The sequence below is a fragment of the Agrobacterium sp. lyk4-40-TYG-31 genome (assembly GCF_030209855.1).
Lineage (GTDB): Bacteria > Pseudomonadota > Alphaproteobacteria > Rhizobiales > Rhizobiaceae > Agrobacterium > Agrobacterium vaccinii.
Window position 1 is genome coordinate 115,343 of record NZ_JARVRE010000010.1, and the last position, 230,686, is coordinate 346,028.

Genomic DNA, 230,686 nt, shown 5'->3' on the forward strand with positions numbered 1-230,686 from the left:
TCGTTGATACGTATGCCAGATCTTTTGCTGGCCGACGAACCCTTCGGGGCACTGGACGCACTCACACGGTTGAAAATGCAGAGGCTTCTGATGCGTCTCGTCCAACACCAGAAGCCAACCATTATTCTTGTCACACACGATGTGGATGAGGCTTTGCTTCTGTCTGACCGCATCCTTGTCTTGAAGGACGGCAGTATCGCCGAAGACCATTCCATCTCGCTTCCCCACCCCCGCCGCGAGCACCAGAGCGAACTCTCCTTGCTACGAACAAAGCTGCTTAGAAGCCTTGGCGTCGAAGCCGACACTATTTGAAGGACATAACATGTCGCGTCAGTTGCATCTCAATCTGTTTCTCATGTCCCGCGGCCACCATGAGGGAGCGTGGAGACATCCCAAATCAAACCACAAGGCGCTGACCGACCTGAACCTCTATGTCGAGGCTGCAACAATCGCCGAAAACGCAAAGTTCGATGCCGTATTTCTGGCCGACACACTGGCGGCGGGTAACAGCAGCGGATTGGCGTCGTCGGGATCGCTGGAACCCATCGTTCTTCTTTCACTGCTTGCAGCTCATACGAAGAACATCGGCCTCATCGGCACAGCATCGACGACCTACAGCTTGCCCTATACCCTCGCCCGCCAGTTCGCCACGCTGGATCACCTGTCAAACGGTCGCGCAGGCTGGAATATCGTTACCTCCTGGGCACCGGAGGCGGGCACCAATTATGGGCTCCAGCAAAATCTCGATCATGGGGATCGTTACAAGCTGGCAGAAGAATTTGTCGAGGCAGTAGACGCCCTCTGGAAGAGCTTTCCCGCAGATGCCGTGCTGGACGACCGGGAAAGTGGGCACTATCTCGACCGCGACCGGATCGTCCCAGCAAACTACGTCGGCCACCACTATCGAACAGCAGGGCCGCTCAACGTACCCGAGAGCCCGCAATCCCGTCCGGTCTATATTCAGGCTGGCCAGTCCGATGCGGGCCGCGGTTTTGCAGCAAGATGGGCCGAGGCGATCTTCACCGCCCATATGACAAAGGAATCGGCCAAAGCATTCTATGCCGACGTCAAAACCCGCGCGACTGGCTACGGACGCAGTGCAGATGACATCGTCGTTTTGCCGGGCATAAGCGCTGCGATTGGCTCCACCATGAAAGAGGCTGAGCGGGTCTGGGAAGAACTGGATGATCTTACCAGTACCGATGTGGGTCTGACACGCCTGTCGGCCCGGTTCGGAGGCCATGACTTCAGCCACATTCCATTGGATAGACCGCTTACGCGCAATGATTTCCCCGATCCCGAAACGGTAGAGGCTTCGAAGAGCCGCGTGATCGGTTACGTGGATTTGACGCTCAAGGAAAACCTGACACTTCGTCAGTTGTTGCGCAAGCTGGCCGGTGCGCGCGGACATTTCGTGGCGACCGGCACTCCAGAACAGGTTGCCGACATCATCGAGGACTGGTTTCGCAGCGGTGCCGCAGACGGCTTCAACGTCATGCCGCCGATCATCAACAGCCAGCTTTCGCTCTTTGCCGAAGAGGTGGTTCCGATCCTGCAAAAGCGAGGCGTGTTCCGTAATGAGTATGAGGGCAACACCCTCCGGTCGCATTTCGGCCTGGGCCGCGTGGGCGATGTAAGAAACTTCGCGCAGTCTGCCTGAACGGCCTGTCCTGCATATTTTGACAAACAGTCAGCGGCTCATCGCAGGTGCGTTGCCGTGAGCACACTTGTACCAGCGTGACAGGCGCCTCTTTGGTACAGCCGAGCAACGCCACATGTAATCAACGGACATGAAGCCATTGCTCACGCCTTGTAGCTTAACCATTCGCGTCGGTTACGATCCCTAAAGCGCCAAGCATATAATCTAGCGCCTCGTACAGAATGCCCAAAACTATAAAAACCAATTTCAGCCTTCAGTAATTCATGGATGCTAAAGTCCGGCTGTTATTGGACACATTAGAATTTTTGGGCGATCGACTTGGACCTCAATACTGTCTTGCTTCTGCATAAGTCGTCACTTCTCGTTGGGGCTGTCTGCTTCATGTATGTCAGGTGGCAATCCGGCAAGCGCTTGGGTCTGCGGCTTATGGCAATCGCGTTTATCTTGCTGGCCATTGGCTCGTCGATTGCAGGTGCTGGCGAACGGGGCGAGCTGCCATATTATGCTTGGACACTGGTAAGCCTTGCTTTAGGCCCGCTCGCTTACGGAATGCTCTGGATCGGCATCCGGCGCCTCGTCACCGAAAAGGTTTCTCACCGAGATTCGATCGTGCTTGCGATCACACCTTTGACAGTCATAATCGCAATCGCGACTGATTTCCATTTGACCAACGTTTATCGTGCGTCGGTTTTCCTGACGCTGATGGCAATCTTTATGACGTCCTGTGGTGTCGTTGTCTTGCGCAACACACGCAGCGAGAACATTCGCGCTCGTTTTCCCTTGGCTTTGTCGTTTGCCGCCAAAGCACTATTGGGGTTGATTACGATTGCAAGCATTGCAACGCCCGAAGCGATCTCAATCTCCGTCAGCGAAACGTTCTTCCTTCTCATCCTCTGTCAGTTTTTTATCGCCATGTTCGTTCTCGTTTTCGCCAAGGAAAGGGCTGAAACCCGTCTGCTTCATCTGCTGGCAACGGACCCGTTGACACAGATTCATAATCGCCATTGGTTTTTCTCCAAATTGCCGTCGCAGACGGCGCCCGGTGATACCCTAGCGATCATCGATATCGATCATTTCAAGCGGGTCAACGATACCTTCGGTCACGCTGCAGGTGACCATGTTCTTATTGCGACAGCCAAAGGTATGGCCGAAACTCTGCCAAGAGACAGCATATTCGCAAGACTTGGTGGCGAGGAGTTTGGCCTTTATGTAAAGGCCTCGTCTACGCACGCTCTCATGCAACAGGCCGAACACCTACGCCGTACTGTCGAGGCGCTTGACATATGGCATGATGGAAAACATATCCCACTCACCATTAGTTTGGGCATTGCTACGGTCGCAGATGGAATGGCAATAAAAACTCTTCTGAGCAACGCCGACCAGGCGCTCTATGTCGCAAAACGGAACGGTCGCAATCGCGTAGAAGTATTTGAGGCACAGGGCTGAAGCTTCACCGCCGATGGAGTGCTGAAATCGGCTATTGGACATCGTCCCAGCAGATCATTTATCGCATGATCTATGATAAGGGTATCGGCATGTTTCATGCCTTCGCCCGCTACACGGCCCCATTGTTTAAACGTCGTCCTGTAGATTTGTCGAATAGATGAACCGAGCCGGTCTCTCCCCTGACATGGATCATTTCTCCGACAGTGATATCGGCGTCGCGAGGTAATTCCACCGTCAGCATGCGGGTGTCGCCTATCTCAAGATAGGCATATGTCTGACTGCCAAGCCGTTCTGCCACCACGACCTCGCCTGAGAACCATGCCTCTTCCGGCGGACAGCTGCTGAGGTCCTCGGGGCGAATACCGAATACAATAGGAGCCGCGCTGCGCTCCCCGACATATTCCGCAACATCAATCTGGCGTCCCAGAACGGTAATCGCCTTGTCACCTTCGAACGCCGCGTCGATGGTGTTCATCGTCGGACTACCTATGAACCGTGCCACGAAAAGGCTTGCGGGCCGTCGGTAGAGATCGAGGGGTTTGCCAATCTGTTCCACCCTGCCCGCATTCATGACGGCAATCCTGTCAGCCAGAGTCATTGCCTCGACCTGATCGTGGGTCACATAGACCGTCGTCGCTTTCATGCGATTGTGGAGCTTGGCGATCTCCAGACGCATTTCGACCCGCAAGGACGCGTCCAAATTGGAAAGCGGCTCATCAAACAGAAACGCGGCTGGCTCGCGGACGATTGCCCGGCCCATGGCAACACGCTGACGCTGACCACCGGACAATTGCGCAGGGCGACGTTCAAGGAAACCCGTGATCTTGAGCACAGTGGCGGCATTATCCACACGCCTGTCGATTTCGTCCTGTGATGTGCCACGCATCTTCAAGCCAAACGACATATTGTCTTCAACCGTCATATGCGGATAGAGCGCGTAGTCCTGAAATACCATCGCGATGTTACGTTCTGCAGGTGACAGATCGTTGACCGTGCTGCCGCCGATTGCAAGCTCACCACCGGAAATACCCTCAAGCCCAGCAATCATGCGCAACAGCGTAGATTTTCCGCAGCCGGAAGGTCCGACAAGGACCAGAAACTCACCGCTGCCAATATCGATATCAATACCGTGGATGACCTGGAGCTCGCCGTAGGACTTGCTGATATTCTTCAGCGTTATGGCCGTCATCAAGTTTCCTCCGGTGTTTTCGACCTTGACGGCCATTATCGATATCATTATCAATAATGATAATATATTCAAGCCTCCGTTGCTAGGCAGAGCAGATGACATATTTTTCGCCCAAACCCGTCGTGAACAAGCCTCCGAAAGCGGCAACGGCTTTCAACGCGCTGAAGCGCGACATCATGCTTGGGAACCTAACTGCGGGCACCGGGCTGACGGAATTGGAGCTGGCCGCACATTTCCAATGCAGTCAGGGCACCGTGCGTGAAGCGCTATTACAGTTGCAAGAAGAAGGCCTTGTCCGCCGCCAGGGCCATCGTGGTACGCAAGTTTCGGAATGCACAGCGGATGAAGCCATCGAGATGTTCCGCCTTCGCACGCACATCGAATGCAGCGGACTGCCACGGACGATGCGGTCCGCCAACAAGGCGCTGATCCTGGACCTGAACGTCATGCTCGATGAGATGCTGACGGCAGCGGATGACGATGATGAACTTCAGCTAGCCGCGATCGATCGTGATTTTCATCGGCGAATATTAGAGAGTGCAAGTCTTCCTGCGCTGGACCCAATCCTGCATCGATGCCTCGTGCACAATCACCGCTTCAAGATTTCGCAAAGCCGGATGGAACGCGACCTGAAGGCCACGGCCTTGCGCCATCGCAGCATCATCGATGCCATCGAAAGTGGCGACGTCGCCAACGCCATCACCGCCATGCGCCACCACATCGCGACCATTGTCGACTTCGGGCCCGATGTTTTTCCGGATGCGAACCAATGAGCGCGCACCAGGCCGATCCCGGCATCATCTCACCGCAGATGCAGGCCCTCATGGAAAAGGTGATGGCGGAAACCGGCCCTTTGCCGGATGCCACTCTTCTTCCACCTGCGGAAGGACGTGCGCTGTCTGAGCGCCTGAATCAGCGCTGGAACGTAGACCTGCCGCCGATGGCGTCGGATACCGAGGTCTGGATCGCGGCTGACACAAAGCTCGGGTCAGCGTCATGCCGGATGCGCATCCTGACACCGGAAAACGCCAGCAACGGAACAGTTCTGTTCGTGCACGGCGGCGGCTTTGCCTTTTGCAGCCCTGAAACCCACGAACGATGCGCTCGGGTGCTCGCCAACGAAACGGGCATGGCTGTTGCAATGCCGGATTATCGACTCGCCCCGGAACATCCGTTTCCTGCTGGCCTGCTTGATGTCGTCGCCTGTTTGAGAGCGCTTATCGCAGGCGACGTCAACGGAGTGAATACCGGACCCCTCTTGATTTCGGGAGATTCCGCCGGTGCCAATCTGGCGCTTGCCGCCATGTTGCACCAACAGGCGAACGGACATGCGCTGCCGAATGGCGGCCTGCTTTTTTATGGAAACTTTGCTGCCGATCTCACGGGGGACTCTCACGTCCGATTTGAAAACGGCCCGGGCCTGACGACTGCGAAGATGCATCGCTATTGGGCGTGGTATGCTGGCGACGGCGCGATTGACAGTGACCCATTCGCCTGCCCGCTAGTGGCAACCGACAAAGCGCTTTCGCATCTGCCACCGCTTTACCTGATGGCAGCGGGGGTCGATCCGCTGTTTTCGGACACAGTGGCGCTGCATCTGCGGCTGACAAACCTCGGACGCACGGACGATCTTGAGATCGTACCCGGTGTTACCCATGGCTTCCTGCAAAACACCAACGAACTGGAGGCAGCGCGGGAGGCGCTGCGGTCTGCTGGGAGGGCGGCAAGAAGGATGATGACGACCTGACAACGTGAATTGCTGATAACGGAGGAGATAACAGCAATGAAACTTCTGAAAAAACTAGCAATCAGTGTGGCTATGGCAGCGACCGCGGCGTTCAGCCCGGCCAATGCCGCTGACACTGTTCGCTTCTGGTACCATTTCGACAATCCGGCAAATCCGATGTCGGATCTTGTCGCCAAGTTTGAAAAAGCCAATCCGGACATCAAGATCGAAGCGGAAAACGTTCCGTGGAACAGTTACTACGACAATCTCTACACGGCTCTCGTGGGCGGCAGCGCGCCGGACGCAGCGATGGTCAAACTCTTCGCTCAACCGCGACTGTCCGAGATGGGCGCTCTGGCGCCACTCGATGATCGGATCAATGCCTGGCCGGGGAAGGCAGACCTTCTCGACAATCTGCTTGAATTGAACAAGGGCGCAGATGGCAAACAATATTATTTGCCCATCCAGTATGTCGTTCTTTACCTCTATTACCGCACAGATCTGTTCGAAGCAGCGGGCTTGAAGCCACCGGCAACCTGTGAGGATTTCCGCGAGGCCGCAATCAAGCTGACAAAGGCGCCCAACACCTATGGCTTCGGCCTGCGTGGCGGCAAGGGCGGCTGGGACCAGTGGGGCGCTTTCGTGTTCTCACAGGGTGCGGAACTGAAACCCGGCGGACTGACGACACCACAGGCGGTCGCCGCCAACCAGTGGCTAATCGACCTCTTCCAGAAAGACAAAGTCATTCCACCGTCTGCGCCCAATGATGGTTTCCAGGAAATCATCGCAGCATTCAAAACCGGCAAGACGGCCATGACCATTCATCACATCGGCTCGTCCAAAGATCTCGTCGCTGCGCTCGGAGACAAGGTTTCAGCCGTTCCTGTACCGAAATGCAGTGGCAAACAGTGGACCTCCTATGGCGATGAGTCACTCGCTGTCTTCTCGTCGTCCTCGGTCAAGGATGCTGCGTGGAAGTGGATTTCCTTCCTCGCGGAAGGCGAAAACAACGTCGCGTTCAACACCGCAACCGGCCAGATGACCGTGACGAAAAGCGGTTCTGCCGACTGGAAACTCCATGAACGCCGCTTCGTGGACGCCACCGTGCAGTCCCTGCCCTTCGCGCATGTGCTTCCCCAGAGTTCCGGCACGTCGGAATTCGTGAATACGGCGTGGCAGACGGCAATGCAGCAGGCGCTTACCGGCCAGACAACCTCGCAGCAGATGATGGAACAGCTCAACACACTGTTTGCGCAATAAGGCAGGCGGGCTCCAGTGGATGTTCCACCGGAGCCCTCTCAAAGCATCGATCCGAAAATCAGGAAACCGCATGTCGCCGATCGTCTCCACGCACCAGCAGCAGAAGGTAAAGCCGTTCTGGCAAAGCCAGCAGTTCATGCCCTATTGGCTGCTGGCGCCGGCTGTTGTCGTCACAGCGGTGATCGTCTTTCTGCCGATGATCCAGGCCGTTTTCACAAGCTTTTATGATCTTGTCCTGTTCAAGCCAAATGCAAGCCGCTTTGTCGGGTTCGGCAATTACGTCAAACTGTTCAATGACCCGGTCTTCTGGAGTGCATTGTGGAACACGGTCATCTGGATCGGCCTGACCGTGCCGCTGCAAATGGGCCTTGGCCTGCTCACGGCAATTCTGCTGAACCGCGAGTTTCCATGGCGTGGACTTGCGCGCGCGCTTATTATCATACCCTGGGCACTGCCAAGCGTAGTCATCGCACTGATGTGGCGCTGGATTTACGATCCCAACACAGGCGTTCTCAACGACATCCTGCTCTATCTGCATGTGGTCCAGACCGCTGTCCCATGGCTTGCCGATCCCGGCGTCGCTCTTTACGCCATCATCGCCACCCTCACGTGGCAAGGCTTTCCCTTCTTCGCAGTCATGATCCTGGCGGGGCTTCAGGGTATTCCGAAGAGCCAGTACGAGGCGGCGTCAATCGACGGTGCATCCGCCTGGCGGCAATTCGTCCACATCACGCTCCCGGGGATCGGCCCCGTTTTAGCCACCGCTGGCCTCTTGCGGGTCATCTGGGTCGCAAATTCGATGGACGTGATCTTCGTCATGACCGGCGGCGGGCCAGGCTATGCCACCCATACGCTGCCGCTCTACGCCTTCATCAAGGCACGTCAAAATCTCGATTTCGGCTATGGCACCACCATCGCGGTCACCTTCACCATTTTTCTCGGAACCTTCGTCGCCTTTTATCTTGCCAGAACCATGCGTGAGGTCGAACGATGAAAAAGCCTAGTAGCCTGCGCCGCATTCTGACGACGGATTTGCCTGTTCTCCTGACCGTCCTCTTCGCCATGGCGCCTTTCGCCTGGATGATTTTGACATCCCTGACGCCAACAGCCGTACTCAGCGCCACCGGCGTTTCGATTTCGCCATCGGGCTGGAGCTTTGACAATTACGTGCGTCTGATCGAGCAGACGTCATTTCTCAAAAACATGCTGGACAGCTTGATCATCGCCGTGGGCACCGTCGTTGTCGGCCTTCTGGTTGCGGTCACCGCAGCCTATGCGCTCTCGCGGTTCCGGTTCACCGGACGCAAGATATTCATGTTGCAGTTTCTGTTGATCAACATGTTCCCAATTGTGCTTCTGATCCTGCCGCTCTTCGTGCTGTTTCGAAAGCTCAACATCCTCGACACCCACTTCGCGCTGATCCTTGCCAATGCAACGGCAGCCATACCCTTTGCTGTCTGGATGCTGACGAGCTATGTCGGCGCAATTCCCAAAAGTCTCGATGAAGCCGCCATGACGGATGGCTGCACACGGTTGACGGCGCTGCGTCGTGTCGTGTTACCGCTCATGATCCCCGGCATCATCTCCACCGGCATCTACATCTTCATCACCGCCTGGAACGAATATCTCTACGCACTGACGCTGGGCGGACGGAACGTCCGTCCTGTCACCGTGGCGATCCAGACGTTGATCGGTGAGTACCAGATCGAATGGGGTTTGCTGGCCGCAGGCGCCGTGGTGGGGGCTCTTCCCGCCACACTGCTCTTCCTTCTCGTGCAACGCCGTTTGATCGGCGGACTGACCCAGGGAGCTGTCAAAGGCTGATTGAAAAATGGCTGCGGCGATGATGCTGGATCAGCCTAGAAAGAGGACCGACACATGAACCCGATCGGGTTGATCTCCATGCAATATGCAAGACCGTTCATAGCAGAGCACTTCCCGCTCTTCACCCGCATGCGTGAACATGGCTATGATTTCGTCGAGCTTCTGGTACCGGAAGTCGGCGAGATCGATATGAAAGAGGCACGCAAGGCGCTTGAACATTCCGGGCTTGGCGTCGTGCTTGCTGCACGCGTCAATCTCCAGCGCAATCTGTCTTCGGCTGATGTCGATGCCCATCGCGCAGGCATAGATTACCTGAAGTACACGGTGGATTGTGCAAAGGCACTCGGTGCAAACATCGTTGGTGGACCACTGACCGGCAATCCTCTAGTTTTTGCAGGCCGTCCGCCCCAGCCCGTGACGGAAGAAGAACGCCTTGCCCGTAAAGCGCGATGCGTCGCAGGTCTGCGCGAGGCAGGCGATTACGCCAAGGCCGCTGGCATCGTGCTGGCTGTCGAACCCCTCAACCGTTTCGAAAGCGACGTATTATGCACGACGCAGCAAGCCATCGAGCTGCTCGACGCTGTCGATCACTCCGCGATCCAGTTGATGCTCGATACGTTCCACATGCACATGGAAGAAAGCTCGATTGCCGAGGCCATTCTTCTGGGTGGCAGCCGGATCGTGCATTTCCAGGCAAACGAGAACCATCGCGGCTTTCCCGGCACCGGCGCAACCGACTGGGTCTCGGTCTGCCGCGCCCTCCATGCGGTCGGTTACAAGGGGCCTATATCCCTCGAACCCTTTCGCCGAACGGACGATCGGTTCGGCGTTCCCTTCGCGCAGTGGCGTCCACCGCACGAGGATGAGAGCAATCGCCTCAGCGCCTCCAGCGCCTTCATCAAGTCCCATCTCACACTGACGGAATATCGCCGATGACATTGAAAATTGGTTGGATCGGGTGTGGAATTCACGCGACCCAGATGCTTCTTCCCCAGCTCGTTCGCCATGACGTCCAGATTGCGGCACTCTGCGATATCGACGGCAAAAGACTTGCTGATGCAGGCAGGCAGTTTGGCGTTCAGGTATTGACCAGCGATGTTGAGACCTTGCTTCGTACACCGGGTCTCGATGCCGTCGGCATGGCGGTTGGCCCCGATCAGCATTTGGCTTTCGGAAAGGCGGCCCTTGAACGCGGTCTGAGCGTGTTCATGGAGAAGCCCCCGTCAGGCTCGGCAGCGGGCGCGCGCGAATTATTGGCGGCATCCGAAAAAGCCAAAAAACCACTTCTGCTGGGTTTTATGAAGCGCTACTCGGTCGGCAACAAAATCGCGGCCAACATCGTGAAATCAGGTAAGTTCGGCGATGTTCTGGGCCTTACCGGCTACTACATGACGGCACCCGGCTACTTCGTCGGAAATGTCGATTACACCGGCTTCTTTCTGCATCATTGCGTACACTACATGGACCTTGTCTCCTTCTTGGTTTCCCCTGTACGGTCGATCTCGGCACGCAAGGTCGAAAAGACACCGGGCCGCGTCCTGTTTCATGTCGGGTTCGAATTCGAATGCGGCGCCATCGGCAACATCGCCATGGGGACGATCCAGTCGCGAGGGACGCCGGTCGAGCGTATCGAAATCATGGGCGACCATCAGCGCATCGAAGTTGACGATGTTATCGAGGTCCGCTGGCACCGCAACCCTCCCTTCAAGATCGACGATCCGACAGCGACACTTGCGGATGACGTCGACACGCTGACGTGGAAGCCGAATTTTACAGCTGCGGCGAACGAGGACCCGAAGGGATATTATTCGCTTCTCGCCGATGTCGTCCCGGCTCTTGGCGGCGCAGATACCCCGGCCCCAACCATTGCCGATGGTGTGATCGCCATGGAGCGGCTGGAAACAATGCGGAGAGAACTGAGTTTGTGAAAACAACGCGACCAGCGAATTAAGGGTCTGGAAACCGAGGTCTCAAAGCGCGAAGGTCTCCGCTATCTCAGTACCGAAGTTTCGATGGGCATGAACGAGCGTGATTGTGCAGCGGTCGACATGGCAATCGCAATAGACAGGGCAATGCGCCCGTCTTCTCCGGTCGCGAGCGGATCGATGCCAGTCGTTATCGCCAAGTGAAATTGGCGAATGACCTCGCCGTAAGGATCGATATGCTGAAGTTGGATAGGTCTCTCGCCCGCTGACGTGACCAGTTTAAGCGTACCGGCTGGTCGGCCCGATAGGCAGTCACTCGCATAAAGGCTGCCTTCGGTGCCGTTGATCACGACTTCCGTCGCACTACCGGGTACGTTGAAGGCATCGAAAGTCTGCGCAAAGAGGCCCGATGCGAAGCGCATCGTGCTCATCACAGCCTGGGCAATCGAAGACGACCCCATCAAGACATCGCTTGTCATTGCCGTCACCTCGCATGGGGTTTCAAGCAGATATCGCAACAGATCGACGTCATGCGTGGCCTTGTCGAAGATGATTCCGCTTCCAGCCTCATCCGTCAGTCGCCCGCGATGAAGATGACCCGGCAAGAGACCTGCATTGACGACACGCGCGAAAAGCGGCTGGCCAATAGCTCCACTGCGAACAAGAGCAGCCATTTCGCGATTGACCGTTGACCCACGCAGATGATGATTGACGCTCAGGATGACGCCTGCCCGACGGCAGGCATTGATCATCTCGGACGCTTCACCAAGGCTTGTCGCCAGAGGTTTTTCGCACAGGATATGCTTTCCCGCAGCGGCAGCGGCAATCACATGTGCATGGTGCAACCTGTTCACGCTCGAAACATAAACGGCGTCACAGCGGTCGAAAAGCTCGACCATATCCGTGGTGCGACCGGGTATGCCGAGATCATCCGCAAATGCATCTGCTCGTCCTTGGTCAGACGAACAGACTGCGGTGACGTCACAACCATTGGAGCGTATCGCATTGACGAGCCGCTCCAGGGCAATTGTCGATGCGCCGATCAGTCCCCAGCGAATGCTATGTTCTGACATGCGGATGCTCCTTTGAATGGCCCCTTAGAACGGGAGATCGCCCCTTTTTTCGGAGCTCAAAACCGACCGGCAGGAATTGGCGAAGTACCGGCCCTTGCCTCGCTGGGCCGATTAAAAACTATTGGTCACTGTTGGCATCGAACACTTGTAAAATTTGACAACGACATGTCAAGTTGATGGACGAAGATACGCGTATCTGTAACTCCTAGGGCATACCCAAATTTTCGTAAACATATGAAACTATAAGTTTTAAAAATAGATTCAGTCTTTTTTGGCTAGCAATTTTCACGCACTTATCGGCTTACTACGCGAATTTTTACATTTACATGTAAATTTAATTGACAACATATCGTCTTGTTTTATGATGCCTTCAAGGGGAGGTATTTGAAGCTTGCTGAGACGCGAGACACTTCCCTGCTGTCTTCAATCGGGAGGTCCGGGGTGGGTTTGAGCAAGCAGCGGATCGTGCATCTGGGAAACGCTTTTCTCGACACGATCGTCTATCTGCCGGCGCTGCCGACGCAGCCGAGCAAAATCAGAGCGCTTGACGTTCTCAAAACCGGCGGCGGCATCGCAGCAACCGCTGCCTGCACGACTGCTCTGTTAGGCGCTGAGACACTTTATTGGGGTCGCCTCGGCAATGACGAGACGGGCGACCAGATTTTGACGCGCCTCCGAGCAGTTGGTGTCGATACCAGTTCGGTTCGGCGCGTGGATGGCGGCGTCAGCCCGATCGGCACGATCCTGGTTTCCGCTGATGGTGACCGCATGGCCTTTGGCTTTATAGGTCGCAACTTGGGTAACGAGGCCGAATGGTTGCCATTGAGCCAGCTTGATGGCGTAACGGGCGTGCTTGCCGACTACAGCTGGTGGGAAGGTGCGTCCGCCATGTTCGAAGCTGCCCGCACACGCAACATCGTCAGCGTCCTGGACGCTGATGTCGGCGACATGGATGCAGTCCACAAACTTCTACATCTTCCCGATCACGTCGTGTTTTCCGCCGCTTGCCTGCGGCGTCTTTCGGATAGCGACGACATCGAAACCGGCCTACGCCACGCGCGAAACATGTGCCGGGGCGTGGTCGCGGTCACGGATGGAGAGCACGGGTTCTTCTGGCTGAACGAGTCGGGTGTTCGTAACATCCCGGCATTCTCGATCAAGGCGATCGACACCAATGGTGCTGGTGACATCTTCCATGGTGCCTACACACTGGGTGTTGCTGAAGGTCTAGGCGTCGAAGACGCAGCTCGATTTGCAAGCGCCACGGCAGCGCTCAAATGCTCGAAGGGCAGCGGCTGGGAAAGCATTCCAGATCGTAAAGCTGTCGAAGATTTTCTCAAGAGGAGTGCATGATGAACATTACCCCCGGCAAACTTTGGGGTCTACGCCGACTTGCAGATGATGCAGGTCGTTTCAAGATGCTTGCGATGGATCAGACCGGACCGATCGTCAACCCGATCAAGGCCGCCCTTAATGTTGACCGCGCACCTTATAACCATGTCGCCGCAGTGAAGCGACTGCTTGGCACCTATCTGGCGCCCAAGGCGTCCGCGGTGTTGATTGATCCGCCGCTCGGCTATTCGGCTACCGTCGATGGCATTTCGGCGCGAAAGGGACTGCTGGTCGCGACGGAATGGGCAACGTGGGAGGTGACAAACACGGGACGCAAGTCGGAGAACATCCCCGGATGGAACCCGGGCGTCATCCGCAAGCTTGGCGGAGACGGTGTCAAGGTGAACCTCTGGTTTCGAGCCGATGTGAGCGACGACGTCAAGGAACATCAACTTGCCTATCTCAACAGCGTCAAACAGGATTGCCGAGAGAACGATATTCCCTTCATCCTTGAGTTCCTCGTCTACCCCTTTCCAGACGAGACGCAGGAAGCTTTCAACGCGCGTCGGGTCGAACTGGTGGTCGGCTCACTTGCAGATAAGGACATCATGAATCCTGATGGTGTGGATATCTACAAGCTCGAACCGCCGACGGAAACGGTCAATGTGCCAGATCCCAACGTTCCCGGTTCAGCGATGATCCAGAAGCGCTTCGATGACATGGCGAAAGGCTTGGGTCGCCCATGGGTTCTCTTGAGCGCGGGCTCCACGCCCGAAGATTTTCTGCGGCTTCTGACCTACGCCTACCGGGCGGGCGCAAGTGGATATCTCGCCGGTCGCGCCATCTGGTCCAAGGCCTTCTCGAACTTCCCCGACATCGAAGCAATGGAAAAAGCCTTGGCGGATCAGGCACCCCGCATCATGGACGACCTGAATGCACTGACCGACAAAATGGCCACGCCGTGGCGTGAAAATCGCAACTGGGAAAATGATGTTGTTGCGGCGCCAGCGGGCGAAGATTTCGCGCCACTCTACGCCGACTTCGCAAAGACTGGCCGCCTAGCCTGAACGACGATCATCTGGAGACTTTCTCGTGGGATATCTCGATTTTACCGGAGTGCTACTACGCAGCGACCTTCTGCTGAAAGGCATGCTGCTGACCGCGCAGATTTCGGTCATATCGATGCTATTTGCACTCGTGATTGCCGTTCTTGTGGCGAGTGTTTCCCTGAGCAGCAGCCGGTTCATCCGGCTGCCTGCGGTGGCCTATGTGGAAGCGATCCGCAACACGCCGTTTATCGTGCAGGTCTTTCTGATCTACTTCGGCCTGCCAAGCTTCGGCATCAGGCTCGACCCGACAATTGCGGCCATTCTGGCAATGTCGATCTATGGCGGCGCCTATTGCAGCGAAGTCATTCGTGCTGGCATCCAGAGCATTAGCAAAGGACAGATCGAGGCGGGGCGCGCGCTGGGCATGTCGCCGCTAACGATCTTCAAGCATGTGATCTTCAAGCCAGCGCTTGCAGCGGTTTTCCCGTCACTCGCGGCGCAGTTCATTCTGCTTCTTCTGTCATCCAGCGTCGTCTCCGCGATCTCTGTTCCCGAGTTGACCGGCATCGGCAATGACATCCAGGGCATCACGCTGCGAAACATGGAAGTCTATCTCGTCATTGCGGTTGTCTATGTGGTCCTCGTTGCGTTGCTGAAAGGCGTGATGACCGTTCTGGAACACATCCTGTTTCCATTCAAGTTTCTGGGGCGATAAGATGTTTCAACAATTCAGCCTCACACACGTCCAGTTCATGCTGACCGGACTTGGCTGGACAATCGGCCTGGCATTCATCGCGCTGGTCGGCGGCTCGATTGCTGGCTCCGTGATTGCCTTGATGCGCATGTCCGCCAATCCCATCATCAGCCTGCTCGCAAAGTTTTACATTTTTGTCGTGCAGGGCACGCCGCTGCTGGTCACACTGTTCATCGCCTATTTCGGTGCGACCTATATCGGCATTTCCGTGCAGCCGATCGTGGCCATCGCGGTGGCCTTTTCCTTCTATGCCGCGGCTTTTCTTGGAGATATCTGGCGCGGTGCCATCCAGTCCGTTCCGAAGGGGCAGCGGGAAGGTGCCCATGCGCTCGGTCTCGGGCGCGCCCACTCGATGATCTATATCATCATTCCGCAGGCAGTCAGGATCGCCATTCCGCCAACGGTCGGCTTTTTTGTTCAGCTTATCAAGAACACATCGCTGGCTTCGGTCGTCGGCATCGTCGAGCTGACACGCACGGCACAGATCGTCAGCAATGCCACGTTCAAACCGCTCGAGGTCTACATGACTGCTGCCGCCTTCTATTTTCTTGTCTGCTTTCCGCTGACGCTGATCAGCCGCAGCCTCGAGAAACGCCTTCAATCATAACATCGTAACGGAGGAGAACACGATGCTCGCATTCATTAGGAAAGCTGTCCTCGGCGTGGTTGCCGCGGCTTGCCTTTCATCGGTCGCGCTCGCACAGCAGACGACAAATACATTCGATGAGATCATCAAACGCGGCAAGATCATCGTCGGCATTTCGCTGTCAACGCCGCCTTACGGAATGACCGACGCCAGCATGAAACCTTCAGGCTTCGACGTGGCAGTCGCAAACCTCATCGCACGCGATCTCGGCGTGACGCTCGAAATCGTCGATCAGGTTTCGCAGGCACGTATCCCCAACCTGACCACCGGCAAAGTCGATATCGTCGTCTCCTCGCTCGGCATCACCGCAGAGCGTGCCAAGACGATCATGTATACCAACGCGATCTACGTGGATGAGCAGATGGTGCTCGCGCCGACAGAGTCCAAACTCGACAACCTTGAAGCCTTGGTCGGCAAACGCGTCGGCGTGACGCGCGCCAGCACGAATGACACCATCATCACCCAGAAGGCCGTCCAGGGAACGAACATCCAACGCTTCGAGGACGATGCCTCGACCAACCAGGCGCTCTTTACGGGCCAGGTCGATGCGATCGTCTCGGGTGTTGCTGCCGCCAATGCGATCAATGCGCAGACGGATAAGTTCGCCCGCAAATTCGCAGTCCGCCAGTCACCCATGGGAATCGGTGTTCGTCGTGGCGACTATGACCTCCACCAATGGCTCAACACGGAGATCATGATGCTGTGGAGCGGCGGCGAGCTTCAGGCTGCCCAGAAGCAATGGCTCGGCGTCGTCAACGCTGACGTCCCACGCTTCTGACTTCCATCGGGGTCTGCAGACAGCTGCAGGCCCGTCCTCACAGGAAAGCAACCAATATGCCCAGAATTACGCTCAGACAATTGCTCGACCACGCCGCTGAACACCAATATGGCGTTCCAGCCTTCAGCGTCACCTGCATGGAACAGATGTTGGCAGTCATGAATGCCGCCCAGGCCGTTGAGGCACCCGTTATTCTCCAAGTCGGCACCAAGGCCCGCTCCTATGCGGGAGACATCATGATCGAGCACCTTTTTGCGGCCCTTGAAAAAATTTACCCGGATATTCCGATGGTTGTTCATCAGGACCACGGCAACAGTGAAGCGACCTGCGCCACGGCCCTTCAGCACAAGTTCACGTCGGTGATGATGGATGGTTCTTTGCTCGAAGACGCCAAAACGCCATCCGATTATGACTACAACGCCCGCGTAACCGCCCGCGTGTCCGAAGTCGCGCATTATATGGGCGCCTCCGTCGAAGGCGAGATCGGCGTTTTGGGCAAACTCCAGTCGCGCACCGACGAACGCATGTTGACCGATCCCGATGAGGCCGTAAAATTCGTCAAGGCGACCAAGGTCGATGCACTCGCAATCGCGATGGGCACATCGCATGGCGCCTACAAATTCAGCCGTAAGCCGGATGGCGAAGTTCTGGCAATGGATCGGCTGGAGGAAATTTACCGGCGTCTGCCCGAAACCCACCTCGTCATGCACGGCTCATCCTCCGTCCCGCAGGAATTGCAAGACATCATGAACACGTACGGGGCGGACATAAAGCAAACCTGGGGTGTTCCGATCGAGGAAATCCAACGCGGCATCAAGCATGGCGTCCGCAAGATCAACATCGATACCGATAACCGAATGGCGCTGGTCGGCCAAATCCGCCGTGTTCTGCACGAAGACCCCAAGGAATTCGACATTCGCAACATGATGAAGCCAGGCATGGACGCCATCACAAAGCTCTGCAAACAGCGCCTGGAGGATTTCGGCACAGCCGGTCATGCCGGGAAGATCAAGGTCATTCCGCTGGCGGACATGGCTCGCCGTTACGCCTCTGGCGAACTCGACCCTAAGATCGTCTGATGGCCAAGGGGAAAAGATTGTGAGCGCAAATCATTCAAATGAAAAAGCCGATGGCGCGGTCGTGAAGGCACAGCAGGTTTCGAAATTCTTCGGAGCCTTCCAGGCTCTCAAGACTATCGATCTGACGGTCAATCGCGGTGAAACGATCGTCATATGCGGTCCGTCCGGATCAGGAAAATCGACCCTGATACGCTGCCTCAATGCGCTGGAGCAATATCAGTCCGGTTCTCTACGGGTCTGTGGCATCGACGTAACGGCTGCGCGTCCCTCTGTGGATGCGGTGCGTCGGCGCACAGGCATGGTCTTCCAGAACTTCAATCTTTTCCCGCACCTGACCGTGCTCGAAAACTGCATGATCGCACCGATGAAGGTCAAAGGCATCTCGCGTGAAGAAGCGCGGACGATCGCTCAGCGCTTCCTTGAACGCGTTCGAATTCCAGAGCAGGCTGGCAAATATCCATCGCAGCTTTCGGGTGGTCAACAGCAGCGTGTCGCTATCGCACGGGCACTGTCAATGAGCCCCGAACTGATGCTGTTTGACGAACCAACCTCGGCACTCGATCCAGAAATGGTCCGCGAAGTGCTCGATACGATGGTCGAACTTGCGAAAGAAGGTGGAACGATGATCTGCGTGACGCACGAGATGCACTTCGCGCGCCAGGTCGCTGATCGTATCATTTTCATGGATGCCGGCACGATTGTCGAAACCGGCAAGCCGGACGAGTTCTTCGCCAATCCGAAAACTGCACGAGCCCGGGAATTTCTTGCTCAGATCTTACACTAGTGATGAGGTAGGCGGCTTCTCCTGCCGCTCTATCGCTGACCGCGGGTCGACCGTCTACTTGTCAGTCGTCCCGCTTCAAGATGTTGCGCATCAAGGATAGCGGCACGCGCCTGAAGCAGGTGATACTTCATATAACTCGCAGCAGAATCACTGTCCTCGACGCTAATCGCGTTAAGGATTCTGGTATGCTCCTCCACGACGCGTAGACGCCGCGCCGGTGCGCGCTCCCTTGCAAGTTCGAGCCCGATGTTCATGGTCTCCTGCACCGGTCGACGCAAATCCTTCAGCAATACGGGAAAATACTCGTTACCAGCGGCAATAGCGACCGCATCGTGAAACGCGATATCTTGCGCCTGCCCCAATTCTCCCCGCACAATCGCCTCGTTCAGATCATCAATCGCCTGCCGAATGGCTTCCAGATGCCCGCGCGAACGTCGCATCGCCGCAAGCCGTGCGGCCTCGACTTCAATGACGATTCTCGGCTCGAAAGAACGCACATAGCTTGAAAGGTCGGCAGCATCGGCCAGTTCGGTCAGCCGTGTAGACGGCTTCGTCGAAATGAACGTGCCAATACCCCGCCGCGATTGGATGAGACCATCCGTGGATAGCCGCAGCAAGGCCTCCCGAACCACGGGTCTGGATACGTCAAAAGCAAGGGAAAGCTCCGCTTCGGACGGAAGCTTGTCTCCCTCGGTAAATTTGCCCGACGTAATCTCGAACAGAATTTGCCCGTAGACGGTATCAGCAAGCTTCTCTTTTCGGGCGGGCGTGACGATGATCTGCGACATGCGAACATCTTAGCCGAAACTGCTTGCATGAGAAAAGCGCTAATCACGAACAGCGGTGGTTCTCAGGTTGTTACGACCGAGCAAAGGGACGCGACACGCTCGATGTCCCTGCCTTGACTTTCGGCTCATTGATTTTCTTACGTAGCAGTGGCGCGCCGAGGGCGGAGACGTCTTGCGGCAGCGTTTCGAGACGTCAAAACGCTAAGGTGATCTACCGCCCGACGCCGATCCCGCAGTGCTCGCCGCCTATATCCTCACGGTCGCGCATGGGATTGCGGTGCAGACCAAGGCTGGTTTCTCCCGAGAAAGCAGTTTGCCTGAAATTAACGTGCTGCGTCAGTCACCACGACGATCTCGCTGTTCCAGTTTTCCGGTAACGGATCGGGCCGCGCAATCTGGATATCTTCGGTCACCAGACCTGCAACACCCTTAGCAAAAATACCCGGAATGCCGTTGGGATAGTCGATCAGGCCGATGATCTTGCCATCCGGGCCGAAACGCCATGCGTTGACACGGCCCGCACTCTTGTCTCCGATGGGAAAACGGTCAAAGCGGTCTTCTATGGTGGGGCGCATATCGTAGCACAGGCCGGTCTTCAGCGGACCCGGCTGTTGATCCAGCGAAATCCGGCGCAACGTGATGTCAGAAACGCCGCCCTGGTGTTCAGCAACCATGTTGATTGCGCCCTCCATCGTGCCGCTGACATCCTCCACCAGAACATCACTGACGGCACCGGCTGGAAACTCCTCCGGGCGGCGGTCGAGAACGGTGATGGTGATCGCCTCGCCCGAGCCCCAGAAGCCCGCAGGCGTTTCATGGCAATCGACAGTGATGCGCACGAAGCGAATGCCTTCGACCACCCCGCCATCGCGCGAGAAAATGCCCAGTCCACGGTTCGATTTTTCGATGCGAACGTCCTCGAACGAGATATTACGGAACGGCGAAAAGCTTTCGGTACCGAGTTTCAGCGCACAGGAGCGGCTTTCCACGATGCAGTTGCGAACGGTGACGTTTTCGCAAGGGCCGGTCAGCGAACCGTCTTCGCGACGGGTGGTTTTGAGAACAATTCCATCATCGGCCGTGCGGAAGGTGCTGTCGAAAATCCGGACATTGCGGCAGCCATCAATGACGATACCGTCCGTATTGGGCATGCGCCGGTCATTGTCCACCTCGACGCCCTTGACCTCGATGTTCTCGCAGCCGGCAAAATGCATGGTCCACATAGGTGAATCGTCAATGCGCAGCCCTTCGATACGGATATCGCGGCAGTCGTCCAGAACCAGAATACGGGGGCGATAGCGAGACGCCACCAGAGTGCCCATGTCGCCATCATCACCATGGGTATATTTCGTTGAACCCGCGCAGAAAATGCGCCCGCCGCCGATGAGAGCGATGTTGCGGACACCCACCGCCGTCATCATTGCCCGGTCGCTCTCTTCCGCAATGATGGCCACGGTCGTTTGCGCGTAGGCATCGTAACTGGGGATGAAATGCAGTTCGGCGCCGTCGGATATTTCGATGGTCAGGTCGGAGCGCAGGCGCAGACCTCCGCAATGATGGATGCCGGGTTCAAGCACGACATGCAGCGCCCCCTCATGCGTATCGAACAGGGATTGCAGTTGACCGGTAATGTCATCGGCCTGGGGTGACATGCGAATAGCGTGGGAGACAGACATGGAAGACCTGCTGGTTTCTTTGAAGTTCATGACAGTGGCCCGTATCTTCGGGCCGTCCGGTTCAGCAACGGGTTTGTAGCAGTGCGGCGATGTAGCCGTAGCAAAAGGCAAAGGCGACCTGCTGCTGGTTTTCACCCGATAGCGTCGGGGCATGGTCCGGCATGACCATGTACTGGTATCCGATGTCGCGCAGGGCATCGATGACGGCCGGCATGTCGATGTCGCCATCCTCGAGGAAGCTTTCGCGGAAGGAGTACCGCTTACCGACGATATTGCGGAAATGGATGTTCATGATCTTGCCGCGCTCACCGAACCAGCGCGTTATGGCAGGCACTTCCGACACGTCCTCGACCATCTCGCCCAGGGTTCCGATGCAGAAGTTAAGCCCGTGCACAGGACTTTCATGCATCTGAACGAATCGCTTCATTCCCTCGACCGATCCCAAAACGCGCGTCACGCCCATGAAGCCCGGCGGAGTTGCCGGATCGTGCGGATGGCAGGCAAGGCGGATATTGACGGATTCGGCGACTGGCACGACGCGGGCAAGGAAATAATCCACCCTCTCCCAGATCGTATCTTCGTCGATAGAGCCGATACCTTTCGGCGTTGGTTCGTTCGGATCGGCCAGATCGAGCCTGAAGGCCTCGGCCATGTATCCGCCCCTGCCCGGCTCCATCGGCGTGCGCGGAATGCCGATATAGTTGAAATTGTAGCGAACGGATGGAATGCCCACAGCCGCGCAGTTCTCGATCAGACGGCAGATGCCGTCGATCTGGCTGTCTCGCTCCGGCCCGGCCAGCATGATATCCTTGCACGGAACGTCGTCACGATCGACACGGGTCGAGGGCATTGGCAGTTGCGTCATGTCGAGTGTGAGGCCGAACCCTTCGATCTTCTCGCGAAACGCTTCGAGGGTCGGGCGATCCCATGTGCGCCAGTCACCCGGCGGCGTAGCCGAAATGTTGTTCACACCCAGCTGTTTCATTACCCGGTAGTCATCGTCATTGCGTGCGGGAATCTGTGTTCCGAGATACATGGCAAGCTTCTCCAATTGCAATTGGTGATCGGGCTGTTTCAACCGGCTCGATAGTGCGGCTCGGCCAGCCCCTGATATGGCAGATCCACGACATAGACATCGCCACCAGGCCCAACGCCATCGGCCCGGAGTGTGGTAATGAATGCCGTTTTCAGATCGCTGCCGATAAAACAGATGTTGGTGGGGTTTGGCACATCGATACGGATTTCTGCGTCTATTTCACCGTTGGGTGTCATGCGCAGCAAGCGGCCACTGTCACTGGCGGCAATCCAGTAACAACCATCGACGTCGATCGCAGCACCATCCGGCCGTCCGCCGAGCGTGGCTTTGTCTGCAAACAGTCGACCGTTGGTGAAGTTTCCACTGACCGGATCGAAATCATAGACCTGCACATATGGATTGAGCGGGTTGGAGTCCGACACATAGATGGACGTGCTGTCTGGGCTCCATGCCAGACCGTTCTGTGATCTGAAGCGCCCGCCTCTTTGAACGACCTCATTGTGAGCGCCAATGCTGAAGAGCGTGCCAAATGCGCCTGGCGCCGAGGTGTCCGGCGCCATGGAGCCGGACCAGAACCGTCCCTGCCGGTCACATGCGCCGTCATTCATCCGCCACCCTGGCCCAAGATCCGGCCCTGCACCAAACTCGAATTCCACCTGGCCATCGACGATGGAAAGCCTGGCGAAGCCACGATCGGTGGAGGCGATGAAATCACCGTCCATCGTCGAGGCAATCGCTCCCACGCGCATCGGCAGGTCAAATCGCTCGAGAAGAGCATCCGGGTAGGTGATCCTGTACAAGGAAGACCCCGGTGAATCGATCCAGGTGATCCGCGAGTGCTCAGGCTCCCATACGGGCGTCTCCGCAATGGTACAACCTGGTCTGGCGATCCGTTCCGCCACAAAAACAGGCGAGCCTAGTGTCATACTGTCCCAATCCGCTTCATAAACACTTGTTTTCGTTAGGTTAACGGCACCAATCGACGCTCTGTGTGCCTGTCGAACAACAAAGCTTTGCCATTTGCCACGCTCAAAGCCACGTCTTCGCCCATATGCAAGGGGCTGCGGCTCTTGGATGAAACAAGCAGTTGGCCCACCGGGCTATTGCAGATCACCGTGGTATCCGAACCCGTCGTCTCGACCGCGTGGACGGTGGCCGGTAGCGCGTTGACGGTGTCGCGGGCCACGACCTCCAGATATTCCGGACGAATGCCAACCACCACGTCCCGTCCGCCGATATCGCCATAGTTGCCGGGCACCGGCAACCGGCTCTGGCTGCTGCCCAGAAGCAGGTCTGCGCCATCGCCGCTGATCTTGGCGTTCATCATGTTGATGGCTGGCGATCCGATGAAGCTTGCGACGAAGACACTGTCAGGCAGGTCATAAAGCTGTAGCGGCGTTCCGACCTGCTCGACCCGGCCATCACGCAGCACGACGATCTTCTCGCCCATGGTCATGGCCTCCACCTGGTCGTGCGTGACATAGACGGATGTGGTCTTCCATTTATGATGCAGATCGCGAATTTCCCCTCGTACCTGGCTGCGCAGCTTCGCATCCAGGTTGGAAAGCGGTTCGTCGAAGAGGAATACGGACGGATTGCGCACAATCGCGCGTCCCATGGCGACGCGCTGTCGCTGACCACCGGAAAGTTCCTTGGGCAACCGGTCCAGCAGTTTTCCAAGGTCGAGCATCTGGGCAACCTGATCGATCTTCTGCTTGATCTCGTCCTTCGGACGTTTTGCCAGACGCAGCGAAAAGCTCATATTTTCGCGCACTGTCATCTGCGGGTAAAGCGCATAGCTCTGGAACACCATGGCGATATCGCGTTGTTTGGGTTCCAGATCGGTGACATCGCGCCCGCCAATGTGGATCGTGCCGCCACTGGCTGTCTCCAGCCCGGCGATAATCCGCAACAGCGTCGATTTGCCTGAACCGCTCGGCCCGATAAGGACGCAAAACTCGCCCTCCGCTATATCGATCGATACATCCTTGATGACGTCCACGGCACCAAACGACTTGGAAACACCCCGTAGGGAAACTGCACCCATTTCATTCCTCTTAAGATTGTTTCTGCGCAAGTGGCGCGATTAGCCTTTGACCGCGCCCGCCATGATGCCGCGGTTGAATTGCCGCTGGAGAAGGAGGTAGACGACGACGCTCGGAGCCATGGCGATGAGCGTTGCCGCCACCAGAATGTTCGGCGTGATCGTGTCATCCACACGCAGGGAACCCAGTGCCACCGGCAACGTCATCAGGTCCTTGTCGTTGACGACGATGAGCGGCAACAGATACTGATCCCATATCATGATGAAGCCGAAGATGAGCACGGTGCCAAGCGCCGGGCGCACCAGAGGCAGAATGACCCGGAAAAAGATCTGCCACTCGCTGGCACCATCGATCCGGGCAGCTTCTTCCAGCTCGAGCGGAATGGCACGCATAAACTCGGTCAGCATGAAAATCGAAAACGCCCAACCGACCACCGGCAGGATCATCGCCAGATAGGTGTTGTAAATCGACACGTTGATGATCGGAATTTCCTTCTGCATCACCAGATAAAGCGGAATGGCAATGACCTCTTCCGGCAGCATCAGCGTGCAAAGGATGAGCAGACTGACGATGGCTGCACCGCGAAATTTCTTGCGGGCCAGCGCATAGGCCGCCAGCGCACTGGCCGTGACCTGTAATCCGGTGCCGACAATCACCACGATCACCGAATTCATCAGATAACGCCACACCTTCATGTCGAAAAGCGCGATCCTGAAATTCTCCAGAGTCGGGCTTTGCGGAATCAGCGTCAACTGGCCCGGCTTGAGGCTGACACCGCTGAAAGCGGTAACGAGCGCACCCCAGAAGGGACCGACAAAAATGACGACAAGGATGGCATAGAGGACATACCGGCCCAGATTGAGCAGAAGAGAAGTTTTCATCGAAAGCCCCTTACGCTGTGAGCTTGGATTTGACCTTCATGTGCAGCACAGTCAGTGCGACCGTGAACAGCAGCAAAAGGAAGGAGACAGCGGACGCATATCCGTAATTCAATTCCTCGAACCCGACTTTGTAGATGTGGGTCATGATCGTCGACGTGGAGCCAGCTGGGCCGCCGCCCGTGGTCGCATAAACTTCGGCGAACACCCGAAAACCACGGATGAAGGACAGCATCAGAACGACCGATATCGATGGTATGATGCCGGGCAAGGTCACATGCCACAGTTTACGCCAGACGCTGGCACCATCGACGCTTGCCGCATCGTATAGCTCGCGGTTGACGCCAACGAGACCGGCGACGAAGATCACCATGTCATACGGCGCGCTCTTCCACGCACTCATGAGGATGAGCACCCAAAGCGCCTGGTTGGGATCGCTGAGAAATCCCTGGGGGGCAACTCCGAAGAAACCCAATATGGAATTGATGAGACCGTAATCAGCGGAATTGAACAGAATACGCCAGATTTCGGCGATGATCGCGACACTGGTGATGGCGGGCAAAAACACGGCTGTGCGGATGATGCTGAGATGACGGGCTGGCCCTTCCAGCGTCAAGGCCATGAAGAAGGCGACAACGCAGGCCGAAAGCGTTCCCACGATCACGTAGATCGTCGTGTGAATGACGGCGCTGCGCAGGGCAAGATCACTGAAGGCGCGGTAAAAATTGTCCAGCCCTACCCATTTGCTATCAGAGTAAAACTGCACGTCATAAAAAGACATGGAGAAGCCCGAGATCATCGGGTAGAATTTGAACCACGTGAAAATGATCAATGCAGGCGCAAGAAACAGCCAAGGCGTCAGTACCGTGCGGAGCCGCCATTTGACGACGCGAGGCTGTGGTCGGGATGTGTTCGCGGCCTGTCCAGAAGTGGACGGTGGGGACGTGACGGACATGTTCACCTCAAGGACAATGCTTGTTTCCCTGCGTCACCGCCATTGCAGCGACGCAGGGAAAGCTGCTTACTTATAGGAAGCGGAAAGGGCGTTCTGGCCACTCAATTCCGTCGCAACCTGCTTGTTCAGTGCTTCCAACTCGGCTGGCACGTCCGCATCGCATTGCGCAAGAATGCGGTTGAAGCCGTCGCCCGTCAGGGTACGAACCGCGGTCCAGTTCGGAACAGCTGGCATGTAACGCCCATATTTATCAAAGGTTTCCTTGAATACCGTCCAGCGTGGATCGTTGCGAATGGCATTGACGTCAACCTTGGTATTCACAGGCAATCGGACGATCGGCGTGCGACCCGAACCCTGCGCCATGGCGATTTCCTGGCCCTTCGGCGAAATCAGGAACGCCAGAAACTTGTTGGCGGCCTCCTCGTCCTTGACGCTTTTCAGCAGGTAGGCACTCGTGCCTTCTGCCAGAGACGCGATGCCGCCAGGACCCGCGGGCATCATAACAACCTCGACGACGTCCTTGCCCGGCTCGGCATCAAGCTGCGGAATGTGGTAGGGGCCTGAGACGAAGATGCCAGTCTGTCCGGATCTGAAGGTCGGCAGGGTATCGCCTGTCGTCGCATTGATGGCACCGGGCTGGGCAAACTTGTCGCAAATCATGCCACGCACATAGGTCAGCGCTTCTGCCACCTGCGGCGTGTTCAGTGTCGGAACGAAACCGTCCGCCTCCTGCTTGACGTAGTCACCACCGGCCTCCCAGATGAAGCTGCTCATGTACCAGCTTGCATAACCGCGCGTCGTTGATCCGGGAATGGCCATGCCGAACGTATCAGCCTTGCCATTCCCATCTGGGTCTTTCGTGGTGAAAGCCTCGGCAAGGTTACGAACGTCTTCCCACGTCTTGGGCTGCGGCATGTTCAATTTTTCGCGCCAATCTTTGCGAATGAACATGGCGAAGGACTGAGCCGAAATCGGCACCGAATAGAACTGTCCATCACTGGCCTTGGCACCGTCCCAAGCTGCAGGCGACACATCCTGACTGCCTGCAATCTTGGACTGATCAATGGAGCGCAAAATCCCCATCTGGTTCATCTGCCCCATTGCTGTCGTATCATTCAAGACAATATCCGGCAGGGTACGCCCGGCAGCGGCACGCGCAAGGCGCTGCTCGAAATCGATACCAGTGTTGAACGTATCGACCTTGATACCAGTATCTGCCGTAAATGCGTCGGTGAGCGCCTTCAGCACACTGATCGATTCATCCGTCTGCCTGGACCAGACGCTGATGGTTTGCGCCTGGGCACCGCCAACGCCTGCACACAATACGGCGCAGCCAACCAAAAGTGCCTTTAGAGACTTTCTATGCATTCGCACCTCCCAAATTTCTTTCGGATCGAGGCGCAGAACGATAACGCCCCAAACTCAAATGATGAATTAGAGGAAGTCATCACACAATACAAGCACATTATACTTTGATATACGATAAATAAGACATTTATATATTAGTAATACTCATTTTATTACTTAAATAATTTCTAATATGGTAGAGCGCTCATTAAACCTTATTCGATGGGAACAAAGACGACATAGCGCTGCGATGGCGATGTCCGCTTATGTCCGGCATCAAGACGGTTTTTATTCATAACGGCGTAACATGTCGCTCATTTTGTGTTTCGGCGTGGGAATATTCCACGCCGAAACAAAAGACCGATGTCCCGAACATTCCTAAACGTTAGGGCGCCCCCATCAACCGGCTAATCTTCCCACAGCACGCTGCGGGAAGATCAAACAGGACTTTCATCTTGGCTTAATAGCGGCGCAGAGCTGCCGCTTACTTTTTGACGTCAACGGCCTCGTTGATCTTCGCCATATCATCTTCCAAAACTTTATAAGTCTGGTCGAGCGTCAATTCACCCACGATCAACTGGCTCATGCGTTGAACGATCTGCTGGTAAACTGCCGATCCACCCTTTTTCTTTTCGAACTCGCGTGCGCCCTGGGGCACGTTCTTCTTGTTGTCCAGAAAGACCTGCATGGACGCTTTGGCGCTCTCGCCCGTCAGCTTGTAGTTCGGATTGCTGATCTCAGCGCCCGTCAGGATCACGTAATTCTCGGCGATTTCCCTTTGTACTTTTTCAGAGCCGAGAAACTCGATGAAATGGGCAACATCTTCGGGGTATTTGGTGCGCTTGAAGCCAACAATAGCGGTCGCGCCAGGCATGGCGTAGCATCCGGCGTCACCACAAGGCGCATTGATGGCTGTCCATTCAAAAGCGTCACCGATCTTGGTCTGGAACGGATTTACCATCCAGTTGCCCGCAAGATAGGTCACGGCATTGCCGTTGACGAACTCGTCCCCCATGCTCTTGTATTGTGATCCGCCAGCGGCGCCCCACATTTCCTTGGGAAAGCTGCCGTTTTGCGTCCAGGAGTAAACATCGGCGATGTATTTCTTCGTAGCGTCGTCAGGAAAACTGAACTTGCCATCCCTCACGTATTTTGCACCATAGGCAAAAGCACCGCCGGAGAAACGGTGACCGGAACGGTCCATGGTAAACGGTATCTGTACGCCCGTTGCCTTTGCCACACGCGCCGAGGCTTCAACGATCTCGCTGAGTTTTGCGGTCGGGCTAGGCAAGGGCTCGCCAGCCTGCTCGAACAGCGTCTTGTTGACGAAAGGCAAGTTCAGGGTCTGCGATGCTACGTAGCCATTGATAGACTTGGGATCGTTGATATTTGGCAGACGAAGTTGATCCAGGCTCACGCCATGCAATTTGGCGTAGGCTTCAGGATCCTTCATGTAGGGGCGCATATCGAGGTAGTAGGGTGCAAGTTGCCAGTCTGTGATCTTGGCGACGTCAGGACCTTCACCAACGGCCAACTGCACCGGTAACTGCTTGGAAACAGCATCGTAGCCGGAAGAAATGAAGTTCACCTTCACGCCAAGATTTGCGGCCTCGAACTCCTTGCTGAGTTCGGACATCCGTTGGACATAGCCTTGGTCATCATCGGTAAAAAGGAACGTGATTGTTCTGGTTTCGGCATGTGCCGCCGCCAGTCCGGCCAATGACGCGATGACAATGGCACTCGCGCCTGAAAAATACTTCAGCATTTAATCCTCCCTATGAAATCATTTTCATAAATCGAACGATAGCTCCCACAATCGTTTCGATTTCCTCTGTTTTGCGACTTGACAAGCGCGTCGTCAAGCTGTTTGTTCGGCGCAAATGATAGAAATTGACGTGTTTATCGTAAATTTTATATCATGAAAAATATTTCATAACGATCGATGGGAGGCGCGATCTATTATGATGAATGTACATGTGGCGGATACGACTACGGAACCTGCTTACGTTGCCCGAAAGGGTGATACGGTTACCGCTTGGATGGTGTCTGACCTGCTGGAAACGTCCTATCCCGGCATTCCCGCACCGGCTGAAGATCGCGTCAACTATCGTTTCATCAATGGATTTGTGGACGTGGGTGATCTGCCCTGCCGCAAGGCCTTCCAAAGTCATATGATCGGTAGAGATATTGCGCCCGAAACCGACTGGGCCGTTTCGCATCTGAATTTGCCCGGCTCCAACCGTCGTGTCGAATTTACCGGATTCTGGCACGTGCCGATGCATGTGCGTCGATGGTTGAAGGGGACATTCCACAGCGAAGAGGCGCGTAATGCCAGATTTCGGCTTTTCACCTGCGGTGGCGTGCGCATTTGGGTCAACGGTGTGGAGCAAGTCCGGTTCGAGCCATTTATTCGTAATGTCGAAAGTCATGTGGATATCATGCTCGCGCTCAAGGCGGGCGATAACGACATTCTAATCCATTGCGAAGATCTGGCAGAGCGCGACATCATCTGGTTCTTTGAACTTGAAGTGACGGATGACACGCCATTGTCCGTCGCTCTGCCTGTGGCGCTTGACCAGCAGGGAACAAAACGTCTTGCGGATTTGGTTCGTGATATCAGACCAGCGCGCGATGTTTTTGTCGGGCAGCCTCTGGAATTGATATTCGATAGCGCGCCAGAAAACGATCTGCCGGTGCATGTGGCGGTTAAAAGCCATGGGCATGAACGAGCTCTGTTGGCAGATGTCGATATGGTGCTGACTGCTGGCCAGACATGTCTCGAAATACCGGAAACGCTTGGCATCGCCGATGGCTATCACGCCGTGAAATTGACCATCGGTTCGGGCAGGGCAAAGGTTGAGCGGGCTATCGATGCCGCCTTCATGACGGATATCGTGGCCACCGCTGGCGATACGGATATCGTCCGCCGGAAAAAAGAGGCTCTGGCGTTTAGTGCAGAGTTCGGAGCCTGGCGCATTGGCCGAGCGTTGGCGATGGTGGCAACTGGCGATGATGATATCGATACGATAACGGACATTGTCGATACGACACTCAAGGCTATAGACCGACGAGAGGACTGCTCGGATTTCGTTCTTATCCCGCTGCTATGGCTGGTACACGCCTACGGTGAGCAACTGCCCGCGACGCTGCGCGAGCGGATTGACGCATCGATCGTGAACTATCGTTATTGGGTGGATGAGCCTGGTAATGACGTCATGTGGTTCTGGAGCGAAAACCACGTTCTCTGCTTCCACACAAGCCAGCTGCTGGCCGGGCGATACTTGCCGGATGCCATTTTCTCGGCGTCAGGACGGACAGGCGCGCAACAGGCGGCAATTGCGCAGGAGCGTCTCTCTCGTTGGTTTGACAGTGTCGAAGCGCACGGTTTGGCCGAGTGGAATTCCGCTGCATACTATCCTGTCGATTTTATCGGTCTTCTTGCCATTGAGCATTGGGCCGAGCCAACTTTGGCTGCAAGAGCGCGTCATCAACTCGATCTGATCTTCGAGATGATCGCTTTGCACACGCTTGCCGGCGTACCGGCTGGCTCTCAAGGCAGAGCCTATGACAAAGAGCTGCGTGCGGGACCGCTTACGGAGCTTGCGCCATTTGCCAAGGTTGCTTTCGGGAAAGGGTGGCTCAACGGTGGCGTGGCGTCGCTGCCGCTCTTCTGCTGCGGAAACTATGTGCCGCCCGCCCGTCTGGATGCACTGACGCAGCTCGATGCGGGGCGCGTGGTGGAGGCGCGCTATGCCCAGGGCTTGGAAAGCGGAAAACTCGTACTTTTTAAAAACGAGGCCGCGCAACTTTCGACTGTTGTTGATCACAAGACAGGCATGAGGGGGCATCAGCAACATGTCCTCGACATCCGACTTGCGGGACACCCGATGGCGCGACTGTGGGTCAATCATCCGGGCGAGGATGATCCCTGGGGAAGTCAGAGGCCATCCTATTGGGCTGGAAACGGCGTTTTGCCACGAGTGGCCCAACATCGTGACCTTGCCTTGATGATTTTCGATACGGACACGCACCGCAACGACTGGACGCATGCTTATTTCGGGCGAGATGGTCTCGATGGCGTTTCTATTGAGGGCAATTGGCTGTTTGCGCGCTCGGATCGTGGCTTTGCCGGGCTTTATGCAACGAACGGCCTGGAGTTAGTCACCACTGGCGCGACCGCCAACCGCGAAATCCGCTCACAGGGGAAACGATGCGGCTGGATCGGGACGATTGGATGCGGAAGTACCAATGACTTCGTGACTTTCCGCAATAAATTGCTTGGCACGCGTGTCAGCTTTGACCCAGAGCAACGCATTCTTTCCGTCAACGCACCGGATCGGCCCAAGGTCGTTTTGACGTGGGATGGTCAGTTCCAAATTGATGGTCAGACGATGGCTTTCGACCATGTCCAACCTTACCCCGCAATCACATTTGACAGCGCAGCGATCGTGAAAAACGAGCCTGCTCCGCTCTTCTATTCATGACTGGAATTAGCGATATGAATCATGCCCCCGTGCACAAACATGATCTCCAAAAGACCATCGATAACGTCGCTGCTGCTTTCAGCCGGTTAAAGGGCATTCAGGAGGGGCTCTCCACTGGTGGTGCGGATGGAAAAATTCAATTCGACGAATGGGATTGGGAAGTCGGCGTCGGTCTCTACGGCTTCCTGCGAAGGGCACTGGCGGCGAATGATCAAAACGCCATCGGCAATCTGGTGGACTGGTATAGCTGGCAAATCGAACGCGGTTTGCCACCGCGCCAGATCAACAGTTCTGCCCCAATGCTGCCGCTAGTCATTTTGACCGAACACGTAGACCGCCCGGATTTCCGGGCGCTGGTGGAGGATTGGGCTCAGTGGCTTGTCCATGAGCTTCCCAAAACTGAAGATGGTGGATTCCAGCATGTGGTTAAGGAGCGCTTGAACGATGGAGAGCTTTGGGACGACACGCTTTTCATGGCCTGCCTGTTTCTTGCCCGTGCCGGAGTTGTCTGCAAGCGGCAGGACTGGATCGATGAAGCCATTTATCAGTTTATGGTCCATGCACGTTATCTGTCCGATCCAGTGACCGGGCTTTGGTATCACGGCTGGACTTTCAACGGGCGCCACAATTTTGCAAATGCCTTCTGGGCGCGCGGCAATTCCTGGATCACCGTTGCCATTCCAGAACTTTTCGAACTCGTGCCGTCCATGGACGAGAAGGACAAGCGCTTTCTTACCAATGTTCTTGCAAGCCAGGTGCGTTCCCTGCTTCGCTATCAGCGGCAGGACGGCATGTTTCATACGCTTGTGGATGACCCGACATCCCCCGTCGAGACATCGGCAACCGCAGGCATCGCTTATGGCATTCTGCGCGGCATCAAATCCGGAATTCTCGACCCCGAAGATCGGTCGAACGCCGAGCGGGCATTAGCGGCGGTGTTGGGCAATATCGATGCGCAGGGTGTTGTCCATGGCGTTTCAGATGGCACCCCTATGGGACATGATCTGGATTTCTATCGTCGTATTCCCAACCTGCCCACGCCCTATGGTCAGGCGCTGACGATGCTGCTGCTGACGGACGTTTTCCTCGAAGAGAACATGGCGGCATGAGCGCCCGTGTCGATATTGCCATCAAGGCAAAGAACGAGGATGCGACCGCTGACATCCAACGCGCAATTGACGACGCGTCACGGAACGGTGGTGGGCGCGTTACGCTGTCGGCTGGTCGGCACGTCAGCGGTGGCCTTCGCCTGAAAAGCGACGTTGAATTACATCTTGAAAAGGATGCGCTCCTCGAATTCCTTGCGGATTACGACGCATATATCGACATGACTGTCTCAGTTCTTGCCGAAAAGTCGGATAGGGCCATGATCGTCGCCGTCGGCGCGCAGAATATCAGCGTAACCGGCTCCGGTCGGATAGAAGCCGGCGGAGAGAGTTTCATCATTGGCAATGACGAGGCGATGGGAACCTACATTCCCGCACATTTCCGCCCTCGAGTCATGGTGTTTGAACATTGCCAAAACGTGCGACTAAAAGACTTCACGGTGGCCAACTCGCCCATGTGGACGTTGCATATGGTCAATTGCGAAAATTTGCTTGTCCGTCAGGTATGCATTCTCAACGACCGTCGCTTGCCCAACACCGACGGGATCGTGCTGGATGCATGCCGCGAGGTGGTGATTGAGGCGTGCGATATCTCAACGGCGGACGATGGCATTTGCCTCAAGACCAGTGCCGGTGCAAATGGGCGCGCAGTGGGTATATGCGAAAATGTCAGTGTCCGTCATTGCAAGGTGTCCAGCCTCAGCTGTGCCCTTAAACTTGGCACAGAATCTTTCGGCGACTTCCGGAATGTGACGTTCGAGGACTGCCAAGTGATTGATTCCAATCGTGGGCTTGGGCTGTTTTCACGAGACGGCGGCGAAATGCGAAACATTCGTTTTTCCAGGATAGAGGTCGATTGCCAGGAGACGAGGGACGGTTTTTGGGGATCAGGCGAAGCACTGACGGTAACGGTGGTGGACAGAAAGCCGGATCGTCCTGCAGGCAGGATCGAAAACCTTGTTGTAGAACACCTCACCGGTCGCATGGAGGGGGCGATCAACCTCATTTCCACCTCCGATGCAGGAATTCATAACGTTGCACTGAACCATATTTCATTGCGCCAAGCTGCTGGAAAACTTGGAACAGGTCGTCGATACGATCTTCGCCCAACCAATGCGGATATTGCCCCCAGCGTGGACGCTGCGGGACGGGCAAATGCGTGGACGTTGGGTACGGATGGCCGCGTTATCGGTCTTGAAGATTATCCCGGCGGCATGCCTGCAATTTATCTTGCTGGTGTTCACCGCCTGACGACGAGTGATGTTGATATGAACAGAACAAAACCTTTGCCAGCTGGCTGGAACGTAAATGAAATCGTCACGATGACGCGTGCGCTTGAAGGGAGCAAGTGATGGGAAATCTGAAGCTTGCAAAACTCAACAAGGCGTTCGGTGCTGTCCACGTGCTGCACGATATCGATCTTGAAGTGAAGGATGGGGAATTCGTCGTCTTCGTGGGACCGTCAGGATGCGGGAAATCAACGCTTCTGCGCATCATTGCTGGTCTGGAAGATGTGAGCTCCGGTACTATCACGATTGGAGACCGGGACGTCAGCGCCCTCTCGCCTGCTGAGCGTAAAATCGCCATGGTGTTCCAATCCTACGCGCTTTACCCGCATATGAGCGTTCGAAAGAACCTTGCTTTCGGATTGGAAAACCTCAGGTTCAAGCCTGCGGAAATCGAAAGCCGCATCAACGAAGCTGCGCGAATGCTCGCCATCGAGCCTTATCTCGACCGTAAACCCAAGCAATTGTCCGGCGGGCAGCGCCAGCGTGTTGCGATCGGTCGCGCCATTGTTCGCGAGCCTGACCTTTTCCTCTTCGACGAGCCCTTGTCCAATCTGGACGCAGCCTTGCGTGTGCAGACCCGTGCGGAAATAACCCGTCTTCACCGTGATATCAAAACGACCATGATCTACGTGACCCACGATCAGGTCGAAGCCATGACCATGGCCGATAAGATTGTGGTCCTGCGTGCAGGACGGGTGGAGCAGGTGGGCAGTCCGCTTGAACTTTTTGACCATCCCCGCAATCTCTTCGTCGCAGGCTTCCTCGGATCTCCGCGCATGAACATCCTCAAGGGGACTGTTCAAGGCACCGGAGACGATGGTGTGATGATTGACGCTGGCTACGGCGTGCAACTGTCCTGCCTGCTCGATCCCTCTTCGGTCGAAGAAGGGCAACCGGTTTTGATCGGAGTAAGGCCCTCTCACTTCACGCTGACGCAAGGTGATGGGCTGCCTTTCGAAGTCCAGTACCATGAGAGCCTTGGAACGGAGACCTATATTTACGGCAATATTCAGGGCCGAAAAGAACCGATCATCGTGCATCAGGCTGGCCATTTTGCTCCGACACAAGGGGCTATACTCAACATCATGCCGGTGCGCGAACGGATCCATATTTTTGATCCTTCAACCGAACTGGCTCTGCCACGTATCGGAACCGGAGAAAGGGGCTGATATGACTCGCCAGAGGATTGCCCAGCTCGCCGACCGCGCTCTTGAGGGCGGGATGGCACTCGTGGAACGACCGATCAATGTCGTGGAACGGCTGATCGGCAGAAAGCGCATGCCGTATATCTTCCTGATGCCGAACATGGTTCTCTTCGGCATTTTCACCTTTCTGCCAATTGCCATTGCCGTAGGTTATGCCTTTACCGGCGGCACGGAACTTCTGATAACCAACAGGCCCTATGTCGGCTTCGACAATTTCAGCAAACTGCTGGATTGCACAAGCTATATGGAACCGGGAAGCTGCCAGGAATCCCTGTTCTGGACCGCGGTCTGGAATACGCTCTGGTTCGTCGCCTTCAATGTCGTGGCAACATTGTTGGTGGCGCTGATTACCGCGCTCATTCTCAATCGGGCTATGGCCGCGCGCGGCTTTTTTCGAGCGATGTTTTTCTATCCAGTCCTGCTGTCTCCGGTCGTCATTGGACTCATCTGGAAATGGTTTCTTGATCGAAATGGCCTGCTTAATGCCTTCCTGCAAATGCTGGGCGTGCCTCCAGAAATTTTCCTGCTGGATGTTGGCTGGTCGCGGTTCTTTGTCGTCGTTGTATCCGTCTGGTTCCACATGGGATTTTACACGCTGATCCTGCTGGCAGGGCTCCAGGCTATTCCAAAGGATCTCTATGAGGCTGCGGCCATCGATGCAGCGTCACCCCGGCGCGTTCTACTACGCATCACCCTGCCCTTGCTTGCGCCCAATCTGCTCGTGGTTCTGATCCTGCTGATGATCCGTTCCGTGCAGATTTTCGATGAGGCCTGGGTTTTGACCAATGGTGGCGGTCCTGGCACGGCTAATACCTTTGTCGTGCAGTATATTTACCAGATGGCCTTCGGCAGCGATCTGCGACTGTTCGGCCTTGCTTCCGCCGCCTCTGTTCTCATGGGGCTGGTCCTGCTGGTGTTGACGCTCGTACAACTGCGCCTTGGCCGAAAGATGGAGTCGTGATCATGTCCGGCAATCGAAACGCGATCGGCTTTTTAACCAGAACCCGCCGTCCCGGCCGCATCGGGCTCACTGATATTCTCTCTTGGGTTTGGCTTGTTGGCGGAACGATAGCAGTGCTAGTGCCTGTCGTCTGGGCGGCCATGTCTTCGCTGAAACCGGAAGCGGAAATCACGCGCTTTCCGCCGAGCTTGTTGCCACGTGCAGCGGTTCAAGTCGAGGTTCAGGGTTACGATAGGCCCCTCAGCCTGTGGAATGCACCTGTCGATGGTGAGACAAAAGAAATGGCGATGGTGCGGCGCATCGGGTTGCGAGCGCAGATGGTCGACCCGGCAAACCCCGGTCCGCCAGTGAGTGTCGATACGCGGGAGATAACACCCGTCCAGCGCCTGACGGTCGCAACGCAGAACTTCACGGACCCGCTGACGCGGTTCAGCTTCCTTACATTCCTGAAAAACTCGGTTTTTGTGACTGTTGTTGCGACCATGTTGACGCTGATCGTCAACGCGATGGCGGCATTTGCCCTGTCAAAATACAAATTCCGGGGTGATAAGGCGATCTTTGTGCTGATTATCTCCACGCTCATGATACCGCTGACCGTTGTCATGGTACCGGCTTACCTCGTCATCGTTGGCGTCGGGCTTGTCGATAATCTCTGGGGCGTCATCATCCCCACGGTTGCTACACCAACCGGGGTGTTTCTTCTCAGGCAATATATGTTGACCATTCCAGATGAACTCATCGAGGCGGCTCGTGTGGATGCGGCCAGTGAGTTCCGGATTTTCTGGCGTATCATTCTGCCGCTGACGGCACCGGCCCTCGCCGTTCTGGCGATCTTTTCGGTGCTATGGCGTTGGAACGACTTTCTCTGGCCCCTCATCGTGTTGAGCAGCCGTGAAAACTTTACGCTTCAAGTTGGACTGAACGCATTCCAAGGCGAGTTTTCCGTGCAGTGGCACTATATTCTGGCGATGACGTTCCTCAGTCTTGCGCCTGTGACTGTGGTCTTCCTGTTTCTTCAGCGGTATATCACCACCGGCATTTCCGGCACGGGGATGAAGTAGGACACTACGGCCTATCTCGGGGGTGGCGCGATGCTATCTCTGAGAATGAGACGACATCCAAGTTCCAGACGATGCGCTGGACGTGAAGGATCGTTGGCAAGAAGACGTTGTTCCAGCAAAGACAATGCTGCCCCACCCAGCCTGTCGGCTGGTAGTTGAATGGTACTGAGCGGCGGAGAACTGAACGCCGAGGGCATGATGTCGTCAAAGCCCAGCACCGAGATGTCTTTGGGAACGCTTACGCCAGCGTCCGACAATGCCTTTAAACAACCAAGAGCGAGATTATCAGCGGCACAGAAAATTGCCGTCGCGCCGCGAAGCGGCAGCTCTTCTTCGAGAAGGTGACGGATGGCTGCTTGACCGTGGCTGGGCTCATAGCCATCAGCTTCGAAGACCATATTGATGGGAAGCGGAAGGCCTGCAGCCAGAAACGCATCATTATATCCATCATAGCGACGGCGGATCGTGGTGCGACCCTTCCATGTAATATGCAATATTGTCCGGTGGCCTACATTCAGTAACTGCTCTATGCCAAGGCGTGCGCCGAAACGGTTTTCGGCAGTCACCGTATCAACGACCATCGCAGGGTCTTCGCCATTGATCAAAACGACCGGTCTCTGCTGAGATGACAGCTTTTGCACGAGGTCTTGTCTGTCGTCGTTCAGAATGACGATGCCATCCACATTGCCGGTTTCCGCAGCTTCACGAACCTCGTCCGCGTCTATTTTGTTGCTGCGGCTGATGAGTGGAACAATGCGCACGCCACGCGTTTCGCATGCGCGACGAAACCCGTTCAGCATCGTCCAGCTCACCATATTGAGATCACTTTGTGGAGCTGCGTCATTGGTCATGGCCAGCAGGACGACGCGCAAAGTGGTGATGGTTGCTTTTTGTCTACGACTTTCCAGATAGCCAAGGGAGCGGGCAGCTTCCAACACCCGTTCACGGACATCAACTGTAAGCTTGGCAGTCCCATTTATGGCGTGTGAGGCCGTGCTAAGGGAGACATTTGCCGCACGGGCGACATCCTTCAAAGTCTGTTTTTTTTCGACCGTCATAGAGCCAGTCGGTGTCCAACACACCCCAGCGCATGGTCTTGATAATGTGGAGTTTCATTCACTGCGGCGAGTTTCCGTAATGCCTACTTCAACAGACGTGACTTAGTCTTTCGACGCTACAGCATCGCCAGGAAAAACGGAATCTATTTCTACAGTTTGTCAGGGTTACGGGGATGACGCGGAACTGATTTGCCGAGTAACCAATGAGGTCAGCCCGAAACTTACACCCCCCTGAAGGCTAAGCGTCTGGTGGGCAGACACGCGCTCCCATACGCCGACCTAGTTAAGCGGGTTAAACGCTTGTCGACGGCAATAGCTTTTAGAACCCAAAGCGCGTGATTGAGAACATTGGCTGTCTTTACCAGACCGGACAGGTTCGTCCCAGCGGTAACTTATAGATCCGCGCCAACCGTCAGCCCGTCACGTTCTCATTTGCAGCGTTCGCGCACTGCTCAGATTCTGTTTTCCGCGTTCTTCCATCTCCGCGACCAGCAATTGAAAGCTGCGGTTTATGTCATCGGTGACGGCTTGGGATACTGCGGCCTTGTCGCGCGCTGTCAGGCCTTCGATGATGCGCAAATGCAGTTCGGTGCCACGACCGTCGCGCGCATCGAAACTGTCGGCAGATTGCCGCATTGCCGGGCCGATCTGGAGCCAGAGGCTTTCGATGAAGGGCATCAGGGTGCTGGAGCCGGCGATGGCATAGAGCGTGAAGTGGAACTGCATGTTGAGCTGCACGCTGGTCGGGATATCGCGGGCGTCATCCGCCTTCTTTTCTGCGTCCAGCAAGGTTTGCAGTCTGTCGATATCTTTCGCGGTGACGCGCTCGGTTGCCATTTCGGCGGCCAGTGTTTCCATAGCGAGCCTGACCCTGCGCAGATCGTCGATCCGGTCCAGCGTCATGATCGGTACGCGGGCGCTGCGATTAGGGGCAGCTTCAAGGGCACGTTCCGTGACGAGCTGGCGAATGCTTTCGCGCACCGGCTGAGACGATGTGCCGAAAACCTCTGCCAATTCGATAATCTTCAGCGGATGGCCCGGCTGAAAACGACCCATCATCAGCAATTCGCGCAGTTGGGTGTGGATGCGTGTCTGGATGGTTTCCGCATTGATGATGCGCAGATCAGACAGAGGTTGGCCCATAGTTTCTTTTTCTTTCTTGAACATTCGACCGTCAGTTAACCCCGACAGATCAGCATCCGGCGCTGACATCGCATTGTATGTCCTTTTACTTAATTTAAACCAGGTCGTGTCGTCAAAGCTGATGGCGGGTTCTCGTTCCCCCCAACATATTTTCGCAGTAGCGCCGTTTGATAGCCTTCAGCGGGACGATCACAGAAGCTCTGACGATGCACCCGTCTCTGCAAAACTTTGCGTGACCGAGCGCAACCCGGCTATATGGCCGTCTTCCGTGGGGGCCGAGACAAGATCAAGGGGCATCCAGGTTCGGAAATCGCGCTGCATGGCGCTGCGCACCGTGCTTTCGCAGCAGATATTGGTGGCCGTCCCTGTAACGATCAGATCGCGCCGTCCGTCTGCGCGCAATTTTGCCTCGATATCGGTCTGGAGAAAGGCATCGAAGCGTGGCTTGTCTACGATCCAGTCCTGGTCATGCACCGGCATTTCGGGGTCGAGCCCATGCATGGGGTTGCCGGGGGAGAGTGCTGCGGCTGCACCGCCGCGTTTGTCGGGGCCGACGAAATTGTCGAGATAGGTTGACCAATAGTTTTCCGATCCCGATGGCCCCATCGTGGTTCTAAACCAGACGATGCGAGCGCCCCGCGCCCGGCAAAGCTTGGCGAAGTCACCGATCCCGGTGAAAAAATCCCGCGTCTGCCCCGGCAACAGGCCACGAAACGGCGCGTCCTGTGCGGTCCAGGCCAGTTGTAGGTTCATGATGAGAACGGCAGTGGCACCCATATCCGGCTTGCCATAGACGGGTGCGCCGCCACGGCGATAACCGGCTTGGGCGACGATGGAATCGATGAAGCTCATGCGGCGGCTCCGGGGTTGAGACAGGCCACGCGGACGGCATCGCGGGGCACAAGTGCCGGGTCCTGTGCTGCACAGGCATCACTGGATACGTTGCAGCGACGGCGGAAGGCGCAGCCTGCGGGCGGGTTTGCCGGGTCGGGATATTCAGGCGCAAGGCCGCCGAGGGCCGGTTTGCTTTTGGCCCGCGTCGTGCTCAGCAACAGACTGGTATAGGGATGCGACGGTTGCCGGAACAGCGCTTCGGTCGGCCCTGTCTCGATGATCCGCCCGAAATACATCACCGCGACACGATCCGCCATGGCGCGGATGACGTTGAGATCGTGGCTGATCAGCACATAGGTCAGATTGAGCTCCGCCCGCAGATCCTTAAGCAAATTGAGGATCTGGGCCTGAACCGACACATCGAGCGCCGAGGTCGGTTCATCGCAAATGACGATTTCCGGCTTGAGGATCAGTGCCGAGGCAATGGCGACGCGCTGGCGCTGGCCTCCCGAAAGCTGCGAGGGTTGGCTGGCCGCAACGCGTGCGGGCAGACCGCACAGATCCATGAGGCGCCGGGCCTCCTGCGCCCGCTCTGCAGCGGTGCCGATCTGGTGGATATCCAGCGGAAGACGGATGGTTTCCTCCACCGTGCGGCGGGGATTGAGCGAGGAATAGGGATCCTGGAAAACCGGCTGCACCGCGCGGGCGCGGTCACGGCGGCCGAGTTCGGCAATCGGCTGGCCCTTGATGCGCACCATGCCGCTGGCGGGAACTTCAAGCCCCAGCAGCGCCCGTGCGAGGGTGGATTTTCCTGACCCGCTTTCGCCGACGAGGCCGAGGATTTCGCCCTGTTTGACCTCCAAATCGATGCCACGCAGCGCCTGAACGGTCTTTTTTGCGCCGAACATGCTGCGGCGTACGCTGTAACGTTGCTCGACGCCGCTAACGAGAAGCGCTGTCGGTGCCTCTGCACGACCCGCGGGCGCGGTCACGGCTGGCGGGGGAACGGGATCGACATGGCGCTCAGACACCTGTTCTGCCGTTAGCACACACAGCATGCGATGGGAATCGCCCTGCCAGGGTATGGGGCCGCTACAGGCCTCATGCGCGAGCGGACATCGCGACCGGAATTGACAGCCGGAGGCGTCGCCGATCAGCGAGGGCACGACACCGGGCAAGAAGCCCAGCCGGGCATCGGGGCCGGTGGCGCCCTCTTTCGGCACACAGGCCAGCAGCGCGCAGGTATAGGGGTGCAAGGGATTGCCGAGCACCTCGGCTGCCGTTCCGACCTCCACGAACTCACCCGCATACATGACCGCGATGCGGTCGGCGATGCGGCTGACGACGTTGAAATCATGGGTGACCAGAATGATGGCGAGGCCGAGTTTTTTCTGAATGTCCTTCAGCAGATCAATGATCTGTGCCGAGATCGTCGCATCGAGCGCGGTCGTCGGTTCGTCGGCGATCAGCAAATCCGGCGAGGTCATCAGCGCCATGGCGATCATCACGCGCTGGCGCAAGCCGCCGGAAAGCTGGTGCGGATATTGCGACAGGCGTCCTTCGGGGTCGGGAACGCCACAAATCTCCAGCAATTCCACGGCACGCCTGCGGGCCTCTGCCCGGCCTGTCTCAGGCCGATGCCGCAATGTGCCCTCGACAAGCTGCTCGCCGATCGTCCAGGAGGGGTTGAGCGAGGTCATCGGGTCCTGAAAGACCATGGCGATGCGGTCGCCGCGTAGCGGCTCCATTCCGAGGTCATCCAGCTTTTCGATGTTGTTGCCGCCAAAATCGATGACGCTGGCTTTGCGCAGCGCCTTGGGCGGCAACAGGTTCATCAGCGACAGAGAGGTCAGCGACTTGCCGCTGCCGGACTCGCCGACGATGCACAGCGTTTCACCGCGCATGACATCGAAATCGATGCCGCGCACGGCATGGAGCGGTCCCTTGGCGGTTTTGATTGTGACGGACAGGTCGCGGACGCGCAGGACAGGCGTTTCAACGTTCATGTTCGTTCCTTGGGGGCGATCAGGTTGCGAAGACCGTCACCGACGAGATTGATCGCCAGCACGAGAAGCATCAGGGTGAAACCGGCAATGGTGATCAGCCACGGATTGACGCCGATAAAGCTGCGCCCCTCCGACATCATCAGCCCCCAGGACGGTTCAGGTGCCTGAATGCCAAGGCCGAGGAAGCTGAGGGCCGCTGCGGCGAGGATGCATTGCGCCATCTCGAAGGTGAAGATGATGACGATCTGGCTCGATACATTGGGCAGGATTTCGGTGCGGATGACGCGCCCTTCGGACGCGCCCATGGCGCGGGCACGCGTAACGAAATCCTGAGAGGCGACTTGGCGCACCGTGGTGCGCATCACCACCGCAAAGCGATCCCAATGGGTCAGCGCCAGAACGACGACAACAATGACGACACCGGAACCGGCGATATTGAGGATCGCCAGCGCCAGCAGAAGCGATGGCAAGGCAAGGCGCACGGAGATGATGAAATTGACGATACGGTTGGCGACGCCACCGAAGACGCCCGCAATCACGCCCATGGTCACGCCGATCAGCATGGCGATGGCCGCCGCCCCAAGTCCGACGATCAGGGAAATACGGGTGCCGTAGATAAGTCGGGACAGATAGTCGCGACCAAAGGCGTCGGTGCCGAACGGATATGTCCAGGTCCCCCCCGCCCAGACCGGTGGCTTCAAGCGGGCAAGAAGGCTCTGCTTATAGGGATCGAAGGGCGCAAATTGCGGCGCGAAAATCGCCAGAACGACGAAAGCGACCAGAAGCACGACGCCGAAGCGAAAGCCTGCCGTGCCCGGTATTTTCAGGAATGTGCGACGCGCTGTAACTGCGGTGTCCGTTGGAGTTGTTGCTTGCGTGCTCATGTGTCTGCACTCATCAGGCGGGGGTCCAGCGCTGCATTCAGCAGGTCCGAAACCATGTTGAGGATGACGAAGATCATGGCAACCACCAGAACGACGGCCTGCACGACGGGATAATCCGAGCGCTGGATGCCGTTCCACGCCAGAAGTCCGATGCCATTGAGCGAGAAGACGCTTTCCACGACGATGGAGCCTCCCAGCATGAAGCCGAATTGCACGGTGGCAATCGAAACGATGGGCAGGATGGCGTTGCGCAGCGCATGTTTGAACAGCACCGTGCGGCGCGGCAGGCCCTTGGCACGCGCTGTGCGGATATAATCCGACGACAGCACGTCGATCATTCCGGCGCGCGCAAGCCGCAAGAGCACCGGCATGACGAACCAGGCGAGCGTCATGGCCGGCATGACGAAGCTGGCCCAGCTTTGATTGCCTGAAATCGGCAAGACCTTGAGATTGACCCCGAAGAGCACGATGAGCAGCAGGCCCACCCAGTAAGGCGGCATCGCCTGACCCAGAACCGCCATCCAAAGACAGATACGATCCAGCAGCGAACCGGGCTTTGTGGCGCATAGAACGCCAAGCGGCACCGAGATCACCAGGCCGAGCAATAGCGAGGAACAGGCAAGGGTGACGGTGACGGGCAGACGGTCGAAGATCAGGGTCAAGACATCTTCCTGGCTGAAATAGGACGTACCGAGATTGCCACGCAGGGCCTGGCCAGCCCAGGACAGGTACTGCACGACCAGTCCCTGATCGAGACCATAGACCTCTCGCAGCCGCTCAAGCTCTTCCGCACTTGCATCGAGACCGCCCATGGCGATGGCGAGATCGCCGGTGGACTGCACCAGAACGAAGGCGATGATCGAGACCGCAAGACACACCGCCACGGTTTCGAATATCTTTTTAAGGACGTAAGCTCCCATCCGACTACTTCGCCCAGCCCATCAGATACATCAGCGGATAGCCATCTGACGGCGGCTGGAAATCGAGGCCATCGCGATATCCGTAGTTCACGATGCGGGTGACCAGCGGAATATTCAGCACTTGATCGGCCATTTTCGAGAAGCCCTTGGTGTAGAGTTCCAGGCGCTTGTCCTTGTCGATGGTGCTGGCCGCCTCGGCGAACCAGTCATTGATTTCCTTGTCGCGGACATAGTCGCCCTTTCCTTCCTGGAAGAAAAAGGGCGTGATCGCCGACACGTCATAGACACCGTTCGAAGGCCACGGCACAACGCCCATGGAAATCTTGCCCGCGAAGTAATCCTTCACCCAGGCCGATGTTTCCTGCTGATTGACGGTGGCGCGGATGCCGATATCGTGCAGATTGCCGACGACAGCCTCGGCAATTCTAGCATTTTCGACAAAGGCAGCAATCGAGGTCTCGAAGCCATCGGGAAAGCCGGATTTCGCCAGATACTCCTTGGCCTTATCGACATTGTACTCGTATTTGGTGACCTCCTGAATGCAGCCGAACTGCCGCGGGTGACATGGAGCATTCAGCGCCACAGAGTCACCACCCTGCAAAACCGCAGCGATACCCTCCCGGTCGATGGCATGGATCATCGCCTTGCGGACATTGATGTCCTGAGCGGGATTGGGGCCAACGCGACCGGTTGGATCGAGCGACAGGAATGTCACGACTGTCGAGCTGCCGGTGACGGTCTTGATACCCTCGGACAACTGAAGTTCCAGCACCTGATCGGGCGTGACGTTCCAGAGGAAGTCTACCCGACCCGATGTCAGTTCCGCGATGCGGGTTTGCGGATCGGTGATGCTCAGCACGGTCATGCCGTCAAAGCGGGGCTTGCCCCAGTCCGCATCGTAATAGGTTTCGTTGCGCACCAGCGTCACCTGCTGTCCGGCCTCGAAGCTCTTGACCTTGTATGGACCGGTGCCGACGGGTGCACGGCCGAATTCGGCGGCATCCATTTTGGGATGGGTCTGGTCGGGAAGGATAAACAGTGTCTGCGACAGGCGGTCGATGGCCGAAGGCGTCGGCTTGGTCAGATGCATGCGCAGGGAATATTCGCCGGTCTTTTCGATGTTGTCGATAAAGCCGTAATCCGCCTGGGCTGATATCTTCGACTCTGGGTTCTTGATGAAGTTCATCGTGTAGACGACGTCGTCGGCATTGAAGGCTTCACCATTGCTGAAGGTGACGCCCTTGCGCAGTTCGAAATCGATGGTTTTGTCATCCACCCACTTCCACGAGGTCGCCAGCGCCGGGCGTGCCTCGCCCGCACTGTTGCGATAGAGCAGATGCTCCAGAACATTGCGCATCACCAGCTGCGCAGAACCCTTGTTGGTTGCGTAGGGGTTCATCGTCTCAAGCTGGCTGTCAAAACCCCAGGTCACCGTGTTCTCGGCCTTGCCGGCCATTGCTGGCGTTGCCGCAATAGCAGCCAGCACGAGAGTGGAAATCATCACGCTCTTCATTGAAGTTCCCGTTTTTTGTAGCGCCGTTTTGGCTGCCGTTCCCTTATTTGATCAAATATCAAAAATTCACATTTATGCCGACCTGTCAATCGTCCTGTCGGAACATGGGGTCGCTGCTGGTATCTGACTTCAGGTTAAGAAGAGGGTGATTTGGACATGAATTCTGCTCTGAGAAACCAGACTGAAAGCAGACTGAAAGCAGATCAAATTTCGCATTCAGACCGAGTGCCGCCTATCTGTAGCAACGGCAATTCCCGAAATGACGATCGACACTCTACCTTGCCCAAAGCAGCGTCCTCAGTTCGCCTCAACGCATTGAAGAAATGAAATTTTTCGGGATTTTTGGATAAGCTACCGCCGCATCGTCGGCAAGAAAATGGAATGCGCTCGACACCGCGTGTCGGAGGGAATTCCCTACGGTCGCTTCAGGTCACCGGCCCAAGTGTCAGTTTTACGCCGGTGACTGCATGATGATACAAAATGGCCGTCCGAAAACTAGACCGGCCTGACCTGCCGAAGAAACTGTGTATTCAGATCATCGAGGCTGCTCACACCAAGTAAGGCCATGTTTCGGTCGATCTCTTCGCTCAACAATTGAACCGCGTGCGTCACACCGGCATGTCCAACCCCTTAGCAACCTTTGCCGGCTCGTGCTTCCATCGAGCTCAACGTGCCGTACTCTTTGAAAGGACATTATCCTCACTCAACTCCGGTAATGTCGTCACACCCACCAATGCCATGTCTGTCAGCAGCTCGTTTCTCAGCAATTTGTACGCATGTGCCACACCCGCTTCACCAGCTACGCTGGCGGCGTAGTTGAAGGGGCGGCCGAGCCAGACGAAGGCGGCGCCCAGCGCCAGTGCCTTGATGATGTCGGTGCCGCGCCGAAAGCCGCCATCGATCATCACCGGCACGTTCCCGGCAGCCTTTACGGCGGCGGGAAGAACACGCATGGCTGAGGGTGAGCCATCCAGCTGTCGCCCGCCGTGATTGGACAGAATGATCGCGTCGACACCGGCCTTGGCTGCCATACTCACATCATCAGGATGCAGAACGCCTTTGACGACGAGCTTTCCCTTCCAGCGCTCCCGCAGGTGGTTGAGATGGTCCCAGGACAGCCAGTCTCGACCGCCGGTCTCTCGCGATACGTTACGGGAGACGATCGGCACGCCCCTGACGGCCTCGTTGTTTTCGAAATGCGGAACACCATGGTTCAACAGCGTGCGCATGGCGGTGTTGATCGTCCAGCCCGGATGAGAAATGCCCTGCCACAGCAGAGCCAGATCCGGTTCGAGCGGCGTCTTGAACCCGGCACGAATGTTGTTTTCGCGATTGGGCAAAACACTGACATCGACGGTTATGACCAGTGTCGTAAACCCGGCAGCTTCGATCCGCCGGATGAGCGCTTCCGTGCGCTCCCGTGTCGGCGGTACATAGGCTTGAAACCAGGTTTCAGGCGCTTCGCGCGCGACGTCTTCCAGCCGGATCAGGGACGAGCCGGACATGATGGCCGGAATACCCAGCGCCTTTGCCGCGCGCGCCAGCACGATATCGCCGCGATAGGCCGACAGGGCACTGAGGCCCATGGGCGCAATACCAAAGGGAGCGGAAAATTCCTGACCGAACAGCGATGCCATCGGCGTGCGCCGACTGACATCCCGCAAAATTCGCGGCATCAAAGCGATGTCGCGAAAGGCAACACGGTTATCGTGAAGACTATAATTATCTTCACTGCCACCTGCCACATAGGCGAAGACGGGTTTGGGCAGATGACGCCGGGCGGCGCGCTCGAAATCATCCAGATTGAGGATCGACGCGAGAGCGCGCCGCGGAAAGAACGTCGTCATGAATGATGCTCCAAACAAGCACCCACTATAGTCTTATCGACCGAAAAAATCGCGCACTCGCCACGCTTCTGGTTGCTGAACGGAAACGTCGAGCGAGTGCGCATGGAATGATCAGACGTCGTCAACGACGCCATTGGTCAAGACGCCGATGCCGCTGATCTCGACTTCGGCAGTGTCGCCCGGCTTCATGAAGATCGGCGGCTTGCGGGTGAAGCCCACGCCGCCCATCGTGCCGCTTGCGATGATATCGCCTGGCTTGAGTGGCAGCCATTCGGAGATATAGCTGATCAACTTCGCCACCGGGAAGATCATGTCGGCGGTGCTGGCTTTCTGAAGCACGGTGCCGTTCAACCTCAACTCGATATCCAGCGCTTGCGGATCGGCAATCTCGTCTGCGGTGACCAGCCAGGGCCCGACCCCGCCGGTGCGGTAAAAGTTCTTGCCCGGCGTTAGATTGCGGGAATGAAACTGGTAATCGCGAATGCTTCCTTCGTTCATCGCGCTATAGCCGAAGACGTATTGAAGGGCATCCTTCTGCTCGACATAACGGGGAACCTCTTTGCCGATCACCACCAGCAGTTCGGCCTCGTAATCGAGATCACTGGAAACCTTTGGTCGGACGATATTGCCGCGATGGCCCAAAAGCGTATCGGCCATACGCGCAAACATCATGGGATATTTCGGCGTTTCACGCCCGCCGGGAAGGTGCGCATTGGCTTCGGCGACGTGGTCTCCATAGTTCAGGGCGACACAGAGGATTTTGTCAGGGTTTGGGATGACGGGTAGAAGACTGACGCTGTCGAAATCCGCATCGCCTTGGCCGGAGCCAAGCGCATCCTCGGCGAGTTTTCGCCAATCATCGCTGGCGATAAAGGATTTCAGGTCTGGATAGGCACCGTTCAGCCGGGCTTTCAGATCGATGATCTTGTTGTCTTGGACAAGCCCAAAGCTCGCCTGCCCCTGGCTTTCATAGCTTACAAATTTCATTTTATTGATCCTTCAAATGAGGTTTTTCGGCAGATGGGTCAGAACTTCGGGCCTTCGCCACGTTTGCCTTCTGCAAAAGTCAGACCGCCAAGGCGCGCGTGAATTCTGCCGCCGCTGGACATGGCCAGGGCAAAGAGAACCTCGTTAGGACGAGGCGCATCTGCCACGCTGATATCGACGCCGTCGAAATGGCTGCGAACCCACGGGCTATGAACGCTGACAAGCGGAATATGCAGCCGCTCGCCCGCATTGCCGATGATCTGGCCTGCGGACACGAAACCACGTACGCCCAGCAGTTTCTTCAGTGCAGCACCTCCCGGCGCATGCCATGCAGCACCGACCTCGATTTCGCCATTCACGCCGACGATCGTACCCTTGCCGAAGGATTCGATTGCGCTTCCTTCCAGTTCCAGCGCGTCCAGCAGACGCCGGGCAAGCGTTGCGCCGAGATCATCAAGCGCTTTCATCCAGTCTGTCAGGTCTTCGGCATATTGTCCGGCATAGGGGTTGGCGACGATTGCAGCAGCGGCACCCTTGCGAAGTGGCCGCTCAGCTGGCGTGCCGCCGTCATGCCAGATGTCCTCAACGAAAACTGCGATCTTCCTGCATTGAATTTCGACCATTGTGCTCTCCCTTCGCTCGCCCATCACAAAGCCAGACAAGCTCAACTCTATTTTCGTCATAACCTAATTATTTCGAAAATTAAAATTATGATAGACAAAAAAATTAATGACGGATATTTTTTCCTCATTCGAAAACATCGGCTGGTTCCGTAAGCGGAGCAATGTCGAGAATTTTCAATAGGCTGCGCTGGGAGGCAGGCGGGACTGGAGTCCCGAATTTTAAAATGCACGCCTTATCGAAAGGCGTTTTGATCGCCCGCGTTTTGGCGGCATGAACTTTGTGCAGAATGATTATGGGAATGTGTGGTCTGGCCTTTGTTCATCCAACGGCGCACCACTGATTGAGGAGGTTGAATTATCCAATGACAAAGCACGACATCGGCATTCACAGGGCGTTTCGGAAACTACGTCCGGCGGACCACCCGGACGCACGCTATCCCGGTCTGCGACCTCTTCAAAAAATATTCCCTGCCGGAAGTGTGGCCCGTGAAGGCGCTATTGCTTTGACATGCGACATCGTCATGGACCAGGACGTCGCGGTCGAACTGCGCGACGGCAAACATATTTACGTCGATATTTTCCGGCCTGCGGGTCACGAACACCCACTCCCTACCCTCGTCAACTGGGGCCCATACGGCAAGCAGGGTGGTGGCGCGATTACATTTGAAGACCTGCCATTTCGCGGCGGCGTGCCCGTCAGCGCGCTTTCCGGCCTGGAAATGTTCGAGGGTGTAGACCCGGCCTACTGGTGCGCGCATGGCTATGCCGTCGTCAATGTTGATGCGCGCGGGGCCATGAGCAGCGAAGGCGATATCCATTGCTGGGGCCGCCAGGAAGGGAGAGACGGTCACGATCTGGTCGAATGGATCGCACGGCAGTCATGGAGCAACGGCAAGGTGGGGCTGACGGGCACGTCCTGGCTCGCCATCGTGCAATGGTTCATCGCGGCGGAAAAGCCACCGCATCTGGCGGCGATCTCGCCCTGCGAAGGCTGGACCGATCTTTACCGGACAGATGTCGTGCGTGGCGGTGTTCCCGACGCCGGGTTCAATGATCACATGCTGTCCAAATTTTCAGGCAGCGGCAGCGTCGAAGACATTCCGGCGATGGTCAAGGCCAACCCGCTCATGAACGACTATTGGCGAGACAAAATTCCAGACCTCGGCAGCATCGACGTGCCAACCTACGTCATCTCCAGCTGGACGAACCTCATTCACGCCGTCGGCACATTCAACGGCTGGCGCGGTATCGCGTCCCAAAAGAAGTGGCTTCGTGTCCACAATAGCCATGAATGGGATGATTATTACACCCAGCACGAAGATTCGCGTCAGTTCTTCGACCGCTTCCTGAAAGATGCCGATAATGGCTGGGACGACATGCCCAAGGTCAGATTGGCGGTCCTCGATCCGGGCGGCAAGGACATCGTAAACCGGCCGGAAGCCGATTTCCCGCTTCCGAACACGACCTACACGCCGCTTTATCTGGATGCGGCCTCTGGCTCGATGGGCCTCACCAAGCCCGAGCAGTCTGATTTCGTTGATTACGATCCTGTCGCAAAGACCGGGCGCGCGGTGTTCACCCATAGGTTCGAACGGGATATCGAAGTCGTCGGCTATATCAAGCTTCGTGTCTGGGTCGAGGCTATCGATGCCGATGATCTCGATCTCTACGCCGAGGTCAGAAAACTCGACACGGATGGTCAGCATCTTGGCTGCTGGACGTTCTTGCCACCGGGCACATCACGGGACGAAGGTCCGAAGGACCCGGAAAACCAGTCCGGCATGGTGGTCTTTTCCGGTGCGAAGGGCATACAGCGCGTATCCATGCGCGCAATCGATCCTGACCTGTCCGGCCCGGCCATGCCGCACCACAGGTTCGATCGCGTCGAAAAGCTGGTGCCGGGTGAAATCGTCCCCGTCGATATTCAGATATGGCCGCTCGGAATGCGATGGTCCGCTGGCCAGCAAATCCAGCTCGTCATTGCCGGCCACAAGGTATCAGGTCTGGAGTTTCCCGGCCTTGCCGGCCCAGACACGATCAATCGTGGCCGCCACAGAATTCATACCGGCCCACACCGGGATTCCCATCTGCTTTTGCCTGTAACCGGCTAAGCAGCCCTAGAGAATAATAGTCTTGCTGGGAGGCAAGGCATGCATGATGGAGGACATCTTGAAAATTGCAGTCATCGGAGCAACGGGAACGATTGGTGCCCATGTCACAAGCCTGTTGCTTGAGCGTGGCCATGCCGTAACCGCTATTGCGCGCAATCCCGAGGGTATTGCGGATCATCCGTTGCTCACCCGAAAGAAAGCGGACCTGTTTAGTTTTCCCGAACTGCGCGAAGCGATTGCCGGTCACGATACGCTCGTGGTGGCCTTCGCGCCGAAGGATAACAGCTATCTCGGCTACACGCAGCTGGTCGAGGCGGCATGGCGGATCAAGCGGGCTTTCAAGGAAACTATCCCTGATGCCTATTTCCTCAATGTGGGAGGCGCATCCAGCCTCTGGACCCCACGTGGCTTCCAGATGTTCGAAGACCCGCAATGGCCCCATTGGTTTTTCAATGCGGCCCCGGCTGCCCACTGGCACCGCCTTCATAAATTGAGCGGCGGGTTACCGGCGTTCAAGGAAATGGGAGAACAGCGAGACAGGATTCTCGCTGATCCCACCAAGGACCGCTATGCCAACTTTACCGGCGAGATCATAGAGACCTGGTATAAGGAGATCGACAGGATTTTCGGCAAAGGTATGGGCGGTCGCGCGCAACTGGAGTTCTTCGAATGCGATCACAGTTTCCGCTGGAGCTTCGTGTCACCCCCATGGCTGCTCGGCCAGCCGGAGGTAACGGGTCGGTATCGCACCACGATCGACATGCTGCCTGTCGAAGATGGTCAGCCAGCCGGTATTTCCGTTGAAGATCTTGCGCTGGCCATTACGGATGCAACCGAAAAACATGACCGCATTCACCAGCACTGGAGTGCTGCCCGCGTTCTGCCCGAGGGCGTAACGGGCTGATCCGTTACACGTTACTTTGATGATAGGCCGCCCCGCAAGCCGCAGGGCGGCCTTTAAAATATTCATGCGGCCTTGATGTTGACGTCGGCGGGGAAGAGATGCGCTGCGGACGTCAGAACGTTATCCGTCGTTTCACGAATGTGCTGCTCGATCAGATCGAGGGCCTCCGGCGAACGATCCAGCACCGCATCACGAATGATTTTATGTTCGGCCTCTTTCGGGCGCCAGCTGGCGCGGAACTGCGCGGATATGCGGCGATAGCGGTGCGCCCGGTCGAACAGCTTCTGCCTGATGTCCAGCAGCAAGGGTGAACGGCATGCGCTGACGAGTGACGTATGAAACTTGCTGTGGAGCGCGGTCCATTCCGCATCGGCCTGATAATTATCGCCCAACCGCTCCTGCAATCGCTCCATGCGATGGAACACCGCCAGAATGCCAGCCTCCCAGCTATCATCGCCATATTGCATGGACAGTCGCATCATTTCACGGTCCAGAAGCACACGGGCATTCGTCAGGTCTTCCAGATCGGCAATCGATACAGGTGCAACGGCAAAGCCGCGCTGCCCTTCGGACAGGACCAGACCTTCCTCGGACAGCCGTGCCAGAGCCTCGCGCAGCGTCGAGAAGCTGACCTCATAACGATCCTTGAGGATTTCGAAACGCAACTTCTCACCGGGCGTGAGACGACAGCTCAAAATGTCGTCGCGGATGCGAAGCAGGACATCGCCTGCGCGGGTTTCTCCCTTGGTTTTCATGCTAGACCATTCCCTTCTCTGACCGTTATGGGCTCGGCGATTCCAAGCGAGACGTCTCCAAAGGAGTAAAATCTAGAATTTCGCAAAATTCAAGTTTTTTCGCATATAATCTTTCAAGAAAGCCGATACATACGCTCTATTCCCGAGCTTTGACCGAAAGGAACCTACCAAAATCACAAACGCACATGGCTATAATTTCGTAATATAGAATTTTTTCGAAATTCCTTGATTTTCTCATTTCACCGGATTATGCCTTTTCTCATCAGTTTTTTGTGCCAGTTCAGCGGAGGAGTTGCATGGCCCAGATCGTTCACGCCACGGGACATTTGAAGATAAACGCCAAGGACGCGGAGGCATTGGTTCGCGATTCCTCGGATATATTGGGGCTTCACGTCACCCGTGAGATCGGCAATCAGACATGGTTGTCGTCCAATGGCCGCACAGCGGAACTCGTTGTGATTGAAGCGGAGGAAAATTCTGCGCACACAATCGGTCTGGAGGCCCTGACCGCCGAGGATGTCAGAAGTGCTGCTTCGCGAGTCGAAGAGGCAGGCTGCATGATCGTCGCCGATGGTCCCAGCCTCGACTGCATGGATGATGGCGTGACGTTCACGACACCAGAGGGACTTCGGTTCGAAATCCACACGCCCATCCGTGATGCCATTTTCAAACCGCGTCACGACACCTATGGCGTTGGCCCGCGTCGTCTGGATCACATGAATATTCTGACGCCGAACCCCTTGGCGACCTTCGCGCAATTGAACCTGATCGGTGATCTGCGCCTTGCCGAGAAGATGGTGGATAATTCGCTGACCTGGCTGTACGGCGGCAATCGCCAGCATCACGTCATCGGCCTCGTCAAAGGCCAGGGACCCGGGCTGCACCACTATTCCTTCGAATTCGTGGAATTCAACATGTATTGCCGCCTAGGCGATCTTCTCGACCGGAAGGATCGTCAGGTTCTGTGGGGCCCCGGACGCCACCGTCCTGGTGACAACACCTATGCCTATTATATCGATGCGAGCGGCGCCATGGTGGAAGTTTCAGGCCCGATGGCATCGATTGCCGACGAGAAACATTTCACACCGCGTGTCATCACCAATCTCGAAAGACCCGGCAACGTTCGGGAGATGAATGTTTGGGGTTCTCCGGCACCCCTGGAATGGCGACAGCATTTCCACCCCTTTGCAGCGCTCTGACACTGACGAAGAGCATCGCCCGTTCGATTTCTATTTCGAAATTGCAGAAGATGAAATTCAAGAGATGGAGGAGCCCTCTCAGGAATTTTAAAAAAGGCGACAGTGCAAGCGCTTCGGCAACGCTCTCTCTTGGGACAGCGTTGCCGCCAGACTGAATAGGGAGACCGGGTATGCGACCACTTGCTGTGCAGTTCACTGCCAGGGTCGCATTCCCTACGAGGGATTGAGGAGAAATCACTATGATGCTTGCCCGGATCGACCGTACAGCTCTGGCTGTTACGGAGCGCATTGCTACATTTGGCGTTCTGGCCATTATCGCTGTTGCCGTGGTCACTGTCGCGGATGTTTTGCTGCGAGAAATCTTCCATAGCCCGATCCGTGGTCTGAACGAAATCACCCAGCCGCTGATGGCGCTGGGTGTTTCCGCCTGTATTCCGGCGGGCGTCATGGGCCGTGTGAACATCACCATCAATGCCGCAGAAGGGCTTGTCTCCAAAATCGTTTTTGCCTGGCTGCGGGTTCTCAGCGCTTCGGCGCTGTTCCTGTTTTTCGGGCTGGTCACAGCAAGGCTGTGGTCGCTGGCCGCCAAGGCAAGCGACCTCGGCAGTTCCACATCCATTCTCATGCTGCCCACCGGCACAATGCTCAAGGTCACGACCACCCTGTTGGCGCTGGCCGTGGCGGCGCAGATCGTGCCCGTCACACGCACCATTGCCGACGCATTTCAACTCAACCGCCGCGTTTCTCTCATCGTCTCTGCGGTAATCCTGTGCATAGGCTTTGGGTCCATCGCGTTCTGGCCATCGCTGAGCGCGTTCCTGCTCTGGCTGATCGAGATGCCTTCTGCCGATCTGGCACTCGCCTGTTTCGGTCTGGTCCTCGCTTCGGTGCTTTTGACGATCCCGATTGCAGCTGCCATGGGGCTGTCGGGCCTGCTGGGAAGCGTCATCCTGCTGGGCAATGGCCCCGGACTGACGATGTTCGGCATCAAGGTCCATGAAATGCTGTTTAACGACAGCCTTGCCGTCCTGCCGCTGTTTCTCCTGATGGGGTCCTTTGCAACGATTGCCGGCATGTCCAGCGAGATCTACCGCTGCGCTCACGCTCTGATAGGCCATCTTCGTGGTGGACTGGCCATCGCCACGGTTCTTGGATCAGCCGGATTCGGCGCCCTGACGGGTTCGTCTCTCGCGACATCTGTTACCATCGGCAAGGTCGCCCTGCCGGAAATGGAATCGCGCAAATATAGCCGTTCGCTTGCCGCAGGCACGGTCGCTGCCGGAGGTCCGCTCGGGCAGCTCGTGCCGCCTTCGACCCTCATCGTGGTCTACGCACTGCTGTCGGAAGAATCCATCGGAACGCTTTTCATCGCCAGCATCGGTCCGGCGATCCTGACGACGATCCTCTACATCATCGCCATCATGATCATCACCCACTTCCGTCCCGAACTCGGACCGCCCGGCCCGCGTTCGACCGGACGTGAAATTGCTTACTCGCTGGCAGCGTCGTGGAAAGCCATCCTGCTGATCGGCTCTGTGATAGGCGGTATCTACACGGGTATCTTCACCGAAGTCGAAGCCGCATCGGTCGGTGTCATCGGTGCTTTCGCGGTGGCCGTCTTCAAGGGAGCGGTCAGACGCGACACCATTTGGGACGTAATGCGCGAGACGACCGCGACAGTGGCGCTGATCTACCCGTTGATCTTCGGTGCAGCCAGCTTCTCCTTCCTGATGGGCATTTCCGGGCTTCCCGAACTCTTCGTGCACATCATGACCTCCATCACGAGTGAACCTCTGCTCATCGTTCTCATGATCGTGGTGATGTATCTCGTCCTCGGCACGGTCATGGACAGTGTCGCCATCATGATCATCACCGTGCCGGTGTTCCTACCGCTGATCCACCAATTGGGACTTGATCCCGTCTGGTGGGCGATCCTGACGATTTGCCTCGTTGAAACAGGCCTGATCACACCGCCTTTCGGTCTCAACCTGTTCATCATGAAATCGATCGATCCGAAGCTCACCTTGCCGGAAATCTATCGCGGTGTCGCGCCCTTCATCCTGGCGGATCTCTTCAAGATCGTGCTGCTGATCGCATTCCCGATCATCACGATGTGGTTGCCTGGGACGCGGTAGACCTCATCAGGAACACATATTTAGCAGTTGCCGCAGGCGCTGCACAAAGGGACGGAGATTTAAATGGAAAAGAAACAAACGCTTGGAGTGATGGCGGGAAGTCTGCGCAAGCAATCCTTCAGCCGCGCGCTTGGCCACTGCCTCGGCGCACTCGCTCCAGAACATGTCACCATCGAGGAACTGCCCTCTATCGGTGACCTTCCACTGTTCAATCAGGACATAATGGATGAAACGGGCGCGCCTACGGCTCTCACACAACTGGCCGAGCGCATCTCAGCCGTCGATGGTGTCATCATAATATCGCCTGAATATAACTGGTCCATTCCGGGCGCATTGAAAAATGCGCTAGACTGGCTCTCCCGCCTCAATCCAGCCCCGCTTGCGGAAAAGCCGGTCACGATCTTCACCTGCTCCCCCGGTCTGCTGGGTGGCGCGCGGGCACACCCGCCAATCCGCAACGTGTTGCATGCGCTGGATTGCCGTATTCTCGCCCGCCCGGAAGTCCAGATCACCCAGATCAAAGCAAAAATGGCTCCCGATCTCAGCGCTGTCACGGATTCTGCGACAGCCGAGTTCATCACGCAGCGGCTGGCGGCCTTCAGCGCCTTTGCGCAGCGTGGATGATGCCGCGCTTCACACGAGACGTATCGCCAAAATCATCATAGGAGGAACATGATGAAAAGACGCGCGCTATTGACATCCATGCTGCTTGTGGCGGCTTTCGGCTCCGCGCCAGCACGTGGTGCCGAGCCTATCGAACTGCGATTTGCGGTTTCTTCGTCGGCTCAGGTTTTTTATAATTCCCAGGCGCTGATCCCCTGGGCCAAAAAGGTCACCGAAGATTCCCAAGGCACGCTCAACGTCAAACTGTACTTTGCCGGAGCACTGGGACGCGCAGGGCAGTTTGTCGACATTGTCGAAAGCGGTGCCGCAGACATTGCGATGGATATCACCTCCTATTATCCAGGCCGGTTTCCACAGGCCGATGTGACCTATCTGCCCTCCTTGATCGGGAATGATGCTGCCAAGGCATCGGATGCACTCTGGTCCATGTATGAGGAAGGCCTGTTCAATCGCGATTTTGCAGGCTTGAAATTGCTGGGCATCGGCACGCCCACAGCCGCGATGCTGTTGACGACCGAAAAGCCGGTGAAACTGCCGTCCGATACCGTGGGTTTGAAAATCGGTGCTGGCGGCAGAATGAAGGCAGCCATTCTGGACGCGACCGGCGCGGCCATGATCAATCTCGAAGCCTTCAACATGTATCAGCCGATGGAACGCGGCGTGGTCGATGGCGTGATCACGCACATGACCGGTGTTCCCCCGTTCAGGCTCTACGAAATAGGCAAATTCTACACGATGGTGCCGCTGGGGGGATCGTTTACACCCGTCTTCATGTCGCAGGCACGCTTCGACTCCCTGCCGGAGCCCGCACGCCACGCCATTGAGATCAATTCCGGGGCTGTGCTGACGAAAAAGCTCGGCGCCGTCTGGCAGAAGGCCAGCGATGATGGTGTTGCGGTGGTGAAACGCTCCGGCGGAACCATCATCATTCCCGACGAGGCAGAGCACGAGGAATGGGAACGGAAAATGCAGCCCGTCGTCCAGGCCTGGATCAAGGCGGGCGACGATCGCCAACGGATTTTCGATACGCTCAAGGCGAAACTCGCGCAGTAAACTCACCCGTATCGGTGTATGCTTCTCATGAAGCGAGTTGGCTCATGGAACAACCATGAGCCAACCACACTCACAATGATGCCGACGCCCCAGCGATTACGATTCTGATCATTTCGCCGCTCCCTCCAGCGCGACATCGAAAGGCGCATCCGTTTTCGACTGGATTTCGTCCAGCGACACGCCATCAGCCAGTTCGATCAGCGTCAGCTTGGGCGGTCCCTGACGGGCAACGGTAAAAACGCCGAGGTCTGTAATAACCAGATCGGCCACCCGCTGGCCCGTCAGCGGAAGGTTACATTCCCTCAGCAATTTCGGCTCGCCTTTGGCTTCATGTTCCATAACCACGACGACGCGTTTTACACCAGCTACCAGATCCATGGCTCCACCCATGCCCTTGACCATTTTGCCGGGGATCATCCAGTTGGCGAGATCACCACTTTCCGAAACCTGCATCGCACCCAGGATCGAGAGGTCGATGTGGCCGCCGCGCACCATTGCGAAACTATCAGCGGACGAGAAGTAGCTGGTTTTGGCAAGTTCGGTAATCGTCTGCTTGCCAGCATTGATGAGATCGGCGTCTTCCTCTCCCTCGAACGGAAATGGCCCCATGCCCAGCATTCCGTTTTCACTTTGCAGCGTCACTTCCATTCCCTCGGGAATGTAATTTGCGACAAGTGTGGGAATTCCGATGCCGAGATTGACGTAGAAGCCGTCCTGCAATTCCTTGGCAGCCCGTGCCGCCATCTGTTCGCGTGTCCAGGCCATCTTATGCGGTCTCCTTCTGCGCCCTGGTGCGGGTCGTGCGCTGCTCGATCCGTTTTTCCGGGTTCGGTACATGAACCACGCGCTGGACGAAAATCCCGGGCGTATGCACGTGGTCCGGGTCGATGTCACCAGCGGGCACGAGATGCTCGACTTCGGCGACCGTGAGCTTCGCAGCTGTCGCCATCACCGGGTTGAAGTTGCGCGCCGTCTTGCGATAGACGAGATTGCCTTCGCTGTCGGACTTATAGGCGTGCAAGATGGCGAGGTCAGCAACCAGCCCCGTCTCCATCACATAATCACTGTCACCAAAACGGCGGACCTCCTTGCCTTCCGCGATCAGGGTTCCGACCCCGGTCTTTGTGTAGAAGGCCGGAATGCCCGCACCCCCGGCGCGAATACGTTCGGCCAGCGTTCCTTGCGGATTGAACTCCAGTTCCAGAGCGCCCGACAGGAACTGCTCAGCAAACAGCTTGTTCTCGCCGACATAGGACGAGATCATTTTCCGTATCTGTTTGGTTTCCAGCAAGACACCGAGGCCATATCCATCGACGCCAGCATTGTTGGAAATGACCGTCAGGTCTTTGACACCAGAAAGGCGGATGGCGTCGATAAGGCTTGACGGAATTCCGCAAAGCCCGAACCCGCCGGACATGATTGTCATGCCATCGGATAATGCATCCGCCAGAGCCTCCACCGCGGTTGCTTTTAACTTCTTCATATCTCCTCCTTCACCGCCGCCAAAAAGCGCGGCAGTCCTTCGAAAGTAGGCTTGATAATCGGCATCGGTTAGCCGTATTTATACGGCAGTGAGGGGAGAGCTTATGAATGAGGGAAGACAGTCAGCAAAGTCGCTTTTTATTGGGCGAAATACCCGTGCCCATGGTCTACGCAACCCATCGCATCATCAGGGACTGCAACGATGAATTTGCCCGGCTTTTTCGTTACGCGCGGCTGGACCTGATCGACCAAAGCTTTGCGCGCCTCTACCCCAAGCATTCGGACTTCGTCCGCACGGGGCGCATGTGGAAGGCCCATCTTCCCGGCGGCCAGGTCTATTATGACGAACGCATCATGACGGCTAGCGATGGCAGGCGTTTCTGGTGCCAGGTTCACGGGCGAACACGTCATGCGACGGATCCTTTCGCCCAAGCCCTTTATTGCTTCCAGCCCATTTCGCGCCCGGTTGCTCAGCAGCGCCTGACGCTGACCGATCGTCAGCGGCAGATCGTGACCCTTATTTCACAGGGCAAAACCAATGGCGCGATTGCCGGTGAACTCGGCTTGTCACAACGAACCATCGAGTCGCATCGCGCACGGCTTATGAAAGCGACCGGGCTGAAAAACACGGCCGAACTCGTCGCACATTTCGCAACCGAGACATGATCCCGAACAAACTAACCTGCGGTATATCCACCGTCGGCGTAGAGAGTGTGGCCCGTATAGAAGTCCGATGCTTTCGATGAGAGAAAGAGCAGCGGCCCAGCCAGATCGGACGGCTCACCCAGTCGGCCTTTGGGGACACGCGACAGAAAGCCTTTGCGGACCTCTTGCGCTTTTTCCGTATCTTCGAACATCCATGCCGTCAGCGGCGAGCGGAACACCGTGGGTGCGATGGCGTTGACCGTGATGCCCGTCTCACCCCATTCGCAGCCCAAAGCTCTGGTCATTCCATCGACGGCAGATTTCGAAGCGCAGTAGGCGGTGTAACCGGCAGGATGGCCGAGAAGCCCGCGGGCCGAGGACATCAAGACAACCTTGCCACCCTCTCCCTGTTCGATCATGCGCTTGCCTGCCGCGCGCGCCATTAGCCAGCTTTGCGTGACATTCGCATCCATGACATCGAGAAAACGATCCGGTGACATGTCCACGATCTTGGCAACGTCGTTCTTGCCAGAGGCAACGACCAGAACATCGACGCGGCCAAACGCAGCAACCGTATCGGCAATGATCGCCTCACAGGTCGCCTCATCGGTCGGGCGCCGATTGATCGACAGCGTCTCGGCACCCAAGGCGGCGCAGGCATCGGCTGTTTCCTTGAGCGCATCTTGATTGCCCGCCACAAGCGCAATACGAGCCCCGGCACCGGCAAGAATTTTTGCGGCCAGCGCACCAAAAGCACCGGACGCGCCCGTCACAACAGCGACTTTTCCGCGCACATCGAAAAGAGCATAGGGATTTGTGAGAAATTCATCAGTGTTCACGTTCAGGCTCCCGACGGATAAGGGATGACGACAAGCATCTTGCACACCTGATTGGTGCGATTTTCGAGCTCACGGATTTCACCGGCGGGAATGGTGCAACTGTCCAACGGACCCAGCATGACCTCCTCCCCGCCCGCAACCACCGTCATGTGGCCTTCGAAAACGATATAAACTTTCTCGAACGGCGTGGAGTCAGGCCCCGCCCCGCCACCGGGAAGAAATTGGGAAAGTCCCACCCACTGGTTCTTCGGCCCTTTGTCTTCAAACCCCTGAAGCCGAAGACCCACAACGCCCCTGTGGTTCGGCGCGTCATAGGGTCTGGCCTCGTCGAAGCGTTTTACGAACATGTCTCCTCCTCCTCGTCTACAGATGCGCAGCGGCGAATGAACACCGCTCCTCCCACCTCAATGTATCTTAATACGATACAACTGTATCGCATCATGTCAATTGGCAGGCGTGGCATAAAATATATTTTCGAGGAGATGACTTAGGTTTCTAAAGCGAGCGTAGCCGCATGGCTGACTTTCAGCCCTCGTCGTTAGCGGTTCCCAAAGCCCGCACCACAGCCAATCGCGCTTCCTTCAGCTTGGCGATGATGTTGTCCATGACCAGCGGGAAGCGTGAAGATGGGACAGGAACGGAAATGGCATAGACGTTTCCGGCTGCGTCGCGAAAACCCGTTCCAACCGCGCAAATCCCGGCGGTGTGCTCATCATGATTGTAGCTGATGCCAGTGCTGCGGGCCTGTTCGACATCGTTGGCGATGGCCTCGACGGATCGCGGCGCGTCTGCTCCCAGACCGGCAACCTCGTGCTCGATCAATGCAAGTGCTGTCTCAGGATCAAGCATAGACAGGCAGGCTTTGCCGTTGGCTGTGTTGGTCAGCGGGAATATTTCGCCAACGGCAGAAACGGTTCGAAGGCGATGCGTTCCGGTGATCTGGTCGATGAACAGCACCTGGTTTCCACGCAGCATGGAGAGGTCGACCGTCTCTCCGGTCGCTTGCGATAGCGCCACGACATGGTTGCGTGCGGCGGTCGCCACGTCGACGCGACCAGCCTGCGCCAGAGCCTGTAGACTTGGGCCCAGCCTGTAGCCGCCCTCCTGACCGGCTGGAACCACGAAATCCTCTTCGATCAACGCATTGACGATGCGCTGGACCGTAGAACGGGGCAGACCGACCTGTGCCGCGATCTGCGCAAGGCTTGGCGCCTTGCCATCGCTCTTGAGGCACCGCAAGACCGACGCGGCCCGCGCAATGACCTGAATTCCCGTCGCACGCCCTTCTTCCAGATCATCTTTCGTCGCAGGCATGAGAGGCTCCTTCGTTCTTTACGTCCCGAATCTGCCCCGACACACGGGGGCCACCCATGCATGTATCACAATGCAATACATGTAAACCAAAATATTCTACAAATTAATTGACCGCAATGCGGTTCATTTGTATCAATATGCGAGACAGCGCTGAGGCGCTTTGCGATTTCACCCGGGATGGAGGAGATTTTCATGGTGATGATTCGAGGTATCGAATTCGAGGGAAACCTGGACAATTCGATGGGACTGGAGTTCTACAATCTGAGCCACAGGTTCGGCTTCCAGAATCCAAACTGGCCATATTTTGAGGATACGAAGATCGAGCGTATCCACTACATGGCAAAGTCTGGCGTGCTCAGCCAGCGCATTACCACCACCATGCACGCCACGACCCATATCGATGCACCGGCCCATGTGGTGCAGGGCACGCCCTTCATCGACGAAGTGCCATTGCCGCATTTCTTCGGGACAGGCATAGTCGTTTCACTGCCGAAGAAAAAATGGGAGCCGATTACGGCAGACGATCTCGAAAAAGCCTGCGGACACGCCATTCGCAAGGGTGACGTGCTGATCATCAATACCGGCTGGCATAAACAGTATGAAGACGGCGACTATTTCGCCTACTGCCCCGGCTTCGTTGCCTCGGCTGGCGAATGGATGGTGGAGAAGGGCGTCAAGGTCGTGGGTCACGACACCCAGGCTAATGACCATCCGCTGGCGACGGCAATCGGTCCGCAGCGTAACGGTCCTCTCCTTCCCCATCTGAAGGAAGAATATGCGGAATGGTCAGGCGGTAGAGACTGGGCGGACGATTTCCCTGACTGGGAGCCCGTACACAACATCCTTTTCAAGAACGGCATTCTCGGTATCGAGAACGTGGGCGGCGACCTCGACGCCGTGACCGGCAAGCGCTGCACCTTCGCATTTTTCCCCTGGAACTGGGATCGTGGTGACGGCTGCATCATTCGCCTTGTCGCGATGCTCGATAAAGGCCAGCAATACCGGATCGAAGCGGGCGACAGTTTCTGAACTGTCAACCACGGTTTGATCTGACGGTCAAAAGCTGGACCACAAAACCGAGGCATGCGTAACCACAGGATCGGCGGATGGGCTTATTGCCCCATCCCCGCGCAGCGTCATGGCAGCACTGCCATGACGTTTGTTCCTGTATTCGCAGGCCTGACGAAAGAGCGCGTAGAGTGCCCACCATCAATCGAATTGCTGTCATCGGTGCTGGCCTCATGGGTCACGGCATTGCTCTGGCCTGTGCCCGTGCAGGCTTCGACGTGACCATTACCGACCCGATCCCAGATGCGCGCATCTCCGTTAAAACGCGCATCGCCGAAAGCCTGAGCCTGCTCGGCATTGGCAAAGCCGAGATCGAAGCAGCCCTTGAGAAAATCGATGTCTGCCCTGACGTGCGTGAGGCCGTCGAAAACGCTGGCTTGGTCTTTGAGGCGGCACCGGAAAAGCTCGCGCTGAAGCAATCCATTTTCGCCGAAATCGAAACCTACGCACCGCAGGATGCCATTCTCGCATCGAACACAAGCGTGATGCCCATCACGGCGATCATGAGCCAGTTGAAAGACAAAGGCCGTGCCCTTGGTACGCATTGGTGGAACCCGCCGCACATCATTCCGCTGGTCGAGGTGATCCGCACGGCTGAAACAACCGAAGATACGATGGCAACGACGATTGCCGTTCTCACGCAGGCGGGAAAAACGCCGGTTCGCGTGGAAAAGGATGTTCCGGGCTTTATCGGCAACAGGCTACAGCATGCGCTGTGGCGGGAGGCGATCAGCCTTGTCGAGCGCGGCATCTGCGATGCGCGCGCGGTCGATACCGTCGTCAAGGCCAGCTTCGGCAGACGCCTTGCCGTTCTTGGGCCCCTTGAAAATGCCGATCTCGTCGGTTGCGACCTGACGCTAGATATTCACAACACCGTGCTTGCGGATCTCGAACGCAGAGCGGGACCGTCACCCTTGCTTGAAGAGCTGGTCGCGACTGGACGATTGGGCATGAAGACGGGCGACGGGTTCCGCTCCTGGTCACCTGAAGAAGCAAAAGCGCTGCGGGAAAAGGTTGTTACTCATCTGCGCAGGCTCGAACAGATTCTGGACTGAGCAAACCCGATTATTTTGAAGAACATCTGCATATCACTCTGTTGAAAAGGCATATCGTCATGGCCAAGCGTCCGAGGACAATCATCACCTGCGCAATCACCGGTGCCATTCACACACCAACGATGTCCGATGCGCTACCCTACAGTGCAGACGATATTGCGCAGCAGGCCGTGGAAGCGGCGGAAGCCGGCGCATCGATCCTCCACCTTCACGCGCGTCGCCCCGAAGATGGCGGCGTGACGATCGATCCCGACGCATTCTCCACGTTCCTTCCACGGATCAAGCAGGCGACGAATGCCGTAATCAACATCTCCACCGGCGGCAGCCTGAAAAACTCGATCGAGGAACGCGTCGCACCGGCCAAACGCTTTTCACCGGAGATGTGCAGCCTCAATATGGGCTCGATGAATTTTTCCTTCCATCCACTCGCGAAGCGTTACGATTCTTGGAAATTCGACTGGGAAAAGGAATATGTCGCCAATTCCGACACATATATTTTCCGCAACACTTTCCGGGACATAGAGACTGTCGCGACGGAACTGGCGTCCCATGACATTAAATTCGAGCACGAGTGCTACGATGTCGGTCACCTCTACAACCTGCGTTTCTGCATGGATATCGGGCTGTTCAAAGCCCCGATCTTCATCCAGTTCATCTTTGGCATTCTCGGCGGCATCGGGCCCGAAGTGGACAATCTCATCTTCATGAAGAGAACTGCCGACCGTCTGTTTGGAGATGAGTATCGCTGGTCGGTTCTGGGCGCAGGCGGCGCGCAGATGGGCCTTGCCACCACGGCCAGCCAGATGGGCGGCAATGTTCGCGTGGGTCTGGAAGACAGCCTGTTCATAAGCCGGGGCGAACTGGCCCAATCCAATGCCCAGCAGGTCGCCAAGATACGACAGATCATCGAGAGCTTGGGATGCGAGGTCGCAACACCCGATGAGGCGAGAGAAATCCTCAACCTCAAAGGCGCGGATCGTGTCGGTTTTTAAGGGTTGGTCGCCTATCGCCCTGTTTCCGGTACAGGTGACGAAAAGAGAGCGTTTCCTTGTTAAAGGGAAACGCTCTTTTCATGAGTCTGGGGTCAAGACGGGCACCAAAGACCTCACAGAACAAAGTGCTGAATTGTCTTCGTTCTGTGAGAAATGGGAGCGTGAGTTAAGCCTACCTTACGCGTATCGCCGCACTGCGTCCCTGCGATGGTCGGTAACGGCTCTGGATTGAAGACCGACCGCGCCAAGTTGGAAATGCGAGAGAAGATCGCTCAACTTCTGGCTTTCCTGCGCCAGACCGGCCCCTGCCGCGTTCATTTCCTCCACCATCGCTGCATTTTGCTGCGTTGCCTGATCCATGTGGTTAACCGCCGTATTGACCTCGGCAAGACCGGAAGACTGTTCCTGAGCGGCAGTGGCGATTGCATCCATATGCGAATTGACCACCTGCACCAGTTGCTCGATGGAAGAAAGGCCCTCGCCGGTATCGCTGACGAGCTTCACGCCTTCCGAGACGGCAAGGGCCGAATTGTTGATCAGCGTCTTGATCTCCTTGGCGGCATTTGCAGAACGCTGCGCCAGTTCCCGCACCTCTTGTGCAACCACGGCGAAGCCTTTGCCAGCTTCCCCTGCTCTTGCCGCTTCCACACCGGCATTCAAGGCCAGAAGGTTTGTCTGGAAAGCAATTTCGTCGATGACCGAGATGATCTGGTTGATCTGCCGTGACGATTCCTCGATACGCTCCATGGCACTCACCGCATTGCGGACAACAGCGCCCGACTTGTCGGCGTGGTTTCTTGCATCGCGCACGATATCCCGCGCCTCCGCCGTACGTTTGGAGGTCGACACCACATTGGCCGTAATCTCTTCCAACGCCGCTGCGGTCTCTTCAAGCGAGGCTGCCTGCTGTTCCGTACGCTTGGCCAGATTGTCCGATGCGTCGGAGATTTCCTGCGAACCGCCGGTCACCGTGGCGACCGAGTTTTCGACGGAGACGAGCGCCTCGCGCAGATGGCGAACGGAAGTGTTGAAATCAGCCCGGAGTGCTTCGAACTGCGCTGTCATCGGCGTGTCGATTTCGCATTGCATGTCACCCTCGGCAAGTCGCCGCAGGTTGGCAGCAAAGGTTCTGGTCGTCTGATTGAGACGCTCTTCGGCTTCGGCTTCCGCACGGGCCTGCATTTCTGCGCGTTCTGCCTCTGCACGAATACGTGTCGTTGCCGCTTCGGCTTCGAGTTCCGCATTGCGAATGGCTGCCTGCCTGAACACTTCGACAGCATTGGCCATTTCGCCGATTTCGTCTTTACGACCGAGATTGGGGATGCCGCTCTCCCTGTCGCCATCCGCCAAAGTGCCCATGCGGTGAGCGATCCCATGAATGGCCGTGGACAGCGCTTTGAACACAAAGAAGGAAAGGACGAGCGTCAACGCAATCAGAACGGCCATGCCAGCCAGCACAATCATCAAATTGCGGCTGGCAACATCGATTTTTCTCATCGCCAGATCATCGAGATTATCGACCGTCGCATCCAGCATGGTGGCAAAAGCCAAACGGCGCGCATTCATTGCCGCATTCCATGCATCGATATCCCCTGCAGCGGGGCTGTACGTCACATTTTTGTTTATATTGTCGACCGTTTTCTCGATCAACTGGCCATCGGGAGACTGCCAGAAACGATTGTAATCCGCCATCAGCGATGTGGGAACGAATTCCTGCATCGTCTTCGCCGAATTGGTAATCAAGCCCTTACCGAAAAAGAAATGCTTCAAATCATCGACAGGCAGGCTTCCGGTCTGCGTGTATCGTCGGCCCAGGGTCAGGTATAGCAAATAGCCATTATTGGCTTGAAGAAACGCATAATAACCCCGAACGCCCCGCGATAGCTCCGCATCCTCGACAAGATTGCCTGCACGCCCGGCAATATCGAGACCGATGGATGATATCGGCTGCAAATACTTTATCGGAAGAAGCAGATCGGTATCGCCGGAATCAACTTTCTGGCGATATTCGGAAAGGTTGGCAAAGTTCTGTGTCAGCCTTGCTTTCATCCCGGCAAGAATCGGATCCTCGTTGCCAGCTGCAAACGATGCGTCATAGGTTTGCATGAGGTCGGCATAGTCTTGGTCCGTCTTCTGCCGGAGCGCGGGCCTCTCGGCTGGCTTTGCCCCCGCTTCCGCTGGCATCGATCTTTGAAGAGCCGCACCCGCCCGCGCCACACGAACCAGATCGACTGCCTTTTCCAAGGCAACGAATTGGCCGTAGGCACTATGACTGACCATCACCCCCAGAACACCCGTCGCAACCAACGGAACGATCGCAAGCATGACCAACTGCGTACGAAACGAAAATTTCTTCAAAAAACCAAACATTTAACTCCCCCAACTAGAAGTCGATTTAAGTGCCCAACTTAGAAAAGGTATAATTGTATAAAATCATTATAATTGTACTAAAAACGGTCCACAAACAGCGATAGAAAGTGCGTTCAGCGGCAAAAAACGAATGGCGATAGAAGATAGTCGGACGTCTAAATCGATCGACCAGTCGCCACCCTCAACGCCACATCGACGCTGGACGTGACGTTTGTTTCACCTCTATTTCAGCGCAACATAGGTCTGCGGATCAAGCATGCCGGACCGCACCGCGACATGCAGCCCGGTCGCATCCGCAATGATTTCGCGGATCAGTTTGCAGACTTCCGTTATCCGTTCCCGGCTGCGTTCAGGCCTTGGCAGAAGCAGGATTTCGGCGTTGACAGCCGGTTGATCCTCAAGCCCGCAGACGTCCACGATGACGATCTGACAGGCCGTTACATCCACATCGAGCTCGCGACACAGCATGCTGCGGAGTGGCTGAAGAATGCCGCGAATGTCTGCTACAGTCTGCGCCCCACGACCGGCATCGACGTAAATTTTCATATTTGGCATGGTTGATCCTCACACGGGTGTCAGGACGAAATCGAAGGGTGAACGCCACAGCGTCTCGCCATCTGCCACCTTTTCGAAAGGTGCGACCAGCGTTTCCTTCACGCCGAACACCGCATCTGAGGTCAGATACATATCGTCTCCGACGAAGGTATGCGTCACCACGGTTTCGTACCCGGGCGCCGTGATGATGTAATGCATATGGGCAGGCCGGTAGGGATGGCGACCGAGATGGCCGAGCATTTTACCGACGGGTCCGTCGTCAGGAATAGGATAGGGAACCGGTTTGATGCCGACGAAGGAATAGCGCCCGTCCTCGCCTGTGATGAAAATCCCGCGATTGTTCCATTTGGGCTGAATGCCCGGCTGCTGGACATCATAAAAACCATCGGCATTGTCTGACCAGACATCGATCTTGGCACTGGAGATAGGATTGCCCTGCATATCCACAACAGACCCTTCGAAGAAACACGGTTCACCCTTGCCATCGAGGCTGATATCGTCCCCCATCTGACGCACAGGAGCATCCGCGACATGGAATGGTCCCAGCACCGTATTTTCCGTCGCACCCGGCGGACGGCGGTTGTTGATGGCATCGACCAGCATGGACATTCCCAGCGTGTCGGACAGCAGGATGAATTCCTGCCGCTCGTCGGAACAAATCTGACCGACCTTCGTCAGGAATTCGATGCCATATTCCCACTCGGCTTGCGTCAACTGGATGTCCTTGGCAAAAGCGTGGAGATGGGTCACCAGGCAACTCAGAACCTCGGCGAGCCGTGGGTCGGTCGACAGGCCCATACGTCGGTTGACGGCGTCGACGGAGTTTTTTTCGGTGAAATAGTGCGTCATGGAGCACTCCTTATGGCTGATGGTTCAATGGGACGCAGGCGCTGGTGGCGCCAGATGTGGCAGGGATGGTCCTGGTGTTTTCGGCGGCCTCTGGCGCAGCGGGAAAATCTCGATGCCGAAGCGATCGGCCAACGTGCCCCAGAGGCCACGCCGGGCATACAGCATGATGACGATTCCGATCATACCGAGCAGGATCAGGTAGACGGTGCCGTAATCGGCAAAGACCCGTTGGAGGATGTAGAAAACGACGACCCCGACAATCGGGCCGGGAAGCGTGCCGATGCCACCGATGACCACGACAAAAACGACAAAAGCCGTCCAGTCGATGACCGAAAACGCGGCATCGGGGGTGATACGGGTAATTTGCAGGAACATGAGAGCCCCGCACAGTCCGGTTCCGAACGCGCAAAGCAGGAAAACCGCCGACTTTAATCTCAGCGGATCGACACCTACGGACCTGGCTGCAACTTCGTTGTCGCGGATGGCCTGAAGGCCAAGCCCCATGCGTGACCTCAGAAAAAACCAGGATGCGATGAGCATGACCACGGCAAGCGTGAGCGCCAGCCAGTACACCAGCGCATCGGTTGCGGCGGCGACGGAGACATCCAGAAGTGCCCTGATCTGTTCCACACCCACCATCGCTTTTGCGGTACCCTTCGGCAACGAGGTTCCGGTGCCGCCGCCAAGCGCTTTGATTTGCCCCGCCGCCAGCCGCACGATATCGGCGACGACCCAGGTACCGATGGCGAAGTAAGCACCGTTAAGCCTGAAAGCGAAAAACGCCATGGGAATGGAGAGCGCCATGGCGACCAGACCGCCGATGACGATGCCGACCAGCGGATCGAGACCCAGGATGATGACTGCGGCAAACATGGCATAGGCGCCGATACCGACAAAGGCCTGCTGACCGACGGACACAAGTCCTGCAAAACCGGCCAACATATTCCAGTTCATGGCAAGGACGAGCAACGTCAACAGGCCAAACAGATCCTGAACGATGGCGCGTGACGCAAAGAACGGGACTGCCGCCAGGGTCAGGAGAGCAGCAACGCCAACGGCCCCGATTGCAAGGCGGCCAGTTGTTTTGGGCATGAGCAACATGACGGACCTCAATCGATTGCCCGGGGAAACAGACCCCGTGGACGGAACAGAAGAATGACGACGAAAGCGATATGGCCGGATAAAATTTGCCATTCGGGATTGAGAGCCGCACCCAGCGCCTGGGCAAGACCGATGACGATACCGCCGATCAGCGTTCCCCATAGACTACCAAGCCCGCCGATGATGACGGCCTCGAACGCATAGAGCAGGCGAGCGGGCCCGATGGACGGATCGAAATTGGCGCGTATTCCGAGATAGAGCGCAGCAATGGTGGCAACCACCATCGCGATGCCGGTGGCAATCGAAAATATCCGCGCGGGTCGGATGCCCATCAACTGAACGGTAACGACATCATCGGAGGTGGCCCGAAATGCCCGTCCTAGCGCCGTTCGGTAGAAAATCTGGTTTAACACGAAGATCACCGCAATTGCCGACCCAAGCGTGATCAGCGGCATGACACCAAGCGATGAGGAACCGACAGAGACGGAGCTGGCTTCGATAGCCCCCGCGGTCAGCTTGCGGCTATCGGCCGAGAAGCCTTCAAGCAGAAGGTTCTGAATGACCACGGAAAGTCCGAAGGTGACAAGCAGAGGCGGCAGAACGTCAGGTCCCAACACGCGGTTGAAGAGGTAGGTTTGCAAGATCCAGCCGAGAAAAAACATGATCGGCAAGGCAATCAGCACCGCAATAAAGGGATTGAGGCCGAGAACCGTGGTGATCGTCAGGACGAGATAGGCCGCCAGCACGATGAGATCGCCATGGGCCAGATTGACAAGGCGCATTATGCCGAAGACGAGGCTCAGTCCCGCTGCAAAAAGGGCGTAAAGACCGCCGAGCAGAATCCCCTGCATGATCGTATCGACCCAGATCATGTCCTTACTCCGAAATAGGCGTTGTGGATCGCTTCGCGCGACAGCGTTTGCGGTGTTCCTTCGAGCGTGAACCGCCCTTCCATCATGCAATAGATGCGATCGGCGACCTTGAGCGCCTGCCCGATGTCCTGCTCTACGACAATGACAGACGCGCCGGAGGCCTTGATTGCGGGAAGAGCTGCGTAAATGTCGCGGATGACGACGGGCGCGAGGCCGAGCGAAAGTTCATCGCACAGAAGAACGCGCGGGTTGCTCATCAACGCCCGGCCAACCGCCACCATCTGCTGCTGGCCACCCGAAAGCGCCGTGCCCGGATGGTGTCTGCGGTCCTTCAGGATGGGGAAGAGTTTATAGATCGCATCGAGCGTCCACGGCCCTGTAACCTTGCGGGCATCGGCCCCGATCAGCAGATTTTCCTCTACCGACAGCGAGGGAAACAGGCGACGTCCCTCAGGGACCGTGGCAATTCCCATCTTGAGAATATCGGGCGCCATGCGCTCATGAACCGGTTGTCCATCGAGATGGATGGTGCCGCCGGTCGCCCTGACGATGCCCGTGATGGCACGCATCAAGGTGGTTTTTCCGGCGCCGTTTGCACCGATAATGGCGATCGTTTCACCTGCGTTCAGGACCATGTCGACGCCGAAAAGCGCCTGAAAATCCCCGTAACCGGCCTTGAGCTGTGAAAGTGAGAGAAGTGCGCCGGTCATGTCTCGATCCCCAGATAGATTTCCCGAACTTCTGGCGAGGCCATGACGGCATCCGGCTCCCCGATCATCAGCATTTTGCCGAAATTCAGCACCAGCAGGCGGCTGACCACATTGGTCAGGGCGTGAAGCACGTGCTCGATCCAGATGATCGAGGCACCCTCGGCGTGGATGTAATTGATCGTTGCGACAAGTTCCTCGCACTCGCCTTGCGTCAGACCGCCGGCGATCTCGTCGAGCAGGATGACCCTGGGTCTGGTTGCCATGGCGCGCGCAAGTTCCAGTCGCTTGCGGCGGAGCAGCGGCAGACTGCCCGCCAATGTTTCCGCCTGAGCGGCCAACCCGGTTCGGCCCAGTATATCCATGCAGAAATCCGGGGCATCCACAGCCTTTACATTGCCGCCGAACCTGGCAGCCACCAGCAGATTTTCATAAACGGACAGGCGGTCGAAAGGCTGCGGAATCTGGAAAGATCGACCGATTCCGCCCTTGCATCGCTCCATCGCCGACATACTGGTAATCGTGCGGCCTTCAAGCATGATGTCACCCTGATCGGCGGCGATGTTGCCGGTGATCAGATTGAACAGCGTGGATTTTCCGGCCCCGTTCGGGCCGATGATGCCGAGCGCTTCGCCACGGGCGAGGTCGAAGGAGACGTTGTCCGTCACCTTAAGCGCACCAAAGGACTTCGACACCGCATTGAGCGAGAGTATCGGCATGGACATAAATCCTGAACAGAGTTGTAAGGGGCCCGGCGTGTCGGGCGTCAGACCCCGTTTCGATCAGTTGAGAGCTTCCAGCTTGCCGCCAAGCGGAATGTTCGGCGCATTGGCATTCTCCACGATAACGAGATCGAACGTCCCGTCGCCCTGCCGTCGCCACTGGCCGCCGACGAGCGGCGTCTTGGCAACGTTCTTACGCGCAAACGGCGGCACATTATCCTTGCCCCACCCGATGTTGCCGACCACCGTATCGAGTTTGGTTGCGGCAATGGCCTCCACCAATGCCGCGCTGTCGGTGGGATCGGTTGCCCGCTTCAGGACATCGGCGGCAACCTCGAACAAGGCATGTGTGAAGCCGACGGGCTGCGTCCATTGACGTTTGGCGGAGGCGGTGAACCCGGCTGCAAGCTCTTCGCAGCTTTCACCCGTCAATGAAGACTTGAAGGGAAATTTCGGCGACCAATAGATTTCTGCCGAGAGGTTATGGCCAAGATCGCCAAGGGCATTGATGCTTTCTGGAAACAGCAGGGCTTTGGCGATCGAGGCCGCCTTCGGCTTGAAACCCTGCTGGGCAGCCTGCGTCCAGAACGTGGTGAAGTCCGGCGGGATCGGGATGCCGGTCATGATTTCGCAGTTTGCCTTTTTGAACGCATTGATCTGCGCGGAAAAATCATCCGTCAGGTTCTGGTAGCGACCGGGATCGGTCAGTTTGTAGCCGGATTTCGCCAGAACCGGCGGCAGCCCGACATCCGATGACCAGGCATTGCCATCACCATCATTCGGCCAGAGCGCCCCGACCTGCTTGTTGGTGTCGAGGCTGTTCCACATGTTGAGAAAGACCGAGACATTGTCCTCAAGCCCCCAGAAGAAATGATAGACGAAGTCGAAAGGCTTCCAGCTGGCAGGGTCGAGCGGATTGCCCTGTTGGCCGATAAACCAGGGCTGCCAGGGAGCAACCGAGGATATAACGGGAATTTCTTCGGCTTCCGCCACGCTACACACCGGATTGGTTGTTTCCGGTGTCGAGGCCACGAGCATCATGCTCACCTCGTCGCGACTGATCAGCTCCCTGGCAACTTCAGCGGCACGGTTTGGGTTGGACTGGCTGTCCTTGACGACAACCTCTACATCCAGACCGGAGGCTTTTGCGGCCTCGATGAACCGCGCAACCATATAGCTATCGGCTTGCGCAAAGGCGGAAAGCGGTCCCGATTGCGGTGTTACATAGCCGATTTTGATTTTTGAACCGGCAGCAATGGCTGGCATGGCAAAACTCGCCACCGCCGTCGCTGCTGTCGCCTGTAATAGAGTTCGTCTCGTCAGCATCGCAGTTCCTCCCACAGAATTGATGATGATAGTCAGTCCGGTCTGGTCCCTTCCCACGCCTTGCGGATCAATGTTCTGATCCCCTCAGCTTCGACAGGGCGCGGATTGTAATAGGGGTTGAGCGTCGCCAGCTCGCTGGCACGCTCGATATCGGCGGCCAGAAAGCCAAGGCTGGCAAGGCTGAGCGGCGCGCCAAGGCTGGCAGCAAAATCATAAAGACCGGTGCCCGCAGAGGATGCGCCAAACAGATCGGCGACCGGCCTCAGCAGATCGGTGGCACCCTGCTCGGTATAGGCTGTCGTGTGCGGCAAAAGCACCGCATGTGTCTCTGCATGCGGCATATCGAAACTGCCGCCAATCGTGTGGCACAGCTTGTGATGCAGGGCCATGGAGACCATGCCAAGCACACTGCCGCACAGCCATGAACCATAAAGCGCCTGTGAGCGTGCAGCGATATCATCGGGTGTAGCAACGATGGCCGGAAGCGCTTTGCGCAACGCGCCCAACCCCTCAAGCGCCATCATGCTGGTGATCGGGTTACGGTCTGTCGCGTAAAGCGCTTCCACCGCATGCGCCATGGCATTCAGGCCACTAGTGACACTCATTGCCACCGGCAGGCCACAGGTCAGTTCAGGGTCGTAAATCACCGTTTCCGCCAATATCTCCGGTCCACGGACTGTGGTTTTGATGCCACCATCCGTTTCGCCGAGAATGTTGGTGACTTCCGAACCGGCATAGGTCGTGGCGATGACGATCTGGTCGGTGCCATTGCGACGGGCGATGGCCTTGCCGAGCCCGATGGTCGAGCCGCCGCCCAGCGAAACGACACAATCGGCGCGCGCCGCATCAAATGCCGCCACAGCCTGCATCGTGATATCCACGGGCGTGTGCATGGTCGCCTGCGCAAATACGCCAGCGGCAAGTGTGCCAAGCGAAGCGGCAAGCTTCTCGGCATCCGCCTTCTGGAACGGTGTTGCCAGGATCAATGCGCGGCTGTGCCCCAACCGACGGATTTCCTCGCCAAGACTGGCACGGCTGCCGCATCCAAACAGGATGCGGGCTGGATTGCCAGTATATGTGAAAGACGACATCGACATTTCGCGACCTATCGTTTCTGGAGATCAGGCAACTGCGCGTTGTGGCTCCGCAATCAGATGAAGATGCGAGATCACCTCATCGAAACGGCGGCGCAGATCGGCTGGCGAACTAGCCGTCGCGGCAACGTAGAAGTCCGGGCGCAACAGCACGTAGGTCGCTCCGATTTCGTTCAGCCAGCGGGCATAGGTGCCTTCGACATCGACCACATCACTATCCGTGCCCATTGAGCCGATGCGGACGGTGCGCCCTCCGATAAGATCGAATGCTTCCCTCTGCTGGAGAGACAGGGCGTGGGCGGGATCGGCATCCAGACCGATCACCATCCAGCCGACACCGACCACCTGATCGAAGCGATCGCGCTTGCCCTGGAAATCGACCACGCCCTGGACGGACAGTTCGCCCGCATGGGCGGTATCGGCGCACCAAATTCCCGGTCCAAGCTGACAGATATCGGTTGGCACCGGCTTGCCGTTGCGCGCCAGCAGATCTTCCCGCATTTGCCGGTCACGCTCTGCCGCCTGCGCCGGATCGGCGATGCAAATGATGCTGCCGAGCTTCTGGCTGAAATCGATATAGTATTTGGCATGCTCGATGCGCTCGGACGTGTAGCTGTCGAGAACATCGGGCGCGATCTTGCCCTCAAGGATGGCATTCAGCCGCCAACCAAGCGCAATCGCATCTCGCAGGCCTGCACACATACCCTCTCCCGCAAAGGGCGGCATCAGATGTGCAGCATCGCCTGCAATTGCGCAGCGGCCCTTGTTCCAGACTTTCGCCCAGCGCGCCTGAAAGCGGTAGACGGCACTGCGTTCCAGCACGGCATTGTCAGGCGTCAAACCCCAAGGCTCAAGCAATTTCCAGGCATTCTCCGGGCTGGCAAGCTCCTCGGCATTTTCGCCCGGCAGCACCATATATTCCCAGCGGCGGCGGCGCGGACCACCCGGCACGGGGCCAGGACCACCAGGCACGACCGTCGTCGGGCGTTTCGGATCGCAAAGCTGCCACTGTGCCGGTTCGCCATTGCGCGAAGCGACGTAGTCGAATTCCGGCAGCATATCGAGAATGAGCCAGTCGAAGAAATAGCCCTTATCTTCGTTCTCAATCCCGAGCGCCTGCCGCACCATGCTGTTGGCACCATCTGCTCCCACCACATAGCGCGCACGGATCGTCCGGATTTCAGTGTCCTGCGCATCCTCAAGCGGATTGCGCTTGATTTTCAACGTGGCAGACGCGGCATCCTGTTGTAGATCGATGGCCTCGTAGCCCGCCAGACGGGTGATCGAGGGATGCTCACCTGCAATGCCAGTCAGGCGCGCTTCAAGCTCCGGCTGGTTGAACCAGTAGCGAACGCGCCAACCCGATGCGGACTGGCTTTGCCAATCGACAATCTGAATATCTTCACGGTCTGCACTTTTCCAGTAATACAGCTCGTCGTGATAATTGATCGCATCGTCGTTTTCGGAATCGATGCCGAAACTGGCCAGAATACGGGCGACCTCGTGATCGTAGGTTACGGCGCGGGGGCGGCCATAGGCGCCTGTCCAGCGCTCGATGAGCGTGACCTTCTTGCCGGTTTTACCCAGCAAAATCGCCAGCATCGTTCCAACCGGCCCACCGCCGACAATTGCAACGTCAGCATCGAACTGGTCCGCCGTCTCCGGCCGGTAATTTCCTTGAAACATTCTCATCTCCTCCCTCATTTGCGCGATGACATCTCACTGACGACCCAAAAAGCACGGTCGCAACGCGCCAATGACAGGTCGTTGGCGAAATGACGAACCGGCAATTTCATGGATTTAGAGCACCCACCACGACAGCCATTCGGCCATTACGGTCGTTTACCCTGTTGTCAGGCAGCATCGCCCATCACGCTGTGACATTGGCAAACACCCCATCATCTCCATCCTGAAAATACGATATCTCATAAATGAATGACTTTCAATAAAGAAAGTAAGTCATTTTTGGATTATATTCATTTGCGGTGCAACATGATTCTTCTGTTTATTTTTCAGCACTTTACAGTTTTATCAGATAAAGCCTTATGTGAATTCGGAGGAAATGAACTGATTTTTCGCATCGCATCATCAGCTAAATTCATTTCTGATAAGCTTTCATTATTGAACATTCATCATATTTGGATAGAATAAGCGATGACCGAGGGAGGGTTCATTGACCAGCAAGGAAACCGAAGGCCGCGTGGCGCGCCGACAGCGTCGCAATCGCGAAGCTCTGCTCAAGGCAGGGCATGAAGTCATTTCCGAAAAAGGGATCGATGCTGCGACCATGCTGGAGATTGCCGAGCGCGCCGATGTCGCGTCAGGCACGATCTATAATTATTTCAAGTCCAAGGACGAGCTGGCAATTGCCGTGCTGGAACTGGTGATGGAGCAACTGGCCGCCCGCATAGAGAATGTCACCAATACGTTCGAAGACCCGGCTCAGGTCTATGCCTATGGCGTCCGCACCGTACTGGAAACCGCCACCGGGGATATGCGGTGGAGGCAATTGCTCGATCGCTCCGAAGTCATCGCCAACGCCACGTTCCACCGAATGGGACCGTTTGCCATACGAGACATCAGAAACGCGACCGCTGCGGGCCGGTTTTCGACGCCAGATCCAGATCTGACATGGCGCATGACATGCTTCGCCATCGTTGGCGTCTCCCTGGCAATGATCAAGGACAGTTCTTCCGCCCCATCGCTCGACGAAGTCGTGGTGCGCCTTCTCTGTATGGCGGGCATGAGCGAAACAGATTCCCGCGAACTTGCGAAACGACCACGCCCCCTCCTGCCACCCGAATCCGCACATGACTGGAACCGGGTCCGACAATAGGCATGTGGTAAGTCAGAATCATCGCAAACTGCGTGTCCTGCGTTTTTCTTTCATGCAGCAAGCTTTCTGACGACTTTGGCAAAGAAGCCACCCTGTCGAAGGAGTTCTGTTTCACGGGGCGTATCGGCTCTGAGAATGGCGGCGAGTTCCCGAGTTGCGCCATCGCATGCGATACGGATGACGCATTGCGGACGAAAAAGTGCTTCCGTTTCAAGCCGGTCGATGGTGACCGTGATATCCGCCGACCCGGACAGCAGCGTCATGAGGTCTTTGTCATAATCAGCTGCATTCTGAAGCTGGATTGGCAGCACACCCATCATCACGAGATTGCTGCGGTGAATACGCTCGAAGCTTCTTGCGATCACGGCGCGGACACCCAGCAAGGCTGTGCCCTTGGCGGCCCAGTCGCGCGCGCTGCCGCTACCGTAGCGTTCACCCGCAAAAATGATCGTCGGCACGTTCTCATCGGCATAGCGACGCGCCGCCTCAAAGATCGACATGACCTCTCCACCCGGCAAATGGCGGGTAACTGGCCCTTCGATGTCTGATGTCAGAAAATTGCGGATGCGCGTATTGGCGAAGGTGCCCCGGACCATGATGTCGTGGTTGCCGCGACGTGCCGCGTATGTGTTGAAACGCTCAGGTGGCACACCCGCATCGATCAGGAAACGGGCGGCATCCGACGTTTTTGCGATGGGACCGACAGGGCTGATGTGATCTGTGGTAATGGCATCGCCCAGCACCAGCAAAGGCCGCGCATTCTTGATGGGCGGCAAACGGTTATCACCTGCATCGTCGAAAAACGGCGGCTTGATGAAATAGTTGGACGCCTCGTCCCATTCGAAACATTCGCCGGTTTGTGCGGGCAGAGCGCTCCACGCCTGCGTCTCGACAATCGTGGTCGGTGTCGGCTGGGAATGGTCGAGAATATCTGAAATCTCGGTTGCCGTAGGCCAGAGGTCCGATAACACCACGTCCCTCCCGTCGATCTGGGCGATCACATCCGAGGTGATGTCGATATCGATGCGCCCGGCCAGCGCGAAGGCCACCACCAGTGCAGGGCTCATCAGATAGGCAGATAGCAGGGCCGGATGAATACGGCCTTCGAAATTGCGGTTGCCGGAAAGCACAGCAACCGCAGCACCTCCCTCTGCCACGATCTTTTCTTCAACGCCCAGTGCCAGTTTCCCCGTATTGCCGACACAGACGCCACAGCCAAATGCGGCGATGTGAAAGCCCAGCGCGGCAAGGTCTTGCAGGAGGCCGGAGGCTTCGAGATAGCCGGCGATGCGGCGCGAACCGGGCGCAAGCACCGTCTTGATGGATGGGTGGACGGCAAGCCCCAGCGCCCGCGCCTTGCGCGCAACCAGACCCGCCGCCACCATGGATGCCGGATTGGCGGTATTGGTGCAGGACGTTATGGCGGCGAGCGCAATGCGGTGATCCCAGACCGCGCCATCCCGGCTGCGCAGCCCCGCGAGATCCGGCACGTCAACCAGTTGGTCAGGCCGCGATGGGCCTGCGACACGTAGCCTGATCGAGCCGAGATCGAAATGGAGGGTTCTGTTGTAAACAGCGCCCGGACGGGAGGACCAACCGAAAATCTTCTGGTCTTGCAGATGCTCGGCAATCACCTGGAGGTGGTCTTCGCTTCTGCCGGTATCTTTGAGATAATCGATAACGGCTTGGTCGCAGGGGAAGAAAGCCAGGGTTGCCCCGTATTCGGGTGCCATATTGGCAAGAGTGCAGCGGTCTGGAACGCTGATATTGTCCACGCCGTCACCGACAAATTCCAGATAGCTGCCGACGATGCCTGCCTTGCGCAAAAATGCTGTGAGCGTCAGGGCGATATCGGCGGCCATCACGCCCGGCCGGGGACATCCTGTCAGTTCGACCTTGACGAATTCGGGCCTCACGAGATCGAGCGGTTCATCCAGCAAAAGCTGTTCAGCCTCGATGCCGCCCACGCCCCAACCGACGATGCCGAGGCCATTGATCATGGTGGCGTGGCTGTCCGTGCCGACAACCGTATCGCATATCCGCCAGCCCTGCCGTTCGCTCACGACTGTAGCGATGTGCTCCATATGAATCTGATGGACGATGCCATTACCGGGCTGCACGACTGAAAGACTGCCGAAGCTCTGCTGCGCCCATTTGACGAAACGATAGCGCTCGTCATTCTCGGCGAATTCAGCCTTCAGGTTTGCCGCCAGCGACGAGGCCTGGCCATAGTTCTGGGTCTGCACGGAGTGATCGATAACCAAATCGACGGGAACGGACGGCCTGACATCCGACGCAGCCTTGCCCTGTGACACCGCAGCCTCCCGAAGTGCTGCGAGATCGACAAGCAGCGGCAGACCGGACGCATCCTGTAAAAGCACGCGCGAGACCGGAAACAGAATATCGGCGCGGCCATTCGTGTTCATCAGGAAATTGACGGCGCAATCTGGCGGAACCAGCCCCAGTTCGGCCCCCACCAGCATGGATTCAAGTATGATGACCGCCGAAAACGGCAAGGATGACGGCTCCTTGCCGAAGCTGCGGACGAATGTATCGACGCATGCCCAGCGCAGGCTTTTGCCCGACGCGTCGGTCGCGGTCTTTAGGTATGCAGGTGTGGTAGTATGGGTATTCACGACAGCCTCGCTCGTGAGATGCAGCACGCCATAATGCGTGCTGCATTCATTGATCGTCCTATTTCTTGACCAGGGTGCATTCGGATTCAGCCAGCGGACGCGCTGCCTTGTCTCCGCTAACTGTGCTGACGAGATTGTAGTAGTCCCACGGTTCTTTTGATTCCGCCGGGGTTTTCACCTGGAACAGATACATGTCGCGGATGACACGACCGTCTTCGCGGATCTTGCCGTTCTTGGTCATGAAGTCGTTGATGGGCGTGTCGCGCATGGTTTTCAACACCGTCTCAGACTTGTCCGTCTGACCGGCTTTGACAGCCTTCAGGTAATGTAAGACCGCGCTATAGACACCGGCCTGATAGAAGGTCGGCATGGCCTTGTGCTTGGCGAAAAAGCGCTTCGCAAAGGCTTTGGTGTCATCGTTCATCGCCCAGTAGAACGGCGCAGTGAGCATAACGCCCTTGGCGGTTTCAAGACCGAGTGCATTGACTTCGGTATCGGCCAGAAGGAGCGCCGCCATTTTCTGGCCGCCCTGCGTCAGCCCGAATTCGCCAGCCTGTTTCAGAGCGTTCTGGGTATCGGTGCCAGCCGTGGCAAGTGCGACGACATCGGCGCCTGACGACTGTGCCTGAAGCAGGAACGAAGAATAGTCAGGGGTATTCGCAGGCATCTTGACGCTGCCGACCACCTGGCCGCCATTGGCGGTGACGACGCTGGCCGTATCACGCTCCAGCGCGTGCCCGAAGGCGTAATCGGAGGTCAGGAAGAACCACTTTCTTGCCCCGCTTGCAGCGACCGCTTCGGCGGTCACATGGGCGAGAGCGTAGGTGTCATAGGTCCAGTGAATACCGTTGGGCGTGCAGGCCTTTCCCGTCAGATCGGACGAAGCCGGAGACGAAAACAGGGCGATCTTATCTTTGTCCTTGGTAATTTGCTGGACAGCAAGGGCCACCGCCGAATTCGGGATGTCTACGATCACATCCACCTTATCGACGTCATACCATTGCCGCGCCTTGGCAGCACCGATATCCGCCTTGTTCTGGTGGTCGGCAGAGATCACCTCGACCTTGGTGCCATCGATGACACCGAAATCCTCTGCCGCCATCTGCGCGGCGAGGATGGAGCCCTTGCCGGTGGAATCCGTCAACTGCCCCGAAAGGTCGGTCAGCACACCGATTTTCACCACACCGTCGCTGTAATCCGCAGCCGCGAGATTTGAGGTCATCACGATTGTCGCAACGCCTGCCATCAGCGTTGCCATCATAAAGTTTTTCATTGTCATTCCTCCTCCATTAATCTTTATTTTGCAGCCGAAGCCGTGTGCAGCCCGGCAATCCTCCCGAATACCGCGCCACGCAGAACCGACGTGGAGCCGGTGTAGACCTGATGATAGATGCCCATCGTTTCACCCGCCGCATAAAGGCCGGGAATGAGCTTGCCGTCCTGATCCACGACCTGCGCATCGCGGGTAACTTTCACGCCACCAAACGTGAAGCAGTTGGACGAAATGATCGGAAAGGCTCTGAACGGGCCTTTCTCGATGCGGCGCGACCAGTTGGACTTCGGCGGCACTAGATCGCGCGTCGCCCGACCATCGATGGCGAAAGGCGTGAACTCGCCCTCCTCCGAAGGGCAGGCAGCGTTAAACGCCTCCACCGTCGCCTTCGTCTCCGGCGGCAGGCCAATCTTTGCGAACAGCTCTTCGAGCGTGTTGGCTTCAAAGGGCGGGATATCCGACCGGATCGAGGTCTTCCAGCGCGGGATGTCCTCGACCTTTGCATCGAAGATGACATAGGACATGCCATCCGGCTGGTCGCCGATGGCGCGACCGATATTGTCGTAATGAGCATCGACCGTGCCCGGCGCCTCATCAAGGAAGCGCTGGCCGTGCTTATCGACCAGAATACCGTAGGGATAGATGAAGACCACGGCCTCGGCCTGATGCGAGCGCGGATCGACCGGCTCGGCGTGATAGGAACCGAATTCGCCCGCAGGTGCGGCTCCCGCTTCCAGCATCATCTTGATGCCTTCACCACGGTTATAATAACCGCCGCGTGCCACGGGGCGAATATTCTTCGCCTTCTGGCCGATGTAATGGGTCATCATTTCCTGATTGCCCTGGAAGCCGCCGGACGCAAAAATGACGTTGGGTGCAGACAGGTCATAACGTTCACGGTCAGGACCGATGACGGTGATACCGGCCACGCGACCGCTATCGGTCCAGCGCAAGGCGACAGCCGTGGTTTTGAACCGGATGTATGCTTTCAGCGATTTCGCTTCCGCCATCAAACGCTCGATCAGCGCCAGACCACCGCCCTGTGCGGCAATGCGGCTAGTATTCTGCGTCAGAAGATAGATCGGTTGCGGGCCGAATTTCAGGCCGAAACCCTTGAGCCAGGCAATGGTCGAAGGCACTTTCTCGGCAAAGGTGCCAATCACCTCCGGGTCTGGCAAGGTATGTGCCTTGAGCGCAGGCGGCCATGTGTCGTAGGAACCTGTCAGCTCGCTCAACAGCGCGGGGTCGATATTGAGGCCCGCATTGGCCGCGAAGTGATCCTCGAAATCGTCGGAGATCTCGCTGTCGTTCTTCATGCGCATATAGGCTTCGGTCCAGCGGGTATTGCCGCCGAACTCGTCTTCCGGGGCGCGCTCGAGCAGAATGACACGCTGACCGCCTTCCAGCGCCGAAACCGCAGCGCTCAGGCCCGCGATACCGCAGCCGATGACGATGACATCGGCGGAATTGTGAGATGACGACATAAAAACCTCCCGGTCGTAAAACTTGCATCTGTAATGTCAGGCAGTCTTCGGCGCTGTCGGCTCAATGACCGGCAACGGCACTCCCGCCCGTGATGTTCAGGATCTCGGCCTCCCCGTAACCAAGCTCCTGAAGGATTTCCGCTGAATGCTGCCCCGCCAGTGGCGGATCACGGCGAATGGCAAAGTCGATGCCCGACAGCGTGATCGGCAGCTTCGGCAGCTTCGTGGTCACCCCGTTCGGCAAGGTGGTCTGCATCAGCGCGCCGGTTGCTTCCAGATGCGGGTCGGTGAACAGATCTTCGGGCCTGGCAATCGGGGCAAAGGGAATACGCGCCTCCTCGCAACGCGCGATAGCCTCATCCATCACCAGGTCCGCAAAGATCTGCGTGATGATCGGGATCAGCCGCGCGCGGTTCTCGATACGCTTGTTATTGGTCTCGAGCGCGGTATCTGCGGCAAGATCGGGCCTGTTGAAGGCAATGCAGAAACGGTGCCAGTGGCTATCCGTGGTGATGCCGACGAAAAGTTGGCGGTCATCGGCAAGCCGGAACAGTTCATAGACCGCCCAGGCAGACACCCGCTCCGGCATCGGTGGCACGGGCTCCGACGACTGCGCTGAATAGCTCAGATGCTGGCCCATCAAAAACACCGTGGATTCGAACAGGGCGGATTCGACCAGTCGGCCCTTGCCGGTTGCGTCCCGGTCCCGCAGCGCAATGAGAATGGCAATCGCCGCAAACATGCCGCCGGTGATATCGACCACCGAGGTTCCTGCCCGCAGCGGCCGTCCCGAGGGGCCGGTCATATAGGCGAGACCGCCCATCATCTGCACCACTTCATCCAGCGCGAGACGGCTGGAATAGGGGCCGTCCAGAAAGCCCTTGAGGCTTGCATAGATGAGCTTGGGATAGCGCGGCAGGATTTCCGGGCCGATACCGAGACGGCTCATGGTTCCCGGCGCAAAATTCTCCACCAGCACATCGGCCTCCGCAATCATGCGATGGGCGACTTCCTGGCCCTGTTCCGACTTGAGATCGAGAATGATGGAGCGCTTGTTGCGGTTGAAATAACCGAAATAACCGGTGCCGAAACCCTTGAGGAACCGCGTCGGTTCGCCCTTCGGGCCCGGCTCTATCTTGACGACATCGGCACCCAGGTCCGCCAGGATCATGGTGCAGGACGGCCCCATGACCGTGTGTCCGAAATCGAGAACCCGAAGACCGGCGAGTGGCAAAGCGGAATTGCTCATATCTCGCCCCCGGTCTTCGAGACCGTGGCCGGGCCCGTATAGGTGAAAGGGATGGATGGCGGCATGGGCCCCTTGATGCGACCGCCCTGCTGCGTCTGTTCCCAGGCATGGGCCAGAATGCCCACGCTGCGCGACAGGATGAACAGTCCGCGCGCCAGCGGCGCGGCAAAACCGAGTTCCCCGAAGATAATCGCCGTCGCGCCATCGATATTCATCGGCACAGTGCGACCCTTGGCCCTGGAGATGAAGGCCTCGACTCCCACGCCGATTTCCGCAAAGCGCCCGGATACCACCCCGGCAGCTTTCGCCTCTTCGACAAGCTTCAAGAGCACCGGCGCGCGCGGATCGATGGGGTGAAACCGGTGCCCGAAGCCCGGAATATGTTCTTTTCGGCCAAGGCGGCCACCGACCTCCGTTGCAAGCGCGTCGTCGAGCGTTTCACCGCCATCCACACGCGCTGCAATGGCCTGATAGAGCGCCAGGCAATCCTGCCCCGCGCCACCATGCACATCGCCCAGCACGTTCACTGCCGAAGCAACCGCATTGTTGAGGCCGACGCCGCATGTGGCGGCCATACGTGCCACGGCAATCGATGGCGCCTGGGGGCCGTGGTCTACAGAGGCCACAAGTGCTGCCTCCAGCAGGGCCGCCTGCTGCGGGGTGGGCATTTCAGCGCGCAGCATCAGCCAGATCATCTGGCTGAAGGAGATGGACCCGATCAGTTCGGCGATGGGCCTTCCGCGAATGTCGATCTTGCCCGGTGCGATGTCGATAATGCCGGTTTTCCACCAGGCGACGGCTTCGTCGATGCGATTGTCCATGGCCATATCAACCCAGCACGAAGGGGTTGGCGCGGTTCGGATCCGTGGTGATCCAGACGCTCTTCGTCTGCAAATATTCCTTCATCGCCTCCACGCCGCCCTCGCGGCCGATACCGCTGCGCTTGTATCCGCCAAACGGCGTCGTGAAGCTGGTGGACCGGTAGTTGTTGACCCAGACAGTGCCGGCGCGGATGCGATCAACACAATAGAAAGCGCGGTGCAAATCCCTGGTCCAGACGCCTGCGGCCAGGCCGAAATCGATGTCATTGGCAATCTTCACCGCCTCTTCCGCATCGCGGAAGCGGATGACCGAGACGACAGGGCCGAAAACTTCCTGCTGGGCGATCTTCATGTCGTTGCGAACGCCGGTGAAAATCGTCGGCTCCACGAACTGTCCCTGACCAAATTGGGTGCCAGAGAGGGCCTTGCCGCCGCACACGAGATTTGCGCCTTCATCCTTGCCCATCTCGATCATGCGCAGGATTTTTTCGTACTGGGCGCGTGTGGCAATCGGGCCGATCTGGGTTTCGTAGAGCGAGGGATCGCCAATTTTGGCAGTTTCGACGATCTCCCTGAGCTTTTCCACGAATTCATCGTGAATACCATCCTGCAGAAGCAGGCGCGATCCCGCCATGCATGTCTGACCCGATGCACCGAAAATACCCGCAACCGCGCCCTTGAGCGCCTGCTCGATATCCGCGTCATCGAAAACGATGTTCGGCGACTTTCCGCCCAGTTCCAGCGTCACCTTCTTGAGGCCGGACGCCGCTGCTTCATTGACCTTCTGGCCGCCAATATCACCGCCCGTAAAGGCCACCTTGGCCGTCAGGGGATGGCGCACCAGGGGTTCGCCAACGTCCTGACCGAAACCGGTGACGACATTGACGACACCCTTCGGAAAGCCCGCCTCATCTGCGAGTTTCGCCAGCTCCAGAATGGAGGCCGACGTATATTCGGATGGCTTGATGACGATAGTGTTGCCTGCGGCAAGGGCTGGCGCCATTTTCCAGGTGGTCAGCGCAAGCGGCGAGTTCCACGGCGTGATGGCGACCACAACACCGAGAGGCTCGTATTTCGTGTAGTTGAAGACATCCGCCTTGTTGATTGGCACGACTTCCCCACCGATCTTGTCGGCAAGACCGGCATAGTAATAGAACCATTGCGCCACATTGCGCACCTGACCGGCCACTTCGGCGATGAGTTTGCCGTTATCGCGCTGCTCGATCATGCCCAGGCGTTCGACATTAGTTTCGATGAGGCCCGCGAGCTTGCGCATCAGCGCGCCACGTTGCGTGGCCGTCAGCGAACTCCATTCCTGAGACAGAAATGCCGCGTGGGCAAGCTCGACCGCACGGTTGCCATCGCGTTCATTGCCCCTGGCAATTTCGGCCCATGCCTGACCGGAAAAAGGTTCGGTCGTCTCAAACCATTCACCGGAAGAAGGCTCCACCCATTCGCCACCGATGAAATGATGATACCGCTGCATAGCCCACTCCCAAAAGTTCTACTTGACAGAACATAGTTCCTTCAAATAGAACAAACTACGTTGAGCGTTTTTTGTCAAGCTAGATTCCGTTACCGGAATGCTGGAGGTGGATGTGCAAAAGGAAGAAAAGCCAAGGAACGGTGGCGTCGATGCGGTGGACAGAGCCCTGTCTATCCTCAGTTGTTTCAACGCCAAAGACAGCAAGCTGACCCTAACCGAAATCGCCAATCGCACCGGCCTTTACAAAAGCACGACGCTGCGCTTGATCGAGTCGCTAGAGAACGCCGGCTTTTTGATCCGTTCCGACGGTCGCGGATACACGCTTGGCGCTGAACTGATGCGGCTTGGCGCCATTTATTCAGGACAGTTCCGACTTGAGGACAGGATAAGGCCCGCTCTGGCGCGGCTCGTGGAGGAAACAGGGGAAAGCGCGTCGTTCTTTCGCCAGGAGGGACGACACCGCGTTTGTCTTTACCGCGAAGACTCGCTACAGCCGATCAGAGACCATATTCGCGAAGGCGATTTGCTCGCTCTGGACAAGGGCGCTGCTGGCCACGTTCTCAGCGATTGCTTCGGCAAATCTGCTCACGAGATCGAGACACTTCTGGCCCAAATGCCCTACGCCTCCTATGGCGAGCGCGATGCAGACACGGCGGCCATCGCATCCCCCGTCTTCGGGATGAATGACGAACTTCTCGGCGCAATCAGTATCTCCGGTCCGCTCTCGAGGTTTTCACCTGAACGGGTCGAGACCCACAAGCGCGCGCTAAAGCAACGCGCTGCCGATTTATCCAGCCTACTCGGCAGCCATATTTATGATGGGCGCGGATGAAAGAAGGCCGTTGAGCTATCGATTTAACTGAAGCTTTAAGACCGGCGAAGCGCACACGCGTGCAAACCCCCCATGAACCGTCCAGGTGGCAGTAATTCGCAAACAGAGGAAGTGACGGTTGAACCCGTGCCTGCTGGAACTTCCTTCGCCTTTACCCTGAACGCATGGTTCCGAATGAAACCAACTCTGATCGTGGGTGAAGAACGGGATGAACGACCATAACCTATGCCCAGATCGAAATCCCAATCAACGAAATCGCCTGCTATATCGACGTATGGCTCCGTCTTCTCGAAAACTCTGCAATCAACGTCGACAGCGAGATTGCCTTGGAATTAGCACAGGAATTTGCCGCCAATTAAAAAGTGGCGTTCTCGAATGGTAACCGCGCCAAAAAGCCGAAGGGTATCAAAGAGCTCAATTCATACGGGTGTGTGGGTTGCTGGTGTGGTCCCCTACTCTATGAGTTCCCGAACCTGGGCCGCAAGGGTCTCGACTGCGAAGGGCTTTGTCAGTACGGCCATACCAGGATCTAGCTTTCCGTCGCGCACGGCGGCGTTTTCGGCATAGCCCGTCACGAACAGGACCTTCAATCCAGGACGGCTCTGACGAGCGGCATCTGCCATCTGGCGTCCATCCATGCCGCCGGGAAGGCCGACGTCGCTGACAAGCAGATCGATACCGACGTCAGACTGCAGAATCTTCAAGCCTGTCGCACTGTCTGCGGCCTCGATGACCGTATAGCCAAATTCCTGAAGCACATCTGAAATCAGCATTCGAACAGTCGGCTCATCATCGACCACAAGGACGGTCTCCTGCGCCCGCGCGCCACCAGGCGTGCGGGTCTCGATGCGTTCGTCTTCGATCTCCCCATCAAGGATATGATGAGGCAGGAAAATCGAAACAGTCGTTCCTGCATTCTGCTCGGATGATATCTCGACCTTGCCCCCGGACTGTTGGGCAAATCCATAGATCATCGAAAGACCGAGACCTGTCCCCTGCCCGAGCGGCTTGGTCGTGAAGAACGGCTCAAAAACCTTGTCCAGCACATCGGCTGGAATGCCTGTTCCAGTGTCGGTGATGCGAAGGCAAACATACTCGCCTTCCGGGAGGCCGCTCTCGTCTGCGCCCCGTGCGTCGAGCCGTGTATTTTCCGTTCTGATCGTAATACGCCCACCGTCCGGCATGGCATCACGCGCGTTGATGCAAAGGTTGAGAACCGCGTTTTCGAGCTGAGATGGGTCAACGAGGGTTTTCCACGTTCCAGAGGCTTCGACGACCTCAATATCCACGGCGGGTCCGACAGTGCGCTTGATCAAATCTTCAAGTCCAGCAATCAACCTGTCTATGTCGGTCGGCTTGGGATCAAGGGTCTGACGTCTGGAAAAGGCCAACAGTCTGTGGGTCAGCGCCGCCGCGCGTTTCACAGCACCTTGTGCCGCGGAAAGGTAGCGATCCAACTCGTTGCCGCGCCCTTGAGACAATCGGCGCTCCATGAGCTCGAGACTTCCAGAAATTCCGGCAAGCAGATTGTTGAAATCATGGGCCAGTCCCCCGGTCAACTGACCGACAGCCTCCATCTTTTGAGACTGGCGCAAAGCGTCCTGGGCTTTCAGCAACTCGGATGTTCGCTCTGACACGCGTTGTTCCAACCCGTCGTTGAGCGCGCGCAACATGGAAATGGCACGGTCACGTTCAGCCTCGACCGCCCGGCGCTCCTCAACGTCGATCAAGACACCCGGGAAACTGGATGGAGTCCCGTCTTCAGCGAAATCGACACGCCCGTTTGCCTCGATCCAGTAGTATTTCCCATCGCGTCGGCGAACGCGATACTGATGGGCGTAAGCACCGCCACGCGCAATGACTTCGTTGATGGCGCCGATCAGCCCGTCTCGGTCTTCGGGATGTACCGTCGCTATGATCTGTTCTAACGGCAGACCTGTTCTGCCGAGCGCCTGATCGAGACCGAAGCTGTCTGCAAAGGCGGCATCGATCGTAAAGCGGTCAGTCGGAAGGTCCCAGAACCAGGTGCCGATGATCGCACCGGCACCCAGCGCCAGTTGCACGCGTTCAGCATTAACCCGGTCGCGATTTTGTGCGACGACAAGAGCTGTCGTATCGTGGGCAACATTGAGGAAGCCAGAGACAACGTTACCGTCACGCAAGGGGCTGTAGGAAAACGTCCAATAGGTGTCTTCCTCATAGCCGTTGCGGGTCATGGTCAGATGCATGTTCTCCAACCGGATAGTTTCGCCTGCCATGGCGCGGTTTACCAGCGGCTTGATGTCGTCCCAGATTTCCGGCCAGACTTGCGCGATAGGTTGCCCTAAAGCCGCCGGATGACGATCGCCGAGAAACTCCGCATAGGGTTCATTGTAAAGAAATGTTCCTTCAGGTCCCCATGCAGCACACATGCCAAACCCGGAAGCGGTGATAAGATCGTAGGTGGTACGAAGAGCGACAGACCATTGTTCCTTGGGGCCGATCGGGGTAACCGACCAATCGAAATCATCGAAGACTTTCAAACGCAATTACTCCTGAAGGCACTCATACTATGCACTATGTATCCCAAGCCCGAACATGATCATGCGCAGAATGCAGTAACAAGCCCACACGCATCGTGTAGTTCCAGGTAAACGCATAATTGTCTGCGCCACCAGATCTGCTTTTGGCGCCCAGGTCGTTCTCGCATGCCAAACGATAACGACATGGTGCCTCGGTGCAGCAGATGTAGATCGAGATGCTATGCTCATGAAGGACTATCAGTATCAGCTTCGCCGACCGGAACGACAGGTGGATTGGCCTTTGAAGTTTGGGAGCATGGGACATTGTCACGTGGTCGCGAGAAACCTGTTCGGAAAACAGGTCGAACTGTTCTGCCATCGTCACGGTCATTATCCTATCGCAGGTTGGCACCTCCAAACATGGGAGGAGCGGCAAATCGACCATATTGCGCAAGACGTCACCAAATGAGCGTTGGGAAGTGCCTTATCGTGCAGGCCAATTCCATGCAGGTGCATCGATCCCTTCAGCCACCGTTTCACCAAGCTCCTTGGAGAGCCTTACCATCAAAGCCTTTTCCTCGGCGCCAAGGTGCGACACCAACTCTTCCGCATGGGACACGACGAGCAGTTGGGACCGGTCACAAGCCCGGATGATCAAACGAGACAAGGGTGCAAGGAGGCTGGGATGCAGACTGGTTTCAGGCTCGTTCAGCACCATCAGCGAGGGAGGGCGCGGCGTGTTGAGAGCTGCCACTAGCAGCAGATAACGCAACGTGCCATCGGAGAGTTCTGTAACCGAAAGCGGCCGTAGCAAACCCTTCTGGAGCATCAGAAGTTCGAAGCGCCCTCGCTCCGTCTTGATCTCGATCGTGCTGCCAGGAAAAGCATCTTCGATAGCAGCGTCGAAGCCCGCCGCATCGCCAATTTCCCGGATAGTCGCAATGGCGGCTGCCAGATCGGCGCCATCGGAGGAAAGAGCCGGTGTTCGGGTACCAATCTGCATCTGTCGCACAGGCGAAGATGGATCGGTTCGAAAGTGATCGTAAAAACGCCAGCCATTCATCAGGGCACGCAAATACAGAAGTTCAGGCAAGTTCTTCGGATCAGCGGACTGCGTCATCATGCTTTCGAATGATGCGAGATCGTGCAGCAACACCTCACGTTGGCCGCTTGCGGAAAGAGCGGTCACAACCGGCCCTGCACGTTCTGCAAACACATTTCGGCGGCTCAACGCTTCGCCTGCCCACACGGCCTCTGCCTTGATGACGGGATCAAGTGCAAAATAGCTCGGCGGGGGTGGAGCGACTGGCAGTCCAAGATCTATCGCGTAACCGTAATCATCCGATGCAAATCCAAGCTTGAGTGCGACCGGATGTTTCCGCACCGTCCCCTGCACGGGCGCTGTGCCGTCCTTCATGCTACGCGAAAAAGCCTCCGGTCCAGCCCAGATCGTCGATTGCAGGCCACCCTCTGCCGCCAATGATGCGATAGCCCGTCCCTGCGCGACATCTGCCAGAAGTCTCAGCGCGCGATAGAAACTCGACTTCCCCGCTCCGTTCCCACCTGTCACGACGGTAAGCTTTTCAAGCGGAAGGACGAGGTTACGAAGGGACCGATAACCCGAAATGGCGATAGTCAGGATCATGGACGCCAAGCTCTCACGGTTTGCAAGGAGATGGCAAGAGGAGACTAATCATACAAATAAGATCGGATTTAAAACCGAAAGGTCCAATAGAGATCGGAAACGGTCTGTCAATCGACATCCGATTTTGGCTCTGACGCAGTGTTGGTGAGCATCAGCCTAACCTGCGCCGATCAATCTGGCTTGGAGAAGGTCGATGCCGATCACTGTCGTGGGAACGAAACACGCATTCCCGCGAACCAAAATGCTGCTTTGGCTTCGATGCCACACGCCGTTATGCGTCGCATTGAGAGCTATCGATCACTGTTGTTCGGCGGGGCATGGGCGCTCCTTGAAAGGAGGCTTTGGTAGTTGCGCGCATCCGTTACTTCTGAGAACTCATCGCAACAGGCGAAGGTGAATGTCGTGCCCTTATCATGGACACAAGGCCAACACGTCTCAGTGCTCCGACAACAGGATCGACGCATCAAAAGTATTGGCCGTGAAACCGGCTGATGCTTTGATGGCGACGCCGGCCTGAGCATTGAGTGAACCCCTAAGGATTCACTCAATGTCAAAGCGAGACATCATCCAGGCGAAGGTGCTTGATCGGACCTTAATAATTGGCGCTGTAGACCAGCGGCACCCAGTCGTAGTTCGTCTCGTCCCGCCGGACATGGCCAATGCCAGGAAAGGCGTGATGCGCGCCTGCAACCAGATATTTCTGATCTGCTGCCTCGGCGAAAGCAACGGAGCGTGAGGCGGCAGCCATCGGCTGGTCCACGTCGAAATCGACCGTCACCTCCGGATGGTCATATTGCAGCACGTCGCCATGTGCGATGTCACCCCAGAAGATGATCTTCTCCCCTTGACTTTCAACGATGATGCCACTGTGTCCGGGGGTATGACCAGCCCGCAGCACCGAGCCAAAACCGGGTAAAGGGGCGGCATCGTCTTCAAAGGTTTCGAACTTTTTCGCATCGACGTAAGGGCCGACGCATTGCTTGGCCTGGGCAATCTGGGGACCCAAAACCTTATCAGCCTTAGCTTTGGCATCGGCCTTCAACCAGAATTCGGCTTCGCGATGGTTGACGTGCACGATCGCGTTTTTAAACGCGCGCTTGCCATTGGCAATGAGACCGCCGGAATGGTCAGCATGGATGTGCGTGAGGATAACGTCATCGATCTGGTCCGCCCTGTAACCCGCAGCCTCGATATTGGAGAGGAGTTTGCCAAGCGCCGGTCCCATCAGGTCACCCGTGCCAGCGTCGATCAAAACAAGCCTCTCGCCGGTGTTGACCAAAAAAGCGTTGACCGAAGTTTCCGAACCCGCCTGGAAATGACCTTCGAGGTAGGTTTCTGCGTCACTTTCGACGATGTGCTTGTATATTTTCGACATCGGAAGTTTCACCGTGCCGTCAGAGACCGCGGTGATCTCGTAGTCACCCAGTTTCATGCGGTAGAAGCTGGCGGCTTGCCTACCAACCATTGGCGCCTTGGCCAAGGCGACGGTAGGCAAGGTGGTCATGGCACCTGCAGCAAGGGCTGCGCCTGCTGTGCTGATGAGAAGGGAACGGCGGGTTTGCATGGGAACTCCTGGGCGCTGCGCGGCGTGTTGATGATGAGGTCTTGGAACTAACCTACAGAGGAAGTATGTATGGAGGCATCAGCAATCAAATCGATGCGGCTCATGACAACTATCGATCATTTCAATTTGCGCTCTTTCGATCTCAACCTCCTCGTTGCTTTCGACGCACTCATTGCGGAGGGGAATGTCACCAAAGCGGCTCGACGGCTGAAGATCCAGCAACCTGCGATGAGCCATTCCCTTTCAACGCTTCGGGTCCTCTTGCAGGACGAATTGTTCATTCGGGTGGGCCAGGTGATGCAGCCGACAGCGCGGGCGCGCAGTTTGGCTGCCCCTGTCCGCCATGCCCTTCGCCAGGCGCAGATGGCGCTGACCGGCAACCTAGCGTTTGATCCTGCGACAGAGGAACGAACGTTCCGCATCGCCATGTCCCCCGAAATCGAACTGCTGCTGATTCCTGAATTAACGATGCGCCTGCGACGCGACGCACCCGGCATCAAGGTTTTGGCCAGAGTGTTTCCATACGAGGCGATGGAGCCTTCGCTAGAAGATGGCAGTATCGACATTGCAGTCGGCTGTACCTATTCGAAGACAAGTCGCCGTTTCTTCGAAACACTGTACGAACCGGAAATGGCATGCTGCTACAATCCAGCGCTGCTGTCTCTGTCGAACCCTGTGGAGCTCTTCGACTATCTTTCCGCTGACCATGCGACCATCTCCCAGAACGAGACATTGCAGGGTTGCATCAAGGATGCCTTGGAAATGGCTGGTGTGGAACTGAACGTGATCACGGCAGCCCCTGGCTACATGTCGGTGCTATCGACGGCACAGGTCGCACCGGTGATAGCCACGGTACCGAGCCGGATTGCCGATCGTTACGCGGCGCTTCTCGACCTCGAAGTCAGCCCTGTTCCCGTCAGCCTTTCCTTTCCGTCGGTGAAAATGGTCTGGGCAAGCCACGCCGACAGCGATGTCGCAAATGGCTGGCTGAGGCAGCAAATCCGCGATAGCTTGGTCTGTACGGAGGTCGGCGGATGGAAGCCGGATGCTTTGGTTAACGGTGACAGCGTCGTTTCCAGCCATTTGTGAAACTTTCGGTGCAATCCCAAAGATACTGTCGCTTTGATACCGCGCACCAAGACGCAATGTGGTCGGAGCACCGATTTAGAAAAATCGCCGTGAAGGGATGTAGACCTACGACGAAGTAAACGAACTGGCCTTTAATCGAGGAAATCGGACCTGACAATTTCGTAGCCAACGCAATCAAACTTTTTTAAGTGTTAGATATAAGAGGTTTGCGTCAGTGACCTGAGCAACGCGCTCATTGGAGAATTGATGGTTGCCCACGCAGCACAGTGTGGCCTCGGCGGTATCGTCATCTTCGGTGCCATCCGCAATAGAACTCCTGTAAGGCTCCTCCCCGTTTCCGTTGCTGGGGTCACTCACCGCGGCCCCTACAAAAGTCTCCCGGCGAAGTAACGTACCCATCGCCGTCAATAACATGGTCATCGAACCCGGCGACCTTATCTGCTCGCCTCAGTTGAAACCGTCTTCGAAGCGGCATCGAATAAGTACGCAGCAGAAACGAAGCAGATGGAAAACATAAAGCTCGGAAAGAACGACCCCACCTAGGTCGATGCGTCTCTTGCGTGACTCGGCTGCCCTATCGCAGCTTAAAAAGCTTGAGGCGTGGAAACATCCGCACCTCAGTCACCCAAGCTATTCAATGCATTGAATGGAATCGAATTTCAACTCTGCCGGCGTAGACAAGCCTCTGAATTTATAACCCGACAGACCTCATTCTACCGCCACCTTTTCATCCGCCTTCCGGCTCTCCCATTCCTGCGGTGACAGCGTCCTGATATCGAACTGCTCGCGCGTGCGGGTATAGGTATGCCCGCCCATACGGCCAACGGCGTCCATCATTTGCTGGTCAATGTGCAGGTTAGACGCATTGATCGCATCGCTGCGGACGAAGACGCCGACGACTTCGCCGAGGATGATCTCGCGGGCTGGGCCGACCTGAAGCGTCGTGTGGCGGCGGCATTCCAGCGCGGCGGGGGCGGCGAGGATGCGGGGGCTTTTCACCATCTGGCCGGGAACGGTGGCGAGGCCCGCCTCCTCCATCTCGTCCACTTCGGGACCAAACTTGATGGCGCAGATTTCCATCTGGTCGACCAGCGCATTGTCGCAGATGTGGACGGTGAACTCGCCGGTCTCCCTAATATTGCGGGCGGTGTCCTTGAAGCGCATGTCGGAATAGTTCTCGACGCCGATGGCAACGATGGCTGGATCATGGGTGAGCACGTTGAAGAAACTGAAGGGACCGGCATTGGGTGTCCCGTCCTTGCTCACCGTTGTGACCAGCGCAATCGGGCGCGGGATGACTGTGCCGATCAAAATCTTATAGCGTTCTCGCTCGGTAAGCTTGGCGAAATCGAAATGGGTGTGTTCGGTCATATCAGGCCTCGGCAGCGATGCGGTGGGTTTCAAGCGGGGTGTGGCAGGAAAGGTTTTCGAACCCATCCTTGGTGACGACATACATGTCGCCAACATTACAGCCTGCCGACAGCGGCTCAAGCCATTGCGTGTGCAGCACGAACACCATGCCCTCTTCCATCCGGTCGTAATTGTGGGATGAGATATTGAAACTGTTCTGGCCGCCCGCCATGCCGACCGAGTGACCCAGATTGGGGTTATGCGGGCCATGGGTTGCCGGGTAAACATGCATGAGAGTGCGGCCCTGCGCTTCCCAGTCGATATTCTTCACATATTGGCGCGGGATCAGCCGCGCACTGCCATCATCCATCGGTGCCCAATTGTAAGGCATGGTGCGCGCTTCCGGTGAGGAAAGCATGCCGCGCTCGATCATCGGCTCGAAGGCCGCGTTGTTAACGTCACGCATCAGAGCACCGGGCCGGATCAGTTTTTCGGCACGTTTGACGCCCTCGGTGCAGGCCGCCAGCACCTCTTCCTGCCTCTTGGTGATATCGCCAACCGCGATCATGCGCGCCGTCTGGGCGGTATAGCCGCGATAGGTGATGTTGGAGACATAGAGATTGATGAGATCGCCCGGGCGCACGACATGGCCATAGGGCTTGCCGCAATGGGTGCCGAATTCGTTGATGCCGATCTGATAGCCATCACCGGTCTCGCCGCCAAAGGAGAGTTGGGCCTGCGTGAAGGCGGCATAGATTTCATGATCGGTGACACCGGGCTTGGCGACGTGATAGGCCGCCTGCGTGGCGATGCTGACGAGTTGGGCAGCAGCCCGGAACATTTCGATTTCGCGCGGCGAGCGCACTTTCTGCATCCGGTCGAGAATAGCATTGTCTGCGACGAACTTGGCCTTCGGCATGAGTTCATCGAGTGCCGCCCAGAAAGTGAGAGACGTGCGATCACCGATGCGGCCGATCTGCGCCTTCGACAAGCCCATTCCAGCCAGCAATTCGGCACATTTTTCAGCCGTCTTGATCACGCTGTCACCGGGACGGTCCGCATATTCGCGGCCGATAGGGCCGATCTGCCAGATGTCTTCCACCAGCACCGGCTCACCGCCCGGCGGCAGAAGCACGGACTGGGTGAAGAAGGACAGGAGCACCATTGGTTTGTCCGCATCCGTCGGGATGATCAGCACGCCCTCGCGCATCCAGTCGCAGATGTAGCGCAGATAATGGTTGGACGTGTGGAACCAGCCGACGCCGCCGGTGTGGACGATCAGCGCGTCATGCCCAGCCTCGACGGCCTGGCGGCGAATGCGGCGTAGGCGGTCCTCGAACTCTTCAACGGGCAAAGGCAGCGGCGCAACAAAGTCGAAATCGGGCTCGAAATCGGCAAGCAGCGACCCGACGCGATAGTTGCCTGCCTTATGGGCGTGTATGTTCATTAGGTATTCCTTCCAGAAGTATTTTTATTGGTCAGGTTGCCGGGAGGGTGCCAGCACGCGCCTCGCCACCAGCATCACGATGAGGGTCAGTCCGATCAAGATTCCCGACATCGCCGCGACGCGGACATCGAGCGATTCTTCGATCAGTGCGAACATGCGAAGCGGCAGCACGGTTGTTTGCGCATCGGCGAGAAACAGCGAGACGGAGACGTTGTCGAGCGACTGGATGAAGACGAGAAAGGCACCGGCCAGAATGCCGGGTGCCAGCAGCGGCAGGATCACGCGCCGCAGCGTCGTGTACCACGTCGCGCCCATGACGGTGGAGGCTTCCGCAAGTGAGGGGTTGATGCCCTGCGCGACGACGGATGCAGCGCGGTACATCAGCGGACCGAACACGACGACATGGCCAATGACGGTCAGCCACAGCGATGGCTGGAAGCCGACAAAATTCGCCACGATCAGCGCTGCCAGACCATAAACGAGGCTTGGCAGAACGAGCGGTGCAAGCAGAAACGGCTCCAGCGCATTGACCGCGCGGCGTCGCATCCGCGCCATGCCGATGGTGGCAGGCACGGCAAACAGCAACGATCCGAGCACCGCAAGGCCCGCGATTTTTAGCGAATTGCCGGCTGCGATATGTTCTGTCCCTGAACGCACAGGATCGATCAGCGCCTCATACCACCGCAGGGAGAACCCCTCCGGAGGATATTTAAGCGTCTGGCCAGAGGTGAACGACATGGTGATTGCTATTACAATCGGTGCCACGAGATAGATCAGGCTGAGGCTGCCGAAACCGAAGACGAATGCCTTGTAGAGGAAAGTCGGGATCGGGTTTTCGCGATGATTATGCATGGCCAACGAGCCTCCTGTGACGGGAAATCATGGTCATGGCGACGAGAAGGATGCCTGTCGATAGAAGCAGAACGACCGCGATCGCCGAGGCCATGGACCAGTCAAACAGTGTGCCGACCTCGCGGTAGATCAGCTGCGGCACATAGACGTTGCGGGCACCGCCGATGACGGCCTGTGTGACGAAAGACGCGCTGGTGCTTGCGAACACGAGAATCCAGCCCGCCAGCAGACCGGGCAACATCATCGGCAAGAGAACCGTGACCAGGATACGCCATGGCCCCGCGCCAGACACCTGCGCGGCCTCGGTGAACTGCACTGGCGTTCGCGACAGGATGGCGATCAGCGGCAGGATGATCAGAGGCAAGTCGATCTGACACATCGCCATGACCAGACCCAATTCGGTGGAGAGCAGTGTAAATGGACGCTCCGCAAACCCAAGCGCAACGAAGGCCTCGCTGATCGGCCCCTGTCGCCCAAGAATAACGATCCAGGCGAAGGTTCGCACCACATTGCTGGTCAACATGGGAACAAGCGTCAGGAAGATGATGATCTGCCGCGCAGTCTTGCCACTGTGCCAATAGAGCAGCGCAATGGGAATGCCGAGCAAAGTGGTGCTGGCGATGGTCTGTAGACCGAGCTTGGCAGTGTTGACCAGCACCCGGTAATTGAACGCATCGCCAAGAAAGCGTGCGTAATTGTGTAGCGACACGCCGTCAGGGCCGATGAAGCTGAACCCGACGAGAACGGCGAGCGGCGTCGCAAAGAACGCCACCGACAGCAAAAGCATCGGGATAACGTATGGGAAACCGCTCGCTTTCATGTGCTACCCTCAACCGGCGACGAGAGCGTCGAACTGGCGGATCCATTCCGCACGGTTCTTGTTGATTGCAGCCCAGTCCGGATAGACAAGCGATGCAAGCTGTTCGCGCTTCACATAGGCCTCAATGCTAGGCGTCAGTTCGACTTGCTTGTTCGTCGGGAACATCTCGGTCGGTGGCATCTTCAGCTTGTCCTGCGCTGCCTTGGAGATGGCAGCGTCCATATAGGCATAGGCCGCATCCGGGTTCTTCGCGCCCCTGGTCAGGTGGATATTCACTGGCGCTGCGGGAGAGCCGGTTTCCGGCTGGACGAACTCGGCCTTCAAGCCCATGGACTTGAGACGCGCGACATTGCCGGTCGAGCACATGAAGACGGCGATTTCGCCCTGCTGGAACAGCGTCATCTGGTTATTGGTGCTGGCGACGACGCCCTTGATGTGCTCCGGATTGTCCTTGAACAGCTTGAACACGGCATCCATGTCATCAGGACCCTTGCCGAATATCTTGGCGATTTCGGTATAGGCCATGACGCCCGTGTTGGAGGCGAAACCGGTCCAGGAGACAAGACCCTTGTAGACGGGGTTTTCGAACAGGTCTCGGTAGCCCTTGGGTGCTGGCACCAGATCCGGATTATAGGCGATGCCATTGACTTCGACCGTGACGGTCGGGCCGTATTCGCCCTGAAATGCCGGGTCGAGCATGCTCCAGTTCTTGAGCTTGGACGGATCGATCTTCTGGATCAGGTCATTCTCGATAGCGACGGCCATCTGGCCGGGCGACATCAGCAATGTGTCGTAAGGCGGATTGCCGGGGCTGGCCATAACCTTGGCAAGCTGGTCCTGCGCCATGGCTGGTGCGACCGTCAGATCGAAGCCTGCCTCCTTGACGAGTGGCGTCAGTACCGTGCGATAGCCGTCTTCCCAGTTCCCCGGAAAGGTCGCGGCAATTGCGGTGCCACCGGCAGCACGGGCTGCAAAGGGGGCGGTGACGGCGACAGCCGCACCAGCGGCAAGCAATCCGAAATGACGTCTTGTGATGTTGAAGTCCTGCATCTGTTCACCTCTATTGTTGTTGTTCATTCACTGGATGCTTCCGGTTCGCTCGGAAAGGCGTGACACCTGGTGGTGTCAATCTCGGCAAAGAGCTGTGCTCCCGGCTCGGGAATGAATGTGGTCGGTCCACGCACCTGCGAAGCACGCAGGCCTGTGCCGTCCTCAAGAAGAAGATCGTGGACGAGCGTCGGCCCAAGGGGCACGGACACGGTCAGCCGTGCTGGCAGTGCGAAGTCGCTTGGGCTCGTTGAAAGACGGACGTCTTCGGGGCGAAAGGTGATGGTGACCTTGGAGCCGACCGTAAAGTTCAGCCTACGCGGTAGAACGAGTGTCTTGCCGTTCGCAAGCGCAATCGTCGTGGCCTCCGCATCCAACCCTTGCACCGTGCCATGCAGCAGATTGGCCTGACCGATAAAGGTATTCACGAACAGCGTTTTTGGCCGGTCATAAACGGCCATCGGCGTGTCGATCTGCTCGACATTGCCCTTGTTCATCAGCACCAGACGTCCGGCAAGGCTCTGCGCCTCTTCCTGATCATGGGTCACGATCAGCGTCGTGATACCGAGTGTCTTCTGCAGATGCAGAAGCTCGACCTGCAAATCGAAGCGAAGCGCCCGGTCAAGAGCGCCGAACGGTTCGTCGAGCAGCAGAAGCGAAGGTCGCCCGGCAATGGCACGGGCAACTGCCACGCGCTGCTGCTGACCGCCGGACAGTTCTCGTGGCAACCGGTTTCCATAACCGTTCAACTGCACGAGCGAGAGCATTTCCTCGACACGCTCCTTGCGTTTCGCACGCGGCAGCTGCTGGCAGGCCAGCGGATAAGCAATGTTCTCAGCCACTGTCAGGTGCGGAAACAGCGCGTAATTCTGGAACACCATGCCGATACCACGGGAGCGGGCCGAAACATGGGCGAGATCCTGTCCACCGAGCTGGATCACGCCGCTCTTCGGCTGGATCAAACCGGCGATTGCCCGCAGCACCGTGGACTTGCCACAGCCGCTCGGCCCCAGCAGCGCTACGATCTCGCCAGCCGCAACCTCGAACGAGATATCGTTGATCGCATTCTGTCCACCATAGCTATGGGTCAGACCGCGAACGCTGAGCTGCTTGCCCTCTGCTGTCTTCGGGGCGTCTGCCATTGATATACCTTCAGGTTGCGCCTTGCCGTCAAAGCGCTCTGCGCCCAATGGCACTAGGCGAAGATGGGATCGGTCGGCGATGTGAGCTTCGGTGCTGGTCATGCCAAGGGATTTGCAAACCGTATGCCAGTTTGCAAAAATCAAATCCCACTCATTTTCAATGATTTGATAAATAACATTTATTTTTGTTTTTTATATTTCCGAACATCTATAATAATATTATATTGGATTTACTTTCGAATTTAAAAAATGGGCAATGTGCGTCGGTGTCGCTTATTCATTAAGCAAGATTTCAGGACCAAAAACGAGAATTTGCCGAGGATTTACGGAAAACATCAATGTAGATCATGAAGGTCATCATTTAAAAAATTGACAAAATGCCTCGTAAAAGCAGTGACTTAGATAGCTGCATATTAATTCAGATCGTCGGCACCCATACGAGAGATCATTTTTTAATCAAAATATTTTCGCAAGTTCATACGAATATTTCTTCGGAAGCGTTGCAACCCGGAAACGCTCAAAATAATCCTTTAAAAACAGAATACTAAACATGCGCCCATCAAGCTGGCATGCCGATTGCATCGTGATTTCTGTGAATTCACGCTGATAAAAAATCAAAAAGGGGATCGCATGCGCAGCTTCAAGAAAAGTCTCAAAAACGGCCTGACCGGTATCGCGTTTTCGCTGCTGGCGACCTCGGTCCTTGCCGCAGAAGGTCCAGCCACCAAGATGGTGCCCGACGCAGATGTCGCAAAACTGCCGGGTATTGCATTCGACCAGAAACTGGCTGACCGCTTGCCAACTGCGATCAAAGACAAGAAAGTGCTGAAAGTGGCAACCGATTTGACGCCACCGATCAGCTTTCAGGCGGAAGACGGCAAGCTGATCGGGATCGACGCCGATATCGCCGCAGCACTCGGTGTCATTCTTGGCGTCGATGTTCAAATGACCAATGTCGGTGCAGGCGCGGCCATCGTGCCGGCGGTCCTCTCCAAGCGTTTCGACATGACCATTTCCGGTATCAATGACGATGTGGAACTGGAAAAGCAGGTCGATGTCATCGACTACATGTTCGACGCCACGACGATCATGACCATCAAGGGCAATCCGCTCGGCATCAAGAGCATGGAAGACCTCTGCGGCAAGAAAGTTGCCGTACCGGTCGGCACGTTTCAGGCACGCATGGTAGAAGCCGCATCGGCAAAATGCGCGACACCCATGAACGTCATGTCGATCCCGAAAATGCCGGACGTGTTGCAGGCCGTGCGCACCGGTCGCGCCGATGCAACCGTCAACGGCTATGCGACGAGCGTCTATACGACGGAAAACCAGACCGGCAAGGGCGTCGGCCTGCAAGCGCTGCCCGATGTGCGCCTTGCCGTCGGCTATCTCGGCATGCTGGTATCGAAGGACAATCCGGACCTGCGCGATACGGTCATCGCATCGCTTCAGCACATGATCGACAGCGGCGCCTACAAGGCGATCATGGAGAAATGGGGCCTTGGCCCGCTCGCAGTCAAAACCGTGAAGTTCAACGACGCCGCCAGCATGCCGGTGAATTGAGCCATGGCCCTATTCGCTCAACCCGTTAGCATGGCCATCGCCCCACCGCTCGGCAAGCCGATACGGTGGGGGCAGATCACATCCGGTACCAGCGCGATCCTCGCGCTGGCTCTCTTCATCCTCACCATCGCACGCAACCAGAATGTCCAATGGGGCGAAATCCCGCGTTACATGGTCGACCCTGTTATCCTCGACGGCGTCGTTCTGACCTTGCAGCTTACAGCCGGTGCCATGGTGTTCGGTATCGCTTTCGGCTGCATCGTCGCCGTCATGGCCGCGAGCCAGAATATCGTTTTGAAAGCGATGGCGGTCGCCTTCGTCTGGTGTTTTCGCGGCGTACCGCTGATCGTACAGATTTTCTTCTGGTTCAACATCGCGCTGTTTATTCCGCAAGTGGGCATCGGTGCCTATTCCATATCGATCAACGAACTCGTCACCCCTGCCCTTGCAGGCTTTCTGGCGCTGGGCCTGCACGAAGCCGCCAATATGAGCGAGATCATCCGCGGCGGCTTGAACGCTGTGGATCGTGGGCAGCGGGAGGCGGCCTCGTCACTGGGCTTGCGACCACTCCAGACCCTTCGAACCGTTGTTCTCCCACAGGCCGTCCGCCTCATCATCCCTCCGACCGGCAACCAGGCCATCGGCATGCTGAAGGCAAGCGCCATCGTTTCCGTCATCGGCATGCAGGACCTACTGACCCAGGCGCAGGCTATCTATGCGCGCAACTTCCTTGTCATCGAGCTGCTGTGCGTTGCCTCGCTCTGGTACCTCCTCATCACGTCAATCGCATCCATCGGCCAACATTTTCTGGAGAAGCGCCTCGCACCGAAACGCCGCGATGCGCAGAAAAATACCCAACGACGAAGCTGACACGCCACTGGTTCAACCATCAACAAACGGAAATGCCATTGCAGCAAATCCGATCAGGAAACATCAAGGAGCAGATCATGAGACTAGGCATTGACGGACAGAAACTGCCCGAAGCGAAAAAACGCGGACCACTCAAGAGTCTCGAACACGTCAAGGAACTCGGTCTAAGCGGCATTTTCTTCAGCACGATCCTCGACATGAGCGAGACGCTGGACAAGGGCGAACTGGCCGATATCAGGGCCAAAGCCGACGAACTCGGCCTTTACCTTGAAGCGGGCGTCGGCAAGATCAACCCCTATTGCAGCGCCGAGGCCCCGGAATTCCGCGCAATCGGCGGTGGCGATGTCATCCTGGGCTTTACCCGCATGATCGAAGCGAGTGCGGCCATCGGTTGCCGTGAACTCTGGGTGTCGCCGGGCAACTTCAAATCGGAATATCGCGGGCGGCTGGCCAATGACCGCTTCCGCACCGATGTGACATGGGATGAGCAGTTGCTGGGCATCGAAAAGGTGCTGCTGAAGCTCGCACCCGTTGCGCGCGCAAATGGCGTTCATCTCAATATGGAAACCCATGACGAGATCACCTCGTTTGAAATTTTGCGGCTGATCGAAAAGGTCGGTGAGGATTGCATGGGTGTCGTTTTCGATACGGCAAACGGCCTGCAACGCGCCGAGCATCCGGTCTTTGCCGCAAAACGCGTCGCGCCCTATGTGCGCCAGACCCACATCAAGGATGCCTATGTGGGCCATGCCACCGGAGGCCTCGATTTCCAAACCCGCCCCGTCGGTCGCGGCATTGTCGACTTTGCCACGATCATCCCCATTCTCGCCAATGCCAAGCCGGACTTGAACCTCTCCCTTGAGGTCGCGGCCTCCGTCGAGGACAAGCCGCGCAAGGCCAATCCCCGTCAGTGTATCGAGATAAACGACCCCATCTGGCGCTTAGGCCATCCCGACCTGACGGCTGAGGAACTGGACGCCTATCTCGGATTGGTGGATACGTTCGAGAAACGTGTGGCCGCTGGAGAAATTCCTGATTGGGAAGCCTATGAAGCCAGCCAATATGGCTACCCGACCTATGAGCATCAGTCCTATGGCTTCAACGAGGCTGTGACCTTTATCAAGGATTCGGCGCGCCATATCGAGGATATATGCTCGCAAAACGGCATTCCGTTTTCCACAACATCGGCGAAACAGCGCGCGGCCTGACACCCGATACGCAGTGCATTATCATATCTGTTGCCAGTATACTTTAAAACCTTGGGAACATCTCGACTTTTGTTCTCAAGCGCATATACGCAGGGATATTCTCATGAAAATAATCACATCGCTTGATTGCAGCTGGAGACGAAAATGAAGAGGACGACACGACGTCTAAGCGCCAAAACCGCTCCGAAGGCCAGCAGCCCGGTGGATCCGGTTGAAACCGCGAATGACGACGTGACCGAGCGCATCCGCAACACACTGGCCGCAGCCATTGGTGAGGGCGCGCTCAAGCCCGGCGTCAAAATTCTGGAAGATGCGATTGCCGATCATTTCGGTGTCAGCCGCACCGTGGTGCGCGGCGCGCTGGGCGTTCTGGAGAGTGACCACCTTTTGGAGCGCAAAAAGAACCGCGGCACTTTCGTGGCAGAGCCCGGCATCGAAGAAGCAAAAGCTCTGTTCGAGGCACGGCGCAAGCTTGAACACGCCATTCTCGAACTCGTCATGGACCGCGCGACCATTGATCAACTGGATGCGCTGGAAAAGCTGGCGGACGAAGAGGAACATATCCATCACCACGGCGACGAGAAGTCTAAGACGGTGCTCTCTGGCAAGTTCCATGTCGTTCTGGCAGAACTCGGCGGCAACGCTGTCATGACGGAGATGTTGTCCAAAATCGTCGCCCGCCTTTCGCTTGTCATGTCCCTCTATGAAGAAGAGCGAAAGGACGATTGCGGCGCCGACCACCACCGCCTGATAGTCACGGCCCTGAAAGCGAAGGATCTGGCGAAGGCGCAACAGTTGATGGATCATCACCTCGCCGACATCGAGGGCCGGGTTCGGCTGACCGAGGGACAGGGAGATCGGCATACGTTCTTGGCCGTGCTGGAGAACTTTTCCTGACTAACCGTCTTGATAGGTATCGAAACCGCGAACCGTCATCATCAGTGTTGTAGAGCTACCGGTGGAGTGTTGCTCTTAAAATCACTTCCTCAATTATATTTGCGACTGCGGATTTGTCTCCACATTGGCGCGATTACAGTGCCCATGACAGCCACGGCAACCGCACCGATGATGATGGCGAGCACGGCCTGCTGGGCAGATGTCGCAAGCCAGCCAACCAGCGATGGAGCAAAGGAACCGGCGGAAACGATGACCGCAGAAACATCGTGGATGAGGTGTTCTGGACCAGCGTAACCCAGCTGGGCAAACCCGTGCACCAAAATGCTGCCTCCGACCCACAGCATCGCCGCGGTGCCAACGGCTGCCAGCACCTTGAGGAAGATCGGCATGCCGTAGACGAGACCGCGACCGATGACCTGAAAGACCGACGAAGAGGTCTTGGCCATCGCGACGCCGACATCATCTGCCTTCACGATGAGCGCGACGAAACCGTAGACGGCAAGCGTGATCAGAATACCGACAGCCGCGAGCACGAAGCCCTGCATGTAGACACTGGACTGCGAAACATCCGCCAGCGTCAACGCCATGATTTCCGCTGAAAGAATGAAGTCGGTGCGAACGGCGCCGCTGACCTTCTGGTTTTCAAGAGCGACCGGATCGAGCTCTTCACCCAGAACCTGCTTTTCGTGACCATGCGCAGCATGCGGGAAGAAAACCGTATAGAGCTTTTCGGCCCCTTCGTAGCAGAGATAGACACCACCGACCATGAGCAGCGGCGTAATGACCCACGGCGCAAAATAGCCGAGAAGGAGCGCGGCGGGTAGAAGAAAAACCAGTTTATTCTTCAACGAACCCAGTGCAATGCGGGCGATGATTGGTAGTTCACGGGCGGGGCTGAGGCCCACCACATATCGCGGCGTGACGGCAGCGTCATCAATGACGACGCCTGCTGCTTTACCAGTGGCCTTGACCGTTTGCGCCGCAACGTCATCGAGTGACGCAGCAGCCAGCTTTGCGATCGCTGCGACATCATCGAGAAGCGCTATGAGACCTGTTGCCATGAAAAATGCAGCCTTTGTATTTTGAAATGAATGAATATGACTTCGCGTCTGTCACGGAACGAAGACGGAGATCGCCTTTTCCCTGATATGAAACTTCACCGGTGTGCTCGTCTTCAACTCACCATCGAGATTGACCGCGCGCGGCTTGCTGGTTCGAATGGTCAGATGCTTGGTCGAGAACGACCGGACATCGTTCCAGTCACCATGCGTACCCTTGCGCAAGCTCGGCAGAAGCGCCAACAACCGCCACCAATGGTCGACCTCGAGACTGTAGAAATCCAGCATGCCATCGGTCGCCGTGGCATCTGAATGCACGGTCATGCCACCACCATAAAAACGCCCATTACCAACAGCGACCTGCAAGGTTCGCAGTTCTTCGGTCTGACCGTCATGCTCAAGCGTTGCGGTGAACAATCGTGAACTGGCAAGCAAACGGGCAGCCACGATGCCGTAGCCAAGCTTGCCCCAACGCTTCTTGGCCTTTTCTGTCAGCGACATTGCCAGATCGGCGCTAAAGCCGACACTCGCCACATTGAAGAATGGATGTCCGTTCGCTTCGCCGAGGTCGATCTGGGTCGTCTTGCCTTTGGCGATGACATCCACAGCCTGGGCAAGATCGAGGGGTAGACCGATGGTGCGGGCAAAATCGTTCGCCGTTCCAAGTGGCAGAACACCCAATGGAAGCGATGCTTTTAAAAGTCCGCGTGCCGCTCCGTTCAGGCTGCCATCACCGCCGCCGACGATAATACGATCAACCAAGCCGATATGCTCTTCAATCGCATTGGACGTCGTACCCGCATAATTGGCAGGAAGCTCGGTGAAACGGATTCCAGCTCGCTCCAGCAACCGGCGCACTTCAGGCAGACTATCTTTTCCTCTGCGGGAGTTTGGGTTGACCAGCAGCAGGGCGGAGTTTGATGTCATGCTCTCAGTTTCTGCACATGGCGTGCATTTGCGAACGTTAGGATAGTCGCTGGTTGTTCAATTGGAAAAAACTGTCGCTTTTATATGTGCACTGCAGCATGCGTCTTCAATGGCGTGCTTGTGCAGCACACCAGGCATAACCACTTGAAAAAAAGGCATCCGATTGACGGGTTTCACGTCTCGAATTTTCGCGATTTCGGTTCTCAATCTGCCTTGGTTTGACGTAAAGAGAACGGGAATGAACCTCGCTCTGCTATCCAGCAACGTGGGCAACGGAAGCCTTATCGGCCTGACATTATCCGGCTTCAGGCCGTAAACCTGTTCTTGAAGGGAACGCGATGACAGTTGTCGCCTCATATGTGTACCGTGCGGGCAAACGGGCAGAGGACGTTCCTTTAAACGATCAGCCCTTTGAGACAGACGGCAAGGCATTCGCCTGGATTGGACTGACGGAACCTACCGCACAGGAGATGGCGAGCCTAAAGGCTATGTTCGGACTGCATCCACTGGCCGTCGAGGATGCCTTGAAGGGCGGTCAGGTCCCGAAAGTCGAGGTTTATGGTGACCGGCTTTTCGTTGTCGCAAAGACTGCACATCTCGAAGGTGACAAGATCGCCTATGGCGAGACCTATGTTTTCGTGGGTCCAAACCATGTGGTTACGGTCAGACACGGGTCTGCCCGTGGGCACAAGGAGTTGCGGGAGCAACTCGAACAGTCACCGCGGCTTCTGGAGCATGGCCCAGACTATGTTCTTCACGGTATTCTCGATTTCGTGGTCGATGGCTATTTGCCGATGGTCGAGAAGCTGGAAGACAGGGTTCTCGAAATGGAAAAGCATATGTTGATCTCCTTTCTCGAACGCGACCAGATCAGACGGCTTTTCCGGATGCGCCGGCAGGTTATCCTTTTTCAGCGCGTTCTGGGGCCGATGTCAGAAATGATTGGCAGGATGACCCATCTAGAGCTACCTTGCATCGACGACGATGCACGACCTTATTTTCGCGATGTCCACGACCACGTCAGACGGGTCGAGGGAATGGTTTCAGGCCTGCGCGACGTGGTGACATCCGTTTTCGAGGCCAGCAATCTTCTTGAAATGCAGCGTCAGGGCACGATCACCAGACAGTTGGCAGCATGGGCCGCGATCCTCGCCGTCCCCACCGCCATCGCCGGGATCTATGGGATGAACTTTCAACATATGCCGGAACTGGACACGCAGTATGGCTACTATGTCGTCCTGGCAGTCATCTTTTCCCTCTGCGGCATCTTGTATTACCAGTTCAGAAAATCTGGATGGCTGTGACGCTCTAATTTTCCAGACCAGGCATCTTCACTGGAGAGACGACGTACATGCAACCATGATCGTCGTCCTTCTAAATCAGATAGACCGACATGCAAAGACCCGTCGCGAGGAAACCAAAATGCGGTTGGACAAAAAATCCCCTGTGAGCCAATGCTCCGTCCAGCTTCGATTGCGGCTCCATAGAACTCTTCAAATTCGAGGCGTCCCGCGAGTGGGATGTCTCACTGCCCTCCGTCCCGCTCGAGGGCATAGATGTTCGCAATTCTATGCGCTGAAGAACCGGGAAGTGCGAGTGGCGCTCTCAGTCGAAGTGAGCGTACGGTGACGCCGAACCGCCGGGTTAGCGCATCGTCTATATCACGCTTGATGCCACGATGAATTGCTCGGAACCACTGACGATAGAGCAACCGTTTCAAGGGCAAGCTCGCTTCTGTAGGAGAGGCTTATATCGCCTTTGACCGTGTCTCTATCGACTGATGCTTGGCGAGGGCTTCCAAATGGCTTCGAAGAAAATCGGTGATGCTCTTAGTCTGCGCCGTCGTGCCTATGAGCGGGTCTCGGTAGGCGGCAGCGTGGTCATATTGCGATCGAAGTAGACCAGAGGGAGGCTGCCTCTGTTGCCAGTCGCGAAATGAACGTTGCAGACAAAAATAGTGTGCGTTCCCGATTGAAGCGTTTCATGAACCGAACAGCTGAAATGCGCACATGCCCCCTCAAGCAAGGGCTGCCCCAGTTCGTCGGACGTCCACTTTCCTAGCTCGAAGCGCTTCTCGGGTGGCAGTTTTCCGCCAAATGCCGCAGCGATGTCACCATGCTCAGTTGAAAGAATGTTCAGGCTAAGCCGACCGTTTTCGATAACGGCAGGGTGCGCCGAGGCATTGGTGTTCACACAAACCAGCAGCCTCGGCGGCTCCTGGCAAACTGAGCACGCCGCCGTGACGGTCAGGCCGGCACGCCCTGCGCAACCGTCCGTCGTTACGACCTGAACCGCAGCTGCCATCATAGACATCGCATCTTTGAAATTCTGCGTATCCGCGCCCGGTTGAGTGTTCACCAGCATTTTTGCCATCCATTAATCGGAAAGAATAGGGACCCGGACAAAGCCGGGTCCTTGCGAATTACTCGGCTGCTTCGAGTGCTGGTCCGCTGAAAGCTCCCCGAAATGAGGCTCCGGGATGGCTTTCTGGGAGAAGGGATCCACGACCGAACAACTTGTCGCGAAGCGTGCCTTCGGCATATTCGCTTTGTGCAAGTCCGCGCTGCTGGAGAACCGGCGTGACTTGGTCGATGAAGTCGACAAACGTCTCCGGGTGAAGTTGGCAGATCATGTTGATGCCATCAACGCCAGCATCCTGCCAACGCTCCAGTTCGTCCGCGATGGACTCTGGGGTTCCCACGATCCGGCAGTTGTAAGACAGGGCATTTGCCAGATCCTTGACTGTCGCCTTCTCGCCCTCCGGCTTGCCCATCTCGATCATTCGGGCGTAGCCCTGCAGGCCGTCCAGCCCGGATTCGTCGACGGGTTTGTCGGGGTCAAGGTTCGAGAGGTCAACGCCCATATCCCGGCTGACGTGCGCGGCAAGGCCTTCATAACTGACCCATTCGTCGATTTCCTTTGCCTTGCGTTCGGCTTCCTCCATCGTGCTGCCCACCACGAAGGACAGACCTTGAATGAATTTGATATCTTCGGGCCCGCGACCCGCCAGAGCCGCCACCTGCTTGGTGCCGGAGATACCGATCCGAGCACCGTTCACATTCGGATAAAGCACGAATGTGCCCTCGGCATGCTGTGCTGCAAACTGGCTTCCACGTTTTGAGGCGCCTGCCTGATACAACATCGGCGTGCGCTGCGGCGAGGGACTGACCAGATGTGGCCCCTGGACCTTGTAACGCTCGCCTTCATGGCTGATCCGATGAACTTTCGTGTGGTCGCTGAAAACGCCGCTTTCCCGATCGGCGATCAGTGCGCCCTCGTCCCAGGATCCCTCCCAAAGCTTGTAGAGCACGTCCATATATTCGTCAGCCCAGTCATAACGCTGATCGTGCGGAACGATCTTGTCATGGCCGAAATTGCGCGCCGCGTTGTCGGTAACGCTCGTGACAATGTTCCAGCCGATACGCCCGCCGCTGATATGATCCAGTGTCGACGCCTTCTTTGCAAAAGCGAACGGATGTTCAGACAAAAGTGAGCTGGTGAAAACAAGCCCCAAATCCTTCGTCACGCCCGCCAGAGCGGCGCACAGCGTGAACGTATCGTTGCAAGGCATATGAAGCCCCTGCTGGAAATAGGCGTCCCACTTGCCGTCATAAGCCGGATCGATACCAAGGATGTCGGCGAAGAAGATTGCGTCGAATTTACCTTGTTCAAGTTTCTTCACCAGATTGGCCCATGTCGTGAAATCATTGAAATTGGCGAGTTCGTTTCTCGGATGCCGCCACGTTCCGTGGTAGATGTGCGATGGCACATTCATGGTAAAGCAATTGAAAATCAGACGCTTGCGCATAGCTGCTCCTGTTTGTTGTTTGTTCCCGGAAACAAGCTTATGCCGCAGCGCAATATGCGTCTTGGCTCACAGTGAACAGTTTTTGTGCTCACCGTGACAATGCCTACAAAGTCATCTTTTTCATGATAACCGCCTCGCGCGCAGAACGCCCGCGGCCATATGAGTTGTGAAGCGGATAATCAAAGTCTGGCATGTTTATTGCTTTGCCATCTCGACAATGTCGCTGATGGAGGCACTGGAAATGACGGTTTGGAACGCAGCCGAATTGCCGCAGAAGGACCGTTTTCCGTTCTGGAAAGAAGTGCTCTGTCAGGAATACGTAGCTTTGAACTCGACTACCGAAGGCGATGCGCCGTTTTTCGGGCACGTTCGTGCCAATCTGTTAAACTCTGTCAACGTCACGACAATTTCGTCGAGCAGACAAAAAATTCATCGCCGCCGACAGGAAATCAGCCGGATGCCCGAGCAAGTGTACTTCCTCAATCTACAGGTGGAAGGCCACTGCCGGATGATGCAGAACGGACGAGAAGCACTCTTGCAGCGCGGCGATTTTTCAATTGTCGATTCAACCGAACCTTATCTCAACGATTACTGCAGCGACATTTGGACACAACATTCGTTCCGCATTCCCAAAGCAATTCTGGAGCCTCTTCTGAAGCAACCCGACAGACAGATGGCCACAAAAATAAGCAGCAGTGATCCGATTGCGTCCCTTACCGCGGACTATCTTTCATCAATTGCTCTGAATGCACAGCATCTTCACGTTGCAACGTCATCATCCATCACCAACCATCTGGTGGAGCTGGTCGCGATTGCTGTCGGCCTATCCAATCGCGAGGTAGACCACGCCCGCACAACATTACGCAATCAACTCGCTTTTTCGCTGATCAACTACATCGGTTCACATGCGGGAGACCCAGCGCTGACACCTGCCAAAGCAGCCGAACACTTTCGCATTTCGGTTCGCTACGTTCACCGCCTATTGGAAGACAGCGGTGAGACATTCAGCAAACTCCTGCTTCGGCAACGCTTGCAAAAATGCGCAGACGATCTGCGTGCCAAAGGCAATACTTCTATCGGAGAGATCGCCTTCCGATGGGGTTTCAATGACCTTTCACATTTCAGCCGGTCATTCCGAAACCAGTTTGGCGTCGCGCCACGCGAATATCGAGCGCAGTAGTACGGAGAAACGGAGCGTTTGCGTGCATGGAATTTCGCGACTGGGTGGACAGCGACGGCTGCACCAAGGCAGCCAGACCTAACTATGCCTTGATGGGAATCGAACTTTCGACGCAAAAACCCCGTTCCCCGATTTATCGAGTTTCGGCGTTAAGGTTTTTGATTTCCGGCCATAACTCGGCAGCCGCAGTTAATAGTTTGGGCGTTCCGGCTGCGATCCAGGGGATGCCCGATCCGGCTCGGACGCCAATCCGAACGTCGAGGCCGGCTTCGCGCGCAAGAACAGCTCCACCTGCGATATCCCACATGGTGGTCAACTTCTGAAGGTGCCCATCGAAAATACCGCGTGCTGCGAACGCGAGCCCGATGGATGTAGAGCGGATCGATTCCACCACCCAGCCCGCATGGCGAAGACCGACATTCAGCGCCGCCACCTCCTCAGCGTCGGCCGCCGCACTGTCGCCCAGCGACATGACCTGGACATCCTCGAACGGTACATCGCGGTTAAGCGGTTTGCCATTGAGCAGAAGACCCGTGCTATCGGCGGCGGAATAAATCTCCCTAAACGCAGGTAGAGCGACCACGCCGAGTTCCGGCCGCCCGTTGCGCACGAAGCCAAGCGAAATGCCCCAGAGCGGCGAGCCGCGCAGGAAGTTCGCGGTGCCGTCGATGGGATCGATGATCCAGTAGGCATCGTCAGCGATGCCGCCCATTTCCTCACCCAGAACGGTTTCTCCCGGAAATGCCTCGGCCAGCCTGTCCCGCACGAGCCTTTCGACGCTGGTATCAGCTTCAGACACGAAATCCTGAAAGCCCTTGGTCCTCGTCGCAATGCTGCTGCGCGCTTCGAAAAAGTGCAAAGCGAGGTCCACAGCCTCTTCGATGACGAGGACGGCGCGCTCGAGGCGCGTGTTCATCGCTTCCATCACTTGGCACCATGATGGCCGCTGATGTGCAGCCAGTGTTTGAACGCATCCACCTCGTCGGTCTGAATGGCACCCACGCCTGCCTGCACAAGTGGGGCCCACACAGCATCGGGATTGCTCAGCGCGCGGGTATCGTTGAAATCGAGGCAATAGGAAACGTCGAGCGTGTTGATCCAGAGGCGGATATTCTGACGCTCCAGTTCTTCGCGGCCTGCGGCGAGATCGGCGATGTCGGAGAACTTCACTTCGATCATCGGCGCATGCAGCGCCTCGATCTTGCGCAGATCGTCAACGAAGTGGCCGGGTCGGACATCAAACATCGGCATATGCGGTATCTTGCCGAACCAGTCTGCATCGAGAATATCGAAATGCGCAGCTTGCGGATCGATGTCGGTTTTGACCAGCACCTGACCCTGAATACCGAGCCTCAGCACCGTCTCCATGACCTGCGGCAGGTCGCGCGTGAATTTGGTGTCGATGTTGACGGTGATCTTGCCGCGAATTTCTTCCAGCAACTCTTCCAGTGTCGGCACGCACTCATCGGTAACGGCTGCATCCTTACCGCCAGCCCCTGCCCGCAGCTTCGCCGCCCGCACAACATCGAACGGCAAGGCACTGACCGTTCCCGTTCCCGTCGTCGTGCGGTCGAGCGTCTCGTCGTGGATGACGACAAGTCTGCCATCGGCCGTGGACTGCGTATCGATCTCGATCATCTCGACACCAGCCGCAACGGCCGCGCGCACCGATGCCAGGGAGTTCTCCGCCGTGGTTTTCCAGCACCCGCGATGGGCAATCGTCAGGATGGCCGGGTTGCTTCGCGAGGATAGAGCCCGGACGTCGCAGACGTTGCTGGCTGGAAAAGAGGCGGGACGTGTTTGAGACATGGTTTTGACTTTCGGATGTTTCGATTGGGAGTTGGACGCAAGGATTGTTCAGAGTTTGCCCATTCCGGCTGCCATCAGGTCGTCGCGTAAAATGCGACCGGCGATGATGAAGACGACGAGGGCGGGGAGAAGCAGGATGAAGGAGACGATGGAGGCCAGCGGCAGCTGCATCGAATAGGGGTCGAGATACATGTAAAGCTTGATCGGCAAGGTCTCGACAACCGGCGCACCGACGATGAAGGACTTGTCGAATTCCTCGAAGCTGCCGATGAACGACATCAGACCCCCCGCCAGCAGCCCCGGCACGGCAAGCGGCAAGATGATGTGGAAGACGATGCCGAACGTGCCCGCACCCAGCGAACGTGCAGCATGGATGAGGTCGTCGGGAATGGTTTCCAGCGCCGCCGTCATCAGCCGGATCATCAACGGCAAGGTGCCGACGATCTGGACGAGGATGACACCGGGAACCGAATAGGCGAGACCCATGACCATGAACACCTGCCCGATGCCCACGGCAACCACAATGCCCGGAATGATGATCGGCGCCAGGATGAAGATTTCCACCACCCGCTTCAGCCGGAATGGAAACCGAGCCATGGCCCAGGCTGTGGGCAGGGCAATCGCAGCCGTTGCAAAGGTTACCACAAAGGCGATGGCAATGCTGTTGAAGGCAGCGCGGATCAGGCCGCTATCGCCCAGAATGCTGGCCCAACGCGCGGTCGTATAATCCTTCGGCACGACCAGCGGCGGAGCCCAGCCATCGGCCACGCTCCACAGGAACATCAGGGCAAGCGGCACCAGAATGGCAAGGCCCAGCGCCGTGTAGAGCCCGATTGACACGAAAATTCGGTCTTGCGGGTGGAAGGTGCGACGACGGGGAAGACCGTGGGTTTCGGTGATGACGGCGGCCATTTACGTGTCTCCCCGGTTCTGGCCAACACCGATGCGGGATGTCAGCGTGTAATAGGCAATGAGGACCAGAATGGCGAAAGCGCTCAACACCATGCCGATCGCGTAGACCTGATTGAACCGGCCCTGCTTGAACTCCTGCACCATGAGAACAGACAGCGGACGGGCCGTCGGCGGGCCGACAATGTCGGGAATGGCGTAGGAGCCCATGGAACCGATGAAGGTGAGAAGAATGGCGGCGGTGATACCGGGCATGGCCAGCGGCACCTCGACGAACAGAAAGGTCTTCAGCCGCGATGCGCCAAGCGTGCGGGACGCATAGCAGATATCTTCGGGAATGGCGGCAAACGCACTGGTGATGATCAGCGTCATAAACGGGATCTGCTTCCAGACGCTGGCGAGGATGACGCCGATGCCCCAGTCGTCACGCACGAGCTTCGGTAATGCAATTCCCAGCGGCGCAAACAGCCGGTCCATAAATCCACCGCGTTCGAAAACGACGATGACCATCAGGCCGACGATGATGCCTGGCACCGCCATGGGCAGCTTGTAAAGTCCGCTGAACAGCTTTCGCCCGAAAAAGCTTTTGCGGATCAGAAGTGCCAGAGGCACCGAAACCGCAAGCGAAACGATGACCGGCATCACCCCGTAGTAGATCGAGGTCGTCAGGCCTCGGATCATCGAAGGACGGGTGAAAATCCGCTCGTAAAGAGACAAAGTGAAGCTACCATCCTCAAGGCGGAAGCTGCCGACCAGCGCCGAGAAAAGCGGGCTGCCGAAGAAAACGAGGAGATAACCGACGCCGGGTGCCAGCAAGACAAGCAGCTGAACGCACCGGTCGCGAAGAAGGCCGCGCATCATGCAGCCTCCTTCACCGGTTGGTCATCGAGAAGATGGACCAGACCCGGAAATTGAACCGATACGCGGCTTCCGACATCGATCAGGGATACGGCACCGGACTGGTTGATACGTATCTGTTCCTTACCGATCTCGACGGTGTAGAGCGCATTCGGCCCCATGAACGACACGGCAGACACTGTGCCCGCACCGTTGGCATCGGCAGCGATGACGATGTTTTCCGGTCGCACGGAGATTTGTGCCGGGCCTGCGGCCCGTCCGTCCAGCGTGACAAGCTGACCCCAGGGCAAACGCGCCTCCTCGGTGCCGTCAGTCGTGACGGGCAGCAAGTTGGTCTGTCCCAGAAAACCTGCCGTGAAAGCGTGTTTCGGGGCGCGGTAGAGCTCGAGCGGTGTACCGACTTCAACAACCCGGCCCGCGTTCATCACGACGATCCGATCCGACATCGCCATGGCCTCGGCCTGATCGTGCGTGACGTAAATGCTGGTGGCACCTATTCTTTTGTGCAGTTCCGTCAGCTCGTGGCGCAATGTATCGCGCAGCTTGGCGTCGAGGTTCGACAGGGGCTCGTCGAACAACAGAAGGCTGGGCTGCATGACGATGGCGCGCGCCAGCGCGACGCGCTGCTGCTGGCCGCCGGACAGTTGGCGCGGCATGCGGTCCACGAGAGCCGTCAGATTGCAGATTTCCAGAGCATGGGCGATGCGTCTGATACGCTCATCCCTGGGCACTTTCTTCATGCGCAGACCAAATCCAAGATTTTTGGCGACCGACATATGCGGAAAAAGCGCGTAGGACTGGAAAACCATGGCGATATCGCGCGCTTCCGGCGGCGCCTGATCGATGCGTTTGCCACCAAGCCAGATTTCACCGCCAGATGGTTCGCTGATCCCCATCAGGATACGCAGAAGCGTCGATTTTCCGCAGCCGGAGGGGCCGAGGATCGTGACAAATTCGCCGCGCTCCACGCTGATCGACACGGGGTGGAGCGCACGGCTTGCGCCATAGTCCTTGGTGATGTTGTTGATGTCGAGTTCACTCATGACGATCTTCCTTGGCGATTGCGACAGGCCGGGACAAAGCCCGGCCCATGCGGGATTGAGCGCTACTGGTTGAGCACCTTTTCATCCAGCGCTTCGCCTAACGCCTTTGCCATGTCCCAGAAGGCGGGAACCGAAAGGTGCGGATAAACCTCCTTGGGCAGGACATGCACCTGCGCATCCTTCGGCATCATGTCGTTGGTGACGTCGAGACGCGGTGACCGCGAGGCCTTATGTTCCAGCTTCCATGTCTGGAATTCCTTGCTCATCGCCATGTCGATCAGAAGCAGGGCAGCGGCCACGTGCTTGGCATTGGCAGGCACGAACATGGCATCGCCGGAGCCGATCTGACCCTTTTCCAACAATGTCAGACGGAAGCTTTCGGGCAGTTGCTTGTTGCCCAGGAACGTCATGACCTGATCTTCCCAGACCGTGCCGATATAGAGCTGCTGGTTGTTGATGAGGTTCAACGTGTCGGCATTGCCGTTGGTCAATTCGGCAACGGGCAGCAAGCGCTTATAGTAGTCCCAAACCGGGTTCAGGCATTCGGACGTCATCGCCCAGTCTTCGGCCTCCTGCAGCGTCTTGCTGTAATCCGTCAGCTGCGTGCGGCAGTCGCCGGTAAGATAGTTGAGCGCGACCGAATAGATGAAACCGCTGCCGGAACCGCCTTTGGCCGGAAGAGTGACGCCGAGACGCTTGGGGTTCTTTTCCGCCCAGTTGAGCAACTCCTCAAAGCTTTTCGGCAGGTCTTCGGGCTTCACGAAAGCCGAGTCATAACCGATCGCCGTCTGGTTCATGTGCACCAGCGGATAGGTGCCGCCATGGTCCTTGCCGAACAGGTTTTTTGCCAGAACCGGATCGTAATTGGCCATGTTGGGCAGGATGTCCGTCAATGCAATCTTGCCCACGACACCTTTGGAAGACAGAAGCGGGTACTCACCGCCACCGGCGAAATACGCATCCACTGGCGAATCCTGGCCCGCTGCATGGACGGCAATCAGCTGCTGGTTCGCCTGATCGCCGTTTACGTCGCTATAGGAGACCTTGATGCCGTATCTGGCTTCGAAGCTGGTAACCAATTCCTTCCAGGTATCGGCAAAACTACCGGCGAAATTATACATCGTCACAGAGCCCTCGGCTTTGGCAGCGGGAACGACGATGTCATAGAAATTTTCGCGCGTGACCTTCGACAGATCGAAGTCAAGATTCTTCATATTGGTGTCAGCCGCCAGACAAGGCGCTGCCGTCGTCGCCAGCGCAAGCACGGCGATCGCAAGATATTTCATAGGCATTGATGGCTCCTCCTGGAGGTCCGTGGTCACTGGCTGCTTATTAATACACTTTAGGTGTAATATTTGTGACAGTCCTGTGAAGAATGCTCTTGGGCGCACCTCGCCTTATTGCCGCGGCCCTGTGCAGCCGCTATCCCAAGGCCATGACCCTCGACCCCAAAAAGCGCCTGATGCTCGATCGCCGCCCGCTTGCCAGCGGCAACGAGCGCATGATTCTGGATATCGTCAGGCGTTATGGACCGATCTCCCGGGCGTCGATCACCGGCCACACCAACCTGACGCAGCAATCCGTGCACCGGCTGATCGACGGTCTGCTGGAACGCGGGCTTCTGCGCACCGGCGCGCCGCTCAAAGGCACGCGGGGCCAGCCAAGCCCGACCATAGAGCTGGTCCCGGAGGCCAGCTATTCCCTCGGCATTTCCATCAACACCGATTCTGTTGTGATCTGCATTGCTGATTTCCGCTGCGATATCGTAGTCGAGGAAAAGCTGGACATGCTACCCAGTGATCGGAAGTTGACATTGGCTGCACTGTCTCTCGCCTTGGAACGCTTGTTCGGGCAGTACAACATCCCACGCGAAAAGCTGATTGGCCTTGGCTTTTCGATGTCGGGATTTTTTGTATCGCAAGACCGCGCCTTCAACGCGCCGGAGCCCTTAAGAGACTGGTCGCTGGTGGATCTGAAGCCAATCCTCGAAGACAGGTTCCGCCTGCCGGTCTGGCTTGAAAACAATGCCACGACTGGGGCGATCGGCGAAAGCCTGCGCGGCGTAGGCTCATGGTGCCAGACCTTTGCCTATCTTTCCTTCAATTACGGTTTTGGCGGAGGTCTTGTTCTGGGTGGCCAGCCGTTTTACGGCTTCTACGGCAATGCTGGCGAGTTCAGCGGGATTTATAATCCTGACGAATCTCATAAGCGGCCTGCATTACAATATTTGATCGAGACACTCCAAAAAAACGGGGTCGAAATACATTCCATTGAAGCGCTACATCGGCAGTTTGATCCAACATGGCCCGGTGTCGAAGAATGGCTCGTTCGAACCATGCCTCAGGTGGACCGGCTCGTTGCCAGCTTGATCGCAGTCATAGACCCTCAGGCCATCGTCTTCGGAGGACAGTTGCCGAGAAAGCTCGGCCAGATGATGATCGCCCGCATCCACATGCCCTCAGAGCGAGAACATCGCTACGGCGTCGGCCCACAGGAAGCTAAACTGGTGCTCAGCGAAACCGAAGGCGATCCTGCCGCCATCGGCGCGGCCTTGCTGCCGTTGAGGATGCGATCATTTTATTAGTTGTATGATCGACCATATTGTTGGCGCGTGTGCGGTCGTGAAATCGCATTTCGATTCCCTCTCCTTGATGGATATCGGAACCGTTGAAACGCCTTTGCATTTTCGGTTGTCTGGGTTGCCTCTTAGAAGCTTTGCGGGTGTGGACACCGGGTTTCGACATCTGATCGAGCGTCAGCCAGCGCTTGTTCCAGCCACAGGGGTTGCATCGGTCGTCAGCCGGTATTTCGCCATTTCTGCGGGCGTGAGATAATAGAGCTGGTTAGGCGGGGTCTCCAGCGCATGGATCCACAAACCGGCGCCGATACCCATTTCGTCGAGGTGTCGCGCGACACGCGCGGTTGTTGCCTGAACACTGGACATCGCTTGGTCCGGTGAAGGGCGCTCGATGCCGCCATTAAACACCTGATGTACGCCCACAACGGCATCTTTCTCGGCCGATCGTGTCACACCACCGGAAAAGACGATTGGGCAGGAAGAGGCGCATAGCGCCTTTTCCGCAACCTTCGTGGCAATATTCTTTTCCCGGATCAGCTTGGACATCGCAACGGCGTCATCGACCGAACCTCCCGGTGAATTCAAAGAGACTAATTTGATATACTCGCCACGGGCTTCGACCTCGCTGGCAAAACGGCCGGCTGCGCCGGGGTCGATGGTGCCTTCGGCAACGAGCACGCCACCCGAGACAAGATTGAATGTCATCGGCTTGCGCAAGACTTCATCCGGGCTTGAAGGCTGGACTGGCGGCGCGCCAGGCGCTCCTGGCGCGGTCATCGGCGGGAGAAAGGTCGGCACGTCCCGTAATGTTTCAAGACCCGGTCGAGCCGCTTCAGCCGTGCTGATCTCCCGGATGTCGATCACCAAAAAGGCGGCCGCTGCCGCCAGCAGCACGTAGAAGGCTCCACGCATCAGCACACCGTCGTCCATGCTGATCACGGCCTTGAACGCGGATGCCGGTTTCATGTCGCCGGACCTTTGCGGGGTGTTTTGTTGAGACCGAGACTGGTGATGTTGTTGGTCTCCGCGTCGTCCTTGTTGTCTTCGGCTTCGGCAATGGCATCTTCCGTGGCCTGCATTTCGGTGGCTGACATGGTCTCGGCGGCAATGGCTTTCTGCATCGCCAGCGTCTGCATCAGTTCAGCCACGGTGATCCGTTCGGCGAACGGCATGGTCTCTTCCTGCCTGCGGATTGCGCCATTCACCACGGCCAGAATGAACACCATGACACCTGGCAACAGGTCGATCGAAATGGCCCCTGCCCATGCGGGAATGAAGTCGGAAGCATAACGCAGAACAGCTTCCGCTGACGAGAGTGGCACGAAACGCCGCTCGGCCACAGGCGCACGCGAGAGAATCTCGTCGGCAGCGTCGGACAGCACCTTGGATTGCGCCGCGACCGAGGTGCGAATGGTTTCCATCACGCGATCCTGACGGCTGATTAGATCCTGTTCGCCACCGTCGGGGATCGGAGCGATGAAGCCGAGCGAAAGATCGTCGGCCGCACGGCGGATGGAGGGAGCGATCGAGGTTTGCCCCAACGATGCAATGACGCCTGTTAGGGCCACGACTTCCGACGAGAACTTGTCGGCGCGTGGTTCTACGACGCCGGGTGCCGAGACGAGACCACGCATGGTCTCGAGGCGCTTCTGGCCTTCGTTGAACAGGCTGGTAACCTGCTCACGCGAGGCATTGATGCCGTTTTCCAGTTCGTTCAGTTGCGACGACATCTGCGACAGCAGCGAGACGACGCTGCCGGAGCCAGTGGTGCCGGTCAGCGCGCCTGACTGTCGTTCGGATGCCGCAAGCTGGGTGAAACGCTCCTTGGCGCGTTGAATGTCCGGCAAAAGGCTCTGTGCTGCCAACGCATTCTGGTGCGCCTGATCCAGATCTTCCGTGTAATCCTCGACCGTTTCCGCAAGATGCTGTTCAAGAGCCGCCGATCCTGCGAGCGCGGCGGCATTCAACCAGCTCGACATCGCAAGGATCATCACGCAGCCAACGGCCATCACTGCCAGCATGGCGGTGCGGCTGGAACGGCTGGTGACGTGTGGATAAAACCGCGCCATATAGGACCAGAAGGCGTAAATGCCGACGGATACAGAGGCGGAGTAGATGATGGCGGCAAAGAAGACCGCCGTTGGCGAGCCGTCCAGAATGCTGCGCACACCCAGATAGGTGTAGACGCCGGAAGCGAGTGCGAGAACGGCAAGGGCGAAACGTGTCATCGTTTCGACCGCCGCCAGGCTTTCCTGCAAGCGATGCGATGCGCCAAGCGCCATGGCCGATCTCCGAAAAAGGAATGTATTCCTTAACAGTGAATTAAAATTCGGCGAATTCAAGGCTGTTGAAATATGCGGCTTCCGCAGTGCACCATGGCCGGTCAACTTTCAGTTATTTCGGCCTGAAAACAGCCGCGGTAAGGGTTTTCTGGTTCGAAGGGAAAAGCGAGTGGCCCGGAATTGAGCCGCCGACTTCGGTTGAGTGGCTGCTGGCCATGGAAAGGCGGTTCTTCTTGGCACCGTCGAAAACGAGGTTCGGGCAACGGTTCGGAAGACGGATGAAGCCGATGGCCTTGCCTTGCGAATTCTACACCGTGACGCCGTCGGGGCCGCCATTGTCGTCCGACCGTCATCACAGCCATCTTATTGGACAGCTTGATACCGTCTGCAACAAAGTCGCAGCTTCAGATGATGCGGTGCCTGCATCAATGTGGAACTTCTTTTCGTCCGGGGAGAAAGCTGGGCCTTTAGGACCTTAAGTTCTGCCGCGAGCCTGTTTGAATTATGTCTAGCCCAGAAGCGTTCTTTAGGTGAAACCAGTAAGCTTCTGCATTGAAGATTGACGAGCGGCAATTGCAAAAAGACTTCCGGAGTTGCCCAACTGGTCGTCGGCGTCCATATAGCTCAAATGACGCATGATTCGAAAATATTCGTAGGTCTTCGGTCCGCTCGCAAACGCTCGCCTTCGGTCAGCGAATCCACAGGCCCAAAATGCCAATGGGACGGGTGTGAAAAGAGCGGTTCTCACCGCGCGCCCGTGGGCGCGGGTGCTGAAGGTCTTTACCTGCTGTTCTGTCTTGAGCATGTGACCGCCTATAACAAGGGATACAGTTTCACGGCACTACCATCTAATCCCAACGTTGCCCGTTACCAGAAGGAAGCGACGACGGGTGCGCGCCAGACCTGGGGAACAAAGGTTAGCGCGGCAACTGAAGCTCCTCTACCGTCCTCAGTTCGTTCAGGCTCGGCAAAAGTGCTAAATGCTCGGAAGGCCGACGGGAAAGGGCAAACGAAGATCGGCGCCCAGCAACGAAAGCTCAAGGTACTGGAAGCCAAAGCTTTCGAAATACTCGGGCTTTCTCCCAAGGCTACATCCCAAGAAATCAAGAGCCGTTACAAGGAGCGGCTCAAAATGCACCATCCCGACGCCAATGACGGAGACCGCAATTCGGAGGATGCACTTCGATCCTCGATTGAAGCGTATAGAATTCTTAAACTGAACGGTTTTTGCTAAGTGTGTTCAATGGGACTGTGGATTGCTGGCAAATGAAGTACGAAATGAGAAAACGACGGCCGCAATCTCACGGTTAACTGCCAAACGACAAAGACTAACAGCGATAGTCAACCAAGCCTTAAGCCCATGGCCTGGAGTTTGATTTTCACGAGGCGAATGGCCAACATGTCCAGTTGAACCGCTTGATAGCGTTCCTGCTTAGTTTCGCACGGAAAGCACTTTGACGATCGTCGGCAGGTGTCTGACAGTCGCCGCTAAAAAGATTGCTCCAGCCTGAACAAGGAGTTGTGTTGCGGAGCTCGCTCCGAGCGACAAGACCATCTGGCCGAGTTGCGTGATAAAGATTGCCGCCATGGCGCTTGCAATCACGCTTCCCCGACCGCCCGTAAACGGCGTTCCACCGACGACCACGGCAGCTACACCTGGCAAGAGATAGTCATTTCCGGCGGTATGGGTCGCGCTGCCGATGAAACCCGCAAACATCATGCCACCGAGGGCGAAGCAGATTGCCGCGAACGCATAGGCACCGATCTGGTAGAGCGTGACACGGATACCGGCATTGTCGGCTGCGACAGGACTGACGCCTACCGCGACGAAACGCTTGCCGTAGATCGTATAGTTCATCACGATCGCTGCCGCAGTCACCAAACATATCGAGAAAATGAAACTGAACGGCAAGCCGGCAATGCTCTGGTGGGCGAAAGCCCCAAGACCCGACGGGGCCTGGATTGGGGTGCCGCTTGAAATCCAGCGGACACAGCCAATCATCAGAGCGTTGGTGGCCAGCGTCGTCACAATTGGAGCGATGTTGACGCGGGTCACGAGCAAACCATTCAGCGCACCGAACAGAAATGCCGCGAAAAGGGTTGTCGCAATACCGAAAAACAGTCCCCACCCATAGGTGACGAGGATGGAGACGATCATCCCTCCAAGGGAGAACATTCCGGCAGCCGACATGTCGATGCCGCGCTGCTGGATAACGAGGGTCTGGCCTATGGCAACAACGGCCAGAATACCTGCAAATGGCAGCATCGCCAGAAGCGCTGACGCACGCAACGATCCAGGAGCGATGATGTAGCTCAACAGAAAGACCGCGACAGTGCCGATCCACACCCAGTGATATTCACCGATCCTGAAATTGCTGATCACGCCGATCGATCGTCCTGAAACAACTGTATCTTTCATAACATTATCACTCATCGCTACACCTATAACGCAATCATCTGGCGGCTTTTTGAGTAGAAGGCGACGCTTGCAAGGATGACGAGACCGAGGAAAAAGAATTGCCACGCATCACTCAGCCCCAGGAAGGTCGCAACGACATTCACCTGATTGATGAGAATAGCGCCCAGCAGAGCCCCAAGAAACGAGCCGCGTCCACCCATCAGGCTGGCCCCGCCGATAACAACGGCTGCGACACTCGATAGAGTATAACTTCCACCAGCCGTGGGATCACCGACGCCGACCTGCGCGATCATCGTGATACCGGCGAGCGCAGCGAAGAAAGAGCAGCCTACATAAGCCGTGAGTTTGGTCAGGCCCGGCCTTACACCTGCCACCCGCGCCGCCTCCTCGCGCGAACCCAGCCCGCGCAAACTGATTCCAAGAAATGAGCGGTAGAGTGCAAATTCGAGCACGAACGCGGTCAAAACGACAATGATAAACGTAACGGGAACGAAGTCGATGACCGTGCTGATCCTGTCAATCAGGTCGTAGTCAAGAAAGCCATCCGCCGCTGGCCGTAAGATAAGCGAAATGGCCTGCACGGCCATATAGGTGACCAGCGTTCCGACCATGGGGTGAAGGTTGAGGGGTTCTACGAGAAACCAGTTCGTCAAACCCACTGCCAGCGCAACGGCCATCATCAGGCAAAACCCGAAAATGAAGTCGCCCGCCGAGTTTTCGGCTGTCAGATAGAAAGAGCCGACGACACCGACAAGTCCCATCAGGGTGCCAACGGACAGGTCGATACCACCGACAAGCATCACAAGTTGCTGGCCATAGGCGACGAGGGCAAGGGTCGCAACAAGCGCCATGACCCCCATCATGTTTCGAGCGGTGAAGTAATACTCATTGACGCTGCTACCGTAGAGACCAATAGCAATCACTGCCGCCAGAACCATCGCCAACGGCGCGACGTTACCGGCAGCCCAGTTCCATATATCGGCAATATGCCGACGCTTTCTGTCACGCAGAGAGTTTGTCGTCAGAATTTCTGTGGTAATATTGTTTTCCGTTACGTTGTCGCCTTCCAGCTGGCTCACAACGTGACCACGCGAAAAAATAGCGATTCTATCGCAAAGACCTGCGATCTCGGCGGCATCCGATGATACCACGATGATGGCTGTTCCATTGTCGGCAATGGACCGAAGGATCGCATAGATTTCAGCACGCGCACCGACATCGACACCCTGCGTCGGTTCATCCACCAGAAGAATGCGGGGGCTGGTCTCGATTACGCTTGCGAGGATCAGTTTCTGCTGGTTACCACCTGAAAGAGACGATATCCGCGTTTCCGTTGAAGGGGTTTTGACCCGGAACGCCTCTATTGCCGCATTAGCACGTTTGCGCTCGCTCGAATGCGAGACGAAGCCGACACGGAGATCGCTTTCGATGCTTCTTATGACGAAGTTTTCACGGACACTGAGTTCGCTAAAAATAGATTCCCGATGACGATCTCCCGGCAACAGGCGAATGCCTTCCTTGCAGGATGAACTGGACCCGGAAATCGGCACGATACGACCATTGACAGAGATGGTTCCGTCCCGAATTAGCTCAAGTCCGGCGAGCGCCCTTAGGAATTCGCGTTGGCCGTTATCGCTGACACCGGCGAGGCCCAATATTTCGCCGTAGCGCACGTTAAGAGTCACGTCCTTGAACGCTTCGCCTGAAAGCCCGTTCACTTCGAGCACGTCCGTCTGACTTTCGTTTCCAGTGCTTTTGGCCGGAAACTCGTGTTCGAGGGCGCCTCCAACGATCAGTTCGACGATCTGTTTTTCGCTGAGACCCTGGGCCGTGTATGTTCCCTGTCCCTTGCCATCACGTAGAACCGTCAGGCGTTGTGAAACCTTTTGCACTTCGCGAAGGCGGTGGGAGATATAGACGACAGAGGCCCCGCGTGCAGTGACGGCTCTGATGCGGGAAAAAAGGCGCTCGACATCCTCGGCAGCGAGATGTTCGGTTGGCTCGTCAAGCACCAGAACTTTTGGCTCCGAGGCAAGCGCCTTGCATATTTCAACAATAAATCTCTGTTCCGGGTTAAGGCTGGCCACCAGATCGTCAGCCGACACATTGCTGTCGTCGGACCAGGATTTCAAAATTTGAGTGGCCTTTTCCGCAGCTTTTCCGGGTGGAGGTCGCAACCGTTCGGGAAGGCCCAGAAATAGGTTTTCCGCCACGGTCAGATCTGGCATCAGAGATGGTTCCTGACGCACGATCGCCAAGCCAAGATTGCGCGCCTGTTCCGGCCCGGATGAAAGGACGGTGCCGTTGATCTTTACGGAACCGTCGCTTGGTTTGAGCGCGCCGGAAGCGACGGCCATAAGAGTGGATTTGCCCGCACCGTTCTCTCCGACAAGGCCGTGGACTTCACCCGCGACAACGTCAAAAGAAACGCTGTCCAGTGCACGGACACCCGGAAAAAGCTTGGTAACATTCTCGATTTCGAGAAGTTTGGGCGTATTCGTCATTACAGCCATCACTTGTCTACGCGGGTTTCTTATTTGAAAATGGCCTTAAGCTTTTCAGGCGTCAACTGGCCAGAAAAGTCTGCGTCAAGGGGAGCCGTTTTGTCGCATGTGGGTTCCTTGTTGGCAAAACTGTCGGCATAGAGAACGGCAGCAACGGTTGTCGAATCCGGGTTTTTCGTACCTTCGTAAATCGATATGCCGCGACGCAACGCAATGCGTGTCTGTGTCGTGGTACTGTCGAGCGTCAGGTAAGGCCAGGCCTTGCCTTCTTTCTTCGCGTCCACCCACATGCAGTTCATCTCGTTATTACTGGCCATGCTGACGACGAATGGAACCTTGAGGCCAGCCTGCTGGAAACTGCGAATGACGGCGACGCCAACCGGGCCGACATCCACGCCGACCACATCGATCTGCGGATACTTCGCCATAGCGCCGGAGGCAGCCTTCTGGGCATCGGCGGGGTTCCAGTTCGTCACGATGTAATTGTCATCGAGCAGTTTGATGCCGGGATGACGCGCCACGTTTTCCTTGATGCGCTCCATGAAGTTCTTCGAATAGGCAGTGCCGGCGGGGCCGCTGAAATACAGCATGTTGCCGGTCTTCATATGATCGCCCAGCCAGTCCGACCATTTGGTTGCAATCGTGCCGACGTCCTGAACGACGTTTGCAGCGTAATCCACACCCTCCTTGCCCGGAAGCTTCGCATTATAGGGTATCACAACGACGCCAGCCTTCGTCGCAGAGCGCATCGCCGGAATGAGCTGGGGACCAAAATCGGGAGCAACAACGATGACATTGGCACCCTGTGCGACAAGGCTGTTCAGGTCGCTATTGGCCTTTTGCGCGTTGCCTGCGGCATCTGTGTAGAGCACCTTGGTGATATTGGGGCATTTAGCGGCTTCGTCCTTGAATTCTGCCAGAGCAATCTTGCGCCAGGTGTCACCGCCATAACCATCAGCAAGCGCGACCACGGCAGGTTTGGTGCCGCACATTCCGGCAATATCCGCACCACCGTTCATCGGCATCGGTTCTGCTGCGAACACCTGTGAGGAAAAAGCAACGACTGCCGTAGTCTGAAGCAGGCATCTAGTCATTCTGGATATACGCATTCGATCCTCCCGATCAAAAACTAAAGGTTGTTTATTTTTCATTCCAGGCTGTCCCGGTCTTGCGCCAATTTTGCCTGCGACATGCAATGCTGTGGTTTGAATTTAAGGGTACGGGGACAATCAGAGCAATCGAGATTTGGGACTTCTGATGTGAGGCCAGATCACATTACGCCAGAAAATTCCAACCTCTTCCCGTTCGTCTCCTCCCAAACTACAGATCCATATTGAATTGGACTTTCCCGGCTTTTCCAGACGCTGACGTCTCGAAAGCATCTGTGAAATTGTCCAGGGAAAATTCATGGGTGCTGATATCTTCGATGTGAATTCTGTTCGTCATCAGAAGATTTTCGGTCGCGACCCAAGTCTCGTCGATCAGCCGGCCGTAAATGCCCTTGAGCGTGATCTCGCGATTGATAAGATATTTTGCAGCATCGATTTCAAGCTTCTTGTTCGGCAAGCCGGCAAGGATCAGACGCCCGCCAGGCTTCACGACGTCAAGTGCGCCCTGTATCGCCGCCTCACTGCCAGTGGCGTCGATCACGACATCGACGCCGAGACCGTTGGTCAAGGATCTTATGTCGGCGAAGATTGTATCCTGTGATGCATCCAAAGCGTGATCTGCACCGACTTTCTGCGAAAGCGCCATTCTGTACGACGAAACATCGGACGCGATGACCCGGCTGGCTCCAAGCGCCCGCGCCGCAGAAATCGTGTAGAGACCTATGGGGCCGCAGCCCATGACAAAGATCGCCTTGCCGGAAACGTCGGCCTCCATGGCAGCACGGACACCCACACCAAGCGGTTCCATAACAACCGCTTTTTCCAAAGGAAGCTCAGGCGCCACCACTCGCAGAGCCTGAACTGGCACGACGGTGTAGTCCGAAAAACAACCGAACCCGGATTTGCTGAAGAGGCGAAGATTAAGGCATGTATGGCGACGGTTCATTCGGCACTGCTCGCAAGCATCGCAATAAAGGTGGGTCTCTCCTGCTACCCGTTGACCGACCGTCAGCGTCGACACATCACGTCCAACCTGGAGGACCTCGCCACAAAATTCATGCCCGAGGACCAGCGGTGGCTTATAGTTCCGGGCCGCCCAGTCGTTCCATTTATAGATATGAAGATCGGTCCCACATATCGCTGCCCTGTGAATTTTCAGCAGAGCATCTTTGGGGCCAACCTCCGGTGTCGAGCGTGTCTCGATATCGAGTGCGCCAAATTCCGGTGCAGTTTTGATGACGGTACGGGATTTATACATGCATTGTCTCTGGCTTGAAGGCGGGGTCAAAGAGTTCCATGCTTTTCAGAAAGCCCATATCGGGTTCAGATCCAAACGATTTCTCGGAGACAATCTGTGAGATAATTTCGCCTTTCTCGCAGCATGGCCGGTAGTTAGGGCACGGTCACAGATACATCCAGTCATCGGGAAAATTCCGCCCCGATGCCACGCTGAAACGATCAACTCCACCAAATGAAGTGCAATCCCGGCAAGATGTGATTTTTTCTCACAGAAACCAACGGCAAAATAGCTGATAAAATGAGTTTGCGCAGGCTATGTCTAAAAGTATGCATATATCCGCGAAAATTGCGATGACGCGCAGACAGCGCTGGTAAATACAGAGGCATGCCGGATGAGTCCTGATAAGTTTGACTATATTATTATCGGTGCGGGGACGGCAGGGTGCCTGCTTGCCGAGCGCCTTACAGCCGATGAGAGAACCACCGTTTGTGTTCTTGAGTCCGGCCCCATGGACAATAATCCCTTCATTTCCATTCCTGCCGGTTTTTTGAAAACGGTGTACAACCCCAAAACAAGCTGGCAGTTCGAAACACCTGAACTGGAAGCGCTGAACGGGCGCTCCATGAGCCTGCCGCAAGGTCGTGTTCTGGGTGGGTCGAGTGCAGTTAACGGCATGGTATACAACCGGGGCCAACGTCACGACTACGATCGCTGGGCGCAAATGGGCAACCGGGGCTGGGCCTATGATGACATTCTACCCTACTTCCGCAAATCGGAAACACGCATAGGCCCGTCAGACGATCATTACCGGGGTAAAAATGGCGCATTGTCGGTTTCTGATAACGACTGGTCTCATGTTCTGTTCGACGCCTTTATAGCAGGCGCCCAGCAAATCGGTATTCCACGCAATCCCGATCATAACGCAGGCGACCAGGCTGGTGTGGGCCTCTATCAGCGAACCATCAAAAACGGGCGACGCGTCAGTTCGGCGCACGCTTTTTTGCGACCTGCGATGAAACGCCGGAATCTTGACGTGCGTACCCATGCACAGGTCTCATCCATTGTGCTCGAAGGCAAGAAGGCTTCGTCGGTCAGATATGTTCGCTCCGGCGATAACGGTTCGCCGGAGCGAACCGTCCACGCGCGTCGCGAAATCATTCTTTGCGGGGGAACGATCAATTCACCCCGTCTTCTCCAGCTTTCCGGCATCGGGCCAGGTGAGGTGCTCCAGTCTGCCGGAATTCGTACACTTCATAACTTGCCAGGGGTCGGCGAGAACTTTCGCGATCACTGCGTACCTCGCATTGTCGCACGGGTAAAAGGCACATCGACCATCAACCAATATGCGCGTGGCCTGAGGCTAGGCATGGAAATCGCCAAATGGGCGGTCGGTCGGCCCTCGATCCTCGGACTTCAACCCGCGATGGGTCATATCTTCTGGAAATCGGACGAGGCACTGGACTACCCGGATCTCCAGGTCACATTCACACCAGCGAGCTACAAACAGGGCTATATCGGACTGCTCGATGATTTCCCTGGAATAACCTGCGGGGCCTACCAGCAAAGGCCGGAAAGCCGTGGGCACGTTAGGGTTACCACAAGTTCGTTCCGTGATGCGCCTGTCGTCGATCCCAATTACCTCAGTAACCCATCGGACCAGCGCGTGGCGCTCGCGGGTGTCAAGCTTGTACGCCGTCTTTTCGCCTCGCCGGCGATGGCGAAATATATCGATCAGGAAGTGCTGCCGGGCATTGATGCGCAGTCGGATGACGAGCTTTTGAATTTCATCCGCAACTTCAGCTTTTCAGTCTATCATCTCATCGGCACATCCAAGATGGGACCGGCATCCGACCCCATGGCTGTTGTGGATGACGAGTTGCGTGTGCATGGAATAGAGGGCCTGAGGGTCGTTGATGCGTCCATCATGCCAACGATGCCGTCCGGCAACACTCAGGCTCCAACATATATGATCGCAGAAAAAGCAGCCGGTATGATCAAGGCGGCAGCGAAGTGAACAAGGTGACAGCAATGCTGATGAAGGATCGAATAGTCGTTATCACCGGAGCCGGTTCAGGCATCGGCAAGGCCGCCGCCATCCTGTTTGCGGAACATGGTGCTCACGTAGCGGCCCTCGATGTTAATGCCGACGCGGTCCGGCAAACCGTCACCGACCTCCCCCCAGGGCGGCATCTGGCAATTTCATGCGATGTGACGAGCGAAGAACAATGCAACCAAGCCGCAAGAGTTGTTGAAACAGAACTCGGTGTTCCCGACGTTCTCATCAACAATGCTGGCTATGCCGAGCACGGTGATTTTCTCGATGTCAGTCTGGATCAGTGGAAGTCGATCATGAATGTCAACGTCTATGGCACGGTCAATGTTTCCAAGGCCTTCCTTCCAGCGATGAAGGCCGCGCGCCGTGGCTCCATTATCAATGTCTCATCCGTGGCCGGGCAACGTGGTGCCAGAGGGTTTGGCGGACCGCATTACACTGCGAGCAAGGCTGCGATCATTGGCATTACCAAATCCATGGCACGAGAATTTGCCGAGGATGGTATCCGCGTGAACACCGTGGCACCCGGTTTCACGGAAACCAATATTTTCAAGGGCCGCCTCGATGATACGATCCGCAGCAGCATGATTGCAGCGCTACCTCTTGGCCGGGGCGGACAGGCGCAGGACACAGCGGGTGCCATGCTTTACCTCGCGTCCGATCTTTCGACTTTCGTGACCGGGAGCACAATCGACGTCAACGGCGGCGGGAACATGCGGTGAAAGGGAAAACGTAATCGCGCGTAATTTCAAGGGAGGTTTGCATGACTACAGATTTCAAGATCATTTCCTCGGAAATCGACTTTCCGGAGGGGCCGATTTACATGCCCGACGGCTCACTGATCGTCGTGGATATTGCCCGCGGAGATGTTGCCCGTATCGATGAAAAAGGAAAAAAGACGATTATTGCAAAACCGGGCGGAGGACCAAACGGGGCCGCTTTCGGTCCTGATGGTCATCTCTATGTTTGCAACAGCGGAGGGTTTCATTGGGAGCGCATCAATGGCGGCCTGTTCCCGACGCGCGCCGCTGACGACTACAGCGGCGGACGGATCGAGCGGATCAACATCGACACCGGCAAGGTTGAGGTCCTCTATTCCGATTGCGACGGTCTGCCGTTGAAGGGGCCGAACGACCTCGTCTTCGATAAACACGGCGGCTTCTACATCACCGAACACGGAAAGCGCCGCAAACGCGATATGGATATCGGCAGCATGTACTATGCCCGCGCCGATGGCAGCATGATCAAGGAAGTGGTTTTTCCAAGCGAAATGCCGAATGGCTGCGGACTGTCTCCTGACGAAAAAACGCTCTATGTTGCCGAAACGAATACCGGCAATCTATGGGCATATGAGATCGCTTCACCGGGTGAGATAAAACACATAGCGCCCCATGGCGGCCGTTACATGAACGGTCCTCCGGGGTTCACCTCCTACGATTCCCTTGCGGTCGAGGAAAACGGAAATATCTGCATTGCCTCACTGGTCTATGGCGGCATTAATGTCGTGGCACCCGATGGCACCTTCGTTGAGTTTATCGAGCTTCCCGATCCGATCTGCACCAATATTTGTTTCGGCGGCCCTGATCTCAAGACCGCCTATGTCACCCTTTCCAGCACCAGCCTCGTGGTCAGCATGCCATGGCCTCGCCCGGGACTGCGCCTGAATTTTGACCCTGCTGTCCATACCCCATGATAGGGGGAAAATGGTCGATACTCCCGAGAGGTCGTTGACGGTACATATCACCGTCAACGGCACGATTACATTTTGATACAGAAACACATCGCTCAAGGAGCTTCGAAAATAAAACCGGGGCCGTTTTCTCCTGATACGATCTTTCCAGCCGAGGTGTGGGCGAAGTGGCTGGCGAGAAGCGTGGCTTGCGACTGCAGGCAATACTCTATCAAGGCCAGCCTCGTCTTCAACGCCTCAGCAGGGTCGACGTCGCCACCGTTGCGAAGCCAAGGCTTGTCGATCTGGAGCGGGCTGTGAAGAGCATCCGCAACCAGCAACACCTCGTTCTCACCGTCCCGTATAGAAATGCCGAACTGAAAAGGTGTGTGCCCGGAAAGCGCCCGAAGCTGGATGTTATCATCGTATGTCTTCATGTCCTCCAGGCTGTCCAGTAATACGGCCTGGCCGGCAGCAACCACCGGAGCTACGCTATCGACAAATGAGGCACGCGTCGCCGCAGAACCCGCGCCATTTGTCTGTGCCGCCAGCCAGAATTCATATTCTGCGCGCATCATGATATAGCGGGCATTCGGAAAAGTGGGACGCCAGGCTTGCCCGTCCCAGAATGTGTTCCAGCCGACATGATCGAAATGCAAATGCGTCATCAAAACGAGATCGACGGCCTCCGGCTCTACCCCCAGTGCCTTCAGACGGTCGAGAAACGGCGTATCGAGATTTTCGAATTGTGTCTGGCCATGGCGAGCACGACCATTTCCACAACATGGGTCCACGAGAATATTGTTGTCGGGCGTGCGGACGAGAAATGCCTGTATATTGACCTCGAATTGCCGAATATCAGGATAGGCGTCTGCAATATTCACGAGTAACCACGTCGGGGAAACTGCCAGATCCTGGAGTTCCAGCACACGATCGATTGTGGTCGAGCCAACCGAAATCTGTTTCATTCAGAACTCCCTTGTTTCACTCATACAAGACGATCAAAGCCAGAGCTTTTCTTTTCGAAGGTCAAGATCGACAAGCAGCGGTCGGGCCGGACCCTCATGAATTATACGACCCTGTTCAAGCACCACAACGCGGTCGGCGAGATTGAGAAGCACATCGAGATTGTGATCGACGACAATCATGCCAGTTGACCTCCGAACCTTGTCGAGAGCGTTGACGAGTTCATCCACCATTATGGGGGACAGGCCCTCGAAGGGTTCGTCGAGAAGCAAAAGCCTTGTATCGCCAGTCAGGGCACGCGCAACTGCAACCATCTGCTGTTCACCGCCGGACAACAGCTCGGCTGACTGCTGGCTGCGCTCGCGTATCCGGGGGAAAAGTTCGAAGATGGCTTCCTCATCCCAATGGGTGCCGTTTCCGGTGCGCCGCCGCAATCGACCGAGTTCGATATTGTGCGCGACCGACATGCCGGTCACCAGCGCGCGCCCCTGCGGCACATAGGCCATGCCCAGCCGGGCGATCTCGTCGGCTTTCCTGGCAGCGGTATTTTCACCGTGAAAGGAAATATCCCCGCCGGAGGGAGGTTTCAGGCCAATCAGGGACTTGAGGATCGTCGATTTGCCCGCGCCGTTGCGCCCCACGAGTGCAACAATCTCACCGCTGCGCACATCGAGCGAGAAGTCATTGATAATGACGCTCTTGCCGTATTGAACCTTAAGCCTGGATACGGACAATATCATATCACCCGTTGGAAGGGCCTGCCGTTCCTCGCCAACATGGTGGGCACCCCCGCCGATATATGCTTTCTGCACCGCAGGGTTTTCGCGGATTTGATCCGGCGATCCCGAAGCGAGCAGAGTACCCTGCTCCATCACAGTGATGGCATCGGAGATTTTAAGCACCCGGTCGAGATCGTGCTCGACCATGAGGATCGAGACGCTCTCGCGCATCCGCCCGATCATGCGCGAGACTCGGTCTCGCTCGGCAACAGCAAGGCCTGCGAACGGCTCATCCAGCAACAGCATGTTTGGTCGCGTTGCAAGCGCCAGTCCGAGATCAAGGATTCGCTGTCCCCCATAGGAAAGGTCGACCGCCCTTGCTGTCTCTATTCCATTAAGCCCGATGAACCCCAGCATGTCTCGCGTTTCGCTCGCGATGTCTTCCATGGTCGAAAGCGGCTGAAGCAGCCCATAGCGGTGTCTCGAACGGGCAACGACGGCAAGCCGGATATGATCATAGACCGTCAGAACAGGAAACAGGCTCGTAATCTGGAACGACCGGGCAAGGCCCGCCTGTACGATGCTGTGTCGCGCAAGCTTGTGGATCGGGCGTCCGCCGAGCCGAACACTCCCGGTAGTCGGCTTGTAGAACCCGGATATAAGATTGAACAGCGTCGTCTTGCCTGCTCCATTGGGACCGATCAGCGCGTCAACTGCGTTCGGCGAAACCCGAATCGACATATCCTTCACCGCTGCCAGCGCCCCAAAGCTGACACCGAGCTGATCCACTTCAAGAACATTTATATCCTTTTCCATTCTGTTGAACGGTTGTGGAACCGGGGCATCGGGATCCTCCCTTCGTTCAGCCATCGCCGCGCCGGTTTCCGGACCAGTTCGCCAGCGGGATACGATCCGTGACCAGAAGCCCATCAGGCCGTTTGGCGAAAAGAGAACGGTGGCGACGAAAACCAGCCCGAACCAGAAGAGCCAGTTATCCGTGCGAGAGGTCAGAAGTTCCTGCATGATGGAATAGAACGCGGCTCCAAGCGCGGGGCCGAGAAAGGACCGCATGCCGCCAATCACCACCATGGCAACGAGCGCGCCGGAAAAACTGACCGAAAGCGGATCAGCCGACGCGAACCGGTGATGGAAAACCTGCAGTGCGCCTGCAAATCCTGTAATCGTCACCGAGATGACAAAGGCGATCAGTTTATAGCGCCGGATATTGAAACCGATGAACTCGGCTCTCGTCTCATTTTCTCTAATGGCTTCAAGCACGGCCCCGAAAGGGCTGTTGTCGAGACACACGAGGAAAAGGAAAATAGCAAAAGAAACAAGCGCAACGAATATGTAGTAGGCGGATGCCGGCTCCAGAGAAATCCCCACCAGAGTCCCACGGAAAACATCGCCCAGACCGTTCTCACCACCGGTAAAATTCGTTGATCGGTAGGCTATCGAAAAGGCAAGGACAGTGACAGCCAGTGTGAGAAGGCTGAAATACACTCCCCGACGCCGCAAGAGCAGAGCACCGATCACCGTGCCAGCCAAGGCGATGAAAATGATGGTTACCCAAAAAGGCGCCAGCATCTGCTGAGGGAACCAGAATTTCTGGGACAACGCGGCGATGTAGGCACCACTGCCAAACCACGCACCGTGGCCGAACGATACCAGACCGGTTTTTCCAAGAAGTAGATTGAGGCCCATGCACGCCACAGCCAGAACGACAAGATCCGTTGCAGTGCCCAGCGAAAAGCCGATAGCATTGGCGCCAAAAGGCAGGATGACGAGCGCGACCGCGCCAATAAGGATTGTCTTGATCATTCGAACCGCACTATTCTTTCACCGAACAGTCCGCGGGGACGCGTGAGCAGAACGATGACCATGAGAATGTAGATGGATGCCTCGGACGCGACGGGATAGAAATACACCGTCAGGCCACGTACGACGCCGACCAGCAAAGCCGCCACGACGACGCCCCAGAAGGATCCGAGGCCGCCAATGACCACGACGACGAATGCGGCCGTGATGACCTCGGCCCCCATGGCCGGATGAACGCCAACGATGGGGGCAATGAGCACACCGGCCATGCCGGCGAGGCCTATGGACAGCCCGGCCAGTGCCGTCAGGATCGGGGACAACGAAATCCCCATGGCTGCAACCATATCCGGGTTCTGTACGCCTGCCTTGATGATGCGACCAAACGGCGTCTTGTTCAGCAGCGCCCAGACGCCCGCCAGGGCAAGGATGGCAACGGTCAACATGAACAGCCGGTAACGGGCAAATAGCAGGTCGCCCAGGATCAACTGGCCGCGCAATTCTGAAGGCACAGAGACCTGCATCGGCACCGAACCGTAAATCATCCGCAACACTTGCTCGATCACCATTGCAAGTCCGAACGTCGCCAGCAGGCTGATGATCGGATCCTCTCTGTAGAAACGCCGGAAGATAAATTTTTCTGTTGCGAGGCCAAGCATCGCCACAACGAGTGGCGATATCAGAAGCGAAGGCCAGAAGCCCGACACGTCGCGAATGGTGACAGCGACATAAGCGCCAATGGCGTAAAACGCCCCATGTGCGAGATTGACCACACCGGAAAGGCTGAAGATTAGTGACAGCCCCAGCGCAATCAGCAGATAGTAGGTCCCGACCAGAACACCGTTCAGGACCTGCTCCAGGATGAGTGTTGCGGCCATGTGTCAGACCTTGAAATGGCAGGCGTTTTCTTCCGCCGTCGGAGCCAGAATTTCCAGTGGCTGATCAGCATTCGGCAATGGTGGCCCAACCGTCAGCCAGTTCCATTTGTCAGCTTTCGCGTCGGCAGCAATCGGCTTCATCATAAACATTTCAGTCATGATCTGGTGGTCCCAACTGCGGAAATAGCTCGGTCGGGATTTCAGGGATTCAAAGGTCGCACCCTTCTCGAAATACTCGATCAGTCTGACCGTCTCGATGGACTTCGTCTCATTGCAGGCCTGGGCGAGGGCAGTCAGGCCAACGTAATCGGACCACGCCTGATTTTCGGGCGGTTCGTTGTATTTTGCCATGAAAGCCGCTGTGAAGGCTTTCGATGCCGGATTGTCGAGCGTGTGAAGCCATATGACAGGCCATTCGCCGGAAAAATTCTCGCGCCCGGCGGCCCATGCCAGGGCAATATCGGTGCTGGCACCGGCCAGCGGGAATTCAAGACCCAAGTCGTAATATTGCTTGATGAAGTTTGTCACCTGCAAACCGCTGAGGTTGATAATGACCACATCGGGCTGCGCCTGACGTACCTTCAGGAGGTAGGGCGAAAAATCAGCGACATCCAGCGGGACCAGGTCCTCGCCTATGAAGTTTGCACCGTTCGCGTCGCCAAAACGACGCACCACTCTGGTCAGGTCATGGCCGAATGCATAATCTGCCGTCAGCATATACCATTTCTTCCCAGTCACACGACCGTCGCGCAGCATGGAGCGGGCCATCGTGTTCACATACATCGTATTCATCGCATCGCAGTGGAAGGTGACACGGTTGCACTGTTCACCACGCAGCTTGTCGCTGTTGCCCCCTGTATGCATGAAGATTTTTTGCGACCGTTCCGCGACCTGCATGATGGCCACGGCAGAAGGAGAACTGCTCTCCCCCTGCAAGAAGTCGACCTTGTCGATGTTGACCATCCTTTCAGCCTTGTTCGAGGCCGTCGCGGGATTGACGCTGTCTTCGATGATGAGCTGAACCTCGCGACCAAGAATGCCTCCTGCCGCGTTGATTTTTTCAGCAGCGACTGTTGCTCCCATGGACGCATATCGCCCAACCGCACTGATTGCCCCTGTCAGCGGGGCCAGATGGCCTATTTTGATAGTGTTGGTCTGCGCCCTCAAGATTGCCGGAGCTGCGAGAACGCCAACGGTGCCGATGAGAACTGAACGCCTGGTAATCATGTTTCCTCCCAGAAAACGATTTTGCGTGGTTAAAATTTTCGATGATTACAGTGCTAACGCCCCCAGCAGCTTTTGCCGCCATCCACCGGAAGGATCACGCCGTTGATATATTTCGCTTCGTCGGAGGCCAGAAACAGCGAAGCATTGGCGATATCCCATGCGTCACCCATCCGACCCATGGGGCTTGCTGCGTTACGTGCCCTTAGCATCTCGTCGATCGACGAGAATTCACCGGCTATCTGCTTGTAGATAAGTGGAGTGTCCATAACACCGGGCAGGATTGCATTTGCCCGTATTCCCTGCGGCGCATAGTGCACTGCCAATGCTTTCGTTATCTGGTTTACGGCCGACTTCGACCCGTAGTAGGAAAAATACGGATACTTGTTGATCTGCAGCGAGGCGAGCGAAGAAATGTTGATGATGACGCCGCTGCTTTTGGCAACCATGTGAGGAAGCACATGTTTGCATGCAAGAAACACGGTCTTCACGTTGACATCGAAAACATGATCCCAGCTTTTTTCACTGGTTTCCTCAATCGAACCCATGATCGTGGTGCCGACATTATTTTGAAGAATATCTATTCGGCCATACCTGGCGATGACATCGCGGACGATGCGAACGACGTCTGCTTCTCTGGTAGCGTCGCCCGTGTAACCCAGGGTATCAAAACCCTCGGCCCTCAGAATCTCAACCGTTTCCGCAACGCTTTCCGGGTTCATATCCACAGGAAGGACGATGGCGCCATGGCGTGCATACGTGACCGCCGTCGCTTTTCCATTGCCCCAGCCAGGACCGGACGATCCTGCTCCCATCACCAGGGCAACCTTGTTCTCAAGTCTCTTCATTTGAAATCCGCAGCGGTTCGAAAACAGGGCTCGCTATCCATAAGCCAAGCTTAGACCCTCGAACCCTTACCGCCACAATCGACTTCTCATTGCGATGGTGTGACTAAAAGTAACGGCAGGCATCATGCGCGACGACCGGTATCCTCATTCATAAGCGCCACCTGCTCGCGCAGCCACTTTTCGAGAGCCCGCATTCCGGGCTTGGGACGCGCATCGGGCATTGTCCAAAGCTCCAGATTCCGGTTTCCCGCCACAAAGCCAAAAAGCGAGATCAGGCCACCAGATTTCAGATCATCCTCAACCAGTATCCTCGGAGCAATAGCCACGCCCAGCCCGCAAAGCGAAGCCTGTATCATGACGTAAAAATGCTCATAAATATCTTTTGGTCCGGACACAGTACCCATGTTTCCTGAGGCATCACACCACTCCTGCCAAGCCGCAGGACGTGTCATCGTTGCGAGGATGTTCACGTTTTCAAGATCGGCAGGGGTTTTGATATTGTGCTTTCTGGCAAATTCCGGAGAGCAGACCGGCCCGAAATATTCCTGTCCAAGACGTTGAACACGCACATTTGTCGGAGACTGGACAACATCGTTGCGGATGGCGATATCGATATTGTCGCGTGCAAAATCAATGGGACCATGGGAGGCGGACAGTTGCAACAGCACATCGGGGTGAGCCTGCCGGAACAAGGGTATACGCGGAATGAGCCAACGCATGGTCAGGCTTGCCGAGCAGGATAGAACCACAGGGCCTGGCCTTAGCGAGGCTATGCCTTCCGCCATCGTCGTAAAAGCCGCACTGAGCTTGAGCGCCAGTCGCTGCCCTTCCTCCGTTGGTTCAAGCGAACGCGGAAGACGCTTTAGAAGCTTGACGCCCACGTCGGCCTCCAGCGCCTGAATTTGCCGGCTGATAGCCCCATGCGTGACACAGAGTTCCTCAGCGGCTTTCGTCATACTCTGGAGCCGCGCTGCGGCTTCGAAGCTTCGCAGGGCAGTCAGGGACGGCAAACGGACCATCGTATTCCTCCACTTCTCTCAAGCCATTTAACGCCAGGTTCCAGATGGCGCAAGCTCGGAGATTTTCTCACACCTGCGAGAATAGAAGTCGCTTCACATCGCGGGTGATTGCTCTCATTGTCCGGGGTGTAAAGCTGCCACGTTCGCAACAGTAATGCCGGGAACCGCGATGCAAAATGTGCCACCATCCGACACGAGGCGACCGCCCATCGGTTTCTATGGAGACGATTTCACGGGCGGAACAGCGAACCTGGCGAACTTCCAGAAGGCCGGCCTGAATTCAATCATGTTTCTCGACACTCCTTCCCCGGACCTCATTGAAAAACATGCGGCGATGGTGGACGTCCTTGGTATCGCCGGAACCGGGCGTTCTCTCGCACCTGAGGCAATGATTGCCGAAATCACGCCGGCTTTAGATCTCTTCAGGTCCATCGGCTCGCCAGTCGTTCAGTACAAGATTTGCTCGACATTCGATTCATCGCCGGAGGTCGGAAACCTCGCCACTGTCCTGCGCGCGGCACGTAAATTGTTTGGCGATTCACCTGTTGCGGTCATACCGGCCTGTCCTGCCTCGGGGCGCTACACCATATTCAGCAATCATTTCGCCCGTTACAAGTCACAGGTTTACAGGCTCGATCGTCATCCGGTTATGGCCGTTCACCCATCGACTCCCATGGCAGAGGCAGATCTGCGCAAACATCTTGAGCGCCAGGGCGATGTCAAGGTCGGCGCAATCGATCTGGATATCCTGCGGGCTGGTGAGAACGCCATTGAAGCCGAATTTCATGCGGCATCCATCCGGCGCGAGGACGCTGTGATCTTCGATGGCTGTAGCGAAAGCGATGTCGACGTCGCGGCACAATTCATTTGGAAAAAAGCCCAGGAACAAACGGTTTTTACCATAGCTGCGCAGGACCTGGCCTTAAGCCTTGGAAGACATGTCGCGCACCTGTCTCCACCAGGGCGTCCGGCATCGACGTCGAACATACTGCCGGTCGACCGGATGCTGGTGCTCTCAGGGAGTGCATCGGCCTTGAACGGAGAACAGATACGCTACGCTCTGGACCGGGGATGGGCCGGAATTCCCCTCGACGCGACCAGGCTTCTGACGGACGGCCCTGCCGCTATCCATGACGTTATTCACAGGCAGGTTTCGGAACATCTGTGTAACAGGCGAAGCGTGATTGTCTATACGGCACTCGGCCCGGATGACCCCACACTTGCATCGACGCGACAGGCGCTTAAGGAAAACAACGTCGCCGCTACATTGCTCGTGGACAGGATCGGTGCGCTTTACGGAGCGATAGCGGATCGTGCAATTCAGGAACACACTCTCCGCCGTCTGGTTCTGGCTGGCGGCGATACGTCCAGCCAGGCGATGAGAAGGCTGGATGCCTATGCTCTCAGGATCACGGCAGGCCATCCTTTAGGCGGCAATATTTCCCGACTCTATTCCTCTAATCCGATGATAGACGGAACTCAGGTTCTCCTGAAAGGAGGGCAGGTTGGTGCGGTGGATATTTTTCTACAAGCCCTCGAAGGCTCAGGATGGGTGCTTCAACACGAAGGTTACGCGGCATGACTGACCGTTTTTTTGCAACATATCTGATCGAGACCAGCGGGGACATCGAACCCGTCGTCGCGGAACTTGCGGGTGAGCAGTCCACGGCAACCAGGCTCCGGGTCCCTCTAGAAACAGATGCCCTGATTGAAAAATTTGCCGCACGGGTGGAAACCATAACAGTTGTTGGAGAAAGACCGACACCGTCGCTGGCATCGATCGGAACGAAGGGCGCTTTGTATGTTCAGGCCCGCATCGTCATCTCTTGGCCGGTGCACAATATCGGTTCATCTTTGCCGATGCTGATGACGACACTGCTCGGCAACCAAACGGGCATGCGCAGATTGTCAGGAATTCGCCTGGAAAGCATCGATTTGCCGCCATCGTTCATCCAAACGACTCCGCGTCCGGCTTTCGGCATCGGTGGCACCAGAAAGCTGAGCGGTGTGTTCGGTCGACCTTTGATCGGTAGCGTCGTCAAACCAAATATCGGTTTAAGCCCTGACGACACTGCACTGGTGGTGCGTGATCTCGCTGCCGCTGGTGTCGATTTCATAAAGGACGACGAACTCATCGCAAACCCGCCTTATTCGCCGATCAGCCAACGGGTTCCAGCTGCAATGCGCGTGCTGAACCAGCATGCCGAAAAGACGGGCAAGAAGGTAATGTATGCCTTCAACATAACAGGGGATACCGACGAGATGCGACGCGGCCACGATACCGTGCTCGAAAATGGTGGCACCTGCGTGATGGTCAACATGAACAGTGTCGGACTGGCGGGTCTCGTGGCATTGCGAAGGCATTGCTCACTACCGATCCATGGCCACCGCGCAGGTTGGGCGGCAATGACGCGCGCACCGATGCTTGGTCTGGACTTCGCCCCTTACCAGACAATTCACCGCTTGGCCGGTGTAGACCATATCCATGTCAGCGGCCTCGGTGGAAAATTCTGGGAAACGGAAGAGAGCATCGTCTCCTCCGCCAGAGATTGTTTGACGCCACTAAGTTTACCGGACCAGCCTGATGACCGAGCAATGCCCGTCGTATCGGGCGGATCAACCGTGCGGCAAGTCGCTCCCACCTACACGAAGATGGACACGAAGGATCTTATCTACGCCTGCGGTGGAGGTATAATGGCACATCCGGGAGGTCCTGCCGAGGGCGTCCGCAGCCTTATCGACGCCTGGGAAAGTGCTATGCAGAATATCGGGCTAGAACAATATGCAGCAACGAGACCGGCATTAGCGGCAGCGTTGGAGCACTGGCCCGCAGCGTAGAATAATGCTGTACAATGCGCTTGCCGCATCAGGCGGACGTTTTTGCTGTCTCTCTCTCCCGTTTTTTGGGAGAGTTTCTCCCTCTCCTCAACGTCTTCGTGGGAAGCCACTTGGAATCGACCAAGACGCGTCAACGTCGTTTAGTATTTCATTTCGGCCTCAGCTTTCTCTTGCCCGATCATCCGGGATCGTCTGTAATTGTGCTATGACAATCTGGATGACAACGTGCGCATATCATGGACATTTACCCAGCTTCGGGTCGTGGAGGCAGCGATCCGCAATAACAGCTTCGAGCGTGCTGCCGAAGAGTTCAACGTAACGCCAAGTGCCATCAGCCAGCAGGTGTCAAAATTCGAGAAAATGCTGGGTGTACGCCTCTTCGACAGGCATGCGCGCGGCGTTGATGCGACACCAAAAGCTGCAGAACTGGCGCAACGCGTGGGTGTCGCGGTCGACATTGTCGAGCGCGCTCTCGAGGATTTTGCTGAAGAGAGTGCCAGTGGGCCCGTCCGTCTTCGCATTTACCAGACCTGGGCGACTCGCTGGTTTATCCCCAGACTGTCAGCCTTACATCAGGAGTGGCCGGACGTTCGCGTTCAATTCGAAACCGGCATGCAAAATGTCGACTTCAGCAAGTCGGACATCGATTTCTCCGTGCAGTTTATGCCTGATGCAGACGCCGGAGTGCTGGCAACACCTCTTTTCCCTCAAATACTTGTTCCGGTGTGTACAGCAGGGATGGCCGCGCGACTAAACACACTCGACGATCTTCGTAATCAGCCCCTCATTGCATCTGCGAACCGACCAGATGATTGGCCAGTGTGGTTGAGTGCTATGGGATTTAAGCAGGTAGCGCCGCAACCAAACCTTATTTTCAGCAACTCGACACTGGCTTATCAGGCGGCCCTTGCGGGAAGCGGAATTGTCATGGCCCAGGCTCATCTCATAGAAAGCGAGATCATAGCGGGCACACTGGTGGCGCCCTTCCCGACCGGCATTGACAGCGGGAAGGTTATTGCTCTGGTCGAACCAAAGGGCGTTCGGCTTCGCCCCGCAGCCCGTGCATTCAAGAAGTGGATACTTGCGGAGGCCCCGACAGCTGGTTCCATGCCGCTATTTCTCGATGCTATTCTTTAGGGCCGCGAACGCACCTTAGACAGAGTGGCGCTGGAGAAACTCGATAATTGTATTCGTGGTTGGAGGCTGTTGGAACTCGGGGGCACCGTGACCGATCCCTTCAAGCTGAATCAGTTGACTTTCCACGCCTGCCACCCGCAGATGAGCATCCAGAATGACACCTTGACTGAAGGGAACAACCCGGTCTGCATCGCCATGAAGCACCAGAAACGGCGGGGCCTCTGAACTGATCCAGGTTACCGGGCTTGCACGTCTGGCAAGAACTGGATTGTCGCGAACACTGTAGCCAAGGAGCTGATTGGCTGGACCGTCGGGCGCATCGTGATCCAGCCCACCCAGCATCGGTCCTGCCATTGCGATCAGGTCGCTTGGGCCGTAAATCGACACGACCCCGCGGACTGGCGTCACTGGTCCGAACGCCGGTTCGCTCGTGGCAAGTGCGGCCAAACTGGCGAGATAGGCCCCAGCAGAGGCGCCGGCAAAGAACACGCGTTCCGGATTGATCCCATACTCGTCGGCGTTCGCAACAAGATGGGCCGCTCCGCTTCGAAAATCCTGGACCTGTGCAGGAAAGGGTTCGTCAGTGGCGAGACGATAGCCCGTACTCGCCAGAGCAAAACCGTGCTCCAGAACATACATCATCCGTATGGCGAGCTTATTTCGCCTTACCCAAGCTCCACCGTGGGCGAAAAAGACGACGGGAAGACCCGGCTTCGCATTTGCCGGAAGATACAGGTCGTAACACTGCCTGGGGTGAGATCCAAATGCGATATCCCGCAGCACTGTGGTGCCCTCAGGGGGTTGTGGATCGGGAATCTCGGTTCCTTTATGGACATAGGCACCGCGGTCGGTTTGAGATGTCATGCGCACTCCTTTATGAGAGCAATTCCTGCAACAGTGGAAACCGGTTTTGTGTCCGGAAATGCTCTGGAAAAGCGAGCGCATCCATATGCGCCCGCATCGACAGGATCAGTTCAGTTTGACGCCAAGTTTGGTCTGGTACCATTGTGCAAGCCAGGTAAACGCCTCCGCGTCGAGCTTTGCAGCGTTGGAGAACTGCTTCATCGCGATGTCACCGGTGGACTGTGGATAGTCGCCAATTTCGGTTTTCGCTCTGGCGACGAATTCAGGGTCGGCAAAGATTTTCTCAAATGCCGCTACATAGGCCGTCCGCACCGACTCCGGCGTTTTGGCGGGCAGAACAAGCGCTTTTCCCGTACTGACAGACGCATTGAACAAGGCAATCCAAGCTCGCTTTGCTGGCCCGTCGAGATCTTTTCCTTTGGTCTCGCGGTAAAGCTCAAAGAATGTCTGCATCTCCGGGAATGCCGGATCGCGGACGATCTCTCCACTGGCGTCGGCAAAGCCAAAGCTCATCAAAGGCACTGCCTGACCGGATGCGACAAGTGGCTTCACATTGCTGTTGAATGCCGCCGGCGACTGATGATCGACATTGAATTCTCCGCGTTCGAACGCAATACGTGCGGCCCCGCGCTGTGTTCCAAAGACGGGTTTGACTTCTAGCCCAAGCAAATCAAGCGCAAGAATTACGAGAACGTCAGCGGATGTCGGAGACGCTGCCCCATAGACCAGCGGCGCAGAAATGCCTTCGATACCCTTGCCAGGCTTGGCACCGGTCTTTTCAGAAACATAGATCACGCCTCCAAGCGGAGACAGATAGACGGGAATGAACGAGTCAATTTCAAACCGAACCTGTCTGTCACGCAGAAGGTTTGCCATGAACACCGATGAGGACATGGCGAGAAGCTCGCTTCCATCATGTTCGGCGCTGCGGAAAAACTGATTGGTTCCCGGCAGGCCGCCTCCCCCTGGCTGATTCTGAACGATGATGGACGGCGTCCCTGACAGGGTTTTACCCAGATAGGGCGCTATCATTCGAACCAATGTGTCACTACCGCCACCTTCTGCGAAGGGTACGGTGATCGTCACCTGCGATGGCTCGAACGTCTCTTGCGCTTTCGCACCGATACTCTGGCAAGCAAATAGAGCGCCCAAGGCGAGTGCTTTTGTAAAAATCCTAAAATGTTTCATGCTCATTCCTCCTCAATGAGTTGCGAGTTCAACCAGAATGCCAGGCGGCATGTGGACAGATGTAACGTTGGCGAGGCCCCAGAATACCGCGACGGAAATCACCGCAGCGCTTGCGGAAGCAATGATCGACGCTTTTGCCCGCACGCGGAGGAAGACCGTCAGCAGCAGCCCGCCTCCGATAAAGAAACCAAGGGCCCAGATCAGACCGAGGCCAAGCAGGATCCAAAGCAGAGGCTGCAACTGTCCCGACTCCTTGAGCGATTTGCCAGACTCTTGATCGAGAAGCACATGAGGGCGACGACGAACCAGCCCAATTGTGACAGCCGTGATACAAAGGATGCCAATGCCTGCGACGGCCATGGGGAAGATCTGGCTGAGCGGCGAAAACCCGATCATTGCAATAATGCCGACACCAAAAACGCCGAACAACACGACCGGGATGGTGAATTGCGCGGCCGTCAATCCGCTGACCTCCGAGGCAGACCCGGTCGTGGTTTCGGTATCGAGACGGTGTGCGCCCAGCAGCGTTCTGCCAAGCGTGAAGAGAATGACAGCTGTTACGGCTAGCACGATAGGCCGCGAGAAGAACTCTCCGAAACTATAAATCTGGGCGCTCTGATAGAGGAGAACTTCAAGATTGTCCTGCAGAACGAAGCCGATGAGAAACGCTGGGCGGGCATAGCCAAACCGCCGTAGAAACACGCCAAGCACGCCAAACCCTGCCAGAACAACGATATCCAGAGGCGCCTTGCTGGATTGCAGTACCGCAAAACAAACGACCAGAAGCAGGATCGGCGCCAGCCATACAAAGGGAATCCGGGTCAGCCGCGCAAATGTACCGGACAGGAAATAGCAGGCCAATGTACCGATTACGTTTGCAAGCGCGAGAGCCCAGACAATGCTGAAGGTGAGGGACAGATTTCCCTGAACCATCGCCGGGCCCGGCTGTATACCCACAAGGATGAGGCCCGACAGGAACAGCGCTGTCGATCCGGACCCGGGAACGCCAAAAAGTAGCGTCGGCAACAATGCGCCGCCGAGGACGGCATTGTTCGATCCTTCGACGGCGATGACACCACGAATGTCACCTTTGCCGAACTGGCTTTTGTCTTTTGCCGACCGCACGGCGTGACCATAGGCGAGCCAATCCACAACGGCGCCGCCAATTCCGGGAAGAGCACCGATCAGGCAACCGAGACCCGAGGTTCTCAAAACCAGCCACTTATGCTCGATCACATCCCGGATACCCTGGCGACTGCCACCCTTGAGCAGAGGTCGATCGGAAATCGTCGTGCCGTTGCGCAACAAATCCACGATCTCAGGAATGACGAAGACGCCGAGAACACAGGCAATGAGTGAAAAACCGTCTCCGAAATGGTAGATCTCGAAATCAAGTCGATATTCGCCGGTAGCGGGTGCCGCACCTACGGCGCCAATGAGCAGGCCCAGGCAGCATGCCGCCAGTCCCTTCCCGAGGCTGGCGCCAGAAAGGGCCGCCACACTCGCAAGCCCGAAAATAACCAGCATCAGCATTTCAGGCATGCCGAAATACAGTATGATCTGGCGAGCCAGAAGCAATGTTCCCGTCAGTACAACCGCGCCGAAAAGACCGCCCAGCATCGAGGCGAAATAGGCCGCAGACAGCGCGCGCCCCGCCTCACCTCGCTTGGCCAGCGGAAAGCCATCAAGAATTGTCGCTTGAGATGATGCAGAGCCCGGCACACCCAAAACGATGGATGTCACCGTGTCTCCGGTGGCCACCGTCGCCAGCATTCCGATCATCAGTGCCAGGGCAGACGCCTGATCAAGTCCGAAAATAAAGGGAAGCAGGAGCGACATGCCAGCTGTTCCACCAAGTGCTGGCAAAACCCCGACCACGAGACCGAGAGCGGCACCCGCGAGCAGGAAAAGCGGCGTATAACCGGAAAAGAGGAGCGCAAGCCCCCCGAAAATATTGTCGAACATGTTTCCTCCCTGCGCGATATTCACGCATCCTCGGGGGCCAACTTTTCGAATACGCCCTCAGAAAGCAACACAGCATCTCTAAGTCTAGGCTTAGAAAACGTAATCCTAGACAGCTAAAGCCCCAAGGAAGAGCCTATCGATTTGACTTGCTTTTCGTGGTTCGTGTCGACAATGGATGCGCCATAGATACGAGGTCTTATTGGGATGGAACAAAACAGGACAAGCTCCGTTATGACATTATGATCGAAGCGTCACGCGGTACGCTCTTTCCGGATTGACGTGCTTAACACCACGAGGTCAAAGCACTCTCCGCCGATCGGACCTCTTTTATGACCCTTTTCAAAACTGCGGCTGTTGCCGTTGGGCTCACATTTGCAACTGCGCTTTTTGCCACGCCGGTGCTGGCTGCTTGCAACATATCCGATGCAAAGCTTGAAGAGGCGATCTTACAAAAGCCTGAGTTACGGGACCCTGAGAATCGCTATCTTGTGTTAGATCTTAGAACTTTGCGTGATGCAGCTTTTCTGCTGTGGACTTATGGGCTCGAAGACGATTGCGAACGACTCGTCGGCAACATCAAGGAGCTGATCGCATCCCCTTCAATGGGCGGACGCGGCACGAGTGACGAAGATGCCGTAGATCAGCAGCAGGCCGCGGGTGAGCCGCTGCAACAACGGTTGGGCAAGGTCAAGGGCAGCCGCGGTACGCTTAACGAAGGTCCCCTCGTTCCGATCAGTGCGCTGGATCCAGGCCTGCTGGTCAACGAGATCGTCGGTGCGGAGGTCAGAACCTCTGACGACAAAATCGTCGGTGAAGTCCGCAATGTCGTTATTGGGACAAAAGACCAAAAAGATTACGTGATCGTGGCATCCGGTGGCTTTTTCGTTCCAGGAAAAGACAGTCTGGTGGTGCCACTTCTTTCGCTGGTGATCGATCGAGCACGGACCAGCTTCTTCCTACCCATCACCAGCGCCCAGGTGAAATCCGTGCCTTTGATGCCCGATCAGGATTATCTCTGGCTCGATGATAAGGAATGGCGGGCCAAGAACGATGCGATTTTCCAGAGCCTCCTTTCCAATATTGCCAGTATAGACAAAACCCTCGCACCGACGGTGGGCACGAAACGACCGTCAACGGCCCAATAGTCGTGGTTGTCTAGGACGAGCCACGTGCTGCTCTTCAAACGCAGTGCCGACGGTGATTGCGCGCTACGCTCGACAGTGACGAAAAGGTTTCACACAGAGCCAGCACTCTCATTTCATTCTCATGAAGATCGGGACCAACATGACCCAATATGCTGCTGAAACATCGGTTCTAGCTGAAATAGTTACGTTGAGGCAGGCTCTGCCAGGATGGATCGTCAGCACGGTCGAATTGGTCGAGCTTGCAGAAAACGCCGAGCGTGCCGCCCGTGCCGTCAATCCTCAAACAGCGGACAGGTCGAGTCAGCTCATTGTTGAAGTCGCCGAATGGCAGCAGAAATTGACAGACTGGCAAAAAGAAGAGCTAAGCCCACGCCTTCTGGCGGAGCTTCGAATTCTCAAGGCGACGCTGGACGCCTCCATGGATGAGGCAAATGCAGCGGCAGTCGAGCTGAAGCTTTTCATCTGATCGTGACGTACGTCGGTTGATCCGAGTCGATACTCTAACTTGCCAAACGATCTGGATCGACAACCAGAGTCACGACGAGGCCTTCCTGCGCCCAGTTATAATCTATCGACCCGCGCAGGTGCCCCTTTACGCTGCGCTCCACAAGCTTACTGCCATAACCGGATTTGGACTGTGGGTGGACGACTTTCGGGCCTCCGTTTTCAGTCCATACAATCGTGACCGCCTCGTTTTGTGCCGAGCATGAAACGTCGAGAGTTCCGGTATCGACGGACAGAGCGCCGTATTTCAAGGAGTTGGTGGCTAGCTCATGGACGATGAGCGCAACGACGGTCGTGGCACCTTCCCCTACGCTCATCCGTGGTACTGAGACGCGGATACGCCCGCTGAAAGCGCCGAGATCGTCATAAGGTGCGAGAAGCACTGTCAGAAGATCACCCAGCAGAGCAGATGGCGCTTCCGTTTGCCCAGGTACCGGTCGGACCAGATCATGCGCCCGTCCCAAAGCTGTTAGCCTGAGTGTCAATTCGCGGGCCATATCCTCGACCGTTGTCGTTGACCGCGAGGTGATGGCGGTCAGGCCAGAGGCAATGGCGAGAAGGTTTTTGACACGATGGCTCATTTCACCTGCCAGCAATTCGCGACCTTCTTCGGCTTGCTTGCGCCCTGTGACATCAATGAAAATGCCGAACATGATCCCTTTGACCATACCGGCGTCGTCACCCTGACCGCGCGCTGAAATCCATTTGAGTTCATCCGCGATCATGATCCGGAAATCAATCTCGTAGGCACCAATGATGGAGCGTGTCGCTGTAAAGGCTGCACGAACCCGGTCACGGTCGGCAGGATGAATGTGCGCGGAAAGGTCTTCGAATGTGACGTCCTTGCCTTTAGGAACACCCCACAGCTCGTAAGAATGATCATCCATAGCAAAAGCGTCAGTGTTGACGTTCCATGACCAAAGAGTAACGCCGGCTGCTTCGATGGCCCGCACCAGATTCTTCGGCTCCCACAGAAGTGGTTTAAGTGTGTCCGGCGTCGTCGTCATGGGAACTCCATATTGCCATACGTTTCGGACGAATAGACCTTCGTCGTCACGCTGTTGAATTCCAGCTCTATAGCGAAAATACGACGGAATGTCAGAATAGCTTTGCGATGGAAAACTTGTTGCTTTCTTTCGTATACCCTAATTAAGTGACTGCCCTGATTAAGATTTTTAATGAAAATCAAGGAGTGTGGCTGAAGCTATTATACCTGCTGAGCGAGCAGTTCGGGCACGCGTCCGATCGCGAATGCGACAAAACCAAAGTTACTCGACCTTCAGGTTGGTATACTCAATGAGAATGTTCGACGGATGTGGCATAGGACAATGCGGCGTCTGCACATTAATCGCCCATCGTGTCCCTTCTGGCCACATGCTTACTGAACACAACGCTCTTGAACAGATTCGAACTCTCGGCATTTCTTTGTTTTTGAAATCTCGAGGTTATTCAACTCCTTGGCTCTCTAAACCGAGATGATGGACTACTGTGTGAGCTAAAACCGCAGACATTTGCCGGTAGGTGACGAGTGTTGCGTGAAGGCAAATATGCCGTCGATGTAACAGGGAACGGGCTCCGAATTCACCTTTGTCTTCAGTCGTATTCTCGGGTGCCCCGCGTCACGCGTTCTCGCCTTCCTACGCACTAGCTAGATATATCTCTTCAATGTTTTGAGAGAGATTTCGGTCGAATTCAGCGTCTCGCATGGAAACGCGTAAATTCTCAACCAGAGCCCGCGAGAAGCTTCCGATTACGCCGGTGTTCTCTCTGAGTTTTTCGCAAGCGACCTTTAGACTGTAGCCTCCGGACAAGGCAAAAACTCGAGCAACTTTGGGATGCTCGACAAGTGCTGCGTAGAGATCCGGCTGAGTTGGCAGGGTAAGCTTCAATATGACCTGCGTTCCATGCGCAAGCTCCGAAAGATTCTTCAGGATTTCTTTGACCAATATCGCTTCGGCAATCGCCTTATCCGGGCTATCGACGAGAACCTCAGGCTCGATAATCGGGATCAATCCGTTCTTTAGGATCGTCGAGGCCACCTCAAATTGTTGCCTCACAGCTGCAGAAATCCCTCTTTCGGACGCTGAACGCACGACCGAGCGCATTTTCGTCCCAAGGATTCCTTTTTCAAATGCGCGCTCAAGCAAATTGCCAAGATTTGGCATGGGCTTCATCAACTGAACGCCGTCATGCTCCGCTTCACGACCACTGTCGACCTTCAAAAACGATAGGATCCCTCTATCTTCCCAAAGATATGCCGGGACCGATTTGGCGCCGATGAAGTTCTCCATGGTGTGTTCGAATAAGATGGCGCCAATCACACGCTCGCTCGAAAATCCGGGTGCAGTTATTATCCTCACGCGCATTTCATGGATAAGCTTCAACATTTCCGCGTCGCCCTGATAAGCGGTGTCGGATATACCGTATGAGCGTAAGGCGTTTGGGGTGGACCCTCCGCTTTGATCTAGTGCTGCAATGATTCCCGATGCTGAAGTCAGCCGGGCGGCCATTTCTATGCGGGTTTCCGTATTCATTCGTACTGTCCCTTCTTCAGATCGTACAGAAATTTGAGGAGTAACGCAGCGAGGAGGCACCGTACGTCCTTCCACCAGTGCTCACCCGCCGGGGGCAGATCGCTATCTTACAACTTAAAATTCTTGCGGTGATATGCGTGCCGGAAGCCTACTTTCCTAAGGTTATCAAAGGAAATATTGGGTTCTCCCTCTGCAGGTGCCAATGTCTCAACGGCAAATGTCGACACGCCGTTGCAGAGCCCATGTTCGATACGACTTTTGATGAGCGCCTTTTGAATGCCGCGATTTCGAAACTCCGGAAGTGTGGTGCCGCCGCCTAGCCATGCGTAGGTTCCGGACTGGTACATGGTGGCAGTGCCGACTGGATTGTCACCATCCAAGGCGAAAAAACACGACCAGCCTACCTTTCCGACGATTGCTGACCACAACCTCGTCAGGGTCGATGGAAAGTTGAAGCCTTTGCACACCATCGATCCAAAGAGCACGGCTTCCTCAATATGAACGTGTCGCGTTCGGATCGAGTTGGGCTCCGAAAGGTTCGCTGATGAGCTGTCGTAGACAAGCTTCGCCCAGCCGACACCATATTCAAGCAGACCCTTGGCGAGGATCCAGTCTTTAGTTCGGGCTGGAGCGCGGTCCATATTTACCTGAAGAAACCGGTTTCCGCTCTTCCCATTCATCCACCCATAGGCTTCCTCAAGATCATTCACGGAGTTTAGCCCGAGTACACGGTTCAGACCCATGGCTGGCGCGCTTGGCAGCGATATTGCGCATCCACCGTTGATGGGCAGGCATTCAAAATGCTCTTCGGATTTGAGCGTTGCCGGTGAGACATTGTACAGATCGACGAAGGCTTTGACCTCGATAGCCTCTTCTTCTGTCGGAGACGAACGTTGTGAAAAGTGCGAATTCAAAATGACCATGTGGCTGTCTTCGACTGATGGAAATGGAAATGAGGTCGATCAGAAACCAAGCTCGCTGAGCCCCGGGTGATCATCGGGCCGACGACCGAGGGGCCAGTGAAAGCGACGGTCTTCCACGCGGATTGGCAGGTCGTTGATGCAGGCGTATCGCTTGCGCATCAGGCCACTATCATTGAACTCCCAGTTCTCGTTGCCGAAAGATCGGAACCAATTGCCGCTGTCGTCATGCCACTCATATGCAAACCTGACGGCAATCCTGTCGCCGCCGAACGTCCACAGCTCCTTGATCAGACGGTAGTCGAGCTCCCGGCGCCACTTTCCTGCAAGGAAAGCGATGATAGCCTCCCGGCCACTAACGAACTCGGCGCGGTTACGCCACTGACTATCAGCCGTGTACGCCAACGCAACCTTGCCCGGGTCCCTGCTATTCCAGCCATCTTCGGCAAGCCGCACCTTGTCGGCAGCAGTCTGCGATGTAAAGGGCGGTAGAGGCGGTCTTTGAGCGTTGGTCATTCGGATTTACCTTCTAATCTTGCCCGCAACGCTGCATTTTCAGCTTCGAGCTGTTGCAGCTTCTGACGTAGTGGTGCGACTGCTTGCTCAACTTGCTGTTCGGTGTAGCGGGGGATGATGTGCTGGGGGCAGTTCCAGTCGTATGCTTCGAGCCGAAGCTTGAATATCCGCTCTGCACGGCCCCTATACGTCGGATCGGATACGAGGTCCGTTAGCGATGGATCGGCGTCGAGCGTCAGCCGCTCGACGTGGGCATAGACTTTGAGCCGGGTCCGTCGGACATAGTCCATGAGAAACAGACAGGCGCGGTCGTTGGCTGCGAAATTCCCTGCGCTGATGTATTGGCGGTTTCCGCGATAGTCGGCAAATGCCATTGTTTGGGGATCAACGACCTTGAGGAAACCGGTTTTCCCTCCGCGATGTTGAACATATGGCCAACCCGTCTCTGACACAGATGCGATATAGAAGCTGTCGCGCGTGGCGATGAAAGCGATCTCGTTCTCCGTCAAAGTATCCGATGGCCGATCGTTCTCGCCCAGCCATATCTGGTCCACCCCCATATCCGCCTGCGCGGCTCGGACGCTTGGCGTGACGGCGACTTCCAGAAAGTGGTACGGCATACCTCGTCTCCATACTTGAGTAGGCCCGCATCAGCGAACAATGCGGGCCTTGATCTATCTCAGCTACCTAAATCCCCGGCTACAGCATCAGTCTTGCAAAGCCCAGTCGGCGACTTCCCAGCGCATCTGACCACGATCTGAGACCACACGACCAAGACCTGGGAACGGCATGTGTGTCGCAGCAATCAGGGCGCCTTCCGAGGCAGCTTGTGGGAAGAAGCGATCGCGCATCGCTTTCGCAGCAGCCTGATCCTGTTCGAACAGGAAGAAGACGTCCGTTGCAGCAGGATGGACGACCGGGAAAATCATGTCGGATACCATGATCAGGCTCTTGCCGCCGTCCTCGATTCGGACCCCGATATGGCCAGGCGTATGGCCGGTTAGGTCGATAATCGAGACGCCAGGAACGATTTCACGCTCTCCGTCGATGGCTTGTAGCTTCGGATAAAGACGCACCACCTCTTCCGCCATCTTGAAGCTAGGCTGCAGGAAATCAGGCGCGCCATTGCTCTTGGCCCGGTCAGTCCAGTGCTTGACGTCGCGACGGTCTACATAGACCTCGGCATTCGGATAATTGTTCTTACCGCCGAGAACCAGACCGCCCATATGGTCCTGGTGCATATGCGTCACGATAACCGCATCGATATCGCTCGGCTTCAGACCGAGCGTGGCCAGCGCCTGCGGGAGATGTCCGGTTTCCCCGATAGAACCTGCAGCGCCGGCATCGATCAGGATGCGTTGCTTACCGTCTTCAACGAGGTATTGATTAAACAGAAAACGAACCCCGCCGGATCTGCCCGTAAACTGGGCGTTTGCGGCCTTTTCCACTTCGGGGGCCGAGCGTCCCGGGAAGTAGTTGTAGGGCATATCGGCATATCCATCCGTCAGGGCAGTTACCGTGAAACGGCCGATATGTATCTGTGCAAACGGTGTTGTTACGACCGGTGTCCCGGTAGCTTTGGATGTAGCAGCCTGGGCGGTCAAGTCGCCGAGCAGGCTTCCGCCGAAAAGAGTTCCTCCAACGAGACCAAGAGGCAGAGCGCTCGCGAAAGCGCGGCGTGACAGCTGAGGCATGCCATTCTCCTCGGGTTCAGTCAGTGTTTGCGATGTCTGTGAGCGTTTCGGCATAAGAAAGTTGCGCATGGTATTCCCCCAGTCGGTGATTGATGTTGGACAGCAGCTGACGCTCAGCATCAGTTTTGCTGGTTCGGCTTAGCTGCTGTTCTAATGAGCGCTACGACTTCTTTAGGCTGGGACAGCATTACTGCATGGCTGCTGCTGACCTCTACGACCGTGGCTCCTGCGCGCGCGGCCATCGCGGCCTGCGCTTGTGCTGGTATCATTCGATCTTCCCTCGCGAGCAGGTAAAAGGATGGTTTGGCTTTCCATGCCGCAGAGGTGATCTTGCCCTGGACGGCTTCAAGGCCCCAAGGCCTCTGGGCGGCAGCCATGAATTGCGCTTCGGCGAGATCTATGTCGGCCGAGAATGCGGCTGCAAACTTCTGCGGATCGATTTTGATGAAGCCGTCGTTCGGCGCAAGGAGTGGGGCTTTCTCCGCGCCAGGAACCTCTTGCGAAGCAAGGTCGAAGACGGATTCCCCAACGTCGGGGACGAAGGCGGCCAGATAAACGAGACCGAGGACCTGCTCTTCGCTCCCGGCTTCTGTAATCACGGCGCCACCATACGAATGCCCGACGAGCACGACTGGATGTTTCGCCTCGGCGATAACGCTTTTGGTGCGCTCTACATCCTGATCGAAGGTTACGGCAGAGTTCTGAACAACGAGAACCTCATAGCCTTCCTCCGACAAGGTGTCATACACCTGCCGCCAACCGGAGGCATCAACGAACGCGCCGTGCACGAGCACTACTGAAACGGATACGGCTGGATGACGAGAAGTATCTAGGGTCATTTCGCGAGCTCCCGGGTGACACCATTTGACTGAACTGCCCGCTTACGCTCAACGGCACTGATTTTTTGCGGGTATAGCATTGCCTTCGATTAGGGTGATATCGCACTAAATGTCGGCGTCCCCACTCGCTTGATGGCCATTTGTAGGGCTGATGTGGCCAACTCTCAATTGAGACATTGGTCCCCACTGCCTAGACGAAGGGACTGCAAAAATAGACCTTGGTCTATAAATCTCAGCTAACCTAATATCGCGGAACAGCGTATTTTCAGCCCCGCACCAGCGTTACAAGGAGCCAGGGGATCGACTTGGAACACCCAACACACACTGACGCGATCATTGACATGATCCCGGCAATGGCTTGGTCGACAACATCGGATGGAATGCTGGATTTTGCCAATCAGCATTTCCTCGAATACGTCGGCCTGTCGCTTGCTGACATTGCCGGCGAGAATTTCTACCGTCTCTTCCATCCTGATGATCTCGAGCATCTCGCCACTGAGTGGCGCAACATTATGACTGCCAAGACTGCCAAGGAAGTCGAGGGGCGGATCAAGCGTGCAGACGGCGTGTTCCGGTGGTGTAGTCTTCGGCAAAAGCCGCGGCATGATCCAGAAGGAAACGTCGTCAGATGGTACGGCGTGGTGCTTGATATCGAAGACCGTAAGCAAGCTGAGGATGCGCTCAAGGAAACCGAGGCCGCGCTTGCAGCGAGCGAGCAGAATCTCCGGCTCATCATCGACTCGCTTCCAGTTCTCGTCTGGTCGGCGCGACCAGACGGCAGCGCGGACTTCGTCAATAAAAGTTGGCTGGATTATGCTGGGCTACCGCCTGAGCGAATCCTAGAGTGGGGCTTCTTGGACCTCTACCACCCCGATGACATCGCCGAGATGGTCGAGATCTGGAAGAGAGATCTTGAGAACTCGGACCACACTCAGCTGAAAGGGCGCATTCGTGGCGCGGACGGCACTTACCGATGGTTCTATTTCTCTGGCAGGAAACTGACTGATGCCACCGGTACTGTGCGTTGGTTCGGAGTAAATATCGACATTGAAAATCTGCAGTACGCAGAAGACGCGCTTCGTTACAGCGAGACAGCACTCAGGGAGAGCGAGCAAAAGCTCAACCTCGTCATAAATACGATACCAGCTATGGCGTGGTCATGCACGCCGGACGGACAACTTGAGTACTGGAACAAGATCTTTATAGATTTTGTTGGCCTGACAATCGAGGACCTCCAGGGTTATGGTTTCTACAGGGTCTTTCATCCTGACGATGTCGAGCGCATGCGCACAAGTTGGGAGGAAATCGTAGCCACTAAACGGCCTGATCCAGTAGATGCTCGCATCAGACGTTCCGACGGGGAATACAGGTGGTTCAATCTACGACAAAATCCACTTCTCGATTCGGAAGGAAACGTCGTGCGTTGGTATGGTGTTGTCGTCGATATCGAAGACCGCAGACGGGCAGAGGAATCACTTCGTCAGAGCCAGGCGGACCTGGCACACGTTACTCGCCTGACCACGATCGGCGAACTGGCTGTCTCTATCGCACACGAGATTAATCAACCCCTTATGGCGATCGTGACTAACGCAGGCACATGTTTACGTTGGCTGCAGGACGGGCATACGGATCTCGAACAGGCACGTCGCGCGGCGGAACGGGTTGTGCAGGACGGACACCGGGCGGGAGAGATTGTCGCTAGCATACGCGCTATGGCGCAGAGAACTCCTCTGCGCATGAAAAAAACTGACTTCAATACAGCATTGCGCGAGGTGCTGTTTCTCTTGCAAGAGGAGTTACAGTCTAGGGGTTTGCAAGTGGTCACGGACATAACGACCGGTCCCGTTCATGTGCTGGGTGATTGTACGCAGCTACAGCAAGTTCTCCTCAACCTGATCATGAATAGTGCTGAAGCCATGCATTCTCATGATAGTGCGGTCATCACTGTCAGGTGTGTGAAAAGAACCGGCGGCGACATCGAAGTCAGTGTTTCCGACACAGGACACGGAATATCCCCTGACCAGCTCGACCGGATATTCGAGGCGTTCTACACCACAAAATCGGACGGGATTGGAATGGGCCTTTCTATCTGCCGATCTATCGTCGAAGCGCATGGTGGCCGCATCTGGGCTACTAACAACCACCCCAGGGGCGCGTCATTTACCTTCACGCTGTCCAGCTTCGAGGAGACAGCCGTTGATTGATGATAAGAAGAACAGGCGCCCCACGGTTATCGTCATCGACGACGATCACAGTGTCCGCGAAGCTCTGAAGGGACTGTTTGAGTCTGTAGGACTCAGCGCCGAGACACATGCCTCCGTGAAGGAGTTTATCAACGCAGACGATCCCGAAAAGGCTGGATGCATCGTCCTCGACATCCGCCTTCCCGGCCAGAGCGGACTTGAGTTTCAGGAAACGTTGGCGCAAAGCGACCATCCCAGATCCGTCGTCTTAATTAGCGCTCACGTCGATGTACCCATGGCCGTGCGAGCAATGAAGGCTGGTGCCATCGATGTACTGACCAAACCTGTTCGTGAACAGGATTTGCTCGAAGCCGTAAACCGGGCCATTGCAAATGATGCAGCTCGCCGAGAGGAAAAAACCTCGAAGACTGCTGCCCATTTGAGGTATACGTCGCTTACCGAACGTGAACGCCAGATTCTAACCCTAGTCATCGCGGGCAAGCTAAACAAACAAATCGCGGCTGAACTACAGCTCGCAGAGCCAACCGTGAAACTGCACAGGGGTCACTTGATGCGGAAGATGAAGGCGACCACAGTCGCCGATCTGGTCAGGATCGCTGGGGGTCTATCGTAAACCAGGGACTCAGTGGAATTGCTGAGCTTAGGTGGTGGAAAAGCTGTTCTCCGCGGTGAGCTCTTTGGCTTCAACTCTGACGCCTTGAGCGGAGTCGACCTACGACTGCGCTGTTGTTTCGCGTCGCTCTCATCCGGTCCGTTATAGACGTCAAAGACTTCGAGATCCCAGTCCAAGAGCCCGATCGCTAGTGCATTACCAACCAAGTTGGCTGACCGGCTCGAATTTTTGAGAGCTGTCCTCGCGATTGTCTCTCGTCTCGCTGAAAAAGTTTGAATCGGCTTGAGGTCGCTCGCAAGCAAGCGGCAAATTTGACATCTACGTCTCGGGAATTGGATGGAAATGGATGAGTAAATGGTGCATAACTTTGCTTCGAGAATTGGATGAGAATGGATGAGAGAATGGCATTTCTCAACACGGCAACTGTCCGGATCACGCACGAAATCCTTTCGCTGATTGCCGAACTCGACGAATTTAAAGGCGCCTGGCGTGCGATAGGCCGGATCGCGCCTGAGCGATTGTCCAGCCTGAGGCGTGTCGCCACGATCGAAAGCGTTGGTTCCTCCACACGTATCGAAGGGGCGCGCCTCACCGACCGAGAGGTCGAAAAGCTGTTGGCGAATATTCGCCTGGGGTCATTCACAACACGCGACGAGCAAGAGGTCGCCGGCTACGCGGAGGTGATGGAGACCATTTTCAGTGCTTACGAAGCTATTTCGTTTACCGAAAATCATATCCGTCAACTCCACCGTGACCTTCTTGCGCATTCGATTAAGGATGAGAGGCATCGCGGCGCCTACAAAACCCTCTCCAACAATGTGGAAGCGTTTAACGAACAGGGTGAAAGCCTCGGTATCGTTTTCGAAACGGCTTCGCCGTTCGATACGCCACGTCGTATGGAAGAACTGATCGCCTGGCTGGATGAGCAAGGGCGTGAAAAACGGCTACATCCACTTTTGGTCATCGCAATCTTTGTTGTGGTTTTTCTAGAAATTCATCCGTTCCAAGATGGCAATGGCCGCCTATCACGTATTCTGACCACCTTGCTGCTCCTGCGGGCCGGATACGCTTACGTCCCCTACAGCTCGCTGGAAAGCATCATCGAGCAAAGCAAGGAGAGCTATTACATCTCGCTTCGCCGCACGCAGGGAACGATCCGCACCGCCGATCCCGACTGGAATCCATGGATCAAGTTCTTTTTAAGAGCCCTGCATCGTCAGAAAACCCAGCTTGAGAAGAAGATGGAGCGCGAGCGTATTATCCTCGCCGACATGCCGGAATTATCCGTCGCATTGCTTGAGTTGGCGCGCGAGCACGGGCGGATCACGGTCGCGGAGGCTGCCCGGGTCACCCATGCCAGCCGTCACACCATCAAGGATCATCTCAAGGCACTCGTGGATCAAGGGCACCTCGTCCTGCACGGTGCAGGCCGCGGTGCATGGTACGGTCTCTCATGATGAACTGGATGACATGCCCATCTGAGTAGGTTGCTCTTGGACCACTATGAACCGACGACTCAGCAATTTGGGTGCTCGGTGACTGGTCTAAGCCAGATATGGCTGTCCGTTATAAGGCCGCGCCAGTCATTAATGCTTCTTCCCTGACTACGTCGGCAAGAAAATCGAGAACTATGCGGACGCGCATGGGAAGATTTCGACGCGAAGCATAGACTGCGGTGATCGGCAGCCGTGCCGGCGGCAGACAAGGCAGAACGTTGATGAGCCTCCCTGATGCGATGTCTTCGGCAACGAGGATATGAGAGAGGATGGCCAGCCCTCCTCCTGCGATGGTCGCTCTATATACAGCAGTCGCATTGTTGAACACCATGCGCGGGCTAATCGCTGCCCGCACCTGATCGGCACCGTCGGCAAATATCCATGCACGCGTTTCACCGCCGCGGCTGTAGCAAATGCAGTCGTGCTCTGCGATCTCGCTTAGACCACGAGGTTGGCCTCGCTCTTCGACATAGCCGGGCGATGCAACAAGAAAGGCCGTGGTCCAGCCAAGCCGGCGACAGATCAGGCTGCTGTCGGAAACGTCACCGAGACGAACTTCAATGTCTATCCCCTCGCCGACAAGATCCGACGGGTCCTCGCGAAACACGGTTTCGACCGTCAGGCGCGGATGGAGTTTCAAAAGGCCAGGCAGACGCTCGCTGACATGCAATCCGAGTGGAGCCGGCAGGCTGATCCTTACCCGGCCGGAGGTCGTCACGTTTTCGGTCGCCGTTGCATCACCCAGCGCCTCCATGGCGTCAATAACCTTGCGGGCCATAAGGATCATCTGCTCGCCTTCCACTGTCAGTGACAAGCCATTGGTGCTCCGATGCAGCAACCGGGTGCTGTAATGCGCCTCCAGCGATGAAATTTGCCGGGACACCGCAGGCTGCGTCAAACCAAGGTCCAGCGCTGCGCTTGAAAACGACCCAGTCTCAGCAACCCTCAGGAAGGTTCGCAAGGCAGCAACCACATCCATCCGTCATCCCCCTCATACTTCCTCGCATAAAGCTTATGCGGGCAGGTTAGAGCGGTTTTGGTTGCATGTCCATCTATTACGGATAGTTATTATCCATAAGGATATTGAAAGTCCTTAATAGATGGAGAGAGACATGACACAGCGCCTGAATTACGCAGCCCAGTCCCCAGAGTTTTTCAAGAAGTTGTCGGACCTCAGCCTGTCGCTGAAGGACAGCGTCATCGAGCAGTCAATCCGCGATCTTGTGAATATCCGGGCCTCCCAGCTCAACGGTTGCGGCTTCTGCCTCGATATGCATGTCAAGGAAGCCAAGATTCACGGCGAGAGCGAGCTTCGCCTTTACCATGTCGCCATCTGGCGGGAATCGAACCTGTTCGCTCCGCGCGAGCGCGCTGCCCTCGCCTGGACCGAAGCGGTCACCAGACTGGCTGAAGGCGGCATTCCGGACGAGCTTTACGAGCGCGTTCGCGGTCAGCTGTCGGAGAAGGAAGTTTCCGATTTGACCTTCTCGATCATGACCATCAACGCCTGGAACCGTGTCAGTATCGCCTTCAAGGCCGTGCCCGGTTCGGCGGACAAGCTCTACGGCCTGGAGAAAGCCGGCCTCAACTGAGGCCTTGTTCCACAACAGCAGCCATTTCCAAGTGCCATTCGGCACTCATCACCTCAAGGGAAACAGACATGAAAATCGTCATCATCGGCGGAACCGGCCTCATCGGTTCGAAGACGACCGAGCGGCTTCGCGCCAGAGGCCATGAGGTGATTGCCGCCTCTCCGAACACCGGCGTCAACATCATCACCGGCGAAGGCCTTGCAAAAGCACTTCAAGGCACCGAGGTCGTACTCGACCTTGCGAACTCGCCATCCTTCGAGGACAAGGCGGTCATGGAGTTTTTCGAAACCTCCGGCAGGAATCTGCTGGAAGCGGAAAAGGCAGCAGGCGTCAAACACCATGTCGCACTTTCCGTCGTTGGGACGGAGCGCCTGCAGGAGAGCGGGTATTTTCGGGCAAAGCTCGTCCAGGAAAAGCTGATCAGGGAAGGCGGCATTCCGTACACGATCGTCCATTCCACGCAGTTCATGGAATTCGTTGGCGGTATCGCTCAATCGAGTATGGTCGGGGACAAGGTGCACCTTTCACCAGCCTTTGTTCAGCCGATCGCCTCCGATGACGTCGCCGACGCGATGGCGGATGTTGCGCTTGCTACGCCGGCCGCCGGAATTGTCGAAATCGCTGGTCCGGATCGCTTCCACCTCAACGAGTTCGTCGCACGTTATCTGGCATTGACCGGAGACAGCCGCGAGGTCGTTGCCGATCCAGAAGCGAAATATTTCGGCGCACGTCTCGAGGACGGATCGCTGGTCACGGACAACAATCCCCGGCTTGGCAAAATTGGCTTCGATCAATGGTTTGCAACGGCGCCGCGAAAGTAGCCCGCCCAAAGCTCCGCTCATTTGAATAGGAACAATACCATGATCAGACCCCGCCTTGCGGCCTTCGCCGCATTCTTTCTCATAACCAGTACTGCCGGTGCTCACGACACCTCAGGCGGCTCCGCCTCAAAGGTGACACTCGTCTATCAACACGAACTGCCGAACGTGCCCGGTAAGAGCATGAAGGGCGTACTCGTCGAATATGGTCCGGGTGGCTTCTCCGATGCCCATACCCATCCGGATTCGGCTTTCATCTATGCGATCGTGCTGGAAGGCTCCGTCCTTAGCCAGGTCAATGATGGGCCTGTAGAAGAATACAAGGCCGGCGAGAGCTTTTCGGAATATCCAGGCGACCGGCACGGCGTCAGCAAGAACGGGAGCGACACGAAGCCCGCTAAACTTCTTGCCGTCTTCGTGGTTGATACCACCCAGACGGAACTGACCTATCCGATAAAGAGGTGAAACCAGTCAGGGACCGGGTGCTAGAGCAGCCCCGGTCCTTCCTCTTTTCAAGGCAAGGGACCCGCAATGGCTTATAATTCGCTGATGCCGGCCTTTCTAGCCGTCGATCTCCTCGGCGTGCTCGGAATTCTTGTATGGCATTTCCAGGGACAGCATAGGCCGACGGCCCGCCTGATCGTCCAGATCCTGTTCTTCGCCTGCATGACGACAGCGTTCGTTGTGAGCGGCATACCGCCACACCGCGTAATCACCGGAGAGACCGATGGGTTCGCGCTCTATATGGGCACTGCGGCCCGCGTCCTGTGGTGGATTCATCTTGCCTGGGCGACAATTGGCTTCATCCGCCTTTACATCGTCCTTGATCGCCGCCCGCAGGAAGCGCGGCTGCTCCAGGATCTCATCGTTACCGCGGTCTATCTCGGCGTTACGCTGTCGATTGTCGGTTTTGTATTCGGTGCCCCGATCGGCACTCTGGTTGCCACATCCGGTGTCGTAGCGATTATTTTGGGCCTGGCGTTGCAGAATACGCTCGGTGATCTGTTTTCGGGGATCGCACTGACGCTCGGCAGGCCTTTTTCGATCGGAGACTGGATTCAGCTGGCCGATGGCACCGAAGGACATGTCGTTCAGAACAATTGGCGATCGACGCAGGTTCTGACACCAGCAAACAATCTCGTCGTGCTTCCCAACAGCACGCTCGCTAAAGTCGGCCTGACCAACCTTACAAAACCAGACGAGAGCCACCTTGTTATCCTGCCGATCCGTGTCACCTCCGACAGTCGACCAGCCGAGGTCGAGGCAATCCTGAAGTCTGCGTTGCAGACGTGTCAGTGCATCGTCCAGTCACCGGCTCCGGTTGTCGCACTCAAGGGCATCGACGCGATCGCAATCGATGTGGAGCTCCAGTTTCGGGTCACGGCCCCGGCAGCCCGGACGCCGGCGCGCAACGAGGTTATCGATACGGTCCATCAGCGCTGTGCAACTCACGGCCTGTCACTGGCGATGCCCGCACAAAGTTATCTTGGGATCGTAGAGAATTCGCCGCTGAATAAGGCATCGGGTCGAGCTTAGCCGGCGCGCTTCAGAACCCACTCAAAGGTCCCGGACCAGATTTCCGGGGTGATTTCCTGTTGCAGGATCGTGCCAAGATCCGCGAACGTCACCTTTCGAAGGGCGGAACGCCACGCTTCGTCGGCTTCCCACATGATGCGGGCAATCGCGCAGGGTCCGCTCTCGCAATGGCCTTTCGGACGGCAAGGATTATTGGCCCGGATGTTTTGGCAAACAAAGGTTCGACCGCTACCCTCGACAGCTTCAACCACATCAAGGAAGGTCAGCTCATTCGCGGCCTTGGCAAGGCGGTATCCGCCGGATGGGCCAAGCGTGGTGTGAACAAGGCCAGCTTGTGACAAGCTCTGCAGCGCTTTTGACAAGTATTCCTTCGGGAGCCCATGCAGTTCAGCAAGCGCTTTGGTTGAAAGATATCGGCCTTCGGGAAGGCCCGAGAGAATGGCGCAACAATGTAACGCCCATTCGACTTGGCTCTTAAGGATCATGCGAGTGCTCGGCAACGAATTAAGGATAAATCATATCCCTATTCAATGCCGCTGTAAATGCGAACACTTGCTTTGTTTACCAGCGCCTTGAAAGGACTCGAACTCTTGATCAAAGATATCTTTGTGAATTCAACACTTCCTATCAATACCTCTGAGCTAACCCACTGAATTGCAATGGAATAAGACAGGAAATTTGGCTGTGACCTAGCTCAGTGGAGTGAGTAGATCGCGAACAAGAGGGACGACACGTGATCCGTAAAGTTCGATGCTCTGCATGAGCTTCTCATGCTCCATCGTGCCGGCCGAATACTTCATCTGGAACCGCGAAATGCCGAGCGTTTTGGCCGTTTTTGTGATCTTGGCGGCAACCGTTTCGGGCGAGCCGGCATAGAGCGATCCATGCTCGATCTCGTTTTCGAAATCCTTTTCGGTGACCGGCGGCCAACCACGCTCCTTGCCCAGGCGATCTCGGATCTTCTTGAAATACGGGAAGAGGTCACGGCGCGCCTGTTCATCGGTTTCGGCGACATATCCCGGCGAGTGCACGCCGATATCGCCTGCCGTGTGCCCGGCCTGCTCGGATGCCTTTTTGTAGAGTTCGACATAGGGCGCGAAACGGGCGGAATCCCCCCCGATGATGGCAAGCATCAGGTTCATGTCATAGCGCACGGCACGGATGACTGATTCCGGGCTGCCGCCGACACCGATCCAGGTCTTGAGACGACCTTCAGCAATCGGCGGATAGATACGCTGATCTTCGAGCGGAGCGCGCCAGTTGCCCTGGTAATTGACAATGTCTTTCGAAGCGATCTCCGAGAACAGGTCCAGCTTCTGTTCGAACAGCTCCTTGTAGTTCGAGAGGTTGTAGCCAAACAGCGGAAACGACTCGATGAAAGAGCCGCGGCCTAGGATGACTTCGGCGCGTCCGTTTGAAATCGCATCGATCGTGGAAAACCGCTGGAACACCCGTATTGGGTCATCGGAACTCAGAACGGTGACGGCAGACCCGAGCCGGATGCTTTCAGTTCGTGCCGCGATGGCGGCCAGCACCACTTCCGGAGCGGAAACGGCAAAGTCCCTGCGGTGGTGTTCGCCAACTCCGAAGAAGTCGATCCCTATCCTGTCAGCAAGGACAGCCTCCTCGATGACGTTGCGGATCACCTGCGGCTGGGAGAGGAGCTCTCCATCTGGGCCGGTGGTCACGTCGCCGAATGTATCGAGACCGAATTCGATTTTTTTTGTCATGATCGGTTTTCAATCGGATGCAATTGATAAGGGTTAGCGCTTGCCGGGCAGAGAAGACGATCGCGAATGGGTCTGCGGGGCTGGCACCGAGTTCTTCGTCCAGGGCCACTGGCCGTCGATCTCGGCTTCGAGTGAGAAGCTCAGGAAGGTCCGGATGAGCACAATCATCCCAAGAAGACCAACGCTTTCCCATGTCAGTGGCGAGATGATCGTGGCAATGATATCCGCGCCGATCAGGACCTCGAGGCCCAGCAATATTCCGCGACCGAGATTGGCGCGGTAGCGTTCGTATGCTTCCCGGCTACCGATGGAGAAGAGGTCGCGTCCGTAAAGAACCGTCGCGATCACGACGCCGACCAGAATAACCCCGACGCCGAAGAATTCGAGGCCGACCGCAAGCGGCTTCAGGACGGGAGCGATCAGGCTTGAGAGACCGCCCGCTTCATGGCCGATATCCATCTGGATTTCCTTTCAACAAAACGGGTGAATGAGGCGTTCTGGCGGATTTCAGGATTCCGCCCCGGCGCTGCTTGCGAACAGGGAAACCGCGGCAAGAATGGCCGGCAAGCTGAACGCGATTACAGGCGCATAAATGTAACCCAGCGCACCAAAGCCGCAACCGAGAGCGAAGGTCGCCACGGCGGTCCCCATCTTCTTCACACGTGCCTTTGCCGCGATGATATCTTCGGGTTTCGAATTGGCCAGGATGTCGGCCAGATCGAGCATGATCTGTGTCGTCGTTCCGGTCATCAACGTTGATGGCGGGGCTTTTGCGAGATGCGCCTTGTGGAGACCGTTCTGTATTGCCATGGCCGACACGAGCGTGAGCGCAACGAGCGACGTCAGCTTGCTGTCGTCGCCATGGAAGGGACCGTAGATAAATGCCAGCACCGCCACGGCGACGAGCAGAAGCAGTTTGACGACCAGCATGGGCCGGATAGGCGACCGGTCCAGCCCCTGGATCTTCAGGCACGCCAAACGTGACGCGAAAACGATCAGGCAGAACATCGGAAGTGCGAGCAGCTTCGACCACGCCCCATCCAGACCATGCGCCATCGTTGCGCCCAAGGTCACGAAGTTGCCTGTCACATGCGCCGTGAAGAGCCCCGAAAGTGACAGAAAGCCCAAAGTGTCGACGTAGCCGCCATTGAAGCTGAGAAGGATGGGGAGGGAAGGAATTTTCATGGTCGTGATCTCGTTTGATGCTGATGCGGTGCTATCGTCCTGCGAAGTGCTCAAGATTTGCCGCCCAACGGCCGTTTTTGCAATTGCATCAATTGTTTCGAATTCATTGCGCCAGGCGACATAATGATAAGGGCGGCCAAAGCCGCCCTGTCCCCGATCTAGTTACGCGGCGCCAGGCCGGTTGATGGTCAGGAAATGGCGTACAATGGGTTTTTCCGGACCGATATGGTAGGTGAGAACCGTGCCCTGCAGGTCGGCGTCGGCATTGGAAACACGCTTGTGCTGGCGAAGGTGTTCAGCCCAGGATTCCACCATGAACCACTCGACGATTTTTTCCGGATCAGCGGAATCTTCGGTGACACCCCATCCATAGGCCCCATCGCGGCGGCGTTCGTGAGAAAGGTGGTCGATGGCATGCAGGAAGGCTGTCCGATGCTGCTTTTCGACCTTGTACTCGATCAGGATGAGAACGGGACCCCGGTCATGGGCAACAGGCTCGGCGACAAGCGGTTCGGGCCAATGGTTGGACGGCACCATGTCTGCATCGCCTGCCGGAAGCTTGACGCGGTGCATGGCAAGCCCTGCAACGAGCAAGCCAGCTGCGCCGATAAGCAATGTCGTCTGAATGCCGACAGCTTCACCAACGGCGCCCCAGCCGAGGCTACCGGCCGTCATCGCACCGTTGAACACAGTCAGATAAACGGCAAGGCCGCGCCCACGCACCCAGTTTGGAAGAACAGCCTGGGCTGCTCCGTTGAGTGTTGTCAACGCTGTGATCCATGCGCCACCGAGGAAGAGAAGAGCGATGATGGCGACAATCTTCGGCGGAGCGAGCGACAGGATACCCATGACGACTGCGGTAATCAGCGCTGCGACGAGAAGCAGGCCGTCCGAGCTCAGACGGTTGCGCAACTTCGGCATGACCAGGGCACCGCCGATCGCGCCAGCGCCGACTGCACCCAGCAGGATGCCGTAGAAGCTGGCATCACCACCGAGCAGTTGTCGAGCAACGAGCGGAAGAAGCGCCCATACCGCACTGGCGAAAGCGAAAAAGATCGCTGCCCGCAGAAGGACGACATGCAGCGGCCTGCTCGAACGGGTATAACGAAGGCCCGCGCGGAATGCCCCGAAAAAATTCTCCTGCAAAGCGTCGTTGGCATTTTTTGCGCGCGGCCACCAGACCAACGCTGCGATGACAAAAATGTAGCTCGCAACGTCGGCCCCGTAGGTGATCCCGGCTCCGAACGCCGCCAGAAGCAGGCCGCCAGCGGCAGGACCGATGGAACGGGCGATGTTGATGCCGAGTGAATTGAGGGCAACGGCGCTCTTGACGTCCTCACGCTTTACCAACTCCGGCACGATCGCCTGCCAGGTCGGCCCCATCAGCGCAGCGCCAATGCCGCCGAGGAAGGTCAGACCGATCAGAGCGCTGACAGAGAGCATACCCGTCTGGGACAGAACCATCAGCGAGATACTCACGGAGGCCAGTAGGAGCTGTACCGCGATCAGGAACTTGCGGCGATCCAGAATGTCGGTGAGAACGCCTGCAGGGATCGCAAGCAGAAAGATCGGCAGGGTACCTGCCGCCTGGACCATAGCGACCGCCGCAGGCGATGCTGACAGATCGGTCATCAGCCAGGAGCTTGCGACATCACGCATGAAGCTGCCAGTGTTACCCAGAACGGTCGCTATCCAGATGACCGCGAAGACTGGCTGTGCGAGAGGGGCAAAGGTGCCCCCGGATGTTTTCGTGGTGCTCATTTGCCCGCTCCCTTTGCAAGGTCGGCCGCAGCAACGTAGATGAATGCACCGGCGAGACCGATGTGTTCGAAGAAGGCGTTGGTTGCCATCATGCGGTCCATGCCGGGCACCATTTCCCAGAAACGAAGAGCGATGAGCGTTGCGAGAAGCGTAAAGCCAGCCAAAGCAAGGGCTCCTGCCCAACGCAGAAAGCCTGAGACCACCATGGCGGAAGCCGTCAATTCAAAAGCGATAACGGCGACGGCAAAGAAAGCGGTGGGATGCAGACCAAAATGATCCATCTCGGCAAGCGCGCCATTGAAGTCAAAAATCTTGGTAAGCGGACCCTGGATGTAGGCCGCACAAAGCGCAAGCAACGAGACTGTTCGGACCCCGGGGGAGCCGATGATACGTCTCAAACCATTGCGGACTGGGTTTTGCGTATAGGATTGGTAGGTCATATCTGCTCCTGAATGCTCGCTGATCGGTCAGCCGCGTTGATGGAGCGATATTGGCTGGTTATCGCCCTGCCAACAATTGCAGCAATTGTTTCGATTTAGTTGCGAATATCGCAATAGTAAGAAAGTGCTCGGGCGATAGTGATCGCCCGAGCGAACGGTCAGACTGCCCAGCACGAGCACCCGAGTGCACCGAAGAAACCCTTGAGGTCGGCAATCGGCAGCTTTGAAGTCCATGCGCCAGCATGGTCATGACCATGCACGCCGCAATCACTGGCGCAACCGCATGTCGAGATTGCCGTACGACGTAGCGAGCGCGCGCCCGCCCCTTCCGGTTCGCCCCATGCGGCATAACCACCGAACTTGCGCACCGGAGACCAGTCTGGCATGGCCGGGGGTACATCGTTCTCATCGAGTGTCTTGAAGTCACCCGCGCCATAGACGATCTTGCCACCAACCATTGTCAGCTCAGACACCAGGAACGAGATCTCGTCCTCTGCGCATGAGAAGAAGTCCTTGTCTGGCACGACAAGGTCGGCAAACTGGCCTTTTTCGATGCGCCCCTTCTTGCCTTCTTCGTTGGAAAACCACGTGACCTTTTCCGTCCACATCCTGAGTGCCGTTTCGCGGTCGAGGCAATTGGCGCGCGGGTAGAGCTGCATGCCGCCGACCGTCTTGCCGGTGACCATCCACGACAGCGAAACCCAGGGATTATAGGAAGCGACGCGGGTTGCATCTGTTCCGGCCGATACATTCACGCCTTTGTCGAGCATCTTTCGGATCGGCGGGGTCGCTTCAGCAACGCCATGACCGTACCGCTCGACGAAATATTCGCCCTGATAGGCCATGCGATGCTGCGTGGCGATGCCGCCGCCAAGTGCGGCGATACGGTCGATGGAGCGATCCGAAATGGTTTCGGCATGGTCAAAGAACCAGTTCAGGCCTTCGAGTGGTATGTCCTTGTTGACCTTTTCGAAAACGTCCAGTGCTCGCGTGATCGTTTCATCATAAGTTGCGTGCATGCGCCAGGGCCAGCGGTTTTCGGCTAGAACCCGCACAACCTCTTCGAGTTCGCCTTCCATCTCCGGGGCCATTTCCGGCCGCGGCTGGCGGAAGTCCTCGAAGTCGGCTGCGGAGAACACAAGCATTTCGCCGGCGCCGTTATGACGGAAGTAGTCGTTGCCCTGCTTGTATTTGACCGACGAGGTCCAGTTGAGAAAGTCTTCTTTCTCTTCCTTCGGCTTTTGCGTGAACAGATTGTAGGCAAGACGAACCGTCATCTGGTTTTCGTCGGAAAGCTTCTGGATGACCTCATAGTCGTCGGGATAGTTCTGGAAGCCGCCACCGGCGTCGATGACGCCGGTAATGCCCAGACGGTTCAGTTCACGCATGAAATGACGCGTCGAATTGACCTGATAGTCGAGCGGCAGCTTTGGGCCCTTGCCAAGGGTCGAGTAAAGGATACCGGCATTTGGCGTGGCAAGCAGCAGGCCGGTCGGGTTGCCATTGGCGTCGCGGGTGATTTCTCCGCCGGGCGGGTTCGGCGTGTCTCGGGTGTAACCGACGGCGCGCAGTGCTGCACCGTTCAGAAGCGCCCGGTCATAAAGATGCAGCAGGAAGACGGGTGTATCGGGCGCGACAGCGTTGATTTCTTCGATTGTCGGCAGGCGTTTTTCTGCAAACTGGTGCTCGGTGAAACCGCCGACGACACGCACCCATTGCGGGGCCGGCGTCATCGCCACCTGCCGCTTGAGCATATCCATAGCATCGGCCAGCGACCGAACGCCATCCCAGCGAAGCTCCATGTTGAAGTTCAAGCCCCCACGAACGACGTGGGTATGGTTGTCGATCAGGCCAGGTAGGACGCGCTTGCCCTTGAGATCAACGATCTTCGTGTCGGGACCGGCCAGAGCCATGATCTCGGTGTCTGAGCCGACCTCCAGAAACAGTCCGTCCTTGATCGCGACCGCGGTCGCGTTCGGATTGCTGCGGTCAAGCGTCGTAAAGCGCCCATCGTGGAGGATCAGGTGTGGATGCATCGTGTCTACTCCGGTCTGGTTGGGGTCGGCAGCATTGGCCGGTGAGAAGAGGTTCGAAAACGCCAGGCTCGATGCCCCTCCAAGAAAGGTTCGACGCGTGGTCATCAGCTCCGCTCCTCTCCATTAGTTAGCGCACGGTGGGCAATCTCCGCGGAGTTCCCACCCTTCGGCATATGACCGAACATGTGCGGCTTCACCTGGTGAAGCCAGGAAACAGCTGCCGGTTCCTTGCTCCAGAGCGATTTGGCAAGCGGGATGATCTGTTCACCGACGAGAATGCCGAGCAGGCCGACAAGCGCGATGACCGGCGGAGCCGGGGAGCGCACATTGAGCAGGCTGTACACGATGCCAACCAGCAGACCCGCGCCAAGAGACAGAAGATAGATTTTCATGGGTATCTCCACGGTAACTGAAAGACCGCTCCGATGGATTTCGGAGCGGTCTGATAGGTGTTCTTACTTGGCGGGGTTCGGGCCGATGCGCTTGCCGTGCTTGACGCGCTCTTCGGCGCCGTGAACCATGGTGTAAGCGTAATCGATGCCCATGCCGTAGGCGCCGGAATGTTCCTTCACCAGCGTGGTGACAGCATCGTAGGTTTCCTTGCGGGCCCAGTCGCGCTGCCATTCCAGCAGCACCTGCTGCCAGGTCACGGGAATGATACCGGCCTGAATCATGCGGTCCATCGCATGGTTGTGGGCTTCGAGCGAGGTGCCGCCGGAAGCGTCTGCCACCATGTAGATTTCGTAGTCCGGAACATCATGGAGCGCAGAAAGCGCGAAGGTCGTGTTGCAGACTTCGGTCCACAGGCCGGAGACAACAATCTTCTTGCGGCCGTTGGCAGCGTTCTTCGCCAACGCGTCGCGAACGTTCTGGTCGTCCCAGGAATTCATCGAGGTGCGTTCGAGGATATCGTTCTCCGGATAGACGGCAAGCAGTTCTGGGAACGTGTTGCCGGAAAAGCTTTCGGTCTCAACCGTGGTGATCGTGGTCGGAATGTTGAAGACCTTCGCTGCCTTGGCGAGACCGACGACATTGTTTTTCAACGTCTGGCGATCAATCGACTGCACGCCGAAGGCCATCTGTGGCTGCTGGTCGATGAAGATGAGCTGGCTGTTCTGCGGTGTCAGGACTTCGAACTTGGACATTGTATTTTCTCTTTGGTTTGATGGTGGGCAGTTTTGGTGCCGTTTTCACTTGATGTCTGAACGCCTTCAGATGTTTCCGTTGCGTCTCTGGAATTACATCTACCGGAAGTTTTTGCTCTGGATAATTGCAATAATAATTTCGATTGAATTATCAATTATGCAACAAAGAGCTAAGTTGATGTCTTCGTTGCCGTTCGTCATCTTGGGCCTGATGATGGTTTCATTCACCGTCGCTATAAAACAGACCCAAAATGCGATCTTGCTCAAACGGCTCCGATTTTGGATTTTCCTGAACGCCACGGCCCGCGCCAGCGACACAATGGCTTTGCAAGGATCTTCTGCGAGGCTATTACTCCGCCGATACCCACCACGTTGCGGAACTGACTTCTGCAAGACGACGCCAGCTGAGGTCACATCGCGATGTCCACAAACAACCAATATATGGACTATCTTAGAGTCCAGAAGGCGAATTCGGTAACGGCATCTGTCCTGAGCAAGAGCCTTATCACGGCAACGAGGTTGACACGCGAAACGCCCAATCACGGCTATGTCGAGCAGCATGTCACCGAAGATGCGTTCATGCTGGGCGTCCAGCTCAACGAGTATCAGGGTGATCTTTGGGTAGACGGAAAACGCGTGGAATTTGAAGGTTTCCACAAAGGCAATTTTTCAGTCTATGACTATAATCGCCAATGGCAAGCAAACATGCGATCGGCTTTTGACTGCGTCAACTTTCACATTCCGCGCGCGGCGCTAACAGCGCTGGAGGAAGACCTTGGTACAAAACGCATTGAAACGCTGAACGTCTTGCCAGGTGCGGATATCAACGATCCTACGATCCACGGTCTTGTCGAGGCGCTAATGCCTGCCTTCCACAATCCAGCGCTAGCAAGCCGCCTGTTCATGGATCATGTTGGGCTCGCGCTTGCGACGCACTTGGCCACTGTCTATGGCGAAGCGCGAAGCGCACCTGCGATCCATCCAGGAGCACTCGCGACCTGGCAACTCAAACGCGCCACCGCCATGATGGATGCGGGACTTGATGGGGACCTCCCGATCACGGACATCGCGTATGCTTGCGGACTTTCGACGTCTTATTTTACGCGGGCATTCAAGGCAACGACTGGAATGCCTCCATACCAGTGGATGATGCGTCGACGCGTTGATAAAGCCATGGACCTTTTGAAACGCGGTCGGCTACCACTGAGCCACGTGGCCGATATCTGCGGCTTTGTTGACCAAAGCCATATGACCCGCGTCTTCAAAAAAATGACCGGTATACCACCTGGCACGTGGCGACGGACCGAGACTGATCCCAACCAGGACCATTAGGCGCGTGAGTGACTGCGCTGGCGCCAACTGGCAGGCGGTTCGCCGACAATGTCGGAGAACACCCGCGTCATGTGGCTCTGGTCGGCAAATCCGCACGCCGCCGCAATGTCGGTCAGCGTTAACTTTTCAGCAAGCAGATCTTTCACCCTGGAGACACGATATTCCCTGAGCCACTTGTGGGGCGTCGTACCGAACGTTTTCTTGAAGATTTTGTTGAAGTAGCTGACAGACACGTCACATTCGGCCGCGAGATCGACAAGCGACAGCCGAGCGTCGAGATGCGCAGCGAGGAATTCCAACGATCTGCGTTGCTGCCAAGGCGCGAGTGTCCCCTTGTCCCGCGGCGGGAAATAAAGCCCACCATAGGTCTGCATCAGATGGACCAGCAATGCAGAGGTGATGCTTTCCAGGAAAAGTGGACTTGCCTGCTCGCTTTGATCGCTGAAGAATGGCAGTAGCGCCCTCGAGAGCCCAAGGATGACCGGGTCAGCGGAGCCAATTGTGCTTTCGAGCCTTTTAAATTCTGGACGGCCTGCCTCCGATGCAATGTTCTGGATGAAGGCAAATGGGACCTTGAACTCCAGGACCTCGAAGGGGGCAAGATGATGATATTGCCAATCTTCTCGCAGATCGGTGATGTCTGTGAGACCTTTCGGTTCGCGGCCTTCGAACGCAAGCTCACCGGACTTCAGAAGCCTGTAATGTCCTGAATCCGTCAGGTGACTGACGATTCTCACGCCGTCTTCGGGATCATAAGCCACTGCGACGGGGAAAGACGCATCCGTACGTCGTCGGCAGGTTATCGTCATGTCTGCGACACGAAGCTGCATTCGATGGCCTCCGATTCTAATTCCGGTCTGGTTGGTTTGGGTTTCACAGATCAAACGAGTCGTTGCTCGAACAGTCCGAGTTCATGGGGGTCAATGCACAGAAGGCGATTCTTCGCCACTTCCGTCGAAGAAAGGCGACAAACTGTAGTGATGGATCAGGTGCGCACAGATCGCCATCGAGATATGCTGTAAGAGGACATGGTCTGATTTTCCCTTCCGGTCGAACAGCGGCTGGATTGCGCTTCCCAGACTGGCAATAACCGGGTCCGACGTGCCGCGGACGCGCTTGAGCTCGACATTGGCTCCGGGGACAGAAAGAGCCGCGATCTCATCGACCAGAACATGTGGAATGACAAACGCGACGACATTCAGGGACGCTTTGAGACTTATCTGCACGCCATTGAGAATATCAATAAGGCAGATGGATCCCGTATAATATTGCCTCGTGACGGACTGACTTCCATCAGCCTCCACATCGCAGTGCGTTGTGTCGCGCAAATATAGCATGAGGAAATAGCTGTCGTGCGCAGGGACAACGACGGTCGCCTCCTCGCCCATTTTCAATTCACGGCTGATCCGTGTCGCACTGAATATGGCTGACGCCAGTGGTGCGGAGTGCAATGAAATAGCATCCGGATCGCCGAATAGACCTCCGACGCAGTTGCCGGAATTTCCAGTCGCCCCCATCCGCCTGCCTCCACGTCATTGATGTGCCGTCTTGTCTCCTCGCCATTACTGGCGACCCGACGGATATCATCCCGATCATTGTGGATATTGTTAATTCTTGCTGTCGTCGTGACGGCTACCTTGCATAGGCAGCCGTCACATAGGTTGAAGATTACTTGTCGTTGGGCGGCGTAAAACGAGATGCCGGAGATCTATGCCGCGAGTGGAACCAGACCTGCTTCAATCTTGTCTCGAAATGGCCCGTAGCGGCTCGGCAGCTTGAGAGCTTCACCCAGATGTGCAGTGTCTTCGTCCCGGTTGAAGCCCGGCTCGTTCGTGGCGATCTCAAACAGCACGCCGCCTGGCGTTCGGAAGTAGATCGCCCAGAAATAGTCGCGATCGATGACCGGCGTGACCTGATAACCGGTGTCCATCAGCGCCTTGCGAACCTCAAGCTGCTTCTCGCGGTTGTCGACCGCAAACGCGATGTGGTGCACCGAGCCGGCGCCCTGACGGGCAAACGGTGTTTTCGGCAGTGCGGCGAGATCGATCGTATCAGCTCCGTTTCCATTGGGAATGATGAACCGGGTCACGTCACCCTCCTTCTCGGCACGCTGGTAACCCATGAAGCCTAGAAGCTCTTCGGTCGCGGCCGTATCATGCAGACTGAAACGCGCACCGGCAAAACCGCGGATTGCTGCATCGCCAGGAATTCCTTCCGAAAGCCATGGTGCGCGGGTATCCTCGGAAGATTCAACTAGCGCCAGGCCGTCGCCATCCGGACCGATGAAGCGAAGGCGGTTGGCGCCGAAGACGGTGTCCGTTTCCAAACCGCTGACGCCCTGAGTGACAAACCGGTTTTGCCAGAATTTGAGCGAGCCTTTTGGAACAGAGAACTGTGTTTCTCCGACCTCCCCAACACCCGGTCGGCCCAGCATCATATTGGCGAACGGGAAATAAGTCATGACGGTTCCTGCGGAACCGTTCTCGTCACCGTAGTAAAGGTGGTAAACATTGGGGTCGTCAAAGTTGACGGTCTGCTTGACCCGGCGCAGGCCCAATGTGTCGGTAAAAAAGCGGTTGTTCTGACGCGCATCCGAAGCCATGGAGGTTACGTGATGCAGTCCCTTGATGTCCTTGCCTTTCAATGTCCCGTTAGCGTTTGGCTGTTGACGAATATCTAAGCGGATTGATCAGCGCAGAGAATTGCAATATTCATTTCGAATGTGTTGCTCTTATTGAAACAATCCCATGAACGATTACAAAGCACTTCGGACCTTCCTTCTCGCGGCGGAGAAGCGGAATTTCGCGCAGGTCGCCCGCGAGCTGGACATGACACCTGCGGCGGTCACCCGTGCAATCGCCGCTCTTGAAGCGGAACTGGGCGTGCAACTTTTCGTGCGCACCACGAGGCAAGTGTCGCTGACCACAGACGGCGCGATTTTCGCCGCCCAGATCCAACCAGCAGTGAAGACGCTGGAAGACGCCCGACGTGATGTCATGAACGCTCATAAGGGTGACGAGGGGCGGCTGCGCATCAGCGCGCCGACGTGGTTTGGCAAGACCGTGCTGCCTCCGATTCTGTCGGGATTCAAGGAACGATATCCCAAGATGAGTTTCGAGATCTCTTTATCGGATGGGCTCATCAACATCGTCGATGATGACTACGATCTGGCTGTCCGCATTTCATCTCAACCGTCCGACAAGTTCACGATCTGGAGAAAGATCCGGGTCGTGCCGCGCATCCTGGTCGCAGCTCCGGGAAGTCGGTTCGTTGACATGCAGCATCCCAACGAGCTGAAACCCGACGACTGCCTGGCCTATAGCGGCGAGAGCCGACGCGAGAACTGGGTCCTTTCGGACGGTGGGTCTAGCATGACCATTTCTGCAGGCCGCGCCTTCAGCGCCAACAGTGGCGAGCTTCTCGCGGACATGGCTGCCGATGGTTCCGGGGTTGCCCTGCTTCCTGGGTTCAATATTGCCGATCACATCAGGAGTGGGCGCCTTGTCCACGTCTTCAAGGGCTGGGCACCGCCGGACTTGTGGCTGACCCTCTACTATCCTCCATATCAGGCGCTGCCTCCAAGGATTGCCTCATTCTCAAAATTCTTCGAGGAGCAGGTAGCGGCTCACATGGTCATGCTGGATTGATGGACAAAGAGCGTTCGAAGTCGGCGGAATCAGCCGACTTGCGGTAGGGCCTGAAGCTTTGCGGCGACGAGTTTCTGCAACTGCCACAGGTTTCGATCAAAGATTTTGCGTTCTGCCAGATCAACAACCGTCCGGTAGAGATACTCCGCACAAGATCCCGCCGGTCCGCATGCTTGTGCGATCAATGCAGCGGCCTCATCGAGAGGAATCTTCTGCGTGAGCTGAGATTGCCTCGGGCTCGCCCAGAACGTCAACGCCCGGCGTGTGCCACTCGATGTCTTCACCGAAACCCATTTCACCATGTCGCATACCTCGGCATAGCGTATCTCTCGCGCGAGAAGCTTACGCAGGTCCTGTGTTTTCGTTGCGCAAGGTAACTTGAGGATGAGACCAGAGCAGCTTCCACCCGGCTGCAGCGCGAGCATAAGGCCCGGGGTGTCGGAGGTCGCCCGCAGTCGCTCTATCCTCAGCGAAAATGCGCGATGCCATCCGAATGCGACAGCCTGTTCACTGTCAGCGATTTCAAATCCCGGGTTCCACATCAGGGATCCGTAAGCGAACACCCATATCTCGTCATCGCGCGCCTCCTCCTCGACCCTGTTAACGAGCGCATCAAGCTGCGGAGAAGAAATCGGGGTCCAGTTGGGCTCCGGGCCTTCTTCTTCAACGACCCTCAGCGTTCTGGAGACCAGGTCAGGTGTTAGTTGCAGAGAGCGCAGACGGGATGTGCTGGCTATGGATGTTTGCGGCATCTTGCGGACCATTCTCATGGAGATAGCCGCCGGAGCAATGTCGCATCCGGCGGATCTTGGGCTAGGGTTCCCCTTGTCAGACAGTTGCGCGGTCTATTACTGCGCGGAATGTGATCTCAACGATCTGTTCCGGAAAGGCCAGTGCATTCACTCCGATCAGGTTGCTGGCGCATTGGGGCATCTCGGCGCCGTACATTTCCTTGCGGACTTTCGATCCGGCTGCGAATGCACTAGGAACGTCCAGAACAAAAAGCGTCTCTTCAACGACATCTTCGAGGCTGGCCCCGAACTCGGCGAGGAGCAACTTGGCGTTGACGTAAGTCTGGCGGATCTGGTCTTCCATCTGCGAGAAATCTGCGGGCCGACCATTGGCGTCCAGATTTGCAGGGGCGACGAGATTTCCATCTGCATCGTGGCTCAATTGGCCGGAGATGTAGATCGTGTCTTTGACCTGAACGGCCTGCACGTATCCAAATGCGCGTTCCCACGCGACACCGTGGTTTGCTACCTTCTTGGCGGAGTTGTTGTTCGTCATGGTGGTTTCCTTCGTGTAGCTGGGCAAGATCAAAGGCCCTATTGAATCGGGTGGTGCCCGAGGCGACAGGTGAGTGGGAGGCAGCACCCGTCGCAACCATGATCAAGACTGGATGAAAGTCAGCAGATCGGCGTTCAGGACATCTGCGTTGACTGTCAGCATTCCGTGCGAGAAGCCGGGGTAGGTCTTGAGCGTGCCGTTCTTCAACAGCTTGACGGACTTGTGTGCAGAGTCTGCGATTGGAACGATCTGGTCGTCCTCACCGTGCAGCACCAGTGTCGGAATGCTGATCGCCTTGAGGTCTTCCGTCTGGTCGGTCTCCGAGAACGCTGTGATGCCGTCATAATGCGCCTTGGCTCCGCCCATCATGCCCTGCCGCCACCAGTTCTGGATGACGCCTTCATGAACTGTCGCGCCATCACGGTTGAAACCGTAAAAAGGACCGGCAGGAACATCGCGGAAGAACTGCGCGCGGTTGGCTGCAAGCGCCGACCGGAAGCCATCGAAGACCTCCATCGGGAGACCCTCGGGGTTCGCTGCTGTCTTGACCATGATCGGTGGAACCGCCGACACGAGAACGGCCTTGGCAACGCGACCGGACGGCTCGCCATGCTTTGCAACATAGCGGGCAACCTCGCCACCACCCGTGGAGTGGCCGATATGAACGGCGTTCTTCAGATCAAGCGCCTCAACAACTGCAAATGCGTCCGCAGCGTAATGATCCATATCATGACCCTCGGAGACTTGTGCCGAGCGCCCATGACCGCGCCGGTCGTGAGCGACGACGCGGTAACCCTTTCCGAGAAAGAACAACATCTGCGCATCCCAGTCATCAGACGAAAGCGGCCAGCCATGGTGGAAGACGATTGGCTGGGCATTGTTCGGACCCCAGTCCTTGAAGAAGATTTCGACGCCGTCCTGTGTGGTTATGTATCCCATGGTCTTGTTTCCTTCGAGTGAGGTTGTGTTCTGGGTAGCATCGGATGCGAAGCTGAATGAGGGAGAAATTGCCAATGCCGCTGCTGCTGCACCCGCAGACAGAAGGGCTCCCCGACGGGTTAAGGAAAAGAATGTTTCGGTCATCTCGCGTCCTGCGATTTCGTGATTGAAAACAGGCGACGCTGTGTTCGTCTGACAGGACCAATATTGCTGCTAGCCGTCAGAGGCACAATTGCTCGAATAATTTCGAATCTGTTGCAGTAGCGACAACAATCCTCATGTCTGAGGAAATTGATAATTGGTCTCGTTCCACTGCGCAGGACACCGAGCATTGAAGGGGCCAGTTTTCGCGCTTGCCGCCTGCTGTCCTCGCAAGGAGCTCCAAATGACTCACGATGTCATTCGATCCCCAATTTCTCAATTGCTACGATAAGGATATCATTTCACCGGAAATTATCGGTCGATTTAGCTGCAGAGGATATTTCCTCCCCCATTGCCAAAGTCGACGGCTAACTCGATGCTCCGATTGTCCCTTTCTTCACGAACTCACGCAAGTTGGAGACGCCTTAAGTATCGCACGAGCACCTCACAGTTCAGAAGCCAAGGACGGCGATTGCCGATGAGGAAACATGTGTGGCCGTATCCTCGATCTCCCCGTAAGTCCGCACCGGCGCCTGATCAGTACTCAGCGAGAGCCGGAGCACGGCATCCTAGCGGGCAGCTCTTGACCAACTATTGCCGGACTGCCTGCAGGGATGTTTCCGCGCTTCACCGTCGCCCGATAAGCCAGATTAGATACGGCGCACCAATCATGGCGGCGAACAAACCCAACGGAAGTTCATAAGGAAATGTAACGGTCCGAGCTCCCAGGTCCGCGAATGCCATGATCAACGCACCTAACAAGAACGAGGCGACAAGATGATCTCGTGCTGTTGCAAACCCGGCACGTACGGCAATATGAGGCGCAATCAGTCCCACGAAGCTTAATGGGCCAACGAGTACCGACGCCGCCCCGGTCGCTAGGCCGCATAACGAGAGGATAACAACTCTGCTTGTCCCGATTGGAACACCAAGTGCTTGTGAAGTCGACCGCCCAAGCGGAAGGAGCGTCAACCATCTGATCAGTGTTATGGACGCGACGAGCAACAAAATGGCGATTCCAGCGAGAAAGATAGACGTTCCGGGTGTGGCAGAGGCAGCAGTACCGCCGATCCATGCAAGGATTTGCCAGGATCGTTGGTCACCCGCCGCCATCAGGAACGCCAGAACCGATGAGCTCAGTGAACTTACGGCAATCCCAGCAAGCAACAGTTTTTCCGAAGGCAAGGTCTTTCGGCGTGCGAATGCCAGGACAACCGCCATCGTCGCCAGACCGCCTATCGTAGCCCCTCCGGCGAGTGACGACGGGCCTCCGTTTGGAACCAGTGTGACCACTGCAGCAAAACCAAGACCCGCCCCACCACTCACACCGATAACCTCCGGGCTTGCCATCGGATTACCCGTCAATCTCTGCAGGATTGCTCCAGTAAGTGCCAACAACCCACCCGCTGCGGCTGCCGCAAGTAGACGGGGCCAGCGCCAAGACAAGAGATCGGAAGCATCTACGTAAGATAAAAGAAGCCAGCCTTTCCCATCATTACCGAAGAACAATCCAAGTACGACGACGACTGGTACAATCGCCAAGAGGATTGACAAGCCCTTCCCAAAATGGATCCGCCTAGTGGTCGCCCGGTTTGCCTCCTGGGCTTGGATCGAACGTACTCTGGGGAGTAACCACAGCAGGATCGGACTTCCCACGAGCGCAGTGACGGAACCAGTCGGAAACGTTTCGCCCGTTTCGCCTGACAATACTTGGACCGCTCCGTCACATAGCCAGAGGAAGAGCCCGCCCGCCAATGGCGAAAGCGCAAGGATTGTTGCTGGTCGGCGCACGCCGCAACCCCTGACGAACGCAGGCGCTGCAAGCCCGACAAAACTGATGAGCCCAACGTTTGCTGCGACAACCCCCGCTAACGCAGTTGCGAGGACAGCGACACAAAGCCGGATCCAACGAAGGTCCACTCCAAGCGAACGCGCGCTTTCATCGCCGAGGCCAAGCACGAGGAGCGGCCTGATCAATAGAACGGAAAGAGCTACACCGGCAGCGAGCTCGATTGCCAGTGCTTTGGGGACCCCCCAGTCCTGCTGGCTCAGCGATCCCCCGTTCCATGTCACCAGCGACATGAGATACTCACCCTGCGCCAACGTCAAAGCGGCCGAGATGGCCGCGGCTGTCACACCGACTAGCATTCCCGATACCACCATCGTCACCGGCTCGAATGACGATCTCCAACCAAGAGCGAAAACAACTAAAGCGGCAGATCCAGCACCTGCGAGTGCGACTACGGTGCGTGATCCGTCTAGGACTTGGGGGAAGAAGAGTGTCGCGACGACGATTGCGAGCTGCGCTCCAGCGGAGATGCCAAGCGTCGAGGGATCTGCTATCGGATTGCGAAGCAATTGCTGCAAGAGCGCACCGGATAGGCCAAGCGCCGCGCCAGCCAGGATGGCGACGGCCGCTCGGGGAAAAACGCCATAAAGCAATATGATTTCGTCTAGATCGGATGAGCCTGCACCGAATATCGCGTTGGGCCATCGCGGTAGCGCGACGCGATCCGATGCGCTCACAGCGAATAAGATCACGGCGGCGAACAGGGCTAATACAACCAGCCCCCAAGCTTGCTTCATCTCGCTGCCTCACGCTTCGACAACAAAGCTTCGCTCAGAAGGCGAGCAAAGCGCATACCGGCCAGGACACCGCCGTATGGGTTGATATTGTCAAGCATTATGACCCTACCCTCGCTTACCGGCTTCAGGGAGTTCCAGATCATGCTGCTCTTCAGCGTGCTTCTTGCTTCGACCGGTATGTTGGAGATGATAATGATGCGGGCATCCTCTTGGTCTGCCAGATGCTCTATCGGAACGGGAGCCGCAAATGTGTAGCGCGACTTATCCGGCCAGGCATTGGTGAGGCCCAGGCGAGACAGAATGTCGCCGAACATACTGTCCAGTCCGAAGACACGCACATGCCGAGCATCGCCCACGTTTACGAGGTAGGTTGGCCTTCCTGAAAACGATTCCAAGCTTTCGCGATAGGACGATAACCGGACGTCTATATCGGCCAATACCGAAGCCGCTCTGCTCGTTCTCCCAAGCCTTTCACCAAGGACAGTAACGGCTGCAGTCGCTTTCGCGAAAGGCGCCTCTCCGCGGATATAGAACGGAAGCGACATAATCGGCGCGATCCGCTTCAGCGCCTCTTGATGGCGGGTGTAGAAAGGAGAGATCAAGATCAGTTCGGGCTTTAACAAATGAAGCAGTTCGAAGTTTGGTGTTCCACGAAGTCCTAAATCGACAACGGAACTCGGGATCACTGGCTCCACGGCGTCCAGACGAAACTGGATCAGTTCCGTTGCAGCGATGGGTGTCACTCCAAGAGCGATCGCCGTTTCCATCATCGCCCAGTCGATTGCGGCCAGACGCGGTATGTCATCGGCGATCGCAGGCTTTACAAACATAGACGCAGCGACGCCGAGAATGACATCTCGACGTCGTAATAAGACAGGAGTGATTGGGACCCTATGATTACCAGGTATAGCTGAGCTTCCCTATGACTGTCCGGCCATCGCCGTAATAGCAGCCGAACGTACTACAACTCGCGACGTACTTTTCATCGCCGATATTCTGGAAGTTCAAGGAACCCTTGAAGTTGTCCCTCTGGTATGTCAACGCCACGTCGAAGAGGGTAACGCCGTCAAGGTCAAAGGTGTTTGCACTGTTGCCAAAGCGTTGGCCCACATAGCGGACGCCTCCACCAATACCGACCCCATTGAGAATGGTGTCTTCCTGGAAGCGATAGTTTATCCACAGGCTCGTCGCATTGCGCGGAACATTTTCGACACGATTGCCATCATCGGCACCTGCTCCAATTCTGGCATCTGTGTAAGTATAAGCCGCCCGCAGATCAAGGCCCTCAATCAGGCTGACGACACCCTCCAACTCGACGCCTCGAACCTGAACCTCACCGATTTGCTCTGTGACGCCATTAACGGTGCGCAGGACGTTAGTTTGGTTTAAATCGAACACCGCCGCAGAAAGGAGACCGTTCCAGTTCTCTGGCTGGTACTTGATCCCAGCTTCCCACTGCTGTCCTTCACTCGGCTTGAAGTCTGCTCCTGCAGAACTGGCGATCGGGTCAAAAGAGGTAGCATAACTAACGTAGGGAGCGATGCCTCCATCGAACAGGTAGCTAAGGCCCGCCCGGCCAGTCAGTTTTTGATCGTCCTGATCGAGGGAACGCGATACGCCCGTCAGACCATTCGTCGTCGAACCTCGCGTTGATGCCCAGTCCTGTCGCAGGCCAAGCGTTGCACGCCAGCTGTCGTAGGCCAACTCATCCTGAACATAGACACCGATTTGCGAAAGGTCGCTCTTAACCGTCGTGTTGAGTGTGGGAGCAAGCAGACCGATTGGCCCACCGTAAATGGGATCGAGAACATCGAGCGGCGTCGCCCGGAAAAATCGCGTCCGGACATCATTGTCGAAATAGCGATAGTCGAAACCAAACAACACCTTATGATCGACTGCTGCGGTCGAGAATTCCGCTGTCAGGTTATTGTCGATGTTGAATGTCTTCAGATTTTCGTCTTGGAAGGTCGCCGTACGGGCAAGCGTTCGACCGTCAGCCCCGAGCCCTGCCGACCCCATACCGAGGGCCTGATATTCCCAGTCGAAATCTGTGTAACGAAAGTTCTGACGAAAGGCCCAGACCTCGTTGAACCGGTGCTCGAACTCATAACCAAAATTCGTGAGCGTCCTGCTGGAGTCATCGAAATTTTTGTCACCGACAAAAAAGTCGCGAGGAAGTTTGAAGTTCGAGTTTCCCAACACGTATTGCGGAGGCAGGCCTGATGGGGTGCTGGGATTGTCGTGTTGAATACTCGTGAGAATCGTCAGCGACGTGTCGTCGTCAGGCTTCCAAGTCAAAGCCGGCGCTATGAAATATCGGTCGTTATCCAGATAATCTGTTTGTGCACCTGAAGTCTTCGCAAGACCTGTCAGGCGATAAGCAAACTCGTCATGGTCGGGGATGACGCCACCAAGGTCAAAAAATCCGCCGTAATTGTCATAGCTACCTATTTGAGTGCCGACTTCACCGAAGTTCTCGAACTGAGGGCGTTTGCTGACTTGGTTGATGATTCCACCTGGGTTGCCCTGTCCGTACATAACCGACGCAGGGCCACGAAGCACGTCGACTCGCTCAAGACCGTAGATTTCTACAGTTGGCGCACCCGCTGTACGCATCAGTTTAAGGCTGTTGAGATATTGAAGCTGTCTACCATCGAACCCGCGAACAATGGGCGAATCAAAGCGAGGATCCGACCCAAACGGCTGACCGACCACACCCGCTGAGTAATTCAGAGCCTCACCCAGGGTTTGAGCTGCTTGTGCCTCGATCTGATCACGGGTCACCACCGATATCGATTGCTGCGTTTCAAGAATAGGCGTTCCGGTCTTTGAAGCCGTTGCGCTGGTTTTTGCGACATATCCGTCAACTGGGCCACGCGGATCCCCCTTCCCTGCTCCCTGTACAACGATCGTCTCGAGCGTCGTGGATTGCTGCTCTTGAGCGCGGGCCACCTCAAAGTGGGAAACGGTCAAGACCATCGATGTCGTTATAATGAGATTGGATCGAAAAAGACGCATGCTGCCCCCGCGCGTATAAACTAGACAAAATTAATCATCTTTCTATCGACACGGGGGTGACAAATCAAATAGATGAAAACGTCTTTTTTCAGAAGACTGACTTCTATTATGGACACCTTGAAGGTATTCGGACGAGGATTTCCAATGAAACAACGCGGTAGGCAGCGCACAACGAATTTCGAGCTTAGGCACTTGCGATATTTTATTGCCGTGGTTGAGGAGCGAAATTTTGAACGGGCGGCGGCTAGGCTTGGGATAGCGCAGCCGGGTTTGAGTCAGCAAATCATTGGACTGGAATCGATCGTGGGGCTTCCCTTGCTCGATCGGTCGAGGCGGTCGGTCAATCTGACCCCGACCGGACAAGCGCTTTATGAAGACGCCGTGAAAATCGTTGCGCAAGCGGACGCGACGTTGGCGCAGCTCAAGCGGGTTGGGCGCGGTGAGACTGGACGGATCACAATCAGCTATGTCGCCTCGGCGGCTTACTCCGGCGTCTTAACGGAGTCGCTTTCGTCGTTCAGACGCGGGTTGCCTGACGTTGAACTCCAATTGGTCGAGATGGAAATGCGTCAGCAGCTTCAGAGGATCAAGGACGGAGAGGTCGACTTCGGCTATATCCGCCCTCCAGCTCCCATCCCCTCAGAACTTAACTCCACGGTCGTTCTACGCGAACCGCTCGTCGTCGCCCTAGCGAGCGGGCATAATCTGGCCGCAAAAAAAGCGGTTCACCTATCGGACTTGCGTTCGGACACATTCATAACACCGCGACAGCCCGTGGATATCGGCTTCCACGCGAACACCTTGGATGCCTGCGGTGAAGCAGGATTCAAACCAAAAATAAACGCCAACGGTCGTGACTTTACGACAATCGCTAGCATGGTTGCAGTGGGGATCGGCATTGCCCTCGTTCCGGAGAGCCTGCAATGCTTGTGCCTTCCAGGCATCCGTTATCTGCAACTGATAGACAACGATGTAATGACGGACCTGGCGGTCGTTTATCGGAAAACTGAGAGCAAACCTGCAGTGAGAGCCTTTATAGCACATCATCGGGGGTAAGGAGCCGAAATGCTTTCGTCCTTGCAAATTCCGGGAAATCCACTCGATCATGGTGTTCCCTAGTGCGTTAGAAGGTCCATAAGCTTTCAATTTGGGCAACGGGCTTTTGTCTGAGAGTCGATTCAGAAAGGCAGATATAGGCATCCAGTTCAGCGATCCATCCAACGCTCTTCGTCACCGCTATCCAAAAAATTTGGAGCCATAGCTCTTGACAGGATTCGAACCGTAACCAGACAAATCTTAGCTCATACAAATCAGATACGTCTCTGATTTTAAAGATTAAGTGACTTCATTCCGCCGCCACCTTCTCATCTGCCTTCCGGCTTTCCCATTCCTGTGGTGTCAGCGTATTGATATCGAACTGATCACGGGTGCGGGTATAAGTGTGCCCACCCATGCGGCCGACGGCATCCATGAGCTGCTGGTCAATGTGCAGATTGGACGCATTCACCGCATCGCTGCGGACGAATACGCCGACGACTTCTCCGAGGATGATTTCGCGGGCCGGGCCGACCTGAAGCGTCGTGTGCCGGCGACATTCCAGGGCAGCGGGGGCGGCGAGGATACGGGGGCTTTTCACCATCTGGCCGGGTGCCGTGGCAAGGCCCGCCTCCTCCATCTCGTCAACTTCGGGGCCAAACTTGATGGCGCAGACTTCGATCTGGTCGACCAGCGCGTTATCGCAGATGTGGACAGTGAATTCGCCGGTCTCGCGGATATTACGGGCGGTGTCCTTGAAGCGCATGTCCGAATAGTTCTAGACGCCGATGGCGACGATTGCCGGGTCGTGGGTCAGGACATTGAAGAAACTAAAGGGACCGGCGTTTGGCTGCTCGTCCTTGTTCACCGTCGTCACCAGTGCGATCGGACGCGGAATGACGGTTCCGATCAGGATTTTGTAGCGTTCGCGTTCGCTGAGTTTTGCGAAATCGAAATGCGAGTGTTCGGTCATATTAGTCCTCGGCAGCGATGCGGTGGGTTTCAAGCGGGGTGTGGCGGGAGAGGTTTTCAAACCCGTCCTTGGTGACGACATACATGTCACCGACATTACAGCCTGCAAACAGAAGATTAGCGGACCAACTGCGTTTGGAAGCGTGCTTACTTTTTGCCACAAATATTTCGATAAAAGATTGAGATGCCTTGTTCAGCACCTTTAAGAGTGGCAGGCATTATTTGATTTGATAATTGACTTTACCCTGGAGGACCTTTTGTTCAGAAATCTGGCTTTCGTTTCGGTGCTTGTTGCAGGTGCAGCCCAAGCTGCAGATCAGACCTACATTGTGACAGGTGGACAAGTGAGTGTTCCAGTGGGCCTTACTGTTCAGGTCAAAACAATCACGGTCAGCGACGCTTCAACGAAGGTACGCTTGCTTGCAAGTTTCGACAGTCATCAAACGCTCTCCGTCAACATGAACGATGGCGAGAATGCCTATCTGTCCTGGGGCGAAGGCGAGCAGGATCGGCTGCATATGCGTCAGATTGCTGATAACAAGTGGATGCGCATCTCCAATGGAAAGACGATGGAAGGTGACCTTGTCTTTCCCGGCGTTTTCCCCCCGGAGGTGAAAAAAGTGTCGCTCGTCTTCAATCCTGGCAAATCCGGTGATGATACGAGCGCACCTGGCGTAACGGTGCCCTTGGAACTGAAACAATGAGATGGGCGATTATTCTGTCGCTTTTTCTCACAAGTCCAGCCGCTGCATCGCAATATTCCATCACCGTGACGTCCACGCCGCCGGACGAGCAGCTATCGAGTTTCCGCGAAATCGAATTCGCTGCTTCCACGTTCAAAGAGCATACCGAGCAGAGTACAGGTTCGTTCTCGTCTGAAACATCATCCTTTGGCCTGAAGGATATGGACGACGAGACGCGATTGAAAACCGAGGACACGCTCGTCAAACTCGGAGCAAGGCAGGTGAATGGCCGCATTCTGGTGAGCCTGCCGAGCGATGTTTTGTTTGATTTCGACAAGTCCAACATCCGACCAGACGCTGAAGCAACTCTCTCGCAACTGTCGGAGGTGTTGATAACAATGCACGACAGTCGCGTTGAAATTACCGGCCACACCGATTCAAAGGGGAGCGATGGATACAACGACAAGCTTTCCATCCGCAGGGCCAATTCGGTAAAGGCGTGGCTCGAAGAAAATGGCGTTACGCAGAAGATGAGCACCGCGGGCAAGGGCGAACGATTTCCTGTGGTTCCAAACCAAACGGCGTCGGGCGCAGACGACCCTGTTGGGCGACAAAAAAACCGTCGTGTAGAATTTGTAATCGGAGGGAATTGATATGGCGCTGGTTGTTTGTCCAGAATGCGAGGGCCGGGTATCTGAAAAGGCGTTCGCCTGCCCTGCCTGCGGTTATCCGATGAGCGGCAAAGATCCTAAAAGCGGCTGGCCGGGCGTTATCGGAGGTATCGCTGGAACCTATATCTCGGCGCAAGCTCTCATCACGATCATCGTCGGATGCGTCATGTTCCTGTCTTTCGCCGCGATCATGATCGCGGCGATCTTGAGTTGATTTCGCGAAATTTACGCTGACAGCCTGCTGGTGACAAGCAGACCTCAGAGCGAAATGCCATCGAGCCCTTCGGGAGTGTCACCGATTGTGCGGAGCTCGTAGCCGGTTCGGCTGGGAGTTTCCACGGGAAAGCGGCGACTATTCATGATGCGTCTAATGCTGCGTCCACCGCAGCATGTCGACATCGTATCCGAGCGCCTTGGCCCTCTCGACGAGCATGTTACGGGCCTTTTGTGTGGGTTTTGGTACCCGCGTCAGAATCCATAAATAACGACCCGAAGGTTCGCCGACTATCGACCAAGAATAGTCGGCGGCGCGATCCAGGATCCAGTAATTCCCGTAAATTGGGCCGAAGAACGATACTTTTAGCTTGGCGTTGCCGCTATCCGGCACAGTTTTTGCCCTGCCTTCGGATTCTTTACGCCTACCGTGTACTCCGCCTTCCAGGCAGGTGTTGAGCACGCGGACCATGCCATCTTTTCGAAGTGAGTAGTCAGCAGTCACGGCCTCGCAATCGCGCTCAAACTGGTTCTCATAGCGCGCCAGCTCGAACCAGTGACCTAGGTATCGGTCGATTTCGACCGGTTTGACTGGCTGAGGCACCGACGGATTGCCTGATGGCCCTACTGGGCTGCACGCAGCCAACACGGCGCCAAACATCGTTATGATTGCGATATTTAGTTTCATGCCGTCAGAATACATTGGGTGACCGAAAGTTCCAGCCGCTCGTTCGCTATGGAGGGCGCGCCCATCCCCGGCTAGCCGTAGAGATCGTACTATCAGAGCCTATCAATTATCAGTGCCGCCAACCGCCGAAGTTTCGCAAGGCCACGTAAAACAACCTTCACCGCCTTGAACCAATACGAATTGTCGGCAACCATGTTTCTTGTATCCGATATGTTGATCGCACCTTGGCGGGATGATACCGACCTAGCGTATCGAGCTTCAATCGCAGAAGAGCTCTTCGGGGTAGCGGGCACATACAACATCAAAGCTGGCGTCAATGTGCGCTAACCGGTTGGAACTTGAGGCTTACGACGGGACATTTGCTGTCACGAGGCTAACCACAAAGTCACTGATCGGCACCAGACGCGAGAGTTTCCGGTGGCGCACCAAGGTAACCGACCTAGTCATGAGGAGATGGCGAACTGGAGCTTGCTTCTCAAGTGATAGCGCCGATCATTGTTGAGCGACGGCAGCCCCTCCTGCGGATCGGTTGCGATCTATGACGGCTCCTTTCAGGCCGCAAACATTCGGGAAACGGCGTCATCGCCGCATTGCTTCAGCAGGCTGGCATCAAGGTCTATTCCGACCACCAGATTGATGAACTCGCCAGCTTTCTCAGCTAAGTCATAAAAAAACGCCGGAGATTTCTCCCCGGCGTTTCTTGTGTTTCATGATGTCGGCGAGGGTCAGCTCGCGCGGCGCATCTCTTGCGCCATGCCGTGCAGGCTTCCGTTCTGGGAGCCGGAGACACGGAATGTGCGGATGAGGTTGAGCAGTTCTTCTGTATCGACGGAGAGCGATTCAGCCGATGCCGTGGTCTCTTCCGCCATGGCGGCATTGTGCTGTGTCGCCAAATCCAGCTGGTTCAGCGATGACGAGATGGAGCGCAAGGTCGTGTCCTGCTCGGAGGCCGAATGCGCGATCTTGCCGACGATGTCGTTTGCCGATTTGATCTGGTCGGAAATGCGTTTCAGCGCTTCGCCGGCCTCGCCAACAAGACGAACGCCGTTTTGCACCTGGCTGGAGGATCGGGCGATCTGGTCCTTGATTTCCTTGGCGGCAGCCGCAGAGCGCTGGGCCAGTTCGCGCACTTCCTGGGCAACCACCGCAAAGCCCTTGCCGGATTCACCGGCACGTGCGGCCTCGACACCGGCATTAAGCGCCAGAAGGTTGGTTTGGAAGGCAATTTCGTCGATCACGCCGATGATCTTGGAGATTTCGGCAGAAGACTGCTCGATGCCGGTCATTGCGCCGATGGCTTCTTCCACCACGCGGTCGCTGCGGGTGGCTTCGGTGCTGACGGCACCCACGCGCTTTGCGGCTTCATGTGCACCGTCTGCTGTCTGGCGCACGGCAACGGTCAATTCGTCGAGGGCGGCAGATGTCTCTTCCAGATTGGCAGCCTGTCGTTCTGTGCGCTGCGAAAGCTCGCTGGACGCCTTGCGGATTTCATCCTTGGAGCCGCCAATGTCGATGCCCTTGGAATTCACGCGCGCCATGGCGGCATCGAGATGCGCCAGCGCTTCGTTGAAGTTGTCGCGCAGATCGGCATAGCGTGTGCCAAGGTCGCGGCAGCGAACGGTAAGATCGCCCTGTGCCAGTTTTTCCAATGCTTCGCCGATGGTGGCCACCACGCGTGCCTGAAGTTCGGCTTCGCCACGCTGGGTGTCCAGGTTGCTCTGACGCTCACTATCCAGCTGGTTCTGCTGCTCTTCCTGACGGAGCTGCATGTCGTGGCGCTCGCGTACCTTTTGCTGAAGTGCTTCTGTGGCCTTCGCCATCATGCCCACTTCGTTCTTCATGTTGGTATGCGGAATAGCCATGGCCACATTCTCGTTGGCTACTTCGCCCAGAGCGTTGTGAATTTCGCTCAGCGGTTTTGTGATTCCACGAATGATAACGATAGCCGCTGCGATTGCGAAAATGAGAATGCCAAAGCCGATGCTGATCGCCTTCCAGATGGCGTTGTTCACTTCGGCCTCAAGGTCGTCCATGTAGAGGCCGGTATTGATGATGACGCCCCAAGGCTTATACTCTGCCGCATAAGCGGTCTTGCGGAAAAATGCGTCCTTGTCGGCACCTGGTTTGCTGGCCATGAAGTCGACGCGCCCGCCGCCCTTTATTGCCAGATCGACCAGCTTTTCACGGTAGAGGTTGCCAGTCGGATCTGGCTTGTTTTTGAAATTCTGACCAATACGCTTGGTGTCGTAATGGAACAACATGTTGATGTCCCGATCATAGGCAAAAAAGTAGCCGTCCGGCTCGTAACGCATGGAAACCAACAGATCAAAGGCCTGCTGGCGGGCCTGTTCCAAGGTCAATTGACCAGCTTTCGCCTTGTCATCGTAAAGTTTCAGAACGGAAATTGCTGTTTCGGTCTCGGTTCGCAACATCTCGTAACGCTGCTGATAAATCGTCTCGGACGAAGACCGGATCTGGAAGAAGGTTGCTATGGAGAAGGCAAGAACCAGACCTCCGACAAGGAGGGCAAGCTGCGTGGAAATCTTGAGACGCTTCATAAGGACCTGCGAAAATGCATCGACTAACCGCCGTCAGCATTCCTCTCGGAACTCCCCCATGACAGCAGGCGGTGCTCCGCCAATGCTTGATGCATCTCAAGCAAATTAGAATATATTTATTAAAAAAAAGGGTACGTGTGTTCGACGTCGTGCTGGATAGGCGAAAATATAAGCTGCGGTTCAGGTTGAGACCTGTCCGGCAATGTATTGTACGAGGTGCTTTGAACCATGGGTTCCTGAGACATCGTTACGGAGTTTACACTCATGCTAAGGGGTTTTCCAAGTTTTCAATAGCATCGCAACAAATTTCTCGGCCGCTGGGGATAGAACGCTGCTTCTTCTTTGGACAATTCCTATAGTTCTCGAGACAACCGGCTCGACGATCGGGCGTGACACCAGAAAAGGGTGATCCTCTTGCGGAGTTGCCAGTCGCGGTAAAACCGAAATCCCAAGACCCGCCTCAACGAGCCCCAGTGAAGTGTTGAGGTGTGTTACCTCATAGGACCAGTTCAGCTTCAGATTGTGTCTGGCGAGAGCGCCATCGAGGAGCGTCCTGTTCCCGCTAGAGCGATCTACGACCACAAGCGGATATTCCTCCAACTGATTCCATTGGATCGTTTCGAATTGGGCGAGCGGATGATCTTTCCTCATAGCGAGAACGAATGGGTCATCGATGAGTGGCTCAAAGGAAAGATCTGGATCTGAGTTTCCCATGAGGTTAATGCCAAACTCCACCTCACCCCGTGCCACTGCTTGAAGACCTTCGTTCGCGGTAAGGTCACGAATTCGAAGGCGAATGTGAGGATATTGTTCGCTGAATGTCCTTATGACGATTGGAAGAAAATAGAAAGCTGCAGTTGGGACACAGGCCATGGTGATCAGCCCGCGCCTTTGCGTGCCATCCTTCATAGCAAACAACGAGCCATCGAACTCTTCGAGCATACGCCGGACGAGCGGCATGACTTCCTGACCCATAGCTGTCGGAGCGACATGACGCGTGGTCCGCTCCAGCAAAGGTGCACCAATGGATTGCTCAAGTTTTTGGATGCGTCGGGTCAGCGCCGGCTGTGAGATGTGTAGAGCATCAGCGGCTCTGTGAAAACTCTCCAACTCAACCACTGCTTGAAAAGCGCGCAAATCGAGAATTTCGCAATTGATGCTCATATCGCAATAAACCTCCAAAACATTGCATTTAACAAATAACGCTGTCTTGCCCATATTGCAACAACCCGATGGATTGATCCATCAAATGCAAGATTGAGGCGAATATGAACGACCTTCAAAAGATACCTTGTGTGCTGATGCGCGGCGGAACATCTCGCGGGCCGTTTTTTCTGGCGTCGGACCTTCCACGCGACCAAGCTGAGAAGGATGCCGCCCTTTTATCGATCATGGGTTCCGGACATCCCCTTCAAATCGATGGCATAGGCGGCGGAAATCCGGTCACCTCAAAGGTCGCGATCATTGGCCCCTCTAAGGTGAAGGGAGCCGATATCGACTACCTTTTTGCCCAGGTTCGCACAGATCGGCAATATGTCGACTACTCGCCCAATTGTGGCAACATGCTTGCTGCCGTAGGACCCTTTGCAATCGAGGCCGGGCTCGTTCAGGGACAGGGCACAGATACACTTGTTCGCATCCACAACGTGAATACCGGCAAGTTGATCGAGGCCAAGGTACCTACCCACGGCAATGAAGTCATCTATCTCGGTGATGCCTCAATTGATGGTGTTCCTGGTTTGGCTGCTCCGATCGCGCTGACTTTCATGGATGCCGCAGGCGCCAAAACCGGCAAGTTGTTGCCCACCGGTAAGCCTGTCGACATCATTGATGGCGTTGCCGTGACGGCAATAGACTGCGCGATGCCCATGGTGCTCATGCGCGCTGCAGATCTGGGCTTGACGGGCTATGAAGATCCTAAAGCGCTGACCGCAAACCATGAATTGATCGAACGGTTAACCCGCATACGCATCAAGGCTGGTGAACTCATGGGTATGGGTGACGTAACCGACATGGTCATCCCCAAGCCAGTTTTGATATCTCCCGCCCGTAAGGGCGGAACCCTATCCGTGCGGTACTTCATGCCCAACGAATGCCACCCTGCACTGGCGACGACCGGCGCGGTCGGCATTGCCACGGCGGCGGTGACGGATGGAACCGTCGTATTTGAAGACACGGATAAACCCGCTGTACCGACCCAGGTTCAGATCGAGCATCCGGCAGGCCGTCTCGATGTTCAACTGGAGATAAGAAACGGTGCAATAACGGCTGGTCTCGTGAGGACGGCCCGCCGACTTTTCGAAGGATACGTTTTCGCAAAGCCGAATACGGCGATTGAAAACGCCGCTTAAACGACGCCAGATAGGCGAATTACTTTAGATAACCGGGAGGAGAACCCTATGCGTAAATACTTGTTAGCAACAGCAGCGCTCTGTGCACTTGCAGCATCCGCAAACGCAGAATCCGTCAGAATGAGTGTCGGATCCTATAATCTCAACAACCTGCCCTTTCCCGTGGCTGCGAGCCTTGGTTACTACAAGGATGAGGGGCTTGATGTAACGACAGAGAACTTTGCCCAAGGTGGTTCCAAGGTTCTACAGGCACTCGTCGCCGGTTCCACAGATGTTGCAGTCGGTTTCTACGATCACACGATCCAGATGCAGTCGCAAAACAAGCACGTTGTCGGCTTCGTGATGCTGGCGCGCAATTCCGGACTGGTTCTTGCCGGGACCAACGATACAGACTTCGACCCCGCAAAGCCCGAGACGATCAAAGGCAAAAAGGTCGGCATCACCTCTCCCGGCTCCTCCTCGGACTTTTTTATTCGCTATTATCTGAAGCAGCACAATCTGAGTGAAGACGATATTTCCATCATTGGCGTCGGTTCTGGCGCAGCAGCCGTGGCCGCTTTGCAGCAGGGGAAAATCGACCTGCTGGTCAACTATGATCCAGCGGCTACGATTGTCGTTGAGCGTGGATTGGGTAAGATTTTGATCGATGCACGCAGCGACCAGGGTGCCAAGGACGTCTACGGCGGCATCTATCCGACGTCCGTTCTTTATGCCACTCAAGACTACATCGACGCACATCCCGAGGTAATTCAGAAAGTGACCAACGCCACCGTCAAGGCGTTGCATTGGATGAAGGCGCATTCAGCCGAAGAGATCGTCGAGAAGCTCCCTGACGACTTCGTATCTGGCGACAAGCAAACTTACATCAAGGCTGTGGAAGCCGCGAAAGCCATCTTCTCGGAAGACGGAAAGTTCGTTCCGGGTGATCTGGAAACACCTTTGATGGTTCTAAAAAGCTTCAACGAGGCGGTCGCGAAGGCCACAATTGATCTCAACACGACCTACACCAACACGTTCGTAGAGGCCACGGCTTCGAAGCCGGCAAACTGAGGGTATGTCAATGTCTTCGACAATCAGAAAGTTAACGCCCGTGGCAGATGTTCAAGCCAAACCGATGGTAACAATTGATGACGTCACGATGGCGTTTGGTTCGTTTGTTGCCGTTCAGGACGTCAATCTTAACGTTGGCGATGGAGAGTTTCTCTCCATTGTCGGGCCGACCGGTTGCGGGAAATCGACGATCCTTAACGCTATAGCCGGTTTGTTGAAGCCAGCGAAAGGCACCGTTGCTATCGACGGCGCAGCTGTCAACGGCGTTCAGAACAACATCGGCTACCTGTTCCAGCAGGACGCTCTTCTTCCGTGGAAAACTGCGTATCAAAATGTCGAGTTAGGGCTCATGTTCAGAGGCGTGCCAGAGGTAGAGCGGCGCGGCAAGGTGCTGGCATGGCTAGAAAAAGTTGGCCTGAAAGGTTTTGAAGCACGCTTTCCTCACCAGCTTTCCGGTGGTCAGCGCAAGCGTGTGCAGATGGCGCAGGCTCTCATCACCGAACCCAAGGTCATCTTGATGGATGAGCCGTTCTCAGCGCTCGACATCCACACCAGACACCTCATGCAGAACGAGCTTTTAAGGCTTTGGCAGGAAGACCGAAGGGCAGTCGTGATGATCACGCATGATCTCGAAGAAGCCATTGCTCTAGGCGATCGCGTCGTCGTGCTCGCAGCCGGTCCGAAGAGCCGTGTTATCGAGAGCTTCCCCGTCGATCTGGAGCGTCCGCGCAACGTGGCGGAAATCAAACTCGATCCAAAATTCATGACTCTGTACCGCGATATTTGGGCATCCCTGCGCGGCGAAGTGGAGAAAAGCTATGCACGCCATTAACATTCGCCTCATTCAGGTCGCGCTTCTCGTTGTCATCCTGGGTGGCTGGCAGCTCGGCGTTTCCACCGGCGTGATAGATCGCTTCTTCTTCCCCGCTCCGTTCGACATCGTAAAACAGGTCATCACCTGGATCGCAGACGCTGGTTTCTACAAGCACGTCGGCATTACACTGAGTGAGACGGTTCTCGGCTATCTCATTGGAACAGGCCTCGGCGTCGCAGCGGGCGTATGGCTTGGACTAAGCCCATTCGTCGCACGCGTGCTGGATCCCTTCATTAAAGCGGTCAACGCAATTCCGCGCGTTGTCCTAGCACCGATCTTCGTCCTATGGCTGGGGTTAGGCCTCTGGTCGAAGGTTGCCCTTGCAGTGACGCTCGTATTCTTCGTGACATTTTTCAACGCCATGCAGGGTGTGAAAGAAGTGAACCCAGTCGTCTTGTCGAACGCTCGCATTCTCGGCGCAAAACGTTCCGACCTTCTGCGCCACGTCTACTTCCCTGCTGCTGCAAGCTGGATCTTGTCCTCGCTTCGCACATCGGTTGGTTTTGCTGTCGTCGGCGCGATCATCGGTGAATATCTCGGTGCATCGGCAGGCCTCGGCTACCTGATTGCTCGCTCGGAAGGTAACTTCGATGCGGTGGGCGTATTTGCAGGTATCATTATCCTGGCAATGTTTGTCCTCGTCATCGATCTCGTGCTCGATTTTGTCGAGAAGAAATTGATAACCTGGAGGCCCAATGCGGGCGAAGAACGGCCAGCATAAGCAAGCGAATTGGCATTTGGAAAGGGGTGGTCGATTGATCGCCCCTTCTTATATTCGTATCCTTGTCGCAACTCAACGACGATATTTAACACCCTCGCCGCACTTAAAAGAACCGAAAGCATGGTCATGCGTCGATCGCAATAATCGTTCTCTTATTTGCATTTCACATAGTGGCGTTTCTTCCGCTACTGTCCTGAAAGAGGATATCCTGCTGGCCTTGGAGTGGCTGAGCAGCTGGGAGGAAAACATGATATTTCTGCATAGGGTAGCATCACTTAGCGTGATGTCGATCTCGCTCGCCTACACTTTCTGCTTACCCGCAAGAGCGGTCGAACAAGACACGTCTACATTGTGTTCCGCGTTGGAGAAAGCAGATATTTCGGCATCCAAAATAAAGCTCCCGACCACGGGCGCGGAAGTGATATCCACTACTCTGATCAAAGCTTCTGATCAATCCAATCAAAACGGCGAATATTGCAAGATCATGGGAAAGACAAAGCCGGTCGATCCAAAAGCACCTGATATCGTCTGGCAGGTCAATCTCCCAACCGCTTGGAATGGCAAGCTGCTGCAATATGGCGGCGGTGGCTATAATGCCAGCGTGCCACCAACGACGGAGAAGACAACACTTGGCCTAGACGTTGCGCCCACTCCGCTAGCGCAAGGATACGTCACATTCGGAAGCGATTCAGGACATCAGGCGCCCAACGCGGATGACGCTTCGTTTGCCAAAAATGACGAAGCTATGCTGAATTACGGCTATATGCACATCCAAAAAACTCTCGATGTCGCCAAGGTTCTCGTCCAAAAAAGATACAACAAGCCGATATCCAGAGTATATTTCCAAGGTGGCTCTACAGGTGGTCGCGAGGGGTTGACGGCGGCATCCCGCTGGCCGGAATCTTATGATGGTATTCTCACGAATTATCCTACGGCCAATTTCGTTGGCCTCAGACTATGGGGCGCAGGCCTTGCACGTGCGGTCTATGATAATAATTCAGCCGGATGGATTCCACCGAAGCTGGTAGAGACGATTTCAAAAGAGGCCTTAAAGTCTTGCGATGGGCTGGATGGTGCCGAAGACGGCATGATCAGCAACATGCAAGCATGCCGCGCTCAGTCAAAAGTCTTGGTCAAGCGCCTCGCCTGCAAAGGTGACACAATTGGAAAGCCCGAAGACTGCCTCACGAAAGCGCAGATCGACCGTACGCTGAATATCTATCACGAGGGCTATTGGCTGCCCTACGAGCTGGCAAACGGCATAGACACCTATCCCGGCTATAACAGCTTGGAAGGCATCATGATGCAACTGGGATCAGAGCCTCAAATCCGTAATCCTCCGGTGTCCGGTCCGAATGCCCATCACTCCAGCCGCTCGTTCGAATTTCTGCAAAATTTCGTTTCGCCTGACCAGCCACTCAATCTTTTATCCTTCGATATCCGCCAACCGGGCAAGCTCAAGAAAAGGATCGTTGAACTTTCGGACATCATCGGCGCGACACGGACCGACTGGTCGGCCTTTAGCGCCCGCGGTGGCAAAATCATTTGGCTTCAGGGCGATGACGATCCGAGCGTAAGTCCCCTCGGCAATGCCAAACTGTTCGAGTCGATCGTCGCAAAAATGGGCAAAGTAAAAGTAAGCGAATTTATGCGATTCTATCTTGTTCCAGGGCTGGCCCATGGAGGCGGTCGCTTCTCACCAACCTGGGACAATCTGACGGCTTTGGATAATTGGGTGGAAAACGACGTTCCGCCTGCACGCCCGATCGTTCTGGATGCCACCAAATCCCCCACGAAGGGACGCACTCGTCCTCTTTGCGAATATCCGTCATGGCCGAAATACAAAGGTGATGGCGACATTGCGATGGCGTCCAGCTTCACCTGCGCAACCAACTGACAACCAATCAATGCCCTACGGGAGGATATCAATGGCCTTTGGTCCTAAACTATCAAGACGCTCTGTTCTTGCAGCATCGGCAGTCTCCACCTTTACGGCTGTCGGCCTGATCAAACAGACAGCATCTGCGGCAGATCCAATCTCATGTGCTAGTCCTTCGTCGGACAAACCATGGAAGACCGTCAAGGACGTTGCATCGGCTGGTTGGTCGCAAGAGAAACTTGCGCAGATGGAAGCGAAACTCTACCCGCTACCCACATCATCGATGATGGTCGTGCAGGGCGGTGAGATCGTTTATCGTTACGGGAATATTTCTGATGTCAGCTACCTTGCGTCAGCCAGAAAAAGCGTCTTGTCGATGTTGTTCGGGCGTTATGTGGATGAAGGCAAAATCGATCTGAACATGACAATAGGAGATGTCGGCATCGAGGAGGATGACGGACTTCTGCCTTTGGAAAAAACCGCAAGAATCAAGGATCTGCTGACATCGAGCTCCGGCGTCTATCATGCGGCGGGTAGTCCCGGTGGTAACGAGAACACGCCGGAACGTGGCACGACCGCGCCAGGCTCCGTCTTTCTGTACAACAATTGGGACTTCAATGTTCTCGGTGCCATTTTCGAAAAACGGACCGGCAAGACAGTTTTCCAGGCGCTGAAGGAAGATATAGCCGAACCGCTGGGCTTTGAGGATTTCGAAATCGATAGACAGCGAATGATGGGCTATGAAAACCAGTCTCGTTACCTCGCCTACCACTTGTTCCTCTCCGCTCGCGACATGGCGCGCCTGGGGCAACTGATGCTCCAAAACGGAAAGTGGCACGGGAAGACGATCGTGCCGGAGACTTGGATCACCGAGAGCACCAAAATGCGGTTTACGCCGGAACAGGCCAAGAGCAAGGAAGGCCTTGGATATGGTTATCTCTGGTGGATACCAACATCCAGCGATCCCGCATTCGAAGGCTCCTACCTGATGAATGGCAATTTTGGGCAGTTCATTCTGTGCCTTCCCGCCATCGACACGGTCATCGTTCATCGCCGCGCCGTCACGGACGAATTTGCAGTCGCCCGAAATCTTGGGAAAACCACCTACGAACCGGCAAAGGTCACCGCTGGCGATTTCCTCAAAATTGCCGAAGCGGTCGTGGCTGCCAGAACATAAGCATGGCTCTGGAACAGGGTTCCGAAACGCGTCCTTTCTGGCGGTCTACCAGTCAGGATGTGCTCCAGTTGCCTGTTCAGTCCCCTGCTGCGGCAGGTTTCGCTTGCGTTTGTGCTCGCAGGCGAGTTCCTGTCTTTTCGGAGTGATCTCACTTGGATCATGGGAAGTTTCAAAAAGGCAGGCAGGGCTCGAATGCAGCGGTTTCAATTGGGGTCGATAGACCTCAACCTTTTAAAGGTCATCTATGCCCTGGTCGTGAAGGGCAATATGACAGCTGCTGGTCAATATATCGGTCTTTACCAGCCTGCAATGAGCCACGCGCTGAAACGCGTGCTCGCCATAACCGGTGACGACCTGTTCAAGAAGACCTCGGGTGGCTTCGTAATGACCCGGTATTGCACAGAGATATTTCCTGTGGTGAGGCGTATCATCGAGGATACGGAACGGTCATGCTGTCGAAGCAAAGCTTTGAGCCTGCGAGGTCCCACCGGGTATTCAGAATTGGAATGAACGACTATTTCTCCGTCGTTCTGATGCCTCGTAAATATCACTGAGTGAAATCCATACCTTAATCAAGGACATATCAATGCCATCGCGGCATCTCTAATCTCTGGCCGCAGCATCCCAGCTTGCCATCGCCGATCTGACGGCGCCACGGATCGATGCGATTGATACGCCATCGCGGGCTTGGATCGAGACGCCGAGCAAGATTGCATCGTAAAGAGAAGCCAAAGAGGAAACATCCGTTGCCGCGCTCAGGGCGCCGCTTGAAACTCCATCAGATATGCAGTCGGCGATCGCTCTTCGGGTTTCTTCGCGGTAACCCGCGGTTAAAGCCTGCAACGTCACGCCCGCCTCTGAGAGGACCGTCGCCGAAAGTGTGACCATGCAGCCGGACGGGTGAGATGTCTCCGTCTGAACAGTCACCGAAGCCAGAAGCGCCCGTTCGAGCCGGTCACGCGCCGGAAGGCTGATGTCGCGAAGAGCTGCCACCACCCCACCATGCTGCTCCAGATACCGTTGCAGGCTTTCACGGAAAAGCAGCTCCTTCGAACCGAAGGCGGCATAGAAACTCGCTGAAGAAATACCACCCATGGCGAGCCGCAACCGGTCCGTCGAGGCTCCCTCATAGCCATGCTGCCAGAACAGATGCATCGCACGCGATACCGCATCGTCGCGATCAAAACGCCTTGGCCTACCGGTTCTCGCCATCCTTGTCCGCCTTCTTCTTATAGAGCGATCATTCCAGATTTGCTTGACAAAGCAAACCCTATAATGCGACTTCCGGAACGATCTACCCATAAATCAGGAAAATCATGGCAGATACATTGGCAGTCCAACGCCGGAAAACGTTTGCGTCGCCGCAGGAGCATCTGCCCGTGGGAGCCTTGCTTGTGCTTGCCATGACGGGATTTACCGCGATTCTGACGGAAACCTTACCCGCTGGCCTTCTGCCGCAGATGGCGGAGGGCCTGAGCGTTTCGCAGTCGCTGGCGGGTCAGACCGTCACTGTTTATGCCGTTGGGTCACTCGTCGCGGCGATCCCGCTGACATTGTGGACGCAGGGCTGGCGACGCAAGCCGGCTTTGCTGCTTGCAATTGCCGGTTTCCTGATTTTCAACACGATCACGGCCTTATCAACGTCCTATGCCATCACACTTGGAGCTCGTTTCTTGGCGGGCATGGCCGCGGGGCTTGGATGGGGTATTGTCTCAGGCTATGCACGGCGAATGGTGATCGAGCCCTTGCAGGGAAAGGCACTGGCGATCGCCATGGCAGGGACGCCGCTGGCGCTCGCTCTCGGAGTTCCTGCTGGTGCCTTCTTCGGCGCCACTGTCGGCTGGAGAGCGGCTTTTCTGTTTATGTCTGCGACGACCCTGCTTTTGTTGGTTTGGGTAATCTGGAAAATGCCTGACTTTCCGGGCCAACCCACTGAGCGGCGGCTATCTCTTACCGGGGTCATGCGGACATCGGGGGTACGAACAGTCCTCACTGTGTTGTTCCTGTGGGTGACGGGGCACAATATTCTCTATACCTACGTCACGCCTTTCGCGGCGCTTTCGGGTCTGGGCGACAACATCGATGTGCTGCTTCTCGCTTTCGGACTGGCGGCAATGGCCGGGATCTGGCTGACTGGCGTGTTGGTCGACCGACTTTTGCGCGCACTGGTTCTCTGCAGCCTCATCGCCTTCTGCGCGACGGCTCTGTCTTTGGCATTATTTGCCACCTCAACACCCATCATGATCGCGGCCATGGTCGTCTGGGGCCTCTCCTTCGGTGGTGTAGCCACGCAGCTACAGACGGCGCTTGCAGATGCGGCTGGAGAAGGTGTTGACCTCGCCAATGCCATGCTCACCACCGTGTGGAACAGCGCGATTGCGGCGGGCGGCCTCGTGGGCGGCATTTTGCTAGACCGCAGCGGTGCGGGTCCCCTCGCATGGGCAGCTTTTCTGCTGGCAGCAGCGGCATTGATAATCGCGACCATCGCTCGCACTTACGCATTCTTACCGGGTCCTCGGACCCACAACCTTTCCTGAGGAATAGTCCATGAAAGCTTACCAGATTGGCGACCAGAATGGTCTCGAATGCCTGACCGCAGTCAACCGTCCAGATCCAGTTGCAGGACCAGGGCAGGTCGTCGTCGCACCACGCCTGATCAGCCTTATCAGCCGCGATGTGCAAATCCTGCGCGGGGTCTACGGACCGCGCCAATCGCCCGATCGCATCCCCATATCGGAAGGCGTCGGTGTCGTTGTCTCTGTTGGGGATGGCGTTGGCAACGTCGCACAAGGTGACCGCGTCGTGTGCGGACATTTCGCGGGATGGATAGACGGTCCGTTCCGCACGGACGTCTTCTCTCACGACATCGGCGTGACGCATGATGGCTGGTTGGCAGAGCGGGTTGTCATTCCAGCCGATGCGCTGATACGCGTCCCCGACGATCTCGACGATACCCGCGTTGCCGGGCTTGCCTCCGTCGGCCTTACCGCATGGAATGCGCTCATTGAGGTTGCTAAGGTGAAGGAAGGCGAACTTGTCGTGTGCCTTGGCACCGGCAGTGTTTCACTCTTCGCGTTGAAACTGGCAAAGGCGCTTGGTGCGCGTGTCGCGATCACCTCTTCCAGCGACGCCAAACTGGCCATCGCACGCGATATGGGCGCCGACATTCTCATCAACTACCACAGCCATCCCGAATGGGCCAACGAACTGATGGCGCAGAACGACGGCGTCGGCGCAAACATCATCATGGAGACCGGTGGTCAGGATACACTGGGACAATCCATCGCGGCTGCCGCTGCCAATACCCGTATCGTCGTTATCGGCGTAACGCCTGGCACCACATCGCCAATTCCGAACTACACCGCCCTTATTCTGCGCAATATCACCATTCGCGGCATCGCCAACGGCAATCGAAGCATGTTCTCCGATCTTCTTGCAGCGATAAAGCGACTTGGAATTGAGACGCTCGTCGATCGCACATTCCCGTTCGACGAGGCAAACGAAGCCTTTGCTTATTATGCCGAAGGAAAGCATATCGGGAGAGTGATGATCTCGGTGCCAAGCTAAAGACCGAAAAAACCGGTCATTAGCTTGTCGGGCGTGCCAGATTGCCGGCAAGGCACATCGGAGCGGTATTGCTGCGTTTTAGATTCAGGTGAGAGTATCTAGACCGGACGCGCGCGTATTGGGAAGGCTGACATATACCATTCACGGAGACACCAATATGAAGCTTAGCGTTTGGTGCCAATCATTCGAGTGGTTTGATCGTTTGATTTTATTGAAATAGAATATGAAGAGGGTATCTCCTTTTATAGCTGCCTGAACTCCCAAGAGGTTTTCGATGACGATGCATTCTTCTGACCTGACCGACGGTGAAGCGCCACAGCAGCGCCTTGCTGCGCGCTATGGAGTGGATCAAGATTTCTCTCTGCCTTTTTGGAACAGTACGATCGATGCTCTGCTAAACCATCGCACTACGCGCGCATATCTACCGAAATCATTGCCCGCGGGTACGATCGAACTCTTAGTGGCAGCGGCCCAATCCGCGCCTACCTCGTCCAATCTTCAAGCCTGGAGTGTCGTTGCGGTTCAGGATAAAGACCGAAAGGCTAGGCTTGCTGGCTATACAGGTGGCAATGCGCATATTCTGGCTGCGCCGCTTTTCCTTGTATGGCTCATTGACCTCAAACGCTTGAGAGCCGTCGCCAAGCAGCATGGCAATGAGGCTGAGGGCCTAGATTATCTGGAAAGTTTCCTGATCGGTGCCATCGATGCGGCTCTCGCGGCCCAGAACGCTGTTGCGGCAATCGATTCACTCGGGCTAGGCTCGTGTTACGTGGGAGGCGTCCGCAACCAGCCAAACGACGTCGCCCGTGAACTTCGATTGCCTGCCGAAATGGTTGCGGTCTTCGGCCTCACCGTCGGATATCCCAACCCTGATGTCATTACCGACGTGAAGCCACGTCTGCCACAATCTACAGTTCTGTTTCATGAGACATATTCAGAGACTTCTCAGATCGATCTGAAAACATATGACGATGTGTTGAGGGAATTTCAGGTCAAACAAAAGATGCCGCAGTCAGGTTGGACAGCGCCAATCGCAAAACGTATTGAGAACGCAGAGGCGCTCAATGGGCGCGCAGCGTTGGCAGCGACTTTGCGCGGGCTGGGCTTCCCTATCAAATAATCGTCCACTGCCCAGAGGTGGAAGTCTGGCGCGAATTGGATTCTAGATATTAGGCCCTGAACTTGTTTTTCAGAACAAGAAAATGCGTGGTACGATCAAAACAATGGCTCGGCAAAAAGGCTACCGTGCCTACGCTATGCAAAGTTTCGTTTGAAGCCCACTAACCGTATGAAGATGTAGCCTATCAGGGTTGTCTGGAGGTTTTCACTCGAGATAGCATACGCTCAGCCTCATGCGTACGTGCGCAAACCAGTGCATCCCAGATTTTCTTTCCGACGTGCCAACGTGCATGGTTCGAATTACGGTTCATTCGATTGCTTTCTTACATGGTTTCTGGGCCTATTAATAAATCAAGTGAGCGGAAAGTTGCAGTCGAAAGCTTGCATCGCTGCATTGCATATTTGCTATGAGGAGTCCTGAATAGGCACGAAAAGGCGGTTCGGATAGTTCGTTCGGCAAAACCTTGCAGCAGATTGCGGCGACCAACAGAGTTCAAGAAAAGCATGCAACTGCCCATTAAATCGATCCTGGTTTTTCATGCTGCGGCACGTGCGGGAAGCATCTCGCGCGCTGCGGAAGAGCTCAGTGTTACATCGTCGGCGGTCAGTCAGCAGATCCAAGTGCTCGAAGGCCAACTCGGCGTGACGCTGCTGACGAAAGCTGGTCGCGGGATTATGTTGACGGAGGCGGGCGAGAGATATTTCTCGATGATTGCCGATCAGATCGAACGGATCGAAGAAGCGACTGGAACCATCAGGGGTTTCCGGTCGGTTACGACGCTGACCGTGCGGGCTACGCCAACTCTGTCCAACAAATGGTTGCTGCCGCGGCTTGGCACCCTGCTCGACACGCACCCCGATCTTGAGCTTCGCCTTGATGGCACAAATGAACCAACAGATTTCAGTCAGGAAGCCGTGGACATCGAAATTCGGCATGGCGACGGACGGTGGCCGGGTCTTTTCGTGGAGGGCATAGTAGACGAGCAGTTTTATCCGGTCTGTTCTCCGCATTATGCAGCGGCTGGCAGCTTGAGCGCGGAAGACCTGCTTGAACATCGCCTGATACATTCCGCCAAATCGCAAGCGCAGTGGAACAGCTGGTTTCCGTTGGCCAACGTCACCGCAAAAGAACGTTGGCGCCGCATTCTTTTCGACCGGAGTCATATGGCCATTGATGCTGCAGTTCGCGGAATGGGCATTGCTCTTGAGAGCAGCCTGATGATGGGAGACGAGATTGAAAGCGGGCGACTTGTCTGCCCCGTCGCATCGCCACCGACCATCAAGATCACGACGCAGTGGATTGTGTGTCCGCGTGACCATCTTCGGCAAAAGAAAGTGCGAATCTTTCTCGACTGGTTGCGGCTTGAACGAGAGACCTGGCAGAAGATCCACCCATCGGGCGCTTTGTCAATTTAAGTAAAGCCCTGAAAGAAAATCGACTTAGGGCCTTTGCGGGATCGTCCGTCTTGGACGATCCCGGCATATTGTCTGCACATACTTCAATACATTCCCAGCAGGCGGATTGGTCCCAGTGTCAAGATCGGGAAAAGCACGAGGGCAAAGATCGCCAGCGTCAGGACCGCCATCGGAGCAAGAGATCCGCGAATGACGTCCTCGACACTCATATTCGCCACCTGGGCTGCCGCAAACAAGCAGACACCCACGGGTGGCGTCACAAGCCCCAGCGTCAGTGTCATGACAGTGACGATAAGGAAATGGATCGGATCGATGCCGAGCGCCTCTACCGGAGGCATCAGCACCGGAATGAGAATGAACATTGCTGGAATAGCTTCCATGAAGATACCGATGATCAGCAGGAAGACAAAAATGACTAGCATGCCAGTCAGAGGGCCCAGATTCATGGCCTGCAGCAGCTCGGCGACCTTTTCCGGCAAACCGTCGTAGGTGAAAACCCATGCTGCAATCTGCGACGTCGCAGCAATAAAAAGGATCGTTCCGGATATCCGTGCGGTCGAGATCAGAATCTCCGGCAATTCTCTGACCGGCAGCGTTCTATAGACCAGGACGCCGAGGATGCCGACATAGACCACTGCGATTGCAGCCGCTTCTGTTGGCGTGAACAGTCCACTGGCGATGCCGATGATCAGAATGAGCGGCGTCAGCATTGGCAGAATGGCACGAAGACCTGTCACAATGACTGTGCGAAGATTGAACGGTGATGGAGGATTGTACCCGTAATGGACGGAGTAGAAGTGGTTGAAGACCATGAAGGCCAAGGCAATGAACAATCCCGGCACCAAACCCGCCACCAAGAGCGTTCCGATGGAAACGTTCGCGATCGAACCCGCAATCACCACCAGGATCGATGGCGGAATGATGGACGACAGCGTCGCCGTACACAGCGTCATGCCAACCGCATAGCCCTTCGGAAAGCCATGCCGTTCCATCGCCTTGATTTCAATCGCACCGACAGAGGCGATATCGGCAACCGATGAGCCGGAAACGCCGGAGAAGATGACCGATGAGATGACGTTGACGTGGCCTAGGCCTCCCGGCAGCCAACCGACCATCGCTTCAGCAAAGTCGAAGATGCGTTCGGCGACACGTCCACGTTCCATCACGGTACCGACAAGAATGAAAAGCGGCACCGCGACCAGAAGAAACGAATTCATCGACGAGAACATCGTCTGCGACAAGAGATCGAGAGGCATCGACGTATAAAACGACAAGGTGGCGACGCTGGCCAGAGCCAAGGCAACAGCCAAGGGAATGCCGAGCATGCTCAGCCCGAAAAATGAGATGAGAAGAAAGACCGACATGGCTTTAATGTCCTGACGTGATGGACACATCGGCATGGGCAATTTCGCCCGCCGGAAGTCCGAGTTCTGGAAGCGCGATCAAGTCGCGACGGCTGCGCAGAGAATCGATGATCGCCAGTATTGCGATGACCGCCGAAACCGGCATCACCATGCCGATAAGCCACATCGGAATAGGTAAGGTCGCAGCCGTTTCGTTCATCATGATCTGCTGACGCATGAGGGTAAATCCGGTCCAGCCCATAAGGCCGAAGAAAAACACGGACGATCCGACATAAAGCGGCACCGCCAGATGCTGGAACAGACGCCGACCCATCACGAGAAAGACGACAACTCGGGCGCTTTCCACCGTGCGGAAACCCGCAGCGAGGCCAAGAAAGACCATCCAGATGAAGAGAAAGCGCGTTGCTTCCTCGGTCCAGGGCAGAGGATGCCCCGACAAGCGGCCGATGACCTGCAACAGGACGACGATCAAGACACCGCCACAGGCGGCGCCAGCTGCAACATCCGCAACAATTTTGACGACGGTGCCAAGCCACGAACTTACGGAACTACGCATGTAAATGTCCTTTCAAAGGAGTACATGAACGGATGAGAACCGACACATTGCCCCACAGGCAACGTGTCGGAAAAGCATCAATTCGTAGTGACGAAAGTATGCGTGCGATCGAAGAAGGACTGATCCTTGACCAGAGCGGAGAACTTGTCGGACAGACCTGCCGCGACATCGACAAACGCCTTGCGCTGCTCGTCGGTCAATTCGTTCACCTCCACACCGTTTGCCTTCAAAGTCGCAATGGATTTTGCGATGTCGGCATTATCGTTCTCGGCTTTCCAAGCTTCCGTTTCTTTGGCGGCATCATTCAGTGCGGCCTTCAAGGCGTCGCTCAAACCCTCGTAGCGTGCCGGGTTCATGCCAAGGACCCAGGCGTCCGCAATGTGGTTGCTGATCGTTGCGTATTTCTGGACTTCGTAAAGTTTTGCGCTGACCGGCACGTTGATCGGATTTTCCTGACCGTCAACCACCCTTAACTGCAAAGCGTTGTAAACTTCGGCGAAAGCCATCGGTGTGGGTGCTGCACCCATGGCACCGAAGAATTCGACCCACAACGGATTGTTGGGAACGCGCAGCTTCATGCCCTTCATGTCAGCGGGCGACGTGATGGGAAGCTTGGAATTGGTGATCTGGCGAAGGGGTCGCGACCAGAGATCGAGGCCTTTGATGCCGATTTTGCTTAGATCTGATTGGAGTTCCTGGCCAAGGTCGCTATCCAGATATGCCTGCAACTGCTTGATATCGCGGAACTGATAGGGAATGGCGATGGCAGTGAATTTCGGATTGAATGTCGCGTAAAGCGATGTGGAATTGAGCAACAGGTCAAGCGAGCCCCCGGCCAGTTGCTTTACGCCAGCCGACGGATCACCCCCGTAGAGCGTACCATTCGGGAAGACCTTGATGGTCAATTCACCGTTCGTCTTCGCAGACACGATTTCTGCGAATTTCTTCGCAGCCAGCGTGATTTCCGAGGTGTCAGAGTCCGGCGTTGACAGTGTCAGCGTCTCGGCATGTGCGATGGAAACAGACATAAAGGCTGCCGCAGCGATCAAGCTACGAATCCCGTTGCATTTCATGGTTATTCCTCCCTTTGGTGGTCAAGTCGCACGCATTCAACACGTTTATTATGCATTCATGCGTTTTAGTTCGCGGATAATTCCGCTGTGATCCAGGTCGCCATCGCCATTATCGACCATAGCCTGGAAAAGCCGATCGACCTCCTCGCCGATCGGTAGTGTCAAGCCACGACTTCGCGCAAACGCCAGAGCCGTGGATGTATCCTTCACCTGATATTTGGCCGGTCCGCCAGGCACGAAATTGCCTTCGACCATGCGCAGACCATGTTGACGGAAAACGGTGGAGTCCGCAAAGCCACCAAGCAGCGCTTCACGAACCTTGGCTGGATCCGCACCGCCGCGTTCGGCAAGCGTCAGTGCCTCGGCAACGGCGCATATCGTCGATGCGACAATCAGTTGGTTTGCAAGTTTCGTCAGCGCGCCGCTGCCTGATGGCCCGACATGTGTAACCCGTCCAAGACAGGCGAAGATCGGGCACAGACTGTCCACCACCGCGCTGTCTCCACCGACCATAATTGCCAGCGTGCCTTCAATAGCCCCTTTTTCCCCGCCCGAAACCGGTGCGTCGAGACACTCGATGCCGCAGGCGGCCGCAGCCTCAGCGATCGCAACGGCTGTTTCCACTGGAATGGAACTCATCACGATAAGTGTGGCGCCTGCCGTCATGGCGCTCACGACGCCGCTATCGCCAAGCAAAACCGCTTCGCAAACGGGACCTGAGCTCAGCATGCAGATAACCACATCGGCTTTGGAGGCTGCCTCCGCGGCACTGCCGACAGTGGTGACGCCCGTGTCATGCAATGCCGCTGCCTTTTCCGATGTCCTGTTCCACGCCTGCACCTTGTAACCCGCGCCTGCCAAGCGACCGGCCATGGGTGCACCCATGATGCCGGTACCGATGACGGCAACGGTTGTATTGCGCGTTTGCTCGTCCATTCCGCTCATGGGTAGTACCGTGTGGAAAAGCGGACGGGCCGCTCTTCCACGATCAATGAAGGGAAAGCCTCTCGAAAGCGACCGAGATGAGGCGTTTCCAGATGAGCATCGAACGCTTCGCGGCTGTCATAAACCTCGTAGAAGACAACGACGTCGTCCGAGCCTTCCGGACATATAACGTCGAACTGCCGGCAGCCCGGCTCGTCGGCAACGGAATGCATGGCATCATCCCGCGCCGCCTCCAGGAAAGCCGCAAGGCTATCCGGTTTCACCTGAAACTCTGCGATCACTACGAAGGCCTTGTTGTTCGGCGAGTTCATGCTGCTCACTCCGCCGCTATTTTTGCCGGGCGGAAACGATTTTCCATCTCTTGGCGAAGTCCGACCACATCCAGGTCCTTCACGAGCTCCACGTCATCGTAGGAAACAATCTGGTCCTTCTTGATCGCGCGCTTGAGTTTGACATTGTGTGCAAGCCCGATCGGAAGCGCCTTGAGGTCAAGACTGCGGCTGGCAGGGATTGCGTTGGCCCAAACGGCGTAGCCGCCTTCGCCGTCCAGCATTTCACCTGGCTGCATGTCCTTCTTGGCGGTCGCGACTGCATCCCCCCGGAACTCCTTTGAGCACCCTGTCGGCTCATTACGCAGGACTGCGGACAAAACGCTGATCGAGGTTTCGAGACCGATGATGTGGAACGGGCGCCACATGGAAGCATACCAGCCGGATGGATCTGTCAGAAGGCCGTATTGCTTGAAGCAGGAACGCGCATACTCATTGTGCGCCTTGAACGTGACGAAGACACCATAACGGATGTTGTTGAACACCTCACGTCCGTCCGGCTCTTGGCTGGCAGCAATATCAACGAGACCGGAGCGTGCCATGCGGCCGCCGTCGGCAACCGGGCGAAACACGCGGGCCAGGTCATGCAGGCCCGCTGGCGGGAAAGCCAGACCGTCATCCGGGCAATCCAGACCGGTACCATTGGCAACAGCCGCCATTTCGATCGCAGCCTTCGTGCCGTCGGTAAAGGAGTTGTAGAGCTTCGGATTGAGATTGTCAGCAGCCACCTGTTCCGCTGTCCAGCCGAACAAGCCCCAGACCGTATCCGGCGTGGAATAGCGGTAGCGTGGCTCGAAATTCATACCCTTGCCAGCCGATGTTATTTCGAAGCCCGTTGCTCTGGCCCAATCGACCAGTTCACAAATGAGGGCTGGCTGGTCACCGTAAGCCATGGAATAGATCAAGCCCTTGGCACGCGCTTTTTCAGCGAGGATGGGACCCACCATCACGTCAGCCTCGACGTTGACCATGACCACATGCTTGTTGTGCTCGATAGCGCCGAGTGCATGGCGAGTGCCGGCAATCGGGTGGCCAGTTGCTTCAATAATGCATTCGATCTCACCGCATTCGAACAGCGCGTTGACATCGTCCGTGACAAACGTCGTACCGTTCTTGACGGCGTCTGCGCTGCTCGTGGCGGAATAACGCTCCTTCGGCCAGCCAACCCGGTTCATCGATTCCTTCGCCTTGCCCACATCGAGATCGGCAACTGCAACCATGTGGAAACCATCGATACGCTGCGCCTGAGCAAGCACCATTGAGCCAAACTTACCGGCGCCAATCAATCCCACCCGAACTGGCTTACCACCGGCCGCGCGCAACGAAAGAAGAGAATAGAGATTCATTAAACAAAGTCCTCAGCTAGGGAATGAATGTGAGGAGTGCTCCGCTTAGCAAAGCCGCATGAGTTTCACCACAGCCAAGCGGTGCGCTTTGCTGGTTCAAGGTGGCTACGATGCGTCAAATCTCCTCCAAGAAGCGCGCGGCTAACCGCCACTCCCAGCTGCCTCCCGAGCAGCTAAGACAAACTTATGGCACTGAAGAAATTAGCTCAATTTAGAAAGTCGCGAAAACACGTTAGATTTTCTAACCTATGCTTTCTTCGTTGCGAACTATCATCATTCCCTGGCCTCGCGTCTGTCACTTTTGGAGTTTGGAAATAACAAACTTGAAAGGAATCGAACCGCAAATATCTTAATCCGAAAGCTATCAGGCTAAGGCTAACTGGTTGAAAGAGCTTCAGGCCATTCCTGAGCCCCGTGCAAGACACGCAGTACTCGAACCGTAGCTTCTGTGATTGTGTACGCTGCGACGTAAGGCGTTCCGCTGATTACAAGCTCACGTGTCCCAGCAATTCTCCCGACTCTGCCACTTGCTGGAAAATCGATCAGGCGACGGACTGCAACGACGATACGTTCGTCGACCAAAATGGCAGCGGCCGGGTTTTCCAACTCGATAAAAGTAAAAATTGCGTCGCGATCCGATAAGGCAAACGCAGACCAGGTTAGTCTCAAGACGTTATACCCGCCGCGTTATTGCGCGCAGCCTGCCGACGCTTTTCGAAATGAGCCTCGACTTCATCGTCGGAAATATCCGGTCTTGTGTCGTTTAGCGCCTCAAGCACCTTAGCACGAAACCAAATATCGTGAGCCTCGCTGCCTGAAAAAAGTTCAAGCGGCAACACGCCCTCGTTGGCGGTTCTCGTCAGCAATATACGGACCGCGTCTGACACCGTAAGTCCCATACCTTCAAGAACTAGGGACGCTCGGTCACGAACGTCAGCATCGATACGAGTTTGAACGAGCGCATTTGCAGCCATAGCTATCTCCAGATTGATATCTAATAGTAATGCAATTGAATTACAAAATCTAGCGTTCGTCTTTGGCCAATCTACTTTTTAAGTGCGATACCAACCTGCGATGATAGCTGCTCAGAAATATAAGCGATAGCAACTGCCTTCGCGATCTCGAAGGTGCCTCCTCCCGCCTTTTTCAAAATAGCGTTGGTATGATCCCAAACGTCTTTGCGTCGGACACTGTCTAGGAACTCGTGGCCGCTCCAACTCAGTCCACGAAAGGTTACTGAAATTGAAGGCTGCTTTTTGATCCTTAACGGCAGAAGGAAACCGGCATCATCCAGCAGGTGTAGATGATAATGGATAACGTCGTCACGGTACCCCTCAACGGCAACCTCAGGACTGCTGCCAGTTAATAATAGTCCGCCGGTGCCACCAATCTCCATTGCGTCCAACTTGAGCAGAAGCTCGCTGATCAGAGCCATATCTCGCGTCATAAATTCGTATCTCCTGCCAACAATTTGGAAGCTAGTACATCCGAACATGCGCTCGAGTGGAAGTTCCCTAAACGAACTACGTGCCTCAAAACATATTGATGCGCGCACTTTTGGATCATTAATATCTCGTTAACCCAATTCCCTTAGCAAGCCGCCCCCGGGCTGGGCTGTAATCTGCAAGGGAAACCTGAATGAGCATAGATCAATCGGCAATCGTCTTTCGGCGCAAGATTTCCAGCTTCTGCGAGATGAAGTTGGCACCGCTTACGGATGCAAAGCACTTTCGCGCACTTTCACAATATATGATCGGTCTGATTGACGACCGGATGCTTCCTCCCATGCTCGGCAGGCATGTCAACTGGGAAGAAATCTCGTTGGCATGCGGTCTTGAGCAAATATCAGCAGAACTCAGGAGGGTCGGCCAGTACGGTTTCGATGCCATCTCACGCTGGCTCGCTGAAACCGGGCGAAGCCGCAAAAGACCCTCGGCCGCACGCAAAGCAGCAAAGACACACAGCCGCGTAACAGGTCTCTCAAGCAAACAAGCTTCTGACGCGGCAAAATCCAGTTATCGATCAAAGCCTGGCCCAAAACCCAAGCCCATCGAAGAGTTCCCGGAACCGCTTTTCGAGACTTACGAAGAACCGGTATCTTTTCAGGCTGCTCTTCAGTTTCAAATCGACCGCTTCGGCGAGAGCTATTACCATTTGCATCGTGCCATATTCCGAGACGGCGATGCTCTTGAAGCAACGACATTGTTGAGCTGGTTGAAGGGAACGAAAGTACCGCGCAGTGTGGCAAACCTGGAAATCCTCAATCGAATAGAACGCCGGTACCGATTGCCACTTGGTTATTTCAAGGAAAAGCTTCCTCACCAGTCTCGTGCCGGGATCGGATATGATGTCGGTGACGATGTATCTCCCACAGAGCGCCGACGTCTAGCATGGCATCTGCCGGATGATTTCAACTTACTGCCAGAGGAGAAGCGTGCGGAAATCCTTGAATGGGTAAGGCGGGTTATTCTAACCGGTGCGACGGACTATCGTCGTTATCAGGCGCTGGCGACGAAACAACGTTATGCCATCCGCTTTCCTGGCGTAACCTACGGCGGCTCTCATAGACCGATGACGTCACCAGGTAAGATGGTCGATGGATATAAGAATGAGATAGAAGACCCCGATATGCTTTCCGGGGTAATCGACGCACCTGCCCAACTTGCGCTCGAAATGGCCAATCTGATGTCGTTCAAGACCGCGACCCTGACGGCAGTCGGCTTCAAGCGCAATGGAGTTTGGGGCGAGGAGACCGCATCTCAGAAGCTCGAACATCTTGGCTTGATGTTTGGCGCTCTCGCTGCCTCACCTGAAGGCGAAGTCGCCGGTAGAGGTGTGCCGCTCAGTGCGTTGACGTTTGGCCTCTTGGTTTTTCCCAGTGTGTGGGATTGGTATCTACAGTGGCGTGAGCGGCGACGCGGCTTCTACACGGCTTGGGAAGCGGACATGCTCAGCATCTCATTATCGCTCACCCGGGAGGAAACCGGTTGGATCAGGCAGCATCCTGAACTCATCGAGCGCGTGGTGCCGGTAAGTGGCTTGGTTACAAAGGAAGAGATTGCCTTCGCCCGACGTGATTGGCATGCTTGCTGCGATGCGTTCCATTCCCATGCGAGAAATCGCATCAGGGAAATCCAGCGGGTCATGCGTGTCCATCGAGACCCTTTCGAGCCAATCATGTGCGTGCTTGAGGCACCGAGCCCTCTTGCAGAATATCGCAAGATTACGGACGAAATCCTTCTCCGTATGCCCGACAAAGACCGCTACCCGAGAGCTGCAGCAGAATCCGTACGCTCGTTTCTCATGCTGCGATTGGGTCTCCATCTCGGCCTACGTCAAAAGAACCTGCGGCAACTCCTGTTTTGCCCGCGTGGACACTTCCCCACCTCTGAAAGGCGGCTTGAAGAAATGCGGCGCGGAGAAATCAGGTGGAGCGATAGAGAGCGAGGTTGGGAAGTGTTGATCCCGTCCGTTGCATTCAAGAACTCCAACTCATCGTTCTTCGGATCGAAGCCTTTCAGGCTTATACTGCCCGATCTGCTCGATCTCTATCACTACATCAACGCTTACATCGAACGTCATCGAAAGGTTCTACTTGGTCAGGCTACCGATCCGGGGACGTTTTTCGTGAAAACCGTCAAGCTATCGAGCGCCGATGCGGCGTATAATCAGACAACATTCTATGAAGCTTGGCGTCTCATCATCCAACGCTACGGCATCTATAACCCCTACACCGGTCGCGGAGCGATCAGTGGCTTGCTGCCACACGGCCCGCACAATGTTCGGGACGTGTTGGCAACGCACATTCTGAAACTCACCGGCTCATATGAGCAGGCGAGCTACGCCATTCAGGATACGCCGGAGATGGTTCAGCAGCATTACGGACGTTTCCTTCCACAGGACAAGGCAGCACTTGCGGCAAAAATACTGAACCAGGTGTGGGAAGCTGCTTGAAGAGAAGTAGGCTGGCGATGCCGCAAACATCGCCAGCGTTTCAGTGATTAGATCCACTGATCCAGCGAACTGCTTTCTCACTGATTGTACTGCGAGCTATGGATTCGAAAGGGGCATGAACAGGGGTAGCTCTTGAGGGGAATCGAACCCGAGCTATAAAATGGTTAAAGGGATTGCAAGTGCTGTGACTTGTTTGGCGAATGGCTTACTGTAGCGGGAGGCAACTGTTCGATATGAGAGGATTAAAAAATGGCCGAAGATGCGGGCGTGATAGCTGTGGACCATACGGGGTTCTCGGTCGCCTCGTTGGAGGAGGCGATCCAGTTCTGGACTGAGGCGATGGGTTTCGACCTTACTCGGCGAGGAGAGATGGGTGGGGAGTTCCTACGGGAGGCCACGGGGGTTGACGATCCGCGTTGCCGAATGGCGCTGGTGACTGCTCCAAATGGCTTCCCTATCGAGCTTCTCGAGTATTCGACAGGCCGTACGTTGGGCCAGACACCTCGTAGCGCGGGTGCGATCGGCGCCGCGCACATCGCCTTCACGGTTACGGATATCCGCACGGCCATCGCGCGGGTTGAGACGGCGGGGTGGGCAGTGAAGGGTTCGCCGCAGCCGATACCAGCCGGCCCCCGATGCGGAACAATGGTCGCGTACATCTCCGGCCCGGATGGTATTACCATAGAGCTGATGCAGCCGCCTGTTGAACATTCCCGCGTCGTGTAACGCCCCTTCGGTCCGGGAAAGCTGAACCTTGTGAGGGTTTTCCGTTCCATTGCTAGGAGCCCTCTACGCCTACTGGGTTTTTCGCAGCAAGATCGATCCTGACGAAGGATACCACGAATGGTGCCCTTGCGTTCAAAGCGACTATTACGGTTCGTCAGCATCTGGCTGGCGAACTTGTTTTTTCTCAGTGTTTCCTCATTCGCGATCAGAGTAACGATCTCGGAAGAAGGCGTTATACAAACGCCTTGAGAGGATTCGAACCATCGGGCCGCGCTTCTTTCTTACCATGCACGCGCTCTGTGGATGGCGTTGTGGAGGTCGACTTCATGATAGCCAGCGCTGATGGTTTTCCCGAATAAATACGTCCGCTGATTTCGGTGCCTGTCTCGTTAGCACAAACACACAGTCGGTGACGCGGTCTTCATTCCCGTCCTCTATCCACTTATCCATTGAAGCGAGCGTCTGCGCATAATCCTTATCCAGACCACCCGCGTGATATCGCTCGGCAAGTTGATCGACGTCGAGATTCACATGTCGGATGTTACGGCCAAGAATGCTGCTCAGCTTGGACGCAATATCCGCGTAGGACAACGTTTCGTGGCCCGTCAGAATGAAATACCTGTTCCAGGATTTGTCTTCCAGCAGAGCGCTGACAGCCGCTCTGGCGATATCGGTTGCGTCAATGAAGCCAACCCGGCCCGATCCAGTTGCCGAGTAAACGGCATTCTCTTGCCGGATAGTGATCTGGTGCTGTTGGTGAGAAAAATTCTGTAGGAACCAGGTGGGGCGCAAAACTGTCCACTCTGGAACGTTGTCGGTAAGATAAGCGTGGATCTGCCCCATCATCGGCCCACCGGCTTCCAACGACGACGCGCTGAGCAGGACAAAGCGCCGGACACCGCAGGAGCGCGCAATATCGAGGACGGGCGGGACGACTGCACCATGGTCGCTCGTATTTGTCGGAGCGACAATGTACACAGCATCTACCCCATCAAAAGCTCTCCGCGCAGTTTCCGGCTGCTGCCAGTCAAACAGAACCTCGCTTTCGCGAGACGGAGTGCGCGTGCCTATCTCTGGAATGATCCCCCGCTCTCTCAAGCCCTCCACAACCAATCGTCCGGTGGTTCCGGTTCCGCCTGTCACAAGGATTTTCGCTGACTTATCTTTTTCCATCATTGAGCCTCCGTCGTGACAGGTGAAGGTTTCGCTGCCGAGAGAAGGATAAGCGGGTTCCAGTATCTGCTGACGATGAGGCGCGCCCTCCGTCATCGGCTCGTGCGCAGGATATTGCCTGATATTTATGCAGAAGCCGCTCGCGAAAGCGAACTCGTTGTCGCATTGAAGAGGCTGGCTCAGGCGCGTCGCGCTGCGGGGTCTGCGATCATCGAGCGAGCCATCGCACGCGGCGAGCTCAATGCGAACATCGACGTTGAAATGGCTCTGGATATGATCCCATCCGCCCTCTATTGGCGCATGATCGTGACAAACCGCTCGATGACCAGAGCCCAAATCAAGCGACAAGCGAGAGCCCTCAAAGCTGCGATGCAATGCCTCTGAGGTTGTACGAGACAAGCGAGCCATAAAGTCCTCTGACAAAGAATTCACATCGCCTACAATTCGAGCTGCAAATCCTTGTCCCCTTCTGCAGGAACCGAACAGCAGATCAGCGCCTCGCCATTTGCTACCGCATAGCCTGGCTCAGAGAGATAACTGACGTCACCCTTGACGATCTTCGTTCGGCAATCCCCGCAGTTACCGGCCCGACAGCCATAAGGTGGGTTGAGGCCACTTTGTTCTGCCAATTCCAGCAAGGACCCGCTGCCTGGCTTCCATTGCGCCTGTTTTGACGATTGTGTGAAGACGACTGGCGTCGGAACCGAAGCGGCAGGCTTGCGCGGCTTCGTTGATACCTGAACAGCGTGATCACGCTTCAGACCGGAGGGGCCGAATGCTTCCGCATGAATACGAACGTCTGCGATATTCAGTCCGCGCAGCCCATCATACATTGCCTGCATAAAGGACGACGGTCCGCAGATGTAGAAGTCATAGTCGCCGAAGGGCAGATGTGTCTTCAACAGTGTCATGTCGATGCGGCCTGTCGCATCGAAAAGGCCGTCGTCATCGACTCCGGGCGCACCGAGCACCCTGATATCCCGAACGGTGCCTTCGCTGCGCCCCACCAGTTCGCCGATTTCGCTGTCGAACGCTCTTTCGGCAACGGTGCGCGACGACCTAAACAACCATACCGGGCGACGATAGCGCGTCCTGTCACCTGTATGGACGACATGACGCAGCATCGAAAGTAAAGGCGTTATGCCGATGCCAGCTGCAAGAAGCACGGCCGGACGGCTGCGCTCCATCGCGTCGATGGTGAACGCTCCAGAGGGTGATAGCAACTTGATCTCGTCGCCTTGCCGCATTTTGTGCAGGAGCGTAGACGCCCGGCCTTCACGCTTGATGCTTAGCCTATAGAAGCCGTCCGAGGGGGCGCTTGATATTGTGTAGCTGCGGCGGATCGTATCCGTCCCCTCCGTGATGCTGATCGGCAGATGCTGGCCTGCCAGATGCGGAATGACAGCCTCGTCATCCACCGGAGCAAGATGTAGCGAACGGATCGTTGAGCTTTCCTCGATGGTTCGCTCCACGCGGAAGCGCCTCCAGGTTTTTGCCTGGGCCGCGACCTTCAAGCGGCTTGCGGCCTCCTGCCAGGTTCCCGTCATCAAGCTGCTTGGCGACATGCCATCTTGAAGAAAGCTCCAGCGCAGTGGCAGTGCATCTTTGCGCAGCACGACCTTTTCCGGCATGACGCGCCAAAGCCGCTCGGCGCCCTCGAAGGCCGCGATCTCGGGTGAATCCAGGATGATCTCGACGCTTCCAGCGATCTGCAGCATGTCACCCGTCTCATGATCGACAAACAGTAGCCCGGCGCGCGGGTTGACGGCGAAATTGCCGAGCGTGTTGAAGAACAGGTTGCCGTTAAAATCCGGCACAGTCAGGCCACCATCGGCATCGACACGAACGAAACCGCGTCGGCCACCACGATGGGAGGCATCCACCTGCCGTCCTTCACCCTCTAGGTCCACATAGGACGCCACGAAGAAAGTGTCGGCGGCTTCGATAATGCTACGCTGATGTGCGTCGAGCCGATCTGACACAATCACTTCGCAAGATTGCCGCGTTGCTGGATCGCGCACGAAGCTGAACTGACGATGCTGGATGTAGCGAGGACAGTTGCCGAAGCTTTGTCCAACGGCAACGGAAAAACGGTCGCTGCTGCTGCGGACGACCGTACCGTTCATCCGGTTGCGTCGACGCGTGATGAGATCGACACCGACCAGACCGATCGGGTCGCCGTCGTTCATCCCGGCTTCGGCGGGATCAGCGGGATCGCTGGCGGCATCGATGCTGAGTGTCTGGGCATCGGGCGCCTGTAAAAAACCGGGATGTCCACTACGGATCGTCGCCCATGGATTGCCCTCGCCATCCACAGCTCCAATGACGATGAACGGCAGCATCGGATAGAACTCCCGATGCTGATCAAGCATGAACGTGCGCAAAACCTTACGCCCGACAGGGTCCATTTGTTCCAGCACCCCAGCGTGGCGCTGTATTTGCAGTTCCCCCGCATGCCAGGCCGACGATGGTGAGAGTTCTTCAGCAGGCATTCGAACCTCCTATGGAAACAGCGGCCGGGCCAGCACCCGGCCGCAAGGCTATGTCAGACTGCGAGGCCGATGGCCGTTTTCGGAAGAGCGACGAAACCGGGCAAAGCTTCGATCCGCGCCAACCAGTGACGGACCTCCGGGTACGGTGTCAGATCGACATTGCCCTCCGGCGCGCCCGCGATGTAGCTGTAGAGCGCGACATCCGCGATGGTCGGTGTGTTGCCGATGATGAAACGGTGATTTTCGAGTTCGGCATTGATGAGGCCGAGAATCCGGTGAGCGCGGGCAATCACTTCGTCGGCGCGGAAGTCTGCTCCGAATACCGTGATCAGGCGGGCCGCGCACGGACCATACGAAATTTCTCCGGCGGCAACGGAAAGCCATTTCTGTATCTTCGCGACAGAGGCGAGATCGTCGGGCATCCAGTCCTTGCGGCCAAGCTTCGTGGCAACATAGACAAGGATCGCATTGGAATCATTGACGACAACATCCCCATCGACGAGCACCGGCACTTGGCCGAACGGGTTGAGCTTCAGGAATTCGGGCGTCTTGTGCTCGCCGTTCGCCAGATCGAGGTCGATGATCTCAGCCTTCACGTTCAGCAAAGATAGGAAAAGACGAGCACGATGCGCATGGCCCGAAAGCGGAAAGTGATAGAGTTTCATGGTTTGCTCCCTTGAGGTCCGGACACCGTCATCCGGTAACGTAAGAAACCTATCGGGAACCATATTTTTAGAGTAGACGGTGTTTTATGTAACCATCCTCTCGTTTTATGGAAGGTAAATATGGATCGTCTCGACGCCATGGGTGTTCTCTTGTCAGTGGTGGAACATGGTAGCCTTTCCGCCGCGTCGCGCGCATTGCACTCGCCGCTACCGACGGTCAGCCGCAAGATCTCAGAGTTGGAGAGCCTTCTCGGCGTTCGCCTGTTCACCCGCACCAGCCGCAAAATCCTGCTCACCGAGGCCGGAGAGAGTTATGTCGTTGCGGCTCGTGAAATTCTCGAGAGGGTAGAGGAAGCCGAACGCCGCGCCACCGGAGAATATGTCGCACCCAAGGGAGACCTGACGATGACGGCACCAATCGTCTTCGGTCGCCTGCATGTCCTGCCAGTCGTCACGGATTTTCTGAAAGCTTTTCCGGACATCAACATTCGTCTGATTATGAGCGACCGGCCTATCAGTCTTGCAGACGAACATATCGATGTCGCCCTGCGCATCAGCCGTCTTTCGGACAGCAGCCTGATCGCTATCCGCCTCGGCTCCACCCGCACGACCGTCTATGCCAATCCCGATTATCTGAAGCGGCATTCCCATCCGTCCCATCCTGACGAACTCAAGCAACACGATTGCATCGCGTTCGAAGGCGTGCTGTCGACACGGTTCTGGACGTTCCACGACGGCGCAAAAGATATCGCGGTGCCAATCCGGACGCGCCTTTCCGTCAATACGGCAGAAGCTGCGGTCGACGCTGCGGCGTCCGGTCTCGGCATAACTCGGGTCATGGCCTATCAAGCAAAGCGCGCAGTCGATGCTGGCTTGCTGGTGCCACTGCTGGAAAACTTCGAACGAGAGACGTCGCCGGTTCACCTCGTCCATCTATCGGACGGCCTCATGCCCCTGAAACTCAGGACGTTTCTGGACTTTGCGACGCCACGGCTGAGGGCCTTGTTGAAATAGATACAAGCGTGTAGCGCGTCCCGAGGTTACATTCCGGGACGCAAAAAGATCAGGCGCTATAACCAGGGTCCAGCCTATCGAGAACACGGCGCAGGCTTTCCAGATGCAGTCTGGCGCTTTCGGGGTCGCCTTCCCGCATTTGCCTTGCCGTTTCCGCTGCGATTTCGAGCGAGACTGGCAGCAATGCTCGACCTGTACTCATTGCCTTTAGCTGGACTTCGGCCGCACGCTCCAGATAGTAAAGATCGTCCCAAGCCTCGGCAATGTTCGGTGCGCAGACCATCACGCCGTGGTTTTTCATGAACAGGATATCCTTGTCGCCGAGCACGGAGGCAATCCTGTCGCCTTCGCTCTCATCCAGAGCAAGACCATTATAATGCTCATCGATTGCCACGCGGCCATAGAATTTGAGCGCGGTCTGGCCAGCCCAGACCAGTGGCTCGCCTTCCAGCATACTGAGGGCAGTCGCATTCGGCATGTGCGTATGAAAAGCGGCCCCCACACGCGGAGCCATTTTGTGCACACGCGCATGGATGAAGAATGCGGTCGCTTCCGGCACGCCGTCACCCGGCAATCACATTGCCCTCGAAATCGCAGATCAGCAGCGAGGACGCCGTCGCCTCCTGAAAGGCCCAGCCCAGGCGGTTGACAATGAAGAGATCCGAATGCCCCGGCACCACCGCGGAAAAATGATTGCAGATGCCTTCCTCAAGACCGAGGCGCGCCGCTGTTCGAAGGCAGGCGGCAAGATCGACCCTTGCCTGCCATATCTCGTCCGTTTCCAGAGAAGTATTGCGCCGTGGCGCAAGCTGGGCTTTGGGAATATTCAGTTCATGTGCCATATGGGCCTCCTCAGCAATCCGTCACATCCAGCCTGCGGCAGAAAGCACCGCTGGCACCTTATAGAGGGTTGGTACAATAGCATTTGGTCGGTAGTCCTCCAGCGGCTTGCGACCCCTTCCTCGATCGACCCAGACGGTACGAAAGCCAAGTTCGCGCGCGGCCACGAGGTCGAGATGCGGGCTGGCGCAGATATGCACCAGATCCTCCATGCCGATATCAAGGCTTTCCCAGGCATGATGGAAGGTCTGCCGTGACGGTTTATAAGCTCCAGCCTGCTCGGCGGTGATAACGCGATCAATATGGCCGCCAAGCTGGGAAACGTTTCCGGCAATGATTGCATCGTCGGTGTTCGAGATGATCGCCAAGAGGAAACCCGCGGCCTTCAGCTCTCCAAGTGTTTGGACAACCTCCGGAAAAGGCGGCATCTTGCCGATCGAGGACGTGAGAATCTCGGCGTCGGCGGTCTCGAACGGCAGCCCGAAATCACCCATAGCGCGCTCCAGCGCAAGGGCACTGACCGCAGCAAAACGACGATGAGGCCGCTCCGCCTCCAAGGCATGTTCATGTTGGTCATAGGCTGAGATAAAGGCCTTCTGGTCAACACCAGTGCCTTTTGTCGTAAGTATCCGGTCCATTGCCGCGAGCAGTCCCTCGTCCCACTGGATCAAGGTTCCGTAGCAATCGAAAGTCAGCCATGTCGGCTTTTGTCCGGTCAATGTCATGTGTTATCTCCTTTTTCCTGAGATTGACAAACTCCCACAACATTGCACAATTAAATGTGGTGATATCTTTCAGTGGAAATTCAAATGAGCTTTGGTTTCGATCTCGATCTTTTGAAAACTTATGCTGCGGTGGTCGATAGTGGCGGCTTCACGAAAGCCGCTGAACGTGTGCACCTGACGCAATCAACTGTCAGCCAGCAGATAAAAAAGCTGGAGGGTAATCTTGGCGCGCTGCTTCTGCGGCGCGACAAGTCGACAGGCACGATCGAGACAACGGAAGCTGGTGAATTGCTCCTGAGCTATGCGCGCAGGCTCCTCGCCACGGCAGAAGAGGCCGCTGAGGTGATGCGAAAGCCTTCGGCACCGCGCACGGTTCGCCTGGGTGTGCCGGAAGATTTTGCAGGGCGGCGCCTGATTGACCTTCTGACTGGGTTTTCTGCCGCATCCCCACATATTCGACTGGATACTGTCAGCGGCTGGAGCGCGGAACTTCGTCGCCTGCTGGACGCGCGCGAGATCGATCTGGCGCTGATCAAACGCGAGCCGGGCGATGGGCCTTGTATTGCAAGCTGGACAGAAGACCTTATCTGGGTGGAAAGTGCCACTCACGCCGCCAAGACCGACCCTGTGCCACTTGCCGTTTTTCCTGTCGGCTGCATCTATCGCGATCGCGCCATTCGCGCCATCGAGCGCAATGGCCGCCGCTGGCGGATCGCCTATACCAGCCAGGGGCTCATGGGCGTGCAAGCGGCCGTTGCCTCGGGCCTGGGCATAAGCCTCTTGCCATCCGACGCAGTTCTACCGGAGCATCGAAAGCTAAATTCGTCCGAAGGTTTTGACGATCAACCGGCGTCCGAAATCGCGCTGATCAAAGGACGGGGACCGCTCTCGCCAGAAGTGAAATCCCTCGGGCAATTTTTACGTCACAGTCTCGATAAGCAACTCAGCTCAAGTAGGTGAATGACGACTCGCTAAAGTGATGAATGCTCCAAATCCGCCGATTGACGCATTCATGTGCTGCTCAGGGGTTCACATTATGAGCCACGTAAGGCTTTGACGGTGCGCAGGTTGCGGGTTGTGACGTGATCGATGATTGCGCAAGGGAGTCCCTGCCGCTCGTCGTCGGTATATAGCTTCCCGGTCTTCGCATGCTTGACAGGTACGACGTCAGAGCACATTGTACTAATCGGTAAAAGTCGTACCAATCAGTATAAGTTTAAAAAGGATCCAACATGTCACGCCCTCCACTCCCGCCCTTCACCCTGGGAAGTGCAGTAGAAAAGGTTCGCCTGGCCGAAGACGGCTGGAACACACGCGATGCTGCCAGGGTCGCTCAGGCCTATACGCTCGACACGCGTTGGCGTAATCGCGTCGAGTTCTGCACCACTCGCGACGAGGCCCAGGCATTTCTGACACGCAAGTGGAACAAGGAGCACGACTACCGCCTCATCAAGGAGCTTTGGGCTTTTGCCGGTAACCGCATTGCAGTGCGGTACGCTTATGAATATCATGACGATAGCGGTCGCTGGTTCCGCGCTTACGGCAATGAGAACTGGGAATTTGCCGAGGACGGGCTGATGGCGCATAGACATGCCAGCATCAATGAAATGCCGATCTCCGAAAGCGAGCGCCTGTTCCAATGGCCGCTCGGCCGTCGGCCGGATGACCACCCTGGCCTCAGCGATTTGGGTCTCTAGTCATGGCCCGCATGGTTGCCGAAAGATCTGACACCATAGCTCCCCTCGCCGAAGTGTTCCGTGAACACGGCTATGAAGGGGCAAGCCTTGCTTTGATTGGCAAGGCTACTGGCCTCGGCAAGGGCAGCCTCTACAACTTTTTTCCTGGTGGGAAAGAAGAGATGGTGCGGGCTGTCCTCACAGAAATCGAACAGTGGTTCGAAACTGCGATATATGCCCCCTTGCGGAACGGGAGCGATGCCAATGCTGCTATCAATGCGATGCTTGATGCCATCACGGATTACTTCAAATCTGGCAGGCGTGTATGCCTGGTTGGCGCCTTGGCCGTCTCCAATACACGAGACCGCTTCTCCCAGGCCGTTCGGGGTTATTTCGCAAGCTGGGTAGACGCGTTGCAAGCAGCGCTCGTTCGGCAGGGCCAGCACGATGAACGAGCGCGTATCCTCTCGGAAGATGCCGTGCTTTCCATACAGGGCGCAATAGTGTTGTCGCGCGCGCTGGACAACCCGGCCGTGTTTCAACGCGCCATGGACCAGCTCCGGAGGCGACTACTGGTTATTGAAATATGACCGCTCTGCTCAGTTACTGTTGAAAAACTAAGAGTTGTTGGCGCCCGGCATCAATTCTCGAACTTCACCTGGGGCCACAGCTCCAATGAGAACCGAAAACACCTCCTCTGCCTCAGCAGCAGAGCAATTCCCGCGCGTAACTGCGGTTGTTAACGCGTCTCCTGCTGCAACCAAAGCTGCGGAAGCCAACGCCAACGATTCCGGCCGTAAGCTTGAGTGAGGCCGTAGAACTTCCACGAACATTTCGATCACAGCGTCGACTAACTCCTGGTAAACGCCTGCTTTCTCTTCGCTTCCTGCAAGCGCCGCGCCGACAGCATGAAATTCGTCACCCTGATCGGTTCCGCAAGCCAGATAGGTTTTAGCCAAAGCCGAAACAGTCTCTTCCGCAGATCGATTTTGCTCAGCCATAAGCGTGCGAAACGCGGTGATGCGTTCGGTGTCTATCCAACGATAGAGTTCAATCAACAGACCTGTTCTGGTCTCGAAATGCTCGTAAGTCACAGGCTTGGAGACGCCCGCACGCACTGCCAGATGGCCTAACGTCAGCCGATCAGCACCTTCCTTCCGAACGATTAAGCGCGCCGTCTCCAGGAGTTGCTGACGCCGCTCGGGCTTTGAAAGACGGCCCGCGGTCCTGTTGTCGACAGCGACTTTTGGTTTTTCCACTTGCGTACCTACTTTTAGTAACCTACCATATGTAGGTATTAGTAAAACATAGGTGTCGCAATGTTACAAGCTTCTGAAAGTCTGCACGACCCAATCCTGATTATCGGCGGCGCTGGTGAGGTCGGGCGCTGGGCTACACGCTTCTTGCGTGACCAACATCCTGATGTACCAATCCTCATTGGCGGTCGCGACGAACAACGGGCGATACGAGCAGCAGCAGCTGTCGACGGCGCGTCTGCGGTGGTCGTGGACCTCACTGCGTCCGACCTGGGGTTAGGCGAGCGGCGCGTCTCGGCAGTCGCAACGCTGTTCACCGATGAGACTGGGGCAGCTCTCCGCTGGGCCCAGCAAAAAGGTGCCGGGTATATCAACATCTCGCCAAGCATCAGCGAACTCGGTTTGGAAACTGCGACATTCATGCAAAACCCTGCCGCCGCGCCCGTCGTTTTGGGTACAGAGTGGCTGGTTGGTGCGACAAGCGTACCGTCGCTCCTGTTCGCCCGAGAATTTGGTCGTCTGGAAAACTTTCACATCGAGGCGGTGCTCGATGAGCAAGATGCGTTTGGACCTGCGGCAAATGCAGACCTTGAGCGCCAGATGTATGCGGGTGCTGCTGCTCTTATAAGAACGGCTGGCGCGTGGCGGTGGTGCCATGGCGACGAAACCAAGTCAAAGGTCCGCGCAATCGACGGTACCGAGTTGAACGCGAACCTGTTTTCGCCGAACGACGTCCTGTTGTTGGCAAACGCAACCGACGCACCTGATATTCGGTTCGACTTGGCCATCGGAATGAGCTCCGCCCGCCGGAATGGCGGACCGGTATCGACGGAAATTATCATCAACCTTTCGGGCCTGGATCACGCCGGGCAGCCGCTTCGGAAACGTCACGCGATCGTTCACCCCGGTGGGCAGATGCCGCTCACGGGTTTGGGTGTCGCGCTCGTTCTTGAACGCCTGGCTGGTCTCGAAGGCGATGCGCCTCGACCGGGTCTCTACTTCCCGGCCCAGCTCATCGATCACTCCACATACCTTGAAAGGCTTCGCGCTTCAGGTGGTGAAGTCATGGAATTGGAGCCGATCCAACACGCGCCGCAAGGCTCGCATCAAGCATAAATTGGAGCAGAAAATGAGCCATCCTAGTTTACTATCAGCCGCCACGGATCATCCCGTACTTCATTCGCAAATCGAGGCCAACGGTGACTCTTTCCATGTCGTTGAACAAGGCCGTGGTCCAGTCGTGCTTTTCTTGCACGGATTTCCAGACACTGTGGAAACGTGGCGTAGCCAGATGCAAGTTGTTGCAGAAAACGGGTACCGCGCGATCGCGCTGGACATGAGGGGTTTTGGCGACAGTTATTCCCCGGACGATCCAGCATTGTATAGCGGAGCCTTCATTGTTGGCGACCTGATTGGCATCCTTGATGCATTGCAGGTGCCTACCGCAACGATCGTATCGCATGATTGGGGCGCGGACCACGGCCAACGCGCAATGGTCATGCGACCAGATCGTTTCAACGGGATCATAACGCTCGGCATCCCGTTCCTGCCACGGGGCGAGTTGAGTACATGGGACATGCTACGCAGTCGCGGTCTCGGCGATCTCTATTACGCTTTCGACATGATGAAGGCGGAGACGGATGACCGGATCCGCGATGCCAGCAAGACTATCCCGAGTGCACTTTATTGGCTCTCGGGCGAGCCCGTCGAAGGAACCGGCTGGGACCCCATCGATGCAAAGCGGAATATGTTCCGACCTGCACCTGACGTGCTGCCGAGCTGGGCCGATCCAGCCTATGTGAAACACAACATCGAAACGTTCCAGCGAACGGGGTTCCGAGGGGGGCTGAACCAGTACCGTGGCGTGCAGGCGACGTTTGAGCATCTCGCTGCCTACAAGGATGTGCTGATCAAGCAGCCATCGCTTTATATTTGGGGCGATGCAGACGGGTTGTGCCGACTGTTCCACCCGGTCCCACCGACAGTGGAAGAAATGCGCGAGACAGCGCCTGGCCTCGTCGATGTCGTGCGCCTGGAAGGTGTCGGTCACTGGCCTCATCATGAGGCCCGCGAACGCGTGAATGCCGAAATCATCAAATTCCTGAACGGCCTGAATGCCACCGTTTCAGCAACTGCCTAATCGATCAAGGAACATACGATAATGACACTTTCTCACGCACTTCGTACAGGCGATCTTGCTTCGGTCAAAGGCGCTATTGACGCCGGGGCCGACGTCAATGCTCGAGGCTCCGATGGTCTTACGCCATTGATGATCGCGTCTGCGCTTGGGCAGGCACAAGCTGTTGCTTTGCTCCTGACCGCCGGGGCGGACGTGCTGGCGGCGGAACCTCGAATGGGGGCAACGGCAATCCACAAGGCAGCACAGTCCGGCAGCGCCGATGTGATCGGGATGCTCTTGGACCACGGAGCCTTCATCGATCAGCAATCGCCCGTTCTTGGTAACACAGCCTTGATGGATGCCGTGCTTCACAAGCACGAATCTGTCGTGCGGGTTTTGCTGTCGCGGCGCGCTCGGACCACGATACGGAATTACTGGCAACAGACCGCGCTCGACATCGCCAAGTATGACGACCTGCAGGCAATCTCAGCGTTGATTGAGGAACGAGATGAGGCAGATGAAAAGCACATCGCGGGCATGTTAACCGTCTCATCAGTCAAGGCCGGCAATATTGAGGAGGTGAAGCGGCTGATCGCAGATGGTGCGGATTTTGAGGTTCGGGTGCCAATAACCGGGACGTTCGATGACGACTACACGCCTCTCGGTCTCGCAGTTCGCGAAGGCCATGCCGAAATAGTGCGCGTATTGCTGGATGCTGGGGCAGATCCCCGCCGTACGATCGGTCTCATGCGTGGTTCGCCACTTCACGATGCTGCCTATTTCGGAAAGGCGGATCACATCGATATCTTGACGTCATCAACAAAGCAGGGGGACACACAGGTTGAGCTCGATGCACAGGGTCCTTACAATGGCCTGACCGCGTTGCACGATGCTGTGTGGCATGGATATGTGGATGCTGTTGCGTCGCTGGTCCGCGCCGGTGCTCGCCGTGATTTGAAAACCCACTCGGGTCTGACACCACTGAGCCTCGCGACTTTCTACGGCTATGACCGGATCGTTGAAATCCTGAGCAACGACAGTCAGCAGGCTGCCTGAGCACACCACATCGAAATTGCGTTTGTCGCAGCAAGTGCTGCGGCGACGCATGAGGGGCGATGAGCATAAGCACGAATTCTCTGCCGGGATTGTTAGTCAGCTCTTAATTGCGTTCCGCGCACCAAGAGGAAGCATTCCCTTAAGCTCGAGGTCGCAACCGCATTGCAAGCGCTGATGCCGCGATGGCAGGAAACGACAAGGCAAGCAAAAAAGGGAGGCCGATCATGATTGAAGGGTCATTGTTTGCAGCCACCAGCGCGGGTAATTGGGCAAATGTGATGAT

The 230,686-nt window shown here is 56.3% G+C and carries 213 protein-coding genes and 3 pseudogenes (2 of these 216 cut by a window edge); 89 read left to right on the forward strand and 127 right to left on the reverse strand.

Annotation, left to right across the window (positions count from 1 at the left end; translation table 11 throughout):
• The 3 genes from QRN55_RS19325 to QRN55_RS19335 all read left to right on the forward strand — a co-directional run.
• Positions 1–312: the final stretch of an ABC transporter ATP-binding protein gene (locus QRN55_RS19325; RefSeq protein WP_284777954.1), read on the forward strand. 411 nt of this gene lie to the left of the window's left edge; the window shows 312 of its 723 coding nt (coding positions 412–723); its start codon lies off the left edge, out of view; the stop codon is at positions 310–312.
• A gap of 10 nt (positions 313–322) precedes the next feature.
• On the forward strand, positions 323–1,660 hold the full coding sequence (locus QRN55_RS19330) for an LLM class flavin-dependent oxidoreductase (RefSeq protein ID WP_284777955.1): 1,338 nt from the start codon (positions 323–325) through the stop codon (positions 1,658–1,660).
• A 318-nt stretch (positions 1,661–1,978) separates the two neighbouring features.
• Positions 1,979–3,106 carry a GGDEF domain-containing protein gene (locus QRN55_RS19335; protein WP_284777956.1) on the forward strand — a complete coding sequence of 376 codons (1,128 nt, stop codon included), beginning with the start codon at positions 1,979–1,981 and terminating at the stop codon, positions 3,104–3,106.
• Between the two features lie 109 nt (positions 3,107–3,215).
• Here the strand turns inward: QRN55_RS19335 and QRN55_RS19340 are convergent, their stop codons facing one another.
• Positions 3,216–4,295 (reverse strand): ABC transporter ATP-binding protein, encoded by a 1,080-nt coding sequence (locus tag QRN55_RS19340; RefSeq protein WP_284777957.1) that lies wholly within the window; start codon positions 4,293–4,295, stop codon positions 3,216–3,218.
• A gap of 95 nt (positions 4,296–4,390) precedes the next feature.
• Between QRN55_RS19340 and QRN55_RS19345 the strand changes: the two genes are divergently transcribed.
• The 7 genes from QRN55_RS19345 (at position 4,391) to QRN55_RS19375 (ending at position 11,033) form a co-directional block, all read left to right on the forward strand.
• A complete protein-coding gene (locus QRN55_RS19345) occupies positions 4,391–5,068 on the forward strand; it encodes a GntR family transcriptional regulator (protein ID WP_233137111.1) in 678 nt (225 codons plus the stop codon).
• On the forward strand, positions 5,065–6,042 hold the full coding sequence (locus QRN55_RS19350; RefSeq protein ID WP_284777958.1) for an alpha/beta hydrolase: 978 nt from the start codon (positions 5,065–5,067) through the stop codon (positions 6,040–6,042). The genes QRN55_RS19345 and QRN55_RS19350 overlap by 4 nt, the downstream gene beginning before the upstream one ends.
• 36 nt (positions 6,043–6,078) lie before the next feature.
• The gene (locus tag QRN55_RS19355) at positions 6,079–7,281 is read left to right on the forward strand and encodes an ABC transporter substrate-binding protein (protein ID WP_284777959.1); all 1,203 of its coding nucleotides are present in this window, start codon (positions 6,079–6,081) and stop codon (positions 7,279–7,281) included.
• A 70-nt stretch (positions 7,282–7,351) separates the two neighbouring features.
• Positions 7,352–8,275: a carbohydrate ABC transporter permease gene (locus QRN55_RS19360; RefSeq protein ID WP_284777960.1), complete on the forward strand. Its 924-nt coding sequence runs from the start codon at positions 7,352–7,354 to the stop codon at positions 8,273–8,275.
• Entirely contained in the window at positions 8,272–9,105 is an 834-nt protein-coding gene (locus tag QRN55_RS19365; protein ID WP_284777961.1) for a carbohydrate ABC transporter permease, read from the forward strand. The genes QRN55_RS19360 and QRN55_RS19365 overlap by 4 nt, the downstream gene beginning before the upstream one ends.
• 54 nt (positions 9,106–9,159) lie before the next feature.
• Positions 9,160–10,041: a sugar phosphate isomerase/epimerase family protein gene (locus tag QRN55_RS19370; RefSeq protein WP_284777962.1), complete on the forward strand. Its 882-nt coding sequence runs from the start codon at positions 9,160–9,162 to the stop codon at positions 10,039–10,041.
• On the forward strand, positions 10,038–11,033 hold the full coding sequence (locus tag QRN55_RS19375) for a Gfo/Idh/MocA family protein (protein ID WP_284777963.1): 996 nt from the start codon (positions 10,038–10,040) through the stop codon (positions 11,031–11,033). The genes QRN55_RS19370 and QRN55_RS19375 overlap by 4 nt, the downstream gene beginning before the upstream one ends.
• 62 nt (positions 11,034–11,095) lie before the next feature.
• Here QRN55_RS19375 and QRN55_RS19380 read toward each other — a convergent pair whose 3' ends face one another.
• Positions 11,096–12,103 carry a Gfo/Idh/MocA family protein gene (locus QRN55_RS19380; protein ID WP_284777964.1) on the reverse strand — a complete coding sequence of 336 codons (1,008 nt, stop codon included), beginning with the start codon at positions 12,101–12,103 and terminating at the stop codon, positions 11,096–11,098.
• Between the two features lie 441 nt (positions 12,104–12,544).
• Between QRN55_RS19380 and QRN55_RS19385 the strand changes: the two genes are divergently transcribed.
• From QRN55_RS19385 to QRN55_RS19415, 7 genes are read left to right on the forward strand one after another with little or no spacing between them, the layout of a single operon-like run.
• On the forward strand, positions 12,545–13,456 hold the full coding sequence (locus tag QRN55_RS19385) for a PfkB family carbohydrate kinase (protein WP_284777965.1): 912 nt from the start codon (positions 12,545–12,547) through the stop codon (positions 13,454–13,456).
• Positions 13,453–14,502: a tagatose 1,6-diphosphate aldolase gene (locus tag QRN55_RS19390; protein WP_284777966.1), complete on the forward strand. Its 1,050-nt coding sequence runs from the start codon at positions 13,453–13,455 to the stop codon at positions 14,500–14,502. Before QRN55_RS19385 ends, QRN55_RS19390 begins: the two co-directional genes overlap by 4 nt.
• Before the next feature lie 25 nt (positions 14,503–14,527).
• Complete coding sequence (locus QRN55_RS19395; RefSeq protein WP_233124624.1) at positions 14,528–15,199, forward strand: amino acid ABC transporter permease; 672 nt, start codon at positions 14,528–14,530, stop codon at positions 15,197–15,199.
• Between the two features lies 1 nt (position 15,200).
• Positions 15,201–15,845 (forward strand): amino acid ABC transporter permease, encoded by a 645-nt coding sequence (locus QRN55_RS19400; RefSeq protein ID WP_112500523.1) that lies wholly within the window; start codon positions 15,201–15,203, stop codon positions 15,843–15,845.
• A gap of 22 nt (positions 15,846–15,867) precedes the next feature.
• Positions 15,868–16,662: a transporter substrate-binding domain-containing protein gene (locus QRN55_RS19405; RefSeq protein ID WP_233124622.1), complete on the forward strand. Its 795-nt coding sequence runs from the start codon at positions 15,868–15,870 to the stop codon at positions 16,660–16,662.
• A gap of 56 nt (positions 16,663–16,718) precedes the next feature.
• Entirely contained in the window at positions 16,719–17,741 is a 1,023-nt protein-coding gene (gene fba, locus QRN55_RS19410) for a class II fructose-bisphosphate aldolase (protein WP_284777967.1), read from the forward strand.
• Between the two features lie 19 nt (positions 17,742–17,760).
• A complete protein-coding gene (locus QRN55_RS19415) occupies positions 17,761–18,525 on the forward strand; it encodes an amino acid ABC transporter ATP-binding protein (RefSeq protein WP_284777968.1) in 765 nt (254 codons plus the stop codon).
• A gap of 29 nt (positions 18,526–18,554) precedes the next feature.
• On the opposite strand, the gene QRN55_RS19420 is transcribed toward QRN55_RS19415, so the two are convergent.
• The 9 genes from QRN55_RS19420 to QRN55_RS19460 all read right to left on the reverse strand — a co-directional run bounded on the left by QRN55_RS19420 (position 18,555) and on the right by QRN55_RS19460 (position 29,015).
• Positions 18,555–19,313 carry a FadR/GntR family transcriptional regulator gene (locus QRN55_RS19420; RefSeq protein WP_284777969.1) on the reverse strand — a complete coding sequence of 253 codons (759 nt, stop codon included), beginning with the start codon at positions 19,311–19,313 and terminating at the stop codon, positions 18,555–18,557.
• A gap of 323 nt (positions 19,314–19,636) precedes the next feature.
• Positions 19,637–20,989, reverse strand: coding sequence for a polygalacturonase PglB (gene pglB, locus QRN55_RS19425; protein ID WP_284777970.1), 1,353 nt, complete (start codon positions 20,987–20,989; stop codon positions 19,637–19,639).
• A 61-nt stretch (positions 20,990–21,050) separates the two neighbouring features.
• Positions 21,051–22,025 (reverse strand): mannonate dehydratase, encoded by a 975-nt coding sequence (locus QRN55_RS19430; protein WP_284777971.1) that lies wholly within the window; start codon positions 22,023–22,025, stop codon positions 21,051–21,053.
• A gap of 38 nt (positions 22,026–22,063) precedes the next feature.
• The gene (locus QRN55_RS19435) at positions 22,064–22,951 is read right to left on the reverse strand and encodes an SMP-30/gluconolactonase/LRE family protein (protein ID WP_284777972.1); all 888 of its coding nucleotides are present in this window, start codon (positions 22,949–22,951) and stop codon (positions 22,064–22,066) included.
• 35 nt (positions 22,952–22,986) lie between these two features.
• The gene (locus QRN55_RS19440; RefSeq protein WP_284777973.1) at positions 22,987–24,072 is read right to left on the reverse strand and encodes an ABC transporter ATP-binding protein; all 1,086 of its coding nucleotides are present in this window, start codon (positions 24,070–24,072) and stop codon (positions 22,987–22,989) included.
• 39 nt (positions 24,073–24,111) lie between these two features.
• Entirely contained in the window at positions 24,112–24,951 is an 840-nt protein-coding gene (locus QRN55_RS19445) for a carbohydrate ABC transporter permease (RefSeq protein ID WP_284777974.1), read from the reverse strand.
• A gap of 10 nt (positions 24,952–24,961) precedes the next feature.
• A complete protein-coding gene (locus QRN55_RS19450; protein WP_284777975.1) occupies positions 24,962–25,903 on the reverse strand; it encodes a carbohydrate ABC transporter permease in 942 nt (313 codons plus the stop codon).
• Between the two features lie 66 nt (positions 25,904–25,969).
• Positions 25,970–27,271 (reverse strand): ABC transporter substrate-binding protein, encoded by a 1,302-nt coding sequence (locus QRN55_RS19455; RefSeq protein ID WP_284777976.1) that lies wholly within the window; start codon positions 27,269–27,271, stop codon positions 25,970–25,972.
• A gap of 463 nt (positions 27,272–27,734) precedes the next feature.
• A complete protein-coding gene (locus QRN55_RS19460) occupies positions 27,735–29,015 on the reverse strand; it encodes an ABC transporter substrate-binding protein (RefSeq protein WP_284777977.1) in 1,281 nt (426 codons plus the stop codon).
• Positions 29,016–29,211: 196 nt separating this feature from the next.
• On the opposite strand from QRN55_RS19460, the gene QRN55_RS19465 reads away from it, so the two are divergent.
• The 6 genes from QRN55_RS19465 to QRN55_RS19490 are packed head-to-tail and all read left to right on the forward strand — an operon-like array spanning position 29,212 to position 37,356.
• Complete coding sequence (locus tag QRN55_RS19465) at positions 29,212–31,734, forward strand: hypothetical protein (RefSeq protein WP_284777978.1); 2,523 nt, start codon at positions 29,212–29,214, stop codon at positions 31,732–31,734.
• Positions 31,735–31,748: 14 nt separating this feature from the next.
• A complete protein-coding gene (bglB, locus tag QRN55_RS19470; RefSeq protein WP_284777979.1) occupies positions 31,749–32,843 on the forward strand; it encodes a beta-galactosidase BglB in 1,095 nt (364 codons plus the stop codon).
• Entirely contained in the window at positions 32,840–34,192 is a 1,353-nt protein-coding gene (pglB, locus tag QRN55_RS19475) for a polygalacturonase PglB (RefSeq protein WP_284777980.1), read from the forward strand. The genes bglB and pglB (QRN55_RS19475) overlap by 4 nt, the downstream gene beginning before the upstream one ends.
• Positions 34,192–35,298, forward strand: coding sequence for an ABC transporter ATP-binding protein (locus QRN55_RS19480; protein WP_284777981.1), 1,107 nt, complete (start codon positions 34,192–34,194; stop codon positions 35,296–35,298). Before pglB (QRN55_RS19475) ends, QRN55_RS19480 begins: the two co-directional genes overlap by 1 nt.
• A 1-nt stretch (position 35,299) precedes the next feature.
• Complete coding sequence (locus QRN55_RS19485; protein WP_284777982.1) at positions 35,300–36,295, forward strand: carbohydrate ABC transporter permease; 996 nt, start codon at positions 35,300–35,302, stop codon at positions 36,293–36,295.
• Positions 36,296–36,297: 2 nt separating this feature from the next.
• A complete protein-coding gene (locus tag QRN55_RS19490) occupies positions 36,298–37,356 on the forward strand; it encodes a carbohydrate ABC transporter permease (RefSeq protein ID WP_284777983.1) in 1,059 nt (352 codons plus the stop codon).
• A gap of 11 nt (positions 37,357–37,367) precedes the next feature.
• Here the strand turns inward: QRN55_RS19490 and QRN55_RS19495 are convergent, their stop codons facing one another.
• The 11 genes from QRN55_RS19495 to QRN55_RS19545 all read right to left on the reverse strand — a co-directional run bounded on the left by QRN55_RS19495 (position 37,368) and on the right by QRN55_RS19545 (position 49,171).
• Positions 37,368–38,414: a LacI family DNA-binding transcriptional regulator gene (locus QRN55_RS19495; RefSeq protein ID WP_284777984.1), complete on the reverse strand. Its 1,047-nt coding sequence runs from the start codon at positions 38,412–38,414 to the stop codon at positions 37,368–37,370.
• Positions 38,415–38,834: 420 nt separating this feature from the next.
• Entirely contained in the window at positions 38,835–39,557 is a 723-nt protein-coding gene (locus tag QRN55_RS19500; protein ID WP_284777985.1) for a GntR family transcriptional regulator, read from the reverse strand.
• Between the two features lie 189 nt (positions 39,558–39,746).
• The gene (locus QRN55_RS19505; protein ID WP_284777986.1) at positions 39,747–40,409 is read right to left on the reverse strand and encodes a cysteine hydrolase family protein; all 663 of its coding nucleotides are present in this window, start codon (positions 40,407–40,409) and stop codon (positions 39,747–39,749) included.
• The gene (locus QRN55_RS19510) at positions 40,406–42,397 is read right to left on the reverse strand and encodes a dipeptide ABC transporter ATP-binding protein (RefSeq protein ID WP_284777987.1); all 1,992 of its coding nucleotides are present in this window, start codon (positions 42,395–42,397) and stop codon (positions 40,406–40,408) included. Before QRN55_RS19510 ends, QRN55_RS19505 begins: the two co-directional genes overlap by 4 nt.
• Positions 42,394–43,281, reverse strand: a complete 888-nt coding sequence (locus tag QRN55_RS19515) for an ABC transporter permease (RefSeq protein ID WP_284777988.1) — start codon at positions 43,279–43,281, stop codon at positions 42,394–42,396. Before QRN55_RS19515 ends, QRN55_RS19510 begins: the two co-directional genes overlap by 4 nt.
• Positions 43,278–44,201, reverse strand: a complete 924-nt coding sequence (locus QRN55_RS19520) for an ABC transporter permease (RefSeq protein ID WP_284777989.1) — start codon at positions 44,199–44,201, stop codon at positions 43,278–43,280. The genes QRN55_RS19515 and QRN55_RS19520 overlap by 4 nt, the downstream gene beginning before the upstream one ends.
• A gap of 4 nt (positions 44,202–44,205) precedes the next feature.
• On the reverse strand, positions 44,206–45,702 hold the full coding sequence (locus QRN55_RS19525; RefSeq protein WP_284777990.1) for an ABC transporter substrate-binding protein: 1,497 nt from the start codon (positions 45,700–45,702) through the stop codon (positions 44,206–44,208).
• 507 nt (positions 45,703–46,209) lie between these two features.
• Positions 46,210–46,326 (reverse strand): alpha-hydroxy-acid oxidizing protein, encoded by a 117-nt coding sequence (locus tag QRN55_RS19530; RefSeq protein WP_284777992.1) that lies wholly within the window; start codon positions 46,324–46,326, stop codon positions 46,210–46,212.
• Positions 46,327–46,379: 53 nt separating this feature from the next.
• Complete coding sequence (locus QRN55_RS19535) at positions 46,380–47,561, reverse strand: alpha-hydroxy acid oxidase (protein ID WP_284777993.1); 1,182 nt, start codon at positions 47,559–47,561, stop codon at positions 46,380–46,382.
• A gap of 111 nt (positions 47,562–47,672) precedes the next feature.
• Positions 47,673–48,548 carry a fumarylacetoacetate hydrolase family protein gene (locus QRN55_RS19540; protein ID WP_284777994.1) on the reverse strand — a complete coding sequence of 292 codons (876 nt, stop codon included), beginning with the start codon at positions 48,546–48,548 and terminating at the stop codon, positions 47,673–47,675.
• A gap of 38 nt (positions 48,549–48,586) precedes the next feature.
• Complete coding sequence (locus QRN55_RS19545; protein WP_284777995.1) at positions 48,587–49,171, reverse strand: amino acid synthesis family protein; 585 nt, start codon at positions 49,169–49,171, stop codon at positions 48,587–48,589.
• A gap of 362 nt (positions 49,172–49,533) precedes the next feature.
• On the opposite strand from QRN55_RS19545, the gene QRN55_RS19550 reads away from it, so the two are divergent.
• Positions 49,534–51,282: a CocE/NonD family hydrolase gene (locus tag QRN55_RS19550; RefSeq protein WP_284777996.1), complete on the forward strand. Its 1,749-nt coding sequence runs from the start codon at positions 49,534–49,536 to the stop codon at positions 51,280–51,282.
• A gap of 58 nt (positions 51,283–51,340) precedes the next feature.
• Complete coding sequence (locus QRN55_RS19555) at positions 51,341–52,186, forward strand: NAD(P)-dependent oxidoreductase (RefSeq protein WP_284777997.1); 846 nt, start codon at positions 51,341–51,343, stop codon at positions 52,184–52,186.
• A gap of 62 nt (positions 52,187–52,248) precedes the next feature.
• On the opposite strand, the gene QRN55_RS19560 is transcribed toward QRN55_RS19555, so the two are convergent.
• Positions 52,249–52,941, reverse strand: a complete 693-nt coding sequence (locus QRN55_RS19560) for a GntR family transcriptional regulator (protein WP_284777998.1) — start codon at positions 52,939–52,941, stop codon at positions 52,249–52,251.
• Between the two features lie 296 nt (positions 52,942–53,237).
• On the opposite strand from QRN55_RS19560, the gene QRN55_RS19565 reads away from it, so the two are divergent.
• The 4 genes from QRN55_RS19565 to QRN55_RS19580 all read left to right on the forward strand — a co-directional run bounded on the left by QRN55_RS19565 (position 53,238) and on the right by QRN55_RS19580 (position 57,952).
• A complete protein-coding gene (locus QRN55_RS19565) occupies positions 53,238–54,140 on the forward strand; it encodes a VOC family protein (RefSeq protein WP_284777999.1) in 903 nt (300 codons plus the stop codon).
• 239 nt (positions 54,141–54,379) lie between these two features.
• Positions 54,380–56,275 carry a TRAP transporter large permease gene (locus QRN55_RS19570; RefSeq protein ID WP_284778000.1) on the forward strand — a complete coding sequence of 632 codons (1,896 nt, stop codon included), beginning with the start codon at positions 54,380–54,382 and terminating at the stop codon, positions 56,273–56,275.
• Between the two features lie 63 nt (positions 56,276–56,338).
• Entirely contained in the window at positions 56,339–56,899 is a 561-nt protein-coding gene (locus tag QRN55_RS19575; RefSeq protein ID WP_284778001.1) for an NADPH-dependent FMN reductase, read from the forward strand.
• A 51-nt stretch (positions 56,900–56,950) separates the two neighbouring features.
• Complete coding sequence (locus QRN55_RS19580) at positions 56,951–57,952, forward strand: TRAP transporter substrate-binding protein (protein ID WP_284778002.1); 1,002 nt, start codon at positions 56,951–56,953, stop codon at positions 57,950–57,952.
• A gap of 108 nt (positions 57,953–58,060) precedes the next feature.
• On the opposite strand, the gene QRN55_RS19585 is transcribed toward QRN55_RS19580, so the two are convergent.
• Both QRN55_RS19585 and QRN55_RS19590 read right to left on the reverse strand, forming a co-directional pair.
• A complete protein-coding gene (locus QRN55_RS19585; protein ID WP_284778003.1) occupies positions 58,061–58,717 on the reverse strand; it encodes a 3-oxoacid CoA-transferase subunit B in 657 nt (218 codons plus the stop codon).
• 1 nt (position 58,718) lies between these two features.
• Positions 58,719–59,435 (reverse strand): CoA transferase subunit A, encoded by a 717-nt coding sequence (locus QRN55_RS19590; RefSeq protein WP_284778004.1) that lies wholly within the window; start codon positions 59,433–59,435, stop codon positions 58,719–58,721.
• Positions 59,436–59,542: 107 nt separating this feature from the next.
• On the opposite strand from QRN55_RS19590, the gene QRN55_RS19595 reads away from it, so the two are divergent.
• Positions 59,543–60,100, forward strand: coding sequence for a PAS and helix-turn-helix domain-containing protein (locus QRN55_RS19595; RefSeq protein ID WP_284778005.1), 558 nt, complete (start codon positions 59,543–59,545; stop codon positions 60,098–60,100).
• 11 nt (positions 60,101–60,111) lie between these two features.
• Here the strand turns inward: QRN55_RS19595 and QRN55_RS19600 are convergent, their stop codons facing one another.
• From QRN55_RS19600 to QRN55_RS19610, 3 genes are all read right to left on the reverse strand, one after another.
• Positions 60,112–60,918 (reverse strand): SDR family NAD(P)-dependent oxidoreductase, encoded by an 807-nt coding sequence (locus QRN55_RS19600; protein ID WP_284778006.1) that lies wholly within the window; start codon positions 60,916–60,918, stop codon positions 60,112–60,114.
• Between the two features lie 2 nt (positions 60,919–60,920).
• Positions 60,921–61,265, reverse strand: coding sequence for a cupin domain-containing protein (locus QRN55_RS19605; RefSeq protein ID WP_284778007.1), 345 nt, complete (start codon positions 61,263–61,265; stop codon positions 60,921–60,923).
• Between the two features lie 178 nt (positions 61,266–61,443).
• On the reverse strand, positions 61,444–62,232 hold the full coding sequence (locus tag QRN55_RS19610) for an IclR family transcriptional regulator (RefSeq protein WP_284778008.1): 789 nt from the start codon (positions 62,230–62,232) through the stop codon (positions 61,444–61,446).
• Between the two features lie 192 nt (positions 62,233–62,424).
• Between QRN55_RS19610 and QRN55_RS19615 the strand changes: the two genes are divergently transcribed.
• From QRN55_RS19615 to kce, 3 genes are all read left to right on the forward strand, one after another.
• A complete protein-coding gene (locus QRN55_RS19615) occupies positions 62,425–63,261 on the forward strand; it encodes a cyclase family protein (RefSeq protein ID WP_284778009.1) in 837 nt (278 codons plus the stop codon).
• Between the two features lie 170 nt (positions 63,262–63,431).
• Positions 63,432–64,355, forward strand: a complete 924-nt coding sequence (locus QRN55_RS19620) for a 3-hydroxyacyl-CoA dehydrogenase family protein (protein ID WP_284778010.1) — start codon at positions 63,432–63,434, stop codon at positions 64,353–64,355.
• A 59-nt stretch (positions 64,356–64,414) separates the two neighbouring features.
• Positions 64,415–65,347 (forward strand): 3,5-dioxohexanoate:acetyl-CoA acetone transferase, encoded by a 933-nt coding sequence (gene kce / locus QRN55_RS19625; RefSeq protein WP_284778011.1) that lies wholly within the window; start codon positions 64,415–64,417, stop codon positions 65,345–65,347.
• A 177-nt stretch (positions 65,348–65,524) separates the two neighbouring features.
• Here kce and QRN55_RS19630 read toward each other — a convergent pair whose 3' ends face one another.
• The 10 genes from QRN55_RS19630 to mhpA form a co-directional block, all read right to left on the reverse strand.
• Complete coding sequence (locus tag QRN55_RS19630; protein ID WP_284778012.1) at positions 65,525–67,717, reverse strand: methyl-accepting chemotaxis protein; 2,193 nt, start codon at positions 67,715–67,717, stop codon at positions 65,525–65,527.
• A 222-nt stretch (positions 67,718–67,939) separates the two neighbouring features.
• Entirely contained in the window at positions 67,940–68,272 is a 333-nt protein-coding gene (locus QRN55_RS19635; RefSeq protein WP_284778013.1) for a hypothetical protein, read from the reverse strand.
• 9 nt (positions 68,273–68,281) lie between these two features.
• Entirely contained in the window at positions 68,282–69,121 is an 840-nt protein-coding gene (locus QRN55_RS19640; RefSeq protein WP_284778014.1) for an intradiol ring-cleavage dioxygenase, read from the reverse strand.
• A 24-nt stretch (positions 69,122–69,145) separates the two neighbouring features.
• Positions 69,146–70,213: a branched-chain amino acid ABC transporter permease gene (locus QRN55_RS19645; RefSeq protein ID WP_284778015.1), complete on the reverse strand. Its 1,068-nt coding sequence runs from the start codon at positions 70,211–70,213 to the stop codon at positions 69,146–69,148.
• 17 nt (positions 70,214–70,230) lie between these two features.
• Positions 70,231–71,094: a branched-chain amino acid ABC transporter permease gene (locus QRN55_RS19650; RefSeq protein WP_284778016.1), complete on the reverse strand. Its 864-nt coding sequence runs from the start codon at positions 71,092–71,094 to the stop codon at positions 70,231–70,233.
• The gene (locus QRN55_RS19655; RefSeq protein ID WP_284778017.1) at positions 71,091–71,804 is read right to left on the reverse strand and encodes an ABC transporter ATP-binding protein; all 714 of its coding nucleotides are present in this window, start codon (positions 71,802–71,804) and stop codon (positions 71,091–71,093) included. The genes QRN55_RS19650 and QRN55_RS19655 overlap by 4 nt, the downstream gene beginning before the upstream one ends.
• Positions 71,801–72,520 carry an ABC transporter ATP-binding protein gene (locus QRN55_RS19660; protein ID WP_284778018.1) on the reverse strand — a complete coding sequence of 240 codons (720 nt, stop codon included), beginning with the start codon at positions 72,518–72,520 and terminating at the stop codon, positions 71,801–71,803. Before QRN55_RS19660 ends, QRN55_RS19655 begins: the two co-directional genes overlap by 4 nt.
• A 63-nt stretch (positions 72,521–72,583) precedes the next feature.
• A complete protein-coding gene (locus QRN55_RS19665; protein ID WP_284778019.1) occupies positions 72,584–73,849 on the reverse strand; it encodes an ABC transporter substrate-binding protein in 1,266 nt (421 codons plus the stop codon).
• A gap of 32 nt (positions 73,850–73,881) precedes the next feature.
• Positions 73,882–74,940, reverse strand: a complete 1,059-nt coding sequence (locus QRN55_RS19670; protein ID WP_284778020.1) for a maleylacetate reductase — start codon at positions 74,938–74,940, stop codon at positions 73,882–73,884.
• 30 nt (positions 74,941–74,970) lie between these two features.
• Positions 74,971–76,629: a bifunctional 3-(3-hydroxy-phenyl)propionate/3-hydroxycinnamic acid hydroxylase MhpA gene (gene mhpA / locus QRN55_RS19675; protein WP_284778021.1), complete on the reverse strand. Its 1,659-nt coding sequence runs from the start codon at positions 76,627–76,629 to the stop codon at positions 74,971–74,973.
• Between the two features lie 487 nt (positions 76,630–77,116).
• Here mhpA and QRN55_RS19680 point away from each other — a divergent pair, with 487 nt between their 5' ends.
• Positions 77,117–77,779, forward strand: a complete 663-nt coding sequence (locus tag QRN55_RS19680; RefSeq protein WP_284778022.1) for a TetR/AcrR family transcriptional regulator — start codon at positions 77,117–77,119, stop codon at positions 77,777–77,779.
• A gap of 50 nt (positions 77,780–77,829) precedes the next feature.
• Here QRN55_RS19680 and QRN55_RS19685 read toward each other — a convergent pair whose 3' ends face one another.
• The 6 genes from QRN55_RS19685 to QRN55_RS19710 all read right to left on the reverse strand — a co-directional run bounded on the left by QRN55_RS19685 (position 77,830) and on the right by QRN55_RS19710 (position 86,728).
• Positions 77,830–80,415 (reverse strand): aconitate hydratase, encoded by a 2,586-nt coding sequence (locus QRN55_RS19685; protein WP_284778023.1) that lies wholly within the window; start codon positions 80,413–80,415, stop codon positions 77,830–77,832.
• Between the two features lie 58 nt (positions 80,416–80,473).
• On the reverse strand, positions 80,474–81,688 hold the full coding sequence (locus QRN55_RS19690) for an ABC transporter substrate-binding protein (protein WP_284778024.1): 1,215 nt from the start codon (positions 81,686–81,688) through the stop codon (positions 80,474–80,476).
• A gap of 23 nt (positions 81,689–81,711) precedes the next feature.
• Positions 81,712–83,172 carry an FAD-dependent oxidoreductase gene (locus QRN55_RS19695; protein ID WP_284778025.1) on the reverse strand — a complete coding sequence of 487 codons (1,461 nt, stop codon included), beginning with the start codon at positions 83,170–83,172 and terminating at the stop codon, positions 81,712–81,714.
• 61 nt (positions 83,173–83,233) lie between these two features.
• Positions 83,234–84,421: a CaiB/BaiF CoA transferase family protein gene (locus QRN55_RS19700; RefSeq protein ID WP_284778026.1), complete on the reverse strand. Its 1,188-nt coding sequence runs from the start codon at positions 84,419–84,421 to the stop codon at positions 83,234–83,236.
• Positions 84,418–85,248, reverse strand: a complete 831-nt coding sequence (locus QRN55_RS19705; protein ID WP_502871353.1) for a citryl-CoA lyase — start codon at positions 85,246–85,248, stop codon at positions 84,418–84,420. The genes QRN55_RS19700 and QRN55_RS19705 overlap by 4 nt, the downstream gene beginning before the upstream one ends.
• A gap of 1 nt (position 85,249) precedes the next feature.
• Positions 85,250–86,728, reverse strand: coding sequence for an aldehyde dehydrogenase (locus QRN55_RS19710; protein ID WP_284778028.1), 1,479 nt, complete (start codon positions 86,726–86,728; stop codon positions 85,250–85,252).
• Between the two features lie 112 nt (positions 86,729–86,840).
• Here QRN55_RS19710 and QRN55_RS19715 point away from each other — a divergent pair, with 112 nt between their 5' ends.
• Positions 86,841–87,560: an IclR family transcriptional regulator gene (locus QRN55_RS19715; protein WP_284778029.1), complete on the forward strand. Its 720-nt coding sequence runs from the start codon at positions 86,841–86,843 to the stop codon at positions 87,558–87,560.
• A gap of 218 nt (positions 87,561–87,778) precedes the next feature.
• Positions 87,779–87,919 (forward strand): phage major capsid protein, encoded by a 141-nt coding sequence (locus QRN55_RS19720; protein ID WP_284778095.1) that lies wholly within the window; start codon positions 87,779–87,781, stop codon positions 87,917–87,919.
• A gap of 93 nt (positions 87,920–88,012) precedes the next feature.
• Here QRN55_RS19720 and QRN55_RS19725 read toward each other — a convergent pair whose 3' ends face one another.
• The 3 genes from QRN55_RS19725 to QRN55_RS19735 all read right to left on the reverse strand — a co-directional run bounded on the left by QRN55_RS19725 (position 88,013) and on the right by QRN55_RS19735 (position 93,270).
• Positions 88,013–90,082 (reverse strand): hybrid sensor histidine kinase/response regulator, encoded by a 2,070-nt coding sequence (locus tag QRN55_RS19725; protein WP_284778030.1) that lies wholly within the window; start codon positions 90,080–90,082, stop codon positions 88,013–88,015.
• Positions 90,083–90,545: 463 nt separating this feature from the next.
• Complete coding sequence (locus QRN55_RS19730; RefSeq protein ID WP_284778031.1) at positions 90,546–91,706, reverse strand: AAA family ATPase; 1,161 nt, start codon at positions 91,704–91,706, stop codon at positions 90,546–90,548.
• Positions 91,707–92,298: 592 nt separating this feature from the next.
• A complete protein-coding gene (locus tag QRN55_RS19735; protein WP_284778032.1) occupies positions 92,299–93,270 on the reverse strand; it encodes an MBL fold metallo-hydrolase in 972 nt (323 codons plus the stop codon).
• A gap of 102 nt (positions 93,271–93,372) precedes the next feature.
• Here QRN55_RS19735 and QRN55_RS19740 point away from each other — a divergent pair, with 102 nt between their 5' ends.
• Both QRN55_RS19740 and QRN55_RS24435 read left to right on the forward strand, forming a co-directional pair.
• Positions 93,373–94,359 (forward strand): LysR substrate-binding domain-containing protein, encoded by a 987-nt coding sequence (locus tag QRN55_RS19740; RefSeq protein WP_284778033.1) that lies wholly within the window; start codon positions 93,373–93,375, stop codon positions 94,357–94,359.
• A gap of 246 nt (positions 94,360–94,605) precedes the next feature.
• Positions 94,606–94,749 (forward strand): hypothetical protein, encoded by a 144-nt coding sequence (locus QRN55_RS24435; RefSeq protein ID WP_502871354.1) that lies wholly within the window; start codon positions 94,606–94,608, stop codon positions 94,747–94,749.
• A 318-nt stretch (positions 94,750–95,067) separates the two neighbouring features.
• Here the strand turns inward: QRN55_RS24435 and QRN55_RS19745 are convergent, their stop codons facing one another.
• The 6 genes from QRN55_RS19745 to QRN55_RS19770 are packed head-to-tail and all read right to left on the reverse strand — an operon-like array spanning position 95,068 to position 101,119.
• Complete coding sequence (locus QRN55_RS19745; protein ID WP_284778034.1) at positions 95,068–95,730, reverse strand: flavin reductase family protein; 663 nt, start codon at positions 95,728–95,730, stop codon at positions 95,068–95,070.
• Between the two features lies 1 nt (position 95,731).
• Positions 95,732–97,156 (reverse strand): M24 family metallopeptidase, encoded by a 1,425-nt coding sequence (locus QRN55_RS19750; protein WP_284778035.1) that lies wholly within the window; start codon positions 97,154–97,156, stop codon positions 95,732–95,734.
• Positions 97,157–97,180: 24 nt separating this feature from the next.
• Positions 97,181–98,008, reverse strand: coding sequence for an ABC transporter permease (locus QRN55_RS19755; protein WP_284778036.1), 828 nt, complete (start codon positions 98,006–98,008; stop codon positions 97,181–97,183).
• On the reverse strand, positions 98,001–98,828 hold the full coding sequence (locus QRN55_RS19760) for an ABC transporter permease (protein ID WP_284778037.1): 828 nt from the start codon (positions 98,826–98,828) through the stop codon (positions 98,001–98,003). The genes QRN55_RS19755 and QRN55_RS19760 overlap by 8 nt, the downstream gene beginning before the upstream one ends.
• Before the next feature lie 9 nt (positions 98,829–98,837).
• Positions 98,838–99,878, reverse strand: coding sequence for an extracellular solute-binding protein (locus QRN55_RS19765; protein WP_284778096.1), 1,041 nt, complete (start codon positions 99,876–99,878; stop codon positions 98,838–98,840).
• Positions 99,879–99,901: 23 nt separating this feature from the next.
• The gene (locus QRN55_RS19770) at positions 99,902–101,119 is read right to left on the reverse strand and encodes an ABC transporter ATP-binding protein (protein WP_284778038.1); all 1,218 of its coding nucleotides are present in this window, start codon (positions 101,117–101,119) and stop codon (positions 99,902–99,904) included.
• Between the two features lie 528 nt (positions 101,120–101,647).
• Here QRN55_RS19770 and QRN55_RS19775 point away from each other — a divergent pair.
• The 4 genes from QRN55_RS19775 (at position 101,648) to QRN55_RS19790 (ending at position 105,555) form a co-directional block, all read left to right on the forward strand.
• Positions 101,648–102,580, forward strand: a complete 933-nt coding sequence (locus QRN55_RS19775; RefSeq protein WP_284778039.1) for an ABC transporter substrate-binding protein — start codon at positions 101,648–101,650, stop codon at positions 102,578–102,580.
• A 3-nt stretch (positions 102,581–102,583) separates the two neighbouring features.
• Positions 102,584–103,450: an amino acid ABC transporter permease gene (locus QRN55_RS19780; RefSeq protein WP_284778040.1), complete on the forward strand. Its 867-nt coding sequence runs from the start codon at positions 102,584–102,586 to the stop codon at positions 103,448–103,450.
• 77 nt (positions 103,451–103,527) lie between these two features.
• The gene (locus QRN55_RS19785) at positions 103,528–104,658 is read left to right on the forward strand and encodes a sugar phosphate isomerase/epimerase family protein (protein WP_284778041.1); all 1,131 of its coding nucleotides are present in this window, start codon (positions 103,528–103,530) and stop codon (positions 104,656–104,658) included.
• 144 nt (positions 104,659–104,802) lie between these two features.
• A complete protein-coding gene (locus QRN55_RS19790) occupies positions 104,803–105,555 on the forward strand; it encodes a GntR family transcriptional regulator (RefSeq protein WP_284778042.1) in 753 nt (250 codons plus the stop codon).
• Between the two features lie 89 nt (positions 105,556–105,644).
• Here QRN55_RS19790 and QRN55_RS19795 read toward each other — a convergent pair whose 3' ends face one another.
• Positions 105,645–106,616 carry a DUF808 domain-containing protein gene (locus QRN55_RS19795; protein ID WP_284778043.1) on the reverse strand — a complete coding sequence of 324 codons (972 nt, stop codon included), beginning with the start codon at positions 106,614–106,616 and terminating at the stop codon, positions 105,645–105,647.
• A gap of 51 nt (positions 106,617–106,667) precedes the next feature.
• Positions 106,668–107,540 (reverse strand): lipid kinase, encoded by an 873-nt coding sequence (locus tag QRN55_RS19800; RefSeq protein ID WP_284778044.1) that lies wholly within the window; start codon positions 107,538–107,540, stop codon positions 106,668–106,670.
• 338 nt (positions 107,541–107,878) lie between these two features.
• On the opposite strand from QRN55_RS19800, the gene corA reads away from it, so the two are divergent.
• Entirely contained in the window at positions 107,879–108,844 is a 966-nt protein-coding gene (gene corA, locus QRN55_RS19805) for a magnesium/cobalt transporter CorA (protein WP_112500450.1), read from the forward strand.
• 544 nt (positions 108,845–109,388) lie between these two features.
• Here corA and QRN55_RS19810 read toward each other — a convergent pair.
• Both QRN55_RS19810 and QRN55_RS19815 read right to left on the reverse strand, forming a co-directional pair.
• Positions 109,389–109,904, reverse strand: a complete 516-nt coding sequence (locus tag QRN55_RS19810) for a flavin reductase family protein (RefSeq protein WP_502871356.1) — start codon at positions 109,902–109,904, stop codon at positions 109,389–109,391.
• Positions 109,905–109,962: 58 nt separating this feature from the next.
• A complete protein-coding gene (locus tag QRN55_RS19815; RefSeq protein ID WP_284778047.1) occupies positions 109,963–111,348 on the reverse strand; it encodes an LLM class flavin-dependent oxidoreductase in 1,386 nt (461 codons plus the stop codon).
• A gap of 241 nt (positions 111,349–111,589) precedes the next feature.
• Here QRN55_RS19815 and QRN55_RS19820 point away from each other — a divergent pair, with 241 nt between their 5' ends.
• On the forward strand, positions 111,590–112,528 hold the full coding sequence (locus tag QRN55_RS19820) for a helix-turn-helix domain-containing protein (RefSeq protein ID WP_284778048.1): 939 nt from the start codon (positions 111,590–111,592) through the stop codon (positions 112,526–112,528).
• A 133-nt stretch (positions 112,529–112,661) separates the two neighbouring features.
• Here QRN55_RS19820 and QRN55_RS19825 read toward each other — a convergent pair whose 3' ends face one another.
• The 6 genes from QRN55_RS19825 to QRN55_RS19850 form a co-directional block, all read right to left on the reverse strand.
• On the reverse strand, positions 112,662–113,453 hold the full coding sequence (locus QRN55_RS19825) for an inositol monophosphatase family protein (protein ID WP_284778049.1): 792 nt from the start codon (positions 113,451–113,453) through the stop codon (positions 112,662–112,664).
• Positions 113,453–114,337 (reverse strand): glycerophosphodiester phosphodiesterase family protein, encoded by an 885-nt coding sequence (locus QRN55_RS19830; protein WP_284778050.1) that lies wholly within the window; start codon positions 114,335–114,337, stop codon positions 113,453–113,455. The genes QRN55_RS19825 and QRN55_RS19830 overlap by 1 nt, the downstream gene beginning before the upstream one ends.
• 48 nt (positions 114,338–114,385) lie before the next feature.
• On the reverse strand, positions 114,386–115,249 hold the full coding sequence (locus tag QRN55_RS19835) for an ABC transporter permease (RefSeq protein WP_284778051.1): 864 nt from the start codon (positions 115,247–115,249) through the stop codon (positions 114,386–114,388).
• Positions 115,250–116,104 carry an ABC transporter permease gene (locus QRN55_RS19840; RefSeq protein WP_284778097.1) on the reverse strand — a complete coding sequence of 285 codons (855 nt, stop codon included), beginning with the start codon at positions 116,102–116,104 and terminating at the stop codon, positions 115,250–115,252.
• On the reverse strand, positions 116,104–117,147 hold the full coding sequence (locus tag QRN55_RS19845) for an ABC transporter ATP-binding protein (protein WP_284778052.1): 1,044 nt from the start codon (positions 117,145–117,147) through the stop codon (positions 116,104–116,106). Before QRN55_RS19845 ends, QRN55_RS19840 begins: the two co-directional genes overlap by 1 nt.
• Before the next feature lie 62 nt (positions 117,148–117,209).
• Entirely contained in the window at positions 117,210–118,439 is a 1,230-nt protein-coding gene (locus QRN55_RS19850) for an extracellular solute-binding protein (RefSeq protein ID WP_284778053.1), read from the reverse strand.
• 143 nt (positions 118,440–118,582) lie between these two features.
• Between QRN55_RS19850 and QRN55_RS19855 the strand changes: the two genes are divergently transcribed.
• Complete coding sequence (locus QRN55_RS19855) at positions 118,583–119,731, forward strand: ROK family transcriptional regulator (protein WP_284778098.1); 1,149 nt, start codon at positions 118,583–118,585, stop codon at positions 119,729–119,731.
• 171 nt (positions 119,732–119,902) lie between these two features.
• Here the strand turns inward: QRN55_RS19855 and QRN55_RS19860 are convergent, their stop codons facing one another.
• Positions 119,903–120,691 carry a COG3904 family protein gene (locus tag QRN55_RS19860; RefSeq protein ID WP_284778054.1) on the reverse strand — a complete coding sequence of 263 codons (789 nt, stop codon included), beginning with the start codon at positions 120,689–120,691 and terminating at the stop codon, positions 119,903–119,905.
• On the reverse strand, positions 120,688–122,007 hold the full coding sequence (locus QRN55_RS19865; protein ID WP_284778055.1) for a hypothetical protein: 1,320 nt from the start codon (positions 122,005–122,007) through the stop codon (positions 120,688–120,690). The genes QRN55_RS19860 and QRN55_RS19865 overlap by 4 nt, the downstream gene beginning before the upstream one ends.
• Positions 122,008–122,635: 628 nt before the next feature.
• On the opposite strand from QRN55_RS19865, the gene QRN55_RS19870 reads away from it, so the two are divergent.
• Positions 122,636–123,241, forward strand: a complete 606-nt coding sequence (locus QRN55_RS19870) for a J domain-containing protein (RefSeq protein ID WP_284778099.1) — start codon at positions 122,636–122,638, stop codon at positions 123,239–123,241.
• A 198-nt stretch (positions 123,242–123,439) separates the two neighbouring features.
• Here the strand turns inward: QRN55_RS19870 and QRN55_RS19875 are convergent, their stop codons facing one another.
• From QRN55_RS19875 to QRN55_RS19890, 4 genes are all read right to left on the reverse strand, one after another.
• Positions 123,440–124,426 carry an ABC transporter permease gene (locus QRN55_RS19875; protein ID WP_284778056.1) on the reverse strand — a complete coding sequence of 329 codons (987 nt, stop codon included), beginning with the start codon at positions 124,424–124,426 and terminating at the stop codon, positions 123,440–123,442.
• 23 nt (positions 124,427–124,449) lie between these two features.
• Positions 124,450–126,930, reverse strand: a complete 2,481-nt coding sequence (locus QRN55_RS19880) for an ATP-binding cassette domain-containing protein (RefSeq protein WP_284778057.1) — start codon at positions 126,928–126,930, stop codon at positions 124,450–124,452.
• Positions 126,931–126,959: 29 nt separating this feature from the next.
• Entirely contained in the window at positions 126,960–128,039 is a 1,080-nt protein-coding gene (locus tag QRN55_RS19885; protein ID WP_284778058.1) for a substrate-binding domain-containing protein, read from the reverse strand.
• A gap of 211 nt (positions 128,040–128,250) precedes the next feature.
• On the reverse strand, positions 128,251–129,297 hold the full coding sequence (locus tag QRN55_RS19890; RefSeq protein WP_284778059.1) for a zinc-binding dehydrogenase: 1,047 nt from the start codon (positions 129,295–129,297) through the stop codon (positions 128,251–128,253).
• 373 nt (positions 129,298–129,670) lie between these two features.
• On the opposite strand from QRN55_RS19890, the gene QRN55_RS19895 reads away from it, so the two are divergent.
• Genes QRN55_RS19895 through QRN55_RS19905 form a run of 3 tightly spaced genes read left to right on the forward strand, consistent with a single transcriptional unit; the run spans position 129,671 to position 133,025 of the window.
• The gene (locus QRN55_RS19895; RefSeq protein ID WP_284778060.1) at positions 129,671–131,293 is read left to right on the forward strand and encodes a GMC family oxidoreductase; all 1,623 of its coding nucleotides are present in this window, start codon (positions 129,671–129,673) and stop codon (positions 131,291–131,293) included.
• Positions 131,294–131,307: 14 nt separating this feature from the next.
• The gene (locus tag QRN55_RS19900) at positions 131,308–132,054 is read left to right on the forward strand and encodes an SDR family NAD(P)-dependent oxidoreductase (RefSeq protein WP_284778061.1); all 747 of its coding nucleotides are present in this window, start codon (positions 131,308–131,310) and stop codon (positions 132,052–132,054) included.
• Positions 132,055–132,095: 41 nt separating this feature from the next.
• Positions 132,096–133,025 (forward strand): SMP-30/gluconolactonase/LRE family protein, encoded by a 930-nt coding sequence (locus tag QRN55_RS19905; RefSeq protein ID WP_284778062.1) that lies wholly within the window; start codon positions 132,096–132,098, stop codon positions 133,023–133,025.
• A 92-nt stretch (positions 133,026–133,117) separates the two neighbouring features.
• Here the strand turns inward: QRN55_RS19905 and QRN55_RS19910 are convergent, their stop codons facing one another.
• The 6 genes from QRN55_RS19910 to QRN55_RS19935 form a co-directional block, all read right to left on the reverse strand.
• On the reverse strand, positions 133,118–133,969 hold the full coding sequence (locus QRN55_RS19910) for an MBL fold metallo-hydrolase (protein ID WP_284778063.1): 852 nt from the start codon (positions 133,967–133,969) through the stop codon (positions 133,118–133,120).
• A 33-nt stretch (positions 133,970–134,002) separates the two neighbouring features.
• Positions 134,003–136,507 carry a branched-chain amino acid ABC transporter ATP-binding protein/permease gene (locus QRN55_RS19915; RefSeq protein WP_284778064.1) on the reverse strand — a complete coding sequence of 835 codons (2,505 nt, stop codon included), beginning with the start codon at positions 136,505–136,507 and terminating at the stop codon, positions 134,003–134,005.
• Positions 136,504–137,379 (reverse strand): branched-chain amino acid ABC transporter permease, encoded by an 876-nt coding sequence (locus QRN55_RS19920; RefSeq protein WP_284778065.1) that lies wholly within the window; start codon positions 137,377–137,379, stop codon positions 136,504–136,506. The genes QRN55_RS19915 and QRN55_RS19920 overlap by 4 nt, the downstream gene beginning before the upstream one ends.
• 3 nt (positions 137,380–137,382) lie before the next feature.
• Entirely contained in the window at positions 137,383–138,606 is a 1,224-nt protein-coding gene (locus QRN55_RS19925; RefSeq protein WP_284778066.1) for an ABC transporter substrate-binding protein, read from the reverse strand.
• Between the two features lie 53 nt (positions 138,607–138,659).
• Positions 138,660–139,451 (reverse strand): SDR family NAD(P)-dependent oxidoreductase, encoded by a 792-nt coding sequence (locus QRN55_RS19930; protein WP_284778067.1) that lies wholly within the window; start codon positions 139,449–139,451, stop codon positions 138,660–138,662.
• Positions 139,452–139,573: 122 nt separating this feature from the next.
• Positions 139,574–140,470, reverse strand: coding sequence for a LysR substrate-binding domain-containing protein (locus QRN55_RS19935; protein WP_284778068.1), 897 nt, complete (start codon positions 140,468–140,470; stop codon positions 139,574–139,576).
• 169 nt (positions 140,471–140,639) lie between these two features.
• Between QRN55_RS19935 and QRN55_RS19940 the strand changes: the two genes are divergently transcribed.
• From QRN55_RS19940 to QRN55_RS19950, 3 genes are all read left to right on the forward strand, one after another.
• Complete coding sequence (locus QRN55_RS19940) at positions 140,640–142,052, forward strand: four-carbon acid sugar kinase family protein (protein ID WP_284778069.1); 1,413 nt, start codon at positions 140,640–140,642, stop codon at positions 142,050–142,052.
• On the forward strand, positions 142,019–143,308 hold the full coding sequence (locus QRN55_RS19945; protein ID WP_284778070.1) for a ribulose-bisphosphate carboxylase large subunit family protein: 1,290 nt from the start codon (positions 142,019–142,021) through the stop codon (positions 143,306–143,308). Before QRN55_RS19940 ends, QRN55_RS19945 begins: the two co-directional genes overlap by 34 nt.
• Positions 143,309–143,506: 198 nt before the next feature.
• Positions 143,507–144,445: a LysR substrate-binding domain-containing protein gene (locus tag QRN55_RS19950; protein ID WP_284778071.1), complete on the forward strand. Its 939-nt coding sequence runs from the start codon at positions 143,507–143,509 to the stop codon at positions 144,443–144,445.
• A 15-nt stretch (positions 144,446–144,460) separates the two neighbouring features.
• Here QRN55_RS19950 and QRN55_RS19955 read toward each other — a convergent pair whose 3' ends face one another.
• The 3 genes from QRN55_RS19955 to QRN55_RS19965 form a co-directional block, all read right to left on the reverse strand.
• Complete coding sequence (locus QRN55_RS19955; RefSeq protein WP_284778072.1) at positions 144,461–145,309, reverse strand: alpha/beta hydrolase; 849 nt, start codon at positions 145,307–145,309, stop codon at positions 144,461–144,463.
• Between the two features lie 105 nt (positions 145,310–145,414).
• Positions 145,415–146,497, reverse strand: a complete 1,083-nt coding sequence (locus QRN55_RS19960; RefSeq protein ID WP_284778073.1) for a Bug family tripartite tricarboxylate transporter substrate binding protein — start codon at positions 146,495–146,497, stop codon at positions 145,415–145,417.
• Between the two features lie 12 nt (positions 146,498–146,509).
• Entirely contained in the window at positions 146,510–148,462 is a 1,953-nt protein-coding gene (locus tag QRN55_RS19965) for a tripartite tricarboxylate transporter permease (protein ID WP_284778074.1), read from the reverse strand.
• Between the two features lie 329 nt (positions 148,463–148,791).
• On the opposite strand from QRN55_RS19965, the gene QRN55_RS19970 reads away from it, so the two are divergent.
• A complete protein-coding gene (locus tag QRN55_RS19970) occupies positions 148,792–149,607 on the forward strand; it encodes a PRC-barrel domain-containing protein (protein ID WP_284778075.1) in 816 nt (271 codons plus the stop codon).
• Positions 149,608–149,746: 139 nt separating this feature from the next.
• Positions 149,747–150,073 (forward strand): hypothetical protein, encoded by a 327-nt coding sequence (locus QRN55_RS19975; protein WP_284778076.1) that lies wholly within the window; start codon positions 149,747–149,749, stop codon positions 150,071–150,073.
• A 34-nt stretch (positions 150,074–150,107) separates the two neighbouring features.
• Here the strand turns inward: QRN55_RS19975 and QRN55_RS19980 are convergent, their stop codons facing one another.
• The 7 genes from QRN55_RS19980 to QRN55_RS20010 all read right to left on the reverse strand — a co-directional run bounded on the left by QRN55_RS19980 (position 150,108) and on the right by QRN55_RS20010 (position 156,614).
• Positions 150,108–151,118, reverse strand: a complete 1,011-nt coding sequence (locus QRN55_RS19980) for a sensor histidine kinase (protein ID WP_284778077.1) — start codon at positions 151,116–151,118, stop codon at positions 150,108–150,110.
• A 630-nt stretch (positions 151,119–151,748) separates the two neighbouring features.
• Complete coding sequence (locus QRN55_RS19985) at positions 151,749–152,645, reverse strand: fructose bisphosphate aldolase (protein ID WP_233125111.1); 897 nt, start codon at positions 152,643–152,645, stop codon at positions 151,749–151,751.
• A 107-nt stretch (positions 152,646–152,752) separates the two neighbouring features.
• Positions 152,753–153,568 (reverse strand): GNAT family N-acetyltransferase, encoded by an 816-nt coding sequence (locus tag QRN55_RS19990; protein ID WP_111838569.1) that lies wholly within the window; start codon positions 153,566–153,568, stop codon positions 152,753–152,755.
• Between the two features lie 39 nt (positions 153,569–153,607).
• Positions 153,608–154,081 carry a nuclear transport factor 2 family protein gene (locus QRN55_RS19995; RefSeq protein ID WP_013637152.1) on the reverse strand — a complete coding sequence of 158 codons (474 nt, stop codon included), beginning with the start codon at positions 154,079–154,081 and terminating at the stop codon, positions 153,608–153,610.
• Positions 154,078–154,701: a pyridoxamine 5'-phosphate oxidase family protein gene (locus QRN55_RS20000; RefSeq protein WP_013637151.1), complete on the reverse strand. Its 624-nt coding sequence runs from the start codon at positions 154,699–154,701 to the stop codon at positions 154,078–154,080. Before QRN55_RS20000 ends, QRN55_RS19995 begins: the two co-directional genes overlap by 4 nt.
• A gap of 87 nt (positions 154,702–154,788) precedes the next feature.
• On the reverse strand, positions 154,789–155,775 hold the full coding sequence (locus tag QRN55_RS20005; RefSeq protein WP_041694733.1) for an MBL fold metallo-hydrolase: 987 nt from the start codon (positions 155,773–155,775) through the stop codon (positions 154,789–154,791).
• A gap of 119 nt (positions 155,776–155,894) precedes the next feature.
• On the reverse strand, positions 155,895–156,614 hold the full coding sequence (locus QRN55_RS20010) for an alpha/beta hydrolase (RefSeq protein WP_013637149.1): 720 nt from the start codon (positions 156,612–156,614) through the stop codon (positions 155,895–155,897).
• Between the two features lie 305 nt (positions 156,615–156,919).
• Here QRN55_RS20010 and QRN55_RS20015 point away from each other — a divergent pair, with 305 nt between their 5' ends.
• From QRN55_RS20015 to QRN55_RS20025, 3 genes are all read left to right on the forward strand, one after another.
• Entirely contained in the window at positions 156,920–158,818 is a 1,899-nt protein-coding gene (locus tag QRN55_RS20015; protein WP_082249760.1) for a PAS domain-containing sensor histidine kinase, read from the forward strand.
• Positions 158,811–159,431, forward strand: a complete 621-nt coding sequence (locus tag QRN55_RS20020; RefSeq protein WP_013637147.1) for a response regulator transcription factor — start codon at positions 158,811–158,813, stop codon at positions 159,429–159,431. Before QRN55_RS20015 ends, QRN55_RS20020 begins: the two co-directional genes overlap by 8 nt.
• A gap of 401 nt (positions 159,432–159,832) precedes the next feature.
• On the forward strand, positions 159,833–160,888 hold the full coding sequence (locus QRN55_RS20025) for a Fic family protein (RefSeq protein ID WP_284778078.1): 1,056 nt from the start codon (positions 159,833–159,835) through the stop codon (positions 160,886–160,888).
• Between the two features lie 109 nt (positions 160,889–160,997).
• Here QRN55_RS20025 and QRN55_RS20030 read toward each other — a convergent pair whose 3' ends face one another.
• On the reverse strand, positions 160,998–161,906 hold the full coding sequence (locus QRN55_RS20030; protein ID WP_111838572.1) for a LysR family transcriptional regulator: 909 nt from the start codon (positions 161,904–161,906) through the stop codon (positions 160,998–161,000).
• A 133-nt stretch (positions 161,907–162,039) separates the two neighbouring features.
• On the opposite strand from QRN55_RS20030, the gene QRN55_RS20035 reads away from it, so the two are divergent.
• The 4 genes from QRN55_RS20035 to QRN55_RS20050 all read left to right on the forward strand — a co-directional run bounded on the left by QRN55_RS20035 (position 162,040) and on the right by QRN55_RS20050 (position 164,873).
• Entirely contained in the window at positions 162,040–162,519 is a 480-nt protein-coding gene (locus QRN55_RS20035) for a carboxymuconolactone decarboxylase family protein (RefSeq protein WP_077122499.1), read from the forward strand.
• A gap of 68 nt (positions 162,520–162,587) precedes the next feature.
• Positions 162,588–163,340: an SDR family oxidoreductase gene (locus QRN55_RS20040; RefSeq protein ID WP_111838574.1), complete on the forward strand. Its 753-nt coding sequence runs from the start codon at positions 162,588–162,590 to the stop codon at positions 163,338–163,340.
• 39 nt (positions 163,341–163,379) lie between these two features.
• Positions 163,380–163,802, forward strand: coding sequence for a cupin domain-containing protein (locus QRN55_RS20045; RefSeq protein WP_111838575.1), 423 nt, complete (start codon positions 163,380–163,382; stop codon positions 163,800–163,802).
• 66 nt (positions 163,803–163,868) lie between these two features.
• A complete protein-coding gene (locus QRN55_RS20050) occupies positions 163,869–164,873 on the forward strand; it encodes a mechanosensitive ion channel family protein (RefSeq protein WP_077122502.1) in 1,005 nt (334 codons plus the stop codon).
• On the opposite strand, the gene QRN55_RS20055 is transcribed toward QRN55_RS20050, so the two are convergent.
• The 10 genes from QRN55_RS20055 to QRN55_RS20100 all read right to left on the reverse strand — a co-directional run bounded on the left by QRN55_RS20055 (position 164,870) and on the right by QRN55_RS20100 (position 173,584).
• On the reverse strand, positions 164,870–165,358 hold the full coding sequence (locus QRN55_RS20055; RefSeq protein ID WP_077122503.1) for an RrF2 family transcriptional regulator: 489 nt from the start codon (positions 165,356–165,358) through the stop codon (positions 164,870–164,872). The two genes, QRN55_RS20050 and QRN55_RS20055, sit on opposite strands and share 4 nt — an antisense overlap.
• A 204-nt stretch (positions 165,359–165,562) precedes the next feature.
• Positions 165,563–166,603 (reverse strand): LLM class flavin-dependent oxidoreductase, encoded by a 1,041-nt coding sequence (locus QRN55_RS20060; protein ID WP_111838576.1) that lies wholly within the window; start codon positions 166,601–166,603, stop codon positions 165,563–165,565.
• Between the two features lie 33 nt (positions 166,604–166,636).
• Positions 166,637–167,062: a DUF1622 domain-containing protein gene (locus QRN55_RS20065; protein ID WP_111838577.1), complete on the reverse strand. Its 426-nt coding sequence runs from the start codon at positions 167,060–167,062 to the stop codon at positions 166,637–166,639.
• Between the two features lie 48 nt (positions 167,063–167,110).
• Positions 167,111–167,788: a YoaK family protein gene (locus tag QRN55_RS20070; RefSeq protein WP_111838578.1), complete on the reverse strand. Its 678-nt coding sequence runs from the start codon at positions 167,786–167,788 to the stop codon at positions 167,111–167,113.
• Positions 167,789–167,950: 162 nt separating this feature from the next.
• Positions 167,951–169,549, reverse strand: a complete 1,599-nt coding sequence (locus tag QRN55_RS20075) for an MFS transporter (protein ID WP_111838579.1) — start codon at positions 169,547–169,549, stop codon at positions 167,951–167,953.
• Entirely contained in the window at positions 169,546–169,989 is a 444-nt protein-coding gene (locus QRN55_RS20080; RefSeq protein ID WP_111838580.1) for a DoxX family protein, read from the reverse strand. The genes QRN55_RS20075 and QRN55_RS20080 overlap by 4 nt, the downstream gene beginning before the upstream one ends.
• A 158-nt stretch (positions 169,990–170,147) precedes the next feature.
• Positions 170,148–172,130, reverse strand: coding sequence for an amidohydrolase (locus QRN55_RS20085; protein ID WP_111838581.1), 1,983 nt, complete (start codon positions 172,128–172,130; stop codon positions 170,148–170,150).
• A complete protein-coding gene (locus QRN55_RS20090; protein ID WP_111838582.1) occupies positions 172,130–172,417 on the reverse strand; it encodes a XapX domain-containing protein in 288 nt (95 codons plus the stop codon). The genes QRN55_RS20085 and QRN55_RS20090 overlap by 1 nt, the downstream gene beginning before the upstream one ends.
• Before the next feature lie 63 nt (positions 172,418–172,480).
• On the reverse strand, positions 172,481–173,170 hold the full coding sequence (locus QRN55_RS20095) for a hydrolase (RefSeq protein ID WP_233125007.1): 690 nt from the start codon (positions 173,168–173,170) through the stop codon (positions 172,481–172,483).
• A 99-nt stretch (positions 173,171–173,269) separates the two neighbouring features.
• Entirely contained in the window at positions 173,270–173,584 is a 315-nt protein-coding gene (locus tag QRN55_RS20100; protein ID WP_284778079.1) for a hypothetical protein, read from the reverse strand.
• Between the two features lie 165 nt (positions 173,585–173,749).
• On the opposite strand from QRN55_RS20100, the gene QRN55_RS20105 reads away from it, so the two are divergent.
• On the forward strand, positions 173,750–174,502 hold the full coding sequence (locus tag QRN55_RS20105; RefSeq protein WP_284778080.1) for a helix-turn-helix domain-containing protein: 753 nt from the start codon (positions 173,750–173,752) through the stop codon (positions 174,500–174,502).
• On the opposite strand, the gene QRN55_RS20110 is transcribed toward QRN55_RS20105, so the two are convergent.
• The 3 genes from QRN55_RS20110 to QRN55_RS20120 all read right to left on the reverse strand — a co-directional run bounded on the left by QRN55_RS20110 (position 174,499) and on the right by QRN55_RS20120 (position 177,146).
• Positions 174,499–175,332 (reverse strand): helix-turn-helix domain-containing protein, encoded by an 834-nt coding sequence (locus QRN55_RS20110; protein ID WP_111838586.1) that lies wholly within the window; start codon positions 175,330–175,332, stop codon positions 174,499–174,501. The two genes, QRN55_RS20105 and QRN55_RS20110, sit on opposite strands and share 4 nt — an antisense overlap.
• A 90-nt stretch (positions 175,333–175,422) precedes the next feature.
• Complete coding sequence (locus QRN55_RS20115; RefSeq protein WP_233125009.1) at positions 175,423–176,019, reverse strand: hypothetical protein; 597 nt, start codon at positions 176,017–176,019, stop codon at positions 175,423–175,425.
• Positions 176,020–176,210: 191 nt separating this feature from the next.
• Positions 176,211–177,146 carry a VOC family protein gene (locus QRN55_RS20120; RefSeq protein WP_162694429.1) on the reverse strand — a complete coding sequence of 312 codons (936 nt, stop codon included), beginning with the start codon at positions 177,144–177,146 and terminating at the stop codon, positions 176,211–176,213.
• A gap of 103 nt (positions 177,147–177,249) precedes the next feature.
• Here QRN55_RS20120 and QRN55_RS20125 point away from each other — a divergent pair, with 103 nt between their 5' ends.
• The gene (locus QRN55_RS20125; protein ID WP_111838588.1) at positions 177,250–178,149 is read left to right on the forward strand and encodes a LysR family transcriptional regulator; all 900 of its coding nucleotides are present in this window, start codon (positions 177,250–177,252) and stop codon (positions 178,147–178,149) included.
• A 29-nt stretch (positions 178,150–178,178) separates the two neighbouring features.
• Here QRN55_RS20125 and QRN55_RS20130 read toward each other — a convergent pair whose 3' ends face one another.
• The 6 genes from QRN55_RS20130 to QRN55_RS20155 form a co-directional block, all read right to left on the reverse strand.
• Complete coding sequence (locus QRN55_RS20130; protein ID WP_233125010.1) at positions 178,179–178,913, reverse strand: gamma-glutamylcyclotransferase; 735 nt, start codon at positions 178,911–178,913, stop codon at positions 178,179–178,181.
• A 64-nt stretch (positions 178,914–178,977) separates the two neighbouring features.
• Entirely contained in the window at positions 178,978–179,436 is a 459-nt protein-coding gene (locus QRN55_RS20135; protein ID WP_062585834.1) for a Rid family hydrolase, read from the reverse strand.
• A 102-nt stretch (positions 179,437–179,538) separates the two neighbouring features.
• On the reverse strand, positions 179,539–180,375 hold the full coding sequence (locus QRN55_RS20140) for an alpha/beta fold hydrolase (protein WP_111838871.1): 837 nt from the start codon (positions 180,373–180,375) through the stop codon (positions 179,539–179,541).
• 768 nt (positions 180,376–181,143) lie between these two features.
• The gene (gene fhuB / locus QRN55_RS20145; protein ID WP_233125011.1) at positions 181,144–183,102 is read right to left on the reverse strand and encodes a Fe(3+)-hydroxamate ABC transporter permease FhuB; all 1,959 of its coding nucleotides are present in this window, start codon (positions 183,100–183,102) and stop codon (positions 181,144–181,146) included.
• The gene (locus tag QRN55_RS20150; RefSeq protein WP_233125012.1) at positions 183,099–183,932 is read right to left on the reverse strand and encodes an ABC transporter substrate-binding protein; all 834 of its coding nucleotides are present in this window, start codon (positions 183,930–183,932) and stop codon (positions 183,099–183,101) included. The genes fhuB and QRN55_RS20150 overlap by 4 nt, the downstream gene beginning before the upstream one ends.
• Positions 183,933–183,999: 67 nt before the next feature.
• Entirely contained in the window at positions 184,000–186,081 is a 2,082-nt protein-coding gene (locus tag QRN55_RS20155) for a TonB-dependent siderophore receptor (protein ID WP_233125115.1), read from the reverse strand.
• Between the two features lie 183 nt (positions 186,082–186,264).
• Between QRN55_RS20155 and QRN55_RS20160 the strand changes: the two genes are divergently transcribed.
• A complete protein-coding gene (locus tag QRN55_RS20160) occupies positions 186,265–187,176 on the forward strand; it encodes a LysR substrate-binding domain-containing protein (RefSeq protein ID WP_111838872.1) in 912 nt (303 codons plus the stop codon).
• 289 nt (positions 187,177–187,465) lie between these two features.
• On the opposite strand, the pseudogene QRN55_RS20165 reads toward QRN55_RS20160, so the two are convergent.
• Positions 187,466–188,128, reverse strand: a pseudogene (locus QRN55_RS20165) (flavin reductase family protein).
• A 1-nt stretch (position 188,129) separates the two neighbouring features.
• Positions 188,130–188,288, reverse strand: a complete 159-nt coding sequence (locus QRN55_RS20170) for a hypothetical protein (RefSeq protein WP_162694418.1) — start codon at positions 188,286–188,288, stop codon at positions 188,130–188,132.
• Between the two features lie 96 nt (positions 188,289–188,384).
• Between QRN55_RS20170 and QRN55_RS20175 the strand changes: the two genes are divergently transcribed.
• The 3 genes from QRN55_RS20175 (at position 188,385) to QRN55_RS20185 (ending at position 189,695) form a co-directional block, all read left to right on the forward strand.
• Positions 188,385–188,831 (forward strand): hypothetical protein, encoded by a 447-nt coding sequence (locus tag QRN55_RS20175; RefSeq protein WP_062450646.1) that lies wholly within the window; start codon positions 188,385–188,387, stop codon positions 188,829–188,831.
• Positions 188,832–188,896: 65 nt separating this feature from the next.
• Entirely contained in the window at positions 188,897–189,463 is a 567-nt protein-coding gene (locus QRN55_RS20180) for an OmpA family protein (protein ID WP_162237890.1), read from the forward strand.
• Between the two features lies 1 nt (position 189,464).
• A complete protein-coding gene (locus QRN55_RS20185; RefSeq protein ID WP_062450644.1) occupies positions 189,465–189,695 on the forward strand; it encodes a hypothetical protein in 231 nt (76 codons plus the stop codon).
• Positions 189,696–189,848: 153 nt separating this feature from the next.
• On the opposite strand, the gene QRN55_RS20190 is transcribed toward QRN55_RS20185, so the two are convergent.
• The gene (locus QRN55_RS20190; RefSeq protein ID WP_233125014.1) at positions 189,849–190,397 is read right to left on the reverse strand and encodes a lipocalin family protein; all 549 of its coding nucleotides are present in this window, start codon (positions 190,395–190,397) and stop codon (positions 189,849–189,851) included.
• Between the two features lie 477 nt (positions 190,398–190,874).
• Between QRN55_RS20190 and QRN55_RS20195 the strand changes: the two are divergent.
• A pseudogene (locus QRN55_RS20195) lies at positions 190,875–191,044 on the forward strand (2-thiouracil desulfurase family protein); the annotation flags it as partial.
• 63 nt (positions 191,045–191,107) lie between these two features.
• Here the strand turns inward: QRN55_RS20195 and QRN55_RS20200 are convergent.
• Together QRN55_RS20200 and QRN55_RS20205 are read right to left on the reverse strand one after the other, a co-directional pair.
• Positions 191,108–192,940, reverse strand: coding sequence for a methyl-accepting chemotaxis protein (locus QRN55_RS20200; protein WP_111838593.1), 1,833 nt, complete (start codon positions 192,938–192,940; stop codon positions 191,108–191,110).
• A gap of 267 nt (positions 192,941–193,207) precedes the next feature.
• Entirely contained in the window at positions 193,208–194,104 is an 897-nt protein-coding gene (locus QRN55_RS20205) for a LysR family transcriptional regulator (protein ID WP_111838873.1), read from the reverse strand.
• Between the two features lie 104 nt (positions 194,105–194,208).
• Here QRN55_RS20205 and QRN55_RS20210 point away from each other — a divergent pair, with 104 nt between their 5' ends.
• The 7 genes from QRN55_RS20210 to QRN55_RS20240 all read left to right on the forward strand — a co-directional run bounded on the left by QRN55_RS20210 (position 194,209) and on the right by QRN55_RS20240 (position 201,502).
• Positions 194,209–195,291, forward strand: a complete 1,083-nt coding sequence (locus QRN55_RS20210) for a 4-oxalomesaconate tautomerase (RefSeq protein WP_111838594.1) — start codon at positions 194,209–194,211, stop codon at positions 195,289–195,291.
• A gap of 48 nt (positions 195,292–195,339) precedes the next feature.
• Complete coding sequence (locus QRN55_RS20215; protein WP_162694431.1) at positions 195,340–196,341, forward strand: ABC transporter substrate-binding protein; 1,002 nt, start codon at positions 195,340–195,342, stop codon at positions 196,339–196,341.
• Between the two features lie 10 nt (positions 196,342–196,351).
• Entirely contained in the window at positions 196,352–197,173 is an 822-nt protein-coding gene (locus QRN55_RS20220; RefSeq protein WP_111838595.1) for an ABC transporter ATP-binding protein, read from the forward strand.
• A complete protein-coding gene (locus QRN55_RS20225) occupies positions 197,160–197,936 on the forward strand; it encodes an ABC transporter permease (RefSeq protein ID WP_111838596.1) in 777 nt (258 codons plus the stop codon). Before QRN55_RS20220 ends, QRN55_RS20225 begins: the two co-directional genes overlap by 14 nt.
• The gene (locus QRN55_RS20230) at positions 197,911–199,833 is read left to right on the forward strand and encodes a tannase/feruloyl esterase family alpha/beta hydrolase (protein WP_233125016.1); all 1,923 of its coding nucleotides are present in this window, start codon (positions 197,911–197,913) and stop codon (positions 199,831–199,833) included. Before QRN55_RS20225 ends, QRN55_RS20230 begins: the two co-directional genes overlap by 26 nt.
• A gap of 31 nt (positions 199,834–199,864) precedes the next feature.
• Complete coding sequence (locus tag QRN55_RS20235; protein ID WP_284778081.1) at positions 199,865–200,992, forward strand: serine hydrolase domain-containing protein; 1,128 nt, start codon at positions 199,865–199,867, stop codon at positions 200,990–200,992.
• A 192-nt stretch (positions 200,993–201,184) separates the two neighbouring features.
• Entirely contained in the window at positions 201,185–201,502 is a 318-nt protein-coding gene (locus QRN55_RS20240) for a LysR family transcriptional regulator (protein WP_162694433.1), read from the forward strand.
• A gap of 93 nt (positions 201,503–201,595) precedes the next feature.
• On the opposite strand, the gene QRN55_RS20245 is transcribed toward QRN55_RS20240, so the two are convergent.
• Positions 201,596–202,204 carry a TetR/AcrR family transcriptional regulator gene (locus QRN55_RS20245; RefSeq protein WP_111838599.1) on the reverse strand — a complete coding sequence of 203 codons (609 nt, stop codon included), beginning with the start codon at positions 202,202–202,204 and terminating at the stop codon, positions 201,596–201,598.
• 104 nt (positions 202,205–202,308) lie between these two features.
• On the opposite strand from QRN55_RS20245, the gene QRN55_RS20250 reads away from it, so the two are divergent.
• From QRN55_RS20250 to QRN55_RS20265, 4 genes are all read left to right on the forward strand, one after another.
• Positions 202,309–203,529: an MFS transporter gene (locus tag QRN55_RS20250; protein ID WP_111838600.1), complete on the forward strand. Its 1,221-nt coding sequence runs from the start codon at positions 202,309–202,311 to the stop codon at positions 203,527–203,529.
• Between the two features lie 10 nt (positions 203,530–203,539).
• Positions 203,540–204,559, forward strand: a complete 1,020-nt coding sequence (locus QRN55_RS20255; protein ID WP_233125018.1) for a zinc-dependent alcohol dehydrogenase family protein — start codon at positions 203,540–203,542, stop codon at positions 204,557–204,559.
• A gap of 280 nt (positions 204,560–204,839) precedes the next feature.
• Complete coding sequence (locus QRN55_RS20260) at positions 204,840–205,679, forward strand: NADPH-dependent oxidoreductase (protein ID WP_422387374.1); 840 nt, start codon at positions 204,840–204,842, stop codon at positions 205,677–205,679.
• Positions 205,680–206,182: 503 nt separating this feature from the next.
• Positions 206,183–207,094: a LysR substrate-binding domain-containing protein gene (locus tag QRN55_RS20265; RefSeq protein WP_111838603.1), complete on the forward strand. Its 912-nt coding sequence runs from the start codon at positions 206,183–206,185 to the stop codon at positions 207,092–207,094.
• 83 nt (positions 207,095–207,177) lie between these two features.
• Here the strand turns inward: QRN55_RS20265 and QRN55_RS20270 are convergent, their stop codons facing one another.
• From QRN55_RS20270 to QRN55_RS20310, 9 genes are all read right to left on the reverse strand, one after another.
• On the reverse strand, positions 207,178–208,458 hold the full coding sequence (locus QRN55_RS20270; protein WP_111838604.1) for a TRAP transporter large permease: 1,281 nt from the start codon (positions 208,456–208,458) through the stop codon (positions 207,178–207,180).
• 4 nt (positions 208,459–208,462) lie between these two features.
• Complete coding sequence (locus QRN55_RS20275; RefSeq protein ID WP_111838605.1) at positions 208,463–209,014, reverse strand: TRAP transporter small permease; 552 nt, start codon at positions 209,012–209,014, stop codon at positions 208,463–208,465.
• A gap of 77 nt (positions 209,015–209,091) precedes the next feature.
• Positions 209,092–210,087 (reverse strand): DctP family TRAP transporter solute-binding subunit, encoded by a 996-nt coding sequence (locus QRN55_RS20280; RefSeq protein ID WP_111838606.1) that lies wholly within the window; start codon positions 210,085–210,087, stop codon positions 209,092–209,094.
• Between the two features lie 48 nt (positions 210,088–210,135).
• Positions 210,136–211,023: an NAD(P)-dependent oxidoreductase gene (locus QRN55_RS20285; RefSeq protein WP_111838875.1), complete on the reverse strand. Its 888-nt coding sequence runs from the start codon at positions 211,021–211,023 to the stop codon at positions 210,136–210,138.
• A 5-nt stretch (positions 211,024–211,028) separates the two neighbouring features.
• Positions 211,029–211,343 carry a putative quinol monooxygenase gene (locus QRN55_RS20290; RefSeq protein ID WP_111838876.1) on the reverse strand — a complete coding sequence of 105 codons (315 nt, stop codon included), beginning with the start codon at positions 211,341–211,343 and terminating at the stop codon, positions 211,029–211,031.
• A 5-nt stretch (positions 211,344–211,348) separates the two neighbouring features.
• Positions 211,349–212,707: an NAD(P)H-dependent oxidoreductase gene (locus tag QRN55_RS20295; protein ID WP_111838607.1), complete on the reverse strand. Its 1,359-nt coding sequence runs from the start codon at positions 212,705–212,707 to the stop codon at positions 211,349–211,351.
• Between the two features lie 375 nt (positions 212,708–213,082).
• Complete coding sequence (locus QRN55_RS20300; RefSeq protein WP_081880185.1) at positions 213,083–213,376, reverse strand: type II toxin-antitoxin system RelE/ParE family toxin; 294 nt, start codon at positions 213,374–213,376, stop codon at positions 213,083–213,085.
• On the reverse strand, positions 213,373–213,681 hold the full coding sequence (locus QRN55_RS20305) for a type II toxin-antitoxin system RelB/DinJ family antitoxin (RefSeq protein ID WP_233125019.1): 309 nt from the start codon (positions 213,679–213,681) through the stop codon (positions 213,373–213,375). The genes QRN55_RS20300 and QRN55_RS20305 overlap by 4 nt, the downstream gene beginning before the upstream one ends.
• A 71-nt stretch (positions 213,682–213,752) precedes the next feature.
• On the reverse strand, positions 213,753–214,154 hold the full coding sequence (locus tag QRN55_RS20310; protein WP_233125020.1) for a DUF2513 domain-containing protein: 402 nt from the start codon (positions 214,152–214,154) through the stop codon (positions 213,753–213,755).
• A gap of 191 nt (positions 214,155–214,345) precedes the next feature.
• Between QRN55_RS20310 and QRN55_RS20315 the strand changes: the two genes are divergently transcribed.
• Together QRN55_RS20315 and QRN55_RS20320 are read left to right on the forward strand one after the other, a co-directional pair.
• Complete coding sequence (locus QRN55_RS20315; protein WP_284778082.1) at positions 214,346–216,661, forward strand: hypothetical protein; 2,316 nt, start codon at positions 214,346–214,348, stop codon at positions 216,659–216,661.
• Between the two features lie 249 nt (positions 216,662–216,910).
• A complete protein-coding gene (locus QRN55_RS20320; protein WP_233125022.1) occupies positions 216,911–217,387 on the forward strand; it encodes a VOC family protein in 477 nt (158 codons plus the stop codon).
• 324 nt (positions 217,388–217,711) lie between these two features.
• Here QRN55_RS20320 and QRN55_RS20325 read toward each other — a convergent pair whose 3' ends face one another.
• A complete protein-coding gene (locus QRN55_RS20325) occupies positions 217,712–218,656 on the reverse strand; it encodes an NAD(P)H-binding protein (RefSeq protein ID WP_338422851.1) in 945 nt (314 codons plus the stop codon).
• Here QRN55_RS20325 and QRN55_RS20330 point away from each other — a divergent pair.
• Positions 218,636–218,944 (forward strand): TetR-like C-terminal domain-containing protein, encoded by a 309-nt coding sequence (locus QRN55_RS20330; RefSeq protein ID WP_233125117.1) that lies wholly within the window; start codon positions 218,636–218,638, stop codon positions 218,942–218,944. The two genes, QRN55_RS20325 and QRN55_RS20330, sit on opposite strands and share 21 nt — an antisense overlap.
• A 53-nt stretch (positions 218,945–218,997) precedes the next feature.
• Here the strand turns inward: QRN55_RS20330 and QRN55_RS20335 are convergent, their stop codons facing one another.
• Both QRN55_RS20335 and QRN55_RS20340 read right to left on the reverse strand, forming a co-directional pair.
• Positions 218,998–221,052 (reverse strand): 2Fe-2S iron-sulfur cluster-binding protein, encoded by a 2,055-nt coding sequence (locus QRN55_RS20335; protein ID WP_233125023.1) that lies wholly within the window; start codon positions 221,050–221,052, stop codon positions 218,998–219,000.
• A 53-nt stretch (positions 221,053–221,105) separates the two neighbouring features.
• Entirely contained in the window at positions 221,106–221,717 is a 612-nt protein-coding gene (locus QRN55_RS20340) for a glutathione S-transferase family protein (RefSeq protein ID WP_045232692.1), read from the reverse strand.
• A gap of 120 nt (positions 221,718–221,837) precedes the next feature.
• On the opposite strand from QRN55_RS20340, the gene QRN55_RS20345 reads away from it, so the two are divergent.
• Complete coding sequence (locus QRN55_RS20345) at positions 221,838–222,731, forward strand: LysR family transcriptional regulator (protein WP_233125024.1); 894 nt, start codon at positions 221,838–221,840, stop codon at positions 222,729–222,731.
• A gap of 49 nt (positions 222,732–222,780) precedes the next feature.
• On the opposite strand, the pseudogene QRN55_RS20350 reads toward QRN55_RS20345, so the two are convergent.
• Positions 222,781–223,573, reverse strand: a pseudogene (locus QRN55_RS20350) (aldolase).
• 21 nt (positions 223,574–223,594) lie between these two features.
• Positions 223,595–224,296, reverse strand: a complete 702-nt coding sequence (locus QRN55_RS20355; RefSeq protein WP_233125025.1) for a haloacid dehalogenase type II — start codon at positions 224,294–224,296, stop codon at positions 223,595–223,597.
• 84 nt (positions 224,297–224,380) lie between these two features.
• On the opposite strand from QRN55_RS20355, the gene QRN55_RS20360 reads away from it, so the two are divergent.
• The 3 genes from QRN55_RS20360 (at position 224,381) to QRN55_RS20370 (ending at position 226,562) form a co-directional block, all read left to right on the forward strand.
• Positions 224,381–225,256 carry a LysR family transcriptional regulator gene (locus QRN55_RS20360; protein ID WP_233125026.1) on the forward strand — a complete coding sequence of 292 codons (876 nt, stop codon included), beginning with the start codon at positions 224,381–224,383 and terminating at the stop codon, positions 225,254–225,256.
• Positions 225,257–225,528: 272 nt separating this feature from the next.
• Positions 225,529–225,993 carry a nuclear transport factor 2 family protein gene (locus tag QRN55_RS20365; protein ID WP_233125027.1) on the forward strand — a complete coding sequence of 155 codons (465 nt, stop codon included), beginning with the start codon at positions 225,529–225,531 and terminating at the stop codon, positions 225,991–225,993.
• Positions 225,994–225,995: 2 nt separating this feature from the next.
• Positions 225,996–226,562, forward strand: a complete 567-nt coding sequence (locus QRN55_RS20370; RefSeq protein WP_233125028.1) for a TetR/AcrR family transcriptional regulator — start codon at positions 225,996–225,998, stop codon at positions 226,560–226,562.
• A 27-nt stretch (positions 226,563–226,589) separates the two neighbouring features.
• On the opposite strand, the gene QRN55_RS20375 is transcribed toward QRN55_RS20370, so the two are convergent.
• Positions 226,590–227,231: a TetR/AcrR family transcriptional regulator gene (locus QRN55_RS20375; protein WP_233125029.1), complete on the reverse strand. Its 642-nt coding sequence runs from the start codon at positions 227,229–227,231 to the stop codon at positions 226,590–226,592.
• Positions 227,232–227,291: 60 nt separating this feature from the next.
• Between QRN55_RS20375 and QRN55_RS20380 the strand changes: the two genes are divergently transcribed.
• From QRN55_RS20380 to QRN55_RS20390, 3 genes are read left to right on the forward strand one after another with little or no spacing between them, the layout of a single operon-like run.
• Entirely contained in the window at positions 227,292–228,344 is a 1,053-nt protein-coding gene (locus QRN55_RS20380) for an NAD(P)-dependent oxidoreductase (RefSeq protein WP_233125030.1), read from the forward strand.
• Positions 228,345–228,357: 13 nt separating this feature from the next.
• Positions 228,358–229,368 (forward strand): alpha/beta fold hydrolase, encoded by a 1,011-nt coding sequence (locus tag QRN55_RS20385; RefSeq protein WP_284778083.1) that lies wholly within the window; start codon positions 228,358–228,360, stop codon positions 229,366–229,368.
• A gap of 21 nt (positions 229,369–229,389) precedes the next feature.
• The gene (locus QRN55_RS20390; RefSeq protein WP_233125032.1) at positions 229,390–230,403 is read left to right on the forward strand and encodes an ankyrin repeat domain-containing protein; all 1,014 of its coding nucleotides are present in this window, start codon (positions 229,390–229,392) and stop codon (positions 230,401–230,403) included.
• A 139-nt stretch (positions 230,404–230,542) separates the two neighbouring features.
• On the opposite strand, the gene QRN55_RS20395 is transcribed toward QRN55_RS20390, so the two are convergent.
• Positions 230,543–230,686, reverse strand: partial view of a hypothetical protein gene (locus QRN55_RS20395; protein WP_233125033.1) — the 3' portion only. Its footprint extends 198 nt past the window's final position; only the last 144 of its 342 coding nucleotides appear in the window; its start codon lies off the right edge, out of view — the gene reads right to left on this strand; it ends in the stop codon at positions 230,543–230,545.

What these genes read in the sequence shown, in the direction of transcription:
- QRN55_RS19330 (WP_284777955.1), top strand. Translation starts at nt 323, where the DNA reads ATGTCGCGTCAGTTGCATCTCAATCTGTTTCTCATGTCCCGCGGCCAC.
- QRN55_RS19340 (WP_284777957.1), bottom strand. Translation starts at nt 4,295, where the DNA reads ATGACGGCCATAACGCTGAAGAATATCAGCAAGTCCTACGGCGAGCTC.
- QRN55_RS19345 (WP_233137111.1), top strand. Translation starts at nt 4,391, where the DNA reads ATGACATATTTTTCGCCCAAACCCGTCGTGAACAAGCCTCCGAAAGCG.
- QRN55_RS19350 (WP_284777958.1), top strand. Translation starts at nt 5,065, where the DNA reads ATGAGCGCGCACCAGGCCGATCCCGGCATCATCTCACCGCAGATGCAG.
- QRN55_RS19355 (WP_284777959.1), top strand. Translation starts at nt 6,079, where the DNA reads ATGAAACTTCTGAAAAAACTAGCAATCAGTGTGGCTATGGCAGCGACC.
- QRN55_RS19360 (WP_284777960.1), top strand. Translation starts at nt 7,352, where the DNA reads ATGTCGCCGATCGTCTCCACGCACCAGCAGCAGAAGGTAAAGCCGTTC.
- QRN55_RS19365 (WP_284777961.1), top strand. Translation starts at nt 8,272, where the DNA reads ATGAAAAAGCCTAGTAGCCTGCGCCGCATTCTGACGACGGATTTGCCT.
- QRN55_RS19370 (WP_284777962.1), top strand. Translation starts at nt 9,160, where the DNA reads ATGAACCCGATCGGGTTGATCTCCATGCAATATGCAAGACCGTTCATA.
- QRN55_RS19375 (WP_284777963.1), top strand. Translation starts at nt 10,038, where the DNA reads ATGACATTGAAAATTGGTTGGATCGGGTGTGGAATTCACGCGACCCAG.
- QRN55_RS19380 (WP_284777964.1), bottom strand. Translation starts at nt 12,103, where the DNA reads ATGTCAGAACATAGCATTCGCTGGGGACTGATCGGCGCATCGACAATT.
- QRN55_RS19390 (WP_284777966.1), top strand. Translation starts at nt 13,453, where the DNA reads ATGATGAACATTACCCCCGGCAAACTTTGGGGTCTACGCCGACTTGCA.
- QRN55_RS19400 (WP_112500523.1), top strand. Translation starts at nt 15,201, where the DNA reads ATGTTTCAACAATTCAGCCTCACACACGTCCAGTTCATGCTGACCGGA.
- QRN55_RS19405 (WP_233124622.1), top strand. Translation starts at nt 15,868, where the DNA reads ATGCTCGCATTCATTAGGAAAGCTGTCCTCGGCGTGGTTGCCGCGGCT.
- fba (WP_284777967.1), top strand. Translation starts at nt 16,719, where the DNA reads ATGCCCAGAATTACGCTCAGACAATTGCTCGACCACGCCGCTGAACAC.
- QRN55_RS19420 (WP_284777969.1), bottom strand. Translation starts at nt 19,313, where the DNA reads ATGTCGCAGATCATCGTCACGCCCGCCCGAAAAGAGAAGCTTGCTGAT.
- pglB (WP_284777970.1), bottom strand. Translation starts at nt 20,989, where the DNA reads ATGTCTGTCTCCCACGCTATTCGCATGTCACCCCAGGCCGATGACATT.
- QRN55_RS19430 (WP_284777971.1), bottom strand. Translation starts at nt 22,025, where the DNA reads ATGTATCTCGGAACACAGATTCCCGCACGCAATGACGATGACTACCGG.
- QRN55_RS19435 (WP_284777972.1), bottom strand. Translation starts at nt 22,951, where the DNA reads ATGACACTAGGCTCGCCTGTTTTTGTGGCGGAACGGATCGCCAGACCA.
- QRN55_RS19440 (WP_284777973.1), bottom strand. Translation starts at nt 24,072, where the DNA reads ATGGGTGCAGTTTCCCTACGGGGTGTTTCCAAGTCGTTTGGTGCCGTG.
- QRN55_RS19445 (WP_284777974.1), bottom strand. Translation starts at nt 24,951, where the DNA reads ATGAAAACTTCTCTTCTGCTCAATCTGGGCCGGTATGTCCTCTATGCC.
- QRN55_RS19450 (WP_284777975.1), bottom strand. Translation starts at nt 25,903, where the DNA reads ATGTCCGTCACGTCCCCACCGTCCACTTCTGGACAGGCCGCGAACACA.
- QRN55_RS19455 (WP_284777976.1), bottom strand. Translation starts at nt 27,271, where the DNA reads ATGCATAGAAAGTCTCTAAAGGCACTTTTGGTTGGCTGCGCCGTATTG.
- QRN55_RS19460 (WP_284777977.1), bottom strand. Translation starts at nt 29,015, where the DNA reads ATGCTGAAGTATTTTTCAGGCGCGAGTGCCATTGTCATCGCGTCATTG.
- QRN55_RS19465 (WP_284777978.1), top strand. Translation starts at nt 29,212, where the DNA reads ATGATGAATGTACATGTGGCGGATACGACTACGGAACCTGCTTACGTT.
- bglB (WP_284777979.1), top strand. Translation starts at nt 31,749, where the DNA reads ATGAATCATGCCCCCGTGCACAAACATGATCTCCAAAAGACCATCGAT.
- pglB (WP_284777980.1), top strand. Translation starts at nt 32,840, where the DNA reads ATGAGCGCCCGTGTCGATATTGCCATCAAGGCAAAGAACGAGGATGCG.
- QRN55_RS19480 (WP_284777981.1), top strand. Translation starts at nt 34,192, where the DNA reads ATGGGAAATCTGAAGCTTGCAAAACTCAACAAGGCGTTCGGTGCTGTC.
- QRN55_RS19485 (WP_284777982.1), top strand. Translation starts at nt 35,300, where the DNA reads ATGACTCGCCAGAGGATTGCCCAGCTCGCCGACCGCGCTCTTGAGGGC.
- QRN55_RS19490 (WP_284777983.1), top strand. Translation starts at nt 36,298, where the DNA reads ATGTCCGGCAATCGAAACGCGATCGGCTTTTTAACCAGAACCCGCCGT.
- QRN55_RS19495 (WP_284777984.1), bottom strand. Translation starts at nt 38,414, where the DNA reads ATGACGGTCGAAAAAAAACAGACTTTGAAGGATGTCGCCCGTGCGGCA.
- QRN55_RS19500 (WP_284777985.1), bottom strand. Translation starts at nt 39,557, where the DNA reads ATGGGCCAACCTCTGTCTGATCTGCGCATCATCAATGCGGAAACCATC.
- QRN55_RS19505 (WP_284777986.1), bottom strand. Translation starts at nt 40,409, where the DNA reads ATGAGCTTCATCGATTCCATCGTCGCCCAAGCCGGTTATCGCCGTGGC.
- QRN55_RS19510 (WP_284777987.1), bottom strand. Translation starts at nt 42,397, where the DNA reads ATGAACGTTGAAACGCCTGTCCTGCGCGTCCGCGACCTGTCCGTCACA.
- QRN55_RS19515 (WP_284777988.1), bottom strand. Translation starts at nt 43,281, where the DNA reads ATGAGCACGCAAGCAACAACTCCAACGGACACCGCAGTTACAGCGCGT.
- QRN55_RS19520 (WP_284777989.1), bottom strand. Translation starts at nt 44,201, where the DNA reads ATGGGAGCTTACGTCCTTAAAAAGATATTCGAAACCGTGGCGGTGTGT.
- QRN55_RS19525 (WP_284777990.1), bottom strand. Translation starts at nt 45,702, where the DNA reads ATGATTTCCACTCTCGTGCTGGCTGCTATTGCGGCAACGCCAGCAATG.
- QRN55_RS19535 (WP_284777993.1), bottom strand. Translation starts at nt 47,561, where the DNA reads ATGACGACGTTCTTTCCGCGGCGCGCTCTCGCGTCGATCCTCAATCTG.
- QRN55_RS19540 (WP_284777994.1), bottom strand. Translation starts at nt 48,548, where the DNA reads ATGAAATTTGTAAGCTATGAAAGCCAGGGGCAGGCGAGCTTTGGGCTT.
- QRN55_RS19545 (WP_284777995.1), bottom strand. Translation starts at nt 49,171, where the DNA reads ATGGTCGAAATTCAATGCAGGAAGATCGCAGTTTTCGTTGAGGACATC.
- QRN55_RS19550 (WP_284777996.1), top strand. Translation starts at nt 49,534, where the DNA reads ATGACAAAGCACGACATCGGCATTCACAGGGCGTTTCGGAAACTACGT.
- QRN55_RS19560 (WP_284777998.1), bottom strand. Translation starts at nt 52,941, where the DNA reads ATGAAAACCAAGGGAGAAACCCGCGCAGGCGATGTCCTGCTTCGCATC.
- QRN55_RS19565 (WP_284777999.1), top strand. Translation starts at nt 53,238, where the DNA reads ATGGCCCAGATCGTTCACGCCACGGGACATTTGAAGATAAACGCCAAG.
- QRN55_RS19570 (WP_284778000.1), top strand. Translation starts at nt 54,380, where the DNA reads ATGATGCTTGCCCGGATCGACCGTACAGCTCTGGCTGTTACGGAGCGC.
- QRN55_RS19575 (WP_284778001.1), top strand. Translation starts at nt 56,339, where the DNA reads ATGGAAAAGAAACAAACGCTTGGAGTGATGGCGGGAAGTCTGCGCAAG.
- QRN55_RS19580 (WP_284778002.1), top strand. Translation starts at nt 56,951, where the DNA reads ATGAAAAGACGCGCGCTATTGACATCCATGCTGCTTGTGGCGGCTTTC.
- QRN55_RS19585 (WP_284778003.1), bottom strand. Translation starts at nt 58,717, where the DNA reads ATGGCCTGGACACGCGAACAGATGGCGGCACGGGCTGCCAAGGAATTG.
- QRN55_RS19590 (WP_284778004.1), bottom strand. Translation starts at nt 59,435, where the DNA reads ATGAAGAAGTTAAAAGCAACCGCGGTGGAGGCTCTGGCGGATGCATTA.
- QRN55_RS19595 (WP_284778005.1), top strand. Translation starts at nt 59,543, where the DNA reads ATGAGGGAAGACAGTCAGCAAAGTCGCTTTTTATTGGGCGAAATACCC.
- QRN55_RS19605 (WP_284778007.1), bottom strand. Translation starts at nt 61,265, where the DNA reads ATGTTCGTAAAACGCTTCGACGAGGCCAGACCCTATGACGCGCCGAAC.
- QRN55_RS19610 (WP_284778008.1), bottom strand. Translation starts at nt 62,232, where the DNA reads ATGCCTGCGACGAAAGATGATCTGGAAGAAGGGCGTGCGACGGGAATT.
- QRN55_RS19615 (WP_284778009.1), top strand. Translation starts at nt 62,425, where the DNA reads ATGGTGATGATTCGAGGTATCGAATTCGAGGGAAACCTGGACAATTCG.
- kce (WP_284778011.1), top strand. Translation starts at nt 64,415, where the DNA reads ATGGCCAAGCGTCCGAGGACAATCATCACCTGCGCAATCACCGGTGCC.
- QRN55_RS19630 (WP_284778012.1), bottom strand. Translation starts at nt 67,717, where the DNA reads ATGTTTGGTTTTTTGAAGAAATTTTCGTTTCGTACGCAGTTGGTCATG.
- QRN55_RS19635 (WP_284778013.1), bottom strand. Translation starts at nt 68,272, where the DNA reads ATGCCAAATATGAAAATTTACGTCGATGCCGGTCGTGGGGCGCAGACT.
- QRN55_RS19640 (WP_284778014.1), bottom strand. Translation starts at nt 69,121, where the DNA reads ATGACGCACTATTTCACCGAAAAAAACTCCGTCGACGCCGTCAACCGA.
- QRN55_RS19645 (WP_284778015.1), bottom strand. Translation starts at nt 70,213, where the DNA reads ATGCCCAAAACAACTGGCCGCCTTGCAATCGGGGCCGTTGGCGTTGCT.
- QRN55_RS19650 (WP_284778016.1), bottom strand. Translation starts at nt 71,094, where the DNA reads ATGATCTGGGTCGATACGATCATGCAGGGGATTCTGCTCGGCGGTCTT.
- QRN55_RS19655 (WP_284778017.1), bottom strand. Translation starts at nt 71,804, where the DNA reads ATGACCGGCGCACTTCTCTCACTTTCACAGCTCAAGGCCGGTTACGGG.
- QRN55_RS19660 (WP_284778018.1), bottom strand. Translation starts at nt 72,520, where the DNA reads ATGCCGATACTCTCGCTCAATGCGGTGTCGAAGTCCTTTGGTGCGCTT.
- QRN55_RS19665 (WP_284778019.1), bottom strand. Translation starts at nt 73,849, where the DNA reads ATGCTGACGAGACGAACTCTATTACAGGCGACAGCAGCGACGGCGGTG.
- QRN55_RS19670 (WP_284778020.1), bottom strand. Translation starts at nt 74,940, where the DNA reads ATGTCGTCTTTCACATATACTGGCAATCCAGCCCGCATCCTGTTTGGA.
- mhpA (WP_284778021.1), bottom strand. Translation starts at nt 76,629, where the DNA reads ATGTTTCAAGGAAATTACCGGCCGGAGACGGCGGACCAGTTCGATGCT.
- QRN55_RS19690 (WP_284778024.1), bottom strand. Translation starts at nt 81,688, where the DNA reads ATGAAAAACTTTATGATGGCAACGCTGATGGCAGGCGTTGCGACAATC.
- QRN55_RS19695 (WP_284778025.1), bottom strand. Translation starts at nt 83,172, where the DNA reads ATGTCGTCATCTCACAATTCCGCCGATGTCATCGTCATCGGCTGCGGT.
- QRN55_RS19700 (WP_284778026.1), bottom strand. Translation starts at nt 84,421, where the DNA reads ATGAGCAATTCCGCTTTGCCACTCGCCGGTCTTCGGGTTCTCGATTTC.
- QRN55_RS19705 (WP_502871353.1), bottom strand. Translation starts at nt 85,248, where the DNA reads ATGGCCATGGACAATCGCATCGACGAAGCCGTCGCCTGGTGGAAAACC.
- QRN55_RS19710 (WP_284778028.1), bottom strand. Translation starts at nt 86,728, where the DNA reads ATGCAGCGGTATCATCATTTCATCGGTGGCGAATGGGTGGAGCCTTCT.
- QRN55_RS19730 (WP_284778031.1), bottom strand. Translation starts at nt 91,706, where the DNA reads ATGATCCTGACTATCGCCATTTCGGGTTATCGGTCCCTTCGTAACCTC.
- QRN55_RS19735 (WP_284778032.1), bottom strand. Translation starts at nt 93,270, where the DNA reads ATGCAAACCCGCCGTTCCCTTCTCATCAGCACAGCAGGCGCAGCCCTT.
- QRN55_RS19740 (WP_284778033.1), top strand. Translation starts at nt 93,373, where the DNA reads ATGACAACTATCGATCATTTCAATTTGCGCTCTTTCGATCTCAACCTC.
- QRN55_RS24435 (WP_502871354.1), top strand. Translation starts at nt 94,606, where the DNA reads ATGGTTGCCCACGCAGCACAGTGTGGCCTCGGCGGTATCGTCATCTTC.
- QRN55_RS19745 (WP_284778034.1), bottom strand. Translation starts at nt 95,730, where the DNA reads ATGACCGAACACACCCATTTCGATTTCGCCAAGCTTACCGAGCGAGAA.
- QRN55_RS19750 (WP_284778035.1), bottom strand. Translation starts at nt 97,156, where the DNA reads ATGAACATACACGCCCATAAGGCAGGCAACTATCGCGTCGGGTCGCTG.
- QRN55_RS19755 (WP_284778036.1), bottom strand. Translation starts at nt 98,008, where the DNA reads ATGCATAATCATCGCGAAAACCCGATCCCGACTTTCCTCTACAAGGCA.
- QRN55_RS19760 (WP_284778037.1), bottom strand. Translation starts at nt 98,828, where the DNA reads ATGAAAGCGAGCGGTTTCCCATACGTTATCCCGATGCTTTTGCTGTCG.
- QRN55_RS19765 (WP_284778096.1), bottom strand. Translation starts at nt 99,878, where the DNA reads ATGCAGGACTTCAACATCACAAGACGTCATTTCGGATTGCTTGCCGCT.
- QRN55_RS19770 (WP_284778038.1), bottom strand. Translation starts at nt 101,119, where the DNA reads ATGACCAGCACCGAAGCTCACATCGCCGACCGATCCCATCTTCGCCTA.
- QRN55_RS19775 (WP_284778039.1), top strand. Translation starts at nt 101,648, where the DNA reads ATGCGCAGCTTCAAGAAAAGTCTCAAAAACGGCCTGACCGGTATCGCG.
- QRN55_RS19780 (WP_284778040.1), top strand. Translation starts at nt 102,584, where the DNA reads ATGGCCCTATTCGCTCAACCCGTTAGCATGGCCATCGCCCCACCGCTC.
- QRN55_RS19785 (WP_284778041.1), top strand. Translation starts at nt 103,528, where the DNA reads ATGAGACTAGGCATTGACGGACAGAAACTGCCCGAAGCGAAAAAACGC.
- QRN55_RS19790 (WP_284778042.1), top strand. Translation starts at nt 104,803, where the DNA reads ATGAAGAGGACGACACGACGTCTAAGCGCCAAAACCGCTCCGAAGGCC.
- QRN55_RS19795 (WP_284778043.1), bottom strand. Translation starts at nt 106,616, where the DNA reads ATGGCAACAGGTCTCATAGCGCTTCTCGATGATGTCGCAGCGATCGCA.
- QRN55_RS19800 (WP_284778044.1), bottom strand. Translation starts at nt 107,540, where the DNA reads ATGACATCAAACTCCGCCCTGCTGCTGGTCAACCCAAACTCCCGCAGA.
- corA (WP_112500450.1), top strand. Translation starts at nt 107,879, where the DNA reads ATGACAGTTGTCGCCTCATATGTGTACCGTGCGGGCAAACGGGCAGAG.
- QRN55_RS19810 (WP_502871356.1), bottom strand. Translation starts at nt 109,904, where the DNA reads ATGCTGGTGAACACTCAACCGGGCGCGGATACGCAGAATTTCAAAGAT.
- QRN55_RS19815 (WP_284778047.1), bottom strand. Translation starts at nt 111,348, where the DNA reads ATGCGCAAGCGTCTGATTTTCAATTGCTTTACCATGAATGTGCCATCG.
- QRN55_RS19820 (WP_284778048.1), top strand. Translation starts at nt 111,590, where the DNA reads ATGACGGTTTGGAACGCAGCCGAATTGCCGCAGAAGGACCGTTTTCCG.
- QRN55_RS19825 (WP_284778049.1), bottom strand. Translation starts at nt 113,453, where the DNA reads ATGGAAGCGATGAACACGCGCCTCGAGCGCGCCGTCCTCGTCATCGAA.
- QRN55_RS19830 (WP_284778050.1), bottom strand. Translation starts at nt 114,337, where the DNA reads ATGTCTCAAACACGTCCCGCCTCTTTTCCAGCCAGCAACGTCTGCGAC.
- QRN55_RS19835 (WP_284778051.1), bottom strand. Translation starts at nt 115,249, where the DNA reads ATGGCCGCCGTCATCACCGAAACCCACGGTCTTCCCCGTCGTCGCACC.
- QRN55_RS19840 (WP_284778097.1), bottom strand. Translation starts at nt 116,104, where the DNA reads ATGCGCGGCCTTCTTCGCGACCGGTGCGTTCAGCTGCTTGTCTTGCTG.
- QRN55_RS19845 (WP_284778052.1), bottom strand. Translation starts at nt 117,147, where the DNA reads ATGAGTGAACTCGACATCAACAACATCACCAAGGACTATGGCGCAAGC.
- QRN55_RS19850 (WP_284778053.1), bottom strand. Translation starts at nt 118,439, where the DNA reads ATGCCTATGAAATATCTTGCGATCGCCGTGCTTGCGCTGGCGACGACG.
- QRN55_RS19855 (WP_284778098.1), top strand. Translation starts at nt 118,583, where the DNA reads ATGACCCTCGACCCCAAAAAGCGCCTGATGCTCGATCGCCGCCCGCTT.
- QRN55_RS19860 (WP_284778054.1), bottom strand. Translation starts at nt 120,691, where the DNA reads ATGAAACCGGCATCCGCGTTCAAGGCCGTGATCAGCATGGACGACGGT.
- QRN55_RS19865 (WP_284778055.1), bottom strand. Translation starts at nt 122,007, where the DNA reads ATGGCGCTTGGCGCATCGCATCGCTTGCAGGAAAGCCTGGCGGCGGTC.
- QRN55_RS19870 (WP_284778099.1), top strand. Translation starts at nt 122,636, where the DNA reads ATGACGCATGATTCGAAAATATTCGTAGGTCTTCGGTCCGCTCGCAAA.
- QRN55_RS19875 (WP_284778056.1), bottom strand. Translation starts at nt 124,426, where the DNA reads ATGAAAGATACAGTTGTTTCAGGACGATCGATCGGCGTGATCAGCAAT.
- QRN55_RS19880 (WP_284778057.1), bottom strand. Translation starts at nt 126,930, where the DNA reads ATGACGAATACGCCCAAACTTCTCGAAATCGAGAATGTTACCAAGCTT.
- QRN55_RS19885 (WP_284778058.1), bottom strand. Translation starts at nt 128,039, where the DNA reads ATGCGTATATCCAGAATGACTAGATGCCTGCTTCAGACTACGGCAGTC.
- QRN55_RS19890 (WP_284778059.1), bottom strand. Translation starts at nt 129,297, where the DNA reads ATGTATAAATCCCGTACCGTCATCAAAACTGCACCGGAATTTGGCGCA.
- QRN55_RS19895 (WP_284778060.1), top strand. Translation starts at nt 129,671, where the DNA reads ATGAGTCCTGATAAGTTTGACTATATTATTATCGGTGCGGGGACGGCA.
- QRN55_RS19900 (WP_284778061.1), top strand. Translation starts at nt 131,308, where the DNA reads ATGCTGATGAAGGATCGAATAGTCGTTATCACCGGAGCCGGTTCAGGC.
- QRN55_RS19905 (WP_284778062.1), top strand. Translation starts at nt 132,096, where the DNA reads ATGACTACAGATTTCAAGATCATTTCCTCGGAAATCGACTTTCCGGAG.
- QRN55_RS19910 (WP_284778063.1), bottom strand. Translation starts at nt 133,969, where the DNA reads ATGAAACAGATTTCGGTTGGCTCGACCACAATCGATCGTGTGCTGGAA.
- QRN55_RS19915 (WP_284778064.1), bottom strand. Translation starts at nt 136,507, where the DNA reads ATGATCAAGACAATCCTTATTGGCGCGGTCGCGCTCGTCATCCTGCCT.
- QRN55_RS19920 (WP_284778065.1), bottom strand. Translation starts at nt 137,379, where the DNA reads ATGGCCGCAACACTCATCCTGGAGCAGGTCCTGAACGGTGTTCTGGTC.
- QRN55_RS19925 (WP_284778066.1), bottom strand. Translation starts at nt 138,606, where the DNA reads ATGATTACCAGGCGTTCAGTTCTCATCGGCACCGTTGGCGTTCTCGCA.
- QRN55_RS19930 (WP_284778067.1), bottom strand. Translation starts at nt 139,451, where the DNA reads ATGAAGAGACTTGAGAACAAGGTTGCCCTGGTGATGGGAGCAGGATCG.
- QRN55_RS19935 (WP_284778068.1), bottom strand. Translation starts at nt 140,470, where the DNA reads ATGGTCCGTTTGCCGTCCCTGACTGCCCTGCGAAGCTTCGAAGCCGCA.
- QRN55_RS19940 (WP_284778069.1), top strand. Translation starts at nt 140,640, where the DNA reads ATGCAAAATGTGCCACCATCCGACACGAGGCGACCGCCCATCGGTTTC.
- QRN55_RS19945 (WP_284778070.1), top strand. Translation starts at nt 142,019, where the DNA reads ATGGGTGCTTCAACACGAAGGTTACGCGGCATGACTGACCGTTTTTTT.
- QRN55_RS19955 (WP_284778072.1), bottom strand. Translation starts at nt 145,309, where the DNA reads ATGACATCTCAAACCGACCGCGGTGCCTATGTCCATAAAGGAACCGAG.
- QRN55_RS19960 (WP_284778073.1), bottom strand. Translation starts at nt 146,497, where the DNA reads ATGAAACATTTTAGGATTTTTACAAAAGCACTCGCCTTGGGCGCTCTA.
- QRN55_RS19965 (WP_284778074.1), bottom strand. Translation starts at nt 148,462, where the DNA reads ATGTTCGACAATATTTTCGGGGGGCTTGCGCTCCTCTTTTCCGGTTAT.
- QRN55_RS19970 (WP_284778075.1), top strand. Translation starts at nt 148,792, where the DNA reads ATGACCCTTTTCAAAACTGCGGCTGTTGCCGTTGGGCTCACATTTGCA.
- QRN55_RS19975 (WP_284778076.1), top strand. Translation starts at nt 149,747, where the DNA reads ATGACCCAATATGCTGCTGAAACATCGGTTCTAGCTGAAATAGTTACG.
- QRN55_RS19980 (WP_284778077.1), bottom strand. Translation starts at nt 151,118, where the DNA reads ATGACGACGACGCCGGACACACTTAAACCACTTCTGTGGGAGCCGAAG.
- QRN55_RS19985 (WP_233125111.1), bottom strand. Translation starts at nt 152,645, where the DNA reads ATGAATACGGAAACCCGCATAGAAATGGCCGCCCGGCTGACTTCAGCA.
- QRN55_RS19990 (WP_111838569.1), bottom strand. Translation starts at nt 153,568, where the DNA reads ATGGTCATTTTGAATTCGCACTTTTCACAACGTTCGTCTCCGACAGAA.
- QRN55_RS19995 (WP_013637152.1), bottom strand. Translation starts at nt 154,081, where the DNA reads ATGACCAACGCTCAAAGACCGCCTCTACCGCCCTTTACATCGCAGACT.
- QRN55_RS20000 (WP_013637151.1), bottom strand. Translation starts at nt 154,701, where the DNA reads ATGCCGTACCACTTTCTGGAAGTCGCCGTCACGCCAAGCGTCCGAGCC.
- QRN55_RS20005 (WP_041694733.1), bottom strand. Translation starts at nt 155,775, where the DNA reads ATGCCTCAGCTGTCACGCCGCGCTTTCGCGAGCGCTCTGCCTCTTGGT.
- QRN55_RS20010 (WP_013637149.1), bottom strand. Translation starts at nt 156,614, where the DNA reads ATGACCCTAGATACTTCTCGTCATCCAGCCGTATCCGTTTCAGTAGTG.
- QRN55_RS20025 (WP_284778078.1), top strand. Translation starts at nt 159,833, where the DNA reads ATGGCATTTCTCAACACGGCAACTGTCCGGATCACGCACGAAATCCTT.
- QRN55_RS20030 (WP_111838572.1), bottom strand. Translation starts at nt 161,906, where the DNA reads ATGGATGTGGTTGCTGCCTTGCGAACCTTCCTGAGGGTTGCTGAGACT.
- QRN55_RS20035 (WP_077122499.1), top strand. Translation starts at nt 162,040, where the DNA reads ATGACACAGCGCCTGAATTACGCAGCCCAGTCCCCAGAGTTTTTCAAG.
- QRN55_RS20040 (WP_111838574.1), top strand. Translation starts at nt 162,588, where the DNA reads ATGAAAATCGTCATCATCGGCGGAACCGGCCTCATCGGTTCGAAGACG.
- QRN55_RS20045 (WP_111838575.1), top strand. Translation starts at nt 163,380, where the DNA reads ATGATCAGACCCCGCCTTGCGGCCTTCGCCGCATTCTTTCTCATAACC.
- QRN55_RS20050 (WP_077122502.1), top strand. Translation starts at nt 163,869, where the DNA reads ATGGCTTATAATTCGCTGATGCCGGCCTTTCTAGCCGTCGATCTCCTC.
- QRN55_RS20055 (WP_077122503.1), bottom strand. Translation starts at nt 165,358, where the DNA reads ATGATCCTTAAGAGCCAAGTCGAATGGGCGTTACATTGTTGCGCCATT.
- QRN55_RS20060 (WP_111838576.1), bottom strand. Translation starts at nt 166,603, where the DNA reads ATGACAAAAAAAATCGAATTCGGTCTCGATACATTCGGCGACGTGACC.
- QRN55_RS20065 (WP_111838577.1), bottom strand. Translation starts at nt 167,062, where the DNA reads ATGGATATCGGCCATGAAGCGGGCGGTCTCTCAAGCCTGATCGCTCCC.
- QRN55_RS20070 (WP_111838578.1), bottom strand. Translation starts at nt 167,788, where the DNA reads ATGAAAATTCCTTCCCTCCCCATCCTTCTCAGCTTCAATGGCGGCTAC.
- QRN55_RS20075 (WP_111838579.1), bottom strand. Translation starts at nt 169,549, where the DNA reads ATGAGCACCACGAAAACATCCGGGGGCACCTTTGCCCCTCTCGCACAG.
- QRN55_RS20080 (WP_111838580.1), bottom strand. Translation starts at nt 169,989, where the DNA reads ATGACCTACCAATCCTATACGCAAAACCCAGTCCGCAATGGTTTGAGA.
- QRN55_RS20085 (WP_111838581.1), bottom strand. Translation starts at nt 172,130, where the DNA reads ATGACCACGCGTCGAACCTTTCTTGGAGGGGCATCGAGCCTGGCGTTT.
- QRN55_RS20090 (WP_111838582.1), bottom strand. Translation starts at nt 172,417, where the DNA reads ATGAAAATCTATCTTCTGTCTCTTGGCGCGGGTCTGCTGGTTGGCATC.
- QRN55_RS20095 (WP_233125007.1), bottom strand. Translation starts at nt 173,170, where the DNA reads ATGTCCAAGTTCGAAGTCCTGACACCGCAGAACAGCCAGCTCATCTTC.
- QRN55_RS20105 (WP_284778080.1), top strand. Translation starts at nt 173,750, where the DNA reads ATGCTGGGCGTCCAGCTCAACGAGTATCAGGGTGATCTTTGGGTAGAC.
- QRN55_RS20110 (WP_111838586.1), bottom strand. Translation starts at nt 175,332, where the DNA reads ATGCAGCTTCGTGTCGCAGACATGACGATAACCTGCCGACGACGTACG.
- QRN55_RS20115 (WP_233125009.1), bottom strand. Translation starts at nt 176,019, where the DNA reads ATGGGGGCGACTGGAAATTCCGGCAACTGCGTCGGAGGTCTATTCGGC.
- QRN55_RS20125 (WP_111838588.1), top strand. Translation starts at nt 177,250, where the DNA reads ATGAACGATTACAAAGCACTTCGGACCTTCCTTCTCGCGGCGGAGAAG.
- QRN55_RS20130 (WP_233125010.1), bottom strand. Translation starts at nt 178,913, where the DNA reads ATGGTCCGCAAGATGCCGCAAACATCCATAGCCAGCACATCCCGTCTG.
- QRN55_RS20135 (WP_062585834.1), bottom strand. Translation starts at nt 179,436, where the DNA reads ATGACGAACAACAACTCCGCCAAGAAGGTAGCAAACCACGGTGTCGCG.
- QRN55_RS20140 (WP_111838871.1), bottom strand. Translation starts at nt 180,375, where the DNA reads ATGGGATACATAACCACACAGGACGGCGTCGAAATCTTCTTCAAGGAC.
- fhuB (WP_233125011.1), bottom strand. Translation starts at nt 183,102, where the DNA reads ATGAAGCAAGCTTGGGGGCTGGTTGTATTAGCCCTGTTCGCCGCCGTG.
- QRN55_RS20150 (WP_233125012.1), bottom strand. Translation starts at nt 183,932, where the DNA reads ATGTTTGTAAAGCCTGCGATCGCCGATGACATACCGCGTCTGGCCGCA.
- QRN55_RS20155 (WP_233125115.1), bottom strand. Translation starts at nt 186,081, where the DNA reads ATGGTCTTGACCGTTTCCCACTTTGAGGTGGCCCGCGCTCAAGAGCAG.
- QRN55_RS20160 (WP_111838872.1), top strand. Translation starts at nt 186,265, where the DNA reads ATGAAACAACGCGGTAGGCAGCGCACAACGAATTTCGAGCTTAGGCAC.
- QRN55_RS20185 (WP_062450644.1), top strand. Translation starts at nt 189,465, where the DNA reads ATGGCGCTGGTTGTTTGTCCAGAATGCGAGGGCCGGGTATCTGAAAAG.
- QRN55_RS20190 (WP_233125014.1), bottom strand. Translation starts at nt 190,397, where the DNA reads ATGTATTCTGACGGCATGAAACTAAATATCGCAATCATAACGATGTTT.
- QRN55_RS20200 (WP_111838593.1), bottom strand. Translation starts at nt 192,940, where the DNA reads ATGAAGCGTCTCAAGATTTCCACGCAGCTTGCCCTCCTTGTCGGAGGT.
- QRN55_RS20205 (WP_111838873.1), bottom strand. Translation starts at nt 194,104, where the DNA reads ATGAGCATCAATTGCGAAATTCTCGATTTGCGCGCTTTTCAAGCAGTG.
- QRN55_RS20210 (WP_111838594.1), top strand. Translation starts at nt 194,209, where the DNA reads ATGAACGACCTTCAAAAGATACCTTGTGTGCTGATGCGCGGCGGAACA.
- QRN55_RS20215 (WP_162694431.1), top strand. Translation starts at nt 195,340, where the DNA reads ATGCGTAAATACTTGTTAGCAACAGCAGCGCTCTGTGCACTTGCAGCA.
- QRN55_RS20220 (WP_111838595.1), top strand. Translation starts at nt 196,352, where the DNA reads ATGTCTTCGACAATCAGAAAGTTAACGCCCGTGGCAGATGTTCAAGCC.
- QRN55_RS20225 (WP_111838596.1), top strand. Translation starts at nt 197,160, where the DNA reads ATGCACGCCATTAACATTCGCCTCATTCAGGTCGCGCTTCTCGTTGTC.
- QRN55_RS20230 (WP_233125016.1), top strand. Translation starts at nt 197,911, where the DNA reads ATGCGGGCGAAGAACGGCCAGCATAAGCAAGCGAATTGGCATTTGGAA.
- QRN55_RS20235 (WP_284778081.1), top strand. Translation starts at nt 199,865, where the DNA reads ATGGCCTTTGGTCCTAAACTATCAAGACGCTCTGTTCTTGCAGCATCG.
- QRN55_RS20240 (WP_162694433.1), top strand. Translation starts at nt 201,185, where the DNA reads ATGCAGCGGTTTCAATTGGGGTCGATAGACCTCAACCTTTTAAAGGTC.
- QRN55_RS20245 (WP_111838599.1), bottom strand. Translation starts at nt 202,204, where the DNA reads ATGGCGAGAACCGGTAGGCCAAGGCGTTTTGATCGCGACGATGCGGTA.
- QRN55_RS20250 (WP_111838600.1), top strand. Translation starts at nt 202,309, where the DNA reads ATGGCAGATACATTGGCAGTCCAACGCCGGAAAACGTTTGCGTCGCCG.
- QRN55_RS20255 (WP_233125018.1), top strand. Translation starts at nt 203,540, where the DNA reads ATGAAAGCTTACCAGATTGGCGACCAGAATGGTCTCGAATGCCTGACC.
- QRN55_RS20260 (WP_422387374.1), top strand. Translation starts at nt 204,840, where the DNA reads ATGCATTCTTCTGACCTGACCGACGGTGAAGCGCCACAGCAGCGCCTT.
- QRN55_RS20265 (WP_111838603.1), top strand. Translation starts at nt 206,183, where the DNA reads ATGCAACTGCCCATTAAATCGATCCTGGTTTTTCATGCTGCGGCACGT.
- QRN55_RS20270 (WP_111838604.1), bottom strand. Translation starts at nt 208,458, where the DNA reads ATGTCGGTCTTTCTTCTCATCTCATTTTTCGGGCTGAGCATGCTCGGC.
- QRN55_RS20275 (WP_111838605.1), bottom strand. Translation starts at nt 209,014, where the DNA reads ATGCGTAGTTCCGTAAGTTCGTGGCTTGGCACCGTCGTCAAAATTGTT.
- QRN55_RS20280 (WP_111838606.1), bottom strand. Translation starts at nt 210,087, where the DNA reads ATGAAATGCAACGGGATTCGTAGCTTGATCGCTGCGGCAGCCTTTATG.
- QRN55_RS20285 (WP_111838875.1), bottom strand. Translation starts at nt 211,023, where the DNA reads ATGGACGAGCAAACGCGCAATACAACCGTTGCCGTCATCGGTACCGGC.
- QRN55_RS20290 (WP_111838876.1), bottom strand. Translation starts at nt 211,343, where the DNA reads ATGAACTCGCCGAACAACAAGGCCTTCGTAGTGATCGCAGAGTTTCAG.
- QRN55_RS20295 (WP_111838607.1), bottom strand. Translation starts at nt 212,707, where the DNA reads ATGAATCTCTATTCTCTTCTTTCGTTGCGCGCGGCCGGTGGTAAGCCA.
- QRN55_RS20305 (WP_233125019.1), bottom strand. Translation starts at nt 213,681, where the DNA reads ATGGCTGCAAATGCGCTCGTTCAAACTCGTATCGATGCTGACGTTCGT.
- QRN55_RS20310 (WP_233125020.1), bottom strand. Translation starts at nt 214,154, where the DNA reads ATGACGCGAGATATGGCTCTGATCAGCGAGCTTCTGCTCAAGTTGGAC.
- QRN55_RS20315 (WP_284778082.1), top strand. Translation starts at nt 214,346, where the DNA reads ATGAGCATAGATCAATCGGCAATCGTCTTTCGGCGCAAGATTTCCAGC.
- QRN55_RS20320 (WP_233125022.1), top strand. Translation starts at nt 216,911, where the DNA reads ATGGCCGAAGATGCGGGCGTGATAGCTGTGGACCATACGGGGTTCTCG.
- QRN55_RS20330 (WP_233125117.1), top strand. Translation starts at nt 218,636, where the DNA reads ATGAGGCGCGCCCTCCGTCATCGGCTCGTGCGCAGGATATTGCCTGAT.
- QRN55_RS20325 (WP_338422851.1), bottom strand. Translation starts at nt 218,656, where the DNA reads ATGACGGAGGGCGCGCCTCATCGTCAGCAGATACTGGAACCCGCTTAT.
- QRN55_RS20335 (WP_233125023.1), bottom strand. Translation starts at nt 221,052, where the DNA reads ATGCCTGCTGAAGAACTCTCACCATCGTCGGCCTGGCATGCGGGGGAA.
- QRN55_RS20340 (WP_045232692.1), bottom strand. Translation starts at nt 221,717, where the DNA reads ATGAAACTCTATCACTTTCCGCTTTCGGGCCATGCGCATCGTGCTCGT.
- QRN55_RS20345 (WP_233125024.1), top strand. Translation starts at nt 221,838, where the DNA reads ATGGATCGTCTCGACGCCATGGGTGTTCTCTTGTCAGTGGTGGAACAT.
- QRN55_RS20355 (WP_233125025.1), bottom strand. Translation starts at nt 224,296, where the DNA reads ATGACATTGACCGGACAAAAGCCGACATGGCTGACTTTCGATTGCTAC.
- QRN55_RS20360 (WP_233125026.1), top strand. Translation starts at nt 224,381, where the DNA reads ATGAGCTTTGGTTTCGATCTCGATCTTTTGAAAACTTATGCTGCGGTG.
- QRN55_RS20365 (WP_233125027.1), top strand. Translation starts at nt 225,529, where the DNA reads ATGTCACGCCCTCCACTCCCGCCCTTCACCCTGGGAAGTGCAGTAGAA.
- QRN55_RS20370 (WP_233125028.1), top strand. Translation starts at nt 225,996, where the DNA reads ATGGCCCGCATGGTTGCCGAAAGATCTGACACCATAGCTCCCCTCGCC.
- QRN55_RS20380 (WP_233125030.1), top strand. Translation starts at nt 227,292, where the DNA reads ATGTTACAAGCTTCTGAAAGTCTGCACGACCCAATCCTGATTATCGGC.
- QRN55_RS20385 (WP_284778083.1), top strand. Translation starts at nt 228,358, where the DNA reads ATGAGCCATCCTAGTTTACTATCAGCCGCCACGGATCATCCCGTACTT.
- QRN55_RS20390 (WP_233125032.1), top strand. Translation starts at nt 229,390, where the DNA reads ATGACACTTTCTCACGCACTTCGTACAGGCGATCTTGCTTCGGTCAAA.